This is a genomic window from Arthrobacter sp. EPSL27 (assembly GCF_001512305.1).
Classification (GTDB): domain Bacteria; phylum Actinomycetota; class Actinomycetes; order Actinomycetales; family Micrococcaceae; genus Arthrobacter.
This window is the reverse complement of record NZ_LNUT01000004.1, coordinates 1,105,392-1,336,077: the sequence shown is the minus strand read 5'-3', so window position 1 is coordinate 1,336,077 and position 230,686 is coordinate 1,105,392. Positions and strand designations below refer to the sequence as shown.

Here is a 230,686-nt window from a genome sequence, read left to right as displayed (position 1 = left end):
CTACGTCATGGTCGCCGACATTTTCCCCACCGGCTGGCATGCCACGGAAATGGCCGGCGTCTATCCGGGCGACTCCGTGGTCGTCTACGGTGCAGGGCCGGTCGGGCTGATGGCAGCCTACTCGGCCATCATCAAAGGCGCCGGCAAAGTCATGGTCGTGGACCGCCACAGCGACCGCTTGAAGCTGGCTGAACAGATCGGCGCCATCGCCGTTAACGATTCGGAAGTGGATCCTGTCGAATTCGTCAAGGACCAGACCATGGGGTTCGGGGCGGACCGGGGCTGTGAATGCGTCGGCTACCAGGCGCACGACCCGGCCGGAAATGAACATCCCAACATGACCCTGAACCGGCTCGTGGACTCCGTCCGGTTCGTCGGCGGCATCGGCGTCGTCGGTGTGTTCCTGCCCCAGGACCCGGGGGCGCCCGACAAGCTCGCCCAGCAGGGGCAAGTGGCCTTCGATTACGGAAACTACTGGTTCAAAGGACAAACTATGGGCTCGGGCCAGTGCCCGGTCAAGAAATACAACAGGGCCCTGCGCGACCTCATTGCCGGCGGAAAGGCCAGCCCCTCCTTCATCGTCAGCCACGAGCTGCCGCTGGATCAGGCTGCCGAGGGCTACAAGAACTTCGACAACCGTGAAGACGGCTGGACCAAAGTCGTTCTCCATCCGGCCGGAGCCTGAGAGAGCCGGGAGAGGTCGAATGTCATTGTCGAAACGGGCTATTCACAGGAGGTGGTACTGATGCGTGCAATGGTTTACCGCGGGCCGTACAAAGTTCGGGTCGAAGAAAAAGATATTCCGAAGATCGAGCACCCGAACGACGCGATTGTGCGGGTCAGCAAGGGCGCGATCTGCGGGTCCGACCTGCACCTTTATCACGGCATGATGCCAGACACACGGGTTGGGATGACGTTCGGGCACGAGTTCGTGGGCACGGTGCATGAGGTGGGCTCCTCCGTGCGTAACGTGGCAGTCGGGGACCGGGTCATGGTGCCGTTCAACATCTACTGCGGCTCCTGCTACTTCTGCTCCCGCGGCCTCTACTCCAACTGCCACAACGTAAACCCCAATGCGACGGCGGTGGGCGGCATCTACGGCTACTCCCACACCTGCGGAGGGTACGACGGCGGCCAGGCAGAATTCGTGCGGGTCCCCTTCGCGGACGTGGGACCTTCGAAAATTCCGGACTGGATGGACGAAGAGGACGCGGTTTTGCTCACCGATGCCTGTCCTACAGGCTACTTCGGGGCCCAGCTGGGCGACATTGAGGCAGGTGACACCGTGGTGGTGTTCGGCGCAGGGCCCGTGGGCCTCTTCGCCGCCAAGTCCTCTTGGCTCATGGGTGCCGGCCGGGTGATCGTGATCGACCACCTGGAGTACCGGCTCGAGAAAGCCCGCACTTTCGCGCACGCCGAGACGTACAACTTCGCCGAGTACGACGACATTGTTGTGCATCTGAAAAAGGAGACCGACTACCTGGGCGCCGACGTCGTCATCGACGCCGTCGGAGCAGAAGCCGACGGCAACTTCCTCCAGCATGTGACTTCTTCGAAGTTCAAGCTGCAGGGCGGCTCGCCCATAGCGCTCAACTGGGCGATCGACTCGGTCCGCAAAGGCGGCACGGTATCCGTCGTGGGGGCGTACGGGCCCATCTTCAGCGCCGTGAAGTTCGGCGACGCTATGAACAAAGGCCTCACGCTGCGGATGAACCAATGTCCGGTCAAACGGCAGTGGCCCCGCCTGTTCGAGCACATCCAAAACGGCTACCTGAAACCCAGCGACCTCGTCACCCACCGCATTCCGCTGGAACACATCGCCGAGGGCTACCACATGTTCTCCGCCAAGCTCGACAACATCATCAAACCGCTCGTCGTCGCCGGACAGTCCTGAAGGGAAAGAGCACCATGACTGAGACAGCCACGCCTTATATCTCCGACAAACGCACACCGAAAAAGTCCGCGGAAGACCTGCGGGCACAGATCCCGGGATGGGGTGCCGATCTCGACCCGGCCGACCGGCCCTCCTACCCCCGGGAGCAGCCCGGGATCGAAACCGGAGCGCACTGGGACTTTCCCGAACGCCAACCTGAGAAATGGCCCCGGGAAAGGTCCGTAGAACATGCCTTACTGCCCCCGGTTTTCGGGACCTCCACCCCTCCTGCCGGGGCCTCCGGCGCCATTCGGAGACACGCCTACAAATACAGTGAAGGCCGGGCGGCGCACTGGCTGCTGCTCGTCGCAGCCGACCGGGTGGACGCTTGGGAACACCACCTGAAATCCTTCGCCGCACTCCGTCCCGATAACCCCATCACTGAAACCGGAGTGGCCGCCGAGTTCCGGCGGGGCGGCCTCAGCTCCAGAATTGGGCAAAAACGCGCGGACACGGACCACCAATGGATCGACCCGATCATCGTCGGCGCCCCCTGGGTGCTGGGAGCCGCAGGGCTCGCTGCAGCCCTCAAAGCCCTCGGAAAGCACCGCACTACCTGACGACGACTGCTTCGCCGCGGTTGCGGAGGGCCACGGGTAACAGCTCCCCCGCGCGTCCCGACTCCTGCCCGCAGTGACCTGCATTCAGTGGGCGCCGCGGGCAGGAGTCCATGTGCCGGGCACTGCCATCCAAAGCCGCCCGCGTAAAGGCGGCCGGTCCCCGACGACTCAGTACATATATGTATCCGGGACACTTCGCCAGCGGCGCCATCACTACGAACGTCACGCTCGGACGCACCCGATGGCACCTGACGTCAGCGCATAAGCTGCTCTGAACCAAACAGCGGACCATTTGACTGTGACAGGTTTGGATGGCCCCGGTAGGACGGTTATTTCTGGCCCCACCTCGTGACTCGCCGGGCAGGACGATTATATCTGGCCCCGCCTTCAACGTTGGATTCATCAGTGGATGGATGCGCCGCAATCCCGTTCGAAGAGAAACCGACAGAAAGCGAGGGTCGACGACATGACTTCCGACGAACAAATCCCACGGCTGGCTACCGGAGCCGAGATCCGGGCGATGTTCGAACGCTCCCGGGACTACTCCGTTTGGATTGAGCCAAAATGGGACCGAGGTTCCGCGGGTGTGCGCAAGAACAGCACACTTGAGCTCTGCTATTCGAACCGCTTTGCCGGACTCCGCCGAACGTCCGGTACACAAGCGTGGCTAGTAGCCTTGTCCCAGCCAACAAAGAGGCCCCGCAGGGGCCCATAAGAGAACAGTTTGTGCACACTCAGAGGTCCAAAAGCCCCTGACAGGGAAAACACTGTGCCCGAGGTGGGACTCGAACCCACACACCTTTCGATACCGCATTTTGAGTGCGGCGCGTCTGCCAATTCCGCCACTCGGGCGCGGAGTACACCGGTGTCATAATCGGCCTGCCACAGTGCTGTGAGCAACGCGATCGCTTCCAGTGCGCGAAATTACTCTACATGCAGATAGGCTGAATCCCAGAATCGCGCCAGTGACGCCGCATCGAACCAAACCGGTCCAGTACACCAGCGGCAACAATCTAAGATGGTCTAGTTCCCGCCGTACCTTTCCAAGGAGTTCCCGTGTCAGAACAGACGGAGTCAAACCCCACCACCACGCCGGCGCGCCGCGTGGTGGTTGCCGAGGACGAGACCCTCATCCGGCTCGACATCATCGAGATCCTGCGGGGCGAAGGCTACGACGTCGTCGGCGAAGCGGACAACGGCGAAAAGGCCGTGCAGCTCGCCGAAGAACTGAAGCCTGACCTGGTTCTCATGGACGTCAAAATGCCCGTGATGGACGGCATCTCCGCTGCCGAAAAGATCGTCAAGGCCCGGATCGCCCCCGTGGTCCTGCTGACCGCCTTCAGCCAGAAGGAACTGGTGGAACGGGCCCGCGACGCCGGCGCCATGGCCTACGTGGTGAAGCCCTTCACCCCGGCGGACCTCATCCCGGCCCTGGAAATCGCCCTCTCCCGCCACGAGGAAATCAAGGCGCTCGAGAGCGAAGTCACCGACCTGCAGGAACAGTTCGCCACCCGCAAGCTCGTGGAGCGCGCCAAGAGCCTCCTGACTACCAAGATGGGCCTGACGGAGCCGGAGGCGTTCCGCTGGATCCAGAAGACCTCGATGGACCGCCGCCTCAGCATGCGCGAGGTTGCCGAGACCATCATCAACCAGGTCAACTAGGACATAGCTACCAAAGGGTCCGGAAGGCCGCAGCCGCGGCCTCCCGGACCCTTTCGTTTTAACTGCTAGAGGGCGAGTTAACTGCTAGAGGGCGAGGCTCCCGCCCAGCTGCACCGCGGCCACCAAGGCCAGCACCCCGCCGGCGACGGTGACCGCGGCCAGAATCGCCGGCAACGCTCCCCCGCTCAACGCCACCCGCTCGCTCTCCGAGGCGGTCAGGATCGTGTGGATGCGGCGGTACCGCCGGCGCGTCAGGCCGAGCGCCACCATGGCCACGCCGGCGCCAAGGGCCGTCGGAATGAACGCCCACAAACCCAGGATTTCGGGCAGGATGCGGAGCGCCATCAGGGACCCGACGGCGACCGCCAGCGCAGTCCTGCGCCACGCCAGCGCTGTGCGCTCCACCCACAGGCCGGCGTCGAAAGGCCGGTCGCTCCGGCCGGCCGCCACCTCAGTACCGCCGGCCATCAGGCGAGGACGACGCCGAGGAAGACCAGGATCCCCGCGACGGACACCGCGGCCCCGATCGGCAGCGTCAGCCGCGCGGGCGGCAGCGGCGTGTCGTGGCGCAGCGCCCGTTCGGTCTTCACCCAGCCGAACCAGGCCTGCAGCGGCGCGGCAATGCCGGCCACGATGAGGACCATGGACGCCGCAAGGCGGAACCCTCCGTGCAGGTTCAGCCCCAGCGCCTCCAAGGCGATTCCGCCGGCAATCAGTGCCAGCGATGTCCGGATCCAGGCCAGGAACGTGCGTTCATTCGCGAGGCTGAACCGGGCGTCCGGATCGGTCCCCTGCGAATAGAGAGCGGCGGGGAATCGTTTCGAGGTCTCTGTCATGGCTCTTTCTGGTTGCCGTGCTGGAACGATACGTGAGGGACAAGACGCTGGCGGCGGCCCTGGGTGTCAGGGCCGCCGCCTGCGGTGTGGCCGGGTTGTTGCCAGGTGGTGGGGGTTAGCGGGCGGAGATGGTGGCCGGTGCCTGGTGGTGTGCGGTCCAGGCGGCGTAGCTGCCGTCGAGTTCGACGACGTCGTACCCGGCGCGGCGCAGCGCGCTGGCCGCCACGGAGTTCCGCACCCCGGACTGGCAGTAGGACACGATGGTCCCCTCGGCGGGGAGTTCGTCCAGGTGCCACATCACGCGGCCGCCGCTGAGCTGGTACGAGCCGGGGATGTGCCCGGCCTTGTGCTCGGTCTTGTTCCGCACGTCCAGGACCATCGCGGCGTCGAAGCCCTCAAGCTCCTCGGGCTGGATCAGTTTCGGGACACTGACCGGGAGGCCCTCGATCCCGGTGACGTAGCCGGCGACCTTGTCGATCCCGACCCGGACCAGGTGGTCCCACATCTCCTGCGCGGTGTCCTGGTCCGGGGCCAGCAGCACCAGCGGGTTCGGATCGGTTTCGGGGTTCACCACCCACGCGCCGAAGCTCGCCACGGATTTGCCGGCCGGAACGTTCAGGGACCCGGTCACGGTGCCCTGGTGGACCAGGTCGTTGGAGCGGGTGTCGATGAACGTGACCGTGTCCGCGGCCAGGTCCCGCGCGACCGCCTCGAGGTCCAGTTCCTGCAGCGGTGCGCGGTCCCCCATGACGGCCGGGCCTTCCCGGTTTTCCCGCTTCATCCGGCCGAAGTAGGCGTGCGCGTCGGGCTGGCCGTCGAGGAGCTCATCGATGAAACCCTGCTCGTCATTCGCCGCCAGGTACGGGCCCCACCAGGCGTAGAGCCGCTCGTAGCCGACCGTGGAGGACGGAATCGCGCCCAGGGCCTTGCCGCAGGCGCTGCCGGCGCCGTGGGCCGGGTGGACCTGGACATAGTCCGGCAGGGTCAGGAACTTATCCCGCAGGCTCGCGAACAGCTGCTTCGCTCCCACGAAGCGGGTATCGACCCCGCCGGCGGCCTCGTCCAGCAGGTCCGGGCGGCCCAGATCCCCGGAGAACACAAAGTCCCCCGAGAGCAGGTACCCGGCCTGATCACTGAACGCCCCGTCCGTCACCAGAAACGCCAGGTGTTCCGGGGTGTGCCCCGGGGTGTGGAGGGCCTTGATGGTGATGTTGCCCAGGGCGATCGTGTCACCGTCGAACAACCGCTCCCCCTCGAACCCGTACTGCCAGTCCGGCCCGCCCTCACCCGAGACGTAGATCTTCGCACCGGTCGCGGCGGCCAGCTCCCGGGTCCCGGAAAGGTAATCGGCGTGGATGTGCGTCTCGGTGACCGCCACAATCTTCATGCCGTTCTTCGCCGCCAGCTCCTGGTACACCGCGATATCGCGGCGGCCGTCCACCACCACCGCTTCGCCTTTAGCCTGGCAGCCGATGAGGTAGCTGGCCTGGGCAAGATCCTCATCGTAAATACGTTCCAGCAGCATGTGCTCTCCTTCGAAAAACAGCGGGGAATCCCCGGTTGACTACTAACAAGAATAATACCCCCAGGGGTATACCGCAAACCCATGTCAGGTACCCCCATGGGTATGCCTGTCCGGAGGCACGAAAAAGGGAGGGCCCCCGCTTCCGTGCGCTGCACGGGGCGGGGCCCCTCCCTGTTGTCCGGGCCCGGGGGCTTAGACCTTGGAGTTCTTCTTCTTCTTTTCCGGCCACGGGCCGAGCTTGTCCTTGGCTACCTCGGCTTCGCCGAGGCCGGCGTCTGCCAGGTCACCGACGCGGTGGACCTTGAGCATGTTCGTCGAACCCGCCTTTCCGGGAGGCGACCCGGCGGCGATGACCACCATGTCGCCGTCCTCGACGACGTCCATGTTCAGCAGGCTGCGGTCCACCTGGGCAGTCATCTCGTCGGTGTGGCCCACCATCGGGACCAGAACCGGCTGGATGCCCCAGGTGAGCGCCAGCTGGTTCCAGACATGCTCCACCGGGGTGAACGCGAACACCGGACGGATCGGGCGCAGCCGCGACAGGCGCCGGGCGGAATCGCCGGACTGCGTGAACGCACAGATGTACTTGGCATCCAGCTGGTCGGCGATTTCGACGGCGGCACGGGTGATGGCACCGCCGCGGGTCTTGGGCTTGGTGCCCAGCGGGGGAACGCGTTCCAGGCCGTGGACCTCGGTGGACTCGATGATCCGGGCCATGGTCTTCACGGTTTCAATCGGGAACTTGCCCACGCTGGTCTCGCCGGACAGCATGACTGCGTCCGCGCCGTCGAGCACGGCGTTGGCGCAGTCGGAGGCCTCGGCGCGGGTGGGGCGCGGGTTGTCGATCATGGATTCCAGCACCTGGGTGGCCACGATGACGGGCTTGGCCCAGCGGCGGGCCAGTTCGACGGCGCGCTTCTGCACGATCGGCACTTCCTCCAAGGGAAGTTCCACGCCGAGGTCGCCACGGGCCACCATGATGGCGTCGAAGGCGTCGATGATCTCCGGGAGCTGGTCCACGGCCTGCGGCTTCTCGATCTTGGCGATCACCGGCACGCGGCGGCCTTCTTCGTCCATGATCTCGTGGACGCGGGTGATGTCCGAGGCGTCCCGGACGAAGGAGAGGGCCACCATGTCCACACCGCGGCGCATGGCCCAGCGGAGGTCGTCCTCATCCTTTTCGCTCAGCGCCGGCACGTTGACGGCGACGCCGGGCAGGTTAATGCCCTTGTTGTTCGAGACGTAACCGCCGACGATCACCTGGGCAACCACCTTGACGTCGTCGACGTCGATGGCGCGCAGCGCCACCTTGCCGTCGTCGATGAGCAGCGCGTCGCCCGGGTTGACGTCCTCAGTGAGGCTCTTGAGCGTGGTGGAGCAGATGTCCTTGGTGCCCGGAACATCCTCCGTGGTGATGGTGAACGTGTCGCCGACGGCCAGCAGGTGCGGCCCGTCCACGAAACGGCCGAGGCGGATCTTGGGGCCCTGGAGGTCGGCCATGATGGCGACGGCCTTGCCGAGCTGACCCGCCGCCTTGCGGACGTTTTCGTACGTGTTGTCGTGCACGGAGTAGTCGCCGTGGCTCATGTTCATGCGGGCCACATCTACGCCGGCGTCGATCACTGCGAGCGTGTTGTCAAAGCTCGCAATCGCCGGTCCGAATGTGGCCACTATTTTCGCGCGTCTCATATACCTACCCTAGTAGTCGATTGCATGGATGAAGTTCTTGGCGGAATGTAACTGCCGCCGCGGGCCAGCCGCCGGCCGGCACCGCCTAGAGGACGGCCATGGCCCGGTCGGTCGGTGCCACGGGGGCCGGAAGGATGGTGCTGCCCATCAGGAACTTGTCCACGGCGGCGGCGCAGGCGCGCCCTTCCGCAATGGCCCAGACGATCAGTGACTGGCCGCGGCCGGCGTCCCCGGCCACGAAGATGCCTTCGGTGTTGGTCATGTAGTAACCGTCGCGGGCCACGTTGCCGCGGCCGTCGAATTCGGCGTTGACCTGCTCGGTGATGCCTGCCGGTTCGGGGCCGGTGAAGCCCAGGGACAGGAAGACCAGGTCGGCCGGGATGATCCGTTCGGTGCCGGCCTTGGGCAGGCGCTTCCCGTCGACGAATTCAGTCTCGGCCACCTTCACGCCGGTGAGCTTGCCGTTCTCGCCGACGAACTCCACGGTGGAGGCGAGGTAGGTGCGTTCGCCGCCTTCCTCGTGGGCGCTGGCCACCTCGAACAGGGTGGGGAACGTCGGCCACGGCTGGTGGCTGGCGCGCTCCGCCGGGGGCTGCTTGCCGATGGCCAGGGTGGTGACCGAGGCGGCCTGGTGCCGGTGCGCGGTGCCGAGACAGTCCGCGCCGGTGTCGCCGCCGCCGAGGATCACCACGTGCTTGCCGGCGGCGTTGATCTGGTTCTCCACCGTCTCCCCCGCTACTACTCGGTTGGCCGGGACGAGGTAGTCCATGGCGAAATGCACGCCTTCGAGCTCGCGGCCCGGGATGGGCAGGTCGCGCGGGACGGTGGCGCCAGTGGCCACCACCACGGCGTCGTACCGGCGGCGGAGCTGCTCCCAGGTCACGTCCGTGCCCACAGCGACGCCGGTCCGGAAGCGGGTGCCTTCGGCCTTCATCTGCTCCAGGCGGCGGTCCACGTGCTCCTTCTCCATCTTGAAGTCGGGGATGCCGTAGCGCAGGAGGCCGCCGATCTTGTCGTCGCGTTCGTAGACGGCGACGGTGTGGCCCACGCGGGTCAGCTGCTGGGCGACGGCCAGCCCGGCCGGGCCGGATCCGACGACGGCCACGGTCTTGCCGGTGAGGCGCGCCGGCGGCAGCGGGTTGACCCAGCCGTTCTCGAACGCCTGGTCCACGATCGAGACCTCGACCTGCTTGATGGTCACGGCGGGCTGGTTGATGCCCAGCACGCAGGATGCCTCACACGGGGCCGGGCAGAGCCGGCCGGTGAACTCGGGGAAGTTGTTGGTGGCGTGCAGCCGCTCCATCGCTTCCTCGCCCTTGTCCCGCCAGACCAGGTCGTTCCACTCCGGGATGAGGTTGCCCAGCGGGCAGCCCTGGTGGCAGAACGGCACGCCGCAGTCCATGCAGCGGCCGGCCTGGGCCTTCAGGACACCCTTTTCCTGCGCCTCGTAGACTTCCTTCCAGTCCATGATGCGGACCGGGACGGGGCGGCGGGGCTGGGTTTCGCGCTGACGTACTTTCAGAAATCCGCGTGGATCAGCCACCGGTCACCTCCAGGATTCGAGACCAAACTTCTTCGCCGTCGGGGTCCAGGCCCTCTTCGATGGCGTCAAGACGGGTTTGCAGGACGGCCGCGTAGTCGCGCGGCAGCACCTTGGTGATGCGGGCTGCGGTGTCATCGAAGTTCTCCAGCAGCCGGGCCGCGAGCAGCGACTCGGTCTCCTCGGAGTGCTTCACCAGCAGTCCATGGACAATCTCGCGGTCCTCGGCGTCGAGTTCGCGCAGCTGCAGCTCCCCGGCTTCGAGGGCCTGCTTGTTGACGCGCTCCGTCTGCAGGTCCAGCACGTAGGCCGTGCCGCCGGACATGCCGGCGCCGAAGTTGCGGCCTGTGCGCCCGATGATGAGCGTCTGACCGCCGGTCATGTATTCGCAGCCGTGGTCGCCGATACCCTCGACGACCGCGGTGGCCCCGGAGTTGCGGACCAGGAAGCGTTCGCCGACCTGGCCGCGCAGGAACATCTCGCCGCTCGTGGCGCCGTAGCCGATCACGTTTCCGGCGATCACGTTGCGTTCCGCCGGGAACACGTTGGTGCGGTCCGGGCGGACGATGATGCGGCCGCCGGAGAGGCCCTTGCCGACGTAGTCGTTCGAGTCACCGAACATCCGCAGCGTGATGCCCGCCGGAAGGAAGGCCCCCAGCGACTGCCCGGCGGTGCCGGTCAGCGAGATGTCGATGGTGTCGGGCGCCAGCACGTCCGTGCCGAAGGTCTTGGTGACCTTGTGGCCGAGCATGGTGCCGACGGAACGGTCGGTGTTGATGACGTCGACGGCGATCTTGACCGGGCTGCGGTCGCTCAGGGCTTCCGCGGCCATGGTGATCAGGCGCTGGTCGAAGTGCTTGTCCAGCTCGTGGTTCTGTCCGGTGAGGTTGCGCAGCGGCGCGTCGTCGTCGAACTCGAGGCCGTGCAGGATCGGGTCCAGGTCCAGCCCTTCGGCCTTCCAGTGGTTGATCGCCTCGCGGGTGTCGAGCATTTCGGCGTGGCCGATCGCTTCCTCGATGCTCCGGAAGCCCAGTTCGGCCAGGATCTCGCGGACTTCCTCGGCAAGGAACTCGAAGAAGTTGACCACGAATTCCGGCTTGCCGTTGAAGCGGGAGCGCAGCTCGGGGTTCTGCGTCGCAACGCCCACCGGGCAGGTGTCCAGGTGGCAGACGCGCATCATGATGCAGCCGGAGACCACCAGCGGGGCGGTGGCGAAACCGAACTCCTCGCCACCCAACAGCGCGGCGATCACCACGTCGCGGCCGGTCTTGAGCTGGCCGTCCACCTGCACCACCACACGGTCGCGCAGGCCGTTGAGCATGAGGGTCTGCTGCGTCTCGGCGAGACCCAGCTCCCACGGCACACCGGCATGCTTGAGCGAGTTCAGCGGCGAGGCGCCGGTGCCGCCGTCGTGCCCGGACACCAGGACGACGTCGGCCTTGGCCTTCGTGACACCGGCCGCCACCGTGCCGATCCCCACCTCGGAGACGAGCTTGACGTGCACCCGGGCCGAGGGGTTGGCGCGCTTGGCGTCATAGATCAGCTGCGCGAGGTCCTCGATCGAGTAGATGTCGTGGTGCGGGGGCGGGGAAATGAGCCCGACGCCGGGCGTCGAGTGCCGCGTGCGGGCCACCCAGGGGTAGACCTTCTGCGCCATCAACTGGCCGCCCTCGCCGGGCTTGGCGCCCTGGGCCATCTTGATCTGGATGTCGTCGGCGTTGGTCAGGTAGAGGCTGGTGACGCCGAAACGGCCGGACGCGATCTGTTTGACCGCGGAACGGCGCTCGGGATCGAGCAGCCGGTCCACATCCTCGCCGCCTTCGCCCGTGTTGGACTTGCCGCCCAGCCGGTTCATGGCGATCGCGAGGGTCTCGTGCGCCTCCTGCGAGATGGAGCCGTAGCTCATGGCGCCCGTGGAGAACCGCTTGACGATGCTGGAGACGGGCTCCACTTCATCGAGCGGCACCGCGGGGCGCAGCCCGGCCTTGAACTTCAGGAGCCCGCGCAGGGTCATGAGGTTCTGGGACTGGTCGTCCACGCCGCGGGTGTAGGACTTGAAGATGTCGTAGCGGCGCTCACGGGTGGAGTGCTGCAGCCGGAAGACGGTCTCCGGGTTGAACAGGTGCGGCTCGCCGTCGCGGCGCCACTGGTACTCGCCGCCGCCCAGCAGGGGCTGGTGCGGTACTTCGATGCCGTTCTCGGGGTACGCCATCCGGTGCCGTGCCGCGACCTCGGCCGCGATGACGTCCAGGCCGACGCCGCCGAGCTGGGAGTGGGTGCCGGAGAAGTACTCGTCCACGAGGTCCTGGCCGAGGCCCAGGGCCTCGAAGGTCTGCGCTCCCGTGTAGGAGGCAACGGTGGAGATGCCCATCTTGGACATGATCTTCAGGACGCCCTTGCCGAGGCCCTTGATCAGGTTGTAGACGCCGTCCTGCGGGGTGACCCCCACAACGTCGCCGCTGGAGATGAGCTGCTCCACGGACTCCATGGCCAGGTACGGGTTCACGGCGGAGGCGCCGTAGCCGATCAGCACGGCCACGTGGTGCGTCTCGCGGACGTCGCCTGCTTCCACCACGAGGGCGGTCTTGGTGCGGTTAGCGCTGCGCAGCAGGTGGTGGTGCACGGCGCTGACCAGCAGCAGCGACGGGATCGGCGCCCACTGGGCGTTGGAGTCGCGGTCGGAGAGCACCACGTACTGCACGCCGCGGTTGATGGCGCCGGAGACCTGCTCGCAGATTTCGGTCAGCCGGGCGCGGAGCGCGTTTTCGCCGCCCTCCGGCCGGTACAGGCCGCGGACCTTCATGGCGACCTTGTCGCCGTCGGCGTTCTCGATGTTCGCGATCTTGGCGAGCTGGTCGTTGTTGATCACGGGGAACGGCAGGGAGACCTGCGGCTGGCGGACCTGCTTGGTGTCCAGAAGGTTGCCGTTGGGGCCGATTGCGCAGGTCAGCGACGTGACCAGTTCCTCGCGGATGGCGTCCAGCGGCGGGTTGGTGACCTGCGCGAAGGACTGCACGAAGTAGTCGAAGAGCAGCCGGGGGCGCTTGGAGAGCACGGCCACCGGGGTGTCCGAGCCCATCGCGCCGAGGGGTTCTGCGCCGGTGCGGGCCATGGGGCCGAGCAGGATCTTCAATTCCTCGGTGGTGTAGCCGAAGGTGCGCTGGCGGATGTTGACCGAGGCCGCCGTGTGCACCACGTGTTCGCGCTCGGGCAGGTTCTTCAGGTCGATCAGGTTTTCCTTGACCCAGTCGGCCCACGGGTTGGCCGCCGCCACTTCGGCCTTGACCTCGGCGTCGTCGATGACGCGGCCGGCCTCGGTGTCCACCAGGAACATCTTGCCGGGCGAGACGCGGCCCTTCTTGACCACCTTGGAGGGTTCGACGTCGATCACGCCCACCTCGGAGGCGAAGACGACGAGGCCGTCCTCGGTGATCCAGTAGCGGCCGGGGCGCAGGCCGTTGCGGTCCAGGGTGGCGCCCACCAGGCTGCCGTCGGTGAAGGACACGGCGGCGGGGCCGTCCCACGGCTCCATCAGCAGCGAGTGGTACTCGTAGAACGCGCGGCGGGCCGGATCCATGGTGGCGTGGTTTTCCCAGGCCTCGGGGATCATCATCATGATCGAGTGCGTGATGGGCCGGCCGGAGAGCCAGAGCAGTTCCGCCACTTCGTCGAAGGACGCCGAGTCGGAGGCACCGGGGGTGCAGATCGGGTACAGCTCCTCCGGGGAGTCCCCCAGCAACGGGTTGGCCAGCTGCGACTGCCGGGCCCGCATCCAGTTGCGGTTGCCCTTCACGGTGTTGATTTCACCGTTGTGGGCGATGGTCCGGAACGGCTGGGCCAGCGGCCAGGACGGGAAGGTGTTGGTGGAGAAGCGCGAGTGCACGATCGCAAGCTTCGTCTTGAAGCGCTTGTCCGAGAGGTCCGGGTAGAACGGCTCAAGCTGCGCCGTGGTCAGCATGCCCTTGTAGACGATGGTCCGGGAGGACAGCGACGGGAAGTACACGCCGAACTTGTTCTGCGCGCGCTTCCGGATGCGCCAGGCGCGGGAGTCCAGCTCGTTGCGCTCCAGCACTTCCCCGGTGCTGGAGGCAAAGAACGGCTGGGAGAAATACGGCATGCAGGCCCGGGCCATGGCGCCGACGAGGTCGGCCACCACCGGCACCTCGCGCCAGCCGAGGACGGTGAGGCCCTCATCGGCGGCGAGTCCCTCGATGCCGGCTTTTGCCGCATCGGATTCGCGCTGCTCGGACGGGAGGAAGGCCGTGCCCACCACGAACTGGCCGGGCGCGGGAAGTTCGAAGTCGGTGACGGCACGGAAGAACTCGTCCGGGATCTGCATGAGCAGCCCGGCACCGTCGCCGGTGCCTTCATCGGCACCCACGGCGCCGCGGTGCTCGAGGTTGCGCAGTGCGGTCAGCGCCGCGTCCACGATGTCGTAGCCCGGTTCGCCCCGCAGTGTGGCGATGATGGCGAGGCCGCAGGCGTCCTTCTCCTGCTCCGGGTTGTAGAGCCCGGCCGCGTCGGGGAGTGCGGCGAAACGCTTGAAAGGCGAGATGGCGGCCTGTTCCGGCTCGGACCAACTGGGGCTGTGCAGGGTTTGGGTCATGGGAGACGTCCTTCCTCCTGATCGTGCGTATGGGAGGGACAACATTGGCCCGCATCGGTGCGCCGGTGTGACGGGCACAACAAAGTGTTTTTCTTACTCGAATTGTAGGTCAGCGCCGCGTCCTGCACTAACAGTTACGCGGCCGCCAGCCTGGGCTTGCATGAACAGCAACTGTCTGCTGTTTACTGCTTTCCCTGCTGCCACGACGCTGTGGAAACGGGCTCTGCGAGGGGTGACTCCGCGGCCCGGTGTGCCGGGGCTGAGGCTATTTGGTGCCCTCAGCGTCCGGCGCGGTTCCGGTGGCCTGCTGGCCGGATGCTCCGGCCGCGGGTGCTCCAGCGGCGGGGGTGGTGCCGCCGGTGGTTTCCTTTGGCGCTTCTGCTGGGGCGGAAGCGCGGCCGGGACCGCTTTGGTTATCAGGGAGATTACCACGCGATTCACTATCTGAGACACCGGAATCCACATGGCGGACATCGCCGTTCTGGGCCGCTCCGGCGCCTGCGGCAACCGGAACCGGCTCCGGTTCAGCGGCGGCCGGTTCGCGGCCGGGCAGGTAGACCGTGTCCGGTTCGTCGCGCTTGCGGAGGCCCAGGATGATGAAGGCGGCCAGCGCGCCCAGCAGGACGAAGATGCTGGTCCAGACGTTCAGCCTGGTGGTGATGCCGAAGAGGCTGATCTGCTCGGCGTCGTCGATCCGCATCGCTTCGATCCAGACCCGGCCCAGCGTGTAGTACACCGCGTAGAGGCAGAACAGGCGGCCGCGGCGGAAGTTGAACTTGCGGTCCAGCAGCAGCAGGATGCCGACGCCGGCGAGGTTCCAGAGGGATTCGTAGAGGAACGTCGGGTGGAACAGTGTGTCCGCGGCAGTGCCGACCGGGAAGTTGGGATTGTCGGCGTCGATCTGCAGGCCCCAGGGAAGCGTGGTGGGGCCGCCGAAGAGCTCCTGGTTGAAGTAGTTGCCCCAGCGGCCGATGGCCTGTGCCAGCAGCAGGCCGGGGGCTGCGGCGTCGAGGAAGGCGCTGAGCTTGACGCCGGCCTTGCGGCATCCGATCCACGCGCCGACGGCGCCGAGCAGCACCGCTCCCCAGATGCCCAGCCCGCCGCGCTGGAGCTGTGGGATCAGGGACAGGTCGCCCGTGCCATCAAAGCCGGGGCCGAAGTAGGCATCCGGCGAGGACACCACGTGGTAGAGCCGGCCACCGATGATGCCAAACGGGATCGCCCAGATGGCAATGTCCCAGACGCTGCCCTCCGGGGCGCCGCGCTTGGCCCAGCGCACGGACGTCAGCCAGAGGCCGGCGATGATGCCGAGCAGGATGCACAAGGCGTAGGCGTGGATGCGCAGTGACCCCCACGGGAGCGGGATGTCGAAGCCGGACCAGTCCGGGCTCGGAATGCTGGCGGGGATCATCGCCGCCGCGTGGAGGACTGACTGCATCTGGTTCAAGCTTCTTCCCTGGTGAGGCCGGTGCTGAGGTCTTTGGTCAGGGACGCCACGGCATCCACGCCGCCGTCGCCGATGGCCGCGACCAGCGCGGTGCCGACGATCACGCCGTCGGCGTAGGCGGCGATTTCCCGGACCTGGGCCGCGTTGGACACACCCAGCCCCACGCAGACGCGGTCGGCGCCGGCGGCGTGGGCCGCGGCCACCACATCCTTGGCCGCGGAGCTGACCGACGTGCGGGCGCCGGTGACGCCCATGATCGAGACGGCGTAGACGAAGCCGCGGCTTGCCTCGACCGTGCGCTTCATGCGTTCCGGTGAGGACGACGGCGCCACCAGGAACACCCGGTCCAGGCCGTACTTGTCGGAGGCTGCCATCCATTCGGAGGCTTCGTCGGGGATCAGGTCGGGGGTGATCAGGCCTGCTCCCCCGGCGGCGGCCAGCTCGCGGGAGAACTCGTCCACGCCCATCCGGACTACCGGGTTCCAGTAGGTCATGACCAGCACGGCGGCGTCGGTTTTGCTCGTGATGCCGCGGACGACGTCGAACACCTGGCGGACGTGGAAACCCTTGGCGAGGGCCTCGGTGGTGGCGGCCTGGATAACCTGGCCGTCCATGACCGGGTCGGAGTACGGGATGCCGATCTCGATCAGGTCGGCGCCGTTCTCCGCGAGGGCGATGCCGGCGGCGATGGTGTCCTCGACGCTGGGGTAACCGGCGGGCAGGTAGCCGATCAGGGCCGCGCGGCCCTGGGCCCGGGCGCGGTCAATGGCCGCGGCCGATTTGCTGGTGGCGGCCGGGCTGCCTCCGGCGTTCATGTCAACGTCGTTCACAGCTGCTCGCCTTCTTTCGCGATTTCGTGCTCGGGGGAATCCTTGTCCAGCAGGTCGAACCATTCCGCGGCGGTGGCCACGTCCTTGTCGCCGCGGCCGGAGAGATTCACGATCACGATCTTGTCGGCCGCGGCTCCTCCGGCGCTTTCGGTTTCAGCGGCGAGCCGCTGGCCCACCTTGATGGCGCCGGCCAGGGCGTGCGCGGACTCGATGGCGGGAATGATGCCCTCGGTCCGGCACAGCAGGCGGAAGGCGTCCATGGCCTCGCTGTCGGTGATGGGCTCGTAGCTGACCCGGCCGATGTCGGCGAGGTAGGAGTGCTCCGGGCCGACGCCCGGGTAGTCCAGGCCTGCCGAGATGGAGTGCGACTCGACGGTCTGGCCGTCGTCGTCCTGCATGAGGTAGGAGCGTGCGCCGTGCAGCACGCCGGGCTTACCGAGGGTGATGGTGGCGGCGTGGCGGCCGGTGTCGACGCCGTCGCCGCCGGCCTCGAAGCCGTAGATCCGGACCGAGGGATCGTCCAGGAAGCCGTGGAAGATGCCTATCGCGTTGGAGCCGCCGCCGATGCAGGCGCAGACGGCGTCGGGCAGGCGTCCGGTCTGGTCCAGGATCTGGGACCGGGCCTCGTCACCGATGACCTCGTGGAAGTAGCGGACCATGGCGGGGAACGGGTGCGCCCCGGCGGCGGTGCCCAGCAGGTAGTGGGTGTTGCCCACGTTGGCGACCCAGTCACGGAGGGCCTCGTTGATGGCGTCCTTGAGGGTCTGCGAGCCGTTGGTGACGGGGATGACCGTGGCCCCGAGGAGCTCCATGCGGGCAACGTTCAGGGCCTGCCGGCGGCAGTCCTCGGCGCCCATGTAAACCACGCACTCGAGACCGAGCAGTGCGGCGGCGGTGGCGCTGGCAACACCGTGCTGGCCGGCGCCCGTCTCGGCGATCACACGGGTCTTGCCCATGCGCTTGGCCAGGAGTGCCTGGCCCAGCACGTTGTTGATCTTGTGCGAACCGGTGTGGTTGAGGTCCTCCCGCTTGAGGAAGATCCGCACCCCGCCGGCGTGCTCGGCGAAGCGCTTGGCCTCGGTCAGCAGCGAGGGACGGCCGGAGTAGTTCTTGTTCAGCTCCGCGATCTGCGCGGTGAAGTCAGGATCAGCCTTGGCCTTCTCGAAGGTGTCTTCAAGTTCGTCCAGGGCTGCGATGAGGGACTCGGGCATCCATCGGCCGCCGTAGGAGCCGAAGTACGGCCCGGGGGCGTGCCGCAGGGATTCGCCGCCTTTCAGGAAGGCGTCCACGCCGCTTTCTTCTGAGCCGGTTGCTGGCGCATCGACCATGAGTCTCACATCCATTTCCACTGCTAACTAGATCTTGGGTGCCGCGCGGCTGCGCTGCCGGCGTCCGGCCAGGCGTCGCCTGGTCCGGAGCGCAGGTCAGGAACGGACGGCGATTTCTTGGGCTCCGGCGGCCATGAACTCCGCGATCCGCTCGCGCGGGGTCGCGTCGCTGACCAGCGCCTCGCCGACCAGGACCGCGTCGGCGCCGTTCGCCGCGTAGTGGCGGACGTCGTCGACGCCGCGCACTCCGGATTCGGCGATGACCAGCGCACCGGCGGGGATGGCTCCGGCGAGTTCGGCGAAGACCGAACGGTCGACGTCGAGCGTCTTGAGGTTGCGGACGTTGACCCCGATGATCCGCGCCTCGGCGGCAACGGCCCGTTCGATTTCCTCGGCGGTGTGCGTCTCGACCAGCACGTTCATGCCGAGTTCACGGCTGAGGGCGCTGTACTCGCGCAGCTGCGCGTCGGACAGGGAAGCCACGATCAGCAGGATCAGGTCGGCCCCGTGTGCCCGGGCCTCCCAGATCTGGTACTCGTCGATCATGAAGTCCTTGCGCAGCAGCGGGACGTCCACCGCGGCCCGGACGGCGTCGAAATCGGCGAGGGAGCCGTTAAAGCGGCGCTGCTCGGTCAGGACGCTGATCGCTGCCGCGCCGCCGTCGGCGTACTGGACGGCGAGCGAGGCGGGATCGGCGATGCTGGCCAGGTCACCCTTGGAGGGGCTCCGGCGCTTGATCTCCGCGATGACCTTCAGCTGCCCGCGGGCGTCAGAGGGGCCGCCCAAGGCGGTCCAGGCATCGCGCGCCGGCGGGGCAGCGGCCGCACGCTCCTTCAGTTCCGCGAGCGAAACGAGGCGCTGGCGAGCCTCCATATCCTCCCTGACACCGGCATTGATGTCATCGAGAACAGTCACGCTCAGTGGCCGGAGTTCTTCAGCTTGCTGCCGCCCACACCGTAGCCGGCCTTGCGCATAACGAACCCGATGACCAGGCCGAGCAGCATGACAGCGCCGCCGGCGATGAAGATCGGGGTGTTGGCGATGACGAACGCGATGGCCATGACGAGCGCACCGGCGAGCATCACGAAGACAGTGGTCCAGGCGGCGGGGCTGTTGCCGTGGCCGGTGGGCTCGCTGTGATCGATGTCGTCGTAGGAGTAGCCGGTTCCGGCAGCGGGCTTGGGGGCGGAAACAGGGGCGTTGCTCATTGATATCTCCTCAGGGTGAATACTGCTTACATTCTGCCATTTTTTGACTGCGTTGTTGGCCGTGTTGCTCGCCGGGCGGCGGGACGTGCCGCCCGCCGCGTAACGTGCCGCGCCCGCGGCATCGGCTCAGGTGGGATCGTCGCCGCGGGACAACCGGTCCCAGCTGTCGATCTCGTCGGCCGGCCCGGCCGGTGCCGCGGACCCGCCGGTTGCCGCGGTGTCGTATTTCGTGCGGGACTTCCAGTAACGGCCCGCGGGGATGATCAGCAGGGCGCCGAGCCCCAGGAGGCAGCCGGCGGCGACGGCGAGGGCCGGGAAGACGGTGACGTCCACCCGCACGTTGCTGCCGGTGATCCCGGTGGCGGCGGCAATCGAGCCCTGCGCGGCGGCCAGCGGATCCGCGATCACGACGGCGGCCGCGCCGACGATCCCGGCGGCGGCGAGCAGGATCAACGCGGTGATGACCCAGCGGGCCACCCGTCCGGCGATCGATGCGGCCAGCCCGCCGGCCAGGGCCACCAGGGCAAGTGCCGTCACGGTGGTGGCGGCCTTGCTGCCCTGGACCTGCAGGCCGTCCTGGCTGTTAACGGCCTGGCCGAGCTGCGCCGGCTCCAGGTGGACCACCAGCCAGGTCTGCGTGGTGGTGCCGAAGACGGCCAGCGCCAGGAGGGAAATGGCCAGCACCAGGGTGGATTTCCGTGCCCAGCGCGGAACCACCGGGCTGGTGCTTTTGACGGTGCTGCCGCTCACTGCTGGGTCCCGGCGTCGGAAATGGACTCGGCCGTGATGTTGCGCAGCGAGCGGGCCGTGTGGACGGCGCGCATGGGCGCGGCGGCCTTGTTCACGGTTTCCAGGGCCTCGGTGGCGTTCACCGAGTCGGCCACGATCCCGCCGCCGGCCTGCACGTAGGCGCGGCCTTCCCGCAGCAGGGCCGACCGGATGGCGATGGCCATGTCCATGTCGCCGGCGAAGTCGAGGTAGCCCACCACCCCGCCGTAGATGCCGCGGCGGTGCGGTTCCAGCTCGTCGAGCAGGCGCAGTGCGCGGGGCTTGGGGGCACCGGAGAGTGTTCCGGCCGGGAAGGTCGCCTTCAGCACGTCGTAGGCCTTGGCCGTGGGCGCCAGTTTGCCGACCACCGTGGAGACCAGGTGCATGATGTGGCTGAAGCGCTCGACTTCCATGAACTGGGTGACGTCCACGGAGCCGGCCACGCAGACCTTGGAGAGGTCGTTGCGGGAGAGGTCCACCAGCATGAGGTGCTCGGCGCGCTCCTTCTCGTCGGCGAGGAGCTCCTCGGCCAGGGCCTTGTCCGCTTCCACGGTCCTGCCGCGGGGCCGGGACCCTGCGATCGGGTGGGTGATCACTTCCTCCCCCGTGACCGTCACCAGCGCCTCCGGGGAGGACCCCACGATCGAGTACTGCCGCCCGGCGGCGTCCTCCAGGCTGAAGATGTACATGTAGGGGCTGGGGTTGGTGTTCCGCAGCACCCGGTAGACATCCAGCGGGTCCGCACCGCACTCCATCTCGAAGCGGCGGGAGATGACCACCTGGAAGACCTCGCCGTCGACGATTGCTTCCTTGCCGCGGTCCAGGGCGGCGAGGTATTCGTTCTCGTCCCAGCGTTCCTGCACGCTGGACGCGAAGTCGAGGGCCGCGGGGTCCAGCACGGAGACCGGCTGCTGGACGGGGGCGCTGACTTTGGCGAGAAGCGCCTTGACCCGGACGACGGCGTCGTGCCAGGCCTCGTCCACCCGCTCGGAGCTGTTGTCGAAGTTGATGGCGTTGGCAATCAGCAGGACGGTCCCGTCCATATTGTCGTGCACGGCCATGTCCGTGACGAGGTTGAGCGCCATTTCGGGCAGCTCCAGATCATCCTCTGGCGGGCTGGTCAGCTTCTCCCAGTGTCGGACGGTTTCCCAGCCAAGGAACCCCACCAGACCGGACGTGAACGGCGGCAGTCCCTCGAACCGGTCAGTGCGGAGGGCTTCGACGGTGTCGCGGATCGCGTCGACGGGGCTGCCGCCGAGCGGGACGCCCACCGGGGGTTCGCCGAGCCAGTGCGCCTGGCCGTCTTTGGTGGTGAGGGTGGCCCGGGAGCGGGCACCAATGAAGGAGTAGCGGGACCAGGAGCCGCCGACGGCCGCGGATTCCATCAGGAACGTGCCGGGCTGGCCCTGGGCAAGCTTCCGGTACAGCCCGATCGGCGTTTCGGCGTCAGCGAGCACCTTCAGCCGGACGGGGATGACACGGCTGTGGCCGGCGAGTTCACGGAACTCCTCCAGGCCAGGGCTGATGATTCCAAGGTCCTGCATGGCTGTGGTTTCCGCCTGTTCTTCAGTGGTTCCTGGTGGGGGTGTGCTGGGGCCGGGGCCGGGTCAGCCGGCGTTGCCGGTGACGACGTCGAGTCCGCGGCCGTCGAAGCAGGTCCGGGTGCCGGTGTGGCAGGCGGCACCGACCTGGTCCACGCGGACCAGGAGCGCATCGCCGTCGCAGTCCATGGCGAGGGACTTGACCCACTGCACGTGGCCGGAGGTGTCACCCTTGCGCCAGTATTCCTGGCGGGAGCGCGAGTAGAAGGTCACCCGTCCGGTGGTCATGGTGCGGTGCAGGGCTTCGTCGTCCATCCAGCCCAGCATGAGCACCTCGTTGGTGTCGTACTGCTGCACGATCGCCGCAACCAGGCCGGCGCTGTCACGCTTGAGGGCGGCGGCGAGGCCTTCGGGCAGCGGGCCGGACGGCGGGGCCGGGGTATCTGCACTGGTGCGACGGGGGGCGGGGGCGGGCTGCTCAGACATCCCCTCAAGTCTAGTGCCTCGCATCGGGGCGCCGCCCCGCTGGCCCGGCCCTGGCTTAACATCGGCGCAATCAGCCGGCGGAGCGGGGACGACGGCGGTTCAGGTGCACACGCTGCGCCGTCTCGTGCTAGTTTCACAAGTGATGCATTTCGTCGATCCGTCCCGAGAAGTTCTGGCCGAAACCTTACTGGCGGCCGGTCCTGACTCCCCCACGCTCTGCAAGGGCTGGCAGACCCGGGATCTTGCTGCCCACCTGTACCTCCGCGAGCGTAAAGCCGCTGTTGGCCTGGGGCTCCTGATCAAGCGACTTTCCAAGGCGTCGGACCAGGCCACGGCCGAACTGGCCGCCACGCTGAAAACGCCGGAGGACTACAACAAGCTGGTCTATTCCTTCCGGGCAGGCCCGTCCGCGTTCTCCCCCATGCGGATCAAGGCGCTGGACGAAAGCGCCAACCTGATCGAATATTTCGTCCACACCGAGGACGTCCGCAGGGCCGTGGACCGCTGGGCTCCCCGCGCCCTCGACGAGGAATACTCCGACGCCCTCTGGGACGAACTGGTCAAGCGCGCAGCCATCCTCTACCGCGGTGTGGACCTCGGGATTGTGCTGGTGCGCCCCTCCGGACCCCGGCACGTCGCCAAGCGCGCGCCCGTATCCGTAGCGATCGTCGGCGAGCCCGGCGAACTCCTGATGCACGCCCACGGCCGCACGCGCCACGCGCTGGTGACCTTCGAAGGCCAGCCGGACGCCGTCGCGCTCCTGCAGTCCGCCGAAGTCGGTCTCTAGTCCCCACCCGTTTCCTAAAGACAAAGCAACGCGGGGTCACTTCGCGTCCATAAACTCCCTCGGGACGGACGCGAAGTGACCCCGCGTTGCTTCAGATGCGGCTAGCGGACTTCGAAGCCTGCGTCGCGGATTGCGGTTTTGACTTGGGCGATCATGTCCAGCGGGCCGAAGTGGAAGACCGACGCCGCGAGCACCGCATCTGCGCCGGCCGCCACGGCAGGCGGGAAGTGCTCGGGCTTGCCGGCACCGCCGGACGCGATGAGCGGAACCTTGACGCCGGCCCGGGCGAGCCGGATCAGTTCCAGGTCGAAGCCGTCCTTGGTGCCGTCGGCGTCAATCGAGTTGAGCAGGATTTCGCCCACCCCGCGGTCGGCCGCTTCCTGCGCCCAGGCGATGGCGTCGATTCCGGTGCCCTGGCGGCCGCCGTGGGTGGTGACCTCGAAGCCGGAGGGGGTGGGCTGTGATCCCGGACGGGTCCGGCGCGCGTCGAGGGACAGCACCAGGACCTGGGAACCGAAGTGCCGGGTGATCTCGTCGATCACGTCGGGCCGGGCGACGGCGGCGGTGTTGATGGCCGCCTTGTCCGCGCCGCAGCGCAGCAGCCGGTCCACCTCGGAGACGCCGCGGACGCCGCCGCCTACCGTCAGCGGGATGAAGACTTCCTCGGCGGTGCGCCGGACGACGTCGAACGTGGTTTCCCGGTTGCCCGAGGAGGCCGTGACGTCGAGGAAGGTCAGCTCGTCGGCGCCGCCGTTGTCGTAGCGGTGCGCCAGTTCGACGGGGTCCCCGGCGTCGCGGAGCCCTTCGAAGTTGATGCCCTTGACCACGCGGCCGGCATCAACGTCCAGGCACGGGATAACGCGGACGGCTACAGCCATGAACTTCTCCTGGTATTCGCTTTGCGGAAGGTTGGTGCAGGCCGGCTCAGATGCGGCAGGCGTGGATGGTGCTGACCAGGATGGCGCGGGCGCCAAGGTCGTACAGCTCGTCCATGATCCGGTTGGTCTGCCGTTTCGGCACCATGGAGCGGACGGCAACCCAGTCCGAGTCGCGCAGCGGGGAGACCGTGGGCGATTCCAGGCCGGGGGTCAGGGCAGCGGCTTGCTCCACGAGCTCCTTGCGGATGTCGTAGTCCATCATGACGTACTGCCGCGCCACGAGGACGCCCTGCAGGCGGCGGATCAGGACCTCGGCGGCCGGGTTCTGCTCGCCCTTGCGGCCGATCAGGACAGCTTCGGAGTGCAGGATGGGCTGACCAAAGATTTCCATGCCGGCGGCCTTGAGCGTGTTGCCGGTCTCGACGACGTCGGCGATCGCGTCCGCGACGCCGAGGCGCACGGAGGATTCCACGGCGCCGTCGAGGCGGACCACCTTGGCGTTGATGCCGCGCTCGGCAAGGTAGCCGCGGAGCAGCCCGTCGTAGCTGGTGGCGAGGCGCTTGCCCTCGAGCTGTTCCACGGTGGCGAAGTCGCCCACGGGGCCGGCGAAGCGGAAGGTGGAGGCGGCGAAGCCCAGGGGCAGCAGCTCTTCGGCTTCCACCTCGGCGTCGAGGAGCAGGTCGCGGCCGGTGATGCCGACGTCGAGCGTGCCCTGGCCGACGTAGACGGCGATGTCGCGGGGGCGGAGGAAGAAGAATTCAATGTCGTTGTCCGGGTCCACCATGACCAGCTCGCGGGTATCGCGGCGCTGGCGGTAGCCGGCCTCGGCGAGCATGGCGGAGGCGGCTTCGGACAGGGATCCCTTGTTCGGGACGGCAACTCTCAGCATGGGAAGGTCTTTCTGGTCAGGAAGGGTTCGGTGCAGGCACAGCGGGCCACGCTTGTCACCGGAACCGCAGGGCAGGGCCTGGTTCCGGTGCGGGCGTGGCTAGAGATGCTTGTAGACGTCTTCCAGGCTGAGTCCTTTGGCGAGCATCAGAACCTGCAGGTGGTAGAGCAACTGGGAAATCTCCTCAGCGGCCGCTTCATCGGATTCGTACTCGGCAGCCATCCAGACTTCGGCTGCTTCCTCCACGACTTTCTTGCCGATGCCGTGGACTCCGGAATCCAGTTCGGCAATGGTGCGGGAGCCCTCCGGACGGACGGCTGCCTTCTCACTCAGTTCTGCGAACAGCGATTCGAAATTCTTCACACCCTCCAGCCTACTTGCTCGACGGCGGCGGGCGCCTGCCGGGGGCCCGCATGACGGCGAAGATGTGAGTGATGACACAGCGTGTTGGGACGGCCGGGCCCTCTGCGGGACCCGGCCGTGCCCTACGGCTCAGCTGTACTGCTTGAGGGTCACCGCGGTGGCGAGGGCGGCCGTGACGGCCTCGTGTCCCTTATCTTCCTTGGAACCCGGCAGCCCGGCCCGGTCGATGCCCTGCTGTTCCGTGTCGCACGTCAGCACGCCGAAGCCGACGGGGATGCCGGTGCGGACGGAGACCTCGGTGAGGCCCAGGGTGGCCGCCTCGCAGACGTATTCAAAGTGCGGGGTTCCGCCGCGGATCACGACGCCGAGCGCCACGACGGCGTCGAAGTGCGGCGCCAGCCGGGCCGCCGCGACGGGGAGTTCGAACGTGCCGGGGACGCGGAGCACGGTGGGGTCGCCGACGCCGGCATCCTTTGCCGCCCGCAGGGCACCGTCGAGGAGCCCGTCCATGATCTGGGTGTGCCAGCTGGCGGCCACGATGGCCAGTTTCAGCTGGGAGGTTTCCTCCGGATTGAAGGTGCTGAGGTCAATCTGGGGTGCGCCGTGGCCGCTCATGTGGGAATCCCTGTTCTGCACAGTGCTGTGCTGCTAAGTCGTGTGCTGCTAAGTCGTGTCGTGCTGATTCGTGCGGTGCTGATTGTTGACGGAACGCCGGGCGGCCCCGTCCGGGCCGGCCGCACGCTGTTCAGTCCTGTTCGTGTTCGAACCCGCGCGGACCGGCGGCCGGCGAAGCCGGTTCCATGTCCAGGACCAGCCGGTGGTCCATGCGGTCCTTCTTGGTCTGCAGGTAGCGGAGGTTCTGCTCGCGGGACGGCACCTCGGTGGGCACCATCTCCACGACCCGGACGCCGGCCTGGGCCAGCCGGTCCTGCTTGTCCGGGTTGTTGCTCAGCAGACGGATCTCGTGCAGGCCCATGTCCGCGAGGATCTGGGCCGCGGCCTTGTAGCAGCGCGCGTCGACGGGCAGGCCCAGCTGCTCGTTGGCCTCCACGGTGTCAAAGCCGGCCTCCTGCAGGGCGTAGGCCTTCATCTTGTTCGCCAGGCCGATACCCCGGCCCTCCTGGCCGCGCAGGTACAGCAGCGTGCCGCCGAACTCGTTGATCATCTCCAGGGCGTAAGCCAGCTGTTCGCCGCAGTCGCAGCGGTACGAGCCGAACACGTCACCGGTGAGGCACTCCGAATGCAGGCGGACCAGCGGCGCTGCCCCGTCCACCGGCGGCAGCGGGGAGCTGACGGCCAGGTGCTCGGCGCCGGTGGCCAGATCGGTCCAGGCCTGCGCCACGAAGTCGCCAAAGGCGGTGGGCAGCTGCACCACCGGTCCCGCGCTGACCGGGTGCGGCTGGCCGGCGGCCGGCAGGTGGTCCTGAGCTTCAGACGTCGTCATCGTTTCTCCTCCATCACGCGCTTCCTCACGCGGGGTCTGCTGCAAGGCCGGCGGACTCCCCTGTTTCCAGGTAATCCACCAGATCCGCAATCGAGATCAGCGGGCAGCCGTGCTCCAGGGCAAAGCCACGAAGCCCGTCCAGCCGCATCATCTCTCCGTTGTCGTACACCACTTCCGCAATCACACCCACGGGTTCGAGGCCGGCCAGCCGGCACAATTCCACAGCCGCCTCGGTGTGCCCGGGACGTTCCCGCACTCCCCCCTTAACGGCACGGAGCGGAAAAACATGCCCGGGGCGGGTCAGCGCCGCGGGTTCGCTGCCCGGATCGGCCAGGATCCGCGCGGTCAGGGCCCGGTCCGTGGCGGAAATTCCGGTGCTGACGCCGACGGCGGCGTCGCAGGAAACCGTGTAGGCGGTGCCCTTGGCGTCCTCATTGAGCTCGACCATCTGCGGCAGGGCAAGGGCGTCCGCGCGTCCGCCGTCGAGCGGCACGCAGATCACTCCGGAGCTGTACCGGATGGTCCAGCCCATGAGGGCCGGGGTGGCGTGCTGCGCGGCGAAGATGATGTCGCCTTCGTTTTCGCGGTCCTCGTTATCCACCACCAGGACGGGACGTCCGGCCGCCATGGCGCGGATGGCGTCCTCGATCCGGTCGAGTCCCTCCGGCGGGACCACGGGGGCAAGCTCCGCCGGCAGGGCGGCGTCGGCGGCTTCAGTGAGCAGGGGCTGCCGGGCAGGGATGTCCTTGACGTTGTTCACGGCGTTCCCCCGTCCACGCGTGCTGCTGCTTCCCCTGCTGCCGCGGAAAACGCGAGCAGGCGCTCAGTGTACTTCGCCAGGACGTCCACTTCGAGGTTCACGCGGCCGCCGATTGCCTTCGCGCCCAGGCCGGTCTCGGCCAGGGTCGTTGGGATCAGTCCCACTTCGAACCAGGGCGCCCGCTCGGAGGCGGCGCTCACGGCCGTCACGGTGAGGGAAACGCCGTCGACGGCGATGGAGCCCTTTTCCGCGATGTAGCGGGCCAGCCCGGCGGGGACGCTGAAGCGGAGCCGGTCCCAGTTGCCCAGCGGCTCGCGCTCGAGCAGCTCGCCGACGCCGTCGACGTGGCCCTGGACGACGTGGCCGTCGAGCCGGCCGCCGGCGGGAACGCAACGCTCGAGGTTGACGGGGTCCCCGGCGGCGAGTTCGCCGATGGTGCTGCGGGTCAGGGTCTCGCCCATGACGTCGACGCTGAAGTCCCGGCCGTCGATGTCCGTCGCGGTGAGGCAGACGCCGTTGACGGCGATGGAGCCGCCATGGGCCAGCCCGTCGGTGCTGCCTGGCGCGTGGAGCCGGACGGTGGCGCTGGTGTCGCCGTTGCGGTCAACGGACAACACCTTCCCCTGTTCGGCGATGATTCCGGTGAACATCAGTTGCCTCCTGCGGCGTTGTCCGCGCTGGGGCGGAGCGGGGGTGGAGCGGATGAAGTAGTGGTGGGTGACGTGGAGGGTTGCAGGTGCAGCCGCAGGTCGCGGCCCAGCACCTGGACCGCCCCGCCGGACGCGGCGTCCCACTCCCAGCGCTGCGCCTCGGCGAGGGTGGTGATGCCGAGGTCCTCCAGTGCCGGGGTTCCGGACCCGAGAAGGGTCGGGGCGAGGTAGACGATCAGTTCGTCCACCAGTCCTGCGGCGAGGAAGGCGCTGAGGATCCGCGAGCCGCCCTCGACCATAAGGTGCCGGACGCCGGCGGTGAACAGCTGGTCCAGCGCTTCCCGCGGGTCGCGGGTGGGCAGGTGGAGGACCTTGCCGTCGTCGCCGTTGATCGCGGCGCCCTCGGGAATCGGCCGGTAGCCCATCACCACGCGGAGCGGCTGCTTGCCGGCCGGTGCGCCGTCGGCGCCGCGGGCGGTGAGGCGCGGGTTGTCGACCAGCACCGTCTGGGTGCCGACGAGGATCGCGTCGATCCGTCCGCGCAGGGCGTGGTTGTCGGCGAGGGATTCCGGGCTGGAGATCCACTGGCTGGTGCCGTCGTCGGCGGCGATGCGGCTGTCGAGGGTCTGGGCGATGTGCAGGGTGACGAACGGGCGCCGGGCGGCAACGGCATCGAACCAGCGCCGGTTCATCTCCAGCGCGGCCTCGGCGCCGAGCCCGGAGCGGACGCGGACGCCCGCGGCGCGCAGGGTGGCGGCTCCGCCGGCGGCGGGATCGTGCGGATCGTCAATGGCGTAGACGACGTCGGTGATCCCGGCCTCGATGATGGCCTGGGCGCAGGGGCCCGTGCGTCCGCAGTGGTTGCAGGGCTCCAGTGTCACCACCATGGTGGTGCCACTGAGGTCGTGTCCGGCGGCCTGTGCCAGGGAGATCGCGTCGGCCTCGGCGTGGGCAGTGCCGGCCCCGCGGTGGTAGCCCGCCACCAGCTGGGTACCGTCAGCGGCGATGACGACGGCGCCGACCAGCGGGTTCGCGCCCCGCGGCCCCTGAAGAGCAACGGCAAGGGCTGCGTCCATGGCCGCGGCCTCGGCGGCGCTGAAGCCAGCCATCGCCAGGGCATCGCCGTCGGCAACGGTGCCGGCGGGAGCGTTGCCGTCGGCAACAGCGCCGTCGGGCATGCCTGGTGCAGGGTGTTTGAGGCTCATCAACCGGCCACCGGTCCTTCGAGGACGGGTGTGGTGAAGAGCCATCGCAGAGAGTGCATGTGGTGAGTCGTTCCTTCCCTCAAAGCCGCGATGGCTCCGGGGGTATACGACAGCGAACTCCCACGGCGCCAGAGGGCGCCGCAGTAACAGCTGTACGTGCTTCTCTCATCCAGACTTTAACTGTCGGTACCGGAGTTCCACCGGTTCAACCGTCCGCCGGCATCTTTCCCGAGGGAAGCGCCGGCTCGCGGGTCGCGGACTATAACCGCCGGTTCGGACTTACACCGACCCCGGAGCACGTATGTGTCTAGCTATTCTGGCACAACCCCCGGACTGCTTTGGCTATTCCCGGGGGCCGGATGTTACGGAACGCGTCATCTGGCGGGCTCCGCAACCGCCCCTAGCGCTGGCCGGCGGCGCGCAGCCGCTCGATGGCCTCGGCCGGATCGTCGGCGCCGTAGACGGCGGAACCGGCCACGAAGACGTTGGCGCCGGCGTCCGCGGCGCGCCAGATGGTGTCCGCGGTGATGCCGCCGTCCACCTGCAGCGCCACATCCAGGCCCGAGGCGTCAATCGCCGCGCGGGCCCGGCGGATCTTGGGCAGCGTGAGGTCAAGGAATTCCTGGCCGCCAAAGCCGGGCTCCACCGTCATGATCAGCAGCATGTCGATCTCGCCGAGCAGGTCCAGGAATGGCTCCACCCCGCTGCCCGGACGGAGGGCCAGGCCCGCCTTGGCGCCGCGGGACCGGAGCTCGCGGGCCAGCTTGATCGGCGCGATGGACGCTTCGGCGTGGAACGTCACGGAGGCCACGCCGGCGTCGGCGTAGGCCGGAGCCCAGCGGTCCGCGTGCTCAATCATGAGGTGGGCATCCAGGGGCACCGGGCTGATCTCCTGCAGCCGGGCCACCACGGGCAGCCCCAGCGAGAGGTTGGGCACGAAGTGGTTGTCCATCACATCCACATGGACAGCGTCGGCCGTGCTGATTTTCTGCAGTTCCGCTTCGAGGTTGGCGAAGTCGGCGGAGAGGATGCTCGGGTTGATATAGCACTTGGCCATGTGAAATTCCTTGTCGTTCTGCTGAAGGTGCGGTTGAAGGCGCAGGTCCAGTGCCCCAGTATTCCTTGTTGGTCAGGCCTTTTTGTGGATGAGCGCAAGGAACATGGCGTCCGTGCGGTGCACATGCGGCCAAAGCTGGGCGGTCAGCTCGTGTCCGGCGTCGAGGTGTCCGGTGAGGCTGACACTGTCCAGCGCAGCGCCGGCGTCGAGCAGTTCCAGATCGTCGCGTTTGCGCAGCACATCGCTGACGACGGCGGTTGTCTCCGCCGGGTGCGGCGAGCAGGTCACGTAGGCCACGACGCCGCCGGGCTTCACGGCGGCCAGCGCGGACTTAAGCAGTTCGCGCTGCAGCGGGCCGAGGTCCGTCAGGTCCTTCGGGGTACGGCGCCAGCGTGACTCCGGCCGGCGGCGCAGGGCTCCGAGGCCGGTGCACGGCGCGTCCACCAGCACCCGGTCGAAGCTCTCCGGCATCTCGGTTCCGACGCTGCGGCCGTCGCCGGTCCGCACGTGCCACACCTCGTGGGGCACCGCGGCCAGGGCCTGGCGGACCAGCTTGGCGCGGTGCGGAGCGGGTTCGTTCGCGAGCAGGGTGGCGCCCCGCTCCCGGGCCAGGGCGCCGAGCAGCGCTGCCTTGCCGCCGGGGCCGGCGCACATGTCCAGCCAGCGTTCAGCGGGTTGCCCGGCTGTAGGGGTCCCGTCTCCGGCGTCGCCGGTGGTGCGGCCGAGATCGACGGCGGCCATCGCGCGGGCGACGAGCTGGGAGCCGACGTCCTGGACGCGGGTGGTGCCCTCGCGGACGGAGGCGATCCGGCCGAGGTCTCCCCCGCTGGACAGGGCCGAGCCTTCAACGAGTTCACCGGGCGTGGCGCCGCCTTCGAGGACCTCGTCCAGGTTTCCCAGCCCGGGCAGGGCCACGAGGTTGACCACCGGAGCGGCGTTGTCCGCCTCGAGGAGGTCATCGATTTCGCTGACAGGCCGCCCGTGGGCCACCAGGGACTGCCGGAGCGCCCGGACAATCCATTCCGGGTGGGCGTAGCGGATGGCCGCTTTTTTGGTCTCGTCCGTCTCGTCGCTGAGCAGGAGCTCCAGCCATTCCTCGAGGGTGTGCGCGGACACCTTGCGCAGCACGGCGTTGATGAGGGCGGACGGTCCGGCACCAATGACGGCCCGGGCCAGGCCAACAGTCTGGTCCAGCGCTGCGTGGGCGGGCACCCGCATGGCCAGCAGCTGGTGGGCGCCGATCCTGAGGGCGTCCAGGACAGCCGGGTCCAGCTGGTCCAGCGGCCGGTCCACGCAACGGGCCAGGACGGCGTCGTACGTGCCCTGTCCGCGCAGTGCCCCGTAGCTCAGTTCCGTGGCGAAACCGGCATCGCGCTTGTCCAGGCCGTGGTGCCGGATCCGGGCGGGCAGCACCAGGTTGGCGTAGGCGTCCTCGGCGGCGACGGCGCGCAGCACCTCGAAGGCCACCAGGCGGGCGGGATCGGCCCGGCGGGTGCGCTGGGACGGTGCGTTGTCGGTGAAGCTGCGCTGCGGACCGCGGTTGCGTTCGCGGCCCTGCGCGTTCCGGCGGCTGCCGCCCTGGCCTCCCCCGGCCCGGCCCCGGCCGCCTTGGCCACTCTGGCCTTGGCCGCCTTGGCCGCCTGAACCGCGCCGCTGGTGGCCGCTGCCGCTCGTCCCGGACTCGCTCATTCGAATACCACGCTTTCCAGTGTTGCTTGTCCGCGCGCCCAATCAGCGGCGGCCATCATCTTCTTGCCCGACGGCTGGATCCGGGTCAGTTCCACCGGGTGCGACCCGGTTCCCACCAGCACGCTCTTGCCGTCGAGGACCAGCCGGCCCGGTTCCAGGGCCGGGCCTTCGGGCCGCAGGAGGATCGGTGCCAGCTTGACCCGCTGGCCGTCTAGGGTAGTCCAAGCGCCGGGTTCCGGCGTGACGCCGCGGGCGCGCCGCCCGATCGCCAAGGCCGGCTGGTTCCAGTCCAGCCTGCCGTCCTCGAGGGTGAGCTTGGGGGCCAGGCTGACGTCTCCCTGCTGCGGCACCGCGGCGGCTTTGCCGGCGTCGACGGCGGACAGCGTCTGGGTGAGCAGCACGGCGCCGCTGTGGGACAGGCGTTCGAGCAGCGCGCCCGCGGTGTCGTCGGGCCGGACGGCTTCAGTCAGGGTGCCGAAGACCGGGCCGGTGTCCAGCCCTTCCTCCAGCAGGAAGGTGACGGCGCCGGTGACGTCATCGCCGGCGATCAGCGACCGCTGCACGGGGGCGGCACCGCGCCAGGCCGGCAGCAGGGAGAAGTGCAGGTTGATCCAACCGTGCCGGGGAATCTCCAGGGCGGCCCGGGGAATGAGCCCGCCGTAGGCCACAATGGCGGCGACGTCCGGGGCGGCGGCTGCGATCCTCGCGGTGATGTCGGCGTCGACCTTGGCGGCGTGGATGATCTCGATGCCCAGTTCCGCGGCCCGGGCGGCAACCGGCGACGGCGTCAGCACGCGTTTGCGTCCCAGCGGCGCGTCCGGGCGCGTGAGGACGGCGACGACGTCGAACCCTGCGGCGACCAGTGCGTCCAGGGACGGCACCGCCACAGCGGGGGTGCCAGCGAAGAGGACCCTCACGGGGTGTTACCGAAGGAGCCGAAGCTTCCCGAACCGGCGGTGCCGGCGCCAAAGCTGGAGCCAACGGTCTTGGCGCGCTTCGCCGTCGTCTGTTCGGTGATGGAATCGTAGTTGGCGTTCCGGATGGCGCGGAGGGCGGCCTTGCGGTCGTCACCTTCCAGCCGGTCGGTGAAGAGGATCCCGTCAAGGTGGTCGGTTTCATGCTGGAAGACCCGGGCCAGCATCCCTTCGCCCTCAAGCGTGACGGGGTTGCCGTGCAGGTCCACGCCGGTGACGCGGGTGTGCCGGTGACGGCGGACCGGGAACCCGAGCCCGGGGATGGACAGGCAGCCTTCCACCACGTCCGGCTGGAAGTCGTCGCTGTTCTCCAGCACGGGGTTGATGATGTGGCCGTCGACGCCGTCGATGCGGTAGGTGAAGACGCGCTGGCTGATGCCCACCTGGGGTGCCGCCAGGCCTGCCCCGTCCACGTCCTCCATGGTTTCGGTCATGTCGGCAACAAGCTTCGCCAGCTCAGGCCCGAATTCCGTCACGGGATCGGCAACTGTGCGCAGCACAGGGTCCCCGATGATGCGGATATTCAAAATGGCCATGTGCAGTCTGTCCTAACGGTGGGCGGAGGGAACCTGTCCAGTTTAGTTGCAGTCCGGGGCCTGTCCCCACGGCGTTCGCGAAGCCGCCCCGGGACGGGGCTATTGGGCCCGTGGGCGGCGCTGGTTGTTGGCGTGCTGCATGCGCTTCGCCGGGGTGACACTGGGTCCATATTTCTGCCGGGGATGGTCAGGAGGCTACGGGAAATGGTCGGGGCTATTTTGTCGTAGCCCGTTGGTAATTTATGTCCATGAAAGCCGTCCGGGATTTCATCACCGTTGAGGGCCCAAGCCGGGGCAAGGTTCCGGCTGGGGACTCCGGTGCGGGCGGCGTGCCCTTTGGAGTCGCTGGGGTCGGAGCCCGGGGACGGTTCGCGGGGCCGCGAAGAATGTCAGTGGTCTCTGGTGGGATGGTTCCATGAAAGCCACCGAGGATTTCATCACCGTTGAGGACCCGGGCAGGGACATTGTTCCGGTCGGGGGCTCCGATGCGGACCGTGTTGCGGGATTCGACGGCGGGGACGCTCCGGGCGGTTCTGGTCGCCTTGATAGTGCCTTGGCGTTGCTGCGGGACTTGTCTTCAACGGCGGCCGGGGACTCCGCGTTGTGGGGGTTCCAGGAGGCGTCTGACATCGCCGGCCGGGTGGAGGAGGCATCTCGGCACATCGAGTACCTGCAGATCGCCGCGGCTGGTGCCGTGGACCGGACCAGGAAACAGGCCGCAGCCGCCGCAGCGAAGGCCAATACCTCGTGGACCACCGGCTGGCGCGACGACACCGGCACCGCGCCGATACCCGTCATGACGGATACTGCTTCCGGTACAGCGGCCGGCTGGCGCGACGATTCGAGCTACGGGACACCGGCGGCGGGCAAGGCCCGGGGTGCCGTGGAGGCGGGCGTGGCGGGTACCGCTGCCGCTACGACGACGGCTGTTGAGGCTGCTGCGGTGGTGGATGACGGGTACCGGAACACCACAGAGTTCTTGCGGGGCCGGTTGCGGATCAGCGCCGCGGAGGCCCGCCGCCGGCTGGCCCTGTCCGAGAGTCTGTTGCCGCGGCAGGGGTTCACGGGTGAGGCGTTGCCTGCGGTGCGCGGGGAACTCGGTGCCGCCGTCGCGTCCGGGGAAGTCGGCTCCCGATCCGCGACCATCATCACCCTGGCCCTGGACCGGGTCCGGCATACGTGCGCTCCGGAGGCCGCGGACCGGATGGAGCACGCCCTGACCCGTATCGCAGCCGAAAACGACCCGGACTTCCTGGCCCGGGTGGCCCGAAAATGGGTTGACGCACTCGATCAGGACGGGGCCGAACCGTCCGAGGAACTCCTCCGCCAACTCCAAGGCGCCTTCATCCGCAAACCCCGCCACGGCCTGCACCACCTGGAGATCTTCGCGACTCCCGAACAGTTCGAACACCTCGTCACCGTCATGAACACCGGCACCAACCCCCGCGCCACCGGCACGGGAGCCGATGCCGCGGACGAAAGCGCCGGTGACGGTGTCCCGCTCGACCTCCGCACCCGTCCGCAACGACTCCTCGACGGCCTCGTCGGCGGCTGCAAAGCCGCGCTGGCCTCCGGAGGGCTGCCCGCGACCGGAGGGCTCCGGCCCCAGGTCATGGTCACCATCGACTACCAGGACCTCCTGGTCCGCCTCGGTGACGCGGACCAGTCCGGTCATCCGGCCCCGGCGACCGGGACCCTGCTCTTCACCGGGCCCGTGACCGCCTCCACGGTCCGGAAAATCGCCTGCGACGCTGACATCATCCCGGTCCTTCTCGGCGGAACCGGCCGGATCCTCGACATCGGCCGCACCTCCCGGATCTTCCCGCCCCACATCCGCATGCCAGTCGACAACGACCCGCCACCACTCACACCACACCCCGGAGGCACACCATGAGCGGCCCCCGGAACCACAACCCAGGAGCCGCTCATCTCTGCCTATTGACAACCCGACCTACATATCAGCGGGCGAGCGGCGGCGGTGCCAGCGGGAGGAGCGCCGGTCCGGCGGCCGTGGTGTCGGCCGACATTTCCCAGACGCGCCGCAGGGCGCAGAACTTCCACCAGTGATGCTTCAGGACGTTCGGGTTGGCGCGCTGCGGGCGGACTTCTGTCTGGCCGATCGCAACCGCCAGCAGGATCGGGGAATCGCCGTGTTGCCAGGCTTCCCATTCCCCTGCAACCGGGTCCACCAGGCTCTCCTCGGCCTTCATGCCGGCCACGAGCTGCATGACCACTTTGTCATCCAGCGGTTTGACCGTGCCGTCGCGGCTGGTGCCCTTCGTCTTGTAGTCAATGAGGCACGTCCGGCCGTTGATCTTGGCCACCAAGTCGAGAGTCCCGGCGTAGCCGACAGTCTTGTTCCAGACCGTTATTTCCGGCGCGAGCGGCTCCACCTGGAAGAGTTCCCACCACTCGTCGAAGCGGGCGGCGAAGGCTTCCTCTCCGTTAGCGGCCAAGGCCTCGCGGGTTTCCTTCATCTGATGCGGCCGCCCCAAGGCCCGCAGGGCAACCTGCTCGCAGTAGTTGTGCACACGGTCCCCACGCTGTGCTGCCTCGTCGCGGTAGGACTCTGCCGCCTTGGCCGCGCGGCTCACTGCCTGGCGCACCTTGGCCGGACTGCCCAGAATCCCCGGCAAAGTGGGGTCCTGGGCGAGGCTGTTCGCACCCATGTATCCAAACCAGCCGTCCAGGCCGTGCGGCTGCTGGCCGATCACGGTGGTGATGGACGGCACGGAGAACTGCTCCGAGGTGGAGCGGGCGTACATCCGGCCGTAGTCCGTGGCGTGGGCAAGAAGTGGGGCGGTCATGGCAAAACTCTTTCACGGGGCACTGACAGTGAGGCAAGCAGCGTTCCTGCTGCACTAACAACAATGGTCCGCCCCGCTTGGAGAGCGGAACGGACCATTTCATTGGTGGGCGATACTGGGTTCGAACCAGTGACCTCTTCGGTGTGAACGAAGCGCGCTACCACTGCGCCAATCGCCCCAATGCCATTGAATGCTAGCCCACCCTGGCGGAATAAAGAAATCGGGGCGCCAGCGCCGCCTTGGACCTTTACCGGCGCACCCTCCGCACCTGTAACGGTGAGCGCCGAGCCAACACGATCCGGTCATCCGGAACCGGAGTAGTGGAACCACCAGGATCCCGGTCAGCCCGGCGAAACGCGCAGCTTGCACCGACACCCACCCCACATAGCAATGCGCCCAGGACGCTCCGCCGCCCCGAAAGCGCCAGCTAATTACAGGGCTGTAATTAGTCAAAACCCCTAGAACTCAAGGATGCAGCGGCCCCGGGGCCCGCCGCCGTCGTCCCGATTTGTAAGTTCCCTGAACCTCCTATAGAGTTCTTACTCGTTGGAACGCGAGGAAATGCCGATTGCGGCGCGGAATTGCTGACAATAATGCGGACGTAGCTCAGCTGGTAGAGCACCACCTTGCCAAGGTGGATGTCGCGAGTTCGAATCTCGTCGTCCGCTCGCAGGACACTGTCACGGTAAGGTTCTTCGGAATCCTATCTACACGGTGGGTTGGCCGAGAGGCGAGGCAGCGGCCTGCAAAGCCGTATACACGGGTTCGAATCCCGTACCCACCTCGGTGAAAACCCTGGTTTCCGGTTCCGACCGGTTGCAAGGGGCGATTGGCGCAGCGGTAGCGCGCTTCCCTGACACGGAAGAGGTCACTGGTTCGATCCCAGTATCGCCCACTAGAGCAAGGCAACTTGCTTGATGCAGTTCCACCGGCCCGGCCGGTATGGACTAAATGCGGACGTAGCTCAGCTGGTAGAGCACCACCTTGCCAAGGTGGATGTCGCGAGTTCGAATCTCGTCGTCCGCTCTCTTCATTACAACTCCACTCCGGATCCTTCCGGTTGCGGGCGATTGGCGCAGCGGTAGCGCGCTTCCCTGACACGGAAGAGGTCACTGGTTCGATCCCAGTATCGCCCACCAAGAGAGCAGCTCCCCCGGAGCTGCTTTTTTCGTATCCAGGGGGCATTGAATTACCTGACTGGCCACATCAATGGCAATCGCCCCGACCTGGGGACCTTATGCCCTGTTGCATCCGGCCGGTGCCTTTTACCCTCTGGGCGGACACCCTTGGCACCCCCGCAACCTCCCGCTAGGGTAGAAATCGCTAGGAGCGATCTGGCTCCGCGACCGAAGGGAGGTGCCCGTGGGTTTACTTGACGATCTAAAGGGCAAGGCTCAGCAAGTTATTGGTGGCAACGAACAAGCCATCAAGGACGGCATCGAAAAGGCGGGTGATTTCGTCGATTCCAAGACCGGCGGAAAGCACGCCGACAAGATCGATGCTGTGCAGCGCGGCGCTTCCGACTTCGTGGACAAGCAGAACAACCGGCCCACTTCGGACCCGGTTGTAGAGCAGCCTCCCGTCGCCGGTCAGCCGCCCGTTGCCGGGGAACCCCGCCAGCCAGGCCTCTGACCCAGATCTGTCAGCGAAGTGCCGGTCCCGCCGAGAGGCGGCGCCGGCACTTCCGGCGTTTAACGAACAAACGCGGGGTCACTTGCGGACCGTCCGGAACATCAGGACGGGCTGCAGGTGACCCCGCGTTGCTTTTAGAGCGGTGGGGTTAGAGGCCTAGGACGGTTCGTGGTTCTGGCCTTCGCGGGCCAGGGCGGTGAGCCTCGAAACGGCGCGGAAGTACTTCTTCATATATCCGCCGGTCATCATTTCCTCGGTAAACAGCTGGTCGAACGGCACCCCGCTGGCAAGGATCGGGACGTCCTTGTCGTAGAGCCGGTCCGCCAGCACCACGAACCGCAGAGCGACGGCCTGCTCGGAAATGGTGTGGACGTTCTTCCAGACCACTCCTTCAATTCCGTCAAGCAACTGGCGGTAGCGGCTGGGGTGGACGCCCGCCAGGTGGTCGATCAGCGTGCTGAACTCATCGCGCGCCACCGTCTTGCCATGGAACTCCGTCTGCATCCGGTGCGTCAGCTGCTCGTTGGGCAGCGGCTCCGGCGCGGCGGGCAGTCCACGGTGGCGGAAGTCCTCGCCGTCGATGCGGACGACGTCGAACTGGTCCGCCAGCACCTGGATTTCGCGGGCGAAGTCAACGGCGGCAAACCGGCCGTCGCCCAGGGAACCCGGCAACGTGTTGGACGTGGCCGCGAGCTTGACGCCGGCGTCGGCCAGTTCGCGCATCAGCCGGGACATGAGCACGGTGTCGCCCGGATCATCAAGCTCGAACTCGTCAATGCAGACCAGTTTGTAGTTGCTCAGGGCATCGACCGTTTTGCGGAAGGACAGTGCCCCCACCAGGTTGGTGTATTCCACGAAGGTGCCAAAGGCCTTGGGGCCGGGAGCTGCGTGCCAGAGTGAGGCGAGCAGGTGGGTCTTGCCGACACCGAACCCGCCGTCGAGGTAGATCCCCGCCCGGGATTCGTCCTTCTTGCCGAAGAGACGCTTGAAGAGGCCGTCGCCGTCGCGCGCTCCCACGTTGGCGGCGAAACCCTCCAGCGCCTTGACGGCGGCAGCCTGGCTGGGCTGGGAAGGATCCGGCCGGTAGCTGGAAAACGACACCTCACCGAAGCGCGGCGAGGGATAAAAACCGTTGAGGAGTTCATCCACTGAAACTGCCGGGGTGCGGGCGGCGAGCTGTTCGATCTGTACCAAGGTGGTCCGTTCTGCTGGTCTCTTGTCCCCAGAAAGAATACCGGCAATGCGCGCACTGCCCGTGTGGCGGCGTGGAACGGGACGGCGCCACGTGACGAAGGCCATATTTCCGAGTGTGAATGCAGTGGAGCAATACCGGCATGGCGTGGCTAGTGTTGGAGGAAGCCCGGCGCCGCGTTCGATTCCTTTTTGATGGCCCGGCCTCCTGACCGTTTCAGTGAAAGGCCACTCCAATGCCCTATCCCGTTGAGCAGAACGAGAAGTTCGCCGCCTACGCCCACCCCGAACGGCTGGTCTCCACCGAGTGGCTGGCCGCCGCGATCGAGTCCGGGGCGCTGCAGGACGGCAAGCTCGTGGTGGTGGAGTCGGACGAGGACGTGCTGCTGTACGAGACCGGCCACATTCCGGGCGCTGTGAAGATCGACTGGCACACGGACCTGAACGACGAGGTCACGCGCGACTACGTCGACGGCGCGGCGTTCGCCACGCTCGCCGCCGCCAAGGGCATCTCCCGGGACAGCACCGTGGTCATCTACGGCGACAAGTCCAACTGGTGGGCAGCCTACGCCCTCTGGGTGTTCACCCTGTTCGGCCACGAGGATGTCCGGCTGCTCGACGGCGGCCGGGACAAGTGGATCGCCGAAGGCCGCGCCCTGACGACCGACAAGCCCGCCATCACTCCCGGCGAGTACCCCGTCGTCGAGCGCAACGACGCCCCGATCCGCGCCTTCAAGGAAGACGTGCTGGCGCACTTCGGCAAGCCGCTCATCGACGTCCGCTCCACCGAGGAATACACCGGCCAGCGCACCCACATGCCCGCCTACCCCGAGGAAGGCGCCCTGCGCGGCGGCCACATCCCCACCGCCGCGTCCATCCCCTGGGCCCGCGCGGCAGCAGAGGACGGTACCTACCGGAGCCGCGCCGAGCTCGAGGCCCTGTACCTCGGCGAAGCCGGGCTCACGGAAGGCGACGACGTGGTGGCTTATTGCCGGATCGGCGAGCGGTCCAGCCACACGTGGTTCGCGCTGAAGTACCTGCTGGGCTTCGACTCGGTCCGAAATTACGACGGCTCCTGGACCGAGTGGGGCAACGCGGTCCGCGTCCCCATCGCCAAGGGCACCGAGCGCGGCACGGCGCCTGCCCACCGGTAGGCCGGGCGTAAGCTGGAACCGATGAATACTTCTGCACTCCCCACTGCCCTGTCGCAAATTGTTGACGACTTCCAGGCCGTCACCGAACCCGAACGGCTCCAGCTGCTGCTCGAGTTCTCGCGCGAGCTCCCGGACCCGCCGGAGCGCCTGGCGGACCACCCCGAGCTGATGGAGCAGGTGGTGGAATGCCAGTCGCCGCTGTTCCTCACCATTGAGACGGAAAAGTCCGACGGCGGCCCAGCGGACAGCGTGCGGCTCTTCTTCAAGGCCCCGCCCGAGGCACCCACCACGCGCGGCTTCGCCGGGGTGCTGCACGAGGGTCTCGACGGGCTGAGCCCGGCCGAGATCCTTGCCGTCCCCGATGACATGCCGGAGCTGCTGGGCCTCACCCGGGCCATCACCCCGCTCCGGATGCGCGGGATGACGGCGATGCTGGGCCGGATCAAGCGCAAGGTCGCCGCCCTCCCACAGCAGTCCTGACCGGACCGCCCGCGCAGGCACCCTAACCAGCGGAGAAGCCCATGGCACGCAAGCAGGCATCACAGGGAACCCCGGCCACCGCCGCACTGGCGGCCGCCGGGGTTCCCTTCACTGTCCACCCCTACAGCCACGACCCGGCAGCCGCCAGCTACGGGCTGGAAGCGGCGGAGGTGCTGGGCATCGATCCGGCCCGGGTGTTCAAGACACTGATGGTCGACGTCGACGGCCGGCTCGCCGTCGGCGTCGTCCCGGTGAGCGGCAACCTGGACCTCAAGGCCATGGCGGCCGCACTCGGCGGGAAGAAGGCGGCCATGGCCGACCCGGCCGCGGCGGAACGGCGCACGGGCTACGTGCTGGGCGGCATCTCGCCGCTGGGCCAGCGGCAGCCCTCCCCCACCGTCCTCGACAACAGCGCCCTGGACCTGGACACCATCCTGGTCTCCGGCGGGCGGCGCGGCCTGGATATCGAACTCGACCCGACAGAACTCATCCGCCTCACCGGGGCCCGCACGGCACGGATCGGCACCGGCCGGGACTGAACGGGACTGAACGGGACTCCACGGGGCTACCTGGCGCATCGAGTGTGCAGCACGCGGCAATGTTCTTGAGAAACACTGCCGCGAAGTGTCAACTCGGCGGCGCCTGGGCCTCGGGATAGGGCTGCGCGTCCGGACTGGGCTCCGCCAGGGGATCGTGCTGGCCGGGGTTCGACCGGGGTGCGAGCTGCTGCCCCAGCCACGCCGTGACCAGCCGCTCCCAGCGCTCCGGATCCACGTTCCACTCCTTCGTGTGCCGGGCACGGTCAAAGGTCTCGAAGGTGACCATCTCCGGGTTCTTCTCGGCCAGGGCAGCAGACGGGCCGTAGGGCACGTATTCGTCGTCGACACTGTGGATGATCAGCGTGGGGGTCCGCAGTTCCACCGCACGGGACACCCAGTCCATCGCCTTGAGGTCCACCGGAGCCGCGAGGCCGGTCAGCCGGCGGCCCAGCTTGTGGCTCATCATCAGCTGCCCGTACCTGCCCACCGCCGACGGGATCCGGTTGAGCTCGGCGTGGTGGGCCAGCACATTCACCCAGTTGATGACCGGCGCGTCCAGCACCATGGCCCGGATCAGGGGGTGGTAGCGGGACAGGTCAGCGGTCTGGAGGCAGATCGCGCCGCCCATGGACCAGCCGAACAGCACCACCTCACGGGCCCCGTTCGCCAGCGCGAACGTGATGGCCGCCTCGACATCGCGCCACTCCGTGGAGCCCAGGCCGTAGCGCCCGTCCTGCGCGGAGGGCGCCAGCCCGTCGTTGCGGTACGTGATCAGCAGGCTGGACATGCCCAGTTCCCGGGCGGTCCGCACCGCCCGCAGGCACTCCTGCCGGCTCGCGCCGCGGCCGTGCACCATGATCGCCCAGACGCCGGACTCCTGCGGAGCCCGGACCAGCCATGCCGGCGCGGTCCCGCCGTCGACGTCTATGTCCACGTCCTCCGCGGGCAGGCCTATGCCGGCCGGGTCGGGGTACGCGGCGCCGCTCCAGTAACCCCGGCGGGCCGTGCTGAGGTCGCCGCTGTAGACGGCTTCGACTTCGCGCTGGACCGTCCGCTCTGCCGGTGAATAGGACACAATCCGGCCGATGCGGGCGTGGCCTCGGCCGCCGTCGAAGAACAGCCCGTAGACACCCTCCACGGTGGCGTCGGGCGTTGCCGCGAGGATCACCTGCAGACCGCCGTCGCGCCGGATCACCGCGAGCACTTCCTGGTCCTCCTCCCGGACGCGCGCGGGAGTGATCACGCGCCGGGCGAAATACAGGGCAAGGGCGGAGGAGCCTGCGGCGAGCACGCCGGCCGCCGCGCTGCCGCCGATCACGCCGGCCAGGGCCCACTTGGCGGAGCCCGGAACGGACACGTCAGGCGCGGGGCCCGCGACGGCGCGGGCGGCCTTGCGGCGGACAGCAGCAGTCCGCTGCGGGCCTGGCAAGAGGGGTGAGGATGAAGCCATGGCACCATTCTTACCGAACTGCCCGCCCAACACGGCATCCCGGCGCGGCGGGTGGCCACCGGTCCGGCGCGCCAGCAGGGCAGCCGGCCCTGCAGCGGCGCCGCGCAGCGGGCTGCGCCAATCCGTGCGGGCACCCCGGAGCGAGACTAGGCTGGGGTCATGAGTGAACCAATCGTCATTTTGACAGAAGAGCCCCTCGGCGCAGATGACCGTGTCAACATCGAAAGACTGCTGGCCGGAGGTGACGCCCCGCTGGTGGTCCTGGTTCCGGCCAGCACGGAGCGGCACCTGCTGGTGGATTTTTTGGAGAACCTGTCCCTGCTGGAAATCTCCAAGGCCTTCCGCGAACTGACATCCCATCCCGATCCCGCCGGGGAACGCGCTGAAGCGGCCGAGACCCTGGCAGCCTCCCTCGCGGCACTGGCCGGGCTCGGCAGCGGCGTGACCGGCGAAATCGTCGAGGGCGAGGCCGTCGACAGCATGGTCGCCAAAGTCCGGGAACTGGGCGCCGGGCAGGCCGTGGTGATCACCCGCCCGCACGCCGTCGCGGACACCTTCCACACCGACTGGGCCACCAAGGCCCAGGACAAGCTGGGCCTGCCGGTGCTGCATCTGTACGCCGGATCGGGATTTATCGGGGACTCCTGAGCGTTATTCAGGCTATGAGCATCTTTAGCAACAAGCCCAAGACCCCTTCCGTCGCCGTGCCCGGGGGCTCCACCGCCGGCGCGCCCGGACAGTCCGGGGCCGCGACCGGTGATCAGGCGTCCGGGGAGAAGACCTTGGAGAAGACCGACGCGCAGTGGCGCCAGGAGCTCTCGCCCGAGGAGTACCGGGTGCTGCGCCAGGCCGGGACCGAGCGGCCGTACACCGGAGAGTACTGGGACACCCACACCGCGGGCGTCTACCAGTGCCGGGCATGCGGCACCGAGCTGTTCACCAGCAAGGAGAAGTTCGATTCGCACTGCGGCTGGCCCTCCTTCTGGGCCCCGCTCGCCGAGGGCACGGTCCGGTACATCCACGACCGCACCCTCGGCATGGACCGCGTCGAGGTCCGCTGCGCCACCTGCGACTCCCACCTCGGCCACGTGTTCGAGGGGGAGGGCTACGGCACCCCCACCGACCAGCGCTACTGCATCAATTCGGTCTCCTTGAAGCTGGTCACGGACGACGGCGGCGCCGGACAGTAGTCCTCCCCGGCAGGAGTTTCCTGCAATGGCCCGCCAGCAACCAGGCAACTGGAGCTGGCGGGCCTTGCGCAGCACGTTAGCCACAGTCTTTCTTATGCTCGGGCATATTTTGCATTAGGGATCCTGACTCCTTGCTACGCTCGAAGAAGACGCTGAAGAGCGACGCTTCCAGCACATAGAAAGGCGCCTGCTGACGATGACCACCACCGCTATCACCACCACTGCCCCGATCTCCGCGAGCTCCCCGGAGTGGCTGCAGCTCAAGGCCGCCGCCGCGGCCCTGCAGCAGCTCCAGGTCAAGGACGGTTCCGTCCCGGAGGCGGCCGATCATGCTGCGGCCGCCGGTCATGTCCGCACTATCACGGCTGCCATCTCAGCCCTCGCTCCGGCGCTGCCGCACGACGCCGAGTACCTCTCCCTGCTCGTGGCGGACTTCGGTCGCTGGGCCGACGGCGGCTTCGGCGTGCCGGACTTCCTCGACTCCCTGCAGGCGTTCCAGCCGCAGCAGCACCGGGTCAATGGCCTGCAGCACCTCGTGGTCTTCCCGATGTACACCCAGAATGGCAGCAGCAACCGCCTGGTCGAGGCCGTGCTGATCGAGGTCATCTGGCCCGAGTTCATCGAGGGGCTGGAGTCGGGCGAATACTCCAACAGGCTCTTTGTGCCCATCCGCTTCCTGGACTTCACTCCGGGCTACGACACCAACTCCGCGGTGCTTTTCCCGGAGACCGTGGCCGTCCGCGAAACCCCCACCTTTACGTGGGGCGCCATCTTCGCCGACCGCGAGGCCGCCCGTTTCCGCCGCGTCCTGCGCGCCGCCGCGGACATCACGTCGCTGCAGCTCCCCGAGGACGCCGCTGCGCTCCTTGAGGACCAGGAACTGGCCGAGGAAACCTTCGTGATGTGGGACCTCATCCACGACCGCACCCACATGCGCGGGGACCTGCCCTTCGATCCCTTTATGATCAAGCAGCGCATGCCGTTCTTCCTGTACTCGCTGGAGGAACTCCGCTGCGACCTCACGGCATTCCGCGAATCCGTGAAGATCGAAAAGGACGAGGAAGCCGACCCGGAGGCCCGCCGGCACGCCAAGCTGGTGCAGTACGCCGTCATCTTCGACCGGATCTTCCGCTTCGCCATCACCGGCAGCCGCGTCCGCAATTACGACGGGCTTGGCGGCCAGCTGCTCTTCGCGTGGATGCACCAGCACCACGTCCTGCACTGGACTGACAGCAAGCTCAGCATCGACTGGGACGAGGTGGCCGACGTCGTGGTTGAACTCGGTGCCAGGATCGAGGAGCTGTACTGGCGTTCGATCGACCGCCCCAAGATGGCGCACTGGCTGGCCGCCTACGAGCTCATCTCCGGAACGGTCACGCCCAACCCGGCCTCCGTCTGGGCCAAGGGTCCGGACGCGCTGCCCCTGGCCGGCCCGCCGCGCGGCCTCACCGACCAGGTGCTCGACGACGAGTTCCCGCTGTCCATGTTCTACGAGGCACTTGAGAAGAAGATGCGTCCCGTCATTGAATCCACGGCCGGCATCACCGGCACAACGGACATGGGCGCTGGCAGCACGGCCATGAACGCCGGATGAGTACCGGACGTCCCCTGAACGTGCTGGTCACGGGCGGCAGCGGCCCTTCCGGGATCGCCGCCGCCCGCGCCCTGCGCCACGCCGGGCACACCGTCTTCACTGTCGGCTCGGACAAGGACCGGATCGAGGCCGCCGCTGCAGAAGCCGGCGACGGCGTCACGCCCCTGGTGTGCGACCTCGCCGACCTCGCCGAGGTGCGGGCGCTGCACAGCATTGTCCATGCCAGGCTGGACGGCACCGGCTCGGCCGTCGACGGCGTCATCCACCTGGTGGGCGGCTGGCGCGGCGCCAAGGGCATTCCGGACCAAAGCGACGAGGACTGGGAGTTCCTGGAACGCGGCGCCATCACCACGGTGCGGAACGTCACCCGGGTCTTCTACGCGGACCTGGCGGCCTCGGAGGCAGGGCGTTTCGCCATGGTTTCCTCCACCGCCGTGGACAAGCCGACGGCGGGCGGGGCCAGTTACGTCGCCGCCAAGGCCGCCGCCGAAGCCTGGACGCTGGCCGTCGCCGACGGCTTCCGCCGCGACCAGTCGGGGGCCGCAACGGGTACCGGGGCGGGAACCGCGGAGCAGCCAATGCGGCCCGAACAACACAGCCGTCCCGAACAACACAGCCGTTCCGAACAACACAGCGCCGCGGTGATCTTTGTGGTGAAGGCGCTGGTGGACCCGGCCATGCGGGCGAAGTCGCCGGAACGCAAATTCCCGGGCTTCACCGACGTGGAGGACCTGGCCGCTGCCGCCGTCGGGCTGTTCACTACCCCCGCAGCGGAACTGAACGGCCGGCGGATGCCGCTGGGCAGTTGACGTAGCCCAGGGCCCTCGGCCCTGACCCGAAGCGCCGGCCCCAAGCACTGGTCCCACGCACTGGCCCGGCCCCGCCCCCGATACCGGCACCGCACCACGCCGGGCTTAGCTGTGGGGCCGGGACCTCCTTAGACTGAAAGTGTGAGCAAATCCATGACAAGCACAGTTGAAACTGCCCCCGCCGGAACCACGGCGCGGCTCCATGACCCTTCCGTCCGCGGCTTCGCCTCGGACAACTACTCAGGCGTCCACCCGGAGGTGCTGGCAGCCCTGGCCGCGGCCAACGAGGGCCACCAGGTCTCCTACGGCGAGGACGACTACACCGCCCGGCTGCAGCAGCTGATGGAGGAGCACTTCGGCGAAGGCATCGAATGCTTCCCGGTCTTCAACGGCACCGGCGCCAACGTGCTCTCGCTGCAGTCCCTGCTGCCCCGCTGGGGCGCCGTGGTGTGCGCCTCCACCGCGCACATCAACATGGACGAGAACGGCGCCCCGGAGCGGATCGGCGGCATCAAGCTGCTCCAGGTCCCCACGGAGGACGGCAAGCTCACCCCCGAGCTGATCGACAGGGAGGCCTGGGGCTGGGGAGATGAGCACCGCGCCCAGCCGCTGGCCGTCTCCATCACCCAGACCACCGAACTGGGCACCTGCTACACACCCGAGGAAGTCCGGGCCATCGCGGAGCATGTCCATGCCAAGGGCATGAAGCTGCACATGGACGGCGCCCGGCTGGCCAACGCCGCCGCGCATCTGAACGTGCCGCTGCGGGCCTTCACCCGCGACGCCGGTGTGGACATCCTGTCCTTCGGCGGCACCAAGAACGGCCTGCTCTTCGGCGAGGTCGTCATCGCCCTGAACCCCTCCGCGGCCCAGGGGCTGGTGTACCTGCGCAAGATGAACATGCAGCTGGCCTCCAAGATGCGGTTCATGTCCGCCCAGTTCATCGCCCTCTTGGAAGGCGACCTGTGGCTGCGTTCGGCAGCGCATGCCAACGCCATGGCGTCCCGCCTGCGCGCCGGCGTCGAATCCATCCCCGGGATCGAACTGAGCCAGAAGACCGAGTCCAACGGCGTGTTCGCCATCCTTCCGGCCGGGGTGGCCGACCGGCTGCGGCAGTCCTTCCGCTTCTACGACTGGAACGAGGCGGCCCGCGAGGTCCGCTGGATGTGCTCCTTCGACACCACCGAGGATGATGTTGATTCCTTCATCGCGGCCATCAAGCGCGAGCTCGCGGCCGGCTGATCCGTCGACGGCGTCCCCGGCCCGGCGGCGAGCCTGCCGGTCCGGGGGCTGCCCCGTGCATAATCTTCCATTGTGAACGCACTCGATCAGGTTCCGGCAGATTTCCTTTTTGCCTTGGGGACCCTGCGGCAGGCACGGACCCGCAGTGAGCTGCGCCTCGAGGAGATTCCGGCTCCGGCACGGCTGGCACCGTTCGCCGTCGCCCTCGGGGCCGAGGTTGTGGCCCCCGGCGAGCCGGCTTCCGGCGCCGTCCACGGCCCCGCCGCCGCAGCCCTGGCCCGCGCGTCCGGCGGCGACGACGTCGAACTGGCCACCGGCCGCTTCATCCTGCTGCATGATCCGGACGGCTCGGCCGTCTGGGAGGGCGAGTTCCGGATTGTCACCTACATCCGCGCGCAGCTGGAACCGGAAATGGGCAACGACCAGATGCTCGGCTCAGTGGCGTGGACCTGGCTGGTGGAGGCCCTGCAGGACCATGCCGCCCCCTACCGTTCGGCCGGCGGCACGGCCACCCGGGTCCTGTCCGAAAGCTTCGGGACCCTCTCCGACCGGCCCGACTCCATCGACATTGAGCTCCGGGCGTCCTGGACTCCGGCCACCCCGGACATCACCTCGCACCTTGAAGCCTGGTCGGACATGGTGTGCACCTTCGCCGGCCTTCCGCCGCTGCCCGACGGCGTCACTCCCCTGCCGCGCTGGCGCCGCGGGAAGGCCTGAGCCGGGCCCGGTGTGCGGAACCTCCCGGGCCCGTTTTGGCCATTGCGCGGCCCGGAACACCGTGTTGTCGCTAAACTGAAGTCATCATGAGCCCTCATATTCCGGAAATCGCCACCGCGGGCGCGGCCGCCACCACAGTGCCAACCACGCCGGAGGCCGCTGACACCACCGCCCACATCGCAGTGGACGGGTTCGACAGCCTGGTCCCTGAGGTGATCGACCTCGACGCCCCGCGCGACGGTGTGCCGCTCGTCATTGAAACCCAGTCCGGCCTGGAACGCTGCGCCGCGGCCCTCGCCGCGGGGCACGGACCCGCCGGCGTCGACGCCGAGCGCGCCTCCGGCTTCCGGTACGGCCAGCGGGCGTTCCTGGTCCAGATCCGCCGTGAAGGATCCGGCACCTGGCTGATCGACCCCGAGCCCTTCGGCAACCTGGCCATCATCAACGACGCCCTGCGCGGGGTGGAATGGATCCTGCACGCAGCCAGCCAGGACCTGCCGTGCCTGTCCGAACTCGGCATGTGGCCGGACAAACTCTTCGACACCGAACTGGCGGCCCGGCTTGCCGGCCTTCCGCGGGTGGGCCTCGCCGCCGTCATCGAACAGCTCCTAGGCTTCGGCCTCGCCAAGGAACATTCCGCGGCGGACTGGTCCACCCGGCCCCTGCCGGAGCCCTGGCTGCGGTACGCCGCGCTCGACGTCGAGGTCCTCACCGAGCTGCGTGAGGAGCTCATTGAACTCCTCGTTGCCGACGGCAAGCTGGACTTCGCGGAGCAGGAGTTCGCTGCCCTCCTCGAGGCCGGGCAGGCGCCGCCGCGCGTCGACCCGTGGCGCAAGACCTCGGGTCTGCACCAGATCCGCGACCGGCGCCAGCTGGCTGCGGTCCGCGAGCTGTGGCTGGAGCGGGACTCGCTGGCGCAGAAGCGCGACGTCGCGCCCGGCCGGCTGATCCCTGATTCCGCTCTGGTGGCCGCCGCCAAGGCCATGCCCACCACCGTGCCGCAGCTGCTGGGCACCAAGGGTTTCCACGGCCGCGCCGCCCAGCGCGAGGCGCCCCGCTGGCTGCGGTGCATCAGCACCGCCCGTGCCCTTGAGGACCTCCCGCCCCTCCACCTGCCCACCAACGCTCCCCCGCCGCCGCGCGTCTGGGCGGACCGGGACCCGGAGGCCGCAGGCCGGCTGGCCACCGCGCGGCCGCTTCTGCAGGCCAAAGCGGAGGAACTCAACATGCCGGTCGAGAACCTGCTGACACCCGACTACCTCCGCCGCGTCGCCTGGCGGCCGCCGGCCGAGATCAGCGAGGAGGGTATTGCGGAGGAACTGGCCAATTTGGGTGCCCGCCAGTGGCAGATAGAGCTCGCCGCTCCCCTGATCGCCGAGGCCTTCCGGAACCCCCAGCCGCTGCCTGCCAAGGAAACGAAGGCGGCGCCCGCCGCGCCTGCCGGCCCGGCGGGCGATACGTCGCACTAGCGGCCCGGCAGGGCTTTTCCCCGGCGCCCGTTTCCTTCCGCGACGCGGCCGCGCTGTTCTTCTGATCACTCCTTGCCAGCTATGTTACCGGCGAGTAACATGTTGTCTGATGTCGCCCGGATCCGTGCTGCCCGGCGCTCTTGCGCCCGGACAGCACGGCCCCGGCACCCATGTCTCGATGAGGAGTACGACGTGAGCCAGCAGCCGAGTAGCGGAAATCCCAGTGGCGGGACCACCAGCCGCACCGAATCCCGCAGCGCGGGTCCCCGCACCGCAAGTCCCCGCGCCGTGCGCGAGGTCGTCTTCGTAGACGGCGTCCGCACGCCGTTCGGCCGCGCCGGCGAGAAGGGCATTTACGCGGGAACGCGCGCCGACGACCTCGTGGTCAAGTGCATCCGCGAACTGATGCGCCGCAACCCGTCGCTGCCCGCCGAAAGGATCGACGAGGTGGCCATCGCTGCCACCACCCAGAGCGGGGACCAGGGCCTCACCATCGGCCGTACCGCCGCCCTGCTGGCCGGGCTGCCGCGGACCGTTCCCGGCTTCGCGATCGACCGGATGTGCGCCGGCGCCATGACCGCCGTGACCACGACGGCGAGCGGCATCGGCTTCGGCGCCTACGACGTCGTTATCGCCGGCGGCGTGGAGCACATGGGCAACCACCCCATGGGAGCCGGCGCGGACCCGAACCCGCGTTTTATGTCCGAACGGATCGTTGACCCGGCCGCCCTCAACATGGGCAACACCGCCGAGAACCTGCACGACCGCTTCCCGGCCATCACCAAGGACCGCACGGACGCCTACGCCGTGGCCTCGCAGGACAAGCTGGCAGCCGCCTACGCCAAGGACCAGATCCAGCCGGACCTGGTGCCTGTCGCCACCATGAAACCGGGCCAGGGCTGGACGGTGAACACGGTGGACGAGCCGCCGCGCCCGGGTACCTCGGTCGAGGACCTCGCCGGTCTCAAGACCCCCTTCCGGGCCCACGGACGGGTCACGGCCGGCAACGCCGCCGGCCTCAACGACGGCGCCACCGCGGCGCTGCTGGCCTCCGCCGACGCCGCCGAGGAACTCGGCCTGCCGGTCAAGATGCGCCTGGTCAGCTACGCGTTCGCCGGCGTCGAGCCCGAGGTCATGGGCATCGGCCCGGTCCCGGCCACCGAAAAGGCCCTCGCAAACGCAGGGCTCGGCATCGACGACATCGGCCTCTTCGAGATCAACGAGGCCTTCGCCGTGCAGGTCCTCAGCTTCCTGGACCACTTCGGCATCGCCGACGACGACCCCCGGGTGAACCGCTACGGCGGGGCGATCGCCGTCGGACACCCGCTCGCGTCCTCCGGCGTGCGCCTGATGAACCAGCTGGCCCGCCAGTTCGAGGAGGACCCCAGTGTCCGCTACGGCATGACCACCATGTGCATCGGCCTGGGCATGGGCGCCACCGTCATCTGGGAAAACCCGCACCACGCCGACTACACCACCACCACCGAGACTGGAGCCGCAGCATGAGCGCCGCCGATTTCCACAAACTTGCCGAACTGTTTCCGACTGAAACGGTGACCCACTCGTACGTCCAGGACATCCAGCTGCCCGCCGTCAACGGCACCAGTCCGGGCACGTTCGCCCTGGTCACGCTGGACAACGGCCTGGACCACTCCAAACCGACCACACTGGGCCCCAACACCCTGATCGAGCTCGGCACGGTGCTCGAGGGCCTGCGGGACCGCGCGGCGCGCGGCGAGATCGTTGGCGTCGGCGTCACCGGCAAGCCGTACTTCCTGGTGGCCGGCGCGGACCTGTCCACGGTGAAGTCGGTCAGCGGCCGCGAACAGGGCCTCTGGATGGCCCAGCTCGGCCACGACGTGTACTCCACCCTGGCAAACCTGGGTGTGCCCAGCTTCGCGTTCATCAACGGCCTGGCCCTGGGCGGCGGCCTCGAGATCGCCCTGCAGTCCACGTACCGCACCGTCTCCACCGGCGCCGGGGCACTTGCCCTGCCGGAGGCCTTCATCGGGCTGGTCCCGGGCTGGGGCGGCGTCTACATCCTGCCGCGGCTGATCGGGCCCGAGAACGCCGTCAAGGTGATGATCGAGAACCCGCTGAGCAACAACCGCACCCTGACCGGCCCGCAGGCCTACGAACTCGGCGTCGCCGACGCCATGTTCGAGCCGGCCGACTTCGTGGAGCAGTCCGTCGCGTGGGCGTCCCGGGTGATCGCGGGCGCGGTCACCCCGGAGCGCGCCAACGCGGTCGACGCCGCCGCTGCGGACGTCGCCGAACGCTGGGCCGGAGCCGTCGCTGCGGGCCGTGCCTTCGTCGAGGCCAAGACCTCCAACGCCTCCCCCGCCCCGGCCAAGGTGCTGGACGTGATGGAGGCCAACCGGACCATGACGCAGGCCCAGTCCGCGGAGCTGGAATGCGAGACCCTCGCGGACCTTATGCAGACCGACGAATTCCGGTCCACCGTCTACGCCTTCCTGGACCTCGTCCAGCGCCGGTCCAAGCGCCCGGCCGGCGCCCCGGACCGCAAGCTCGCCCGGCCCGTGACCAAGATCGGCGTCGTGGGCGCCGGCCTGATGGCCAGTCAGCTGGCCCTCCTCTTCGCCCGCCAGCTCAAGGTCCCCGTGGTGATGACCGACATCGACGAGGCGCGCGTGGACAAGGGCGTGGGCTACGTGCACGCCGAGGTGGACAAGCTGCTGGCGAAGAAGCGGATCAGCGCCGACGCCGCCAACCGGACCAAGGCCCTGGTCAGCGGCTCGGTCTCCAAGGAAGCCTTCGCGGACGCCGACTTCGTGATCGAGGCCGTCTTTGAGGAGCTCAACGTCAAGAAGCAGGTGTTCAAGGAGGTCGAGGCGATCGTTTCGCCCGAGTGCATCCTCGCCACCAACACGTCCTCGCTGTCCGTGACTGCCATGGCCGCGGACCTGCAGAATCCCGAGCGGCTGGTGGGCTTCCACTTCTTCAACCCGGTGGCCGTGATGCCGCTGCTCGAAATCGTCCGGGCACCCAAGACAGACGACTCGGTGCTGGCCACCGCGTTCGAGCTCGCCAAGGGCCTCAAGAAGTCCGCCGTGCTGGTCAAGGACGCCCCCGCGTTTGTGGTGAACCGGCTCCTGCTGCGTCTTATGGGCGAAGTGACGGCGGCGTTCGATGAGGGCACCCCTGCGGAGGTGGCAGACAACGCGCTGCGTCCGATGGGCCTGCCGATGACGCCGTTCACGCTGGGCGCCATGGTGGGGCTGCCGGTGGCCCAGCACGTCCAGGAATCCCTGCACGCCGCCTTCGGCGACCGCTTCCCGGTATCTGCGAACCTGCAGGCCCTGATCGACAACGGCGTCAAGTCCATCTGGGATCCGGCGTCGGTCAAGGCCGGCCGCCCGGAGATCCCGGCCGAGACGCTGGCGCTGATGTCCTTCGGCAGCACGCCCTCCACCGGCGGGGAGGTGCTGCGCCGCACGCAGGACGCCCTGGCCGAAGAGATCGGCCTGATGCTCGAGGAGGGCGTCGTGGCCGGGCCGGAGGACATCGACCTGTGCATGATCCTCGGCGCGGGCTGGCCGATGTTCCTCGGCGGCATTACCCCCTACCTTGACCGGGTGGGGGCCTCCGAACGGGTCAACGGCAAGAAGTTTCTGGCCCCCGGGGTGGCGTCCGAACCTGCCGCCTGAGCGGGGCAATCAGTGCCCCCGCCCGCACTCCTGGCGAGTGCGGGCGGGGGCACTGCCGTGTCATGTTCCTCCGGTGCCGGCCGGCAGAACGTCGGCGCTCTGACGGAAATATCTGCGTGATGAGGGAAGCCAGACGAGCCCCGCAGCGGCCAGGCCACCGAGGACGGGCAGCCCCTGGGAAAAAATCGTCAGCAGGATCGCCGCCCCCGGCCCGCCCGCGGCCCAGGGGCTCCCCGCCGGTACGGCCGACACTTGGGTGACCGTCGCCAGCACTACAAGGACCAGCCCAGCGACGGGGACAACGGTGACAACAGGGCGGACGTACCGCCGTCCGCGCCGGACCCCCCGGGCGCAGGCGAGGTTCACCACAGCAACCACGGCAAGGGTCAGAAACAGTAGCAGCGCCGGAGTCGTATTGGCAGCCGAGCCGATACTCTCTCTCCAGGAGCAGGCCAAACGCTGCCTCCAGAGCGGCGACAATCCCGGAGACAACCAGGATCCAGGCCGCTGCCGTCACGGCGGAAGGCACGCGGCCGGATCCGGGCCCGGATCCGCCATCTTCCAGCCTGGCCGCACCACCGCGCGAGATGTACGCGTTCGCCGGCGGCAGCCACATCAGCACCGTGGCGGCGGCCGCGAGCAGAACGGCCGCCCCGGCGGGAGAGAGCAGCGCGTCCCGCCACGGCACCCCCACCGAGGGCATCCCGCCGTCGGACGCCGTGCCGCCCAGGTAAGAGGGGGTCGAAAACAGGGCCGGCAGGATCACCACATACGCCGACAGGAAGAGGCGTGCCAGCCTTCGGCCGCGCCCCAGGAGGCCGGCGAAGACGATGCAGCCCACGAACACAGCACCGCTGGCCAGGTAGAGCGCCAGCGTGGCGAGATACGTCTCCGGCCCCAGCATGCCGCCCATGACCATGACCAGCAGCAGCCGCACCAGCGACCAGAGGGTTCCGAGTACCCCGAGAACAAGCCAGATCGCAGACGAAATGAACAGGACAGCCGGACTGGTGGCGTTCGTGGCAGTGCCTGTTGGTGAGTCCATGCCTCGATGCTTGGGTACGCGGCGCGGACCGGGTAGGGCCGCAAGCCCCCTGCCAGCCGGACTCCGCCGCAAGCGTCCCGCGGCCCGCGCCCTAGCCGGGTGCGGGCGGCAGCGCTGCCTGGCCGGGTCCTGCCGGCGCCGCCGGAACGGCCTCGCCGCCCGTGCGGAAGTGCGGTCCTGACGCGGGGAGCCAGACGAGGACGGCGGCCACCAGGCCGGCGATGAGCGGAAGGCCCTGCGTCAGAACCGCGAGAAGAACGGCCGCACCCAGCCCGCCCGGGGCCGGCGGGTTGCCGGGGTCCAGTGACAAAGTGCCGGCCACCGCGGCCAGCCCGATGAGGCCGAGGCCGGCCGGAGGGATGATCGTCACCAGGGGGCGGACAAACGGCTTTCCCCGCCGGACTTCCCGGGCGCAGGCGATGTCGGCAACCGCCACCGCCGCGAGAGTAAGCCACAGCACCAGCGCCGGAATACCGTTCACGGACGGATCCCAAAATCCGGCAAGGAGCGCCAGCCCCAGCGCGGCCTGAAGGGCGGCGACGATGCCGGCCACCAGCAGGATCCAAGCCGCTGCCGCCACGGGTTGTGGCATGCCGCCTGGCCTGGAGGCAGCCGGTGTTTCGGCCAGGCTTACCGCCCGCAGGGCAAAGAATCTGTTGGACGGCGGCAGCCACATCAGTACCGTTGCGGCCACGGCGGCAAGACCTGCCCCGCCCACAGGCGACAGCAGGACCTGCTGCCAGGGAACCTCGCCCACGGACGGCCGGCCGCGGACGAACAGGAGCGCCGGAAGAATCACCGCCAGTGCCGTCAGGACGATGCGTGCCCACCGCGCCCCGCGCCGCAGGAGCGCGGCCAGGACAAGACCCGTGACGAAAACGGCTCCGCTGGCCAGGTAAAGCGCCAGCGCCGGGAGGTACGTCGCCGGGGCGACCATTCCGCCGAAGGCCAGCACCATCAGCAGACCCATCAGCGTCCACACTGTTCCGATTCCCCCGAGAAGCAGCCAGATGCCGGCTGCAATCTTCAGGACGGCCGGCATGGCGGCCGGTCCGGTGGCTTCTGCTGGGGCGTTCATGGCCCCATGCTGGGCCCCGGGGATGCGGGCCGGTAGGGCCGCAAGCCCCCTCCCGGCGGGAATCAGGGCTCCCGCAGCGCCCCGCCCTCAAGCACCAGGACGCGGTGTGCCGTGGAGCTGGCGAAGAGGGGGTCGTGGGTGACCAGTATCACGGCGGCGCCCCGCGCAACCTCGGCGTCGATGGCCCGGCGCAGGACCGCCAGGCCGTGCCGGTCCAGCCCCACCGTGGGCTCGTCGAGGGCGAGGACGGCCGGGCGGCGGGCCAGGGCAGTGGCGAGGGCCAGCAGCCGCTGTTTCGACGCCGGCAGCTCCGCCGGGTGCGTGCCCGCTTCCCCGGACAGCCCGACGGCGTCCAGGGCGGCGTCCGCGGCGGCGCCGGCTTCCCTGCCCCGCAGCCTGCGCAGGCCGAAGCCCACCTCCCGCAGCACCGTCCGCTCGAAAAGCTGGTCCCGGGGGTGCTGGAAGAGCAGCCCCACCGCAGCGGCCACCCGGCCCGTGGGAAGGCTGGCAATGCTCCGCCCCTGGACACGGACCTCGCCGGCCAGCGGCTGCAGCAGCCCGTTGAGGTGGCGCAGCAGCGTGGACTTGCCGGCCCCGTTGGGACCGGTGATCGCCACGACTTCCCCCGGCCGCACCCGCAGGTGCAGATCCCGCAGCAGCGGCCGCTCCCCCGCGGCGCCGCCCGCCCCGGGATAGCAGAAGCCCAGACCGTCCAGCTCCAGCACCGGCGCAGCACCTGCGGGCAGGCCTGCCCGGACGGCCGGCGCGGTGTGGGTGACCGCGTGGAGCACGACTCCGCTCCGGGCGAGCTCCGGTGACCGGAGCAGCTCCCGGGGCCGGCCGCCGGCGGCAGCGGTGCCGCCGTCGAGGACCAGCCAGCGCGCTGCGGAGCGGGCCAGCCCGTCGGCTGACTGGCTGAGCACCACGACGGCGGTCCCCGCTTTGGTGAGCCGGGCGATGAGGTCCCGGACCACGATCACTCCGGCGGCGTCGAGGGAGGCCAGCGGTTCGTCCAGCACCAGCACCTGCGGTTCAGTGATCACTGCGCAAGCTATGGCGAGGCGCCGCAGTTCCCCGCCGGACAGGGTGGCGGGGTCGCGGTCCAGGAAAGCCGCCAGCCCGGTCAGGTCCGCGATGCGCCCGACCTCCCGGAGCATGTCAGGCCGCGGCGTGCCGCGGTTTTCGAGGCCGAAGGCAAGTTCCTCGGCGACGGTGGAGCGCACCGTGCTGAGCATGGCGGCCGCATCCTGCGGCACGTAACCCACCCGGTCCGACCAGCCGGCGGGATTGATCCGGGGATCATCCCCGCCGCCGCGGAACTCCAGCCGCTCGCCGGCCAGCTCAAGCCACCCGGCCAGCGTTCCGGAGTGTCCGGGCCGATGCCAGCCGGCCAGCAGCTTGCCGAGGGTGGTCTTGCCGCTGCCGGACCCGCCCAGGACGGCGGTCAGTGTGCCGGCACGGACGCCGAACTCCACGTTCCGCAGCGCGGGGGCCGCATCGCCATGGAAGCTGAAGCTGTTGATGCGGGCAGCCAGCATGTCGTGGGTCCCGACGGCGGCGGCCGGGCCTGCGCCTGTCACAGCAGCCCCGCGGCCGGCCACGAGGCTCCAAGCCGGAGGGCCACGGCCGCGGCGGCGAGCACCAGCAGCACGGCCCGGAGCCGGCGCTGCGCGGGCGGATCCGGCACCTCGCGGTAGCTGGTGCGGGGGCCCGGGCGGCCAAAGCCGCGGGCTTCCAGGGCCTGGGCCCGGTGCCCGGACTCTTCGAGGAGGCCAAGGACCAGCGGCACCATCTGCACCCGCACCGCGGCCAGCCGGGCCAGCGCGCCGCCGCCAAGCACCAGCCCGCGGGATTCCTGGGCCGTGCGGATGGCGCCGAGCCTGCCGGCCACGGCCGGCAGCAGCGTCAGCGCGGACGCGAGGACGAAACTGAACTGCGGCGGCAGCCCGCGGACGTTAAGCGCGGCGACGAGGTCCGGGGCGCTGACGGTAAAGGAGAAGAGGAGCAGCACCAGCACGCAGGCGCCCGTGCGCGTGCCCGCTTCCAGGGCGAAAGCCAGCCCCTCCGCCGTCACCCGCGCCGGGCCCCAGGCCGCCAGCACGGTGCGGCCCTCCGGGAAGAAGAGGCCATGCAGCATCAGCAGCGACAACCCCAGCGGCAGCAGGACCGCTGCGGCCGCGGTGAGGACGCGGCGGCCGGCGCCGGCCCGCACGGCCAGCACCGCGGCCGCGGCGGAGACCGCCACAGACAGCGGCCAGCTGCCCGCCGCCGTCGTGACTGCCGCGGTGCAGCAGGCAGCGGTCAGCGACGTCAGCGGATGAAGGGGTGCGGGCATGCGGCCAGGCTTCCGGGGCGGCGTACGGATCAGGTGTCCGGATCAGGCGTCCGGCGTGACTGCCGGGGTCTTGCCCGCCAGCACCCGGAAGCGCCGGACGAACGCGAACTGGAAGGTGGTGCGGCGCGGCAGGGCGTAGACCAGAAGGGCGGCGATGGCGAAGACGATGGCCTTGTCCATGGGGTCCGAGATCAGTGCCTGCTTGGTGATGGCAGCGAGGAGGGTGTCGCCCATGGCGCGGAAGGCGCTGACCACCGCGCCGGTGCCGAGGCCCGCGGTGCCGCCGAAGACGAACGCCGCGATCGGGGCGGACACGACGCCGGCAAGGATGCCGGTGACGAAGCCGGCCACGGGCGCGAGGTAGAACCGGCGGAACAGGCCGGACCGGGCGGCAAGGCCGGCGAGGAAGCCGATCAGCGCGGCCCCGGCAGCGAAGGGCAGCACGGTTGGGTTGAAGAAGGACCAGACGATGGTGCTGAGCGCGCCCGTGGCGGCACCCGCGGCGGGCCCGGCAAGGACCGCGATCAGGACGGTGCCGATGGCGTCGAGATAGAACGGCAGCCCGGTGGTGCCCATGAGCTGGCCCAGGACCACGTTCAGGACCAGGGCCACCGGCATCAGGACCAGCGTGGACGTGGGGAGGACCGGAAGCGCCGCGGCCACCAGCAGGATGGCGCCGAGCAGGAACCCGCCGAGGGCCACAAGCGCGGCCGCGCTGGCCGGGCCGTTGGCGATGTCCGCGGGCTGGGTAAGGACCAGGAAGAGGTAGGTGGCCGCGATCGCTGCGGCACCGGCGAGTTCCAGCAGGCGGCGGTTGCGCTGTGCTGTAGTTGTGCCGGCGGGCCTGCCGGCGGCGGAGCCGTCGCCCGGGCCGGTGGCAGGGAGGGTCAGGGGCTGCTGTGACATGGGGATGGTCCTTTGGTGGGGGCTGCAACATCCGCCTATGTCACCTCGGCGCAGCTACCATCCTAACCAGTGGCGGGCGTTCCGGCGGACATGCGCTCCCGGGCCAGTGCCCCCACCGAGGAAATCAGCTCTTCGAAACACTGCTCCGGGTCGTTGGAGGCGACGATCCGGGCGTTGGGCGGCAGTCCCCAGAGGCCGCGGAAGTCCGCCACCGTGGTGCCGATCAGCAGCGGCGACCCGGTTTCGACGTCGACCGTGGCGGGGCGGGCCGTGAAAGGGGTGCGTCCGACGGCGGCGCAGGCCGCGAAGGCGTCGTGCATGTGGGCGACGTAGCCCTGGTCGTAGAGCCGGTGGAATTCCATGTAGAACCTGATGGCATCCGACAGGCAGGCCACGAGCGGGCTGGCGGAGGTGCTGCGGAGGCCCTCGGCCTGCTCCGGCAGGACCAGTTCGGGACCTGCCCCTGCGGCGTCGCCGAGGCGCCGGAGGTGCTCGGGCAGCATCTCGATCCGCTCCGTCGTCTCCAGGGCGCATACCAGCGGCAGTTTGTCCTCCGGCAGGCCCCGGTACGCGGCGAAGACCTCTTTGGCCGCGTGCGGGTCCACCGAGACGTTCCATTCCGCGGTGGGCGTGGTGTTGCCCTGGTAGTAGAAGCTCCCGCCCATGATCACCAGGCCCTTCAGCAGCCGCGGCAGTTCCGGTTCGCGGCGAAGGGCGAGGGCAAAGTTGGTCAGCGGCCCGGTGATCAGCCCGGTGATCTCCCCCGGGTGCGCCCGGACTTCCTCCACCCAGACGTCGACGGCGTGGCGCGGCGAGATCCGCTGCGCCGGCGGCGGCAGTTCGGCGTAGCCGATCCCCTGCGGCCCGTGTGTCTCTTCGGTGGTGACCAGCGGGATTTCCAGCGGCACCTCGGCGCCGACGGCGACCTCGACGCCGGACCGGCCGCACAGCTCCAGCAGCGCCAGGTTGTTGAGCGCCACCTGGCGGGCGCCGACGTTCCCGGCGGTGCAGGTGATGGCCTGCAGGTGGACCTCGGGCCGGGACAGCAGGTAGACAAGGGCCAGGGCGTCGTCGATCCCGGTGTCGACGTCCATCAGGATCCGGTATCCGGCAGCCGGGGCGCCGGGTGTCGCCGCGCTCAGAACAGTGCGACCTTCGGCGTGCGCGGGAAGAGGTCGTCCAGCTCGGCACGTTCCGCTGCGGTGGGGATCCAGGCGACGGCCGCGGCGTTCTGGCGGACCTGTTCGGGCCGGGTGGCGCCGGCGATGACGCTGCTGACGGAGGGCTGGGCCGCGAGCCAGGAGAACGCCACCTGGATCTCGTTGAGGCCGCGGTCGGCGGCGAAGGCGCTGAACGCGCCCAGCTGGTCCCAGTCGGCGTCGTGGACCAGGTTGGTGCGGGTGTGGCTGAGGCGCGACCCCGCGGGCGCGGTGTCCTTGGCGTACTTGCCGGTGAGCAAGCCGTTGGCCAGCGGGAAGTATGGCAGGACGCCCAGGCCGTAGGCTTCGGCGGCCGGCGTGACCTCCTGTTCGGCCCGGCGGTCCAGCAGGTTGTAGTGGTTCTGGCTGGAGATGAAGCGGGCTCCCCCGCGGGCACGGGCCACGAACTCGGCCTCGGCGATCTGCCAGCCGGCGCGGTTGGAGTGGCCGATGTAGCGGACCTTGCCGCTGGTGACCAGCTCGTCGAGGGCGTCGAGGGTCTCGTCGATCGGGGTGAGCGGGTCCGGGGTGTGGAACTGGTAGAGGTCGATCCAGTCCGTTCCGAGCCTGCGCAGCGAGGCCTCGGCGGCTTTGACGATGTACCGGCGGGAGCCGCGGGCGCCGAAGTCGTTGCCGTTGGCCCCGCGCATGTCCATCCCGAACTTGGTGCCGATCACGGCGTCGTCGCGGCGGCCCTGGAGGGCTTTGCCCAGCATGGTCTCGCTGAGGCCCGGCTCTTTGCCGTAGGTGTCCGCGACGTCGAAGAAGGTGATGCCGGAGTCCAGGGCGGCATGGACGACGGCGTCGGTCCCCTCCTGCGACTCGGTGGCCGTATTGGACCGGCCAAGGTTGTTGCAGCCCAGCCCTACGACGGAGACGGTCAGTCCGGAATTTCCTACGCGTCGGTATTCAGTCATGGGGTTCAGCCTATAACGCCCCGCCGCCGCGTCCCGCCGCAGGCCGCGGCCGCAGGCAACGCCCGCAGGCCTGCCCTCGCGGGTCAGCCCGCGGGCAGTTCCAGGCCGCGTTCGTCCAGGGCATCCTCAAGCTGGGCCAGGGTCCGCGGGCAGATCCCGTGCATCCCGGCAAGCCGGCGCCGGCCCAGCTGCACGAGATGCTCGAGGGTTTCCACCCCCGCGTGGGCGAGGGACCTGCGCGCCGGGGCGGCCAGGCCGGCCGGGAGCGGGGTGCTGCCTGGTTGAGGGGATTTGCGCGTCATGGCGTTGCCTTCCAGTCGGTTGCCCCCAAACTGTTGTGAGCCGTGCCCGGCTCCTTGCAGGTGTTGCCTAAAGCGTGAAGCTGTTGGCCTGCTTCGGCGAGTGCTTGAGCTTGAAGGTGTCCTCGCCGAAGGCCGCGGCCCCGATGCTCAGCTTGGTGAAGTCCAGGTCCTCGCCGCGGATGCAGACCTTGACGGCGTTCACCGTTTTGTTCACGTCCGGGGTGAGGATGAAGATGTTGAGCTTGGCGTCGGAGAATTCGGAGCGGTCCACGATGCCGAGGCCGCGCCACGCCAGGTGGCTGATCAGGGCGTCCTTGGCTTTTTCCTCGAGGTACCGGTCACGGCTGGTCCCGTCCTTGGTTTTGAGGGCGTACTGGGCCACTACCCAGAACTGCTCCTCGTCCGGGATTTCGGCGTACCCGTCCTCGGCGCACTGCCCGGCGAAGGCGTCCATGAGCCGCTCCGCGGCGTCGGCGTCGACGGCGTCGGTCTCCTCCGTGGTGCTCTGGTGCCCCACGACGCCGTGGTTCATGACGAATTCGTTGAACTCCTCGTCAATCCAGGCTTCCCTGAACCGCAGGGTGCCGTCGTCGTCCCGTTTGTAGACCCGGATAATTCCGCTCATGCCCGTCCTCTCGTGAACCATTCGCGGTCTGCGCCGTCGAACGGTGGCTGTTGTGCCTTGACGGCCTGGTAAAGATGATCCGACGCAGCGGTGATCCGGTACACCACCTCTGCGGGGTAGTCCATCTCGATCCGGTGCTCGGCAAACTCGTCCTCATCGTCGACGTAGACGCCGCGGTCCTCGGTGCGGATGACGTCCAGGTCCATGTCGATCAGGTGGAACTCGGTGACGCCGGGCCGGATGGTGGTCCAGGCGTGGTCCGTCGCCAGGTCCACGTAGACCTGCACACCGGCGGGGTGGGCGTCGTCGTAGAAGGTGGCCACGTACTCGCCCGTGCGCGGGACCAGCAGCACGGCGTCGGATTCGGCGTAGAACGCCGCGCCCGGGCGGGAGCAGAACTCGTTGGTGCCCTGGAAGATCCACCAGCCGTGGGCGTCCTCGCCGAGATACGTTCCGGGCACCACCCAGTGGGCCTTGCCGTTCCATTTCCGGTTCCGGGCGACCACCAGGTCGCCCGGGGTCAGGCCGTCGGGGGTCCTCACAGAATCGGCAGGCTGCCGGTGCTGGGATGCTCCTGGCCCGGGAGGGGCCGGGCGAAGGGCACCTTGGTCCCCAGGACCTGGGCCACGACGTCGTGCGTGATCTGCTGCGCGGTCAGGCCCACCCGCTCCAGCACCTGGTTGCGGGAGCCGTGGACCAGGAACTCCACGGGCAGGCCCACCTCGTTGAGGGCGGTGTCCACCCCGGCGGCGCGCATCTCCTGCCGGATCCGGGACCCGACGCCGCCGGCGCGGACGCCGTCCTCGATGCAGATGACGAGGCGGTGGTGCGAGGCAAGGGCGACGACGGACTGCGGCACCGGGAGGACCCAGCGCGGGTCCACCACCGTGGAGCTGATGCCTTGGGCGCCGAGGCGGTTCGAGACGTCAAGGGCGAGTTCGGACATCGCCCCGACGCTGACGATCAGCACGTCGTTGTCGCTGGAGCCGGCCGGGCGGCGGGCCAGCACGTCCACTCCGTCGCTGAGCCGCTCGAGGGCCTCCACTTCGGCCCCCACGGTGCCTTTGGAGTAACGGATCACGCTGGGGGCGTCCTCGATGGCGACGGCTTCGCGGAGTTCCTCGCGCAGCCGGGTGGCGTCGCGCGGCGCGGCCAGGTGCAGGCCGGGCACGATCTGCACCATGGCCATGTCCCACATGCCGTGGTGGCTGGCGCCGTCGGGCCCGGTGACACCGGCACGGTCCAGGACGATGGTGACGCCCGCCTTGTGCAGGGCGACGTCCATCAGCAGCTGGTCGAAGGCGCGGTTCAGGAAGGTCGCGTAGACCGCGACGACGGGGTGCAGCCCGCCGAAGGCCATGCCGGCGGCGGAGGTGAGGGCGTGCTGTTCGGCGATGCCGACGTCGAACACCCGCTCCGGGTGCCGGGCGGCGAACTTGTGCAGCCCCACGGGGATCAGCATGGCGCCGGTAATGCCGACAATGTCCTTGCGCTCGTCCGCGATGTCGGCGATCTCGTCGGCGAACACCGACGTCCAGGACTTGGCGCCGCCGGCCTCGGTGGGTTCACCGGTCTCCGGGTCGATGATCCCGACGGCGTGGAACTGGTCCGCTTCATGGGCGCGGGCCGGCGCGTAGCCGTGGCCCTTCTCGGTCATGGCATGCACAATCACGGGACCGGCGTAGTTCTTGGCCGTAGACAGGGCGTGCTCCATGGCCTGGAGGTCGTGGCCGTCCACCGGGCCGATGTATTTCATGCCGAGGTCCTCGAACATGCCTTGCGGGGCCCACCAGTCCTTCACGCCCTTCTTCATGGCGTGCAGGCTGCGGTACGTGAACTGGCCGGCGGGGCCGCCGTTCTGCAGTTTCCGCCGCCACCAGTCCAGGGTGCCCTCGTAGCCGGGCGCGGCGCGGAAGGAATCGATCGTGGGGCGCAGCGAGGCGAGGTAGTCGGCGAACCCGCCCACGGTGGGGGCGTAGGAGCGGCCGTTGTCGTTGACGACGATCACCACGCGGCGCTTCTTGTCCGCGGCAATGTTGTTGATGGCCTCCCAGGCCATGCCGCCGGTGAGGGCGCCGTCGCCCACGACGGCGATGACGTACCGGTCACCGTCGCCGGTCAGCTGCCGGGCACGGGAGATCCCGTCCGCCCAGGACAGCGAGGAGGAGGCGTGCGAGCTCTCCACGATGTCATGCTCGGATTCGGCGCGGTCCGGGTAGCCGGACAGGCCGCCCTGCTGGCGCAGGGTGCTGAAGTCCTGGCGCCCGGTGAGGAGCTTGTGGACATACGACTGGTGGCCGGTGTCGAAGACGATGCTGTCGCGGGGGGAATCGAAGATCCGGTGCACCGCGATGGTGAGCTCGACGACGCCGAGGTTCGGGCCCAGGTGCCCGCCCGTCTGGGACACGTTGCCGATCAGGAATTCCCTGACCTCGGCTGCCAGCTGATCCAGCTGCGCCTCGGACAACTTGCTCAGGTCCTGCGGATTCCGGATGGTCTCCAAGATTCCCAACGGCCCCTCCTTCGGGTGGTAGACATGCCTTTTAACTCTAACGCCTCCGGAGTCGCCCTGCTGCCGGGGCGCGGGCGGACTGCGCAGGGCACGGGAAAGCCCCGGACGGTCTGGGACCGGCCGGGGCTTTCGCGTTGTACTGCTTTGTACTGCGCTAGCTCGCGGAGATCTGGCGCAGCACGTACTGCAGGATGCCGCCGTTGCGGTAGTAGTCCGCCTCGCCCGGGGTGTCGATGCGCAGGACCGCGTCGAAGGACGTGACCTTGCCGTCTTCGGCGGTGGCGGTGACCTTGAGCGTCTTCGGCGTGGTGCCTTCGTTCAGGGCGGTGACGCCCTCAACCGCGAAGGTCTCCGTGCCGGTCAGCCCGAGGCTGGCCGCGTTCTGGCCGGCCGGGTACTGCAGGGGCAGGACGCCCATGCCGATCAGGTTGGAGCGGTGGATGCGCTCGTAGCTCTCGGCCACGACTGCTTTGACGCCCAGGAGCGCGGTGCCCTTGGCAGCCCAGTCACGGGACGAGCCGGAGCCGTACTCCTTGCCGGCCAGGACCACCAGCGGGGTGCCGGCTGCCTGGTAGTTCTGCGCGGCGTCGTAGACGTAGGCCTGCGGGCCGTCAGTCTGGGTGAAGTCGCGGGTAAAGCCGCCCTCCACGCCGTCCAGGAGCTGGTTCTTGATGCGGATGTTCGCGAACGTGCCGCGGATCATGACCTCGTGGTTGCCACGGCGTGAGCCGTAGGAGTTGAAGTCCTTGCGCTCCACACCGTTGGCCAGCAGGTACTGCCCGGCCGGGGTGTCCGACTTGAAGGAGCCGGCGGGCGAGATGTGGTCCGTGGTGACGGAATCGCCGAGCTTCAGCAGCACGCGTGCGCCGGTGATGTCCTTGACGGGTTCCGGCTGCGCCTTCATGCCCTCGAAGTACGGGGGCTTCCGGACGTACGTGGACTTCTCGTCCCAGGCGAACGTGTCGCCGGCGGGGGTGTCGAGTGCCTTCCAGCGCTCGTCACCGTCGAAGACGCCGTCGTAGCCGCGGGCGAACATTTCCTTGTCGATCGACGAATCGATGACCTGCTGGACCTCGGCCGGGTTCGGCCAGATGTCCTTCAGGAAGATGTCGTTGCCGGCTTCATCCTGGCCCAGGGCGTCGGTGTCAAAGTCGAAGTCCATGGTTCCGGCCAGGGCGTAAGCGATGACCAGCGGCGGGGAGGCCAGGTAGTTCATCTTCACGTCCGGGTTGATCCGGCCTTCGAAGTTGCGGTTGCCGGACAGCACGGCGGTGACGGAAAGGTCGTTGGCCTGGATGGCCTCGGAGATTTCAGGGTCGAGAGGGCCGGAGTTACCGATGCAGGTGGCGCAGCCGTAGCCCACGATGTAGAAGCCCAGCTTCTCCAGGTACGGGGTCAGGCCCGACTTGTTGTAGTAGTCGGTGACTACCTTGGAACCGGGAGCCACGGAGGTCTTGACCCACGGCTTCGAGGTCAGGCCCTTGTCGACGGCGTTGCGGGCCAGCAGTGCGGCTGCCAGCATCACGGACGGGTTGGACGTGTTGGTGCAGGACGTGATCGAGGCGATCGACACTGCGCCGTGGTCCAGTTCGAACTGGCGGCCGTCCGCGGTGGTGACGCTCACCGTGTTGGACGGGCGGCCGTTCGACGCCGGGCCGTGCGCGTGCGGGGCCTGGTCCGTGAGGTGGCTTGCCGAGCCTGTGAAGGACGGGGCGTCCGAGGCCGGGAAGCTCTCATCGATGGCCTCGTCGACGCTGCCGTCCACCAGGTCTTCCTTCACGTAGTTGCGCAGGTCCTCGCGGAACTGGGCCTTCGATTCGGAGAGGATGATGCGGTCCTGCGGGCGCTTCGGGCCGGAGATCGACGGAACAACCGTGGACAGGTCCAGCTCGAGGTACTCGGAGAACTTGATCTCCCGGGACGGGTCGTGCCAGAGGCCCTGTTCCTTCGCGTAGGACTCCACGAGGGCAACGTTCTCTTCGGACCGGCCGGTGAGACGCAGGTATTCGAGGGTGACGTCGTCGATCGGGAACATCGCGGCGGTGGAGCCGAACTCCGGGCTCATGTTGCCGATGGTGGCGCGGTTGGCCAGCGGCACAGCCGCAACACCCTCGCCGTAGAACTCGACGAACTTGCCGACCACACCGTGCTGGCGCAGCTGCTCGGTGATGGTGAGCACCACGTCGGTGGCGGTGGCACCGGCCGGGATGGAGCCGGTGAGCTTGAAGCCCACGACGCGCGGAATGAGCATCGAGACGGGCTGGCCCAGCATGGCCGCCTCGGCTTCGATGCCGCCGACGCCCCAGCCCAGCACGCCCAGGCCGTTGACCATGGTGGTGTGCGAGTCAGTGCCGACGCAGGTGTCCGGGTAGGCGCGGAGCGCACCGTCCACCTCGCGGGTCATCACAGTGCGTGCCAGGTACTCGATGTTGACCTGGTGCACGATGCCGGTGCCCGGCGGGACAACCTTGAAGTCGTCAAACGCCGTCTGGCCCCACCGCAGGAACTGGTACCGCTCGCCGTTGCGCTGGTATTCGATCTCCATGTTGCGCTCCAGTGCGCCGGAGTTGCCGAAGGCGTCGATCTGCACCGAGTGGTCGATCACCATCTCGGCAGGTGCCAGGGGGTTGACCCGCTTGGGGTCACCGCCGAGCTCCTTGACTGCTTCACGCATGGTGGCGAGGTCCACAACGCAGGGCACGCCAGTGAAGTCCTGCATGATCACGCGCGCCGGCGTGAACTGGATTTCAGTGTCGGGCTCGGCGCTGGGGTCCCAGCCGGCCAGTGCTCGGACGTGATCGGCCGTGATGTTGGCGCCGTCCTCGGTCCTCAACAGGTTTTCAAGCAATACCTTGAGGCTGAACGGAAGGTTTTCTGCACCTTCAACGGAGTTCAACCGGAAAATTTCGTATTCGGTACCGGCTACATTAAGTTTGCCTTTTGAACCGAAGCTGTCCACAATGCTCATCGCAGGACTCCTCTCGCAACAGTTTCATCTTTGTCGCGCCGCAGACCCCTTGCTAGTTAGGTCATCCTAACTAGTGCCTCGCCTTGTTCGCACAAGGATCAGTACAGGGTGCAGGAGGTCAGCCGTGATTACGGAGCGCGACGTCGGACTACTCCGCCCATCCTAGTGGCCTCAGGCCCGGGGAGTCAGCAGCGCCACAGTCTCCATGTGGTGGGTGTGCGGATACAGGTCAAAGGCGCGCAGTCCCTTCAGCTCCCAGCCGGCCTGCTGGAAGTAGCCCAGATCCCGGGCGAAGGACGCCGGATCGCAGGACACATAGGCGACGGCGCGGGGGCCAGCCCCGGCCAGCTGGTTCACCACGGCTTTGCCTGCTCCGGCGCGGGGCGGGTCCAGCAGGATGGCGTCGAACGTGCGCGCTTTGTCCCGCAGCACCCGTTCCACCCGGCCCTGGACGATCTCCACCTGGGGCGCGTCATGGAGGTTCTTGCGGGCGTCCCTGCTGGTGCCGGGCGATCCTTCCACGGACAGCACGGACCCGGTGGCGCCCACAGCGGCGGCCAGCGGTGCCGTGAACAGCCCCGCCCCGGCGTAGAGGTCCGCCACCACGGAGCCGGCCTCGAGGAATCCGCCGTCGTGCAGGAATCCCGTGACGGCCCCCACCAGGGTGTCCGGCGCGTCCCGGTGGATCTGCCAGAACCCGTCGCCGGTGACACGGTAGTCGTGGCCGGCGGCGGTCTCCTGCACGTACGTGCGGCCCCGCAGGCGCAGGACCTCGCCCTTGACGGGGTCGACGCTGGCCACGGAGACGTCGTCGGGCAGCTGCGCGAGCACCGCGCTGAGGCGCTTCGCCCGGGTTCCCTCGGCGGGGTACAGCAGCACCAGCGGGCGGGAGCCGTTCGCCGGGGCGGCCACCTCCACCCGCTCGATGCCCTGCAGGTCGATGTCCCAAAGCCGGAGGGCGTTGATCGCGTCCGCGGCCAGCGGCATCTCCCGGACCGGCAGGACCGTGTCGGAACGGTGCGCGTGCATTCCCAGCTTCCCGGCCGGGGTCACCGCGAACCCGGCGCGGGTCCGCCAGGCGAGGCCGGCCGCAGCGGCGCCGGACTCCCCCACGGCTTCCACCGTTACCCCATCCCCTGCGTGGGCGACGTCGACGCCGGCCAGGCGGGGCAGCTGTTCGGCGAGCACCTCGGCTTTGAGGGTCCGCTGCCGCGCCAGGGAGATGTGGCCGAATTCGGCGCCGCCCACCGGCGGGTGGCGGTGCGACCAGGAGCGCGCGGAATCGGCCAGGTCCCAGAAGTGCGCCACCCGGTCCGGGGATGCCTCCAGGACCTCCACGACGTCGCCGCGCCAGAACTTGGCGTCCGGGCCGGATTCCGTGAGCCGGACCCGGACCTTTTCGCCGGGGATCCCGTGGCGGACGAACACAACACGGCCCTCGTGCCGGGCCACGCAGTGCCCGCCGTGGGCGACGGGTCCGACGTCGACGGTCAGTTCGGCGGGGGCTTGCGTCTGGGTGTCGGAGCTCATTGGATGTCCTGCAGTCTCTTGGCTTCTTCGGATGATTTCAGCTGCCACGGCACACTGGCCACCATCACGCCGGGCTCGAAGTGCAGCCGGGTCTTGATGCGCAGCGCGGTCTGGTTGTGCACCAGCTGCTCCCACCACTTGCCCACGACGTATTCGGGGATGTAGACCACAATCAGGTCGCGGGGCGAATCGCGCCGCATGTTCTTGATGTACTCCATGATGGGCGTCACCGTTTCGCGGAACGGGCTGGCCAGCACGGTCAACGGTACCGGTATTTCCAGCTTCTCCCAGTCCGCGACCGTCTGTTCGGTCTCCTCGGGGCTGATGTCCACGGTGACGGCGTCCAGCCGGGAGGGCCGCGAGGCGCGGGCGTACGCCAGGGCCCGCAGGACCGGCTTGCGGACATGTGAGACGAGCAGCACAGCGTGCACGCGGGTGGGCAGGGCCCGCGGGGAGGCATCCTCATCCACGGCCAGTTCCTTGGCCACGTTGTCGTAGTGCGCCCGGATGCTCCACATGATGAGGAACAGCACGAACATGGCCAGCAGCGCGATCCACGCGCCCTGTTCGAACTTGGTGATCAGCACAATCAGCAGCACCAGGGCCGTCATGCCGAAGCCCACCATGTTGATGGTGCGGGACTTGAGCATCCGCAGCTTCACGGCCGGGTCCTTGGCGAGCTTGAGCTCCCGCCCCCAGTGCCGCACCATGCCGAGCTGGCTCATGGTGAAGGAGATGAAGACGCCCACGATGTAGAGCTGGATGAGCTTGGTCACGTCCGCGTCGAACGAGATGATCAGCACCAGCGCGCCCGCGGCCAGCGCCAGCACACCGTTGCTGAACGCCAGCCGGTCCCCGCGGGTGCGCAGCTGGCGGGGCAGGTAGCCGTCCTGGGCCAGGATGGAGCCCAGCACGGGGAAGCCGTTGAACGCGGTGTTGGAGGCGAACACCAGGATCACGCCGGTGGCCGCCACCACGATGTAGAACGGAATGGAGCCGAGGCCGAAAATGGTCTGCGCGATCTGGCTGATGGCCGGGTTCTGGATGTAGCCCTCGGGCAGCGGCTGGCCGTCCAGCAGGAACTCCGTCGCCGGGTCCAGGACGATGTGCACCTTGGTGGCGTTGGCCAGGTAGATGATGCCGGCCAGCATGGAGGACGCGATCACGCCGAGCAGCAGCAGGGTGGTGGCCGCGTTCTTGCTCTTGGGCTTCTTGAAGTTGGGCACGCCGTTGCTGATGGCTTCGACGCCGGTCAGTGCCGCGGCGCCCGAGGAGAAGGCCCGCAGCAGCAGGAACGCGCCGGCGAGGCCCACCAGGCCTTCGTCGAAGCCGGGCGCCGGAACGATCGTGAAGGCTGCCGACGGCGCCTCGCCCAGCTGGCCGGTGGCGGCCTGGAAGAGGCCGACGGCGGTCATGCCCAGGATGGAGGCCATAAAGATATAGGTCGGCAGGGCGAACACCGTGCCGGCTTCCTTGATCCCGCGCAGGTTGACGAGGGCCAGGACCACAACGCCGATCGTGGCGATGACGGCCTGCTGGCCGTGCAGCGACGGCACGGCCGTGGTCAGGTAGGTCGCGGCGGAGGACATCGACACCGCGACGGTCAGCACGTAGTCGACCAGCAGCGCGGAGGCGACGGTGAGACCGGCGTGCTTGCCCAAGTTCTCGTTGGCGATCTCGTAGTCGCCGCCGCCGGAGGGGTAGGCATGGACGTTCTGGCGGTAGGACGCGACGACGGTGAGCAGCACCACCATGACCGCCAGGCCCACCCAGGGCGAGAACGCCACGGCACTGACGCCGGCCAGGGCCAGCGTCAGCAGGATTTCATCCGGTGCGTAGGCCACGGAGGACAACGCGTCGGATGCGAAGACAGGCAGGGCGATCCGCTTGGGAAGCAGGGTGTGAGCCAGGCTGTCGTTCCGGAACGGCCTGCCTACCAGCACCCGCTTCACGGCATTGAAAATTGTCGGCACCACACAAAGCTAGTCCGATTCGGACGCGATGTCATGACGGCGGCGGTGCCCGCCAGCGCGCCTGTCCCTGCCACGCCTGTCCCTGCCGCCGGCGGGCGGGGCTGCGGTGGCCGGTAGAGTTTTACCCAGCAGCAGTTCGGGAACAACAGGAGGAACGGTTGGCGCACTTCGTGATTATGGGTTGCGGCCGGGTGGGGGCGACCCTGGCGCACACCCTCGAGGACGCGGGCCACTCCGTGGCCATCATCGACCAGGACGACCGTGCGTTCCGGCGGCTCCGGGCAGGCTTTACCGGACGCAAGGTCACCGGCGTCGGCTTTGACCGGGAAACCCTGAAGCAGGCCGGCGTCGCGGAGGCCTACGCCTTCGCCGCGGTTTCCAGCGGCGACAACTCCAACATCCTCGCCACCCGCGTGGCCCGCGAAACCTTCCATGTCCCGCACGTCGTCGCCCGGATCTACGACCCGGGCCGCGCGGAAATCTACCAGCGCCTGGGCATCCCCACGGTGGCCGCCGTGCGCTGGAGCGCGGACCAGGTACTCCGCCGGATCCTCCCCGAGCAGCACCTCGCCGGGGACTTCCGGGACCCGTCCGGCCGGCTGGTCCTCGCCGAAGTGGACCTGAATCCCGAGTGGATCGGCCACCCGGTCACCTCCATCGAGAAGGCCGCCGGAATCCGGGTGGCCTACCTGACCCGGTTCGGCGAGGGCATGCTGCCCGTGGCCGGCACCCTGTACCAGGACGGCGACACCGTCCACGCCATGCTGGGTGTGGACCGCAGCACCGAAGTCGCGCACATTCTTGCCAAGTCCCCCGCCAAGGAGTCCTAAGTGAAAGTCGTTATTGTCGGGGCGGGGAGCGTCGGTTCCTCCATCGCGCGCGAGCTGCTGGCCCACAAGCACGAAATCCTGCTGATCGACCTCAAGCCCGAGGTGATAGGCCGCAGCGGCCTGCGCGGCGCCCACTGGCTGGTCGGGGACGCCTGCGAACTCAGCACCCTGAAGGACGCGAAACTGGAGGACGCCGACGTCGTGGTCTCCGCGACGGGCGATGACAAGGTGAACCTGGTGGTCTCGCTGCTCGCGAAGACCGAATTCGGCGTCGGCCGGACGGTGGGCCGGGTCAACAACCCCAAGAACGACTGGATGTTCGACGACTCCTGGGGGGTCGACGTCGCCGTCAACACGCCGCAGCTGATGACCGCGCTGGTCGAGGAGGCGGTGGAGATCGGCGACCTGGTCCGCCTGCTGACGCTGCAGACCGGGGTGTCCTCCCTGGTTGAGTTCACGGTCCCCCACGATTCGCACGTGATCGGCCTGACCGTGGGCGGCATCGAGTGGCCGGAGGATTCCACCCTGGTGGCGATCCTCCGCGACCAGGCGCCCATCACCCCGAGCCGCGATGACGTGCTGGACGGCGGGGACGAACTGTTCTTCGTGACCACCATCGCGGCCGAGGACCAGCTGCGGGCCCTGCTCTCGCCCGAGTCCTCCGCCGACGCTGAGGACGCTGAAGAGGGGGTGCATGCCGCTGCTGACCGGCAGGGCTCGGACGGCCCGGCGCCGGAGGACGACGGCTTCGACGGCTGAGCCCGCCGGCATTCTGGTGGCCGGCAGTCAGATGCCCGGCAGTCAGGTGGCGGGCGTCAGCTGGCTGGGGGTCAGCTCTCGGCGGGAGCCGGGCGGGTCAGCAGCCAGGCGATCCAGATGCCCAGGATGTACAGCGGCGCCCCCATCAGGAGACGCGTCGTGGCGAGGGCCGCGAAGCCGTCCTCGCCCATGAAGTACAGCGGCACCTGGACCAGCAGCCGCAGTGCCAGGACGCCGATGATCACCCACGTGCCGATCTGGTACGCCTTGACCCTGGCGGGGTCTTTCCGCCAGTCCAGGCCCTCGTTGCGGATGAAGCCGAAGATCAGGCCGGCGAACGGCCAGCGCACGGCAATGGAAATGCCCATCGCCACGATGTACGCGAAGTTGGTGAAGAAGCCGGGGACGTAGAAGTCCTCGGCCTTGCCCGTGGTGTTGGCCAGCCATGCGGAAACGCCGACGCCGACGATTCCGGCCAGTGCCTGCGTCAGCGGCTTGCGCTGGACCAGCCGGACCACCGTGAAGGCAGCGGCGATGGACAGTGCGAACACCAGCGCCAGGGTCAGCTCCCGGGTAATGGTGAACGCGACCAGGAAAACCAGGCCGGGGAGGATGCTCTCCGCGATACCCTGGACCCCGCCGGCGCTTTTGAGCACGTCGATGTTGCCGTTGTGGGACCGGTGCAACCCGGCCTTGGCCGCGTAGCCTTCGGCGAGCTGCGCAACTGTGGGCTGGGCGTCCGCCGGCTGCGCGGTGTCCGGCCGCGGATCCGACAACCGGGGATTTTGGGGTTCCGTCGGCTCGGGCTTTGCCGGCTCGGGGTGCTGGGGCGCGGTCATTGCTCCTCCTGGCGGGAGAGAATCTCATAGCGGGGGTTGAACATGGTGGGCAGTCCGTCGCGGACGGTGACCATGCCCTGCAGGCGCAGTTCGGTGCCGGCCTCGATGCCGGGGATGCGGCGGCGGCCCAGCCACACCACACGGAGCCGGCCCTTGGCCCCGGCGGGCCGCTGGCGCCGGCCGTTGCCGGCCGGGCGGGCTGCGGCGGCCTGGACTGCGGTGGCCTGGACTGCGGTGGGCTGGGCTGCGGCCCGGCGGGCCTTGGCCGGCGGTGCGTTGTGGTCGATGACCACGGCGGTGAACGCGGCCACCTGGTTCGACGGCGCGTAGGTCACGGACTCGATGAACCCGTGGCACAGCACGCGGCCGCGGTCCGGCAGCTCCCCCACGGAGACGGAGGAGGCCGGGTCCTTGCGGGGGGCATCAACCAATCTGGGTAGTCTCCGGTCCACGTTCCGGCCGGCTGAGGTCAGGGGCCGACTGCGGTGCGGGCACGGCGTTCTCCTTCGGCAGGCGCAGCTGCAGCAGGTCGCGCGGCGGCATGGGGTTCTCGCCGCGGACCACCACGATCTGCCGGAACAGACCTTCCAGCCCGGCAGCCGCCTCACGGTCGACGGCGGCCTCGCCGCCGAACACGCCGCGGAGGAACCAGCGCGGACCGTCGACGCCGATGAAGCGGGCCACGCGGTAACCGTGGCTTCCGTCTGAGCCGCTGGCCGGGAGCTTGGCGAGCAGCTCGGTGCCGAACCCGCCCTGGATCTCCTCGACCTGGCCGCCCTGGCTGCCCACCGACTGGCCGATCTGCTCGCGGATTTCGTCCCAGAGGCCCTCGGAGCGGGGGGCCGCGAAAGCCTGGAGCTGGAGGCTGGAGCCGTTCAGGTCCATGGTGACCGCCACGACGCGCTGCGTGGCCTCCTCGACCTCGAGGCGGAGCTGCAGGCCTTCCGAGGGGGCAATCAGCAGTGCGCCGAGGTCCACGTAGCCGTCCTGGTCCTCGATTTCCGAGACGTCGAAGGGACCGGTGGCGGCACGGCCGGTGGCAGCGCCGGATGCTGCAGCGCCGTCGCCCGCAACATCAGCAGCAGCCTCCCGGGTTTCCCCGGGATCCGTCGGCTGCTCCTGCTTTGCTTTCCTGCCACGCCCAAAAACCATGGGGTCGTCTCCTTAGTCGTGTTCTCGTGCCGGCCGCCTGCGCGTGGCCGGCAGCCGCCCGGTGCGCTCACGTGCACCGGCAGGCGGCCGGTTCGGCCGCGGACGGGTCCTGCTTCAAAATTCACTGCGTACATGTCTCGGCGTACACGCCTCGACGTACATTTCCCTGCGTACATACTGCAGGGGGTCGGCGCCGGCGCTTAGACCGGCGCGCCGAAGCCGCCGGTGGAGCCGAAGCCTCCGCCGCCGCGCACCGAGCCGCTGAGTTCCTGCACCGGCACGAACCGGGCGTATTCGACGCGTTGAATAACCATTTGTGCAATTCTATCGCCGCGCTTGAGGTCGATCGCGTGCCGGCTGTCGGTATTGAGCAGCGTCACCGCAATCTCGCCGCGGTAGCCGGCGTCGACCGTTCCGGGGGCGTTCACCACGGTGAGGCCGTGCTTGGTGGCGAGTCCGGAGCGCGGGTGGATCAGGGCCACAAAACCGTCCGGAAGGGCGATGGAGACGCCGGTGGGGACCAGTCGGCGCTCCCCCGGTTCCAGCCGGACGTCCTCGCGGGCGCGCAGGTCAGCCCCGGCGTCGCCCGGGTGGGCATACGACGGCGGTTCCAGGCCGTCGTCGAGCATCTTCAGCTGGACCGTCAGGGTAGGCGTTCCGCACTCCGCCGTTTGCTGCGTCTCCTGCTCTGTATCGAGCTCTGCCTCCGGCTGTGCACTCTGCTCTGTCTCCGGCTGTGCTTCTGCTGCTGCCACAGTTGTCGTTTCTTCAGTCACAGTCCCTCACTCTAACGGCAGCGGCGAACTTCGGCCTAGCTGCGACCGGGGGCCACGCGGCCGCGGCGGCCGCTGTCCGCCAAGGTGAAATAGCCCGGAAAAGATGGAAAGCTGGGCACATGCCCGAATCCAGCGCAGCCGTTCCTGCCCCCAACAGCACCCCTGACGACGCCGTCGTCTACACCGAAAAACTGTGGCCCAACTTCTGGATCTGGCTGGTGGCGGCAGGACTGTCGGGCGCCGGGATCTTCGTGTTCGCACCGATCAGCCTGGCTACCGGCCTGATCGCGGCCGTGGTGCTGTTCGCCATCCTCGCCGTGTTGCTGGTCCTCTCGACCCCCACCATCACCGTCACGGGCTCCACCCTGCGCGTCGGCCGGGCCACCATCGAACGCCGGTTCCTCGGCGCCGCGGCCGCGTTCGACGGTGCGGAGGCGACCGCAGAACGCGGCACCCGCCTCAACGGCCTTGCCTTCCTGTGCATCCGCGGCTGGATCAGCCCGGTGGTCCGCATCGAAATCACGGACCCCTCGGACCGCACCCCCTACTGGCTCACGTCCACCCGCCACCCGGACAAGTTGCTCGCCGCGCTCAGGTCCTAGCCTCCGCATCGGTTCCAGCCCTCACAGGGGTCAGCCCTCGCAGTCCCTAACCTTCGCAGTCCCTGCAGAACTTGAGGCCGTCCTTCTCGCGGGCCACCTGCGAACGGTGTCGGACCAGGAAACACGAAGCACACGTGAATTCGTCAGCCTGGGCCGGCAGCACCCGGACCAGCAGCTCCTCGCCGGACAGGTCCGCGCCTGGGAGCTCGTAGCTTTCCGCAAGTTCCGATTCGTCCTCGTCGACCACCGCGGACGGCTTTTCCGTCCGCCGGGCCTTCAACGCCTCAAGGGAGTCCTCACTGAGGTCTTCCTCGGTCTTGCGCGGCGCATCGTAGTCTGTCGCCATGGTCGGTTGCTCACACTCCGCAGTTGTTCGGTGGGATCGCCGCCTCCGGCAGTCCTGCCGGGCTGTGGCCCTGGGCTTCCGGGGCGGCTCTTCCGATGTCAACGCCGGCCACGCGGTTTTTGTGCCCGATGTCGGGTCATTTTTGCTTAAGCCCCCGGTGAAAACCAGAGTCCACCGGTCCGGGCCCCAGAGAGGGCACCCCGGCGGCCGGAAACCGGCGTCAATTCGCGGAAAATCACGGCGCGCCCGGCGTCCTCTCGGGAATTGCCGCGCATCGGTGGCAGAGTTTCGATTGTTAGTAATGCCAGGGTGGAGGATTGTATGCAGGATCTACGGCTTGTAGGCGTCCACGACGACGGGGAGCATCTCCTGTTGAGTGGCACCGGCGGCGCGATGTTCCAGTTGCCAATCGACGAAGCGCTGCGGGTTGCCGCCAGCAGGACGGCGTCCAAAACGGCAGCCGCCTCCGTCGCGGCCGCTGCCCCGATTGCCATGTCCCCGCGGGACATCCAGGCCCGCATCCGCGCAGGCTCGACGGCGGCAGAAGTGGCCGAGCTCTCCGGAATTCCGCTCGCGAAGGTGCAGCGCTACGAGGGCCCGGTGCTCGCCGAGCGCGAGTACGTCGCCCAGCAGGCCCGCAAGGTGGAGGTCGCCGCGCCCGCCCCCGGGCATGACGTCTACCGCTCCGTCTTCGGCGACCAGCCGGCCTCCCTCGGCGAGATGGTGGCCCACCGTCTAAGCGCGCACGGCATCGAATCATCCACTGTGGAGTGGGATTCCTGGCGTCGCCCTGACGGGAGCTGGACCGTGGTGGCCCGCTTTGAGGCCAAGGCAGGAGGCCCTGCAGGCATCGGCGAGGAACCTCCCGCCATGTGGACGTTCAGCCCGTCCCGGAAATCGCTGCAGAACGCGAACCGCTGGGCACAGCAGCTCAGTGAGCTGGAACCCCTTGACGGCCCCGTCCCCGCCCGACGGCTTACCGCGGTCACGGACCGGCCCTTCGACTTTGAAACGGATGCCGAGGCCGCCGCGCGCACGGCGACCTCCCAGCTCCAGGTGGTCCAGCAACTGCACGGGCAGCACGACCAGGAATCCGACGGCCTGCTGGACATGCTCCGGTCCCGCCGCGGGCAGCGCCTGGGCGTGGACGAGGATGCAGACGACGCCCTCGCCAAGCTGCTGACCAACGGTGTCCCCGCAGCCCACCCCAGGCCCTCGGAGGTGCCGGCGGAAGCGCCCGCCCGCGGCGGAGAATCCAGCAGCGAAGAGCCCGGCAGTGAGCGGTCAGACGGCGACGAACGTGCCGCCGACGAAACAGCCGGCGGGTCCGGCGCCGACGCGCCCGGTCACAACGGGTCCGCAGACACGGATCCCCGTCCCGGCGCCAACCCTTGGGAACGCCGCCGCGACGGCCGGCCGTCCATCATGTCCCGGCTTACCCTGGCCCCCCGCCAGGACGAGGATCCGGACGACGCCCTGAAGCTGCATGACGGTGTCAGCACGGACACCCGGGAAATCACCATCGCGGCGTCGCAGCTGCGGCCCGTCGGCCAGCAGGGACCCACCTCCAGTCCGGGCCTGGACGAGCTCCTGGGCGGCGGGACCACCCGCCGGCAGCAGCGGGAATCCGGCGCAGCAACCGCCAGAAACCACGGCGACGACGGCGATGCCAGGGACAGTCAAGACCCGCTGCAGCCGGAACGGCAGCCGGCGAAGCCCAAGCGCTCCAGCATTCCCAGCTGGGATGAGATCGTCTTTGGAGCCCGCGGCGACTAATCGCTAGCCAGAGTCCCAGGCCAGCCAAAGTTCCGGACCAGCCCGAGTTTCAGGTTCCGGAAGGCAGGAATCCTGGGCTGCCGGGGGCCGCGGTACGCGGTCAGGCCCGCGGGGCCCTCGCGCCGTCGGCTTGGAAACACAACAGCGGGACTTCGCGTTCTGCTTTGGTGAGTGAGCCGTGCTGGCCCACCACTTCCATGGCCGTGGGCCGGATGCGCCGGATGTCGTAGAACGCCAGCTGCTCCCGGGCCGCGATCATCACGTCGCCGATCCGCGCGGCGACCTCTGGCCGCACGTCGCCGAAAAGGCCCACTGCGGCGGCTTCCTCCCGGGTGAAGGCCCAGATCCGGTCGGCGAAGCGCGCCCGCCAGGCATCAAGCAGCCGTTCGCGGCCGGCGTCGCCCTCCCCCTCCTCGAGGTAGAGGTGGACCATGCGCGGTTCGCCTGCCGTGTGGCGCACGCCGGCGATCAGGTCCGGGTCCGCCGAGTAGTCGATCCGCTGGGATTCCGGCACATCCAGCATGCCGTGGTCCGCGGTGAGAAGGATGGTGGTGCCTGCCGGGAGCGTGGCGCTGAGCCGTTTGACGGTGGCGTCGAGTTCCTCCAGCTGGTGCTCCCACTGCGGCGACTGGCAGCCGTAGCGGTGCCCGGCCTTGTCCAGTTCGTTGACGTAGAAGTACATCAGCGACTTGCCGGACCCGGCCATGGCCTCGGCCGCGGCGGCAGTCCTGGCGTGCGAGGTGGTCGCGGTGACATAGCGGCCGCCCCGGAGGGCAGCCCGGGTCATGGCGGAGTCGCTGAACTGCGGGAGGCTGACGGTGGTCACCTCCACGTGCTCCGCCGCCCGCTCAAAGACGGTGGGGAACGGCTGCCACTGCTGCGGGTCGACGCCGGCATCCCAGCCGCCCAGCATGTTGACCACGCGGTCCTGGTCCGGGTCCAGCACGTCGTAGCCCACCATGCCGTGCTGCCCGGCAGCGAGGCCGGTGCCGAAGCTGGCCAGCGACGCCGCCGTGGTGGACGGAAACGCCGAGTCCAGGGTCACCGGCACCTGGCCCTGGCCTGCCTGCATCACGGCGCGAAGGAACGGCGTGTGCGCGGATTTCTGCTTCAGCAGGTTGCGGCCCAGCCCGTCCGCGAGGACGACGCAGACGCGCTTGGCCGCGGGCAGGTGAAGGCTGTTGTCGAACCCGGGCACGCCGAGGCTCGCCGCGGCGCTGGTGAGCACCTCGGCAACGGAGCGGTGGCCGAAGGCGGGGGCCGGCGGCATGCTGCGGGCAGCCGCGCCGGCCGGAGCCTGCAGGAGGGCCGGAGAGGAGGAGACGGGTTCAGGCACGCGGTCCGGGGCCATCTCAGCGCTGGTGGCCGCGGCTGGCGCGGTTTCCGAAGACGCCCATCCGCGGGCGGGGCGGGAGCCCCGGGCCGGTGTGCTGCACCGGTGCGGTGGATCCGGTGTTCACGGCACGCAGCGCGCGGGCAAAGAGCTTGGCGTCCTGGACGGCCTGCAGGCCGTCCGCCTCGGCGCTGATCCGGAGCACGATGTCCTCCTGGGCGATGGTCCCGCTGTAGCCGTGGTCGGCCTCGCACTGCGGGTCGCCGCAGCTGGCCGGCCCCATGTCGAGGCGCTGGCCGCCGGACCAGGCAATGGACAGGGTCAGTTCGCGGACTGGGTCCGACGGTTTGTAGTCCTGGGGCTGGGCGTACACGTAGCTGAGCACCACGGAGCCGATCTGCGTAACGGGCACGGACTCGGTGGAGACCTGGGCGACGGTCTGCTCCCCCGCCTCGTCGAGCTGCTGGTCGTCGACGTGGGTGATGACCAGCATGTCCTCGGTCAGAACCAGCACGGTGATGTGGCGGCGGACCTCGGCGCGGTCGAAGTGCGTCTCAAGGTGCACCAGGTGGGCCACGCAGTCACGCCCGTCCAGGGCGTCCGCAACGACGTCGGCGACCAGGCGCGGGTAGAACCCGGCCTGCTGGAGCGCCCCTTCCAGGCTTTGGCCCTGCGCACTGTGGTCATGCAGGCCGTGGTGGTGCGCGCCCGGGCGTCCGGAAACGGTCGCCTGGGGCCTGGGTGTCGGAGACTGAAAGCTCATGGTCTCCATTTTCACAGATCGGCTGGGGACATGCTAACCATTCCCCGTCCCGCGACCGCCGGCGGCGGGCACTGCTGGTTTGCGGCGCCCGCGCCGCTCAGCTTCCGCCCCGCGCGGGTGTCAGCTGCGCATGGCGCGGCGGGCGCTGTCGGTGCGCTGGGCGGCGTTGGCGATCCGGACGTCGGCGGAGAGGATGGATGCGCCGTCCGGGCCGGCGAGCACGGGGTTGAAATCGACCAGGACGATTTCCGGGTGGTTGTCCTTGAGCCGGGTCAGCCGGGCGGCGAGGTCCTCCAGCGCCGCGGCATCCACGGGCGGCAGGCCCTGGTAGCCGAACAGCTTGCGCGAGGCCCGGGGCGCCCGGATGAAGTCGCGCACATCGGTGCCGGACAGCGGCGGCACCCGGTGGGCCCAGTCGTCCAGCAGGTTGACCGCGTCACCGGCCAGGCCAAAGGAGATGACCGGGCCCAGCAGCGGGTCCTCGATGGCGCGGAAGGTGCAGGCCTGCCCCACAGGCGCCATGGTCTGCACCTCCAGGGAGGGCGAGCCGTAGCGCTGCAGCGACTTGCGCATTTCCAGCACGTTCCGCCGCAGCGAGTCGGCGTCCTGGATGTCCAGGCGCACCCCGCCGAGGTCCAGGCGGTGCCGCAGCGCCGGGTCGGTGGTTTTCAGTGCCACTGGCCAGCCGAGCCGGTCGGCCGCGGCGACGGCCTCTTCGGCCGTCTCGAAGCCGACGGAGGGGACCACCCTGATGCCGTAGCGGGCCAGGAGCGTCGCAGCCGTGTCCGGGGCCAGGCGGACCAGCTGCTCGCCGCCGACGCCGGACAGCAGGTGCTCCAGCTCGTCGCGGGTTCCGTCCGGATCGCAGCCCTCGGGTTCGACGAACAGGCCCTGGTCCCGGTCCAGCCACTGCGCGTAGCGGACCACGGCACCCAGGGCAGACACGGCCGCGCCGGGGTTGGAGTAGCAGGGGACGGTGGGAGCCCCGGTGTCGGGGCCCACCATTCCTTCCACGTAGATGGACGGGTCCAGGATTCCGCTGAAGGCTGCCACCACGGGTTTGCCGGCCGCCACCGAACATTCAGCCAGCACACCGGCGATCTTCTCCACGGTGAGCCCGTGCGCGGGCAGCAGCGCAACCACCACGGCATGGACGGAGTCGGCGGTGAGGACTTCCTGCAGGCTGTGCCGCAGCGCGGGCAGCGCCACGGACATCCCGGCGTCGAGGTCGACGTCGGCGACGATTCGCTCCACGCCGAGCCCCTGCACCGCCGCGCTGTCGGCGACCACTTTGCCAAGCGCCCGGGAGTTGCTGAACACGGCGACCCCCGGCCCCTTCGGCAGGGGCTGGCTGGAGACGATCTGGGCGACGTCCATGAGCTGTTCGATCGTCTCCACCCGGATGATGCCGGCCTGGCGCATCATGGCGTCGAGCGCCTCCGGCGGCGCCTGGGTGGTCTGGACGGCGTGGCCGGGGGGCAGGCCCAGGGCGTCGGATTTGGCCACGATCACCGGCTTGGTCCGGGCCAGGCGCCGGGCGAGGCGGGAAAACTTGCGGGGGTTGCCGATCGACTCCAGGTAAAGCCCGACGGCGGTCGTGTCGGCGTCGTCCTCCCAGAACTGCATCAAGTCGTTGCCGGAGACGTCGGCGCGGTTGCCGGCCGAGAGGAAGGTGGAGATTCCGACGCGGCGCCGGCTGGAGGCCGCGTAGAGGGAGACGCCGATCGCCGCCGACTGGCTGAACAGGCCGAGGCCGCCGCGGCGGCCGAGCGAGGGCGCCATGGAGGCGTTGAGGGACACGGCCGGGTTGGTGTTCATGATGCCCAGCGACGCCGGGCCGATCACCCGCATGCCGTTGGCGCGGGCCTGCCGCACAAGTTCACGCTGCCGCGCGAGGCCGCGTTCGCCGTCGTCCGCGTAGCCTGCCGTGGCCACCACGATCCCCTTGACCCCGGCGGCACCGCATTCCTCCACGACCTTGGGGACCTCGGCGTAGGGGACGGCGATGATGGCGAGGTTGACGGGGCCCGGCACCTCGGAGAGCCGCGCGAAGGACAGCATGCCGGCGAGCTCGAACGCCTCCGGGTTGATTGCGTAGACCGGGCCGGTGAAGCCGCCCTCGATGATGTGCTCCAGGAGCTGGTAGCCCACGGTCCCCCATTTGCGGCTGGCGCCGATCACGGCCACGGAGGACGGTGCCAGCAGCTCCTGGATGCTGCGGGCCTCCGCGCGGTGTTCCCGGGACTCCATCACGGCGCGGGATTTGTCCGTGGGGTCGATGTTGAACTCGAGGCTGACCACCCCGTCGTCGAAGTGGCGTTTGACGTCGTACCCGGCGTCGGAGAACACCATGAGCATCTTGCGGTTCTCCGGGAGCACCTCGGCACTGAACTTGCGGATCCCGTTTTCCCGGGCGGCGGCGGCCAGGTGTTCGAGGAGGATGGACCCGATGCCGCGGCCCTGGTGCGCGTCGGCGATGTTGAACGCCACCTCGGCTTCTTCCGGGTCGTCGAGCCGGTCGTAGCGGCCGATGCCGATGATGTCGCCGCCGATGGTGATGACCAGCGCCACCCGGTCCTTGTAGTCCACCTCGGTGAACCGTTTGAGTTCCTTGGCGGAGAGCTTTGATTTGAAGGCGAAGAAGCGCATGTAGATGGACTTCTGCGACTGGCCTCCGTGGAAGGCCTGCACCGCGTCCGCGTCGGACGGGTGGATCGGGCGCAGATGCGCCGTCCCGCCGTCGCGCAGGACAACATCGGCTTCCCAATATTCCGGATATACACCGTCCGCGGGCTGATCCACCATAGGCTTAGCCTAGTCATAAACGTGCCCAGCACACGTTCAGCACCCCGCAGAAGGACCCACCAGCCCCATGGCACGCCGCCAAAACCCGTCCCCGGCAGGGGAAGCCAGCCCCGATTTTGTCGAAAACATCGTCGACATCGATGTCACCTCGGAGATGGAAGGATCGTTCCTCGAGTACGCCTATTCGGTGATTTACTCCCGGGCGCTTCCGGACGCCCGCGACGGGCTGAAACCGGTGCAGCGGCGCATCCTCTACATGATGAGCGAGATGGGCCTGCGCCCGGACCGCGGGCACGTCAAGAGCGCCCGCGTGGTGGGCGAGGTCATGGGCAAACTGCACCCGCACGGTGACACAGCGATCTACGACGCGATGGTGCGCATGGCGCAGGACTTCTCGCTGCGGCTGCCGCTGATCGACGGGCACGGCAACTTCGGCTCGCTCGACGACGGCCCCGCGGCCCCGCGGTACACCGAGGCGCGCCTCGCGGCCGCGGCGCTGACGCTGACGGACCACCTCGACGAGGACGTGGTCGACTTCGTCCCCAACTACGACAACCAGCTCACCCAGCCGGACGTGCTGCCGGCCGCGTTCCCGAACCTGCTGGTCAACGGCGCCACCGGCATCGCCGTCGGCATGGCCACGAACATGGCCCCGCACAACCTGGTGGAGGTGATCTCCGCCGCGCGGCACCTGATCGAGCACCCGGATGCCACGCTCGAGGACATCATGAAGTTCGTCCCCGGCCCGGACCTCCCCACGGGCGGGCGGATCGTGGGACTGGACGGGATCCGCGACGCGTACGCCACCGGCCGAGGCTCGTTCAAAACGCGCGCCAAGGTGGAAGTGGAGCAGCTCTCGGCGCGGCGCACCGGCCTGGTGGTCACGGAACTGCCGTACATGGTGGGCCCGGAGAAGGTGATCGAGAAGATCAAGGACGCCGTCAACGGCAAGAAGCTCACCGGCATCAGCGACATCGTGGACCTTACGGACCGCAAGCACGGCCTGCGCCTGGTGATCGAGCTGAAGAACGGCTTCAACCCCAACGCCGTGCTCCAGCAGCTGTACCGCTACTCGCCGATGGAGGACTCCTTCGGCATCAACAACGTCACCCTCGTGGACGGCCAGCCGCAGACCCTCGGGCTGCTGCAGCTGCTCTCGGTCTACGTGGAGCACCGGATCGACGTCGTCCGCCGCCGCACCGTTTTCCGCCTCGGCAAGAAGAAGGACCGCCTGCACCTGGTGGAGGGCCTCCTGGTGGCGATCGTGGACATCGACGAGGTCATCCAGATCATCCGCTCCTCGGACGAGGCGGCCGCGGCCCGGACCCGGCTGATGTCCATCTACGACCTCTCCGAGATCCAGGCCAACTACATCCTGGAGCTCCGGCTCCGGCAGCTGACCAAGTACTCCCGGATCGAACTGGAGAAGGAACAGGACGAGCTGCGCCGGGAAATCGCTGAACTCGAGGCCATCCTCGGCTCCAGCGAACGGCTCCGCGCCCTGGTCTCGGCCGAACTGGGCGAGATTGCCGAGAAGTACGGCACCCCGCGCCGCACCGTGCTGCTCGAGTCCGAGGCGGTCTCCCCCACCGTGGCCGCTGCTCTGAGCGCCGCGCCGGGAGCCAAGGGCAAAGCCGCCCCGCTGGCGCTCGAGATCGCTGACGACCCCTGCTGGGCGATCCTGACCGCGTCCGGCCAGATCGCGCGCACCGCCAACCAGGACAGCCTCGCCGAGTCCGGCCCCCGGACCAGGCACGACGTCTTCACCTCCGTGGTCAAGACATCGGCGCGCGGCGAGATCGCCGCCGTCACCTCACAGGGCCGCATGCTGCGGCTCCAGGTGATGGACATGCCCGTGCTGCCGCCGACGTCGGGCACGCCCAACCTGGCGGGCGGGGTGCCGGCCAAGGACTTCATCACGCTGCTCAAGGGCGAGTCGCTGGTGGCGTTCGCGCCGCTGGATGAGGTGCTGGCCATCGGCACGGCCCAGGGCGTGGTCAAGCGGGTCCAGCCCGACTATCCCCTGAACCGCGAGGACTGGGACGTCATTGCGCTCAAGGACAAGGACACTGTGGTGGGCGTTGCCCCCGCGGGGTCTGACGACGTCGACCTCATCTTCGTGACGCGGCAGTCGCAGCTGCTGCGCTTCCCCGCCTCGGCCGTCCGTCCGCAGGGCCGGACCGCAGGCGGCATGGCCGGCATCAAGCTGGCCGCCGGGGATCGCGTGATGTTCTTCGGCGCCGCCAGCCCGGCCGACCCCGACGCCGTGGTGGTAACCATCGCCGGCACCGAGGGTGCGCTGCCCGGCACCGCACCGGGCGCCGCCAAGGTCACGGCCCTCGCCGAATACCCGGTCAAGGGCCGTGCCACCGCGGGAGTCCGGGCACACCGGTTCCTCAAGGGCGAGGACACCCTGCTGCTGGCTTGGGCGGGCCACGGACCCGCGAAGGCGTCCTCCCTGGCCGGCGTGGCCCGTTCCCTGCCCGGGGAACACGGCCGGCGCGACGGCTCAGGCATCCCGCTCTCCCAGGCCATCGACGCGATCGGCCCAAGCATGGCCTGGCCGACGGCACCCGCGACCGAAGCCTAGGTCTCAGCCCAGGATTGGGCGCGGGGGCTTCGGCGCCGTCGCGACGCAGATCTAGGCCCGGTAGCGGCGTCGGTCCGCCGGGGCTCGAAGATTTAAACGTTGATGCTGGTGTGCCACCGGCGGCAGGAGTGGCGCCCGACAGCGACTCTTGTCCGCGCCACAACTCACCCATTCACCACAAATGGCCGCTATCACTCATCCATTCACCACAAGTGGCCGCTATAAGCACTCCCATAGCGGCCATTCGTGGCAATTGGCCGGGGCTGGTGTAGATCTGGTCCGGGCAGCGGCGTCGGTCCGCAGGGGCCTGAGATTTCGACGTTGACGCTGAGGTGCCACCGGCGGCCGGAATGGCGTCCGACGGCGGCCCTTGTCCCCGCACCACGACTCACCCATTCACCACAAATGGCCGCTACCACTCATCCATTCACCACGAATGGCCGCTGAAAGCACTCCCATAGCGGCCATTCGTGGCGAATGGCCGGGGCGGGGGCTCGAGGGTCTGCCCTGGGACCCCGCACACCGCGCGGAAATATCGAGCCAACCAGCGTGTCGGGGCGTCGCGCCGAGTCTGGGCTTCTCCGGCTGGTTACCGCTTAGACTTCTGGCATGCCTATCACCCCGGATACGAAGGACTGGACCTGGGTCCTGCAGCAGCCCTGCCAGGAGTGCGGTTTCGACGTCCGGGGCTGCACCCCGGCCACCGTGCCCGGGAAGCTGGCCAGCATGCTGCCGCGCTGGCGGGCGGCACTGCGCCGGCCGGACGCAGCCGAACGCCCCGACGAGAACACCTGGTCGGTGGTCGAATACGCCTGCCACGTCCGCGATGTCTTCACCCTGTTCGACCACCGGCTCACCCTGATGCTGACCGAGGACGACGCCCGCTTCGAGGACTGGGACCAGGACCTCTCGGCCGTCGAACTGGACTACGCCAACGCCGACCCGTCCCGGGTGGGCACGGAACTGACCACCGAGGGCGAGCAGATCGCCGCATCGTTCGGGCGCATCCCGGAGGACCAGTGGGGCCGCAAGGGCACCCGCAGCAACGGGTCGGAGTTCACGGTGCTGACGTTCGCGCGGTATTTCCTGCACGACGTCGTCCACCACCTCCACGACGTGGATGGCTAGCGCGTGGATGGATAGCGTGTGGACGGATATCGCGTGGATGGATAGCGCGTCGACTGCCAGCCCGCGGACCGCTGACTACAGCTCCTTGTCCCACGCCATGCTGCTGTTGACGGCGACGTAGCCCATCTTGCGGTAGAGGGCCAGCGCACCCGTGGGGTTCTCCGAGTCGACGTCGAGCGAGGCTTTGTCCATGCCGGCGGCGGCGAAGCGGCGCATCGCATCGGCCAGCAGTGCCTGCGCCACGCCGCGGCCGCGGAACTCACGGCGCACGCCGAGCAGGTCCGTGTAGCCCTCCTTGTAGCCCCGCGACGCGGCGGTGACCTCGTCGTAGCTCGCCAGCTGGTACCCGGCAACGCGTCCGGTGGCCTGTTCGACGGCGACCGCGCTCAGGTCCGGGCGGGCCAGCGGATCGTTCACCACAAAGCCCCAGCCTTCCTCGTCCCGGGGTTCGCTCCCCCAGTGGTCCTGGAAGGCCTCGTTGTGCGCCAGCCGCACGGGTTCGTGCAGCTCCGGCCCGAAGCCCACGATTTCCAGCCCGTCTGCCAGCACCGGCTCGGGAAAACCGTCCTTGAGCGGCCGGTGCATCTCGTTGTAGTAGCGGACAATCCGGTAGCCGGCGTCCCGGAACAGGGCGGCCTGGTGGGTGTGCTGCTCCTCCATGTGGAGCCGCAGCCTGGCCGGCACCGAGGCCCCGTCCCCGGCAAAGCGCTGCCGGGTCCTCACCTCCATCCAGCCCAGCAGCCCGGTGCCGACGCCGGTGCCCTGCCACTGAGGGTCCACGCAGCCGTACCCGATGGCCTTGTCGCCGTCGGGGTTCTTCGTGATCCGGCCGTAGGCCCGGGCCACGCCGTCCGCGTCGAACCCGAGGATGGTGTTGGCGGCGGCGGGGTTCTTTTTGGACTCAAGGATCTGTTCAAGGTCGCCCCGGCGTTCAAACCAGACGGGCTGTTCGACGGCGGCGGTCCGGGCGATGAGCCCGGCCCAGGCGTCCAGGTCCCCGGTGTCCACGGCCCGCCACGCTAAGCGGGGGTCCAGGCTGGCCAGCGGATCTGCGTCGGCGTGTCCGTTCATGGCAACAGGCTAACGTCCGGCTTACCCCCGCGCCAGCAACGCCGCGGGCTCCGCCGGGCGTGCCACGGCCGCGGCCCGGTCAAGGTCCAGGCGGGCATCCTCCGGGGAAATGTCGTCCGGGTTGTGCGTCACAATGACCACGGTGCGGTCCCGCAGGCCGTGCCGGAGCTCGGCGATCAGCGCCCGGCCGGACTCCGCGTCCAGATGGGCCGTGGGTTCGTCCAGCAGGATCACGTCCGCCCCGGTCAGGAGGGTGCGGGCGACGGCGAGGCGCTGGCGTTCGCCGCCGCTGAGGAACGCCCCGCCGGGTCCGATCCGTGTGTCGAGGCCGTGCTCCAGCCGCCCGATCAGCGGTTCCAGCCCCACCGCAGCCAGGGCTTTCCGGAGCAGCGGGTCCGTGTCTGCCCCGCGGCTGCTGTCCGGAAGGCCCAGCAGCAGGTTGCCGCGGATGGTCGAATCGAAGAGGTGTGCCTCCTGCGGGCACCAGGCGGCACGTCCGGTGAGGAGGATCTGGCCGCGTGCTGCCGGGAGGAAACCCAGGATGACGGCAAGCAGCGTCGACTTGCCGGACCCGGACGCCCCGGTGACGGCGAGCCAGCGCCCGGGCGCCGCGGCGGCGGACAGCCCCGTGAAGACCGCGCGGCCGCCGGGCCACGCAGCTGCCAGGTCCCGGAGTTCGAGCCCGGGCGCACCGCCGGGCCGGCCCGGCACCGGGACGAGGCCGCCGACGACGTCTTCACCGGTACCGGCACTGGTGTCGGCAATGCTGCCTTTACCAGCACTTGTACCAGTGCCGTCCAGGACGCCGGCTTCGCCGATGCGCTGCAGCACCGACCGCAGGGCCGGGTACTGGCGGACCGCCGTCGTGATGGCGGCGTAGGGTTCCACGAGTGCCAGCTGCAGCAGCACCACCACCGCGACCGTCGCGGGTTCCACCGCTCCGCTGAGGGCCAGCGGGGCGGCGAGCACGGCGCTGGCCAGGGCGGCGGTACCGCAGGCGAGGACGGTCAGCCCCTGGCCGAGCCCTTCGGCCCAGGCCGAGCGCTGGGAGGCCGCGGTCGCGGAACGGTCGGCACCGGTGATGGCGGCCAGCACCGGGCCGGAGACGCTGTTGGCGTGAAGCTCGGCGCGGGCATCGAGGGCGGCCGCAACCTGGCGGAGGACGCCGGACCGCAGCCGTTGTTCGGTGCGGGCGGACATCCGGTCCGCTGCCAGGGCCAGGGCCGGGGCGCCCGCGAGGCTCACCAGTGCGGCCGCAATGACGGCGGGAAGCGCGGCCGGCAGCAGCAGGGCAATGGTGGTGACGGCGGCGGCTCCAACGGCCACGGCGGTGACCGGCGGCAGGACCACGCGGGGCAGCAGCTCCCGGACCGTGTCGACGTCGTCCACCACCGTGCCCAGGACGTTGCCGCCCTGCAGCAGCCGGCGCAGCGAGAGGGCGCGTCGGCTCAGCGATTCCCAGAGCCTGCCGCGGAGCCGGGTCAGGGCGGAAAAGACGGCGTCGTGCAGCAGGAGCCGTTCGAGGTAGCGCAGGGCCGCCCGGCCGATCCCGAAAAAGCGCACGCCGACGATCGCGGTGAGCAGGTACAGAATGGGCGGCTGCTCGCTGGCGCGGATGATCAGCCATCCGGAAAGCCCGGCCAGGGCGACGGCGAACAGTGCAGACAACGTGCCGACGGCGCCGGCGGCGGCGAATTTCCCGCCGACCGGTGCGAGCAGCCGGCGGAGCCGGGCTGCGGTGGACGCGCCCCGGGAGTGGCCCTCGGCGTGGGGCGCGCCGGGGTCCCCGCTGCCTGCGGTTTCAGCGGGGTCCGCGGTGCCTGCGGGTTCCGCGGCGACGGGTTCCGGCCCTGAGGGGGCCGCGGCGAGGTCGGCCGTCCGGGGCTCCGGGACTTCTGTCTGGACAGCCGCCAGGGCGGTAGTGGCGGCGGTGCCGGCTGTGGCGGCGGCTGCGATGGAGGGAGCAGGCGTACCCGGTGCCGGGGTGCCCGGTGCCACGGCGACGAGCTGGTCGGCGAGTTCCCGGGTCTGCCGGTCGTGGGCCACCAGCAGGACGGTGACCTTTCCGCGCAGCCCGGTGATGGCGTAGCTGACGGCGGTGGCGGATTCTCGGTCCAGGTGGGCGGTGGGTTCGTCGAGGAGCAGCACCGTGGCTCCCGCTTCGATGCGTGCCAGGCCGCGGGCCAGCGCCACGCGGCGCAACTCCCCCGGGCTCAGTTCGGCGGGATGTTTGGCAGCGAGGTGCTCCGCGGCGCAGGCGGCCAGGCAGCGCCGGGCGGTCCCTTCGGCTGCGGCATTGGCGGCGGCAGGTTCGGCGGCGGCACCGTCCGCGTCCGCGCCAACGTCCCGGGCCGCTCCCGGCGCGGACCCGAGGTAGAGCCGGACTTCCTCCAGCACGGTGGGTGCGACCATCACGGGGTGCTGCGGCACCCAGGCGAGGTCCGCCGTCGTAAATCCTTCCAGCCGTCCGCTGACGGCGGTCTGCCGGCCCGCGGCGCCGCCGCTGCCGATGGTCCCGGCCAGGACGCCCAGCACGGTGCTCTTGCCGGCGCCGCTGGGCCCGTCGAGCGCGGTGATGCGGCCCGGTGCCGCGGTGAAGCTCAGCGGCCCGACGGCGGCACCGGACCGGCCGCCGTAGCGGACGGTCAGTCCCGCCACGGCCACGGCGGGCGGGCCGGCGGGTACTGCGTCCGGCGCACCAGCAGCAGCGGCGGGGTGCAGCGGCACAGACTCGGGTGCGTCGAGGACGGCGTTGGTTTCGGCGAGCGCGGCACGGCCTTCGTCGCTGGCATGGTGGGCGGTGCCGAGCTCACGGAGCGGCAGGTAGCAGTCGGGGGCGAGGATCAGTGCCAGCAGCCCGGCTTCGAGGGCCATGTCCCCGTGGACCAGCCGGACGCCGATGAAGACCGCCACGACGGCCACGGAAATCGTTGCGATGAGTTCCAGGGCCAGGGCGGAGAGGAAGGCTGTCCGCAGGGTTCCCATGGTCCGGTGCCGGTATTCCTCGGAGAGATCCTCGAGGGCCTTGCGCTGGGCGGCGGCGCGGCCCAGACCCACCAGGACCGGCAGTCCCTTGGCGAGTTCCAGCATGTGGCCGGAGAGCCGGGACAGGGCGGACTGCGCCTCCCGGACGCGGTCTTCGGTGTAGCGGCCGATCAGGACCATAAAGAGCGGCACCAGCGGGACGGTCAGCACGATCACGGCGGCGCTGATCCAGTCGGCGTAGAGGATGCGGGCGCCCAGGAGCAGCGGGATAACGGCGCAGTTCACCAGGGCAGGCAGGAACTGGGTGTAGTAGTTGTCCAGGGCGTCCAGCCCCCGGGTCGCGAGGATGGCCAGGCCGCCGTCGGCGGGGCCCGCGGACCGGGCGCCGTTACGCAGAGCGCGCTCAAGGAGGCGCGAGCGGAGCTCCTCCTTCACCCCCAGCGCCGCCCGGCGCGATGCCACGGCCTGCGCCCAGACGGTGAGCGAACGCAGCACCACTCCCGCAGCCCCCCAGTACAGCTGCCCGGCCCAGCCGGGGTCCCCGGCCATGAGCCCCGCGAGCATGGACGCGACGGCCTGTGCCATGAGCACCAGGGACAGTGCCTTCAGGGCCGCGAGCAGGCCCAGGAGGTAAAGGGCGGCGCGGTTCGCGGGGCCGTCGGGGAACTGCGGTCTCATCTGGGCTAGTCCTTGGGTGCCAGGGCTTTGGCGGCGATAGCGGGGAGGAAGCTGTGGGCCTCGGGGATATGGTCACCGCTCACGCGTCGCCGGAAGACCCAGTAGGTCCATGCCTGGTAGGCGAGGACCAGCGGAAGCCCGATGCAGGCAACCACCGTCATGAGGCCCAGGGTGTAGTCCGAGGACGAGGCGTTGGAAACCGTCAGGTTGAACTCGGGGTTCAGGGTGGACGGCAGCACCACGGGGAAGGCTGCGCCGAAGATCGAGGCGCTGCCGAGCAGCAGGAACGTCCCCAGGGACAGGAAGGCGCGGCCCTCGGCTCCCGTGCGGGCGAAGTTCCAGGCCAGGACGGCGGCCACCACAGCGGCGGCGACCGCCGCCACGGTCCACGCCTCCCCGCTGAGCAGCTGCAGGCTGACGGCCCAGCCGGCGATCGGCAGCAGGAGCACGGGCAGGAGCCGGACGAACCACTTGCGGGCCCGGTGCCGGACGTCCCCGTCGGTCTTCAGGGCCAGGAAGGCGAGGCCGTGCAGCAGCGAGAAACCGACGACGGCGAGGCCTCCCAGCACGGCGTAGGCGCTGAACCAGGCGAAGGGGCCGCCCTCGCGGTCGCCGTTGGCGTTCAGCGGAAGTCCGGTGGTGGTCAGCCCCAGCGCGGCACCCACGCCGAAGGCCGCCAGGAGCGAGCCGAGCGAGATGGCCCAGTCCCAGCGGGCACGCCACCGCGGGTTGTCCACCTTGCCGCGGTACTCAAAGGCCACGGCGCGGAAGATGAGGGCGACGAGGACCAGCAGCAGCGGCAGGTAGAGGGCCGAGAACAGGGAGGCGTACCAGAGGGGGAAGGCCGCGAAGGTGGCGCCGCCCGCGGTCAGCAGCCAGACCTCGTTGCCGTCCCAGACCGGGCCGATGGTGTTGAGCAGCACGCGGCGTTCGGTGTTGTTCCGGGCGAAGCCCTTCATCAGCATGCCGACGCCGAGGTCGAAGCCTTCGAGAAAGAGATAGCCCGTCCACAGCACCGCGATGGCGATGAACCAGATGGTGGGAAGCAGTTCCATGCTGAGTATCCTCTGCGTTTTCTTGTGGGAGCGGCGGCTTAGTAGGCGAAGGCGAGGACGTCGTCGCCGGGCTTGCCGGGACCGCCGCCCTTGGGGGTGGCATCCTCGTTCTCGTCGGCCGGGGCGTGCGCGAGTTCGGGCATGGCGGCCGCCACCCCGCCGCGGATGTACTTGACCAGCAGCTTGACCTCGACCACCAGCAACACCGCGTAGACAACCGTGAGCACCACCAGGGACGTCAGGAGCTCGCCGGCCGAGACACCGGGTGAGACGGCGGCGGCGGTGAACATAAACACCTGGTCGATGCCGCTGGGGTCCGGGTTGGGGGCGACGACGAACGGCTGCCGGCCCATCTCGGTGAAGATCCAGCCGGCCGCGTTGGCCCCGAACGGGGCCAGGATGCCGAACACGGCAAGGCGCATGAGGCCGCGCGACGCGGGGACGGTTCCGTTGCGCGTCAGCCACAGGGCCGCGAGGGCCGCCACGGCCGCGAGACCGCCGAAGCCGATCATCATCCGGAAGCCCCAGTAGGTGACCTCCATGACGGGGACGTACTGGATTTCCTGCCCGGCCCGCTCCCCGTAGATGGGGTTGTCCGGCAGGTGCGTGCCGTAGTCGGCCTTGTACTGGTCAATGAGGCTGTTGACGCCCTTGACCTCGGTGGTGAAATCCCCCTTGGCGAGGAAGGACAGGATGCCGGGGACCTCGATCACGGCCACGATGTCGTCGCAGTTCTTCGAGCCGAGGTTGCCGATGCTCAGGATGGAGAAGCCGGTGCCGTCGTGGCAGGCCGCTTCGGCCGCCGCCATCTTCATGGGCTGCTGCTCGAACATGAGTTTGCCCTGCAGGTCACCGGTGATGGCGGTCCCGGCGAAGGAGATCATGGCGACGACGGCTCCGATCCGCAGGGAGCGGATCCAGACGGCGTGGTCGGTGCGGTCCCGGCCGGGGATGGCGGACTCCCCGGGGACGACCTTGCCATCGGCACCGAGCGTGTCGATCCCGTCGTGGCGGCGGCGCCACAGGTGGTACCAGGCGATGCCGAGCAGGAATGCGCCGGCGACGGCGAGGGCGCCGAAGATGGTGTGCGGTACGGCCACCAGGGCGGTGTTGTTGGTGAAGACCGCCCAGGCGTCCGTCATCACAGGCCGGCCGTCGATCATTTCGACGCCGACCGGGTGCTGCATCCAGCTGTTGGCGACGATGATGAAGTAGGCGGAGAAGACCGAGCCGATCACGGCGATCCAGAGGCAGGCGAGGTGGATGGCGGGCTTGAGCTGCTTCCAGCCGAAGATCCACAGGCCCAGGAAGGTGGACTCCACGAAGAACGCCAGCAGCGCCTCCATGGCCAGCGGAGCCCCGAAGACGTCACCGACAAACCGGCTGTATTCGCTCCAGGCCATGCCGAACTGGAACTCCTGCACAATGCCCGTGGCGACGCCCATGATGAAGTTGATCAGGAAGAGCTTGCCCCAGAACTTGGTCATCCGGAGGTATTCCGGCCTGCCGGTGCGGTGCCACATGGTCTGGATCACGGCGACCACCAGGCCCAGGCCGATGGTGAGCGGCACCATCATGAAGTGGTAGACGGTGGTGATTCCGAATTGCCAGCGTGCGATTTCCAAGGCGTCCAAGGCAGTCCCTACTTTGCTCGGCAAACAATTTCTACGCCACGTAGAAACATTCTTCTACAGAGTGTAGAACACTTTGATGGTCCCCTGCACTTCAGGGTCGCACGCGCCACAGCCGCCCGCAATGGACTGTCCGACACGCCGGAGCCGGACTGTTCTACCTCATGTAGAAACTATGCGCAAAACACGGTAAATTTAAAGCTGAAGTATTTAACGACCGCCCGGCAGAGTCGATACGCCGGGCGGCCCTCACGAAGGACGTACGGAATGGCGAGTCTCGGCGAACTGGAACGGGCAGTGATGGACCTGCTCTGGGCAGGCCATGAGGCTGCAACAGCGAACACCCTGCGGGACCTGCTCGCGCAGAACACGCGTGCGGAAAACGGCGCCGCAGGGCACGAGGGCAAGGACCTGGCCGTCACGACGGTGCTGACCGTGCTCTCGCGCCTGGAGCGCAAGGGCCTCGTGGAGCGGGAACGCGGCACGCGCCCGCACCGCTACCAGGCGGTCTCCAGCCGCGAGGACCACACGGCCGAACTGATGCACGAGGTCCTGGGGTCCGCGCCGGACCGCGAGGCCGTGCTGGCCCGCTTCATTGGATCCGTCACCGACACCGAGGCAGAAACGCTGCGCAAGCTGCTGGGGCTCAACTAGCGCCCTATGTTCTGGACCTCATGGTTTCTGGCGGTCCTGGCGATAGCACTGGCCTGGCCGGTGCCTATCCTCCTTTCCCGCGCCCAGTGGCCCGCGCGGTCGCCGTTTACGGCCATGCTCCTGTGGCAGACGATCGCCCTGGCCGGCGGCTTGTCCATGATCGGCGCCATGCTGGTCTACGGCCTGGAGCCCGTGGGCGACAACCTGCTGGCCGGCCTGCGCTCCCTGGCCGGCATGGTGTTCAACAACGCCCCCACCACGGCGCTGGGCTTCTGGCACATCTTTGCGCTCTCGGCCGCGGCGCTGCTGACGGCCCACCTTGTGTTCACCCTGCTGCTGACCTACTACAAGATCCAGCGCCAGCGGCGGCGGCACCGCGAACTGCTGGCCCTGCTGGCCTCCCCGTCCGCGGACGGTCCGCAGACCATGGTGATCAACGTCGATTCCCCCGTCGCATATTGCCTGCCGGGCGGCGCCCGCTCGGTCACTGTCCTCTCCGACGGGCTGATGGCCGCACTGGAACCGGACGAACTGCGGGCCGTGCTGAACCATGAAAACGCCCACCTGGACCAGCGCCACCACCTGCTGCTCTGGGCCTTCGCGGCCTGGCGGCAGGCGCTTCCGTGGCTTCCCACCACGCGGCTGTCGCAGGAGGCCGTGAGCTCGCTGATCGAGATGCTGGCCGACGACGTCGCGCTGAAGACCGGGAGCCGGGCCGCCCTCATCAAGGCGATCGCGATCGTGGCCAGCGGCTCCCCCGGTGCGTCCGGCGCGCGCATGGCGTTCGGCGAACCGGAACTGTCCGACGTCGAATCCGGCCAGCCGGGTGCCACCGGCGGCGCCGGGTCGGCCCGGACGACGGCGTCCCGCGTCAGCCGCCTGCTCTCCCCGCAGCCTCCCCTGCCGGAGGCCGCGCGCGCCGCGGTGCTGGCGGCCTGCGTCCTCCTGCTGGCGGTTCCCACGGCCCTGCTGATCGTTCCCGGCCTGCTGGGCTGATCTCCGGGCTGGTCTCCGGCGGGAGCGGTGACCCGGGCCGCCGCCCGGAAAACTTCCCGGACCGGCAGCCTGGGTGAAACCTCCGCACAGAGGCCGGGCCGCCCTGCCCGGAGGCAGAGCGGCCCGGCACCTGTGGCAGCGTGCGCCCTGAAACTACTTGAGCAGCTTGTTGGCCTTGTACTCGAGGTCCACGTTGCCGGTCCCGTTGCCCTTGGCCGTGCCGTTGACCGCCGAGGTGGTCATGGCGAAGGTCAGGGTGGAGTGGGCGATCGCGTCGGCCATCTCCTCCAGCACCGCGGTGTTGACGTTATCGATATCGTCGCAGGCGGCGTGGTAGCACGGGTCCAGGGGTTCGCCCGCTGTGCCGCCGAAGACCGCCGCCTCCTCTGCGGTCTTCAGGTCTTCAGCGCCGGTGAACAATCCGCCGGCCGGAATGCCGTTGCTGATGAAGCCGAAGTAGTCGGACCGTCCGTCGAACGCCGTCGGGGCGACGGGCAGACCCTGCGACGCGAAGTAGTCCAGGAAGACCTTCTCCACCAGCGCGGAGCCGTTGGGTCCCTTCTCACCGAACGCGGAGCCGTCGCCGTCGTAGACGTAGCGGACGAAGTTGGGCGACCCCACCATGTCGAAGTTGAGGTTGACCGCGTGGTCCTTGAGCTGGCGGGCCGACAGCTGGGAGACGTAGTATTCGGACCCGATCAGCCCGTCCTCCTCCCCTCCCCAGAAGGCGAACCTGACCCGGTTGGTCGGCTGGATGCCCAGCTCGGCCATCTGGAGTGCCGTCTCGAGGATGGCTGCTGAACCGGAGCCGTTGTCGTTGATGCCGGGGCCTTCGGCCACGGAGTCCAGGTGTGCGCCCACCACCACGGTCCGGTCCGCACGTCCCGTGGTGTCGGCGAGGAGGTTGTAGGAGTCGATCCGGCTCACCCCGGCGTCGACGGCCAGGTGCATGACGACGCTGCTGAGCCCGGCGAGCTGGGCTCCGGTATCGTAGCTGGTGCTGACCACCGGGATGGCGGCCTGCGGCAGGTCCAGGGTGCCGCCGAACAGGCCCAGGCGGTCATCCCCCGGGACCACGTTGCCCTGGTTGAAGATGATCACCCCTGAGGCTCCGGCCGCCGCGGCGTTGTCCGCCTTGATCCGGAAGGTGCAGGTGCCGCGCTGGATGAGCGCGATGTGTCCCGCGGTGAAACCGGCGAAGTCTGCCGCTTCGCAGCCGCTGGTGGATGCGCGGTCGCCGGCCAGGTTGAGGTCGACGGCGGTCAGAGGTGCGGTGACGTCCCCGGAACCCGAGTACGTCATGTCCAGGAAGCCGGTGCCGTAGGCGTAGGTTTCCGGAGACGGTGACACGCGCTCCAAGGACGCCGACCTGAAGTCGTAGCGGTCGTAGCTGAACGGCTGGCGCTCTGTTGTGTAGCCGGCGCTTGTTAGCAGGCCATCGATGTAGTCGAGCGAGGCCGCGTAGCCGGGGCTGTCCGCCGCACGGTTGCCGCCGTTGGCTTCTGCGATGGCCTGGAGGGCTTCGAGGTGGGTCGTGATGTTGCCGGCGGACACTGCGGTGCGAAGGGCCGCGGAGCCGGTTCCGGTTGCTGCAACGGCCGGCGGTGCAAAGCTGACCGCCAGGCCGATCGTCGCGGCGACGGCCGCGCGCTGGATATTCCGAGTTTGCCTCATAGGGGTCTCCTGATTTTCTGCGGAATCCGGCCCCGGGCGTCATTGCCCGAGGCCGTGAGACGACACTATCGGAAGGAGGTATCCCCGGTGAGAGGGTATTTGGGCACTGGCGCGGGCCGGCGCCGGCTTGGATTATCCGGGCCGCCGGGCCGGGTCCCGGCCGGCGTCAGGCGTCGATGCGGTCCCGGTCCAGGCTGGCGGCCCCGGCGATGATGAAGTCCTTCCGGGGCGCGACGTCGGAGCCCATCAGGAGGTCGAAGGTCTCCTCGGCCTGTTTCGCGTTCTCGATGCCCACCTTGCGCAGGGTGCGGTGCCGCGGGTCCATGGTGGTTTCCGCCAACTGCTCCGCATCCATCTCACCCAGGCCCTTGTAGCGCTGGATCGGCTCCTTGTAGCGCTTGCCCTCCTTGGCCAGCCGGGCCAGCAGGACGTGCAGTTCCGCCTCCGAGTAGGTGTAGATCATCTCGTTGGCTTTCTGCCCGGCGTTGATGACCTCCACCCGGTGCAGCGGCGGGACGGCGGCGAAGACGCGGCCCTCCTCGATCATCGGGCGCATGTAGCGGAAGAACAGCGTGAGCAGGAGCGTCCGGATGTGGGCGCCGTCGACGTCGGCGTCGGTCATCAGGATGACTTTCCCGTACCGGGCCGCGCCGATGTCGAAGCTCCGGCCGGAGCCCGCGCCCACCACCTGGATGAGGGCCGCGCACTCGGCGTTGGAGAGCATGTCGCCCACGGAGGCCTTCTGGACGTTCAGGATCTTGCCGCGGATGGGCAGCAGCGCCTGGAAGTCGGAGGAACGGGCCAGCTTGGCGGTGCCGAGCGCGGAGTCACCTTCGACGATGAACAGTTCGGAGCGCACGACGTCGTCCGTGCGGCAGTCGGCGAGCTTGGTGGGCATGGAGGAGGTCTCCAGGGCGTTTTTGCGGCGCTGGGTCTCCTTGTGGACGCGTGCGGAGATGCGGGACTTCATCTCGCTGACGACCTTTTCCAGCAGCAGCGCCGACTGGGCCTTGTCGTTGCGGTTGGACGAGGTGAGCTTCGCGGTGATCTCCTGCTCCACCACCTTGGCCACAATGGCCCGCACGGCGGAAGTGCCCAGGATCTCCTTGGTCTGGCCCTCGAACTGCGGTTCCGCGAGCCGGACGGTCAGGACGGCCGTGAGCCCGGCGAAGATGTCGTCTTTTTCGATCTTGTCGTTGCCGGCTTTGAGCTTGCGGGCGTTGGTTTCGACCGCTTTGCGGAAGGTCTTCAGGAGCGCCTGCTCGAATCCTGACTGGTGCGTGCCGCCCTTGGGGGTGGAGATGATGTTGACGAACGACCGGACGGTGCTGTCGTAGCCGATGCCCCAGCGGAGCGCGACGTCCACCTCGCAGTCACGCTCGACTTCGGTGAGGTGGCTGTGGCCCTTGTCGTCGAGGACCGGCACGGTTTCCTTGAACTTGCCGGCGCCGTGCAGCCGCCAGACGTCGGTGACGGCCGGGTCGGCGGCGAGGAATTCGACAAACTCGGAGATGCCGCCGTCGTGGTGGAACACTTCCTCGTGCGGTCCGGACTCGCCCGGGGTGCCGGCGAGCCGGCGCTCGTCGCGGACGGTGATCTTGAGGCCGGGGACCAGGAAGGAGGTCTGCCGGGCGCGGGCTGCGAGCTCGTCGTACGAGAACTTCGCATCGGGGGTGAATATCTGCCGGTCCGCCCAGTAGCGGATCCGGGTGCCCGTGACACCGCGCTTGGCCTTGCCCACCACGTCCAGGACGGAGCCGTCAACGAAGGGCGAGAAGGCCGACGCCGGGTCCGGCCGGGAGCCGGCGTCCTTGAAGCGGCCGGGCTCGCCCCGCCGGAAGCTCATCCCGTAGGTCTTGCCGCCGCGGTCGACCTCGACGTCGAGGCGGGCCGACAGGGCGTTGACGACGGAGGCGCCGACGCCGTGCAGGCCGCCCGAGGCGGTGTAGGAGCCGCCGCCGAACTTGCCGCCGGCGTGGAGTTTGGTGAAAACGACTTCGACGCCGCTCAGCCCGGTCTTCGGTTCGATGTCTACCGGGACGCCGCGGCCGTCGTCGTGGATCTCCACGGAGTTGTCCGCGTGCAGGATGACCTTGATGTCGTGGCCGAAGCCGGCCAGGGCCTCATCGACGGAGTTGTCGATGATTTCCCAGAGGCAATGCATCAGGCCGCGGGAGTCCGTGGAACCGATGTACATGCCCGGGCGCTTGCGGACGGCTTCGAGGCCCTCCAGCACGGAGAGATGCCGGGCGGTGTAATCAGAACTTGGTGCCACGGGGCGGAAACTCCTTCAGGAACGGGACCGTCCTTGCGGGACGGGGAAAGCTTTTTGGCGCTCTTCCTAGGGTAGTCGGAGTGCCGGGCTGCGGCGCGCCGCCACTCCCCCGTGGGCCTGCGCGCCCGGCCCCGTTACCGAGACGTGATACGCGCACAGCGAAAGTGGGCCATCCCGGCCATGGTTTCGCTGCGAATGCTGGTTATATAGGTATACCGATCTACCAAGGAGGCCGAACATGACAACAGCAGTTGCGGACCGCACACTCACCACCGTCGACCGGTGCGATCGTTGCGGAGCACAGGCGTATGTCCGGGTTGTTCTCGGCGCCTCCGGGGGTGAGCTTCTTTTCTGCGGCCACCATGCCCGTGCCGTAGAACCGACGCTCCGGCCGCTGAGCTCCGACTGGCATGACGAGACCGCTCGTCTGCACGAGAAGCCGCCGGTTCCGGTCGACTAGACCACACAAGAACGGGCCCCCTCCGGTTTCGGAGGGGGCCCGTTCTGCGTTAAGGGTGTTTTCCAGGGACCAGTGTCTGCGCCAAACACCGCGGGGCCACTCCCGGCCGGTCCTGGCGGACGGCCGGGAATGACCCCGTACGGTGATGGTGCTGTGGTGCTGCCTAGTCCAGGTAGTCCCGGAGGACCTGTGACCGCGACGGGTGCCGCAGCTTGGACATGGTCTTGGATTCGATCTGGCGGATGCGCTCACGCGTGACGCCGTAGACCTTGCCGATTTCGTCTAAAGTCTTCGGCTGTCCGTCGGTCAGGCCGAAGCGCATGGCAACCACGCCGGCTTCGCGCTCCGAGAGCGTGTCCAGGACCGAGTGGAGCTGTTCCTGCAGCAGGGTGAAGCTCACGGCGTCGGCCGGGACCACGGCTTCGGAGTCCTCGATGAGGTCACCGAACTCGGAATCGCCGTCCTCGCCGAGCGGGGTGTGCAGCGAGATCGGCTCGCGGCCGTACTTCTGGACCTCGACGACCTTTTCGGGCGTCATGTCCAGTTCGAGGGCCAGCTCTTCCGGGGTGGGTTCGCGGCCGAGGTCCTGCAGCATCTGGCGCTGGACGCGGGCCAGCTTGTTGATGACTTCCACCATGTGCACCGGGATGCGGATGGTGCGGGCCTGGTCGGCCATGGCGCGGGTGATGGCCTGGCGGATCCACCACGTGGCGTAGGTGGAGAACTTGAAGCCCTTCGTGTAGTCGAACTTCTCGACCGCACGGATCAGGCCCAGGTTGCCTTCCTGGATCAGGTCCAGGAAGAGCATGCCGCGGCCGGTGTAGCGCTTGGCCAGCGAGACGACGAGGCGAAGGTTGGCCTCGAGCAGGTGGTTCTTGGCGCGCTTGCCGTCGTGGATGACAAATTCGAGTTCGCGCTTGAGCTTCGGATCCATCGACCCGTCGTCAGCGGCGATCTTTTCCTCGGCAAAGAGGCCGGCCTCGATACGCAGGGCGAGATCGACTTCCTGCTCGGCGTTCAGCAGGGCGACCTTGCCGATCTGCTTCAGGTAGTCCTTGACGGGGTCGGCGGTGGCGCCGGCGGACATGACCTGCTGGACGGGCGCGTCGTCATCGTCGGCGTCGGAGTAGACGAAACCGGAGCCCGTGGCGGCGGCTGCGGCCTTGCCGGGCACCTCTTCGCCGTCGTCGCCGATCTCTACGGCCTCCACGATGGCGTCGTCGAGGTCAACCTCGACGTCGTCGTCGACTTCGTCGTCACCGGTCGCGGCTTTGCCGGCGGCTTCGGCCGCGGCCTTGGCACCGGGCTTGGGGCCGCGCTTCTTGGGTTCGGGCTTGGCGACTGCCGATGCGGTGCCGTCACCTTCGGCCAGAGCAGCGTCTTTGACAGCCTTGTTGGCAGCACGCGTCGCAGCGCGCTTGGCGCTGGTCGCTGCCTTCTTTTCCTCGGGCGACAATACGGCCTGGGCGGCGGGTTCCTTCTTCGCGGAAGACGGGGTCACAGAAAACCTTTCTAGCGGCGGTCTGTGGAATCACCATACGGGCAACACCACTATGACCCTGTCAAGTCCGTGTTTTCCATCAGGTGCAATCACGACCAGCAGAGCCACTAAGTAGAACTCCTGGGGCGACCGTAATGTTCCCTGTTTCCAGGGCAGACTACAAGCACTTAATACACGGACCCAACCGGGTCTCGGCAACCATTGTCTCACGATTTTTCGAATCGACACCCTTGGCCGGACCGGCGGACCCTATATCCCGGCGCCTGCCGGGGTCAGGCCACGTCCGGCTCAAACCTCTGCCATGCCGTCTCCTTCCGCGCCGCCCAGCCGCACAGCGTCCCCCGGCCAGCCAGTTCGTCCAACAGCTCAGCCAGGCGGTAGCCGGGATGTTCCTCGTCCGCGCGGCTGAACAGAGCATGGGCAAAGGACCCCTTCCCCCGGCACCACTCAATCCAGCCCCGCCCGGTAAGGGCGGCGGCACCGGCCTCGCCGCCAGCGACACCGATCTGCTCAAGAATCCGTTCCAGGCTGGCCATCCTCCCCCAGTCCGGCACGGGCGGCGCCAGCCCCAGCAGAACCTCCCCGTAGCCCGCCACGGTGTGTGCCGCTCTCCGGGGGCGCACCTGCGGGGGCGGAAAGCCGTCCAGTGGCGGCAAGGGCGTAGGCGGGAACGCGCCTGGGACGGGCCCGGGCAGGGCGACGCTCCGGCCGCTGCCTGCCGCGCCCTCCGGCACTCCGGCATCAAAGACGCCAAACTCCGCCGCTCCGCGCTCCGCCGCCTCCGGACCGGCCGCCGTCATCACCAGCACGGCGTCCCGCCACGGCAGGACGCACAGGGAGGCCCTCAAGTACGCTGCCAGCGCCGCCGGCAAGGTGGGCAGCGGCGCCGCGACGTCCAGCACCCGCGACCAGACCTCCAGCACCTGGCGGAACTGCGCGGCATCCCGGGAGTGCAGGGCGAACTGCTGCTCCCAGTCCCGCTGCGCCTCCAGCACAGCAGGATCCGCGGGCTCCGGCCGGGACAGCTCCAAGGCGCCGGGGGCGGCACCAACTGCGCTGCCGCGGAACACCATCTCGGCATTGAGCCGGCTGTTCCGGATCTCGTCCACGGGCCGGCCCGGCGGCGCACAGCAGGACGGGTCGGTGCAATAGGCGTTCCGCCAGTGGTCCGAGCCGACCAGCCAGGCGTCCCGGACCGGCATGCCGGCGTGGTCCAGTGCCCGTTCGAGCTCGGCCAGGTGCCGCGCCCACGGCGCGTTGTCCGTACCGGCCTCCGTGAAGAAGGCCAGCAGTGAGCCGTCCGCCTCGTGGTCGGCCGCCAGATAGGACGCCACGGACCGGGCAAAGGCCGCCGGACCGGCGGGACCGGACCTCGTGGCGGCGGCGGGGTCGGGAAGATCCACCCGCAGGGTGGCTCCCAGCCGTGTGCCCTGCATGGTCATGGCCACCAGGCTGCCGGCCGGCCAATAGCCAAGGGAGTGCGGAATGAACCCGAGGATGTCCTCCGGGCCAGTGATTTTCAGGTGATCGGAAGCTGTCATGAACCCAGCTTCGCCGGACCGGCGTCCGGGCGTCAGTGCCCGTCCGGTCTATGTGGATAACCGATGGCACATCGCCCCCGGTTCCCGCGCGGCGGCATCGGCGCGGCCAACCACGCCCGGGTTCCCGCGTGGCGGGCGCCGGCAGGGTTAGGAGGAGCGGCGGCGTTCCGCGCTGAGCCGGCGCTGCGCGGCGAGTGCGGCCAGCAGCGGAGGCACCACAACACCCTGGGCCGCCATCTGCCGGCGCACCTTACGCCGGATAAACAGGATCGCCGCGGCCCCTCCGGCGAGCAGCAGGAACTGCACACTCAGGGCGATCCGGAACGGATCCAGCCCGTACAGCTCCCCCTGGGAGAATCCCGTGGCGTACAGGACGTCGAGGACCAGCCCGATCAGGTAGATGGCGATCAGGGCCGCGATAAAGCCGCCGACGTTCACAATCCCGGTGGCGGTGCCGATGCGGTGCGCCGGGTTGAAGGTGCGGGCAAAGTCGAAGCCGATCATGGAGCCGGGCCCGCCGACGGCAAGCACCACCACCAGCGCAGCCAGCAGCCACAGCGGTGACCGCCCCGGGATCAGCAGCACGGCCGCCCAGGCCGCTCCGGTGGCCGCGGAGATCAGCAGCACCATGGTGGACCGCCGCAGCGGGTGGCGCGACACGAAGCTGCCCATCAACGGGCCGGCCGCGATGGCCGATGCCACGTACAGGGTCATCAGGCCGGACACGGCCGGGGCGTCTAGGCCTTGCGCGGAAATCAGGAACGGGTAGCCCCACGTCATGGCAAACACGGTGCCGCTGAACTGGACGGTGAAGTGGCTCCACAGGCCCAGCCGGGTTCCGGGCTGCCGCCAGGCGTGGGACAACGAGATCCCGGTGGCGCGGAGGCCGCTGGAGGGTTCCGGCGCGGGGTGCCCGGGCGGCAGGTCCTGGAGCAGCACCACCACCAGCACCACGGCCAGGGCTGACATGGCCGCAAGTGTCAGGAAGGCGGGGGTCCAGCCGGCGAGGTGCAGGATCGCGGCGAAAGGCACCACGCTGAAGAGCTGGCCCAGCTGGCCGGACATCCCGGTGAGCTGGGTGAGCAGCGGGACGCGGGCGGGCGCGAACCAGAGGGGGATCAGCCGGATCACGGAGATGAAGGTCATCGCGTCGCCCGCGCCCACCAGCACCCTGCCCAGCACGCCGCCGGGAATGTTCTCGGCGAAGGCCAGCTGCAGCTGGCCCAGCCCCATCAGGAGGGCGCCGCCGGCGATCATGGCCCGGGAGCCGAAACGGTCCACCAGGACGCCCACCGGAATCTGCAGCGCGGCGTATACGAGGAGCTGCAGCACGGTGAAGAAGGAAATTTCGGCGGCGCTGGCATGGAAGCGTTCCGTCGCTTCCAGCCCCACCACGCCGAACGACGTGCGCTGGCTGACGGCCACGAGGTACGCGAACACCCCGATGATCCAGATCAGCCAGGCGCGGGGTGAAGTCACTCCCCTATTATGCCCAGCCGATGGAAAAATAGTATTTATTCCCCGGGTTCTTTACGGGCGAGGTAGGCCTCCACGGCCGCGCCGAGGTCATCGGCATTGGGCAGCTGGTCGTTCTCGTCCGCGAGCAGGGAGCGTCGCACGGTTCCCTCGGCGTACTCGTCGTAGCGCGTCTCGAGCCGGGCGACCACCTGCTGCACGTCCTCGGAGGCTGCAACCTGTTCGGAGATCTGGCGTCCGACCTCCCGGCCGGCTTCCCGGAGCCGGTCCGTGGGCAGCATCAGGGAGGTGGCCGCCCCGAGGTACTCCAGCCCGGCGACGGCGGCCGTCGGGTACTCGGCTTCGGCAAGGTAGTGCGGCACATGCATGACGTAGCCGGCCACGTTGCGGCCTGCGTCCGCCAGCCGCAGTTCGAGGACGTGGCCGACGGCGGCGGGCACCTCGACGGTGGGCTTCCAGACGGAGATGCCCTCGATGAGGTCCGGGCGGTTGCCGTGCACGGTCACGCCGACGGGACGGGTATGGGGCACGGGCATCGGGATGGCGTGGATCCACGCCACGAGGTTCACGTCCAGGTCCTCGACGATCCCGACGACGGCGCGCGCGAACCGCTCCCACTGCAGGTCGGGTTCGAACCCGGCCAGGAGCAGGAACGGGTTGCCCAGCCCGTCCAGCAGCCGGTAGAGGGCAAGGCGCGGTGCCTGGTAGTCCTGCAGGTGGTCCTCGACAAAACTGATCTGCGGGCGCCGGGACCGGTAGTCCACGAGCTGGTCCGCGTCGAATTCGGCCACCGTGACCGCGTCCGTGGCCTCCAGCAGTTCATTGGTGATCTGCCGGACGACGTGCCCTGCATCGGCGAACCCGGTGAAGCCCATGACGAGGTTCAGCCCGCGCAGTTCCGGGTCGTGGAACAGCGCGTCATTCCGCACGTAGAGCGATGTGGGGTCCAGCAAAGAGCCGGAAATCCGTTCAATCACGGCATGTTCCTTTCCTCGGAGTCGGTGGGGCGCCCGGCCGGGCCCTGCGGGGCGGCGGCGCTGCTACCGGGTACAACACGCCGGGGGCGGGGCGCATTCCTCAACACCGGTGTGCTCCAGCTCTCATTCAATTGAACACCCGCGCCGGGGAGAGACTACGATCGGAGCTGGCCTTATGACGGCTTTGCAGACACCGCGTCCATCGCAGAACCAGAACGTCTCAAACCGGCAGCGGCCCAGGTTCCAGGGCAGGGCGCCGAACATGCAGTCCCTGCCGAAAAAACTCAGAGAATTGAGGACTGTCCTCGTGGTCAAGAATACCGAAGTGAAACTCAGTGCAATCGCCGGGGACCTCAAGAAGTCCCCCAGCGGCGCCCTCGTCATCGGCGTGGCGCAGGGCACGGACGGTCCGGTCCTGCTCGCCAACCCCCTGACGGCCAAAGCCGCCGAGGCGCTGGCGGAATCACTGGTTCTTCTTGGCATCACGGGAGCAGCCGACCAGGCCCACCGCCTCCCGGGCCTGCCCGAGGCCGGTGCCGAGGTCCTGGTGCTCGCCGGCGTCGGCAAGGTCTCCGCCTCGCAGCCGCTCACCGAGGAGGCGCTCCGCCGCGCCGCCGGTTCGGCCGTCCGCCAGCTGGCGGGCGTCACCACGGTGAGCCTGGCCCTCCCGACGTCGACGCTCGGCGAGGTCGCCGCCGTCGCCGAGGGCGCAGCCATGGGCGCGTACTCCTACACCGAGCACCGCTCCACCAAAGAAGGCCTGAAGGACCCGGTCAAGAACGTTGTGATCGTTACCGACCTCGCTGCCGACAAGGGCCTCAAGCCGGTGCTGGAACGCGCCGCGCTCATCGGCAAGGCCGTCAACGCCACCCGCACGCTGGTCAACCAGCCGCCGAGCCACCTCTACCCGGAATCCTTCGCGGAAGCGGCCAAGGAACTGTCCAAGGGCCTGCCCGTCAAGGTGACGGTGTGGGACGAGAAGCGCCTGGAAAAGGAAGGCTTCGGGGGCATCCTCGGCGTCGGCAAGGGCTCCACCCGCCAGCCGCGCCTGGTCAAGGTGGAGTACTCCCCCGCCAAGGCCGCCGCCAAGGTCGCGCTTGTGGGCAAGGGAATCACCTTTGACACCGGCGGCATCTCCATCAAGCCTGCCCTTGGCATGGGCGACATGAAGTCCGATATGGCGGGCGCCGCCGTCGTCCTTAACACGGTCCTGGCCATCGCCGGCCTGGGCCTGCCCGTCAAGACGACCGCCTGGCTGTGCATTGCCGAGAACATGCCCTCCGGCGCCGCGCAGCGCCCGGCAGACGTGCTGACCATCTTCGGCGGCAAGACCGTGGAGGTGCTCAACACCGACGCCGAGGGCCGCCTGGTCATGGCGGACGGCATTGTCGCCGCCGGCCAGGAGTTCCCGGACACCATCATCGACGTCGCCACCCTCACCGGTGCGCAGCTGATCGCCCTGGGCGACCGCACCGCCGGCGTTATGGGTTCCGATTCCGTCACCGGTCCGCTCAAGGCGGCCGCCGACCGCGCCGGAGAGCTTGTCTGGCCGATGCCGCTGCCGGAGGAGCTGCGCCCCAGCCTCGATTCCCAGGTCGCGGACATCGCCAACATCGGTGAACGCCACGGCGGCATGATGACGGCGGCCGTGTTCCTGCGCGAATTCGTCGGCAAGGGCAAGGACGGCGAGCAGATCCCCTGGGCCCACATCGACATTGCCGGACCGTCGTTCAACAACGGCAGCCCCTACGGCTACAACCACAAGCAGGGCACCGGCTGCACCGTGCGCACGCTGGTGGCCTATGTCGAGGACATTGCGGCCAAATCCGCCTAGGATCCGGCGTCCGGCCGCCACGCGGCTTTGCGGAGCGGGATGACCCCGGCCGCAAAGCCGCGTGAGACTGGACACAAGCGCTCCACAAACGCCACGGCAAGGTGGAGCATGTATTAGTGGTTCGCTAAGGTGAACTCCGGTAGTCACAAATGAAAGGGAACTCCCCCGCTGGCATAATCACGGCAGGGAAGTTCCAAGACCAGATGATGCGTACTCTCGTGTCATCGTTCACGCGAGGGAGCGTTTTAGTGGCCGATCAGGCAACTGCGCAAGAATTCGACATCCTGGTACTCGGCGGCGGAAGCGGCGGCTACGCCACTGCCCTGCGTGCCGTCCAGCTCGGCCTCACGGTCGGCCTCATCGAAAAGGGCAAGCTCGGCGGCACCTGCCTGCACAACGGCTGTATCCCCACCAAGGCCCTCCTGCACTCCGCGGAACTGGCCGACCACGCCCGTGACTCGTCAAAGTACGGCGTCAACGTGACTCTCGACAGCATCGACATCACCGCTGTCAACGCCTACAAAGACGGCATCATCGCCGGCAAGTTCAAGGGCCTCCAGGGCCTCATCAAGGGCAAAAAGGGCATCACCGTCATCGAAGGTGAAGGCAAGCTCCAGGGCACCGACACCGTCGTCGTGAACGGCACCGCGTACAAGGGCAAGAACATCGTCCTCGCGACCGGCTCCTACTCCCGCACCCTTCCGGGCCTGGAAATTGGCGGCAAGGTCATCACCTCCGACGAAGCCCTCACCATGGACTTCATCCCCAAGAGCGCCATCATCCTCGGCGGCGGCGTGATCGGCGTCGAGTTCGCCTCCGTCTGGAAGTCCTTCGGCGTGGACGTCACCGTCATCGAGGGCCTGCCGTCGCTGGTCCCGAACGAGGACGCGACGATCGTCAAGGCCTTTGAGCGTGCCTTCAAGAAGCGCGGCATCAAGTTCTCCACCGGCACCTTCTTCCAGGGCGTCGAGCAGAACGCCGACGGCGTCAAGGTCACCCTCGTGGACGGCAAGACCTTCGAAGCGGACCTCATGCTCGTTGCTGTCGGCCGCGGCCCCGTCACGGCCAACCTCGGCTACGAGGAAGCCGGCCTCACGATCGACCGCGGGTTCGTCATCACCAACGAGCGCCTGCACACCGGCGTCGGCAACGTATACGCCGTGGGCGACATTGTCCCCGGCGTCCAGCTCGCCCACCGCGGCTACCAGCAGGGCATCTTCGTCGCCGAGGAAATCGCCGGCCTGAAGCCGGTGGTGGTCGAGGACGTCAACATCCCCAAGGTCACCTACGCGGAACCGGAAATCGCGACCGTTGGCTACACCGAGAAGGCCGCCAAGGCCAAGTTCGGTGACGACCAGGTGGAGACCCAGGAATACAACCTCGCCGGCAACGGCAAGAGCTCCATCCTGGGCACCTCCGGCCTCGTGAAGCTGGTCCGCCAGAAGGACGGCCCCGTCGTCGGCGTCCACATGATCGGCTCCCGCATGGGCGAGCAGATCGGTGAGGCCCAGCTGATCGTGAACTGGGAAGCCTACCCGGAGGACGTGGCGCAGCTGGTCCACGCGCACCCGACCCAGAACGAGTCCCTGGGCGAGGCGCACCTGGCACTGGCCGGCAAGCCGCTCCACGGCTAGCAGTCCCCGCCCGCACCACAGCAAGACCACCGCGCTTAGTGCACCCGGCCCGAAATGCCGGGTGCACTAAGCTCGACCAAGGCAGCAATCATCCGCACTAAAGATCAATAAGGAGAACGGGGACGACATGTCTGAATCCGTTAACTTGCCCGCCCTCGGTGAGAGTGTCACCGAAGGAACCGTCACCCGCTGGCTCAAGCAGGTAGGTGACCGGGTAGAAGTGGACGAGCCGCTGCTCGAGGTTTCCACCGACAAAGTAGACACCGAGATCCCCTCTCCGATCGCCGGCGTGATCGAGGAAATCCTCGTTGCCGAAGACGAGACCGCTGAGGTTGGAGCACCGCTGGTCCGCATCGGCGACGGCTCCGGTTCCGGCGCAGCCGAGACCTCCGCGCCGGCCGCGGAGGCACCCGCCGCTGAAGAAGCACCCGCTGCGGAGTCCCCGTCCGGCGCCGAAGCACCGGCCCCCGAGGAAGAAGCGCCTGCCGCCGAAGCCCCCGCAGCCGAGGCAGCCGCAGCCGCCCCCGCCGGCGAAGGACACGAAGTCACGCTACCCGCCCTGGGCGAGAGCGTCACCGAAGGCACCGTCACCCGCTGGCTGAAGAGCATCGGCGACACCGTTGAGGTCGACGAACCGCTGCTCGAGGTCTCCACCGACAAGGTCGACACCGAGATCCCGTCCCCCGTGGCCGGCACCCTGCAGGAAATCCGCGTTGGCGAAGACGAGACCGCCGAGGTGGGCTCCGTCCTGGCCGTTATCGGTTCCGGTGCCGCCGCTCCTGCCGCTGCCCCCGCCCCGGAAGCTCCCAAGCAGGAAGCTCCCAAGGAAGAGGCTCCCAAGCAGGAAGCTCCCAAGCAGGAAGCCCCGAAGCAGGAAGCCCCGAAGGAAGAGGCTCCCAAGCAGGAGGCTCCCAAGGAAGCCGCAGCGCCGGCGAAGGAAGAAGCTCCCGCAGCCTCCGCTGCGTCCTCTGAGTCAGGCTACGTCACGCCGCTGGTCCGCAAGCTGGCTAACCAGCAGGGCGTTGACATCGCATCCCTGACCGGAACCGGCGTCGGCGGCCGCATCCGCAAGCAGGACGTGCTGGCAGCAGCAGAGGCCAAGGCAGCCCCGGCTCCCGAGGCAGCCGCACCGGCAGCATCCGCTGCCTCCGCCGCACGCCCCGCCGCTGACCAGTCCTCGCTGCGCGGCACCGTGCAGAAGGCTCCGCGGATCCGCCAGGTCATCGCCCGCCGCATGCGCGAATCCCTGGACATCTCCACGCAGCTGACCCAGGTGCACGAAGTGGACATGACCAAGGTCGCCAAGCTGCGCGCCCGGGCCAAGAACTCCTTCCAGGCCCAGAACGGCTCCAAGCTGACGTTCCTGCCCTTCATCGCCAAGGCCGTGGCCGAGGCCCTCAAGCAGCACCCGAAGGTCAACGCCTCGTACGACGAGGACAAGCAGGAAATCACCTACCACAACGCCGAGCACCTGGCGATTGCGGTGGACACGGACAAGGGCCTGCTGGTTCCGGTCATCGCCGACGCCGGCAACCTGAACCTGGCCGGCCTGGCCGGGAAGATCGCCGACGTTGCCGGCCGCACCCGCGACGGCAAGATCGGCCCGGACGAGCTTTCCGGCGGAACCTTCAGCATCACCAACATCGGTTCCGTGGGCGCCCTCTTCGACACCCCGATCATCAACCAGCCGCAGGTCGCCATCCTGGGTACCGGCGCGATCGTCAAGCGGGCCGTGGTGGTTGCCGATGAGAACGGCGATGACTCGCTGGCCATCCGCTCCATGATGTACCTCTCCCTGACGTACGACCACCGCCTGGTGGACGGCGCCGACGCAGGACGCTTCCTGCAGACGCTGAAGGCACGCCTTGAGGAAGGCGCCTTCGAAGCCGACCTGGGGCTCTAGCCGCCAGGGTTCACGGACCAAGGGCGACGGCGGTGCGGACGCCGGTGGGACACCACCGGCACCCGCGCCGCCGTCGTCCTTTTGGTGTGCGTGGGTGCCCGGCCGCCCAGCCGGACGGCCGGGCGGGTCCTACTACGGCGCGTAGAAACTTCTGGCTAGACTGATGCCATGAATATCGTCTATAACGTCATGGTCTTCCTGCACATCGTCGGCGCCGCCATGATCGTGGGCATCTGGATCGGCCAGATGAAGAAGCCCACCGTCCACCCCCGCCAGTTCGACGGCGCCATGCTGCAGCTCCTCACCGGCATCGCCATGATGGGACTCATTCCTGCCCTGGACATGGACGCCAACTACGCCAAGCTCGGGCTCAAGCTCGCCATCGCCCTGGCCGTCGGCGTCCTGGCCTTCATCGGCCGCCGCAAGTATAAGAAGGGCGAGGACGTCGGCAAGGGCCTCGCGCACGCCGTCGGCGGGCTGGCCCTGCTGAACGTGGCCATCGCTACCCTCTGGCAGTAGCACCCGGGACTGTTCCCCGGACCGACACGCGGCGGCGCACCCCACACGGGGTGCGCCGCCGCCGTCGTTCCGGCACTATGCCGGCAGCGTCCGGGACTGTGCGCGGGTCACAATCCACTGACAGCGGAACCTCCGTGCGCCGGCGGCGTGGAGTCCCTAGGATGGGACACGGCATCCGGCGCAGGCGCCGGATCACGCACCATGGCATTGACGACGACGAGGAGTGGACATGGCAGCTACACGCACCGCACACACTGTATGGAATGGCGACCTGATGACGGGTGCCGGCAACACGACCCTGGACAGCTCCGGGCTGGGTAACTTTGATGTCACCTGGAAGGCGCGCACCGAGGCCTCGGAGGGCAAGACCAGCCCCGAGGAGCTCATCGCCGCCGCACACTCGGCCTGCTTCTCCATGGCGTTCAGCCACGCCCTCGCAGGCGCGGGCCACGCGCCCGAGGAAGTCAACACCAAGGCCGATGTCACCTTCGTGCCCGGCACCGGCATCACGGACAGCCACCTGACGGTCAGCGCCCGGATCCCGGGGATCACGGAAGAGGAATTCCAGCGGATCGCCGAGGAAGCCAAGGTGGGCTGCCCCGTCTCCGGCGCCCTCACCGGCCTCAAGATCACCCTGGACGCCACCCTGGTCTCCTAGGACCGGCCGCTGCCGGACACGGACAGCCAACGGCGAAGGCCCCCGCACCCTCCAGAGGGTGCGGGGGCCTTCGCCGTTGGCGACTCCGCCGGCTGCTAGCTGCCCTGGCGGCGGGCCGGCAGCGGAGCGGGCCGGACCAGGCGGTAGCCCTCGCGCAGCGGCGGCCGGTCGGTGGGCAGCTCCTGGATCATTTCCTTGAGTGCGCCGATGCCGTATTCCAGCTGCGGGTCAGTGCCGGCTGCGTAGGCGTGCGGCGGGAAGGTGACTTCGATGTCCGGAGCGACGCCGAAGTTCTCCACGCCCCAGCCCACGCCGCCGGAGAACCATGTGGCGTAGCGCGGCTGGGTGACACCGGTGCCGTCGGCCAGGGCGAAGCGGTTGTCGATGCCCACCACACCGCCCCAGGTCCGTGTGCCGATCACCGGCCCGATCCCCCGCAGCTTGGAGACCTGGGTGATGATGTCGCCGTCGGACCCGGCGAATTCGTCGGTCAGGATGATGACGGGACCGCGCGGTGCGTGGTGCGGGTACGTCCGCGGCCGCTCCCCGCGCGGCATGCTCCAGCCTGTGACCTTGCGGCCGATGAGCTCAGCGACGAGCTGGGACGTGTGCCCGCCCCGGTTGCGGCGGACGTCGACGATCAGCCCGTCGAGCGCCGTTTCGGTGTCCAGGTCGCGGTGCAGCTGCGCCCACCCGTTGGCCATCATGTCCGGGATGTGCAGGTAGCCGAAGGTCCCCTGCGAGGCCTGCCGGACCGTCCGGCGGTTGGCGGCCACCCATTCCTGGTAGCGCAGCCGCTCCTCGTCCCGGACGGGCACGACGGCGACGCGGCGCTGCCGTCCGGCCTGCTCGCCGTGACCGGCGCCGTTGCGGAGGGTCAACTCCACGGCACGGCCGGCGGCACCCACCAGCTGCATGGCCGGGGTACGCGTTTCGGTGAGCTCGACGCCGTCGATCGCCAGCAGCACGTCTCCGGGCTTGGCGTCCGCCCCGGGACGGGTCAGCGGGGAGGTGGCCAGCGGGTCCGAGGACTCCCCCGCAAGGATCCGGGTGATTTCCCAGCCCTCGCCGGTGAAGGCGAGGTCTGCGCCGAGGCGGCCCTGGCCGTTGCTGCCGTTTTCGGTGACGGCGGCGGGCCGGACGTAGGCGTGCGAGGTGCCGAGTTCGCCGTGGAGCTCCCACAGCAGGTCCACGAGGTCATCGTGTGAGCCCAGGCGCTCGACGATCGGACGGTAGCGGGCGTGCACCGAGTCCCAGTCCTGCCCGGCCATGTCTTCGGTCCAGAAGAAGTCCCGCTGGAGCCGCCAGGCCTCATCGAACGCCTGGCCCCAGACGCTGAGCGGATCGAGCTGCGTGCGGATGCGGGTGAGGTCCACCTTCACCAGCTGGCCGGACTCCTCGTCGGCCTTGGCGCCGGCGGGCGCGACGCGGACCTGCTTGTCGTGCACGGCCACCACCTTCGCGCCGTCGCCGGAGAGCCGGTAGCTGTCCAGGGCGTCCATGATGGTGGTGGTTTTGCGCCGGGTGACGTCGAAGCGGACCAGGCAGGGGGCCGCGTTCTTGTCCTCGAGGCTGGCCCGGCCCTCACCGGTGACGCCGGAGAGTTCGCTGTCGAGCCAGAGCAAGGCCCCCTCGGTGGCGGTGAGGGCGGAGTAGTTGCCCTGCGGCACGGGAACGCTGATGACGCGGTGCGCCAGGCCCTCGGCGTCCACCCGGACGGCCGGAACTGAGTCCGCGGCGTCAGTGGCGTCCTTGGTGCCATCTGCGGCGGCAGCGGCCTCCGCCTCAGCCGTCAGGCCGACGGTGGGGCCGAACGGGGAGGGGGTGTCGGCGGCAAGGGCCACCAGGTACGGCTTGATCGGGCTGGGGAAGGACAGGTCGAAGGAATGACCGTCGTACACAGGGTCGAAGCTGCGGTTGGAGAGGAAGGCCAGGTACTTGCCGTCCGGCGTGAACGACGGCGACTCGTCGCGGAAGCGACCATCGGTGACCTCGATGATGGCCCGCTGACCGTCCGGCGTGCCGGCGCCCTCCGCCTTGGTCAGGCGCAGCCGGCTGCGGGAGCCGAACGACGTGACCGGTTCCGACCAGCCCAGCCACGCCGAGTCCGGGGACCAGGCGAAGCTTTCGATGCTGCCCTCGCCGATGCTGCTGACGAGGCTCAGTGCGCCCGTGCGGGTGTCGGCGAGGTAGATGTCGCCGAACGCGGTGCCGACGGCGAGCCAGTTGCCGTCCGGGCTGGCCTCGATGGCGCTGGTCCGGGTGGCCTTGGGGAAATCGATCCGGGTGGACCCCTGGGATGCGGCCCGGCCGGTGCCGGCGGCAGCGGCGTCGGCGGCCAGGGATTCGGCAGTGACGGCGGTGCCGGCCGTGTCGCCTGCGGCAGCGGCGTCGGAGTGGTGGGCGGGTGCGCCGGTGGCAGGAACCGGGACAGCGGCCACGGCGTCAGGCCGGGTGAGCGCGGCGGCCGAAACCGGGCTGGGCAGGGGCGTGCCGGCGTCGCTGTCCTGCGGCTTCGCGGCCTGCTGCGCCGGAGCGGACGGCTGGGCGGTGGGCTGGTGGACGGCGCTCCGGCCGGCGTCTGAGGAGCCTGCTGTTCCGGAAGCCGGCTCGCCGGCGATGTCCTTCAAGTACAGGGCCTCGACGCCCCCGTGGTCGGCGACGTAGGCGATTTTGCCCTCGCCGAAGGGCCGGGGCAGGCGGGCACGGACGCCCGGGGTGGCTTCCAGGACACGGGACGGGCCGTCCTTGTGCCGGAGCCAGTGGAGCGTGCCGTGGGCTTCCACGGCGCTGGAGCCGCCCGTGCGGTCCGGGACTACGTCGCCGAGGTGGCGGGAGGGCTTCAACGGAGCGCTGCGGCGGGCCTGGGAGGCCGAGCCCAACCGGATGTCGAGTTTGACGGCGTCCGCGCCGAGGTCCGGCAGGAGCCACAGTTCGCCTGCGGATTCGAAGACCACCCGGCGGCCGTCGGTGGCGGCGTGCCGGACGTAGAAGTCCTCGTGGTCCGTGTGGCGCCGCAGGTCGGAGCCGTTGGGCAGCACGGAGTAGAGGTTGCCGTAGCCCTCGTGGTCGGACAGGAAGGCGATCCGGCCGTCGACCCACATGGGGTCGGTCAGGTTGCCGTCCAGCCCGGCAGCGAGGCGCTCGAATTCGCCGTTGCCGTCGGCGTCGATCCAGAGCTTGCCGGCGGCGCCGCCACGGTAGCGCTTCCACCAGGCGGGTTCACGGGAGAGCACGCTGGCCAGGACCACGGGGCGTTCGTCGCCCACCACCGGCCCGAAGGCGACAGATTCCACGGGGCCCAGCGGCAGTTCCGTGGCCCAGCCGCCCGCGACCGGCAGGCTGTAGGCGTGGGTGTGCCGGCTGTCTGCCTGGCGGAAGGCGCTGGTGACCAGGATGGCGCCGTCGGGCGTGAAGCCTTTCACCTTGGTGGAGGCATGGCCGAAGTAGCTCAGCTGACGGTAGCCGCCGCCGTCGACGTCCGCCACGACCACTTCCGGGGACGTTCCCTGGACCACGGTCCACACCAACTGCTTGCCGTCCGGCGTAAAGCGGGGGTTGCGGGCGGGCAGCTGCAACGAGGAAACGCGCCAGGCGCGGCCCCCGTCCAGGGGCGCGATCCACACGTCGTCCTCGGCCACAAAGGTGACCAGATCGCCGTGCAGATGCGGGAAACGGAAGTAGCTCGAAGAGGTCATCGTACGATCATAGTCAAGGCGCGCCGTCCCGCCCGGGAGGTGCCGCGGCCGTGCCGGGCGTGGTGAGATGGATCATGAGAATCATTGTTGCCGGAGCCTCGGGGCTACTCGGAACCGCCATTTCCAGCTCCCTGCGCAGCGCCGGGCACGACGTCGGCACGCTGGTCAGGAGATCGCCCGCCACGGCGTCCGAGTTCAGGTGGGACCCTGCCGCGGGCCGCATCGATGAGTCAGCGCTGCGGGGCGCGGACGCCGTCGTCAACCTCTCCGGCGCCGGCATCGGCGACCGGCCCTGGACGCGGGCGCGGATCACGGAGCTGCGCACCTCCCGGCTGGACACGACCCGGACCCTGACGGCCGCCATGGGCCGGCAGGACACACCGCCGGCGGTCTTCCTGAGCCAGTCCGCATCCGGGTATTACGGCAACGCCGGCCCTGCGGTACTCCGCGAGAATGCCCCCGCGGGCAGCGGTGTGCTGGCCCGCATCTGCATTGACTGGGAGGCGGCGGCCCACGAGGCTCCGGCCGGCGTCCGGGTGGTCACTCCCCGCACCGGCGTCGTGTTGAGCCGTTCGGGCGGAGCCCTGGGCAGGCTGCTGCCGCTGCTGAAGCTGGGCATCGGCGGACCCCTCGGCAACGGGCGGCAGTACTGGCCCTGGATCACGCTTCCCGACGTGGCCGGCGCCTTTACGTTCCTGCTCGACAGCAACCTGTCCGGGCCGGTCAACCTGTGCGCCCCCGAGACCGCGGATGTGAACTCGCTGATTGCGCACCTCGCCGCGGCCCTCCACCGGCCGGCGGTACTCCGCGTCCCCGCCCCGGTGCTCCGGCTGGCGATGGGTCAGCTGGCCGATGAGCTGCTGCTGGCCAGCCAGCGGATGGAGCCGGCCGTGCTGGAGGGCGCCGGCTTCCAGTGGCAGCACCCGTCCCTGGCCCAGGCTGCCGCCTGGGTGGCGGACCGCGGCCTGCAGTCCTGAGACCCGCCTCCTGAGGCCCGGCGCTCAACCGGCGCCGGCACCTCCCGCCGGGCGCAGCCGCCCGGCGGCGGCGCGTGACCTCTACCCGGCGCCGGCCGGGAGGATGTCCCGGATCCGCCAGCGGCCCTCGACCGGCGCCAGCACCATCCGCAGCTGCTGTTCCGGCGCTGCGGCTGCTTCGGCCAGCACTGCCCCGCGGGGATCGGTCTCCCGGTAGGCGGTGGTGCCGGCGGTGACCGCCACCACGGCCAGCGGGCCGCCGCCGTCGTCCGCCCGTTCCGCCCGCGCGACGTGGATGGAGAATCCGGTGAGCACCCTCCTAGATTCCGCCAGCCCGGCGGCGATCTGCCGGTCCGCCACCGCGGCGGACGACGCCGGCACGTTCACCTGGTCCAGCAGCCCGAAGTCGCCGGTGCTCAAGGCCAGGGAACGGAGCCCGGCCAGTCCACGGACCGCTTCCGCGGGGTCCGGGGAGGCCAGCTGCTCCTCCAGCGCGGGCGGAACCACAGCCCCGCCAGCGGGTCCCACAGCGGGCTCGTCCTTGTCCTGGCCTTCGTCTTTGTCAACGCCGGGACCAGCGGGCTGGCCACCCTCCTCCTCGACAGCCTGGCCACCGCCCGGCGCTGGTTCCGCAGCAGTGCCCTGTTCCGGACCTGAGTCCTGGACCACTGCTTCCTCGACCGAGGCGGCGTCCTCCGTGGCAAACCTGGGAAAGGCCGGCGGCAGCGGGGCGCCCGCAAATCCCCAGGCGCCGGCCAGGAGACTCAGCAGGACCAGGCCCGCGGCTGCGGCGCGGACGCCCCGCCGCGCGGCGGGTTGCCGGCGCGCTGCAGGCAGCACCACGGCAGCCCGCCGAACGGCAGTCTGCGGGCCCGTGCCGGGCAGCATCGGGGCACCGCTGCGGGCATCCGGTTCCGGGCCGGCGGCGGAGGGACCTGCGGCACTCCGGCGGCCCGGGGGCTGTCCACCGTCAGGGCCCGGCCCTGTGGCTCCCCGCTCGCCCGCATGGCGTCCAGGGGTGCCACGCCCAGCGGCGCTACGGGCAGCGGCGCCACTCCCGCTGGTGCCCAGGACGGCGGCGTTCCGCCCGGCGTTGCCCAGGACGACGGCGTTCCGGCCGGCGGGGCCAAGGACGTGTGCGCTGAGACCAGCGGGGCCAGGCGCGGGGCCGTCTCCGCGCTTCAGAGGCGGGCGGCCGCGCGGGATCCCGCGCAACCTGCGGAGGGCGCGCGGCAGGGACCGGAGCTTTTCGGCCCGCCGCTCCCTTGCCGTGGCGGGCAGGGAGCGGCGCGTCAGCAGCTGCGGGATGACCGACGGGTGGACCGACACCGAGAGATCCACGGGCGCGGCCACGGCACTGCGGTGCACCGCGTCAGCGAACTCCGCAGCGGTGGGCCGGAGCCGACGGTCCTCGGAGAGTCCTGATTCCAGCGCCGCGGCCAGCGCCGCCGGAACGCCCGGCACCAGCAGCGGCAGCGGCGGCCGCTCCCTGGCCGGCTCCGGGACGCGGCCGGCGAGGCAGTACCATCCCAGCGCCGCGAGGGAATACACGTCACGCTCCGGCTGCAGTCCTGCCCGGACCGCGTCCACGGGCGCCGGGTCGCGGAAGCCGTCCGTCCCCGTCCCGGCCGCTGCCGGAGCATCACCCACCATGCGGGCCACGCCCAGATCTGCCAGGAGCGGTTTGCCGGAGGCGGTGAACAGCACGTTGCCGGGCGACACGTCGCCGTGGGTGAAGCCGTTACTGTGCAGGTAGGCGAGGGCCTGGGCCACCGGCGTCAGGACGGTCACGGTCTCCCCCGCCCCCAGCTTCCCCCGGCCTGCCACCAGCTGGCCCAGCGAGCCGCCCGCTGCGTAGTCCATGATGAGCCCGACCGTCCGGTCAAGGCCCCCGGTGCCGCCGCCGTCGTCCGCACCGCCCGTGTCCCCCTCGACGCCGCCGCCAATGCCGCCGGACCAGGTGCCCGGACGTCGCCGCAGGCGCACCACCGAGTGGGCACGCACCAGATGCTCGTGGTCCAGGACGGACAGGATCCTGACCTCGCGCCGGACCGCTTCCTCCGCGTCGGCCCCGGCGGCTCCGTCGCCGCCGGTGAAGCACTTGAGGGCGTACTCATTGCCGCTCGAATGCTCGGACACCAGCCACACGCTGGCGCTGCCGCCGCGACCCAGGCAACGGACGACGTCGAACCCGGTCACCTCGGGCGCCGCGCCCGGACTTCCCGCGTAATCTTCCATAGCCAAGGAATAGCGGATCCGTGGGAATCCCGCAGAAGTTATCCACAGGCTACTGAGAGCTTCACCACAGAATCAGCCACGGCGACAGGCGAGGTCTAAGCTGGATGCCATGACTCTTGAGTTCTCCCAGCTGGGTCTCGCCCCGGAATTCGTCGACTACACCCGCGGTTGGGACATCCAGCGCGAACTCCACGCCGCCGTCGTCGCCGGTACGTCCCCCAGCACGGTCCTGCTGCTGGAACACGCCGCGGTGTACACGGCAGGCAAGCGGACCGAAGACCACGAACGCCCCTTCGACGGCACCCCCGTAGTCCCCGTGGACCGCGGCGGCAAGCTCACCTGGCACGGCCCCGGGCAACTGGTGGGCTACCCCATCATCAAGCTCAAGAACCCGGCCGGCATCCGCGACTACGTGGAGCGGCTCGAAGCGGTGATCATTGCTGTCCTGTCGGATTACGGCATCGAGGCCGTCCGGATCAAGGGCCGCGCCGGTGTCTGGATCGACCAGGACGAGGAGGGACCTGCACGCAAGATCGCGGCGATCGGAATCCGCGTCCATGAAGGCGTCACGATGCACGGCTTTGCGATCAACTGCAACAACGACCTGGCGCCGTACGGCCAGATCATCGCCTGCGGCATCACCGACGCCGGAGTCACCACCATCTCCCACGAGACCGGCCGGGACGTCGCCCCCGCTGACCTCGTTTCGCGGATCATCGAAGAACTGCGCAACAATGAAGAAGCGCTAGTTGCAACCCATGAAGGAGCTCTACTGTGACCCTGGCACCAGAAGGCCGGAAAATGCTGCGTATCGAGCAGCGCAATGCGGCCACCCCGGTGGAACGCAAGCCGGAATGGATCAAGGCCAAGGTCCAGATGGGTCCCGAGTTCGTGCAGCTCAAGAACCTCGTCAAAAAAGAAGGCCTCCACACCGTGTGTGAAGAGGCCGGCTGCCCGAACATCTTCGAATGCTGGGAAGACAAGGAAGCCACCTTCCTGATCGGCGGCTCCGAATGCACCCGCCGCTGCGACTTCTGCCAGATCGACACCGGCAAGCCCTCCCCCGTGGATGTCTTCGAACCCACGAAGGTGGCCCGCTCGGTCCAGTCCATGCAACTGCGCTACGCCACCGTCACCGGTGTGGCCCGCGATGACCTCGCCGACGAAGGCGTCTGGCTCTACGCCGAAACCGTCCGCAAGATCCACGAACTCAACCCGGGCACCGGCGTCGAGCTCCTGATCCCCGATTTCTCCGGCAAGCCCGAGCACATCGAGGCGATCTGCGACTCCAAGCCCGAGGTCTTCGCCCACAACGTCGAGACCGTCCCGCGGATCTTCAAGCGCATCCGCCCGGCCTTCCGCTACGAACGCTCCCTCGATGTCATCACCCAGGGCCGCAACCTCGGCATGGTCACCAAATCCAACCTCATCCTGGGCATGGGCGAGACCCGCGAGGAAATCTCCGAAGCCCTCCGCGACCTGCACGAAGCCGGCTGCGACCTGATCACCATCACCCAGTACCTCCGCCCCTCCGAACGGCACCTGCCCGTGGACCGCTGGGTCAAACCCCAGGAATTCGTGGACCTGCAGCAGGAAGCCGACGAGATCGGGTTCCTCGGCGTCATGTCCGGGCCCCTGGTCCGCTCCTCCTACCGCGCCGGCCGCCTCTGGGCCACCGCCATGCGCAAAAAAGGCTGGGAAATCCCCGCCGAGCTCGCCCACATCGAATCCTCCGGCAGCACCCGCCAGGAAGCCAGCTCGCTGCTCGCAGCGCATTCCTGAACCGGACGCAACAACCGCAGCGAGGGGCCGGCACCGGATTTATCCGGCGTCCGGCCCTTTCCTGTCCATCACGTAGAATTAAGGCACTATGGCGACTTCCCCTGACTCCAGCAACTCCACTCCGGCTTCCGACGCTCCCAAGCGCGGCCTCTTTTCCCGTAAGCCCAAGGTGGCCAAGGTCAAGAAGCCGAGCCGCCTGAAGCAGATCCGCGAGGTCTTCCAGATGACCCGCGAGCACGACCCGATGGTGCCGTGGCTGATGCTGCTGGCGTTCCTCGGCGTCATCGCAGTCAGCTTCCTCATCGGATTCCTGCTGGATAACTGGATCACCGGCCTTATCATCGGCATCCCGCTGGGCCTCCTGGCGGCAACGCTGATCCTGTCCCGCCGGGCCGAGCGGGCCGCCTTCGCCCGGATCGAGAACCAGCCCGGCGCCTCCGGTGCTGCACTGGGCACGCTCAAGCGCGGCTGGATCGTCGAAGAGCAGCCGGTCGCCGTGAACCCGCGCACCCAGGACGCCGTCTTCCGCGCCATCGGCCGTCCCGGCGTCGTCCTCGTCAGCGAGGGCCCCAGCACCCGCGTCAAGCCGCTGATCGACGCCGAACGCAAGCGGCTGGCACGCATCCTGCCGAACGTCACCATCCACATCATTGAGACCGGCCGCGGTGAGGGCCAGGTCCCCATCAGCCAGGTCTCCAAGAAGATGACGAAGATGAAGAACGAGCTCACCAAGCTCGAGGTCAGCACGGTCTCCAAGCGCATCTCGTCGCTCGGAAGCCGCCTGCCCATCCCCAAGGGCATCGATCCCTACAAGGCCCGCCCGGACCGCAAGGCAGCCCGCGGCCGCTAGGCAGCACCTTTAGATGACCAGGACGCCCCGGTAACCGCCTTTCAGGGCTGGCCGCCGGGGCGTTTCCTTTGCCCACGAACTTCCTTTACGTCCCTACGTCCATTACGTCCCTGAGTCCCGCCGGGACAGAACCGGAGGCCACCTGTGAAACTGCCATCGACCCCTGCCATGATCCGCATCTTCCGGATCCTTGCCGTCGCCGAAGCCTTCAGCTGGGCCGCCTTGCTGGTGGGCATGTTCCTCAAGTGGGTCACCAAGACCACGGAGCTCGGCGTGGAGATCGCGGGCCCCATCCACGGGGCGTTCTTCATCGGCTACGGCATCGCGGCCCTCAGCCTGTGGGGCATGCAGCGCTGGCCGTTCCGGGTGGCGCTGTTCGCCGGGCTGTCCGCGGTCTTCCCGTTCGCCACCGTCTGGTTCGAGCGCTGGGCGGACCGCCGCGGCTACCTGACACCGAAGACCAGCCAGGACACGTCCACCCCGGCCCAGGAAACGGCCGGCGTCTAGTCACACGTGGGCCGGCACGCGCCGGCCACACGTCGTCGAATTACCGCAAATGGCCGCTATACCGTGTGGGTTAGCGGCCATTCGTGGCAAATGGGTGAGGGCCCCAGCTATTCGGGCGGGGTTAGCGGCCATTCGTGGCAAATGGACGGGGCTCCGGCGCCCCGCAGCGACCCAGATGCCGCCGACTCACCACAAATGGCCGCTATCCGGGGTGGTCTAGCGGCCATTCGTGGCAAACGGGTGAGGCTCCGGCGCTGCTACATCCGGACCAGGACGGTGTTCACGGCCTTGTCGTGCAGTCCGCGGTGGTCCGGGTCGAAGATGACGGCGGGGATCACGAGGCACAGCAGCAGGCTGCGGACCAGGGCCGGCACCGGGCCTGCAGGGCCGCCGCCCAGGCGGATGACGTGGATCCCCATGATGCGGTGGCCGATGCTGTAGCCCAGCGTGCCCACCAGCAGCGCCTGCTCCACGGCGAAGACAGCCAGGGTGGCCCAGGGGTTGCCGGCGAAGGCGTAGTTGCTGATCAGCAGCGCGATGCCCCAGTCAATGCAGATGGCCACGATGCGCCGTCCGGCCCGGGCAATCGAGCCCGGACCGGACTCGGGCAGGCCCAGGCGTTCCCCCGGGTACTTCGAGATGCCGGATGTGTCCGGCCCGCTGAGCCATGAGCCTATGTCTTTACGATCAACCACCTATCAAGACTATCGGGAATCCCGGCCTTCCAGCGCTGACCAGAGTGTGGACATCCGGAGGCCACACTCTGGTCACGGATAGGCCACGTTGTGGACAACGACTACCGTTTACATGTCAGGGCATTCTGTAACCTGCCGGAAACAAAGCGGACACCATGGGGAAATCCCGTGTCCTTAGAGTGGTAACAGTTGCTGGCGGCATAGGAGCGGGGCAGACCTTTGTGTTTTCCCCGCTGTCGGACTGCGCTGGACCACACGGCCTGACGGCCAGATCTTTCACATGCATAAGGAGCATAGATGTTCAAGACTGCGGACGAAGTCCTCAAGTTCATCAAAGACGAAGACGTTAAGTTCGTCGATATTCGCTTCACCGATCTTCCCGGCGTTCAGCAGCACTTCAACGTGCCCGCCAAGAGCGTTGACGCGGACTTCTTCGTCCATGGCCAGCTCTTCGACGGTTCGTCGATCCGCGGCTTCCAGGGCATCGCCGAGTCGGACATGCAGCTCATCCCGGACGTCACCACCGCGTTCCTCGACACGTTCCGCATGGAGAAGACCCTTGCGTTGAACTTCTCGATCGTGAACCCCCGCACGGGCGATCCGTACCACCGCGACCCCCGTGGCGTGGCCGAGAAGGCTGAAGCCTACCTCGCCTCCACCGGCATCGCCGACACCGCGTTCTTCGCCCCCGAGGCCGAGTTCTTCGTGTTCGACAACGTCCAGTACCAGTCCTCCCCGCAGGGCAGCTTCTACAAGATCGACTCCGAGGAAGCACACTGGAACACCGGCCGTGAGGAAGAGGGCGGAAACCTCGGCTACAAGACCCCCGTCAAGGGCGGTTACTTCCCGGTCTCCCCCACCGACAAGCAGGCCGACCTGCGCGACGCCATGTGCATCGCCCTGGACGAGGCCGGCCTTGAGGTCGAGCGCAGCCACCACGAAGTCGGTTCCGCCGGCCAGGCTGAGATCAACTACAAGTTCACCACCCTGACCCACGCCGCTGATGACCTGCAGAAGTTCAAGTACGTCATCAAGAACACCGCGGACGCCTGGGGCAAGTCGGTCACCTTCATGCCGAAGCCGGTCTTCGGTGACAACGGCTCGGGCATGCACTGCCACCAGTCGCTGTGGAACGGCGGCGAGCCGCTGTTCTACGACGAGAAGGGCTACGCCGGCCTGTCCGACACCGCCCGCTGGTACATCGGCGGCCTCCTGAAGCACGCCTCGGCAGTGCTGGCCTTCACCAACCCGACGGTGAACTCCTACCGCCGCCTGGTGAAGGGCTTCGAAGCCCCGGTCAACATGGTCTACTCGCAGGGCAACCGCTCCGCCGGTATCCGCATCCCGATCACGGGCTCCAACCCGAAGGCCAAGCGCATCGAGTTCCGCGCTCCGGACCCCTCGTCCAACCCGTACCTGGCGTTCGCTGCCCAGCTGATGGCCGGCATTGACGGCATCCGCAACCGCATTGAACCCCCGGCTCCGATCGACAAGGACCTCTACGAGCTCCCCGCCGAGGAAGCCAAGGACATCCCCAAGGCTCCGGGCACGCTCGAAGAGGCACTGGATGCCCTGGCTGAGGACAACGAGTTCCTGCAGGCCGGCGGCGTCTTCACCCAGGACCTGATCGACACCTGGATCGAGTACAAGTACGAGAACGAGATCCGTCCGCTCTCGCTGCGCCCGAACCCGTACGAGTTCGAGCTGTACTACGGCGTCTAGTCACCACCGGCCTTCCCCGACTGAATGCCCGACGGCGGCCCCCACCCTTTGCGGTGGGGGCCGCCGTCGTTAACGGGAGCGAATTCTCTTGTAGCATGTGTCCTGAGTCCCTTCCGGTCACGGCAAGGGCATTCTTTTGGGGGAAAAATTGAAGAGATCTCTGACGCGCGCGGCTTCAGCCGTCGGTGCCGCCATCATTCTGTCCACCGTCGGCCCCGTCGGTCCCGCCCAGGCTACCGAAGCGTGCTGGGACACCAGTGTTGGGACGACCTGCCGCGACTACGGCGAAAGCGCCGCAGGCCGCGCCACGGTCCGGGCAGCGGAACATCCGACCTTCGCGGGCATCCTCAAAATCGGGCAGATACTCACGTCCACTCCCGGCGTGTGGCTGGGCGCCGGAGGCTTCGGAACCGACGCGCTGAAATACCAGTGGCTGCGCGACGGTGTCATCATCCCCGGAGCCGTCGGGGAAACCTACGAGATCACGGAGTCCGACGACGGCCGCTCCCTGGCGCTGCGCGTGACCGCCTCCGACGAGGGGGTGAAGGACGGTGTGGAGACCACCCTGCCGTCCCCTAGGGTCAGCGGGACCAACACGACCGTGTACACCGCCCGGCCCGGCATCACCGGCGACACTCCGGCCGTGTGGGGCTGGACGAGGGTCGGGGCCACGCTGGAGGTTAGTAATCTGGGGACCTGGTCGCCCAACTGGATGACGGTGAGGCTGCAGTGGCAGGCTGACGGTGTGGACATCGCGGGAGCCACCAGCAACTCATACACGATCAGGGCCGCGGACCTGGGCAAGACCGTCACCCTCAAGGTGACCGGCACCTCGATGGGTGTGCCCAGCGTATCCATGTCGAACACAGCCACCCCCGTCACCCCCGGCTTCATCCATCCCCCCTCAGAAATGTGGCTGTCCGGCGGGGACAGGGTCGGCAACACTCTCAGCGTGGAACCCCTCCAGTGGTGGTCCGCCGGCGGCGAACTCATAACCTTTCTTTACCAGTGGGAGCGGGACGGCCAGGCGATCGCCGGGGCCACCGCAAGCACCTATACCATCGTGGCCGCCGACAGCGGGCACTGGATCCGGGCCGGTGTCACCGCCACGGCGCCGGGCTACGCACCGAACACCCAGACGTCGCTGTACACCGACGTCCTCGATGCCGATGGAGGCCGTGGCGAGGTGGACCCCAGCGGCCAGCCTGCCCCTGCACCGGTCCCGGAACCGGCGCCGGTTCCGGAACCGGACCACAACCCGGCACCCGCCGAAGAGGAATCCCCTGCCTCCACGGCAGGGGCACCCGCTCCGCAGGCCCCCGCTCATCAGTCAACAGCTGTTCAGCCGCTGGCCCGGACTCTCCCCGCGCGGAAGTTCCTGGCGCCGCCGGCCGGCAGCAGCGAAGGCCAGCGCCAGGCCGTAGCGCCGGTGCAGGCTGCCGCCGTCGGGACCGCCGCCCTTGCCGAAACAGCTGCCGCCCCGACGGAACCGGCCGCTGCGGACCCGGTGCCCGCCGCCACGGCAAGCCCCTCACCCTCGCCATCGGGTTCGTCCGGACCGGCCGCCACGGCCACGCAGGCGGACGCCACCGGCACCTTCAATCCGGTGCCGGCCTTCTTCACGATCGCCGGTGGCCTGATCGCCGCCGGCCTGCTTTGGGTCATCAGGCCGCTGCGTGCCTCGGCGCTCAGACTTGTGGGCCGGAAAGTCCCCTAGGACCCGGCCGTCCGTTCAGAACGGCCGGTACATGGTGCGCTGCGGGCCGGCGTCGCCGCCGAGGTACCGGCCGCGGTCCTCGAACCCGGCCTTCCGGTACGCTGCCTGCCCGGCGGGGTTCTGCTCGTTGACCGAAAGCACGACGCCGGTCTGGCCGCCGCCGAGGGCTGCCGTCAGCTTCTCCGCGGCGCGCACGGCGGCGTCCGCGGCCAGGGCGCCCAGGCCTTTGCCCTGGTGCCGGCGGTCGATCAGGAAACCGCGCAGCAGCCAGACCGAGCCGTCGTCCGGCCAGCCGGCCAGCGTCGCGGCCCCTTCCTGCAGCGTCAGTACGCCCACTGCGGCTCCGTCGGCGTCAATGGCGTAGGGGTGCCGGGATTCTTCCTCCAGCCCGATCAGCGCCATCCGCAGCGGCTCGCCGACGAACCTGCGCTGGTCCTCGGTGACTTCGAGCCCGGCGATCTCCCCCAGCTTGATGGCGCGGGCGTCGGGGTCGAGGTTGTTCAGCGGCAGCAGCCACACGTGTTCAGCCATATACGAAGCCTACCGACGACGGCGGGTGCCCGTCCGGGCGCTCCCGTAGGCTCAGAGCGCGGCGTCCTTCGGGGGTCCCGCAGGGTCCATCCAGAACACTTCCCAGAGGTGTCCGTCCGGGTCCTGGAAGCTGTGGGTGTACATAAAGCCGTAGTCCTGGGCTTCCTCGGACGGCGCCCCGCCGGACGTGAGCGCCTTCCGGACCAGTTCATCGACTTCTTCCCGGCTGTCCAGGGAAACGGACATGATGACCTCGGCGGCGCCCCTCGCGTCCGCGACGGATTTCGACGTGAAGGTCTTGAAGTACCCCTCGACCAGCAGCATCACGAACGCGCTGTCATTGACGATCATGCAGGTGGCGTTCTCGTCGGTGAAGTCGGGATTGAAGGAGAACCCCAGGGCGGTGAAGAATTCCACCGTCTTGTCGAGGTCTTTGACGGGCAGGTTCACAAACAGTTGTCTGGCCATGCGGCCAAACCTAGCACCGCACTTACTGGCCGTAAAAGACCCGTTCGAACACGCCCCGGGCCCGCCGGCTCAGCCGCAGGTAGTCCTCCTCGAGCTCTGCGGCATTGCCCTGCCCGTAGCCGCACCAGCGGGCCACCGCCTCCAGGTCGCGGCGGGAGGACGGCAGGAGGTCGGAGGCCCGGCCGGTCCAGATCACGTTGGCGGAGCGGATCCGGCTCGCCAGGCGCCAGGCCCGGAGCAGGATCTCCACATCGGCTTCTTCCAGCAGTTCCAGTCCGGCAGCGGCTTCCAGCGCCTCCACCGTGGAGGTGGTCCGGAGTTCCGGATGCCGGCCGGCGTGCCGCAGCTGCAGCAGCTGGGCCAGCCACTCGACGTCGCTTAGTCCCCCGCGGCCCAGCTTGAGGTGGCGGGCAGGATCCGCTCCGCGCGGCAGGCGCTCCGACTCCACCCGCGCCTTGACCCGGCGGACCTCCCGCACGTCCTGCTCGGACAGGGCCTCGGGGTAGCGGATGGGCTCGATCAGGGCCACGAAGTCGGCGGCCAGCCCGTCGTCGCCCGCCATGGGCCGGGCCCGCAGCAGCGCCTGCGCCTCCCACACGAGCGACCAGCGCCGGTAGTACTCGGCGTAGGATTCCAGCGACCGCACCATCGGTCCGCTCTTGCCTTCGGGCCGCAGGTCGGCGTCGACCATCAGGACGCGTTCGGCGAGGATGGCGGGCTTCAGCGGCTGGGTCAGCAGGGTGGAGAGCCGGCCCACGATCTGCAGCGCCTGCTGCTGGGCCTCGTCCTCGGGCACGCCCGGAAGCCCGCGGTGCACGTACATCACGTCGGCGTCCGAGCCGTAACCGATCTCCCGGCCGCCCTGCCGGCCCATCGCGACCACCAGCACGTGCGTCTTGAGCGGCTCCTCGGCCGTGACAACGTTTTCGGCCACGCGCAGGGCGCCCAGCACCGCGGCGCGGTCCGTGTCGGCCAGCGCCGCGCCCACCTGGTCCTGGTCCAGGAGCCCCGCGCTGTCCGCGATGGCGATGCGCAGGATCTCGCGGCGCCGGATCAGCCGGATCAGCCGCATGGCACTCTCCGGGTCCGCGTGGCGGGACATTTTGGAGACAATCTCGAGCCACTGCGCCTCGAACGTCAGGGGCACCAGGTCCTTGTCCGAGCCAAGCCAGGCCACGGATTCGGGCGACACCTCCAGCAGGTCGGCGATCAGCCGGGAGTTGGACAGCACGTGGCACAGCCGCTCGGCCGCCGCCGTCGAGTCCCGGAGCAGGCCGAGGTACCAGTGGGTGGTGCCGAGCGCCTCGCTGACCCGGCGGAAGGCCAGCAGGCCGGCGTCGGGGTCCACGCCCTCGGCGAGCCAGCCGAGGAGGACCGGGAGGAGCTGGCGCTGTAGCGCGGCGCGCCGGCTGACCCCGGCGGTCAGCGCCTCGATGTGCCGCATCGCGCCGCTCGGATCGAGGTAGCCCAGCGCGGCGAGGCGCCCCTGGGCTGCTTCCGGGCTGAGGCGCGCCTCCTCGCTGCTGAGCGCCGCGGCGGTGTTCAGCAGCGGGCGGTAGAAGATGCGTTCGTGAAGTTCGCGGACGGAGCGTTTGGTCTTGCGCCAGGCCTCCACCAGGGCGTCGGGCTTTGGCCGTTCGCTGGAAAAGGGCCCCAGCACGGCCTTGGCGAGGGACCGCAGCGACTCCTCCCGGACGGGCATCAGGTGCGTGCGGCGCAGCTGGAAGAGCTGGATCCGGTGTTCGAGGAGCCGGAGGTAGCGGTAGTCCCGGTCAAACTCGGCGGCGTCGGAGCGTCCGATGTAGCCGCCGGCGGACAGCGCGGCGATCGCGGAGGTGGTGTCGCGGCAGCGCAGGGTTTCGTCGGACTTCCCGTGCACCAGCTGCAGCAGCTGGACGGTGAATTCGACGTCACGCAGTCCGCCGCGGCCCAGCTTGATCTGCCGCTGCTCCTCGTCGGCGGGGATGTGCTCGGTGACGCGGCGGCGCATGGAGCGGACGGACTCCACAAAGCCCTCCCGGCCCGCGGATGACCAGATCAGCGGCGCGACGGCGGCCTCGTACCGGGCGCCGAGCTCGGCGTCCCCGGCGATGGTGCGGGCTTTGAGGAGGGCCTGGAACTCCCAGCTCTCGGCCCAGCGGGCGTAGTAGCTCTCGTGCGAGGCCAGCGTCCTCACCAGCGGCCCCGACTTGCCCTCCGGTCGGAGGTTGGCGTCCACCTCCCAGAGCCCGGGTTCGCGGCCCACGGACATGATCGCCCGGGAAATGCCCGAGGCGAGGGCCGTGCCGATCGTGTTGGCGCGCGGGTCGTCGAGGTCGCCGGACTCGATCACGTAGATGACGTCGACGTCGGAGATGTAGTTCAGTTCGCGGGCACCGCACTTGCCCATGCCGATCACGGCCAGCCCGACGGCGGCCACCTCGGCGGCGCTGAACTGCTCGGCAGCTTCGGCGCGGGAGACGGCCAGGGCCGCCTCGATCGCGGCACCGGCGAGGTCCGCGAGTTCGGCGCCGGCGGCGGGCATAAAGTCCAGCGGGTCGGCGGCGCAGAGGTCCTTGACGGCGAGGTCCACCAGCCCGCGCCGGTACTCCGTGCGCAGGGCCGCGTAGCCGTCCGGGCCGGTCAGGGCGGCCACCGGCCGGGCGGCTTTAGGGTCCGCCTGCACTGACTGGAGCAACCGGGCCCGCAGCGCGGCGGCGTCCGCGGCGCGCGGTTCCGGGCTGGCAGTCACCTCGAAGGCGTCCAGGTGCTCGGGGTGGCGGATCAGGAACTCCCCGAGTGCCTCCGAGGCCCCGAGCACGCGGTACAGCGGTTCGCTGCGCTCAGGGGCGGCGGCCGCGAGCGTCCGCAGGTCCGGGTGCTTCTCGATCAGCCGGACCAGGGACTGCAGCGCCGTGTCCGGGTTCGCGGCCAGCTGCAGCCCCGTGAAGAGGACGTCCTGGTCCAGGCCTTCCAGTTCGGGGGCCGCGAGGAACCGCTCGCCTTTCTCGAGGTCGCTGAAGCCGGCGGCTATGAGGCGGCGTGCCAGGCTCATGCGGGACGCCTAGAGGATGCCGAGGTTGCGCTGCAGCTCGTAGGGCGTGACCTGCAGGCGGTAGTCCTGCCACTCGGCCCGCTTGTTGCGCAGGAAGTGCTCGAAGACCTGCTCGCCGAGGATCTGCGGCATCAGCTCGGAGTCCTCCATGGTGCGGATGGCGTCGTGCAGGCTGGCCGGGAGCGGGTCGTGGCCCATGGCGCGGCGCTCGGCCGAGCTCAGCGACCAGATGTCGTCCTCGGCGGCGGCGGGCAGCTGGTAGCCCTCCTCAATGCCCTTGAGCCCGGCACCCAGGAGCACGGCGTACGCCAGGTACGGGTTGGCGGCCGAGTCGATGCCGCGGTATTCGATCCGTGCGGACTGCCCCTTGCCCGGCTTGTACAGCGGGACGCGGACCAGCGCGGAGCGGTTGTTGTGGCCCCAGCTGAGGTAGCTGGGCGCTTCGCCGCCGCCCCAGAGCCGCTTGTAGGAGTTCACGAACTGGTTGGTGACTGCGGTGAATTCCGGGGCGTGCTTCAGGATGCCGGCAATGAACTGCCGGGCGGTTTCGGAGAGCTGGAACTCGGCACCGGCCTCGTAGAAGGCGTTGGTGTCGCCCTCGAAGAGGGAGAAGTGTGTGTGCATCCCGGAGCCCGGGTGGGCCGTGAACGGCTTCGGCATGAACGTCGCGTAGGTGCCCTGCTGGAGGGCGACCTCCTTGATCACGGTGCGGAACGTCATGATGTTGTCCGCGGTCTGCAGCGCGTCCGCGTAGCGGAGGTCGATCTCGTTCTGGCCGGGGCCCGCCTCGTGGTGGCTGAACTCGACGGAGATGCCCACCGATTCGAGCATGGTCACGGCGGTGCGGCGGAAGTCCTGGGCGACGCCGCCGGGCACGTGGTCGAAGTAGCCGCCTTCGTCCACGGGCACCGGGGAACCGTCGGGGCCGGGGTGCTGGGACTTCAGCAGGTAGAACTCGATCTCGGGGTGGGTGTAGCAGGTGAAACCCATGTCCGCGGCCTTGGCGAGGTTCCGCTTGAGCACGTTGCGGGGGTCCGCGGCGGAGGGTTCGCCGTCGGGCGTCAGGACGTCGCAGAACATCCGGGACGTTGCTTCCGTCTCGCCGCGCCACGGCAGGATCTGGAAGGTGGCCGGGTCGGGCTGGGCCAGCATGTCGGATTCGAAGACACGGGCGAGGCCTTCAATCGAGGAGCCGTCGAACCCGAGGCCCTCCTCGAACGCTCCTTCGACCTCGGCCGGGGCAAGCGCCACGGACTTCAGCGACCCCACGACGTCGGTGAACCACAGCCGCACAAACCGCACGTCGCGCTCTTCGATTGTCCGCAGGACAAACTCTTGCTGGCGGTCCATACTGGCCTCTTTCCGGTTCTTTCGTCCGTGCCCCGGGGCCGCACCGACTCCCGTCAGGCATGATCCCGCAGCTGCTCAGGGTTCACTTTACTAATCATTGCGGGCGATTGCTGGAGGGGCCGACTCACGTAACACAGCGTTAACATAAAGTCCCCCGCCCCGCCGCCCGGGAGCGGCAGCTGCGGACCTGCCGCGACGTCCGCCGCGGACGGCACCCGCGCCGGGGTGTGACGTGATTCACCGGCCCGCCGGCTGGGGCCCGGTAGCTAGTACGCGCGGTGTCGCACTACGCTCGTGCCATGGCCATGAGCAAAAGCCCCGATTCCAGCACGCCCGCAGACGAAGTGCCGGCCCCCTACGGCACCGGCCCCGCCGCGGCCGTTCCCCAGCAGCCGGGCGCCCCGGCCGCGGGCCCCGAGGCGCGGAAGCCGGTGGCAAAGATCCGCACCCACCACCTGCGCCAGGCCAAGCTCAACGGCGAGCGCTTCGCCATGCTGACCGCCTATGACCAGTACACGGCGGAGATCTTCGACCAGGCCGGCATCGAGGTGCTCCTCGTGGGCGACTCGGCCTCGAACAACGTGTTCGGCAACGAAACCAGCCTGCCCGTCACCGTGGACGAGCTGCTCCCCCTGTGCCGCGCCGTCACCCGCTCGGCCAAACGCGCCCTGGTGGTGGCGGACCTGCCCTTCGGCAGCTACGAGGTCTCCGCGCAGCAGGCCGTGGCCACCGGGGTGCGCTTCCTCAAGGAAGGGCTCGCCCATGCGGTCAAGATCGAGGGCGGCAAGTTCTACGCCGACACCGTCCGGGCCATGGTCCAGGCCGGGATTCCCGTCATGGCGCACATCGGCTTCACCCCGCAGAGCGAGCATGCCCTCGGCGGCTACCGCGTCCAGGGACGGGGCGACGACGCCCGGCGGCTGATCGAGGACGCCGTGGCCCTGGCTGATGCGGGTGCGTTCTGTGTGCTGATGGAAATGGTTCCGGCGGACACCGCGGCGGCCGTGGACGCCGCCGTCGACGTCCCCACGGTCGGCATCGGCGCCGGCAACGCCACCACCGGCCAGGTGCTGGTGTGGCAGGACATGGCGGGCCTGCGCGGCGGCAGGATGGCAAAGTTCGTCCGGCAGTACGCGGACCTGCGCTCCTCCCTGAGCGATGCCGCGAAGGCCTACGGCGACGACGTGCGGTCCGGCCAGTTTCCCGGCCCCGAACACTCCTTCTAGGGTCGCAGCGGCCCGGTGAGGCCCCGCAACCCCGGCGAGTCATCCTTGACGAAGGATGTGCCACCCCTCCAGCCCGGGCAGGCTGACCACTAGAGACCCGCACCAGGGGCTCGGCAAATGCTCCGCCGTTCCGGACGGTTCCGCGCCTGAGGCGACGGTCCGGCCGACGGCGGGCACTAGTGGAGGAGTAGCGATGGACTCACTAACGACTGACTTCTGGGATATCCTCCTGTGGAGTTTTTGGTTCTTCATCTGGATCTCCGCGCTGATGATCTGGTTCCGCTGCCTGTTTGACCTGTTCGGCGACCCGGAGCTCAGCGGCTGGGGCAAGGCCGGCTGGGCGATCCTGCTGATCTTCCTCCCCTGGCTCGGCGCACTGATCTACCTTATCGCCCGGGGCCGCAGCATGGCCCGCCGGCAGATGGCCGCCGTGGCCGAGCAGCAGGCCGCCCAGCAGGAATACATCCAGCAGGTCGCCGGCAAAGGCACGTCCCCCGCATCCCAGATCGCCGATGCCAAGGCCCTGCTTGATTCCGGCGCCATCAACCAGGCCGAATTCGACTCGCTCAAGGCGAAGGCCATGGCCTGACCCGGTCCCTGCCGGGCCACCCGCCGTAGACCGTTCATGAGATTCACCTGGCTGGGCCATTCGTCCGTGGTCCTGGACCTGGACGGGGTCCGGGTCCTCACCGACCCTCTGCTGCGTCCCCATGCAGGGCTGCTGCGGCGCCTTGCACCCCGGCCGGACCCGGCCTCATGGAGCCGTCCCGACGTCGTGCTCCTCTCCCACCTGCACCACGACCACGCCGAGCTCCGCTCCCTCCGCATGCTGGAGGGGGCGGCCCTCATGAGCGCGCCGGAGAATGTCGCCTGGCTGCGCCGCCGCAGGCTGGCGGACACGGTTCCCCTGGATGACGGCTGGGCGGCGGCAGGCGCCGGGGTGGAGGTCCGCCAGGTGCCGGCCGAGCACCACCACCGGCCCATGCCCCACCGCCCCAACGCCGCCCACGGCCACCTGGTCCGGGGGCCCTCCGGCACCGTGTGGTTCGCCGGCGACACGGGACTGTTTCCGGGGATGGCCGCGATGCCCGCCCTGGCCGGGGGCCCCATCGACGTCGCGGTGGTTCCTGTGTGGGGGTGGGGGCCCAGGCTCTCCGCGGGACACCTGAACCCCGAGACCGCAGCCCGGGCCGTGGCACTGAGCGGCGCACGGTTCGCCATCCCGGTGCACTGGGGAACACTGCATCCGCCGCTGGTGACCCGCTTCGCCCGGAGCTGGCTGGAGTTGCCCGGGGAGCGGTTCGCCAGGGCGGTGGCGGACCAGGCTCCCGGCTGCACGGCCGTCATCCTCGCCCCCGGCGAAGCGTGGGCGGCACCCGCGGGCAGCGGGCCCTGAACCGGCTGGACCTTCCCGCAGGGTTTCCGGGAGCAGCCTAGGACGGGACGTCCCGCAGGGCGGCCCGCTGGCCGGACGCCTCAAGCATCTTGACGAGGACGCGGTGGAGCTGGTCGGCGCCTTCGATCCGTTCGGGCAGGTCCGCCATGAGGTCAGCGGGGCCCAGCAGGACGGCGCGGTCCTGCCATCCGCCGAGGCCGCCGTGGGACCCCACCAGGCCCTCGAACGCCGCAACATCGCCGGTCACGGGGTCGAAGGTGCTGTTGACGTACAGGTCGGGCGCTTCGGGCAGCAGCAGCGCGCGCCCGAGCACCCGGGCCGCGTGCGGGCCGTAGGCGGCCAGCGGGTCCTCGCCCTCCACCGCACCGCCGGCAATATCGGAACGGCCGCGGGGACCGATTGCCCAGGCGCGGCCGCCGTCGTCGATGCCGGCAACGAACCCGATGCCGGGGTGGGCGGCCAGGCCGGGAACCAGGGCCGGCCACTCGCGGGCCAGGGCGTCCAGCGTCCAGCGCCGCTCCCCCCGGATGTACACCAGGCCCAGGTTGCCCGAGCCGAGCACGACGACGGGCTCCTCGGCAGTGTCCCCGGGCACCGGCGTCCGCTGGGCGCGGGCCAGCCCCTGGTTGGCCCGGACGGCCAGTTTGCCCGTCACCCCGCCGGAGGCAAGGTCACCGGCCAGGGAATCCGCGCGCCCCAGCCCTTCGACGGAGGCGTCCAGGTTCTGCACGTGCTCATCCATCAGGCCGGAACAGAGGTCCCCGAGGGTGACCCCGTACCGGTCGGCAAACGGGGTGCCCTGGGACTGGCCATGGTCCGAGAGCACCACCAGCCGGTAGCGGCGCGGAGCGGACGCTGCCAGCTGGGCCAGGGCGCCCAGGGCGCGGTCCAGGCCGTCCAGGGAAGCGAGGGCCTCGGGCCGGAACATGCCGGCATGGTGGGCGATCTCGTCATAGTCGACGTAGTCCACATAGATGCTTTTCGTGCCGCGGCGCAGCTCCTCCGCCACCAGGGCCGTGTTCAGGTCGCGCAGGAGGCTGTTGGTCACGGCCCGCAGCAGGGCGAACGTCCAGTCCCGGTGCACCCGCGGGTCGAGGTCGCGCCGGACCTGGCGCCGGGCCTGCCACCGCTCCTTGAGGATCTCCCCGACCGTCCGGGTAAAGCTGCGCATAAACCCCGAAGGCGAGTTGAAGAACCAGGCGAATGCCCGGCGGGTCTGGGTGGAGCCGCGGCTCACTTCAGCCCGGCTCATGGTCAGGAGGGAACGGGCCGCGTCCCCGGTGAACAGGTTGGAAATGGACACCCCGTCGTCGCAGAGCAGGCCCCGGCCGGTGCTGTGCCGGTCCTCGATCACGCGGGCGTCCGCGGGACGGTTGGCCACCAGGACCCGGTTGAGTTCGCGGTCGTACCACCGGAACGCCGGGATGCCGTCCACTGTGCCGTGCAGGATTCCCAGCTGGCTGGCCGGCGTGGTGCACGGCAGCTGCGGTGTCCATTCGCGCAGCCGGTAGTCCCCCGACGCCAGCCAGTGCCGGAGATGGGGCACGGCCCCGGACTGGACGGCCCACTGCAGCACCGGGAACGGGAGGCCGTCGAGCTGCACGAACAGGACGCCGTCGACCTCCGGGTCGGCGACTGTGGCCTTCCGGCGTGCCCTCCCGGCCAGCGAGGTGATGAGGCCGTCGTCGGTGCCCGCCGTAAAAGCCCACGAAATGACGGTGCCCACGCCGGCGCTGACCCAGGTGGCGGCCAGGGCGGTCCACCCCGTCGACTCGATGCCGGGCACCAGGCGGATCGCTGCATACATGATCACGGCCTGCCCGAGGAGGGCGGTGAGAAGCACCGCCACCCAGCCCACCCTGGCCGAGACCTCCACCAGGGCCGGGCGCAGGGCCAGGCCTACGATGCCGGCCGCTGCTGCCACCGCGGCATAGGACCACCAGCTCGCCGCCGAGAATCCCGGCAGCAGCGCACCCGTAATGATGAGGGCAACGGTCGAGCCGGCCCAGGCAGCGCCGAGCCGGGCCAGGTCGGTGATTCGGACGCCGCGGGTGCGGGGAACGCTCGTCGGCATTTTCCCAGTATGTCCGGCTGCGGCAGCCGGTCACTCATCCTCGCAGGGTGAGAATAACCAGGGCGGGAGGTCAGCCCCGGGCAGGCTCCACCCGGCGGGTGCTAGTCGTCCTCGTCGCCCTTCTCCCAGGACTCGTTGCGGGCCTTGACCTTCTCAAGGGCGTGCTCGGCTTCTTCCCGCGTCTTATAGGGCCCGATCAGCTGGCTCCAGTCGGACATCGCGTCCTCTTCCACCTCGTGGGTGTTGACGTTGTACCAGTACTCCGGCATCGATGCTCCTCCGCTGATGTTTTTGGCGTTTGTTTAATTGCCTTCGGCATCGCCTTATATGATCAATCTATGCCTTCCATCGCCTCGACTGCACCCATCGGCACCCTTGTCCCGGGAACAGTCAGTCCGCAGCTTTCCGTTCCGGCGTCCATCCCGCGCCCCGAATACGTGGGCAAACCCGGACCGGCCAAGTTCACCGGCTCGGAGGTCAAGACGGCGGAAACCATCGAACGGATCCGCATCGCCTCGAAGATCGCCGCGCAGGCCATCGTCGAGGTCGGCAAGCACATCCAGCCCGGGGTCACCACGGACCAGCTGGACCGGGTGGGCCATGAGTTCCTGCTGGACCACAACGCGTACCCCTCCACCCTGGGCTACCGCGGCTTCCCCAAGTCGCTGTGTTCGTCCTTGAACGAGGTCATCTGCCACGGCATCCCGGACAGCACCGTGGTCCAGGACGGCGACATCCTCAACATCGACATCACAGCGTTTATCGGCGGCGTGCACGGCGACACGAACTACACCTTCCTCGTCGGCGACGTTGACGAGGAGTCCCGGCTGCTGGTCGAGCGCACGCAGGAGTCCCTGAACCGTGCCATCCGCGCGGTTGCCCCCGGCCGCGAGATCAACGTGATCGGCCGCACCATCGAGTCCTACGCCAAGCGCTTCGGCTACGGGGTGGTCCGCGACTTCACCGGCCACGGCGTGGGCGAGGCGTTCCATACCGGCCTGATCATCCCGCACTATGACGCGGCACCCGCCTACAACACGGTGATGGAGGCCGGGATGGTCTTCACGATCGAGCCCATGCTGACGCTCGGCACCGTGGACTGGGACATGTGGTCCGACGACTGGACAGTGGTCACCCGTGACCGCAAACGCACCGCGCAGTTCGAGCACACCCTGCTGGTTACCGAGTCCGGCGCCGAAGTCCTCACCCTCCCCTGATTCCCGCTTTACCCGAAGATCCCAGGTCTTCACCCGCCGGCCCTGGGCCGCACCCTGCCAGCCCCGCCCCCTGCCACGAACGGAACCACATTGGCCAAGAAGGACGAGAAGTTGAAGAAGAACGCCCCGCTGATCGGCATTGACATCGGCGGCACCGGGATCAAGGGCGGGATCGTCGACCTGAAAAAGGGCAAGCTGATCGGTGACCGGCTGCGCATTCCCACCCCGCAGCCCTCCACGCCCGAATCCGTGGCCGAGGTTGTGGCGCAGGTGGTTGCCGAACTGGACCGCCGCCCGGATGCACCCGCCCCTGACTCGCCCGTGGGCGTCACCTTCCCCGGCATCATCCAGCACGGCGTGGTCCACTCCGCCGCCAACGTCGACAAGTCCTGGCTGGAAATGGACATCGACGCCCTCCTGACCGCGCGGCTGGGCCGTCCGGTGGAGGTCATCAACGACGCCGACGCCGCCGGCCTCGCCGAAGCCCGCTACGGCGCCGGCGAATTCGTCAAGGGCACCGTCCTGGTCATCACGCTGGGCACCGGCATCGGTTCCGCCTTCATCTTCGACGGCAAGCTCGTTCCCAACGCCGAGCTGGGGCACCTGGAAATCGACGGGTTCGACGCCGAAACCAAGGCCTCGGCCGTGGCCCGCGAACGGGACGGCCTCAGCTGGGAGGAATACAGCGTCCTGCTCCAGCGGTACTTCTCCCACGTCGAGTTCCTCTTCTCCCCCGAGCTGTTCATCGTCGGCGGCGGCATTTCCAAGCGCGCGGACGAGTACCTGCCGCGCCTGCAGCTGCGCACGCCGATCGTCCCGGCGGAACTGAAGAACGACGCCGGCATCGTCGGCGCCGCGCTTGAGATCGCGCTGAAGCACAAACTGGCGAAGTAACCCATGGCTGCAGCGGCGCCCGGGGTGGTCATCGTCACGGGCGCAAGCCGCGGCATCGGCGCAGCCGTCGCGCTGCGGGCCGCCCGCGCCGGGTACGCCGTGGTGGTGAACTATGCCTCAGACGCCTCCGGCGCTGCCGCCACGGTGGAGCAGATCACCGCCGGCGGCGGCACCGCGGCGGCCGTGCAGGCGGACGTCAGCGACCCGGCCGCCGTCGGACGATTGTTCGATGCTGCGGCCGCGCTGGGAACGCTCACCGCCGTCGTGAACAACGCCGGCATTACCGGCGATCTGATCGGTCCCCTGGCGGAGGTCCCGCCCGCAACCGTCCGGCGCGTCCTGGACGTCAACGTCGCCGGCCTCGCCTACGTCTGCCAGGAGGCCGTCCGGCGGCTCAGCACCGGCCACGGCGGGGGTGGCGGCTCCATCATCAACATCTCCTCGACCGCCACCAAGGCCGGCTCGCCGGGCACCTGGGTGCACTATGCGGCGTCCAAGGGTGCCGTGGATGTGCTGACTGTGGGGCTTGCGGCCGAGGTCGCGGCGCAGGGCATCCGGGTGAACGGTGTGGCGCCCGGGAGCACCAAAACGGGACTGCACGCGGCCGCCGGCATGCCGGACCGGGTGGAGCGGCTGAGCCCCACCATTCCGATGGGCCGCGCCGCCGAACCGGACGAGGTGGCCGCCGCGGTGCTCTGGCTGCTCTCCGACGAGGCGGGATACATTACGGGGGCGGTGCTGCCCGTCTCGGGCGGCCGCTGACCTGGGCCGCCGGCTGTGGGCCACTGGTGGTGCCGGTGGTGGCTTCGGCTTCCCCTCCGCTGCCACCACCGGAGTCTGTAGGCCCGGGGGCTAGAGCGGGCTCTTCTGCTGGCTGGTGCCCTCGCGTCCCTTGGTCTCGGCCTCATGGCGGAGCAGGGAAATCGCGGATTCAAAGTCTTCAAGCGACTCGAAGGCCTGGTAGACGCTCGCGAAGCGCAGATACGCCACCTCGTCCAGCTTCTGCAGCGGGTTAAGGATGGCCAGGCCCACCTCGTGGGCATCGATTTCCGCGGCTCCCGCGGCCCGGATGGCCTCCTCGACTTCCTGCGCCAGCAGGGCAAGGTCGTCCTCGGTGACGGGGCGGCCCTGGCAGGCCTTGCGGACGCCGTTGATGACCTTGCTGCGGCTGAAGGGCTCGCCCACGCCGGACCGCTTGATCACGGTGAGGCTGGTGGTCTCGACGGTGGTGAAACGGCGGCCGCACTCGGGGCACTGCCGGCGGCGCCGGATGGCCGAGCCGTCGTCGGCAATCCTGCTGTCGACGACGCGGGAGTCAGGGTTGCGGCAAAACGGGCAATACATGTCGTTTTCCTTCCCTGTCCCAAATATTCGGCATCACGGCTCCGCCCTCAGTTTACGACTAGATGTAGCCGAATAACAAGCCTGTAATTACTACATGTTGTGGTCTGCGGCCCCGGAGAAGCGGGCGGTGACGGCCTCGCCGTGGGCCGGCAGGTCCTCTGCCCCGGACAGGCTGACGATGTGTCCGCTGACCTCCTCCAGGGCGGCCCGGGTGTAGTTGACCACCTGGATGGCGCGAAGGAACGTGGTGACGTTCAGCCCGGAGGAAAACGCCGCCGTGCCGCTGGTCGGGAGCACGTGGTTGGAGCCGGCGCAGTAGTCGCCCAGGCTGACCGGGCTGTAGTCCCCGACGAAGATCGCACCCGCGCTGCGGATCCTGCCCGCCACCGCGGCGGCGCCCGCCGTCATTATTTCCAGGTGCTCCGCGGCGTAGGCGTTGCAGGCCGCGATGCCCTGCTCCAGGTCATCCACCATGACGGCGCCCGACTGCGGTCCGGACAGCGCTTCGCGGACCCGTCCGCCGTGCTTTGTCGCGGCCGCCTGCCGGTCCAGTTCCGTCCGGACGGCGGCGGCGAGGTCCTCGGAGTCCGTGATCAGCACGGACGCTGCCTTGGGGTCGTGCTCGGCCTGGCTAATCAGGTCGGCGGCGACCAGGTGCGGCTGCGCGGTGGCGTCGGCCAGGATGGCAATTTCGGTGGTGCCCGCCTCGGAGTCGATCCCGACGACGCCCTTGACCAGGCGTTTGGCCGTCGCGACAAAGACGTTCCCCGGGCCGGTGACGACGTCCACCGGGTCCAGCCCGGCGTGGTCCCAGGCTGCCGGGATGCCGTAGGCAAAGGCAGCGATGGCCTGCGCGCCGCCGATCGCGTACACCTCGTCGATCCCCAGCAGGCACGCTGCGGCCAGGATGGTGGGGTGCGGCATCCCGCCGAAGTCCTTCTGCGGCGGCGAGGCAAGCGCAATCGACTCCACGCCGGCGGCGAGGGCAGGGACCACGTTCATGATCACCGAGGACGGGTAGACGGCCAGGCCGCCGGGAACGTAGAGGCCCACGCGCGCCACAGGCACCCAGTTCTGGCTGACCACGGCACCGTCACCAAGTTCGACGTCGGTGTCGGCCGGGCGCTGCGCGTCGGCGAAGCGCCGGGCGCGCCGGATGGACTCCTCGAGTGCCGCCCGCACGGCGGGGTCGAGGCCTGCCAGGGCCGCCGTCAGGGCTTCCGCGGGAACCCTCGGGTGCACCTGCTCCACGCCATCAAAGGTCCGGGCCAGTTCGCTGAGCGCCTCGAAGCCGCGGGCGCGGACCGCCCCGATGATGTCCAGGACTTTCTGCTCGGCGTCAGCCATGGTGCCGGGCTGCGCCCGGGGCACGGCGGCACGGAGTTCTGCGAGGGACAGGCTCCGGCCGCGCAGGTCGACGGTGCGGAAGTGCACGCCGGCGGGAGCCGGGGACGCGGTGGCGGCGGATGCGGTGCTGTCAGCTGTTGGGGTCACCCGTCCATTTTACGTGCCGCCCGCGGGTGCCCCGCGCGTGTTACTCCGCAGGCCGCTCCGCGGCCCGTTCTTCTGCCTGTACTTAATCGGCCTGTATTTGTTCGGCCTGTATTTAATCGGCCTGTATTTATTCGGCCTCCGGCCGGGGTGTTGCGAACACCGTGTTCAGGAAGATCGCCAGCGCGGTGGAAGCCGGCCAGATCGCGAGGACGGCCAGGGACCTGAGTGAGAAGGCGATGCTGGCACTGGCCGAGGTGTCCTCGGGTGTGCCCCAGACCAGGCCGCAGAGCACGCCGGTCCCCCAGGCGGCAAGGGTACCCAGCACCCCGGCGCCGACGGCGAGGAGCACGTCCCGCCCGGAGGGTTCGGAATGCTTGTTGCCGGAGGCGACTGCCCCGGAAATGCAGCCGGCGAGCAGGAACAGGGCGGCGAGCACAAGGTCCCGCGGCAGCCACCCTTCCGTGTTGCCGCCGCTGCGCAGGTCCGGATTCCCTGAGAGCAGGTTCAGGCCCGACGGCGCCAGGATCCACCACAGCAGCCCCACCACAATGCCGGAGGCGGCAATGACGGCCGCCTTCCGCCATGACACTGCAGGCGTCGCCGGCAGGCCGGTGGCCCCGTCCAGCCCGGCTTCGCGGTGGCCGTAGTGGCCGGGATGCAGGACCCCGTTCTGCCACTGGGGCCGGGAGCCGTCCTGCGGGGTGTCGTGCCGGAACTGGCCGTGTACTGCTGGCTGTGTCATGACACAAACCTTAACAACCTTTGTGCCTGCCTGGGACACGACGTCGGGCATGCCGCCGGGCGCCGGCAGGAGTCGGCGCGAAGGACGGCCCGCATAGCCGTCCGCATGACGGTGTGCGGCACGTGGATTCGGCCGGCCGCCGCAGGCGGAATACGCTGGCAGGATAAAAGCAACACACACCGGCAGCAGGGAGTTGGATCGCAGTGGCCACAGAGGACCAAGCCTTCGAAGGGACCTTCCGGGAGATGTTCCGCCGGCACGCGGCCGGAGTGGCGATCATCACCGCCAACTACAACGGTGTCCCTTACGGTTTCACCGCAACATCCGTGGCCTCGCTGTCAGCGAAGCCGCCGCGGTTCACCTTCAACATGGCCCGCACTTCCAGCTCCTGGCCGGCCGTGGCCAACACCACGTACATCGGCGTGCACATGCTGGGGCTGGAGAACCAGGCACTGGCCGACCGCTTCGCGCGGACCCGCGACCGGTTCGAGGGCGACCACTGGGCCCTGGGGTCCCACGACGTGCCGATCCTCAAAGACGTGGCCGGCTGGCTGATCGGCAAGGTCCAGATGCGGCTCTCGTTCGAGAACAACGCCGTCGTGGTGGTGGAGGTCGTGGAAGGCGAGGTGGGCCCCGACGGCGCTCCCCTGCTCTACCACGCCGGCTCCTACGGCCAGCCCGCACCCCTCGACTACGAGATCTGAGCCGCTCCCCCTCGCGGGGTCAGTTGTCCAGGCAGGTGGGGCCGAGGAGGACCTTCAGGTCACCGAACAGCGATGGGCTGGGGTTGACCCGCAGATGCACGGGCAGTCCCATGACCTCCACCCGGGAGTCGCCCTGCAGGTGCAGGCGCACCTCGGACTTGCCGCGGTGGGTCCGGAGCACGTCGCCGAGTTCGGTCACCACGGCCTCGGTGGCCTTGTGCGTGGCCATGGTGATCACCAGCGGGCCGCTCAGGCCCTCGCTGAGGTCCGGAACGGACAGTTCCATGCAGTTCAGGGCCACGGCGCCGTCGTCGCGGCGCTGCAGCCGGCCCTTGACCACAACGATCAGGTCCTCCGCGAGCACGGAGGCGATGGGGCCGTAGACCTGCCCGAAGAACATGACCTCGACTGATCCGCCCAGGTCTTCGATTTCCGCGCGGGCGTAGGCGTTGCCGCTGGCTTTGGCGATCCGGCGGCTGAGCGAGGTGATCATGCCGGCGATGGTGACAATGGCGCCGTCGTGCGGGCCGTCCTCGGCGATCAGGGACGTGATGGACTGGTCGGCGTGCTGGCTCAGCAGCCCCTCGAGGCCCTGGAGGGGGTGGTCCGAGACGTAGAGCCCCAGCATGTCCCGTTCGAAGGAGAGCTTGTCCTTCTTCTCCCATTCGGGAAGGTCCGGGATTTCGATGCTCAGCGACGCCTGGGATTCCTCCTCGTCGAACCCGGCGAAGAGATCGAACTGGCCGATCGCCTCGTTGCGCTTGAGGGTGATGACGGAGTCGATCGCTTCTTCGTGGATCATGGCGAGGGCGCGCCGGTGGTGGTTCAGCGAGTCGAAGGCGCCGGCCTTGATGAGGGACTCGATGGTGCGCTTGTTGCAGACGACGGCCGGGACCTTCATCAGGTAGTCCTTGAAGGACGTGTACGCGCCTTCCTTCTCGCGTGCGGCCACCATGGCTTCGACGGCGTTCACGCCGACGTTGCGGATGGCACCCATGCCGAAGCGGATGTCATTGCCCACCGGGGTGAAGTTCAGCGCGGACTCGTTGACGTCCGGCGGCAGCACCGTGATGCCCATGCGGCGGCATTCGTTGAGGTAGATCGCCGACTTGTCCTTGTCGTCGCCGACGCTGGTGAGCAGGGCCGCCATGTACTCCGGGGCGTAGTGGGCCTTGAGGTAGGCGGTCCAGTACGAGATCACGCCGTAGGCGGCCGAGTGCGCCTTGTTGAAGGCGTAGTCGGAGAACGGCAGCAGGATGTCCCAGAGGGTCTTGACCGCCTCAATGGAGTAGCCGTTGTCCTGCATGCCCTGGGAGAAGCCGGCGAACTGCTTGTCCAGCTCGGATTTCTTCTTCTTGCCCATGGCACGGCGCAGGATGTCGGCCTGGCCCAAGGTGTAGCCGGCGAGCTTCTGCGCCACCGCCATAACCTGCTCCTGGTACACGATCAGGCCGTAGGTGCCGCCGAGGATCTCGGCCAGCGGTTCCTCGAGTTCCGGGTGGATCGGGATGACTTCCTGGATGCCGTTCTTGCGCAGCGCGTAGTCGGTGTGGGCGTTGGCGCCCATCGGGCCGGGCCGGTACAGGGCCAGGACGGCGGAGATGTCCTCGAAGTTGTCAGGCTTCATGAGCTTCAGGAGCGACCGCATGGGCCCGCCGTCGAGCTGGAACACACCAAGGGTGTCGCCGCGGGCCAGCAGCTCGTACGAGGCGGCGTCGTCGAGGGCCAGGGACTCCAGGTCCAGGTCCACGCCGCGGTTCATCTTAATGTTCTCCAGGGCGTCGGAGATGATGGTCAGGTTCCGCAGGCCCAGGAAGTCCATCTTGATCAGGCCGAGGCCCTCGGACGTCGGGTAGTCGAACTGCGTGATGACCTGGCCGTCCTGGAAGCGGCGCATGATCGGGATGACGTCGATGATGGGGTCCGAGGACATGATGACGCCGGCCGCGTGGACACCCCACTGGCGCTTCAGGCCCTCAATGCCGAGGGCTGTTTCAAAGACCTTCGCGGCTTCCGGGTCGGTGGCGATCAGCTGCCGGAAGTCGGCGGCCTCGCTGTAGCGCTTGGAGTCCTTGTTCTGGATGTCCGCCAGCGGGATGTCCTTGGCCATCACGGCCGGCGGCAGGGCCTTGGTGAGCTGTTCGCCCATGCTGAACGGATAGCCCAGCACGCGGGAGGAGTCTTTCAGCGCCTGCTTGGTCTTGATGGTGCCGTAGGTGACGATCATGGCCACGCGTTCGTCGCCGTACTTGCGCGTGACGTAGTCGATTACCTCGGACCGGCGCCGGTCATCGAAGTCGACGTCGAAGTCGGGCATGGACACACGGTCCGGGTTGAGGAAGCGCTCGAAGATCAGGCCGTGGTGCAGCGGGTCGAGGTCGGTGATGCGCATGGCGTACGCCACCATGGAGCCGGCGCCCGAGCCTCGTCCGGGACCCACCCGGATGCCGTTGTTCTTGGCCCAGTTGATGAAGTCGGCCACCACCAGGAAGTAGCCCGGGAACCCCATGGAGTTGATGACGCCGAGTTCGTAGTCGGCCTGGGTGCGCACCTTGTCCGGGATGCCCTGGGGATAGCGGTAGCGGAGGCCCTTGTCGACTTCCTTGACCAGCCAGGACGTCTCGTCCTCCCCCTCCGGGCAGGGGAACCGGGGCATGTAGTTGGCGCCGGTGTTGAAGGAGACTTCGCAGCGTTCGGCGATCAGGAGCGTGTTGTCGCAGGCGTCGGGGTGGTCGCGGAAGAGCTCGCGCATCTCCTGCGGGGACTTCAGGTAGTAGCCGCTGCCGGAGAAGGCGAAGCGGGAGCCGCCGTTGTCATAGGTCGGCTCCAGCAGCGTGGAGCCGGACTGGATGGCCAGCAGGGCCTCGTGGGCCTTGGCGTCGTGCTCGTGGGTGTAGTGGAGGTCGTTGGTGGCCACCAGGGGCAGGTTCAGTTCCTTGGCCAGGCGCAGCAGGTCGCCGGTGACGCGCCGCTCAATGTCCAGGCCGTGGTCCATGAGTTCGCAGAAGTAGTTTTCGGCGCCGAAGATGTCCCGGAACTCGGCGGCCGCCTCCAGGGCCTCCCGGTACTGCCCCAGCCGCAGCCTGGTCTGGACTTCGCCGGACGGGCAGCCGGTGGTGGCGATGAGCCCCTCCGAGTAGGTGTTGAGCAGTTCCCGGTCTAGCCGGGGCCATTTGCCGAAGACCGAGTCCAGCGACGCGATCGAGGAGGCCCGGAACAGGTTCCGCATGCCCACGTTGTTGTAGCTCAGCAGCGTCATATGGGTGTACGAGCCGCCGCCGGAGATGTCGTCCTTGCGCTGGCTCTCCTCGCCCCAGCGGACGCGGGTCTTGTCCCCGCGGGCCGTGCCGGGGGTGACATAGGCCTCGACGCCGATGATGGGCTTGATCCCCTTGTCGGTGGCCCGCTTCCAGAAGTCGAAGGCCCCGAAGAGGTACCCGTGGTCCGTGGTGGCCAGGGCCGGCATGCCCAGGCGCTCCGTTTCGTCGAACAGCTCCCCCAGCCGGGCGGCGCCGTCCAACATGGAGTACTCGGTGTGGTTGTGGAGATGCACGAACGATGCGTTGCTGGAAGTCACCGAACCATTCTAGTGCCGCGCACCGACAGATCAGGCCTGCCCGGACTCCAGCACGTCGAGCGCGTAGCGGAGGTCCTGCGGGTACTCGCTGGTGACGGTGACCGGCTCCCCGGTCCGGGGGTGTGCGAAGGACAGCTTCCGGGCGTGCAGCCACTGGCGGGTGAGCCCCAGCGTGGCGGCAAGCCGGGGGTCGGCGCCGTAGGTCAGGTCGCCGGCGCACGGGTGCCGCAGCGCCGAGAAGTGGACCCGGATCTGGTGCGTGCGGCCGGTCTCAAGGTGGACCTCCACCAGCGAGGCCTTCCCGAACGCCTCAAGAACCTCGTAGTGCGTGATGGAGTCCCGGCCGTCCTCAATCACCGCGAACCGCCAGTCGTGGCCCGGGTGGCGGCCGATCGGCGCGTCGATGGTGCCCGCCAGCGGGTCCGGCAGGCCCTGGACCACCGCGTGGTAGACCTTGTCCACGGTGCGCTCCTTGAAGGCGCGCTTGAGGGCCGTGTAGGCCTCCTCCGTCTTGGCCACCACCATGACCCCGGAGGTGCCGACGTCGAGCCGGTGGACGATGCCCGCGCGCTCGGGCGAGCCGGAGGTGGAGATCCGGTAGCCGAGGCCGGCGAGGCCGCCCACGACCGTGGGGCCCACCCAGCCGGGCGAGGGATGCGCGGCCACACCGACGGGCTTGTCGATGACAACGAAGTCGTCATCGTCCAGCAGGATATTCAGGCCTTCCACTACTTCCTCCACAACTTCCAGGGGGTCCCGGCGGACCGGGACAACGACGTCGAGCACGGCGCCGGGGACAAGCTTGAGCGACTTCCCCACGGCTTTGCCGTTGCTGCTGACGTTGCCTTCGGCGATCAGCGTGGCGGCCTGGGAACGGGAAACGCCCATGAGCTTGGCCAGCCCCGCGTCCACCCGGGTGCCCGCGAGTTCCTCCGGCACCACAAAACTGTCCGGCGTGCCGCCAGTCGTGCTGTCCAGCGTGCTGTCCTCAGGAGTCATGCTTCACCGGCTCCTTCGTCAGGTGCGAGCCGTCCAGGGCAATGCCGCGCAGCGTCAGCAGGCAGATGATCACGACGGAGGACACGACGGCCGAGTCCGCAATGTTGAAGATGGCGAAGTTGGGCAGCTGGATGAAGTCCACCACGTGTCCCATGGCGAAGGACGGTTCGCGGAAGAGCCGGTCGGTGAGGTTGCCCAGCGCACCGCCGAGCAGCAGCCCCAGCGCCAGAGCCCACCAGACCGAGCCGAGCTTGCGCAGCTGCAGCAGGATCGCGATCGAGACGGCGGCCATGATGATGGTGAACACCCAGGTGACGTTCTCGCCAATGGAGAAGGCGGCGCCGGAGTTGCGGATGTAATACCAGTGCAGCAGCGGGGGCAGCACGGGGATCCGCTCCCCTTCGGTCATGGTGGCGGTCACCCACAGCTTGGTGAGCTGGTCGAAGGTGTAGGCGAACACGGCCAGGCCGAAGAACAAGGAGAGCAGCAGGGACCGCTTCGGCCGGGGCGTCAGGGGGGCCGACTCGGCGGACCCGGCGGGCCGGGCGGCGTCGGGTGAGGGTGCGTCAGTCATAAGGCTTTCGTTCACGGGCCAGTGCGGGCACTGGGGGCTGGATGCTTGGGCGCGGCCGCCGGCGGAACCTGCGGTTAATGCCGAAAGCCGGCGGCCGAGGAATCCTCAGCCACCGGCTTTCAGAATACTTGCTTTGGGGCTTAGCTGTTCGCTTCGACCTCAGGGGCTGCCACGGAGCCACGGGCGTCCAGGTCACGCAGCTGGCCTTCGATGTAGGCCTTCAGGCGTGAGCGGTAGTCGCGTTCGAAGCCGCGGAGCTGCTCCACCTTGCGTTCCAGGACGGAGCGCTGCTGCTCGAGGGCGCCGAGGATCTTGCGGGACTTCTCCTGCGCATCGTTGACGAGGCTGCTGGCTTCGATCTGCGCTTCGGCGATGATCTTGTCGCGCTGCTGCTCGCCGTCGGCGACGTGCTTGTCGTGCATCTGCTGCGCCATGGCGAGCAGGCCTGCAGCCGACTCGGCGGAGGGGGTCGCGGCGGCGCGTGCCGGGGCGGCTGCTGCCAGCTCGGCTTCCTTCTTCTTCGCAGCCTCGGCGGCCTTGGCTTCCTCAGCGGCCTTCGCCTCGGCTTCGGCCTTGGCGCGGTCTTCCTTCTCGGCCTTGACGGGTGCCGGAACCTTTTCCACGACCGGGGCCGCGGCGGCGGAGCTGGCAGGCGTGCCGGCGCCGGATTCGGCGAGCTTCTTGCGCAGCTCGTCGTTCTCCTGGTTCAGGCGTCGAAGTTCGACGACGATCTCGTCCAGGAAGTCATCAACTTCGTCCTGGTCGTAGCCTTCGCGGAACTTGGTCGGCTGAAAGCGCTTGTTGACAACGTCTTCTGGCGTCAAAGCCATCTGGTCACCTCGTTGGTCTAGTTAGTCAGTAGGCCTTCCGGCCGTCAAAACTACGGTACCTAAATATGGTCTGGTTCCTCTAATTCAACACCGCAGTGTCAAACCGGAGTTTCTATCTGTGCGGCGGCGGACACTGTCCGCTGCCTGGTTACGCCGTGATCGGCTGGGAGAGCACCATGAACTTGGCGACTGACATGGCGATCGTTACTGCCACAAACAGCAGCAGGAAGCCGAGGTCCAGGGAGATGCCCCCCAGCCGCAGCGGCGGAATGAGCCGCCGCAGCAGGTTGATGGGCTTGTCTGTGACCGAATACACGGTGTGGGCGGTGACCAGCGCCACGCCGCGCGGCCGCCAGCTCCGTGCGAACATCTGCACCCAGTCAAAGACCAGGCGGATGATGAGGGCAACCAGGAACAGCAGCAGGGCGATATAGACGAGTCCGAAAACAATTCCCATGAGTTAACTCATATCTCCATGTTCATTCCGGATACCGCAGTGTCCTCTTGATGGTTACGCCTCTATTTCAACACGGATAATTCAGCAGTGATGCCAGGCAGGGTGTCCCTGCCTGGCATCCCGGAAAAAATCCCGGCCTAGCTCTGGTTGAAGAAGCTTGCCGTTGTCTCGCTGGCTTTCTTGTCATCGCCAATGACTTCGACGTACGACGGCGAGAGCAGGAAGACCTTGTTCGTCACGCGTTCGATGCTCCCGCGCAGTCCGAAGACCAGCCCGGCGGAGAAGTCGACCAGCCGCTTGGCGTCCGCCTCGCCCATGTCGGTGACGTTCATGATGACGGGGATGCCGTCACGGAAGCTCTCGCCGATGAGCTTGGCATCGTTGTAGGACCGCGGGTGGATCGTGGTGATCTGGCGGAGTCCGGTCTGCTCGTCGCGGCTCGAGGCCGCTCGCTTGATGGGTGTCACAGGTGCGCGGTATTCCTCTTCAGCGGCGGAGGGCTCTTCCTTGGGGGCCTCGCGGACAGGCGCCGGTGCACGGCGCTCCTCGCGGTCATGCTCCATGGAATCGTCCTCGTCCTTGTGCGATGTTTGGTGCTCGGACTCATAGTGTTCGTCGCCGTCGGCGAGCCCAAGATAGATCATTGTCTTGCGCAGAGCGCCGGCCATGGTCGACTCCTAATCGTGTCCGTGGGCGGGCCGATCAATGCCTTCACAGCCTTGGAATCCCCGCCATTACCTTCCAATACGTTGAACCTACCCCAACGCCGGACGCGGACCGAGAATATCGGAACCAACGCGAAGGTGTGTCGCCCCGAACCGGATGGCCTGTTCCAGGTCCTGGCTCATGCCCGCGGAAATGCCCGTGGCGCCGGGATGGTCGGCGGTCAGCCGGGCCGACAGGCCGGCGAGTTTCTCGAAGGCGGGGCCGGGATCCGCGCCCAGGGGTGCCACAGCCATCAGCCCGGCGAGGCGCAGCCCCGCGGAGCCGGCCACCAGGTCGGCCAGTCCGGGGACCGCTTCCGGGGCGGCGCCGCCCCGGAGCCCGGCGGCGTCGTCGTCAGCGTCGTTGAGGTTTACCTGGATGAAGCAGTCCAGCGGCGCGCGTCCGGTGCGCTCCTGCTCGGCGGCCATGGCCTTCTCCAGCGCGGCGGCCAGCTGCGGGCGGTCCACGGAATGCACGGCGTGGGCATACTTCACCACGGATTTGGCCTTGTTGCTCTGGAGCTGGCCGATGAAGTGCCAGCGGAGATCGAGCCCCGGCAGTGCGGCGGCCTTGGCCGCGGCTTCCTGGTCCCGGTTCTCCCCCACATCGGTGACGCCGAGCGCGGCGAGCCGCCGGACGTCCTCGGCGGGGTGGAACTTGGTGACGACAATCAGCCGGGGCGGGCGCTCCTGCCGGCCCGCGGCACCGGCGGCACGGTCAATGCGCGCCCGGACGGCGGCAAGGGCTTCCCGGAGCTGGTCCAGCCGGGGGTCCGGCTGCGCGACGGCGGTCTGGTCTTCAGGCACGGGATGCTCCGTCCGGCTGTCCGGCGGGGGCTGGTTCAGCCGCTGTCCACACCAGTCCGGCGAAACGCCCGGTGCCCGGGTCCCGTCGGTACGAGAACAGCCGGGGGTCCTCCATCGTGCAGCCGCCGGTGTATTCGATCCGCACCCCGGCGTCTTGCAGCTGGCTGCGGACGGCTGCGGGCAGGTCCAGCCCGGGGGTGCCGCGGGAGGTGGTGCACCAGGCAGCGGGCACGCGGGCGGCCACGTCGTCGCGCATGGCGGCGGGGACTTCATAGCATTGTCCGCAAACCGACGGGCCGATCCAGGCACTGAGGCCGGTGGCGCCCAGGCCGCGCATCCGTGCCACGGCCGCCGGAACCACGCCGCTGGCGACGCCGGGGCGTCCGGCGTGGGCGACCGCCAGGACAGGGTTTTCCTCCCCGGCCCGTTCCCCGACCAGCACCACGGGAACACAGTCGGCCACCATAACGGCGAGGGGTTCGCCCAGGGAGACCATGGCGTCGGCGGTGGGAGCATCCGTACGGCCCACGCCAGCACCGGCGGCACCGATGCCCGCCACCTCGTTGCCGTGGACCTGGTTCATGTACTGGAAGGGCCTGCTGCCGAGTCCCAGCTCCGCTTCAATGCCCGCCCGCCGGTGCCGGACCGCCACCGGATCGTCGCCGACATGGAGCGCCAGGTTTCCGGCTGTGGCGTCGGTGAAAGCCACCCAGACGCCGGGCCGGACTTCCGCCCGCCACGAGAACACTTAATAACCCCACATCGTTGCCGGACTTGTTTGCAGAACTTAGATCCTACGAGAAAGCACCATGGCACTGCCATCCGGCAGTGCCATGGTGCTTTTCGCGGGCCTACTTGAGGAAGTCGGGGACGTCCAGGTCGTCGGAGTGGCGGCCGGACAGGTCCGGCTCCACAACCGAGGGCAGGTCGACGTCGAATCCGGAGTCAGCCGGGACGGCCGACGGGCGCTGCTGGCCCCATCCGCCATAGCCGGAGGCGCCGACCGTCGCGTGCAGGGGCTGGACCTGTGCCGAGGACGGCGCCTGGGCCGGGGCGGGGGCCGCCGCCGGCGCTGCGGGGCGCTGCGGCGCCGTCTGCGGCAGGGACTGGTCCATGGACGGGGACGTGGCCTTGACGTCGTCGAACCCGGCAGCGATCACGGTGACGCGGGCCTCGTCGCCGAGAGCGTCGTCGATGACCGCACCGAAGATGATGTTGGCCTCGGGGTGCGCGACTTCCTGGACGAGGCGGGCCGCCTCGTTGATTTCGAAGAGGCCGAGGTCCGAGCCGCCCTGGATGGACAGCAGGACGCCGTGGGCGCCGTCAATCGAGGCTTCCAGCAGCGGGGAGGCGATGGCCAGCTCCGCAGCCTTGACGGCGCGGTCCTCGCCGCGGGCGGAGCCGATGCCCATCAGGGCCGACCCTGCGCCCTGCATGACGGACTTGACGTCGGCAAAGTCGAGGTTGATCAGGCCCGGGGTGGTGATCAGGTCGGTGATGCCCTGGACGCCGGACAGCAGCACCTGGTCGGCGGAGCGGAACGCGTCCAGAACGGAGACGTTGCGGTCGCTGATGGACAGGAGCCTGTCGTTCGGGATGACGATCAGCGTGTCGACTTCATCGCGCAGGGCGTCGATGCCGGCCTCGGCGGAGCCTGCGCGGCGGCGGCCCTCGAAGGTGAACGGGCGGGTGACGACACCGATGGTCAGTGCGCCGAGGGAGCGGGCGATGCGCGCGACGACGGGGGCGCCGCCGGTGCCCGTGCCGCCGCCTTCGCCGGCGGTGACGAAGACCATGTCGGCGCCGCGGATGACCTCTTCGATTTCATCAGCGTGGTCCTCGGCGGCCTGACGGCCCACCTCGGGATTCGCACCGGCTCCCAGGCCGCGGGTCAGCTCGCGCCCGACGTCGAGCTTGACGTCGGCATCGCTCATCAGCAGCGCCTGCGCGTCGGTGTTGATGGCGATGAATTCAACGCCGCGCAGTCCCACCTCAATCATGCGGTTGACTGCGTTCACGCCACCGCCGCCGATGCCGACGACCTTGATGACGGCCAAGTAATTCTGCGGAGCTGCCACGTTACGTGTCCCTTGTTCGTGTACTAATGCGAAAACTGATGGAGTCGGACTTGAAGCTTTGAACCTTAACCTTCGACTTGAGGGTTATAGTTATGTCAAGTAACTCATGCTGTGACGCTATTTCCTTGTGTGATGACATTCAATAACCGAGTGCGCGTGTCGCGGTAATACCGCGAAAATAGCCGATGTTGCACACGCGGCGGCTAGCGGGTGACGGGGTGCCGCGGGACACTCACGTCGTAGATCCGGACCGGGTTCTTCGGGTCCGCCGGAGCTTTTAGCAGCGCCTCGAGGACCTTGGCCTTGAGCTCCTTCTCCCCCGCGTTGCCCCAGACGATCGTCTGGCCGTCGACGAGCTTGAGCTCGACGGCATCCACCGATTTCGCCGAGGCGTTGGAGAGCCGGGCGAGCACGTCGGCCGGCAGCGCCCCGAGCACGCCGGTGATGGCATGGAACAGGTCCTTGGGCAGGGTGCCGCCGCCGCCGTCGATGACCGGCAGCTGGGTCGAGTCCGGGTCGGCGTTGTCGCTGAGCTTGACGCCCTCGACGTCCACCAGCTGGTGCGCCTCCCCCTGTTTGACCAGGGCCACCGGCACGCGCTCGGTGACCTTGACCGCGAGGGTCGACGGCGGCCGGGCCTGCACGGTGACGTCCTTGACCTGGACCAGGGGCTGCAGGAGGGCTGCCACGTCGCCGTCGCCGATCTGCGGCAGGGGTTTGCCCTGCAGCGGCGCCAGGGCCTGCTGGACCTGGTCCTGGGTCAGGAGTTTTGTCCCCTCCACGGTGACGGTCTGCACCGCGAGGACCGGCGAGTAGACGGCTGCGGCGATGAGCGCGGCGACCACCGCCACCAGGGCGCCGACCGTGCCCTGAAGGATGCGCTTGCGGCGCTTGGCCTTCGGTTCGGGGAAGGACAGCACATTGTCCCGGGCACCGGCGGCAGGGCCGCCCGGAGGGCCCTGGGCGCCGCCGTCCTTGGACGCCGTGATGACGTCGGACGGCGGCTGGTTCCCGGACAGCTGCTTCCCGGGAGCCGGGTTTGCCGTCAGCTGGTTTCCCGGCGGGGGCAACGGGCGGCGCGCACCGGCCGTGTAGCTGGGGCGGCGGGTGCTAGGCACCGTCGGGTCCTTCATTCAGTGCTGCACCGTTCAATGAGGCACCGTTCAATGAGGCACCGTTCAGTGATGCCCCGTACGGTGATGAATCGTTCAGTGCGGCGACGATCAGGGGCCCGTAGGCGGTCACGTCGCCGGCGCCCACCGTGAGCACAATGTCCCCCGGCGCGGCGGCGGACACGATGGACTGCACGGCGTCCGCTCCGGCCGCGACCAGGCGGCCGCCGGCGCCCAGGTGCGCGGCGATCAGCCCGCTGGTGACTCCGGGGATGGGGTCCTCGCGGGCAGGGTAGATGTCCAGCACCAGGGCCGTGTCGGCCGTGTTGAGTGCCGCGGCGAACTCCTCGGCGAACTCGCGGGTCCGGGAGAACAGGTGCGGCTGGAAGAGCACGTGCAGTTGGTGTCCGCCGGCCACGGTCCGTGCCGCGGAGAGGGCGGCCCGCACTTCCGTGGGGTGGTGGGCATAGTCGTCGTAGACGCGGACGCCGCGGCCCTCGCCTTTGAATTCGAAGCGCCGGGATGCCCCGGTGAAATTGGCCAGGGCGCCGGCGGCCAGGGCCGGCTCGACCCCCAGCTCCAGGGCGACGGCGAACGCTGCGGCCGCGTTGAGGGCGTTGTGCCGGCCGGGGACGTGCAGGTCGAGGGGGAAGCGGCCTGCGGGGGTGGAGATCGAGACGTCGCCCGGGCCGCCGTCGTGCAGCACGAAGTCGGCGTCCGCGCCGGTGCCGTAGAGCACAACACGGGTGGTGCCCCGTTCGCGCGTCCGCAGTGCCAGCGCCTTGGCCCCGGGATCGTCCGCGCAGGCCACCAGCACACCGTCGGCCGGGAGCAGCGCCGTAAACCGGTCGAAGGACGCGTACACGGCCTCCGCGGTGCCGTAGAAGTCGAGGTGGTCCGGTTCAACGTTGGTCACCACGGCGATCTTCGGCCGGTAGTTCAGGAAGGAGCCGTCGGACTCGTCGGCTTCCGCGACGAAGACCGGCGAGGAGCCGCTGGCGGCGTTGACGCCCAGGGCCGGGACATTGGCGCCGATGGCGAACGAGGGGTCCATGCCGGCGCCCTGCAGGAGGACGGCGATCATGGATGTGGTGGTGGACTTGCCGTGCGTGCCGGCCACCGTCACCGCGGTGTCCTCGGCCATCACGGCGGCGAGGGCCTCGGACCGGTGGAGGACCGGGAGCCCGGCAGCCCGTGCCGCGGCCAGTTCGGGGTTGTCGGGGCGGATGGCGGAGCCCGCCACCACGGTCTGCGCGTCGCCGAGGTGCACCGCGTCGTAGCCGACGCAGATCCGCGCCCCGGCCGAGGCCAGGTCTGCCATGACCGGGAGGTCCTTGGCGTCGGAGCCGCTGACCGGCAGGCCGCGGGCCACCATGATCCGGGCCACGGCGGACATGCCGACGCCGCCGATGCCGATGAAATGCACCCGGCCCAGGGCTTCTGCGGCCGGTCCTGCGGCGGGAGTGTGCTGTTCTTCTGTCCGGGTCATTGCTCTACCGCTTCCTGCCGTGCTTGTCGGGTGTTCCGGCCGGTGCGGGCCGTGCCCCGTCGGAGGCCGCGGCCCCCAGGACAAGATCGGCCATCCGCCGGTCGGCGTCGCGGATGCCGAGGTGTTCGGCCGCGTCCGCCATGCGGGCGAGCCGGCCTGGGTCCTGCAGCAGGGGGATGATGTTCGCCCGGACCCAGTCCGGGGAGAACAGGCGGTCCTCCACGAGCAGGGCTGCACCGGCGTCGACGAGTCCGGCGGCGTTGAGCGCCTGTTCGCCGTTGCCGATCGGGAGCGGGACGAAGACCGCGGGGAGGCCGACGGCGGCCACCTCGCAGACGGTCGCGGCGCCGGAACGGGCCAGCAGCAGGTCGGCGGCGGCGTACACGGTTTCCATGCCGTCGACGTATTCGCGCTGCTGGTAGCCGGGGGCGGTGAGCGGTTTGCCGTCGGCGTCGTGCACGGCTTTGCCGCGTCCGGTGATGTGCAGCGTCTGGATGCCGGCCTCCGCCAGGAGGCCCACCGACGCGGCGATGGTGCGGTTGATGCTCTGGGCGCCGGAGGATCCGCCGGTCACAATCAGGGCCGGGCGGTCCGGATCCAGTCCGAGGGCTTCACGGGCGGCGGACCGCGCGGCGGCCCGGTCCAGGCCCGAGATCTCCTTGCGCATCGGCATGCCGACGTGGCGGGAGCCGCCCAGCCGGGTTGCCGCGAAGGCCACGGCCACCCGTCCGCCGAGGAGTGCCCCCACCCGGTTCGCCAGCCCCGGGCGGGTGTTCGCCTCGTGGATGACAATCGGGATCCTGCGGCACCGGGCGGCGAGGTACATCGGTGTGCACACGTAACCGCCGACGCCGACCAGGACGTCGGCGTGGGCGTCGTCAAGGATCACTCCTGCCTGCTTCACCGCGCCGGCCAGCCGTCCGGGCAGCCGGAGCAGGTCCATGGATGGGCGCCGCGGGAAAGGAACCCGGCTGATGGTGGCAAGGTCGACCCCGGCAGCCGGGACCAGCCGCGCCTCCATGCCTGCCGGGGTGCCCACGGCCAGCAGGCGCACTCCGGGGCGGGCCTCCCGGAGGGCGTTGGCGATGGCCAGGAGGGGGCTGATGTGCCCGGCTGTTCCGCCGCCGGCAAGGACGACAGACAAGGACGACTCGGTGTTCATGGGGGCTATCTGCGCTTTCGTGCGGGATTGCTGGGGGCGGGTGTTCTGGTTCCGGGCTTGCGGGGTGCCGGTGTTCCGGAGGCCGGTGTTTTGGGGGCTGGCTCGCCGGTTCCTGCTTTACCGGCTGGCGGCCTGGTGGTCTTGCTGCCGGCTGTCGTGCCGGCGCTCCCTGCCGCGGCGCGGGCCCGGTTCCGCTTCCGCAGGGATGCCGCCAGCCCGGCCGGGCCGAACCTGAACAGCCGCTTCGGCTGGAGGCCGGGCGCCATCTGGGCCCGCGCCAGGGACAGGACCACACCGATCGCGCACAGGGACATCAGCAGGGCGGAGCCGCCGTAGGAAATGAACGGCAGCGGGATGCCCACCACGGGTGCCAGGCCGGTGACCACTGCCATGTTGACGGTGGCCTGGCCCAGCAGCCACACCATGATGGTGCCGGCCAGGACGCGGTGGAACATGTCCTTCTGGGCCACCACCACGCGGTAGATGGCGGTGCCCAGGATGGCGAAGAGCACCAGCACCACGAACGTGCCGACGAGCCCGAGCTCCTCGCCGATGATGGCGAAGATGAAGTCGTTGTGGGCTTCCGGGATCCAGCTGTATTTCTGCCGGCTCTGGCCCAGCCCCACGCCGAACCATCCGCCCGAGGCCAGGCCGTACAGGCCGTTGGTGGACTGGTAGTTGACGTCGGAGCCGTCGGCACAGGTCTGGCCGGTCCAGGACAGGATGCGGCAGACGCGGTTGGGGCTGGTGATGGCCAGGACGGCCGTGCCCGCCGCGAGGACGATGCCGGCGATCCCGAACAGGTACAGCCGCACGCCGGCGAAGAACAGGGCGGCCGCCGTGATCATCATGACGATCATGGCGGTGCCGAGGTCGTTGCCCATCAGGATGAGCCCGATCACGCCGGCGGCGCCCGGGAGCACCACGGGAACCAGGGCGTGCCAGGTGTTGGACAGCAGCCTGGCCTTCCGGTCAAGGACTGTGGCCATCCACAGGGCAAGGGCGAGCTTCGCCGCCTCGGACGGCTGGAACGTGAAGGGCCCGACGTCGATCCAGTTCTGGTTTCCGAGGGCGCTGCGGCCGACCAGCAGCACCAGCACCAGCAGGACGAACGCGGCAAGGATCGCCACCCACGCGCCGCGCTTGAGCCACACCACGTTGACCCGGGAGAGCAGGAACATGCCGAAGACGCCGATCCCGGCGAACATCCCCTGTTTCAGGGCGGCCGAGTAGGGCGATTCCCCGGCGGCGATGGCCTCGACGCTGGACGCGGAGAGCACCATCATGATGCCGATCGCCGTCAGGGCAAGGGTGGAGCCCAGGATGAGGTAGTAGGTGGAGCCGTTGCGGGACTTGCCCGTCCCCTCGAGGGCGGACCAGAAGCCCTGGTACCAGCCCCGGACCTTCCGGCCGGCGGCCTGCGGGCCCCGCGCTGCCGGGGGTGCCGGTTTCGCGGGAGGCGTTGCGCCTGAACGCGTCGACGACCCCGGCGCGGCGCGCGTGCCCGCGGCGGTACGTGTGGGCGTGCTGACCATCGTTACTCCTTGCTGGTCGAAGCCTGCCCTTCCACGAGCTCGCGGACCGCTTCGATGAAGGCGTCGCCACGGTGAGCGTAGGAAGAGAACTGGTCCATGGATGCAGCCGCCGGGGCCAGGAGCACAGTGTCCCCGGACGCGGCGAGCTGCGCCGCCGCAGCAACGGCCTGGGCCATCACAGTCTCACCGAAAATCGGCGAGGGTCCTGCGCCGGCGTCGGCCGTCCCGGCAGTCTGTACCCCTCCAGTTTCGCCTTTCCCCTCCCCGATCACGGGGACATCGGGCGCGTGTCGCTGCAGCGCGGCCCGCAGGTCCCCGGAGTCCGTGCCGATCAGCACCACGGCCTTGAGCCGCTTCGCGTGGTCCTGGACCAGCGCGTCGTAGTTCACGCCCTTGGACAGCCCGCCGGCGATCCACACGACGTTCTCGAAGGCGGAGAGGGACGCTGCGGCCGCATGCGGGTTGGTGGCTTTGGAGTCGTTGACCCAGAGGATGTCGTTGTGCCTGGCGACCAGCTGGATGCGGTGGTCCCCCGGCAGGTAGTTCAGGAGGCCTTTGCGGACGTCGGCGGGCTCGACGCCGTAGGCCCGGACCAGGGCTGCCGCGGCCAGGGCGTTGGCCACCATGTGGCGCGGAGCCACCGGGCCGAGGTCCGAAATGGACGCCAGTTCGGCGGCGCTGTCCTTGCGCTCGGCGATGAAGGCGCGGTCCACCAGGAGGCCCTCCACAACCCCGAGCATGCTGACGGCGGGCGTGACCGTGGTGAAGGCCACCGCGCGGCAGCCTTCGACGACGTCGGCTTCCTCGACCATGCGTTCGGTTTCGATCTGCTCTGCGTTGTAGATGCAGGCCTTCTGGGTGCGTTCGTAGACCTTGGCCTTGTCCGCGAGGTACGACGCGTAGGAGCCGTGCCAGTCGACATGATCCTCGGCGACGTTGAGGCAGACGCTTGCCACCGGGGAGACGGAGTCGCTCCAGTGCAGCTGGAAGCTGGAGAGCTCGACGGCGAAGACGTCGTAGTCCACCGGGTCCCGCAGGGCGTCCAGGATCGGGGTGCCGACGTTGCCGACTGCGATGGCTTTGAGCCCCGCCGCCTGCAGCATCGATTCGGTCAGCCCTACAGTCGTGGTTTTTCCGTTGGTCCCGGTGATGGTGAGCCAGTCGGCGGTCTTGCGGCCCGCCCGCTGCCGGACCCGCCAGGCCAGTTCCACATCGCCCCAGATGGGGATGTGGGCGCGGGCCGCGGCGGCCAGCAGGGACTGGTCCGGACGCCAGCCCGGGGACGTGACGATCAGGTCAGGCTTGCCGCCGTCGACCTTGGGAACGGTTTCCACGGCGTCCTCGCCCAGCAGCACGTCGGCGGCGCCGACGATCCGCAGGGTGTCGGCCTGGGCCTGCGCCCTGGAACCCGTGGCGGCGTCCACGACGACCACCCGGGCGCCGAGTTCGATCAGGGTGTCCGCGGCGGCGAAGCCGGAGACCCCGATGCCGGTGACCACCACGCGGAGCCCGGCCCAGTCTGAGTCCCAGGTGGTCAGGTCGCGGAGCCGGGGTGAGGTGGTGAGGGGTGCGGGAATCGGACCAGTCACAGCAGTACCACCCATTCGGCGTAGAAGATGCCCAGTCCGGCGGCGACGAACAGGCCGCAGAGGATCCAGAAGCGGACCACCACCGTGACCTCGGCCCAGCCCTTGAGCTCAAAGTGGTGCTGGAGCGGGGCCATCTTGAAGAAGCGCTTGCCCTTGGTGAGCTTGAAGTAGCCGACCTGGATGATCACCGAGAGGGTGATCAGGACGAAGAGGCCGCCGATGAAGGCCAGCAGCAGCTCGGTCCGGGACAGGATCGCGAAGCCGGCGACGGCGCCGCCGATGGCGAGGGATCCGGTGTCGCCCATGAAGATCTTGGCCGGGGACGTGTTCCACCACAGGAAGCCCACCAGCGCCGCGCTGAGGATGGCGGCGAGCAGGGCCAGGTCCAGCGGGTCACGGACGGTGTAGCAGCCGGCGCCGGCCTGCCGCGGCGAACCGCAGGACTGGTTGGACTGCCAGATGCCCATCAGCGTGTAGGCGCCGAAGACCATGATCGAGGCGCCCGCGGCGAGGCCGTCGAGGCCGTCCGTGAGGTTCACGCCGTTGGTGGCGGCGGTGATGATCAGGTTCGACCACAGCACAAAGAGGATGGCGCCCAGCAGGGTGCCGGCGAAGGCCAGGTTCAGCCACGGGATGTCGCGGACCAGGGAAATCTGGTAGGAGGCGGGCGTCACCTGGTTCTCGTCCGGGAACTGCAGGGCAAGGACCGCGAAGATGATGCCCACCGCGGCCTGCAGGATCAGCTTGGCCTTGGCGTTCAGGCCGAGGCTGCGCTGCCGGGAGATCTTGATGAAGTCATCCAGGAAGCCGACAAGGCCCATGCCGACCATCAGGAACAGCAGCAGCAGGGCCGAGGCGGACGGGCCCGGCGAGGACGGATTGATCATCCACATGACCAGGTGCGTGATGCCGTAGCTCGCGAGCACTGCCAGGACGACGACGGTGCCACCCATGGTGGGGGTGCCGCGCTTGGTGTGGTGCGTGGTGGGTCCGTCGTCCCGGATGAACTGGCCGTAGCCCTTCCGGACCAGGAAACGGATGAAGAGCGGGGTGCCCAGGAAGGCGAACAGCAGGGCAAGGCCCGCGCCCATCAGCAGTGCAATCACAGCAGCGCACTCCCTTCAGAGGCGGTCCGGCCGGGGGCCTGTGGGGGTAATGCTATCCGATCGCCCAGATGGCGCAGGCCGATGCCGTTGGAGGACTTGAAAAGCACCAGGTCCCCGGGCTCCAGCTCTGCCTGCAGCAGGTCATAGGCTTCCTCGACGGTCTCGGCGAAAACGCATTCGTTGCCCCAGGACCCCTCGTTGACGGCGGAGACGTAGAGCGAACGCGCCTCCCTGCCCACAACGACCAGCCGGGAGATGTTGAGCCGGACCACCTGGGTGCCGACCGCCATGTGTTCGCGGATGGAGTCCTCGCCCAGTTCGAGCATGGCGCCCAGCACGGCCCAGGTCCGGCGGCCCCTGCCGAGGTCGGCGAGGGTGCGCAGCGCGGCGCGCATGGACTCCGGGTTGGCGTTGTACGCGTCGTTGATGATGGTGACGCCGTCGGCCCGCTCGGTGCGTTCCATCCGCCAGCGGCTGGCCGCCGCCTGGGTGCTGAGGGACCCGGCGATGCGGTCCGCCGGGACGCCGGCGGCATGGGCCGCACCCGCCGCTGCCAGCAGGTTGGTGACGTGGTGGGCGCCGATCAGCTTGGCTGAGACGTGGTGCCCGGCGGGGTCGCCGGGCAGGAAAAGGTCGAATTCGGGGTTCCCGCCGGGGGTCAGCCCGACGTTTTCAGCGCGGACCAGCTGTGCTGTTCCGTCCTGTGCTGTCCCGTCCACCGCGGCCCGGGCCGTGCAGCCGAGTACGGTGGCGCGGGTGCGCCCGGCCATGGTGGCGACCCGGGCGTCGTCGAGGTTGAGGACGGCGGTGCCGGTGGCCGGGAGCGCCTCGACGAGTTCGCCCTTGGCCAGGGCGATGTTCTCGACGCCGCCGAATTCGCCGGCGTGCGCCGTGCCGACGCACAGGACTACGCCAATGTCCGGCCGGACCATGTCCGCGAGGTAGCTGATGTGTCCCACGCCCGTGGCGCCCATCTCGATGACGAGGTAGCGGGTGTCGGTGCCGGCCTTGAAGACGGTCAGCGGCACGCCGACCTCGCCGTTGTAGGACCCCTGCGGCGAGACCGTCGGGCCCTCCGCCGCGAGGATCCCGGCCAGCAGGTCCTTGGTGGTGGTCTTGCCGGCGGACCCGGTGATGCCGATCACCGTCAACGGCTGGCCGGCGGCGTCGCGGGCCGCGCGGATGCGCCGGACCGTTTCGGCGGCGAGGGCGCCCATCGCCAGGACGGAGTCCTGGACGACGACGGCGGGGTAGTTGCGCCCCGCGGCGTCGGCGACGTCGTGTTCGACAAGTGCCAGCACGGCTCCGCGGTCGAACGCTGCGGCGACGAAGTCGTGGCCGTCGGCCGTCTCCCCCGGCTTGGCGACGTAGAGGGATCCCGGGGTCGCTTCCCGGGAGTCGGTCACCACGGAACCGGGGATGATGCCCGGTTCGGCGGCCAGCCGGCCGTTGGTTATATCGGCGATTTCCGCCGCGGTAAATGCAATCATGTCGGTTTAGGACTCTATCCGCTGGTCTTCGAGAACGGTGAATCCCCGAGCTGTCAAGGCAGAGCGGAGCTCCACCCTGTCGTCGAGGGCGAGGTTGACGCCCTTGACCTCTTGCCATACTTCGTGCCCCCGGCCCGCGACCAGGATGGTGTCTGCCGGGCCGGCGAGTTCCACGGCCTTCCGGATGGCCGCGTCGCGCGGGAACACCTCGAGGATGGTGCAGGCCAGGTGCTCACGCTCCCGGGCTTCAACCGCGCCGGCCATGACGTCCGCGCGGATGGCCGCGGCGTCCTCGTCGTGCGGGTCGTCGTCGCTGACGATGACGGTGTCCGCGAGGCGGGCGGCGATAGCGCCCATCGCGGGCCGCTTGAGCTGGTCCCGCTGCCCGGTGGCGCCAAAGACAATGATCACCCGGGACCCGGCCTCCGGCGACCGGACCGCTTCGAGGGCCCGTGCCAATGCGTCCGGGTTGTGGGCGAAGTCCACCACGGCGGCCGGGGCGGTGGCCACGAGCTGCATGCGGCCCGGGACGGCGACCGTGAACGGGTCCCGCGCGTCGAGGGCCGCCTGGACGGCGGCCGGATCGTGGCCGGCCGCGAGGACCATAACGGTGGCCAGCGCCGCGTTGGCCACGTTGAAGCTTCCGGGCAGCCCGGTGTGGGCGCGGAGTTCGGTGCCGTCGCGGTGGCGGAGGGTGAAGTCCGTGCCGAGCCCGCGTGCGGCCGTGCCGGTGACGGTCCAGTCGGCCGCTGCAGCCGCCCCGTCCGTCCCGCCGGTGCTGTGGGTGGCCAGCGTCGTGACCGGGATGCCGGCGGTGCCGGCGAGCCTGACGCCCCAGTCGTCGTCGACCGTCACAACGGCCCGGCGGGCCCGTCCGGGGGTAAAGAGCTGCGCCTTGGTCTGGAAGTACTCGTCCATGCTGCCGTGCAGGTCCAGGTGGTCTTGTGTCAGGTTGGTGAAGCCGGCGACGTCGAACTCGACCCCGTCCACCCGGTGGAACGAGATGGCGTGCGAGGAGACCTCCATGGACGCCGCGTCGAGGCCGCGTTCACGCATCAGGGCCAGCAGGGCGTGGACGTCCGTCGACTCCGGCGTGGTGAGCAGGCTCGGGATCGGCGCACCGCCGGCCAGGATCTCGATGGTGCCGATCAGGCCCGTCGTCTGCCCCAGGGCCTGCAGCAGGGAGTTGATGAAGTAGGTGGTGGTGGTCTTGCCGTTGGTTCCGGTCACGCCGTACAGGGCGGGCGCCGGTGCGTCCTGGGGCCGGCTCCGGTAGATCAGCGCGGACAGCCCGCCCACCAGGGCCCGGGGTTCCTCGGCCACCAGGACCGGCACCGCGATGTCATGGGAGAACGCCAGCAGGCGTGCCCCGGCCTCGTCGGTCAGCACAGCGGCCGCGCCGGCCTCCACAGCCTGCGGGACAAAGTCCGCGCCATGGCGGGTCGCGCCGGGCAGGGCGACGTACAGGTCCCCGGCCTCAACGGTGCGGGAGTTGAGGGAGATGCCGGTGACGCTCACGGAACCGGAGGCCCCGGGCACCACGACGCCGATCGACTCGCCGATGGTTGGAAGCGGCACGGCCTCGACAGCAGCAGGCCGGAAGCCCGGGGTGGACCCGGTCCCGGACGGCGCGGCTGGACCGCCGGGGGCATTCTGATCTGACACGTGGATCTCCGTTGGTGGTGCTGGTGGATCTGGCGCCGCGCGCGGAGGATTGCTCCGGCCGGCAGGCTCAGCTTCCGGGTACAGGTTTCGTGGTGGACGGGCTGGTACTGGGTGGTGCTGGTTCTGGCGCTGGTGCTACTTGGCGTACTGCGGCAGCCGGACGGGCTCACCGGTGGACGGCGGAACGTTGTACGTCCGCAGCGCCTGGCTCATCACCGACCGGAAAACCGGCCCGTTCGAGATGCCATAGATATCGCCTTTAGGCCGTTGCAGGACCACTTCAACAATAAACCGCGGATCGTCCATCGGCGCCATCCCCACCATGGAGGCGGTGAAGCCGCAGAACCCGGCAGTGCCGTCGTCGCAGGGCGACTGTGACGTGCCGGTCTTCGCCCCCACCCGGTAGCCGTCGAGTCCGGCTTCCTTGATCTGGCCTTCGGTGACGGCGCTCTCCAGGATGTCCCGGACCTGGCGGGCGGTTTCCGGGGAAACGATCTCGCGGGGCTCCTTCGCCGGGACCTTCTCCTCCGTGCCGTCCGGGTTGAGGTAGCTGTCGATCAGCCGGGGCTGGAGCATCACGCCGTTGTTGCCGATGCTTTGGAAGGCCCGGACGGTCTGGAGGGTGGACTGCGAGACGCCCTGGCCGAACAGCACGGTGTACTCCTGCCGGCCGTCCCATTGCTCATAGGGGGTGAGAATGCCCTTGGCCTGGGCCGGGAGGCCGACGTCGGGCGCCTCTCCGATGCCGAACTTCCGCAGCCAGTTGTAGCGCTGCTCCTTGGTGAGCCGCTGGCCGGCCATCACGGTGCCGGTGTTCATCGACCAGCCGAGGATGCCGGCCAGGGTGCGGTCCTCCGTCCCGTGCGCGAAGGCGTCGTTGAACGTCTGCCCGTCCACCGTGTAGGAGGACGGGATGGTGAACTTCTCCAGCGGGTGCGACTTGCCTTCCTCGATCAGGGCCGCCGCCGTGATCATCTTCTCCACGGAGCCGGGCTCGTAGGCTGCGGTCACGGCGCGCACGCCGCGGTCCTTCGCATCGGACTTGCCGGGATCGTTGGGGTCCGGAGAGTTGGTGTCCGCCATGGCGACGATGTCGCCGGTCTTGATGTCCTGGACGATCACCACGCCCCACTCGGCGCTGAGTTTGTCCCGCTGGCTCTGGATGGCCTGCTGGGCGAAGTACTGGAGATCGGAGTTCAGGGTGAGCTTGATGTCCTTGCCGTTGACAGCCGGGGTCAGCTGGTCCACTCCGACCGGGATGCGGAGGCCGTCAGCCCCGATTTCAAACAGCCGCTTGCCCGGGGTCCCTTTGAGGATCTCGTCCTGGGTCTGCTCCAGCCCGGCCTGGCCGGTGGTGCCGTCGACCAGGAACCCGACGATCCCGCCGGCCACCGAGCCGTTGGGGTACACCCGCTTGCTGGTGCCCACCGTGACGATCCCCGGAATCTGCAGTTTGGAGATGCGGTCCTCGACGTCGGGCTTCAGGTCCTTCGCCACGATGTAGTACGGCTTGTCCCCGGTGAGGGCCTTCTTGACCGCGGCCGTATCCATGCCAAGCAGCGGGGCGAGTTCGGAGATGCCCTGGTCCCGGGTGACCTTGACCAGTTCCTCCGTGCTCTCATCGAAACGGCGGAACGTGTCGGTCTTGGTGTTGACCCGCTGGTCGACCACCACGTTGTAGCGGATGACGCTGCTGGCCAGCACCGCGCCGTTGGCGTCGAGGATGCTGCCGCGTTCCGCCGGCAGTTCAATCGGGGTGAGCCTGTTCTGCAGGGCGGCCTCGGCCATCCCGCCGACGTCGAGGCCCTGGACCAGGAACAGCTTCCCGCCGACGACGAGCAGCAGCGTCAGCATGAGTCCAAGGCCGAGGCGCAGACGCCGGGTCGCGTTCGGCTCTTTCGCCTTGCGTGCCTTGCCGGTGTTCTGCGCCACGATGTTTCCTTGCTGCTTGCCTGGCTGGTGGTCCGTCCTTGCTTACTGTCCCGGGACTTTTTGCGCGGGGGCCGGGACGGAGCCGCCGTGGAGTTCGACGGCGGGTGCCGCGGGCGCGGCCGGGGCGGGCTCGGCCTCCGCCGGTGCTGCGGCGGCGGGTTCAGCGGCGGCAGCAGCTGCCGGTGCTGCGGCTGCGTCGGGGTTGGCCGGCTTGCGGTTGGCGAGCGGCTCGTTGACCGTGGCCGGCGGAACGACGGTGAGCTGCCCGGCAACAGCCGGGGCGGCGATGATGGCGCCCGGGGCGTCACCCTTGACCGCCGGCTTGGCCTTGCCGGTCACGGTGAGGGTGGACAGGTCGATCTGGCCCTTGGTGGTGGACGTGACCATTCCAAGCTCCGTGGCTTTCGCCGCCAGGTTCTGCGGGGCGTCGAAGTTCTGCACCTGCTGGGTGAGGTCCTGGTTCTGCTTCGTCAGGGTGGACTGCTCGGCCCGCAGCTGCACCAGCTGGTACTGCGCGGTGGAGACCGAGATGTTCAGGACCAGCACCGCCATGAGTGCGACGGCGAGCATGCCGAAGCACAGCACAACGAACGGGGCGCGCCGCTTCCGCGGGGCTGACTGGACCAGCGAGAGCGGAGTCCGCGCTTTCCGGGAGGGACCCGTGCCGGGGGCGACCCCGGGCAGGGCATGGGCGGTCGCCCCGGTGGCAATGGGGAAACTGCTGACAGCAGCGGTGCTCATGCGGCCCTCCTGGCTTTGATGCGTTCCACTGCGCGGAGCCTGGCGGAAGCTGCGCGTGGGTTCTCGGCGATTTCGGCGGCGGTGGGCACTTCCGTGCCCTTCGTCAGGGTTTTCAGTTCGGCCTTGTGCTCCTCGAGCTCCACCGGGAAGCCCAGAGGGGCGGAGGACTTGGACCCGGCCTGGAAGAAGCCCTTTACGATCTTGTCTTCAAGTGAGTGGTAGGACATCACCACCACGCGCCCGCCGACGGCGATGGCGTTGATGGCGGCGGGGATGGCGCGTTCCAGGACGTCGAGTTCCTCGTTGACCTCGATCCGGAGGGCCTGGAACGTCCGCTTGGCGGGATGCCCGCCGGACTTCGCGGCGCCGGCGGGAACCACACTGCGGATTTGTTCCACCAGTTCCCCGGTTGTGGTGAACGGCTTCTCGGCGCGGGCGGCGACGATCCGGTTGGCGATGCGCCCGGCGAACTTTTCCTCGCCCCACTTCCGGATGATCCGGACCAGGTCCTCTTCGCTGTAGGTGTTGACGACGTCGGCGGCTGTCTGGCCGCGGCTCGTGTCCATGCGCATGTCCAGCGGCGCGTCGAAGGAGTACGCGAAGCCGCGTTCCCGTTCATCCAGCTGCAACGAGGAGACGCCGAGATCCATCAGGACCCCGTGGACCTCAGCGAAGCCGAGGTCTTCCAGGACCTCGGGAATCTCGTCGTAGACGGCGTGCACCAGGTCGGTCCGCGCTTCGAACGGCTTGAGCCGCTCCCCCGCAAGGGCAAGGGCTTCCTCGTCGCGGTCAATGCCGATCAGGTGGAGGTCCGGGAAGCGCTGCAGCATTGCCTCGGAGTGGCCGCCCATGCCCAGGGTGGCGTCGATGACGACGGGGGTCTCGCCGCGGCTGCGGGCCGCTTCGAATCCGGGGGCCAACAAATTGATGCACCGGTCCCTGAGGACCGGTACATGCCGTTCGGACGTGGGCTTTGCCTGGTCAGGGTCAGTCATGCCTGCGTCCTCTCGTTGTCCGGCTGGGTCCTGGAGTGCCGTTGCCGGCGGGGATGCCCGCTTCTTGATCCAGATCCCCATCCGCGCCTATCCGTCGCCGGCCTGGCTCCGGGGAAGTGAGCCAGGACAACAACCGGATGGGCGGCTGGAGATCTCGGTCAAGAATCGTGCGGTGCTGCGTGGTGCGGACGGGGCTTCAGAGAATCCCCGGTATGGCGTCGTCGGTCTCCGAGAAGGCCGTCTCCTTTTCGGCGAGGTATTCATTCCAGGCCTGGGCGTCCCAGATCTCCGCGCGGGTTCCTGCACCGATGACGGCGAGTTCCCGGCCGAGCCCTGCGTACTCCCGGAGCGCCGGCGGAATCGTCACGCGCCCCTGCTTGTCAGGTACCTCGTCGGAGGCTCCAGAGAGGAAGACGCGGATGTAGTCACGAGCCTGTTTGTTGGAGATGGGAGCCTCCCGCATTTGCTCGTGAACACGGCCGAATTCCGCCTCACTGAAGACGTAGATGCAGCGTTCCTGGCCCCTTGTGAGAACCAGTCCGCCAGCAAGCTCCTCGCGGAACTTGGCGGGAAGGATGATTCGACCTTTTTCGTCCAGACGCGGCGAATGTGTGCCGAGAAACACGGCCCACCGCCCGTCTGTTCGTAGGAAGCCCAACGTCCCCTGTGCTGCCACTACCCTCTTACGTCCTCCACATTACTCCACATCCCTCCACAGTCAACGACACGCCGAGCGTTTCCGCGTCTATTTGTGCCACTTCGAACCGCGCGGATCCTTGGCGTGGCTGGGAAACGGGCGCGGTGGTGCGAAGTGGAGGGTGCGGGGAGGACCCGGCGCGGCGCCGGGGGCAGATTGGCCGGTATTCGGCGGCGGATTGGCCGGCACCGGTCTCAGATCGGCCGCTTAACGGCAAAAGACCCGCCGGAGCGGGTCTTTTGTGCCACCTGGTGCGTCCCGGTGGTGGGGAATGGAGGATCGCGGATCAACTAACGCGGGTCAACCAACGCCGGTGTACGAACTCGGATGAACGAACGGGGCTGACAGAACAGGGCTGGCCAAACGGGGAACGGGCGTCCCCCGCCCCATGTCAGGGTTCGCCGCGGTGCCGTTCGTCCCAGCGTTCTTCCAGATTGCTCATGAACGAGCTCCTGGGTTTGCCCGGCTTCCTCGAGGAGCCTGCGCTTTTGGCTTTCCCGGCGGCGGAGCCCCTCATGGTGGCGTAATAGACACCCGCCCCCATCACGACGAAGCCCAGCACCCCGACAAAGATGTTCTGGATCGTCACGCCCAAAAGCAGGAGGACGATGCCGGCGAGGGTGGTCAGGACGCCGATCACCAAATGCCGGGTTGACCATGAGCGTCCCGCGTCCGAACCCATCGAGCTGGCGAACTTGGGATCGTCCTCATGCAGCTGCTTCTCAAGTTGCTCCAGCAACTTCTGTTCGTGCTCCGAGAGCGGCATCACGACCTCCTTAAGTCGGCCAACGTCCAGACTGACGCGGCCAGTGTCCCTAAACCCACAACGTGTGGGATTCCCGCGTGGTTCCCGTTCGCCGCCATTGGTCGAAGCGGGTTTTCCACGGCCCCTTTCGGGGTGATCAGCTGGTCCTGCATGAGTCCGAACGCTCGATCCGGTCGTTCCAAACTTACGTATAAATAAGGATAGTTTGTTGCGCCCTGTTCTGAAAGATGCCTAACGTCCCCTTGACTCCGCCCGCGCGGCGGCGTGCGGGCCGGAGTCAGCCCGCCGTGTTTCCAGGGTCCAGAAGCCGGGCAGGCAGCACTGATTTAGTGCCGAATTTCCGGGTCACCTGGTCGAGTGCCTGCTCGGCGGCGCGCCAGTTGTCGTCGCGGCGGTCCAGGCTCAGCTGGAGGGGCGCCTGGGCCGCCTCCTCGAGCTGCTCGGCCCGGATGCCGACGAGCCGGACCGTCATGGGCCGGCTGCCCAATGACTCCAGCAGCTGGACGGCGACCGCGTAGAGCAACTGGGCGCTGTCGATCGGGGTGCTGACCGTGCGGCTGCGGGTGACGGTGGAGAAGTCTGCGTAGCGGAGCTTGAGGGCGACCGTGCGGGCGTGCATCCCGGCGCTCCGGAGCCGCGACGCCGTCCGGTGCGAGAGCCGCAGCAGTTCCCGGTGCAGCAATGCCTCGTCCGCCGTGTCCACGGCGAAAGTCTCCTCCGCGCCGATGCTCTTTTCGAGCCGGACGGGCGTCACCGGGCGCGGATCAATCCCCCACGACAGGCGGTAGACGTGCTCTCCGGACGCACCGAGGACCTTCCGGAGGGACGGCAGCGGGGACGCCGCAACGTCCGCGACGGTGCGGATGCCCATCCGGGCCAGGACCTCCACTGTTTTGGCGCCGACGCCCCACAGGGCACTGACCGGAAGGCTGTGCAGGTACGGGACCGTCTCCTCCGGGCTGATGAGCAGCAGCCCGTTCGGTTTGCAACGGGTGGAGGCGATCTTCGCCACGAACTTGCTGGCGGCGATGCCCACGGACGCCGTGATGCCCAGTTCGCTGCGGACCTGGGTGCGGATGAGTTCGCCGATGACCCGGGGAGGCCCCAGCCGGCGGATCGCTCCCCCGACGTCGAGGAAGGCCTCATCCACACTGAGGGGCTCCACGAGATCGGTGGTGGCGCCGAAGATCTCCATGATCTGCCCGGACACCTCGTAGTACAGCTTGTGCCGGGGCTCAATGACCACTGCCGAGGGGCACATCCGCATGGCCACTGCCATGGGCATGGCGGACCGGACGCCAAAGCGGCGGGCCTCGTAGGAGGCGGACAACACCACGGAGCGGTCGGCCGGGTAGCCCACAATGACGGGCTTTCCCACGAGTTCGGGGCGGCTGCGCAGTTCGACGGAGACAAAGAAGGCATCCATGTCGACGTGCAAGATGCTGCTCCGCCGAAGGTCGCTCACCTGCGCTTCGCTGAGCCGCTCCGCTGCGCTCCGGGGAGCGTGCTCCCGCTGCTGTTTATCCTGGTCCGGCCCCACGACTTCAATCCTATGCCCCGGGACTGACTAAACTGGAGGCTGCATCCGGCGTCAACACCAGGAGGAATGTCCCTGTGAAGGTATTTGGACAGCACAAACGTGCTGCGGCAGCGGTTATGGCGGCGGGCACGCTGTTTGCCTTGGCCGCGTGCACACCCGGCACGCCCGGGGCCACTGCCTCGGCCTCCTCGACGGCTGCCGTTCCTTCCCCGGCGCAGCCCTCCACGACAGCACCGGCCAGCCCCTCCGCCGAACCCGGCACGTCGGCCACCGTCGGTGCGATGGTCCCCGGATTCCCGGAGGCGCTCCTGCCGGTCATGCCCGGGGCGAAAGTGGTCTCCAGCAGCTTCGACAAGACCACGGCGCCCGCCACCGTGGCGCTGGTGGGCAGCATCTCCGCTCCGTCCGCCGACGTGCTGGCCTTCTACACCAAGGAACTTGAGGCGCAGGGCTTCAAGGCCGTTCCCGGCGAGACAGTGGGCACCGTGCCCTCGAAGGATTTCCTCCGCGGCGACAGTGAAACGGTCAACATCTCGGTGTTGGAGACCGCGGGTGTATCCACGTTCACCATCGGCGCGAATGTCGCCCCCGAGTCCGTCAAGTGACCCTCGCGGAGCAGCTGCGCCTTGAGCAGGCGGCCTTCGTTGCCGACGTCGCCGGCAAGCTCACCGACTTCCTGACCACCCGCCAGGCGGTGATGTCCTCGATCTCCCCGGATATCGATCCGCTGATGGGGTCCATCTCCAACCTGGTCACCGGCGGAAAGCGCCTGCGGGCGCTGATGTGCTACTGGGGCTGGAGGGGCGCCGGCGGTGAAGCCGGAGCCAGCGAGGTGGTGACAGCAGGTTCGGCCCTGGAGCTCTTCCAGGCCGCCGCCCTGATCCACGACGACATCATTGACCGCTCCGACACGCGCCGGGGCGGCCCCAGTGTGCACCGGCGCTTCAGTGAACTGCACGAAACGCAGGGGTGGGCCCTCGACAGTGAACGGTTCGGCCACGCCGCGGCCATCCTGACCGGCGACCTGTGCCTGTCGTTCAGCGAGGAGTCCTTCACCGAGATCGGGGCCAGTGCCGCGTCGGGGAGCCGGGCACGGCTGATCTTCAACCTCATGCGGGCCGAGGTCATGGCAGGCCAGTACCTGGACATCCTGGAGGAAGTTGCCGGCCCCCGGCGCGACCGGGCGGGAGCCGTCAGCCGGGCCCAGTCCATCATCCGGTTCAAGTCCGCCAAGTACTCCACGGAACACCCGCTGGCGCTGGGCGGCGCCCTGGCCGGCGCCCACGACGAGCTGCTGCGGGGCTATTCGGCCTTTGCACTCCCCCTCGGCGAGGCCTTCCAGCTCCGCGACGATGTACTGGGCGTCTTCGGCGATCCGGTGACCACGGGCAAGCCGGCCGGGGATGATCTCCGCGAAGGCAAGCGCACGGTCCTGATCGCCTTTGCCCTTGACCTGGCCAGCCCGGCCGAGTCGGCCTTCATCGACGCGAAACTGGGCAGCCCCGAGCTGGATGACGCCGATGTGGACGAAATCCGGCGCATCATCATGGATTGCGGGGCCTTGCAGGCCACCGAAGCCCTGATCGAGGAGTTCGGGCGGGCAGCCTATGCGGCCCTGGACCTCCTGCCGCTGGATGAACTGCCCAAGACGGCGCTCCGGAAGCTGGCCGAGGCGACGGTCAGCCGCGCGGCCTAACCTGCCGCCAGCGAAAACACAGCAGCGAAAACACAGCAGGCCCTGTACCTCATAAACGAGGGACAGGGCCTGCTGTGCGTTTATAACGGGCGGCGGGAACTCCGCGGCGCCTACCAGGCCAGGGACTGGGCGCGACGGCGGATTTCCGTTTTCCGGCCTTCCCGCAGGGCATCAATGGGCCGGCCGCGGAGGGATTCATCCGCGGTAAACAGCCAGGTAATCAGTTCTTCGTCGGAATAGCCGGCGTCGGCGAGGACCACAACTGTGCCCTTCAGGCTTTCAACGGCATGGCCGTCCTGAATGAATTCCGCAGGAACGCAGCGGATACGGCGTTCACCCACCCGCAAGGCAGCCAACGCGCGTTCGTCAAGGAGCGCGTGGACCTTGGTAATCGGAACGTCCAGGAGTTGTGCGACATCGGGAAGGGGCAGCCATTCGCCCACCAGGCTTTCTACATTGCTCACGGATCAAGATTGCCATGCCGGCGGGCTTTGCGCCTAGTTTGACGGCACCCCTCCGGCAGGACTCGTCCCCCGCCTCCCCGGGACTGCGGGTCGAAATCCCTGCCGGCACTCTGTATTGCTTCCGGAACATTGTTCCCGGAACGCTGGCCTGCCCGGCACATCACAAACTTCTTGTGCTGGCAGGCAATTCGTGAGAGATTCTCATAGATCACATTTGTAACAGTGATAACTTTAATCACACTGTTCACAGTAGTAACAGCAACAACTTGAGTAACAGCATGACCCCAGGCCAGCCCCGCAGCGTCCGCCGCTGAGAAGAGGATCTTCCCCATGACGACGTTCCGTTCGCCGAAGCCCAACCCCAGGCCCAGCCTGCCGATGCTTGCGGCCACGACGGCAGCCCTCCCCGCCGTCGTGCTTTCCTCCCTGGCGATCGCGGAGCCGGCCTCGGCCGAAGCGCCCCGCGCCCTGCCCGCCACGCTGGCCGCCGCCATGCAGGCCCAGGCCCAGGCTGCCACGGGGCTGGCCCCGGCGCTCATCCCCTCCGGCTCTGTCCCGGCAACGGTTCCTTCTGCGTTCCGCCCCGCACAGGTCGCCGCTCCGGCGGAATACACGATTGCCCGCGGCGACACCATCAGCGCCATTGCCGGCCGGTTCGGACTGGACACGCGCCAGGTCCTCGCCCTGAACGGACTGCAGGCGAACACCATCATCTACCCCGGCCAGAAGATCAGGCTCGGCGGAGAAGCACCCTCGCCCGCTCCGGCAGCCCCGGAAGCACCCGCTGCTGCTGCCGCCGGCGCGGTGTACACCGTAAAATCCGGTGACACCCTCGGCGCGATTGCCGACCGCCACGGCGTCAAGCTCTCCGAGGTCTTCAGCTGGAACGGGCTCTCCATGAGCTCCATCATCTACCCCGGCCAGCAGATCAAGATCGGCGGCGGCACCCCCGCCCCGGCACCGTCCGCACCGGCGGCTCCGGCTCCAGCTCCGGCAGCACCCACCGCTTCTGCCCCGGCGGGTTCCTACACCATCAAGTCCGGCGACACGCTCTCCGGCATTGCCGCCAGGAACGGCGTCAAGCTCGCCGACGTCCTCTCGGCCAACGGCCTGACCATGAGCAGCATCATCTACCCCGGCCAGAAGCTCGCCCTGGCCGGAGGATCCGTGGCACCGGCTTCCACCCCGCCGGCTGCTCCCGTGACGCCGCTGGTCCCCAACAGCTTCCTCGGCTTCACCTACCCGGACGCCGTGGTCAGTTCCGCCAACCAGAACAAGGCCCTGCTGAACGCCGCACCGGTGCCCAGCCGCGAGGAAATGAAGTCGATCGTGGCGGACACCGCCCGCCGCATGGGCGTTGATCCCTCGCTGGCCATGGCTTTCGCCTTCCAGGAGTCCAGCTTCAACCACCGCTCGGTCTCCCCCGCGAACGCGATCGGCACCATGCAGGTCATCCCGTCCTCGGGCGAGTGGGCCTCGGACCTGGTGGGCCGCCGGCTGAACCTCCTGGACCCCTATGACAACGCCACGGCCGGCGTCGCCATCATCCGCCAGCTGATCCGCACCAGCCCGGACCTCGACACCGCGATCGCCGGCTACTACCAGGGCCAGTACTCGGTCAGCAAGTACGGCATGTACGACGACACCAAGGCCTACGTCGCGTCCATCAAGGCGCACCAGAAGAACTTCGGCTAACAGCCAGGCCGCGGCGGCCCCGTCCGCCCTGCCCACGCCCCGGCGGATAACAATACGGGTCCGGATCACACGCTGGTTCGGACCCGTTTCCGTGCAGCGATTAGGATCGTATAGTGCAGGAATACTCGTCGGACCCCCTCGTCGGCACCCTGGTGGATGGCCGGTACCTCATCCAGTCCAGGCTCGCCAGCGGCGGGATGTCCACTGTCTATGTCGCCACCGACCGCCGGCTCGAGCGCGATGTGGCCCTCAAAGTGCTCCACCCCCACATGGCCGGCGACCCCCAGTTCCTCGACCGGCTGGGCCGCGAGGCGAAGGCCGCCGCCCGCCTGTCGCACCCGCACGTCGTCGGCGTCCTGGACCAGGGCGAGGACGACCGGGTGGCGTACCTGGTGATGGAATACATCAAGGGCCACACCCTGCGCGACGTCCTCAAAGACAAGGGCGCACTGCCGCCGCGGCTGGCGCTGGCGCTGATCGACCCGGTGGTCGAAGGGCTGGGAGCCGCCCACGACGCCGGCCTCATCCACCGGGACATCAAGCCGGAGAACGTCCTGATTGCCGACGACGGCCGGATCAAGCTCGGTGACTTCGGGCTGGCCCGGGCCATTTCCACGTCCACCAGCACCGGCGCCCTGATCGGCACCGTCGCGTACCTCTCCCCCGAACTCGTGCTGGGCAAGCAGGCCGACGCCCGCAGCGACATCTATTCGGTGGGAATCATGCTGTACGAGATGATCACCGGCCGGCAGCCGTTCGACGGCGAGGTCCCGATCCAGGTGGCCTACCAGCACGTCAACTCGGCTGTCGGCGCCCCCTCGGAACTGGTCCCCGGACTGGCCGGGGAGATCGACGAGCTGGTGCAGTGGTGCACCGCCAACGACCCGGACAAGCGCCTCGTCGACGGGAACGCCCTGCTCTCCGAGCTCCGGCACATCCGGCGCAACCTCAGCGACGACGAACTGGATCTGCAGCCCCCGGCGGCCCGTCCGGTACTCCCCCCGCCTCCCGCGCCCGCCCCGCCGGCCCGGCGCCCCGGCGGCACCCCCGAATCCCGTCCCGAGGCCGGCGCCACCGAGGTGATCGGCGGACGGCAGCAGGCGACGGAATTCATCGCCCGCGGCAGCAACCCCACCACCGTCATGTCCGCGGCCCCGCGGCATCCGGGCTACGGTCCGCTGTCCGCTCCGGAGGAGGCACCCTACCCGGCCCGCTACGACGACGCTGAGGAACCCGCCGCTCCGGCCAGCAAGAGGGCGCAGCGCAAGTACGACCGGGACGAGGAAAAAGCCCGGCAGCGTGCCGCGGCCACGCCCGTCCGGAGCCTGCGCGAGGGCAACCCGCGGCGCCGCGGACTGCTCTGGATCCTGGTGCTGGTGATCGCCGCGCTGCTGGCCGGCGGCGCCGGCTGGTTCTTCGGCATGGGGCCGGGCTCCCCGGGCACCATTCCCGAGCTGGCGAACAAGACCGTAGCCGAGGCCCAGCAGCTGCTCCGCGCGGCGGGGTTCCAGTCCACCACCAAGGACGTCTTCGACGACGACGTTGCCGCCGGGCTGGTGGTGGCCTCGGAGCCTGCCGCCGGCGAGGTGATCCGGAAATTCCAGCCCGTGTCCCTCGCCGTCTCCAAGGGCCCCGAGCTGTTCCCGCTGCCCGAGCTCACCGGGAAGTCGCTGGACGAGGCCAAAAACTCGCTCAACGGCGCCGGGATGGCGCTGGGGAACATCGCCGAGACCTACGACGAGACCGCGCCGGCCGGCACGGTGCTGGCCCAGGCGCCCCGCAGCGGCAACCCGGTGCGGCACGGCACCCCCGTGGACCTCACCGTGTCCAAGGGTCCGCAGCCGATTCCGGTGCCGGACGTGCGCGGCCAGGAGCAGGGGGCAGCGGTCAAAGCCATCGAAGCTGCCGGGCTCAAGGCCGTGATCTCGCCGGAAACCGTCTTTGACCGCAAAGTGGCCAAGGGCGGCGTGGTGGCGCAGGATCCGGCCTCCGGGAACCTGACCCGGGGCGGGGCGGTGACGCTGACCATCTCCAAGGGGCCCAGGCTGGTTGACGTGCCGAGCTTTGTCGGAAAGCAGGTGGACGAGGCCCGCAAGGCACTGGAGGACCTCGGTTTTGAGGTCCAGGTCGAGGAGATCCTGGGCGGGTTCTTCGGCACGGTCCGGTACCAGGACCCGGTGAACAAGCAGGTCCCGGAGGGCTCCGTCATCACCCTGACGGTGGTCTGACCAGGTCCACCCGGACCAGGATGGACCTGAGCGGACAGACCGCACCGTACCGGCTGCACCCCTTAAACACGCTCCGCCCGGCTGGAACCAGCCGGGCGGAGCGTGTTTGGGTTTGGACCTGTCCTTAGCGCTTGGCCAGGGCGCCGGCCACCAGGAACGCCATCTCCAGGGACTGCATGTGGTTCAGGCGCGGGTCGCAGACCGATTCGTAGCGGTCCAGGAATGCTTCCTGGTCCACGGGGTCCGCGCCGCCAAGGCACTCGGCGACGTCGTCGCCGGTCATCTCGACGTGCAGGCCGCCGGGAACCGTCCCCAGCGTGTGGTGGACCTCGAAGAACCCGCGCACCTCGTCGATGACGTCGTCGAAGTTCCTGGTCTTGTACCCGTTGGGTGAGGTGACCGTGTTGCCGTGCATGGGGTCGGTCACCCAGAGCACCTGGGCGCCGGAGGCGGTGACGCGCTCCACGATCGGGGGCAGCTTCTCGCGGATGTTGCCGGCGCCCATCCGGGAGATGAACGTCAGGCGTCCCGGTTCGCGGTCCGGGTCCAGCTTGTCGATCAGGCGCAGCGCGTCGTCGCCGCTGGTGCCCGGCCCCAGCTTCACGCCGATGGGGTTGCGCACCCGGGAGAGGAAGTCGACGTGCGCGTGGTCCAGTTCGCGCGTGCGCTCACCGATCCAGAGGAAGTGCGCGGAGGTGTCGTAGGGGAACCCGGTGCGGGAGTCGATGCGGGTCAGCGCGCGTTCGTAGTCCAGCAGCAGCGCCTCGTGGCTCGCGTAGAACTCCACCCGCTTGAGCGCCTCGAAGTCAGCACCGCAGGAGGCCATGAACTTGATGGCGCGGTCGATGTCGCGGGCCAGGGATTCGTAGCGCGCGTGGGCCGGGTTTTCGGTGAAGCCCTTGTTCCACTGGTGCACCAGCCGCAGGTCGGCGAAACCGCCCTGCGTGAACGCGCGGATCAGGTTCAGGGTGGAGGCGGAGGTGTGGTAGGCCTTGAGCATCCGGCTGGCATCGTGGGCGCGGGACTCCGGCGTGAAGTCGTAGCCGTTGACGATGTCACCCCGGTAGGCCGGCAGCGTGACGTCTTCGCGGGTCTCAAAGTTGGAGGAACGCGGCTTGGCGAACTGCCCGGCCATGCGTCCCATCTTGATGACCGGCATGGCGGCACCGTAGGTGAGCACCACGGCCATCTGCAGGATGGTCCGGACGCGGGCGCTGATCTTGTCCGCCGTGGCGGCTTCGAAGGTTTCCGCGCAGTCCCCGCCCTGGAGCAGGAAGGCCTTCCCCTGCGCGGCGGCGGCAAGCCGTTCGCGCAGGATGTCCACCTCGCCGGCAAACACCAGCGGCGGGAGGACGGAGAGTTCCTTGACGGACGCCTCGAAGACGGCCTTGTCGGACCAGTCCGGCTGCTGGGAGGCGGGCAGCTCCCGCCAGTGATCCAGTCCCGGATAGTTCGCCGCACCGCTCTGGGCGGTGCTGGTCAGCGCGGAACCCGCAAAGGGCGAGCCGCTCAGGGAACTGTTCAGGGGGAAGGCCGAAGGCGCAGATAGCTCAGTCACCCTCTAAGGATAGTTGCCCCGGCGTCGAACGTCGGCCCCCGGCCGTCATTGACCGGACCGGGACCGTCACACGCCCGGCCTAGGCACTGTTTGGTGCCGCGCCGCCATTCGCCGCGCCGCCGTCCGGCGCGCCGGAGCCTGCCGCTCCGTCGCCGGGAACCTCGGTGGCTTTCCCGGCGAGGCGGAGCTTGACGACGGCGGCGTACTCGTCGACGTATTCCTGGCCGGAGAGCCGCATCAGTTCGTACATGATCTCGTCCGTCACGGAGCGCTGGATGAGGCGGTCATCCTCCATGCCGTAGTACCGGCTGAAGTCGAGCGGCTCGCCGAAGATCATTCCGATCCGGCGGATGTTGGGCATCCGCTTGCCGATCGGCTGGACCTTGTCGGTGCCGATCATGGCCACGGGGATCACGGGCACGCGGGCCTGCAGCGCCAGCCGAGCCACCCCGACCTTGCCCCGGTACAGGCGCGAATCCGGGCTGCGGGTGCCCTCCGGGTAAATGCCCAGGAGGGAACCGTTTTTAAGGACGTCCATGCCGGCGTTGAGCGAGAGGGCGGACGCCGCCCCGCCGGAGCGGTCCATCGGCAGCTGGTTGGTGAGCCGGAAGAACGTTGCGGTCAGCCGGCCCTTGATGCCCGTGCCGGTGAAGTACTCCGACTTGGCGAGGAACACCACGGGGCGGGGCACCATCAGCGGCATAAAGATGGAATCGGAGAACGAGAGGTGGTTGGAGGCCAGGATGGCGGCGCCCTCGGCGGGGACGTTGTCCAGTCCCTTGACCCAGGGCCTGAAAAGCGTCTTCAGCACCGGTCCGAGAACGAACGTCTTCATGAACCAATAAAACACGTGGTGAACCTCTCCCGAAGGCGTCTGGCCTGCCCTGCAGGGGACCCGGCCAGGACTTCAAATGACACCCTACTCTAGTGAGTTTTGTCCGGAACAGTGACACGATGGGCTCATGACCGCAAGCACTCCCCTGGCGCCCGCAGCGTTCAGTTATCCCGGCCACGGCGGGAATGCGGGCATCGGCGTGGCCATCTGCCACGGCTTCACCGGCAGCCCCCACAGCGTGCTTCCGTGGGCCGAACACCTGGCCAGGCAGGGCTTCGCCGTATCCGTCCCGCTGCTTCCCGGGCACGGCACGGACTGGCGCGACCTGGCCCGGCACGGCTGGCGCGACTGGTACACGGCCTTCGAGGACGCCTATCTGGACCTCGCCGCGGGAACCCGGAGCTGCTTCGTGGCGGGGCTCTCCATGGGCGGGGCCATCGCGCTGCGCGCCGCGGCCCGCCACCCGGTGGCCGGCGTGGCCGTCGTGAACCCGGGGCTGAGCTTCTACGACCGCCGGGTGCGCTACGTCGGCCTGCTGAAACACGTGCGGCGCACCACGGTTCCGGTCGAGGAACCAAACCCGGCGCCCGTGACCACCAACGACGGCGACTACTCGCTCACGCCGCTGGAGGCCGTCCACCAGCTGAGCCGCCTCTTCAGGGCGGCGCGGCGCGGGCTGCCCGATGTCACGGCCCCCGCGCTGGTCTTCAAGTCCGCGTCCGACGTCGTGGTTCCGCCCACCTCCCTGGAACTGTTGCGGCAGCGGCTGGGGTCGCGGGAACTGGAAGTGGTGGGGCTGCCGGACAGCGGCCATGTGGCCACGCTCGACGTCGACGCTCCCCTGATCTTCGACCGCTCTGCCCGGTTCTTCCTCAGCCACGCAGCAGCACCAGCCCCAGCCCAGCCCGCCACCCGAGACCCGGAGGCCCCATGACCGCTTTGCCGGACCACAGCCCGTTCAGCAGCCCGTTCACCGGGACCGGCCCCCGGACCGGCGTCGTGGTGTCGCACGGCTTCACGGGCAGCCCGCACGGCGTCCGGGACTGGGCCCGCTCCCTGGCGGACGCCGGCTTCGCCGTGCGCATGCCGCTGCTGCCCGGGCACGGCACCAGCTGGCAGGAACTGGCCCGCACGCACTGGCAGGACTGGGCCGCTGCCATCGACGCCGCCTACGTGGAGCTCGCCGGCGAATGCGATCACGTCGCCGTGGCCGGGCTGTCCATGGGCGGGGCGCTGGCGCTGCGGGTTGCGGCCACCCGCCCGGTGGCCGGGGCCGTGCTGGTCAATCCCGGCCTCGTTATCGACGATCCCCGGGCACCGCTGGCCGGGATCCTTCGGTTCGTGCTCAAGAGCACCCCCGCGATCGCCAACGACATCCTTAAGGAGGGGATCGACGAGGGCGCCTACCCGCGGACGCCGGTCGCCGCGGCGTACGAGCTGAACAAGCTGTTCAAGGACACGCGCCGGCTGCTCCCCCGGATCTCGGCCCCGGTGCGGGTCTACCGTTCGACGGTGGACCATGTGGTCTCCGAGACCAGCATGGAGGCCCTGCGGCGCGGGCTGGCCCGCGCCCCGCTGGAGGTGATCCGGCTGGAAAACAGCTACCACGTGGCTACGATGGACAACGATGCGCCGGAAATCTTCCGCGGCTCGGCCGACTTCATCCGGTCGCTGGTTGCGGGAGGAGATCCGGGTGCCGCCCACGCTAGCCAGAAGGACACGGCAGATGACTAGACCGGACCCCGCTTCGCCTGATCCCGATTCCCCTGACCCCGATTCCCCGGATCCGCGCGCCAACCAGGACGACGCGGTCTGGCTGGACCTGGTGGCGCGGCTGGAGGGCAAGGTCCCGGACACCGGCTCCGGAACTCCGGCAGTCCGCGACGGCGGGAGCGGACCGGGGCTGCCTGCCGCAGCCGGCCCCGATGCCAAGGCTCCCGCGGCGCCCCGGCCGTTCAGCGACTTCGACCCGCTGGGCCTGTCCGGCGGGGCACCGGTGGAGCTGTCCGCAAAGGAGCGGCAGGCCCAGGCTTTGGCCGGCGGGGGCGCCGGCGCGGGAGCCCCGGACGGAGCAGCCGGCGGGGATGACCGCCCGGGGGTTTCCGGGCCCCGGGACTCCGAGGCAGGGGACGACGATGATCTGCATCTCCCGGGCGACTTTGTGCCCGAGGAGCCGCCCAGCCTCGCCGGAGCCGACCCGATGACGGTGCTGGCCTGGCTGGGGGCCGTGGGCGGTCCCGTGGCCCTGCTCATGTCCGCCATGTTCTGGCGTTCCGCCCCGCTGATGGCCATTCTCGGCATGGTGGCCGCCTTCGCGGCGTCCGTGGTTTTCCTCATCATGAAGCTGCCGGGCGAGAAGGACGAATACGACGACGGGGCACGCCTCTAGCGCCTCCCGCCCAGGCGGTGCTGGCCCGGTAGCCGGCCCGGCAGCCGGCCAGCCGGCTGCTAGCTGTGCATGCGGCTTGTGACCCGGGACAGGTCCGCGGCACCAATGAGGCCGGCATTCGGTCCCAGCGCCGCCAGCTCGATCTCCGCAGCCGGCCGGAAGCCGCGGCCGGTGAGGTTCCGGGCGAACGCCTTCCGCGCCGGGCCGACCAGGAGTTCGCCGGCATCACAGAGCCCTCCGCCGATGACGAACTTGCCCGGATCCAGCGCCGCGGCAAGGTTGGCGAGGCCCAGCCCCAGCCATTCCCCGACGTCCTCGAGCAGCTCCCGCGAAGTGGGGTCGCCGGCCTTGGCCAGCTCGGTGACCACCACGCCCGTGATGCGGTCGACGTCGCCGTCCACCGCCTTGAGCAGTTCCTGGGCCACGGGGGAATTGGCGGCGGCGAGTTCCCGGGCTTCGCGTCCCAGCGCGTTGCCGGAGGCGTACTGCTCCCAGCAGCCCCGGTTGCCGCACTCGCACCGGTGGCCGCCCGGCATGATGATCTGGTGGCCAAACTCTCCCGCCACGCCAAAGCGTCCGCGCTCCAGCCGCCCGTCCATCACCATGGCACCGCCGATGCCGGTGCCGAGGGTGATGCAGACCAGGCGGTTCTGGCCCTGCCCGGCGCCGAAGCGCCATTCCGCCCAGGCGGCGGCGTCGGCGTCGTTGGTCAGCAGCACCGGGCGGCGGAGCAGGCGCTGCAGGTTGTCCCGGAGGGGTTCGTTGCGCCAGGCCAGGTGGGGGCTGAACAGCACCGTGCCGCCGTCGAGGTCCATCCAGCCTGCCGCGCCGATGCCCACGGACCAGATCCGGTGGCCTGCGCCGAGTTCCTCGACCAGTTCGACGATCACACGCTCCACGGCGCGGGGGTCGTTGCCGGGGGTGGAACGCCGGGCCTGGGCCAGGATCCGGCCCTCCGCGTCCACCACGCCGGCCGCCACTTTGGTGCCGCCGATGTCGACGCCGATGGCGAGGCCCTTCCGGCCCAGCCGCAGGTGCTCGCGGAACCCCTGCCCGGACGGTGCGCCGGCCGCTCCCGCGGCCCCTCCGCCAAGTGCCCGGCGCCGCCAGGCGGCCCTCCTGCGGTACGGGCCGGGCTGCTGGCCGGGCATAGGTGTGTGCATGGTTCCCCATCTTATTCTCCGGAGCGCTCCGGCTCGGCCGCGGGGCTGCCAAAATGGTAAGTTACTCGCCAGTACGTGTTGTAGAACACACATGCCTTGGGCCACATACTAGTGTTAGTCGTACCCCTCGCGGGTCTATGGATATCAAAGGAGCTACCGTGCGAGAAATCAGTGTCCCGCCCCTGGTCACCGTCCCCCCGGAAACGAATGTGACGGACCTGGTCCTTCGCCAGGCCGCCAAGGGATCGAACCCGGCCCTGTTCTCCCGCCTGGACGACGCCGGCCAGTGGCAGGACATCAGCGCCACCGAGTTCCTGGCCGATGTCTCCCTGCTGGCCAAAGGCCTGATGGCCAGCGGCGTCGGAGCCGGCGACCGGGTGGGCATCATGTCCCGCACCCGGTACGAGTGGGCACTGATCGACTTTGCCATCTGGTTCGCCGGCGCCGTCTCCGTGCCGATCTACGAGACCTCCTCCCCCTCCCAGGTCGCCTGGAACCTCGGTGACTCCGGCGCTGTCGCCGCGTTCGGCGAGTCCGCCCACCACGAGAACATCATCCGGCAGGCCGCCACCTCCGAGGGCCTCACCGACCTGGCCCACGTCTGGCAGCTCGAAGGAGCCGGCCTCGACGAGGTCCGTGCCGCCGGCGCGTCCGTCAGCGACGAGGACCTTGAGGCGCGGCGCAGCCAGGCCTCCCTGACGGACCTTGCCACCATCATCTACACCTCGGGCACCACCGGCCGGCCGAAGGGCTGCGAGCTGACCCACGGCAACTTCGTCGAACTCTCCGAAAACGCCCTGGCAACGTCGCTGAACAAAATCGTCCACGAGCACGCCCGCACCATCATGTTCCTGCCGCTGGCCCACGTGTTCGCACGCTTCATTTCGGTGCTGGCCGTCGCCGCCGGTGTCACCGTGGCGCACACGCCCGACATCAAGAACCTCCTGCCGGACCTGCAGAGCTACAAGCCGACATTCATCCTTGCGGTGCCGCGGGTCTTCGAGAAGGTCTACAACTCGGCGCTGACCAAGGCCGAGGACGGCGGCAAGGGCGCCATCTTCCACCGCGCCGCGGACACGGCGATCGAGTTCTCCCGGGCCCGCCAGGCCGGGAAGGTGGGCCTGGGCCTCAAACTCAAGCACACCGTCTTCGACAAGCTCGTCTACAGCAAGCTCCGCGCCGCCATGGGCGGCGAGGTGGCCCACGCGGTGTCCGGCGGAGGCCCGCTGGGCGAACGGCTGGGGCACTTCTTCCAGGGCATCGGCATGCAGATCCTCGAGGGCTACGGCCTGACGGAGACCACGGCCCCCGTCACCGTAAACACGCCCGACCTGATCAAAATCGGCACGGTCGGCGCCCCGATCCCCGGCAACGCCGTGAAGATCGCCGACGACGGCGAGATCCTCGCCAAGGGCGTGTGCGTCATGCGCGGCTACTACAAGCGCGAGGACCTCTCCGCCGAGTCCTTCGAGGACGGCTGGCTCCGCACGGGCGACATCGGCCAGCTCGATGAGCAGGGCTTCCTGACCATCACGGGCCGCAAGAAAGAAATCATTGTCACGGCCGGTGGCAAGAACGTGGTCCCGGCCCTCCTGGAGGACCAGATCCGCGCCGACGCGCTGGTCTCCCAGGTGCTGGTGGTGGGCGACAACCGCCCCTTCATCGGCGCGCTGGTCACCCTCGACGAGGAGGCCCTGCCCGGCTGGCTGCACCGCCACGGGCTGCGCGCCTCCACCACCCTCGCCGAAGCCACCGAGCACCCGGTGGTCAAAGCCGCCGTGCAGGAGCTCATCAACGGCGCCAACCAGTCCGTGTCCCAGGCCGAGGCGATCAAGTCCTTCCGGATCGTCGCTGCCGACTTCACGGAGGCCTCCGGGCACCTGACGCCCTCGATGAAGGTCAAGCGGGCCCAGGTGATGAAGGACTTCGAGAACGTCATCGAGGAAATGTACGGCACGCCGCGCCCCACCCAGGTCTAGCGGCCAGCCACGCACAAAGGGACCCTCCGCCGTGGCGGAGGGTCCCTTTTGCTTGCCTGCCGGCGGGCGGTTACTCGACGACGAGGAGCAGGTCCCCGCCCTGGACCTGTTCGATCGCGCCGACGGCGAGCCGCGAAACGGTGCCGGCCACCGGCGTCGTGATGGACGCTTCCATCTTCATGGCCTCGATGGTGGCGACCGTGTCGCCGGCCTTGACCGTTTCCCCGGCCTTAACGGTCAGGGTGACGGCGCCGGCGAAGGGTGCGGCCACCTGGCCCGGCTGGGAGGTGTCGGCGCGTTCGGCGGCCTTGACGTTGCTGACGACCGAACGGTCGCGCACCACCACCGGCCGGGACTGGCCGTTGAGGGTGCACATCACGGTGCGCATGCCCTTCTCGTCCGGCTCGGACACGGCCTCGAGCGAGGCGATCAGGCGGACGCCCTTTTCCAGCTCGATCTCGTGCTCGGCACCGCGCTGCAGCCCGAAGAGGTAGTCGCGGGTGTCCAGGACCGAGAGGTTGCCGTAGGTCTCCACGCTCTTCTGGTAGTCCTTGGTGGGACCGGCGAAGAGCAGCCGGTTGAGGGTCTGCTGCACGGTCCTGGAATCGGACTTCAGTGCCGCGCTGTCCTCGGCGCTCAGCTCGACATCGCGGACCTTGGTCTTGCGGCCCTGCAGCGCCTTGGTGCGGAACGGCTCCGGCCAGCCGCCGGGAGGATCACCGAGTTCGCCGGAGAGGAAGCCGATGACCGAGTCCGGGATGTCGTACTTCTGCGGGTTTTCGTTGAAGTCCGCGGGATCGGCGTTGAGGCCCACCAGGTGCAGCGCCAGGTCGCCCACCACCTTGGAGGACGGGGTGACTTTCACCAGCCGGCCCAGGATGCGGTCCGCGGCGGTGTACATGTCCTCGATGGCTTCGAACCGCTCCCCCAGGCCCAGGGCCATGGCCTGCTGGCGCAGGTTGGAGAGCTGGCCGCCGGGGATCTCGTGCCGGTAGACCCGTCCGGTGGGGCCCGGCAGGCCGGATTCGAACGGTGCATAGACCCGGCGCACGGCTTCCCAGTAGGGTTCCAGCGCGCAGACATTGGCCAGGCTCAGCCCGGTGTCCCGGGGCGTGTGGGCCAGGGCCGCGACCAGGGCCGACGCCGAGACCTGGCTGGTGGTGCCGGCCAGGGAGGCGGAGGCCACATCCACGGCGTCCACGCCGGCGTCGACGGCGGCCAGCAGGGTGGCGAGCTGCCCGCCGGCGGTGTCGTGCGTGTGCAGGTGCACCGGGAGATCAAAGCGTTCGCGCAGTGCCGTCACCAGGCGGGCGGCAGCGGCGGGGCGCAGCAGCCCGGCCATGTCCTTGATCGCCAGGATGTGGGCGCCGGCGTCGACAATTTTCTGCGCCAGCTCGAGGTAGTAGTCGAGGGTGTAGAGCGTTTCTTCCGGATCCAGCATGTCGGCGGTGTAGCAGAGGGCCACCTCGGCCACGGCCGTTCCGGTCTCGCGGACGGCGCGGATGGCCGGGGCCATCTGGTTGACGTCATTGAGCGCGTCGAAGATGCGGAAGATGTCGATGCCGGTCTTGGCGGCCTCGTTGACGAACGCGACCGTGACCTCCTCCGGGTACGGGGTGTAGCCCACCGTGTTGCGGCCGCGGAGCAGCATCTGCAGGCACACGTTCGGCAGCGCCTTGCGCAGTGCCGCGAGCCGGTCCCAGGGGTCCTCGCCGAGGAAGCGCAGGGCGACGTCGTAGGTGGCCCCGCCCCAGGCCTCGACCGAGAGCAGTTCGGGCAGCAGCTTGGACACGGCGGGGGCGGCCGCGACCAGGTCCCGGGTGCGGACGCGGGTGGCCAGCAGCGACTGGTGGGCGTCGCGGAAGGTGGTGTCGGTGACGGCGACGGCGTTCTGCTCGCGCAGGGCCTTCGCGAAGCCCTCCGGGCCGAGCTCCTGCAGCTGCTGGCGTGAGCCGGGCCGGGCCTCGGCGTTCGGCAGGGCGGGAAGCTTGCCGGCGGGGTCAGTGTGCACAGTCAGCTCCCCGTTGGGCTTGTTGACGGTGACGTCGGCCAGCCAGGTCAGCAGCTTGGTGCCGCGGTCCGCGGAGACGCGGGCCTTGAGCAGCTCCGGCCGCTCGTCGATGAAGGACGTCGCGACGTTGCCGGCGATGAAGTCCGGATCGTCCAGGACGGCCTGGAGGAAGGAGATGTTGGTGGAGACGCCGCGGATGCGGAACTCGGCGAGGGCACGGCGCGCCCGGGCGACGGCGGTGGGGTAGTCGCGTCCGCGGCAGGTGAGCTTGACCAGCATCGAGTCGAAGTGCGGGCTGATCTCGGCGCCGGAGTACACGGTGCCGCCGTCGAGCCGGACGCCGGCGCCGCCGGCGGAACGGTAGCCGGTGATCTTTCCGACGTCGGGCCGGAAGCCGTTGGCGGGGTCTTCGGTGGTGATGCGGGACTGCAGGGCGGCGCCGCGCAGCCGGACGGTGTCCTGGGACAGCCCGAGGTCCGCCAGGGTCTCCCCGGCGGCGATCCGCAGCTGGGCCTGGACCAGGTCGACGTCGGTGACCTCTTCGGTGACGGTGTGCTCCACCTGGATGCGCGGGTTCATCTCGATGAAGACGTGCTGGCCGGCCCGCTCCCCCACGGTGTCGACCAGGAACTCCACGGTGCCCGCGTTGACGTAGTTCAGCGCCTTGGCGAACTTCACGGCGTCACGGTACAGGGCCTGCCGGATGCCCTCGTCCAGGTTCGGGGCCGGAGCGATCTCAATGACCTTCTGGTGGCGGCGCTGGATGGAGCAGTCGCGTTCGAAGAGGTGCATCACGTTGCCCTCCGCGTCGGCCAGGATCTGGACCTCGATGTGGCGGGGGCGCAGGACCGCCTGCTCCAGGAACATGGTGGGGTCGCCGAAGGCGGCGTCGGCCTCGCGCATGGCAGCCTGCAGCGCCTCCGGGAGGGCTTCGCGCGTGTCGACGCGGCGCATGCCGCGCCCGCCGCCGCCGGCGACGGCCTTGGCGAAGACGGGGAAACCGATCTCGTCGGCGGCCGCGATGAGTTCGTCGACGTCCTTCGAGGGGCGGCTGGACTTCAGCACCGGCACACCGGCCTTGCGGGCCGCTTCCAGCGCCGCGACCTTGTTGCCCGCGAGTTCGAGGACCTCCGCGGGCGGGCCCACAAAGGTGATGCCGGCCGCGGCGGCGGAGCGGGCCAGCCGGGGGTTCTCGGACAGGAAACCGTACCCGGGGTAAATGGCGTCGGCGCCAGCTTCCTTGGCCACCCGGACCACTTCGTCCACGTCGAGGTAGGCCCGGACAGGGTGGCCCTCCTCGCCGATCAGATAGGCCTCGTCGGCCTTCTGGCGGTGGATGGAATTGCGGTCCTCATGCGGGAAGACCGCCACGGTCTTGGCGCCGAGTTCGTAGCCCGCACGGAAGGCACGGATCGCGATTTCGCCGCGGTTGGCCACCAGAATTTTCGAAAACATACTTCTCCTGCATCATCGCGGGTGTATCGGTAATTGGTGACAGTGTCCAAGACCATCACGGGCAAACACAAACTATTGTGGCGACCGTCACAGCGACGTGCGTCACGTACGCCGGATCAGGCAACTGCAACCGGCAGGGCCGGGCGCGGCCTTGGGGAAAGCTTATCCATGTTCTGCCGCCCCGGCACCCGATGAGGCAGGTTTCGGCAGGGCGGCAACATATGATGAACAGGTGGGTGGCGCACGTACGCCCCGGCTCCGGAGAACGCAGGAGCCGGCAGGACCCCGTTCCGGCAACCGGCGTTAGGTATTGGTTTTTCAAGTGCAAGTAGTCAGCATCAGCAGCCTCAAGGGCGGCGTCGGCAAGACATCGGTGACCACCGGATTGGCATCCGCGGCGTTGGCCGCCGGCGTCCCCACCCTCGTCGTCGATCTTGATCCGCACGCGGATGCGAGCACGGCCCTTGGAGTCCGGCCCGGCGACCAGCAGGACATCGGCCGGATGCTCAAGTCTCCCCGACGGGCCCGGCTGGCCGAGAACGTGGTCCCCAGCGGCTGGGTGGAACGCGCGGGCAACGCCGGCGCCGCGAAGCCCGTGCTGGATGTGGCCGTCGGCTCGGCCTACACCGGCATCTATGACCGCCCGGACCTGGGCCGCCGCGACCTGCGCCGCCTCTCTGCAGTGCTTGCCGGCGCGCAGGGTTATGAGCTGGTCCTCGTCGACTGCCCGCCGTCCCTGAACGGGCTCACCAGGATGGCCTGGTCCGCCAGCGACAAGGTCGCCCTCGTCGCCGAACCCGGCCTGTTCTCCGTCGCGGGCACGGAGCGCACCATGCGTGCCATCCAGCTGTTCCGGCAGGAGTTCGCCCCGAAGCTGTCCCCGGCCGGCATCGTCGCCAACCGGGTGCGCACGGGGTCCGCGGAGCACACCTTCCGCCTGGCCGAGATGGAGGCCATGTTCGGCGGCCTGCTCCTGTCCCCGCACATCCCCGAGCAGGCCAACTGGCAGCAGATCCAGGGTGCCGCGCACTCCATCCACCACTGGCCCGGGGAATCGGCCAAGAACGCCGCTGCCCTGTTCGACACCCTGCTCGAAAACCTGATGCACCCGCAGGGCCTGGCCGCCGCCGGGAGCGTCCGCGACCGCAGCCAGCGCTGACGCGCCGGCTCTTCAGCCGCCCGGCCGGTTAATTCCGGCAACAGCAACGCGGGGTCACTTTGCGCCCATCCCAAAGGGATTATTGGGAGGAAAGTGACCCCGCGTTGTGGAGTGGGATAGACCTAGCCGGTTTTGCGGGCAGCCCGCCGCTTGCTCAGTTCGTCGTCGGGAAAGGACTGGTCGCTCGCGTGTTCGCTGGGCAGCGCCGCGAGGCTGCCTTCCACTTCGCGCCAGACCCGGCCGACGGCGATGCCGAATACACCCTGCCCGCCCTGGACAAGGTCGATGACTTCGTCCGCGGACGTGCATTCGTACACGCTGGCGCCGTCGCTCATCAGGGTGATTTGGGCGAGATCCTCGACGCCGCGCTCCCGGAGGTGCTCGACGGCGGTGCGGATCTGCTGCAGCGAGACACCGGTATCAAGGAGGCGCTTGACCACCTTGAGGACCAGGATGTCACGGAAGCCGTAGAGGCGCTGGGAACCTGAACCGGCGGCTCCGCGGACGGCGGGTTCCACCAGGCCGGTGCGGGCCCAGTAGTCCAGCTGGCGGTAGGTGATTCCGGCCGCTTTGCACGCGGTGGGGCCGCGGTAGCCCGCGTCCTCGTCCAGGACAGGGAGATCCTCGGTGAACAGCAGTCCTTGGGCACCGCTGGCGGGCACGGCAACGCCGGCCGTCGTGGTGTGCTTCAGCTCTCCCGCTTCGCCTTTCGGACTCACGTGGATCCTCCTTGTCTGGGCTCCCTGTGGAGATTGCAGCAGTGACCGGTCATCCTTGGCCGTGCAGTCCACGGGCGGATAACATCATCCGTGTCATTCTGCCGGGGCTGCACCTTCCAGTGTGACCTGAGCGGTGCGTTGCGTGCAATGGGAACTTCTACTCCTGACGTTAGGCCTGCCGGGGCCTCAGGTCAAAGACGTTAGGGGTATTGCCGGGGCGTGTCGAAACTTTCATCCTCGGCTTTAACGTTGGCGGAACGTCAGCCGGCAAAATCCTCCGGCTCGACGTCGTCGAGGAACTCGCGGAACCGGCGCATTTCCCCTTCTTCGTCGACGGCGGGGCCCGGGTGGGTGTCTTCGCCCTCGTCGTGTTCGGTAATGCGGACTCCGGCCTCGTCCATAACGGCGTCGGCGCACCAGATCCTGCATTTGGCGCGGAGGGCCAGGGCCAACGCATCGGAGGCACGGGAACTCACGGTGGTCCCGTTGTCGAACTGCAACTGGCCGTAGAAGATGTTGTCCTCGACGGCCACGATGTTGACGCTGACAATGGTGTGCCCCAGGGCTTCGACGACGTCCACCAGCAGGTCGTGAGTCATGGGCCGCGGAGGGACCACCCCCTGCTGGGCCAGGGCGATGGCGCTGGCTTCCGGGGTCCCGATCCAGATCGGCACGTGCCGTTCCCCGTGGATCTCCTTAAGCAGCACAAGCGGCTGGTTGGAGGGAAGCTCGATCCGCACGCCTACAATCTCCACCTCAATCATCAGATGTCCATCCTCGAGATGCGGTCCTGCACCAGGGCCCGGTGCAGCGTCAGGCACAGCTCGCTGATCTCCCGGGCGGCCTCGGCGGCGCGGGCGTGGGAGGCTGCGTCCTTCCGGGAGGTCAGGGTGGCCACCGCGCGTTCCACCAGGCCGAACTCGCGGTCCGCGGCTGCCTGGAACGGGCGCAGGTGCCGCGGCTCCAGCCCGTGGCTCTCCAGCTGGACGCAGGCGCGTGCCACCTGGAGCGCGTTCTCGTCGAACTTGCCGTTGACGTGGCCGATCAGCCCGAAGCTGAGGAGCGATTCCACCAGCGGCACGCTGGCGCCGGACTCGGCCCGGAGCTGTTCCTCGCTGAGCCGGCGGACCCGGCTCTGCAGCTCGGACGCAAGTTCCTCGGAGACGATGCGCGGCGAGACGGTGACGCCCGGGGGCAGGGTGTCCGGGCGTTCCCCGCGGTCGATCGCGTCGAGGTAGTCCTTGATGACCTTCAGCGGCAGGTACTGGTCCCGCTGCAGGGACAGCACAAAGCGCAGCCGCTCGACGTCGCTCTCGGCATACTGCCGGTAGCCGGCGGGCGTCCGCTGGGGGTTGATGAGTCCCTTTTCCTCAAGGAACCGGATTTTCGACGCGGTCATGCTCGGGAAGTCGTCGCTCAGTTGAGCCAGGACTTCCCCGATGTTCAGAACCTGGGGTCCGCGCCGTTCCGCTTGTGCCATGGCCACAGGCAGCTACCCCGGAATCAGACGCTGCCTGCTGCGCGGGCAGGGCTCAGGTAGAAGGTGAGGCGAAACTTCCCGATCTGCACTTCGTTGCCGGACTTCAGCTCCACGCTGTCGACACGGTCGTGGTTCACGTAGGTGCCGTTCAGGCTGCCCGTGTCCACAACCTCGAAGCTCCGCGCTGTACGGCGGAACTCGACGTGGCGGCGCGAGACCGTGACGTCGTCAAGGAAGATGTCGGCGTCCGGGTGACGGCCCGCCGTCGTGATGTCCGAGTCCAGCAGGAAGCGGGCGCCGGTGTTGGGCCCGCTGTGCGCGACCAGCAGCGCCGAGCCATACGGCAGGGCCTCCACCGCGGACCGCTCTTCAGCCGAGAGCTTTGGGGTGATGGTCGGCTCATCGCGGACCGGGGTGAGGTTGATCGACGTGGTCTCCGAAGCCTTCACTCCACCCGTGCCAAAACCGTCACCGGTGTTGTTGCGTTCGCGCCCAAACATTGATTCCTCCATTCGATGCAGGTGTCCCCCCTGCAAACAACGCTGCCGTCCGGAAAAGCCTGGCAATTCCGGCATTCAGCCAACGGGTGGGGCGTGGTCCCGGCTGGTCACCCATCCCATGTCCCAGCGCCCCAATCCGAAAAGGCTTTGCTTTAGCCTACCTGCTGTTCGTACTCCGATGCACTGAGGAGCGACTCGATCGCGTCGGCCTCCGCCAGCTTGATTTCCATCAGCCATCCCTCACCGTAGGGATCCGAATTGATCAGGGCGGAATCGGTGTCCAGGGCCTCGTTCCGCGACACCACTTCACCGGACACCGGGGCGTAAATGTCGCTGACGCTCTTGGTGGATTCCACCTCCCCGATGACGTCGTTCGCCTTGACGGTGGTCCCGGCCTCCGGCATCTGGGCATACACGACGTCCCCAAGGGCGTCCTGGGCAAAATCGGTGATGCCCACGCGCACGACACCGTCGGCGTTCGGGGCGGAAACCCACTCGTGTTCTGCGGTGTAGGACAGCTCTTCGGGAATGATGCTCATGACGGGCCTTTCCTCGGGTCAATCGCCAAATGTTTTCGGCGGCCGGTGAACGGGCCGCCGGTGAAAGTATAGGCATAACCCGAGGTGCCCGGGGAGGACTCTGGCATGATGAAGCGATGATGGAAAACGCCGGAAAAGCCTAGGCCATGCCCGAACTTCCGGAAGTGGCTGCCCTCGCGGACTTTCTGGACCGGCACCTGCAGGGCGCCGTCGTCACGAAGGTCCAGATCGCCTCTTTCGCGGTGCTGAAAACCGCCGACCCGCCCTATACGGCACTGGAGGGCCAGACGGTAAACGGCGTGCGCCGGTTCGGAAAATTCATCAGCCTGGAGGCCGGCGGGCTGTCCTTTGTCTTCCACCTGGCGCGGGCGGGCTGGGTCCGCTTCTCGGAAAACCCGTCGGAGGGCCCATTGAAACCCGGCAAGGGCTACCTGGCAGCGCGGCTGTCCTTTTCCAGCAGCTCCGGGCCGCTGGCCCTCGACCTCACCGAGGCCGGCACAAAAAAGAGCCTGGCGGTCTACGTGGTCCGGGATCCCTCCGATGTTCCCGGCATTGCCGCCCTCGGCCCCGATCCGTTCAGCCCCGGCTTCGACGCCGACGCACTGGCCGGCATCCTTGCCGCCAGCCAGCACCAGATCAAGGGCGTCCTGCGGAGCCAGAGCGTGATGGCCGGCATCGGGAACGCCTACAGCGACGAGATCCTGCATGCGGCCCGGCTCTCGCCGTTCGCCCTCGCCGCCTCCCTGGACCCGGCCGCGGTCCGGCGGCTCTATGACGCCATCCACAGCGTCCTCGGGACAGCCCTGGACGAAGCCCGCGGCAAGGCTCCCCATGAACTCAAGGACGCCAAGCGCAGCCACATGAAGGTCCATGGCCGGGCCGGCGAGGCCTGCCCGGTGTGCGGCGACACGGTGCGTGAGGTGTCCTTCGCGGACACGGCCCTGCAGTACTGCCCGGGCTGCCAGACCCAGGGCAAGATCCTGGCGGACCGGCGGACGTCGCGTTTCCTGAAGTAGGCATGGCCGGGTACGGGCGGCCCGTACCGGTGTAACCCATAAGAAAGCAGAAAACCCCGCCATTCCCTGATCGGGAATGACGGGGTACTTTCTGTTGGTCGGGCTGACAGGATTTGAACCTGCGACCCCTTGACCCCCAGTCAAGTGCGCTACCAAGCTGCGCTACAGCCCGCTGGTTCCGCCGTTCTCCGCTTGCGATTCGCTCCCTGGATTATCCAAAGGATTTCATCGAAGCAGTCCGGCCGAACCACCTCCAAAAGCTTACACGACTCCGGAGGGTGCCCGTGACATTTTCCGCCTGTCACGGAAAGGTGTGTCGCAATTAACGCTTCTTGCCACGCTTTTCCCGCACCCGCATGTTGACCTCGATCGGCGTGCCCTCGAAACCGAAGGTCTCGCGGAGGCGGCGGGTGATGAAGCGGCGGTAGCCCGGGTCCAGGAATCCGGTGGTGAAGAGCACGAACTTCGGCGGACGGCTGGAGGCCTGGGTGCCGAACAGGATGCGGGGCTGCTTGCCGCCGCGGACCGGGTGCGGGTGCGCCGCCACGAGCTCTCCCAGGAAGGCGTTGAGCCGGCCGGTGGGGATGCGCTTGTCCCAGCTTTCCAGCGCGGTGTCCAGGGCCGGGACCAGCCGGTCCTTGTGCCAGCCGGTCTTGGCCGAGATGTTGACGCGCGGCGCCCAGGCGACGTGGGCCAGGTCCTGCTCGATTTCGCGCTCCAGGTAGGTGCGGCGTTCGTCGTCGAGCAGGTCCCACTTGTTGAACGCGAGGACCAGGGCGCGGCCGGATTCGATGGCCAGCTGCAGGATGCGGACGTCCTGTTCGCTGAGCACCTCGTCCACGGCGAGGAGCACCACGGCCACCTCGGCCTTCTCCAGGGCGCTTTGCGTCCGGAGGGAGGCGTAGAAGTCGGCACCCTGGGCCATGTGCTGGCGGCGGCGGATGCCGGCGGTGTCGACGAAACGCCACGTGCGGCCGCCGAGTTCGATGAACTCATCCACCGGGTCGCGGGTGGTGCCGGCGGTGTTGTCGACCACAACGCGCTCGGATCCGGCCAGCTTGTTCAGCAGGGAGGACTTGCCGACGTTCGGGCGGCCGATCAGGGCGATGCGCCGCGGGCCGCCGGAACGTTCCAGGCCTTCGATCGTGGAGTACTCGGGCAGCGTGTCCATCACGTGGTCCAGGAGGTCGGCGACGCCCCGGCCGTGCAGTGCGGACACCGGGTACGGCTCGCCGAAGCCGAGGCCCCAGAGCGTGGCCGAGTCGGCTTCCTGCACAAAGTCGTCCACCTTGTTGGCGACCATGATGACCGGCTTCTTGGAGCGGCGGAGCATTTTGACCACAGCTTCGTCCGTGGCGGTGGCGCCGACGGCGGAGTCCACAACGAACAGCACGGCGTCGGCGAGCTCCACAGCCATCTCGGCCTGTTCTGCGACGCGGGCGTGGATGCCGCGGGCATCGTGCTCCCAGCCGCCGGTGTCCACCACCGTGAAGTTGCGGCCGTTCCAGGTGGCCGAGTACATCACACGGTCGCGCGTGACGCCGGGGGTGTCCTCCACCACGGCTTCGCGGCGGCCGAGGATCCGGTTCACCAGGGTCGACTTGCCCACGTTGGGACGGCCGATGATGGCCAGGACAGGATCCAGCTTGACGGGGCCGTCGAAGTCCTCGTCGTTGTACTCGCCGCTGAGGAGGGCGGCGTCGTCTTCATCGAGTTCGTAGTCGTCCAGGCCTGCCCGGAGGGAGGCCGCGCGGAGCTCTGCTTCCTCATCGTCCAGGGCGGCAAGGTGCTCAGCCACCTGGTCCGTGCCGGTGGGCGTGTATTCGTCTTCGCCGGCGCCGAACTGGCCGGAGGTTTGAGTCGTATCGCTCATTGCACATTCCTTAGGGGGTGATCTGCCGGCGTCCCGGCTACTGCTTCATGACGTTCTTGCGGGGAATCCGCGTCGGGCAGGGGCTGCCCGGTTCTTTGGATTGAGTCCTGGACGTGGCGGGCCAGCGCGGCGCGGATCTCGGTGCCGGCCCTGTCCATTGAAACACGCCCGGTCTCTCCGGGCCTGCGGCTGACATTGAGGGCTCCGCCGAAGCTGACGTGCAGCCGCCGGCGCAGCCGGGGCACGGCGTCGCGGTGTTCGGAGCCGGTCCGGGTGCCGAGGATGGCGACAGGCACCACTGTCGCACCGGAGTTCAGCGCGAGCCAGGCCACGCCCTTGTTGATGGCGGCCGCCTCTCCGTTTCCCCGCGTGCCCTCGGGCAGGATGCCCACGCACCGGCCGGCGTCGAGGACGCCCTTGGCCGCGAGGAGGGCGCCCCGGTCGCCGGTGCGGTCCACCGCCAGCTGGCCGGAGGCCTGGAGGACTTTGCCGAGGAAGCCGGAGAACATCTCCTTCTTCACCAGGATGTGCATGGCCCGCGGGGACGCGCCGAACATCACCGGCCCGTCCAGGAAGCTGATGTGGTTTCCGGCGAAGATCACCGGGCCGGTGGCGGGGACGTTGGACCGTCCCGTGACCGAGGTCCGGTAGAGGACGTGGTCCAGGGTCCATCCCACGGGCCGGCTCCAGAGCGTGGTCCACCGGGCCGGCACCCGGACGTCGGACTGGGCCCGGGCGGCCTGCTGCTGCCTGGGATCAGTCACGGCTGAAGTCCTGGTGGTTGACCACCCGGTCCACGATGCTCAGTGCCGCGTCGACGGTCTCGGCGAAGTCGAGGTCCGAAGAGTCCAGCGTCACTACCCCGTCCGCGGCGCGGGTGAAGTTCACGACGGTGGAGTCCTTCGCGTCGCGCTGCGTGACCTGGGCGGCGAGCTGCTCAGCGCTCTGGCTGCCGCCGAGCTGGATGCCGCGGCGGCGGAGCCGGGCCTCTTCGCTGGCGGTCAGCAGCATCCGGACTTCGGCGTGGGGCGCGACGACGGTGGTGATGTCCCGGCCTTCCACCACCATGCGGCGGTGGTGCTGTTCGATCAGTGCGCGCTGCCGGCGGATCAGTTCGGTGCGGGCGCCGAGGGTGGTGGCGACCGCGCTGACGGCGGCTGAGATCGAGGGCTCGCGGATCGCGAGGGTGACGTCGGTGCCGCCGACGCGCACATATTCCTCCAGCGGGCTGGTGCTGATGTCCAGCTGGAGGTTCTCGGCTGCGGCCTCGACGGCGGCGGCGTCGGCCAGGTCGGTGCCGCTGTCCAGACAGAACCAGGTCAGGGCACGGTACATGGCGCCGGTGTCGAGGTAGGCCAGCCTGAGCCGGCGTGCCACCTCTTTGCTGACGCTGGACTTGCCCGAACCGGACGGCCCGTCGATTGCCACGACAAGGCTTTTTCCGGGACGGAGGATGTCCACGGTTTCAAGAAGTTCCTGGGTCATTACTGGAGTACCCGCCATCCACGGTCATTGAGGGCTTCGATTAGCATTTCGTGTTTGTTGGGCAGCACGGAGATTTCCACCATGCCCACGTTCTGTCCGGAGGAGTGGTCCAGCCGGAGGTCTTCGAGGTTGACGCCGATTTCGCCGATCTCGGTCAGGAGCCGGGCGATCTGGCCGGGGGTGTCATCCACCAGGACCGTCAGCCAGGAGTAAGCCTGCGGGGGCCCGCCGTGCTTGCCCGGGATGCGGGACTGCCCGGCGTTGCCCTCGCTGATGAGCTGGGCGAGGTCAAGCCGCGCGCCGGGCGCAGCCGGATCCTCCAATGTGTCGATGAGCCGGTTGAGGTCCTCGCGGACCCCGTGCAGGATCTCCACCACCTTGCCGGCGTTGGCGCCGAGGATCTGCACCCACAGGGTCGGGTCGCTCGCCGCGATCCGGGTGACATCCCGCAGGCCGTTGCCGGCCAGGGACAAAGCGTGCAGGGGCGTGCCCTGCAGCCGGCTGGCCACGAGGGAGGACACCACCTGGGGAAGGTGCGAGACGAGCGCGACCGCCTCGTCGTGTTCCTCGGCTCCAAATTCGGAGACGACGGCGCCCAGGTCCCCGGCGAGTGAGCGTGCGGCCTGCAGGGCATGCGGGCCGGTCTCCTCCGAGGGGCAGATCACCCACGGCATGGAGGTGAAGAGCTCGCCGCGTGCAGCGACGGGCCCCGACTTTTCGCGGCCCGCCATCGGGTGGGTCCCCACGTAGCGGACCAGGTCGGCGCGCCGCGCGCGGAGGTCGGCCTGGATGCCGGCCTTGACGCTGGCGATGTCGACGACGGTGGCCTCCGGGTAGTCGGCCAGGGCCTTCGCCACCACATCCGCGGTGACGTCCGGCGGCGCGGCGACCACCACGAGTTCGGGCTGCTCGCCGTCAAGGCGCGCCAAGGGCAGGCCGGCGCCGATGTCGACGGCGACGGCCTGGTTGGTGGGCGACGGGTCGGACAGGAAGACTGCCACCCCGCGGCCCCGCAGTCCCAGCCCGATGCTGGTGCCCAGGAGGCCGGTCCCCAGGACCACCACCGGGCCGTTGAGGTGGCCGCGGCCGTGGGTGCGAAAGGCGGACATGCCTACAGCCCTACGGATGCCAGCAGGTGGCCGACTTCCTGCTTGCCGAGGTTGCGGATGCTGCCCTGGCGCTGGTCGCCCAGGCCGATGGGGCCGACCTTCACGCGGACCAGGCGCAGCACGGGGAATCCGACCGCGTCGAACAGGCGGCGGACAATCCGGTTCTTGCCCGAGTGCAGCACGACCTCGATCAGCACGTGGCCCGGGGTGGAGTCCACGAGCCGGAAGGAGTCCACCGACGCGATGCCGTCTTCGAGTTCGACGCCGGCCTTCAGTTCCGCGCCGATGCCCTGCGGGAACGGCCCGCGGACCTGCACCAGGTAGGTCTTGGGGACCTCGTAGGACGGGTGCGTCAGGCGGTTGGCGAGTTCGCCGTCGTTCGTCAGCAGCAGCAGCCCTTCGGTGGCGACGTCGAGGCGTCCGACGTGGAACAGGCGTTCGCCGTGGTTGTTGCGCACGAAGTCGCTGATGCACGGGCGGCCGTCCGGGTCCTCCATGGTGGAGACAACGCCCTTGGGCTTGTTGAACACCATGTAGACCATGTTCTCGTCGAGCTGGATGCGGAGCCCGTCGACGTGGATCACGGCGGTCTTGGGGTCGACGCGGACGCCGAGTTCGGTGACCACCTGGCCGTCAACCTCAACCCGGCCCTCTGCGATCATTTCCTCGCACACACGCCGTGAGGCGACGCCGGCCGAGGCCATGACCTTCTGCAGGCGGATGCCGTCCTGGTCGTGCAGGTCGGACTGGGGCACCTCGGCGCGGGGACCGCGCTTGCGGGCAGGCTTGCGCACGGGCCCGAGGTTCTGGCCGAAGCGTTCGCTGCCGAACACGCGGGAACCGGCGGCCTTGGCCGCTCCGGTGCCGACTCGGGGCTTGGGCTTGAGTGCTCCCGGCGTGCCGGGGGTCTTGCCGGCGCCGGGCTTGCGGGCGGCGGCTTTGCGGGCTGCTTCCTTGCCGGAGGGAGCCTTGGACTTCCAGTCCCCGGCGCCGGGCTTCTTTCCAGCCGATGCCGCGGACGACTCGGGGCCCTGGAGGTCCGGGTCGATGAAGGCTTCTTCGCGCGGCTTGGGGCGCTTGAACGGGCGGTCTCCGCCCGCGTAGCCTGCTCCCCCGCTGCGGCTGCCCTTGCCCTGGGCTCCGCGCGGCGCGCCGCCCTGTGCAGGGCGTCCTGCCCTGTTGTTTCCGGCATTGTTTTGTCCGGCACTGTTGCGTCCCGAACCGTTACGTGGTGAACCCTGGCGTCCCGCCTGTGTCATGACCCGTCCTTCGTTTGGTGGCCGGCGGCAGCTGTCTCCCGACAGCACCCGCCGGCCGGGGCGAAACGTTTCCGCCCCGGTGGATACTTGTGCGCAGGCTGTTGCGCCTGCATCTGTCCTGCCTACATTCGTCCTGCGTCGTAAAACTCTTCGATGCCTTCCAGCCCCGGCAGATGGGGGGAAAGTTGCGGCAGTTCCGCCACCGAGCCGATTCCCATCCGTTCGAGGAAATACGACGTCGTGCGGTACAGGATGGCCCCGGATTCGGGATCGGTTCCCGAGTCCTCGATCAGCCCCCGCTGCGTCAGCGTCCGCACGACAGAGTCAACATTGACTCCTCGAATTGCAGACACCCGCGCCCTGGAAACGGGCTGGCGGTAAGCGATTACGGCGAGCGTTTCGAGCGCCGCCTGCGTCAGCCTGGCTGTCTGTCCCTCAAGCACGAAGCCGGCGACAATGTCGGCGAACTCCGCGCGCGAATAGATCCGCCAGCCTCCGGCGATATTCCGCAATTCAAAGCCCCGGGGGGTGGCCGTCACGCCTTGGGAACTGGCGCTGTCCACATCCGGGGCCTTTCCAGTATAGCCGTTATACTCCTGCTGCAGGTCCGCGAGCAGCCCCTCGACGACGTCGACGGTCAGGTTGAGCCCGGCGGCGAGCTCGGCCGCAGTGGCCGGCTGGTCGATCACCATCAGCACCGCTTCCAGGGCGGCGCGGGCTCCGCCGGGGAGGCTCCCGACGTCGGCGGGCTCCCCCTGGCCGGCGGCCTGTCCGGGTCCGGTCTGGTTCACGGCTGCTCCTCGTACTCTTCGCTCAGGTGGTCACTGCTCCAGCCCTCGGCGCCGGCGGTCCAGCGGACCGTCAGATCCCCCAGCGGAAGCAACTGTTCGAAGGCTACCGCCTTGTCCCGGAACAGCTCCAGCAGCGCCAGGAAGCGGGCGACGACGACGAGGGTGGATTCGGCGTCGGCAGTCAGCGCCCGGAAGGTGAGCGGCGTGCCGGCCCGCAGCCGCCCGCCCAAAATTTCGGCTTGTTCCTTGACGCTGACGGGGGTGCCGTGAAGGTGGGCCAGGCCAACCTCGGTGGGCGCAGCCTCCTTGGGCTTCAGCGCGGACTCTGCCAGGCGTGCGAACTGCTCCGGCGTGTGCCGCCAGAGGAGCTCCGGCAGGAGCGCCGCGAAGTGGCCTTCCAGCGCGACCTGCCGCGGATACCGGCCGGCCTCGAGGTCCAGGGTGTCGCCCATCATGCCGGCCACCTGCTTGAAGGCCTTGTACTGCAGGAGCCGGGCGAAGAGCAGGTCGCGGGCTTCCAGCAGCGCGATGTCCTCCTCGTCCTCGACCGCGCCGGCGGGCAGGAGCCGGGCCGCCTTGAGGTCCAGGAGGGTGGCGGCGATGACCAGGAACTCGCTGGCCTCATCCAGCGCCCACTCCTCGCCCAGCTGCTGCAGGCCCTTGATGTACTTGATGAACTCATCGGTGACCGTGGACAGCGCCACCTCCGTGATGTCCAGCTGGTGCTTGGAGATCAGGCCCAGCAGCAGGTCGAACGGGCCGGTGAAGTTGGCGAGCCGGACCTCGAAGCCCGGTTTCTTCCCGGACGGCGCGAGCTCCGGAGCGGGCAGAGCAGTGCCCTGAGCGGCTGTCCCTTGAATTCCTGTGCCGTGAATAGCTGTGTCTTGGATGGCTGTGCCTTGGATCGCTGACCCGGGCAGGGCCCCGGCTAGGGCGCGCCGCCGCGCGAAATGAGCTCTTTGGCCAGGTTGCGGTAGGCGTCGGCGCCGACGTGGTTGCCGGCGTAGCTGGTGATGGGCTCGGCGGCGACCGTGGCATCGGCGAACTTGATGGACCGCTTGATGACCGTCTCGAAGACTTTGTCCCCGAAGGCTTCCACCAGGCGGGAGATCACCTCGCGGCTGTGCAGGGTGCGGGCGTCGTACATGGTGGCCAGGACACCGTCCACCTGCAGCCGCGGGTTCAGCCGGTCCTGGACCTTGTCGATGGTCTCCACCAGCAGCGCCACGGCACGCAGGGCGAAGAACTCGCAGATGAGCGGGATGATGACGCCGTGGGCGGCAGTCAGCGCGTTGACCGTGAGCAGGCCGAGGGAGGGCTGGCAGTCGATCAGGACGACGTCGTAGTCGTCCTCGACCTTCTTAAGCGCCCGGTCCAGTACCTGTTCGCGGGCCACCTCGTTCACCAACTGGACTTCCGCGGCGGAGAGGTCGATGTTGGCCGGCAGCAGGTCCACGTTTTCGACGCCGGTCTTGTGGATGGCGTCGCGGATGTTGACCTTGCGGTCCATCAGGACGTTGTAGACCGTGAGGTCCAGCTCGTGGGGATTGATGCCGAGGCCCGCGGAGAGGGCGCCCTGCGGATCGAAGTCGACCAGCAGCACGCGGCGGCCGTATTCGGCCAGCGCGGCGGCCAGGTTGATGGTGGAAGTGGTTTTACCCACTCCGCCCTTCTGGTTAACCATGGCGATGACCCGGGCGGGGCCGTGGGAGGACAGCGGCGCGGGCTCCGGAAAGTCGCGTTGAGGGCGCCCGGTGGGGCCCATAACGGCGTCTTCCAGATCGAGTTCGGTGCCTTCCAGAGTTGCTGAACCCTGTTCGCTGCTCACGTATCTATCCACACTTTCGATGACGGTGATGGTGGTGGCTATTGGTCTTGCCTTGACTGGTCTTGCCCTGACTGGTCTTGCCTGACGATGGTGCCCATATGCTGCCGCCGCTGGGCTCCCAGCCGGTTCTGTTCCTCCCAAGGTTACAGGGAACAGTGCGGAACTCTGCGGACATGTCCACCGGCCGCCCCGGGCGAGCCTCAACCTTCTGGTAGAACCCGAAGGTTGACCCTCCTGCACCAAAAACCGCCCGGATGCGAGGCTGCATCCGGGCGGTTCCAGGGGGTTGCGCGGCGGCGGGCTGCGGCGGGGGAACTGCTCCCCCCGCCGCAGCCCCGCTGCGGGTCAGGCGTTGGCGAGCACCGGGCGTGCGGGCTCCGGGGTGGCGTCTGCGGCGGAGTCGTCCGCGGCGTGGCCGGCGATCATGGTCTGCTCGTCGAACGGCTCGTTGCCGGCGAGAACCCGCTCCACCCGTCCGCCGTCGATCTCCTTGACCCAGGTGCCGATCAGGACCGTGGCAACGGCGTTGCCGGTGAAGTTGGTCAGTGCGCGGGCCTCGGACATAAAGCGGTCGATGCCGACGATCATGCCGACGCCGCCCAGCAGCTCCGGCTTGTGGGCCTGGAGTCCGGCAGCGAGGGTGGCCAGGCCGGCGCCGGTGACACCGGCAGCGCCCTTGGAGGCGATGATCATGAAGATCAGCAGGGAGACCTGGGCGCCGAGGTCCAGCGGGGTGCCCATGGCGTTGGCGACGAACAGCGAGGCCATGGTCAGGTAGATGGCGGTGCCGTCGAGGTTGAAGGAGTAGCCGGTGGGGACGGTGACGCCGACTACCGGCTTGGACACACCCAGGTGTTCCATCTTCGCGATGAGGCGCGGCAGGGCGGCCTCGGAGGAGGAGGTGGAGAAGATCAGCAGGTATTCGCGGCCGAGGTACTTCATGAGCCGGAAGATGTTGACGCCGGCGACGACCTTGAGCAGGCCGCCGAGGATCACGGCGATGAACAGGGCGCAGGTGATGTAGAAGGCGCCCATCAGGGTCGCCATGCTGACGATGGCCTGGAAGCCGGTGGCACCGACGACGGCGGCAATCGCGCCGAAGGCGCCTACCGGGGCGAGCCACATGATCATCACGAGGATGCGGAACACGAGGGCCTGGCCATGGCCGACGGCCTTGAGGATCGGGGCGCCCTGTGCACCCATCTGCTGGAGGGCGAAACCGACCAGCAACGCGGCGAGAAGGGTCGGCAGGACCGGGATGTCGCCCGGGATGATACCCAGCAGGAAGTCGACCGTGCTGTCGGTGGCAGCCTTCTTGTTCGGGTCATAGGGCGCGAGCTTGAGGCCCTCGCCCGGGTGGATCAGGTTGCCCACCACGAGGCCGATGGCCAGCGCGAAGGTGGACATCACCATGAAGTAGCCCAGCGCCAGGCCGCCCACCTTGCCCACGGTGGCCGCCTTGGCGATGGAGCCGATGCCCAGGACGATGGTGCAGAAGATGACCGGGGCGATCATCATCTTGATGAGCTTGATGAACCCGTCGCCGAGGGGCTTCATGGACTTGCCGACCTCGGGGAACATCAGGCCCACCAGGGCGCCGAGGATCACGGCGGCGATGACCGCAATGTAAAGATAGTGGGACTTGTCGATGCGCTTGCGCTTCTTGACCGGCGCCGCGGCGGGTGCCGCCGACTCTCCTCGTTGAGAGGCCATGGTGTTCTCCTTGGATAGGCTGGGACGTCGGTGCGGCACGAGCTGTGGGCCCATCGCGTCCGTTCTGCGTGTTCCACCATCATTGGCGATGGAGTGACGCGCATCACCGTTGCGTTCATATTGGTCATGGGAGGTGCTGATGACCCACCGCTGGAGCATCGCCCGCAGGCTGTTCGTGGCCCACCTGCTGTTCATGCTGGCCCTGACCGCCATCGTGGGCACGGCGACGTTTGTCGACGCGCGGGACCAGGCGTACAACGAGGCGGGACGCCGGATGGCCGCCGTCGCGACCACCGTGGCGGACAACCCGCTGGTACTGGATGCGGCGGCCGCCGCGGACCCCACGTCCCTGCTCCAGCCCTACGCGCTGCGGGTGATGGCCGACGCGGACGCGGACTTCATCACCATCATGGCGCCGGACCGCACCCGCTGGACGCACCCCCGGGACGAGGAGCTGGGCAAGCCGTATATCGGTTCCATCGAGGCCGCCCTGGACGGCGAGGTCTTCACCGAGATCACCGCCGGCACGCTGGGCCCGTCCGTGCGCACCATTGCCCCGGTCAAGGACGCGGACGGCAAGGTAAAGGCGCTGGTCGCGGCCGGCGTGACGGTCCGCACCGTGGACATCGCCGTCTCCGGCCGGCTGCCGGCCCTGGCCGCCATCGGGCTGGCCCTCCTGGCCGGCGGGTCCGCCGCGTCCTGGCTGCTGGGACGGTACCTCAAGCAGGTCACCCGCGGCTGGGGGCCGGAGCAGCTTGCCCAGCTCTTCGCCTACTACGAATCCGTCCTCCATTCGGTCCGGGAAGGCGTCATCCTCATCGACCCCAAGGGCAAGGTGGTGATGTACAACGACCAGGCCGCCGACCTCCTGGGGCTCGCACCCCGGACGCCCGACGGCGGGAGCGCCCCTGGCGCAGGGTCGGCATCGGACGGCGGCCGGCAGGACGCGCCGTCGCTCGCGGACCTCCCCCTGGCCCCCAGCCTCCGGGAGCTCTTCGAATCGGGCCGCACCGCGCTGGACGAAATCCACCTGACAGGTTCGCGGATCCTGGTGGTGAACCAGGGACCCGCCGTCGGCCCCGGTTCCGCCACCTCCCGGGCCCGGACCGCCGTCTACGGGACCGTGGCCACGATCCGCGACCGGACCGAGATCGAGTCGCTCGGCAGCGAGCTGGAGACCATGCGCACGCTCTCCGACGCCCTGCGGGCCCAGACCCACGAGCACGCCAACCGGCTGCACACCATCGTCTCCCTCATGGAGCTGGGGCGCGGCGCCGAGGCGCTGGACTTCGCCACGCAGGACCTGGAACTCAGCCAGCGGCTCACCGATGACGTGGTGAGCTCCATCGATGAGCCCGTGCTCGGGGCCCTCATCATGGGCAAGGCCGCCGAGGCGCATGAACGGGGGGTCGAACTGACCCTCAACACCACCGGGCACGGGCCCACCGCTGCGGCCGGGCTGGCCGTGCAGGACCTCGTGGCCGTGCTCGGCAACCTGCTGGACAACGCCATCGACGCCGCGGCGGAGGCGCCGGCCCCGAAACTGGTGGAACTCACGGTGGAAGCGACCGCCGAGGCGCTGGTGATCACCGTGGAGGACAGCGGTCCCGGGATCAATCCCGAAGCGGTGGAGGCCATCTTCCGGCACGGCTTCAGCACCAAGACCCCGGGGCCCTTCGGCCGGGGCTTGGGCCTGGCGCTGGTCCGCCAGGCGGTGCAGCGGCTCGGCGGTACGATGACAATCGAGAGCCCGGCCGGTGCGCTGTTCCGCGTCACCCTGCCCACCTCACCGGCCGCACCGGCGCCGGCCGCGCCCGCGGCTGCCGCGTCCGCGGCAGCACCGGCGCCATCACCCGCGCCATCACCCGCGTCATCACCGACCAGCGAGGGACAGCAATGAGCGAGATCCGTGTACTCGTCGTCGAGGACGAGCCGATTGCCGCGGCGGCCCACGCCGCCTACATCGGCCGGCTGGAGGGATTCACCTTGGCCGGATCCGCCCCGGACGGGCAGTCCGCGCTGCGCCTCATGACCGAGTTCGCAGCCGGCGGCACCCCGGTGGACCTGGTGCTGCTGGACATGAACCTCCCGGACCTGCACGGGCTGGATATCGCCCGCCGTATGCGCGCCGCGGGCCTGTTCACGGACATCATTGCCATCACCGCCGTCAGGGAACTGAACATCGTCCGCAGCGCGGTGGCCACCGGCGTGGTCCAGTACCTGATCAAGCCCTTCACCTTTGCCACGTTCGCGGACAAGCTCACCAGCTACCGGCAGTTCCGCGAGCAGCTGGCCTCCCCCGCCGCCGGGCACGCCGGCCCGGGTGCGTCCCAGAGCGATGTGGACCAGGCCTTCGCCAGCCTGCGCGCCCCCTCCGAGCTGCCGCTGCCCAAGGGCCTGGCAGCATCCACCCTGGTCTCGGTGCAGGAGTTCATCAAGCAGCAGGCCGGCGCCGTGTCCGCCAGTGAGGTGATGGACGCCCTGGGCATGTCCCGCGTGACCGCCCGGCGCTACCTGGAATACCTCGCCGACGCCGGCACGGTCTCCCGGACGGCCCGGTACGGCACGCCGGGCCGGCCGGAGAACGAGTACCGCTGGACCCGCCAGCCGTCCTAAGCGCTCCGCTCCCCCGCCGAGTTGGCATTTCGCGGCAGTGTTTCCCGGAAACACTGCCGCGAAATGCCCACTCGATGCTGGGGCCGGGGCGGCTTACCCGCCGGGGCGCAGGGTGCCGATGAGCTGGTCGATCACGCCGGCGTCCTCGATGGTCGAGGGCACCACGTAGTCGCCTCCGTCGGCGATCTGGCGCATGGTCTTGCGCAGGATCTTCCCGGAGCGGGTCTTGGGCAGGGCCTCCACCACGGTGACGTGCTTGAAGTCGGCCACCGCCCCGATGTCGCGCCGGACGAGGGCGATGAGGTCCTTGACCAGGATCTCCTCGGGCACGTCCACCCCGGATTTGAGAACCACATAGCCGCTGGGCCGCTGGCCCTTCAGCGGGTCCGCGAGGCCGATGACCGCGCATTCCGCCACGGCCGGGTGCTGGCCGATGACCTGCTCCATGGCGCCGGTGGACAGGCGGTGGCCGGCGACGTTGATGATGTCGTCGGTGCGGCCCATCACGAACAGGTAGCCGTCCTCGTCCCGGTACCCGGAGTCGCCGGTGGCGTAGAAGCCGTCGAAGGCCTGCAGGTAGGAGGAGATGTAGCGCTCGTCGTTGCCCCAGAGCGTGGTCAGCGTGCCGGGCGGCAGCGGGAGGGCCAGGACGATGTTGCCCTCGGTCCCCGCCTCGACCGCCATGCCCGCCCCGTCGACGATCTCCAGCTTGAAGCCGGGCATCGGCACGCTCGGCGAGCCGGCCTTGATCGGCAGTCCGTCCAGCCCGCGGGGGTTGGCGCAGATGGCCCAGCCGGTTTCCGTCTGCCACCAGTGGTCCACCACGGGGACGCCCAGGACCCGGGAGGCCCAGTGGAAGGTGTCCGTGTCCAGCCGCTCGCCCGCGGCAAACAGGGTGCGCAGGCTGGAGATGTCGTACTTCTCCAGCAGCGCCGCCTCCGGGTCCGCCTTCCGGATGGCCCGCAGGGCAGTGGGTGCGGTGAACAGCACGTTCACCTTGTGGTCCTCGATCACGCGCCAGAAAGCGCCGGCGTCGGGTGTTCCCACGGGCTTGCCCTCGTAGAGGACGGTGGTGGCCCCGGCGAGCAGCGGCCCGTAGACGATGTAGGAGTGGCCCACCACCCAGCCGACGTCGGAGGCGGTCCACATCACGTCCCCGGGGCCGACGTCGTAGATGTTCTCCAGCGTCCAGCTCAACGCCACGGCATGGCCGCCGTTGTCCCGCACCACGCCCTTGGGCGCGCCGGTGGTTCCCGACGTGTAGAGGATGTAGAGCGGATCCGTGGCCTTGACGTCCACCGGTGCGGCCGGCGCGGCGGCGGCCATCTCGGTGTCCCAGTCCAGCCAGCCGGCGTAGTCCGCGGGCGAGGAGGCGAAGCCGTCCCGTGCTTTGACCAGCACGGGGGTGTCCGGCGCGCCGGCCAGGCCGAGCGCCTCCTCGACGGCGGGGAGGTACTCGATCCGGCGTGAGGGTTCGATGCCGCCGGAGGCCGTGACGACGGCGGAGGGGGCGGCGTCGCGGATGCGGGCGGCCAGTTCCTTGGGCGCGAACCCGCCGAAGACCACCGAGTGCACCGCCCCGAGCCGGGCCGTGGCCAGCATGGCGATGGCTGCTTCCGGGATCATGGGCATGTAGATCACCACGCGGTCGCCCTTGCCCACCCCCTGGCTGCGCAGGACCCCGGCGAAGCGGGCCACCAGCTCCGTCAGTTCGGCGTAGCTGTAGCGCCGTTGCGTGCCGAGCATCGCGGAGTCGTAGACCAGGGCATCCTGGTCACCGCGGCCCGCTGCCACGTGGCGGTCCAGCGCGTTGTAGGAGGTGTTGAGGATCCCGTCCGGGAACCAGCCGTAGAGTGGCGCCCTGCCGGCATCAAGGGCGCGCTGCGGAGGTGTGGTCCAGGAGATCTTCGCTGCGGCGTCGAGCCAGAATTCCTCCGGCTTGTCCAGGCTGCGTGCGTAACTGTCCCGGTAGTTGTTGGTGCCCATGAATCCGTCCCGTCCACGACGTTGTGATGGAGCCCATGGTAGTCCGGGCCGGCCACGGCGCACAAGGGGGTTTGTATACACGAAAGCAGGGTTTGCCCTCTCCTGGGAACAAATGCTGGGCAAATGAAGCATGCTTGTATACACTGGAGACCGTCAGTCAACGAAGGAGTCGGGATGCGCGCAAGCGACAAGGCCTATGCGGCCCTGCGCGAGGACATCATTGAGTGGCGCCTCCTGCCCGGAACGGTCCTCGCCGAAGTGGAGCAGTCCGAGCGGCTGGGCATCTCCCGCACCCCGCTGCGGGAGGCCCTCAGCCGGCTGACCGCGGAAGGCCTGACGACGACGGCGGGCGGCCGCGGCGTCGTCGTCACCGGCATTTCGCTGGAGGACATCGACGAACTCTTCGAACTGCGCGAAACCCTCGAGGGCAAGGCCGCGGCCCTGGCCGCCGAGCGCGGCGACGCCGCGACCTTCGAACGGCTCCGCGACGAACTCCGCCAGGCCCCGGCGCTGATCAGCGGCGAGGACCCTGCCCGGCACGCCTATTACGGGCTGGTGGGCCGGCTGGACGCGGCCATCGACGCCGCCATCCACAACTCCTACCTTGCCCAGGCGATGCGCAGCCTGCGCGTCCACCTGGTCCGGGTCCGCCGGCTGGCGGCCGACGACGCCGAGCGGCTCACCGCCGCCGCCGCGGAGCACGCGGCCATCGCCGAGGCGATCGCCGCCGGGAACCCCCGGCTGGCCGAGGCCGCCACCACGCTTCACCTGCACCGCAGCCTTACCCACGTCAAAGCCACCCACGTACCTCACTAACTAAGGAGCATCATGGTCAAGGAACACCACGTCCGCGTCTACAAGAGCGAAGAGAACCTGCCCCGCGAGGACCAGCTCGCCTACAAGATCGCGACCGTCGCCGCGGATCCCGTTGCCGTCACCGACGAGGTCACGGACATGGTGATCAACCGCGTCATCGACAACGCCTCGGTGGCCATCGCATCGCTGAACCGCGCCCCGATCGTCGCGGCCCGCGCCCAGGCGCTGACCCACGGCCCCACCACCGGCGGCAAGGGCTCGAAGGTCTTCGGAATCGAAGAGCGTGTGGCCCCGGAGTGGGCGGCGTGGGCCAACGGCGTCGCCGTCCGCGAGCTGGACTACCACGACACCTTCCTCGCCGCGGATTACTCCCACCCGGGCGACAACATCCCGCCGATCCTCGCCGTCGCCCAGCACGTGGGCTCCAGCGGGGCGGACCTGATCCGCGGCATCGCCACCGGCTACGAAATCCAGGTCAACCTGGTCAAGGCCATTTGCCTGCACAAGCACAAGATCGACCACGTGGCCCACCTCGGCCCCTCCGCCGCCGCCGGCATCGGCACCCTGCTGGGCCTCGACGTCGAGACGATCTTCCAGTCGGTCGGCCAGGCGCTGCACACCACCACTGCCACCCGGCAGTCCCGCAAGGGCGAGATCTCCACCTGGAAGGCGCACGCCCCCGCGTTCGCCGGCAAGATGGCCGTGGAGTCCGCGGACCGTGCCATGCGCGGCCAGACCTCTCCCGTGCCGATCTACGAGGGCGAGGACGGCGTCATCGCCTGGATGCTGGACGGCCCGGACGCATCCTACATGGTGCCGCTGCCGACGCCCGGCGAGGCCAAGCGCGCCATCATGGACACCTACACCAAGGAGCACTCGGCCGAGTACCAGGCGCAGGCCTGGATCGACCTGGCGCGCAAGCTCCACGGCGAGCACCCGGAGGTCACTGACCCGGCCAACGTGGAGTCCGTGCTGATCAAGACCAGCCACCACACCCACTACGTGATCGGCTCCGGCGCGAACGATCCGCAGAAGTACAGCCCCACGGCCAGCCGCGAGACCCTGGACCACTCCATCCCGTACATCTTCACGGTGGCGCTGCAGGACGGCGCCTGGCACCACGTGGATTCCTACGCCCCGGAGCGCGCCGCGCGCCCGGACACGGTGGAGCTGTGGCACAAGGTCACCACGGTGGAGGACGCGGAATGGACCCGCCGCTACCACTCCCTCGATATCGCCGAGAAGGCGTTTGGCGGCTCTGTCGTCATCACGCTCAAGGACGGCACCGTCATCACCGATGAGATCGCCGTCGCGGACGCGCACCCGCTGGGCGCCCGGCCGTTCGCCCGGGAACAGTACGTGAACAAATTCCGCACGCTGGCCGCCGGGCTGGTCGCCGAGGAAGAAATCGAACGCTTCCTGGCCGCCGCAGCGCGCCTGCCCGAGCTCGCCGCCGGCGAGCTGGACCAGCTCAACATCAAGGCCGCCGACGGCGTGATCAACCTCGACGCCGCACCGAAGGGGCTCTTCTAAATGCTGTACTCAAAGGTCACGCCGGAGCAGAAGCGGATCCGGTTCCGCGAGCTCCTGGCCTCCGGCACCATCCAACAGTTCCCGGGCGCGTTCAACCCGCTCTCGGCCCGCCTGATCGAGGAGAAGGGCTTCGCCGGGGTGTACATTTCCGGGGCGGTCCTGGCCAACGACCTGGGCCTGCCGGACATCGGGCTGACCACGCTCACCGAGGTGGCCACCCGCGCCGGGCAGATCGCCCGGATGACCGACCTGCCCTCGATTGTCGACGCCGATACCGGCTTCGGCGAACCGATGAACGTGGCCCGCTCGGTCCAGGAGCTCGAGAACGCGGGCCTCGCCGGCCTGCACATCGAGGATCAGTTCAACCCGAAGCGCTGCGGCCACCTCGACGGCAAGAACGTGGTGGACCTGGACACGGCCACCAAGCGCATCCGGGCCGCGGCAGATGCCCGGCGCGACCCGAACTTCCTGATCATGGCGCGCACCGACATCCGGGCCACTGAGGGACTGAAGGCCGCGCAGGACCGGGCGCAGGCCCTGGTGGAGGCCGGCGCGGACGCCATCTTCCCGGAAGCCATGAAGGACCTCAGCGAGTTCCAGGCCATCCGGGACGCCGTCGACGTGCCGATCCTGGCCAACATGACCGAGTTCGGCCAGAGCGCGCTGTTCACGGTCGAGGAGCTGGCCGGCGTCGGGGTCAACATGATCATCTACCCGGTGACCCTGCTCCGTAGTGCCATGGGTGCTGCGGAGCGTACGCTGGAATCGATTAAGGCTGACGGCACCCAGGAAGCCCAGGTCGGGAACATGCTGACCCGGGCGCGTTTGTATGACCTGGTGGACTACGAGGCCTACAACCGCTTCGACACCGGGGTTTTCAATTTCCAGATCCCGGGACTGTAGACCCCGCATCGGGATTCCGGCTCCGGCCGGTCCAACACAGGCGACAGGAACAAAGGAGTTTCAGCATGGCTGAACAAGAGATCAAAAAGGGCCTCGCCGGCGTCGTGGTGGATTACACCGCGGTCTCGAAGGTGAACCCGGATACCAATTCGCTGCTGTACCGGGGATACCCCGTGCAGGAACTGGCTGCCAACTGCAGCTTCGAGGAAGTCGCCTACCTGCTGTGGAACGGCGAGCTGCCCACCCCGGAGCAGCTGGCGGAGTTTACGGCGCGGGAACGCGCGGGGCGGGCGCTCGACCCCGTCGTGAAGCAGGTGGTGGATGCGCTTCCCACCACCTCGCACCCGATGGACGTCTGCCGCACGGCGGCGTCCGTGATGGGCGCGCGGCATCCGCTCGCGGAGGACTCCTCGCGGGAGGCCAACATGGCCAAGGCTGTGGACCTCTTCGCGGCGATGCCCGCCGTCGTGGCCTACGACCAGCGGCGCCGGCACGGCCAGGACGTGGTGGAGCCCCGCGACGACCTGGGCTACTCCGCCAACTTCCTCTGGATGGCCTTCGGCGAGGAGCCCGTCCAGGAAGTCGTTGAAGCCTTCAACGTCTCGATGATCCTGTACGCCGAGCACTCCTTCAACGCCTCCACGTTCACGGCCCGCGTGATCACCTCGACGCTCTCGGACCTGCATTCGGCCGTGACCGGGGCCATCGGGGCGCTCAAGGGACCGCTGCACGGCGGCGCGAACGAGGCTGTGATGCACACCTTCGACGAGATCGGCATCCGGCCGGAGGAGTCACTGGAGGAGGCCCACACCCGGGCAAAGGCGTGGATGGAGGATGCCCTGGCCCAGAAGAAGAAGGTCATGGGCTTCGGCCACCGCGTCTACAAGCACGGCGACTCCCGGGTGCCCACCATGAAGGCCGCCCTGGACAAGATGATCGCGCACTACGGCCGGCCGGAGCTGCTGGGCCTCTACAACGGCCTGGAGACGGCGATGGATGAGGCGAAGGCCATCAAGCCGAACCTCGACTACCCGGCCGGACCCACGTACCACCTCATGGGCTTCGACACCCCGACGTTCACGCCCCTGTTCGTCGCCAGCCGCATCACCGGCTGGACTGCGCACATCATGGAGCAGCTGGATTCGAACTCCCTGATCCGCCCCCTGAGCGAGTACAACGGCGTCGAGGAACGGCACCTGCCGTAGCCACGGTTCCTGCAGCATTAACGACAGCGGGCCGGCCACCTTCACAAGGTGGCCGGCCCGCTGTGCTGTTCCTGCCGGCTGGTGCCTAGCCTTTGACCTTCAGCGACATCACAATCCGCTTGAGCGTGGCGAACTCTGCCGACTGCATATAGCGGCGCGCCTCATCCATGGACTGGAACTTCAGGTCGGTCTCGGCGCCGGTGTTGTAGTTCTGCGCGAAGAAGTATTCGCCCGAGGCGAGGCCGCTCACCACGTTCTGCGGATCGCACGTGGTGCCGTCGGTTCCCCAGCTTTCGTCCGCTATGCCGAGGTTCCCGAGAAACGGAACCGCCGGCTGGCCAATCTGGCTGACATCCCAGACCCGGAAGATGAACTGGGGCGGGATGGCCCGCTCCCCCTGCCGGTTCGAGGGGAAGTCCATGGCCGCGCTGTCCAGGACCGTGTAAGGGGTACAGGGCGAAATCAGGTTCGGACGGTTGCGCGTCTGGTTGAAGCCCAGGGTCAGCAGCACGCGGCCTGACTGATCGAAGACATCCGTATAGCGGCCGTTTTCGCGGCTCGAGACGTTCCAGTTGCCCGGGTAGTCAAAACTTGCCAGCCCGTTGGCGGTGGCGTGGTTCTTCCAGACCGGCGCCTTCTTGATGGACCGCAATTCGAGCGAAATCAGCATCCGCTTGGTGTCCTGGTATTCCTGCGAGGACATATAGGCTTTCGCCTCCTCGACCGACGCGAATTTCAGCTGCGGTTCCCGGCCGTCCGCGGCCAGCACGCTGCCTGTGCCGAAGGTGATGGCGGGGACGCCGTCCGGAGTCCGGATCCAGGACGGCAGCAGCCCTGCCCTTCCCGAGGCCGGCAGGCCGCTCGAGTCGATGGTCAGGGCGCCTTGGACCGCCGCGGCACCGAGGACACGGAACTTGAACTGCGTAGGCCCGGTGGGGGCGCCGGCAGACTGCGGAATGTCCAGGGTCACGGCGTCGAGCGTCTGGTACGGCACTGCCGGCACGGCAGGGCCGGACGCGTCCGGGGCGGCCTGCAGCCGGGCCATAACCTTTCCTGCAGCGTTGGTGACGGTGATGTTGCTTAGCCAGACGTCCGTGCCCTGAGCGCCCGAAGGGGCTTCGGTGACTGTCCAGTCGGCCGGGTGCTCAAAAGTGGCCTGCCCGCTGGAATCCTTGAACGCGGTCCAGACGGCCGGGGCAGCCGGCGGAGCGGTGGTGGCGCTGGGGGTGGCGGTCGGCGTGGGTGTGGGCGCACTGGTGCTCGTGCTCGGGGCCTGCGTGACTGCCACACTGCTGGCCGGTTCCGGCGCGGGGGCGGGCGAGCCGAGGTTGGTGGCAATCAGGACACCTGCCGCCACGGCTGCCACAGCAACCGTCATGCCGCCGGCCAGCCGGGCACGCCGCCGCCGGCGGACTTCGTCGAGGGACGCGATGCCGGCCAGGCCGTCGTCGCTGAAGGCTTCCGGCTCGGCAAACATCCGTTGCAGCGCCGCCTCGCCATCCGGCACGGGCCCGGCATCATGGGTCAACGGATCGGTATCCGCGACGAGTTTCTTAATCCGGTCCATGTCATGCCTCCAAAGTCTGGTTGAGCGGGGTGGCGAAGGCAGGCATCTGCTTCCGGAGAGCAGCGCGTGCCCTGTGCAGCCTGACCTTGGCCGCGGAATCACTGCACTGAAGGACGGCGGCGATTTCCGCCGTGCCCAGTTCGTCCCAGTAGGCCAATTGGAGGATTTCCCGGTCCTTGTCGCGCAACTGGGCCATGGCATCGTGGACGGCGATGTTTTCGGAGCCGCCCCCATTGCTGAGGAATGCCGTGGCCCGGAGCTTGTCCTGCAAGGCCTGCTGACGGTCACGGCTCCGGTAGGCGTTGCCCACGAGGTTCCGTGCCACCGTCAGCAGCCAGCCCGGGTCGGTCCGGGGATTGTCGTCCCACTTCTGCCAAACCACCCGGAAAACATCGGCCGCGAGTTCCTCCGCCATCTCGGCAGACTCCACGCGGCGCCGGATGAAGCGGTAGACCCGCGGATAACAATCTTTGTGAATGGCGACAAACGCCAGTTCGCGCTCCGAAAGCACGATCCCCCCTGAAAAGTAGCTTCCTGCAGTGCAGGCTATATGTTGAATTTCCGGCTCAGCCGCTGCGGTTACATCCGCGGCGGAAGTTTTTCTACGGAGGCCACGGTTTCGTTGTCCTCGTTCAGGACAACGACGATGTTGTGCACCTCGCCGGCCAGCGCGGGCGGCAGCCAATGCTCGGCGTCCTGCCACATGAGCTGCAGCGGAAGCGCCTCGACATCGAACCATTCCGGGATGATCTCCGGGCTCTCGGCCGGTTCACCTTCCCAGCGCCGGGTGGTGAAGAGCCGGCAGGACATGTTCCATTCCATCCGCGAGGGAAAGATGAATTCGACGACGCCGGCGTGGGCCAGGTCCTCTTCCCGGACCACCACTCCGGCTTCTTCCCAGACTTCCCGGACCACTGCCTCGGCGTCGGTCTCCCCCGCCTCCACGTGGCCTCCGATGCCCACGATCTTGCCCGTCCCGAACCCCGTCCGCTTGAGACCCAGGAGCACCTCGGTGCCGCTTGCCGCGTCGCGGAGCAGGAAGCAAAGGGTAACAGGCGTGGACATCATGTGCTCCACCTTATAGCTGGCACAGGATGCCGAAGCTATCCGGCGGCGGGGCCCTCGCGGAGCCGGATGCTGTTGATGCCGCTGACTTAGCTCAAGGCCGCTCAGCCGGAGTACATGTGCGCCAGCGCCTCCCTGGCGGGGTACTTCAACGTCGAAGGACGTACCGCATCCCCTGGCAGCTCCGCAGTGGCGGCGGACCACAGGACGCCCCAGAAAGTATCCTCGCCGAGTGCAATACGCGCGGGAGGACGGATAAACCAGTCGTAGCCCCGCGGCCGGGGAGGCAGTTCGGCGTCCGCTAGATAGGCGTCGATGTCGTCCTCGATCGATGCCAGGTCGGCTTCGGTCAGCGTGAAGACCTCCGTCCGTTCGATGCCGTCCGGCCATCTGTGGACGACATTGCCCTGACGCGCACGGCCCGCGACCGGGACCCTGACGAAGTTGCCGGCCCCCGCAGCCCAGACCGTTAAGGCACCCCAGCCGTTTTCTGTGGCCAGGATCCAGCCGGCTGGAGCCTCGGCAAGCTCCGGGCACGCCCACGCGTCTTCGTTCATTTCAGTCCTCATCTATTACACAGGCAGTTCAGGAAGCCGGACTCAAACTGCGGCGGCGGGGTGCTGATCTGCGATGAATTGGTACCAGTCGGGAAACGGGTCCGGAGGAAGCTCCATGTCGGGATCCCAGCCTGGATCGACAGGCCGTTCCGGATCAAGCACATCGCCAGGTTCGTACCCAGGGAACTCGGACGCGGCCAAGTACCAGTCCGTCAAGGGATCCTCCGGCAGTTCGACCTCAGTGCCCCGCCCGGGATCCAGGCGCCAGCTTTGGTCCAGGGGTGCGCCGGGGTCCGGGCACCAGCCCTGGTCTGAAGGTTCATCGGCGTCCGGGCACCAGCCTTGGCCCAAAGGCACGTCGGGGTCCCATTCGGGGTCGGCGGGCCAGCCTTCATCCACGGGCGCGCCGGGGTCCGGGGTACTGCCGGGGAGCGGGATGTTGTCGGGCCAGGTTGGTGGTTCCCAGTCCTGGAGTTCGCTGGGGTAGGTCCGCCCGGTGGGTGAGGTCCAGCCCGGCGGGCTGGTCTTCGTGGCCCCGACGGGTCGCCAGGCGGTGGTGTGTTTGAGGCGGTGGTGTTTCCGGCACGGCTGGCCAAGGTTGCTGATCCCGGTGGTCCCGCCGTCGGCCCAGGCCAACAGGTGGTCCGCTTCGTTGTCGAGTGAATGGTTGTTGCAGCTGGGGAAGGAGCATTTGGCGTCCCGCAGCCGCAGCCACTGCCGCAGGGCCTTGGAGACCCGGTAGCTGGTCCGGCCGATCTCCAGCGGCGCCCCGTCCCGCGGATCAACCAGGACCCGGTGAAACGAATCCGCGCCGCCGGCCACCAGGCGCCGGGCCATGGACGGCGGGATCGGCCCGTACCCGTCCAGCATCGCCGGTTCCTCCGTCACACCAAGCAGCGACATCACCGGGACAGTGACCAGCACCTGCGCCCGCGGCACCGGCACACCCCCACCCACAACATCCCCGCCCGCAAGGGCGTCATCGACAACGTCACCTGCGGCAGCGTTGCCCGTGCCGCCGGCGTTGGTGCCGGTGTCGCCGGTGAGGAGGAGGGTGGCCGCGACGTCGGCGCGGAGCTGGGCCAGGGTCCGGGGCTCGTCGGGGCGTTGCAGTGCCCGGGCGTCCGCGGTGGTCCGGGCCCAGAGTGCAGACGCGGTATCGGCCGGAAGGTACGTGTTGAACCAGGCCATCCCGTCCCGGTCCGGAACGAACTCGACCCGCCGATCCGCCGCGCACCGGGCGTGGCGGGTTTCGATGCTGACCGGGTGGTGGCGTTCCCGCCACGTACGGGCCTTGGCGCGGAACCGGCCCGGGACAAGTTCCCCGGCCGGGCACCCCCGGGCCGGGTCGGATGCGGCCGGGTCCAGGAAATGAGCTTCCAGCGCGGCCGCCCCGGCCGCATCCAGATTCGCCGTCTCGTCCACCATTATCCGGGCGTGCTGCCACGAGAGGGTCCCGGCCTGCAAGGCGTTCAGGGTCAGCGGCAGCCTTTCCGTCAGCGCCATGCTGTCGGAAATCAGCGCTCCGGCGGTGCGTTCGGAAACGGTCATGGCACCTGCGACCTCCGCGACCTCCGCCATCTCCTGCGCGCTGCTGGGCAGTTCCGGCGCCGCCAACGCCTTGGTCACGTCCAAATATTCCGCGGTGATCCGGGCCCGCAACGCCGCGCTCCGCGCATCCAGCCGCGCCAGCTCCGCGAAACCGTCCAGACACGCATCCGCCCGCTCCCGCAACGGATCAGCGCCCACCGGCACACCGCCCTCCGGCTGCGGATGGGCGCCTGACAGCGGGTCGGGTCCGCCGTCGGGCAAGCCAGAAGGCAGCGCGCCAGTCAACGCGACCAGCGCAGCAGCGGACTCGGCGACGGCTCCCGCCGCCTCCCGGGTTTCCGTACTCAAAGCCGCGCTGCTTTCCATACCCCAACAATAAATCGAGGCTCAGACAATTTAGCGAACGTGGCCGCGTTATCGGAACCGGCCGCGGTGCAGGATGTGCGCTTACCCCAGAGCCCTCGGGTGGGCCGCGGCGTAGATTTCCCGCAGGGTGTCCGCGGTGACCAGGGTGTAGACCTGCGTGGTGGTGACGGAAGCGTGGCCCAGCAGTTCCTGCACCACCCGGACGTCGGCCCCGCCTTCCAGCAGGTGCGTGGCGAAGGAGTGGCGCAGGGTGTGCGGCGAGACATCCTTGGTGATGTTGGCTTTCTCGGCGGCCGTCTTGAGGATGGTCCAAGCGCTCTGCCTGCTGATCCGTCCGCCTCGGGCGTTCAGGAACAGCGCAGGCGTCCCCTTGCCCTTGGCGGCCAGCAGCGGTCGGCCGCGGACAAGGTAGGCGTCCAGGGCGCGGGCGCCGAACGAACCGAGCGGGACCAGGCGTTCCTTGGACCCCTTGCCGAAAAGCCGGACGATCGCCGGCCCGGGCTCCCCCTGGTCGGGCGTGTGCAGGGAGATGTCGTCGACGTCGAGGCCCACGGCCTCGCTGATGCGGGCGCCCGTGGAGTAAAGGAACTCCAGCAGGGCCCGGTCCCGCAGCCCCGTCGCCGTGTCCGTTCCGGCCGCTTCCAGGATCCGGGTGACCTCATCGACACTGATGGCTTTGGGCAGGCGTTTGCCCGGCATGGGCGGGTGGACGTCGCTGGCCGGATCGGTGGGAGTGACGCCTTCGAGGGCCCAGAACTTATGCAGTCCGCGCACGGCCACGACTGTCCGGGCGGCCGAGCGGATGCCCAACGCCGATCCGCCGTCGGACCCGTCCGAAAGCGCCTGGACGAACCCGGTGACGTCGTGCCGAGTGATGTCCTCGGGCCGACGGCGTCCTGCCCCGTCCAGGTGCCGCGCGTAGCGGGCCAGGTCCCGCCGGTACGCGGAGAGGGTGTTGGCCGCCAGCCCCCGTTCCACCCCCATGTGCTGCAGGTAGTCCGTGATGGCCCGGTCAATCGCCGTCAGCGGGCGCACCGGCGGCTGCGCGCCGGTGGCGGCCTGCGCAGGCGGCCCGGCAACAGGCCTCTCAGCAACAGGCGCCTCGGCAGCCAGCGCCTCGGCAGCCAGCGGCCCGGCAACCTGCGGCTCGGCCGTCAGCGGTTCCGCCATCAGCGCTGGCTGGGGTGCGCGGGCCACGGCGCGCCGCCCGGGCGGAGGCCCTCGAAGTTGTTGTCACGGGCCGCGGCGGCGGCCAGAACCCCGACGACGGCGGACGGGTTGTGCAGGCGGCCCTCCAGCACGGCCGCCACGGCATCCTCGAGCGGAATCCAGTGCAGCTCGATTTCGGCTTCCTCGTCGGTGCGGACGTGGAGCTCGTGCCCTGGCACGTCGCTCAGGTCCCGGGCCAGATAGATACGGATGGCCTCGCTGGAGGAACCGGGCGAGTTGAAGAAGTCGGCCAGCACGTTCCACGTTCCGGCGATCAGGTCTGCTTCCTCAGCCAGCTCGCGTGCTGCTCCGGCCACGAAATCCTCGCCCGCCACATCGAGCAGACCGGCCGGGATCTCCCACAGGTCCATTCCGACGGGGTGCCGGTACTGCTTGATCAGCAGCACCTCGCCGCGGTCGTTCATCGGCAGGACGGCAACGGCACCGGGATGGTCGATGTAATCGCGGACCAGCGCATCGCCGTCGTCGCTTAGCTGGAAACTGTCGCTGACAACATCCCAGATCCGGCCTTCGTAAACCGTCCGGGACGACAAAAGACGGCGCGGGCTCGGTTCGTCCGAAACCTGCCGTGCAGCATTGGGGGTCTCAGGGGTACCGGGCATCGCGCCGTCCTTTGATTCAGTTGGGGTTACTTCGAGGCTGCCGGGGAAGCCTTGGCTGCGGCGGACTTGGCCTCAGCAGCCAACTGGCCGGCGCCGTGCTGGTGCTCCAGGGCGGCCTTCACCAGACCCGAGAACAGCGCGTGCGGCCGGGTGGGGCGTGAGCTGAGCTCCGGGTGCGCCTGCGTGGCAACGTAGTACGGGTGGACTTCGCGGGGAAGCTCCACGTACTCCACGAGCTTGCCGTCAGGCGACGTTCCGGAGAACACCAGCCCCTTGGCGGCAATCTGGTCGCGGTACTTGTTGTTGACCTCGTAGCGGTGGCGGTGCCGTTCGCTGACCGTGGTGGTGCCGTAGGTCTCTGCGACCACGGAACCCGCGTCGAGCTTGGCCTCGTACAGGCCCAGGCGCATGGTGCCGCCCAGGTCGCCCTTGCCGTCCACGAAGTCCAGCTGCTCTTCCATGGTGGCGATCACGGGGTACTTGGAGTCCGGCTCGAACTCGGACGAGGAGGCACCCTCAAGGCCCACCACGTTCCGGGCGTACTCGATCACCATGCACTGCAGGCCCAGGCACAGGCCGAGGACGGGAAGCTTGCTTTCGCGGGCATACTTCAGTGCGCCCAGCTTGCCTTCGAGGCCGCGGATGCCGAAGCCGCCCGGCACGCAGATCGCGTCAGCGCCCTCCAGGGACTTGGACGCACCCTCGGGGGTGGCGCACTCGTCCGAGGGGACCCAACGGATCTTGACCTTGGTGTCGTTGGCGAAACCGCCGGCGCGCAGCGCCTCGGTCACGGAGAGGTAGGCGTCCGGCAGGTCGATGTACTTGCCGACCAGGGCGATCTCGACCTCGTGCTTGGGGTTGTGGACCGCGTCAAGGAGCTTGTCCCAGCTGGTCCAGTCGACGTCCTTGAAGGGGAGGTCGAGGGCGCGCACGATGTACGAATCCAGGCCCTGGGTGTGCAGGGTCTTGGGGATGTCGTAGATGCTCGGCGCGTCCGGGCAGCCGATGACGGCGTCGATGTCGACGTCGCACATCCGGCCGATCTTGTCGCGCATGGCCTGCGGGACGTCACGGTCGGAACGGATCACAATCGCCTCGGGCTGGATACCGATGGAGCGCAGGGCGGCAACGGAGTGCTGCGTCGGCTTGGTCTTCAGTTCCTGCGAGGGGCCGATGTACGGCACGAGGGAGACGTGCAGGAAGAACACGTTGTTCCGGCCGATGTCCTGGCGGACCTGGCGGGCGGACTCAAGGAACGGCTGGGATTCGATGTCGCCCACGGTGCCGCCGATTTCGGTGATGATCACGTCGGGGGCGTGCTTGCCCTCGGCGGGAAGCCGCATGCGGCGCTTGATCTCATCGGTGATGTGCGGGATGACCTGGACGGTGTCGCCGAGGTATTCGCCGCGGCGCTCCTTGGCGATCACGGTGGAGTACACCTGGCCGGTGGTCACGTTGGCCGAGCCCTCGAGGTTCTCATCGAGGAAACGCTCGTAGTGTCCGATGTCGAGGTCCGTTTCGGCGCCGTCGTCAGTGACGAAGACTTCGCCGTGCTGGAAGGGGTTCATCGTGCCCGGATCCACGTTCAGATAGGGATCGAGCTTTTGCATAGTTACAGACAAACCGCGTGCCCGCAGGAGGTGACCGAGGCTCGAAGCCGTCAGTCCCTTACCGAGCGAGGACGCCACACCACCGGTGACGAAGATGTGTTTGGTCGTCTTGGACGAGTCCGGGAACCGGGAATTTACACGGGAATTTGATCGCTGCACCACGGGGTTCGAGCCTATCATCAATTCGTCCTTCAAGGGGTCTGTTCGCGGCAAGCGGCTGTGATTGTCATCCCAGCTGTGGCCCGCCGCACGGATCGCGCCTGCGGCAGTCAGGCCTGCTGCGGCAGGAGCCTGGCGTCGTCGAGCAGTTCCTGGGCATGGGCCTGGGCGGACTCGGAGTCCTCCTGGCCGGCGAGCATGCGGGCCAGCTCCCGCACCCGCTCCCCGGCGTCGAGGAGCTGGACGTCGCTGGAGGTGAAGCCGCTGGCCGTGCCTCCGTCGGCGCCGCGCACGGACGTTTTGGTGACCCGGATGTGCTGGTCGGCGAAGGCCGCCACCTGCGGCAGGTGGGTCACCACAAGGACCTGGACGTGCCGGGCCAGCATCGCCAGCCGGCGGCCAATCTCGACGGCGGCACGGCCGCCCACGCCGGCGTCCACCTCGTCGAAGACGAACGTGGGGACGGGATCGACGGCGGCCAGCACCACTTCGATGGCGAGCATCACGCGGGACAGCTCACCCCCGGAGGCGCCCTTGCCCAGCGGCCGGGCCGGGGCGCCGGAGTGCGGCTGGAGCAGGAAGGCAATCTCGTCCGCGCCGAACGGGCCCAGCGGGCCGTCGGTTTCGACGTTGATGACCAGGGTGGCGTCCGCCATCGCCAGGGCCTTGAGCTCGGCGCTGACGCGGGCGGAGAGGTCCTTGGCCGCCTTCTTCCGGAGCTTGCCGAGGGCGGTGGCCTGTTTGCGCAGCTCCGCCTCGCTGCGGACCACCTCGGCGTCCAGCGCCTCGATCCGGGTGGAGTCGTCCTGCAGCTCCAGGAAACGGGCCCGGGCCTGCTCCGCCCAGCCCAGGACCTCGTCGATGCTCGGCGCGTACTTGCGCACCAGTTTCGCGAGGGCCGCGCGGCGCTCCTCGATCTCGGCGAGCCGTTCCGGGCCCTCGGTGTCGAGGGAGGCCTGGTAGCTGGCCAGTTCGGTGGCGATGTCGTTGAGCAGGAATCCCACCTCGGCCAGGCGGGCGGCCGCCGATCCCAGCTCCTCGTCGTGTTCAGCGACGTGCTCCAGGGTGCGTTTGGCGGTGTCCACCAGGGCCGTGGCGTCGTTGCCCTCGCCGAAGTCCTCGGCGATGAGCGCCTGGTGGGCCGTGGTGGCCGCGATCCGGAGTTCCTCGACATTGGCGAGTTTGACGGCTTCGGCCTTGAGGGATTCGTCTTCCCCGGGCTGCGGGTCGATCGCGTCGATTTCGGCCAGCGCGGCTTCCAGGGATTCGGCCTCGCGGAGGCGTTCCCGCGCGGCGCTGCGGAGCTCGTCCAGCTCGGCCTGGCTGGACTTCCATCGGGCATGGAGCTCCTGGTAGCCGGCAAGCGCTGCAGCGAAGCCCTCCCCCGCGAACTTGTCCAGGGCGGCGCGCTGCGCCACCGGGCTCTTCAGCCGGATCTGCTCGGACTGGCCGTGAACCACCACCAGCGTCCCGCCGATTTCCGCCAGCACGCCCACGGGGGCGGAGCGCCCGCCGAGGTAGGCACGGCTGCGCCCGTCCGCGCTGACGCTGCGGGCGAGCAGCAGCTCAGCGCCGCCGTCGAACTCCTCGACCTCCGCGCCCGCTTCAGCGGCGCGCTCCAGGGCCGGGTGCCCGGCGTCGAGCCTGACGGTCGCCTCAGCCGAGGCGCTTTTCGCGCCGCTGCGGACAGCACCGGCGTCGGACCGTGCGCCGAGCAGCAGCCCGACGGCGGTCACCACCATGGTCTTGCCGGCGCCTGTTTCACCGGTCACAACGCTCAGGCCGGGGCCGAGGGGCAGCGTGGCGTCGGTGATGACGCCCAGGTCGCGGATTCTCAGTTCTTCAAGCATGGGTCACTTCGCAGTCGATGGATCGGGTGTGTCGTCCGGCCCTGCGGAAAGCGGGCCGGCCTGCGGCGGAGTTGGGAGCGGGGGCATCGGCCGGGGTGTGCGGATCACCGGCAGCGGGCCCGTATGGATGGTGGCGGCCTCCGCCATGGGTCCGCGCCAGCCCTGGATCGGGAGCTCGAACTTTCGGACAAGGCGGCCGGAGAAGGGCGTCTGGTGTGTCCGGGCGAGCCGCACGGGCGTGGCGGAGCGGGTCACTTCCACCCGGGCGCCGGGCGGCAGGTCAACCGAGCGCCGGCCGTCGCACCAGAGGACGCCCTGGGCGTTGGTCCGGCTCAGGATTTCGACGGCGAGCCGGGAACGCGGCGAGACCACCAGCGGCTTGGCGAAGAGCGCGTGGGCGCTGATGGGCACGATCAGCAGCGCCTCGACCTCGGGCCACACCACCGGGCCGCCGGCGGAGAAGGCGTACGCGGTGGAGCCGGTGGGGGTGGCCAGGACCACGCCGTCGCAGCCGAAGGAGGTGAGGGGCCGTTCGTCGACTTCGGTGACCACCTCCAGCATCCGTTCCCGGTTGCCCTTTTCGATCGCGGCCTCGTTGAGGGCCCACGTGTGCCAGATTTTCTGTCCGCGGACCCAGACCTGGACGTCGATGGTCATCCGCTCTTCCACGGTGTATTCGCGGCTGGCGATCCACTCGACGGTCTGGGCGAGGTCCGCCCGCTCGCTCTCGGCTAGGAAGCCGACGTGGCCGAGGTTGACGCCGAGCAGCGGCACGTCGACCTCGCGCACCAGCTCGGCCGCGCGGAGGATGGTCCCGTCGCCGCCCAGCACCATAACGAGTTCGACGTCGGGCAGCATCACATGGTCGTGGAGGATCTCGACGGGCTGGTCGAGGCGTCCGAAGAACCGGACCATGTCGCCGAGCTCGGTCTTGAGCATCACCGGGACGATGCCGGAATCGTGGAGCCGTGCGCACGCTTCCCAGGCAGCTTTGAGGGACTCCTCACGGCCTGTGTGGGCAAGGATGAGGACGCGCCTGCTCATCGGGTTCCGCCTTCTAGTGCTTCTCGTGGTGGGGCCAGATCGTTCCGAGTAACGCAGCAACGGCCGCGTCCCGCTCTTCGATCTTAGGCAGGTCTGTGCCAATACCGCGCTTTATCCACAGGAAGTACTCGACGTTTCCGTCCTGGCCGGGCAGCGGGCTGGACGCCAGGCCCTGCAATTCCAGTCCGGCGTCCATGGCCGCCGCCGCGACTTTGCCGACGGCGAGCCGGCGTTCCCGCTCCGAGGTGACGACGCCGGTGCGGCCCAGCCGGTCCTTGCCGATCTCGAACTGCGGTTTCACCATCAGCACCAGGTCCCCGCCCGGATCGGTGCACGCCGCGAGCGGTGCCACCACCAGGGTCAGGGAGATGAAGGACAGGTCAGCCACCGTCAGGGCCGCCGGTCCGCCGATCTGGTCCGGAGTCATGTAGCGGACGTTGAGGCCCTCGTGGACGGTCACCCGGGGGTCGTTCCGGATGGCCGGGACCAGCTGGTCATGGCCGACGTCGACGGCCACCACGTGGTCCGCGCCGCGGCGCAGCAGCACGTCGGTGAATCCGCCCGTGGAGGCTCCGGCGTCCAGGCACCGCTTGCCCGCGACGGCGACGGCGGGGAAGGCGTCCAGCGCGCCGGCCAGTTTGTGTCCGGCCCGGCTGACGTAGTTGTCCTCGCCGGAAGCGGCCACGTCGAGGCTCGTGTCGTCCCCGACCTGGAGGGAGGCCTTGGCCAGCACGTTCCCGCCGGAGCTGACTTTCCCCTCGGCAATCAGGCGCGCGGCATGGGTTCGGGACCTCGCCAGCCCGCGGCTGACAAGGGCCTGGTCAAGCCTGCTCATTGGGCTCCCCCGGTGGCGCGATGGTGACGGACTCGTTCAGGGCTGCCAGCAGGTCGTCGTGGAGCCCCGCATAAACCTCCCCGTGGCGGGCTACCGGAAGCTCCGGCAGTTCCCCGAGGCGGTCCAGCAGCGCGTCGACGGCGGAGTCCCGGGTGCCGTTGCTTTCGGCGGTTCCGGCGGGAGCCTCGGGCCAGTTGGCGGGGGCTGCTCCCCCGGCGGAATCCGTCCCGGGAGTGTGGTGGGGCTCGGTCATGGTCCCCAGTCTAGTGATCCAGCCATTCAAGGACCGGCGCCAGGGCGGTGGCGGTCTCGGGGTTGGCCGTCCACCAGGCCGCGCACGCGGCCCGCCACGCGTCAAGGTCGGCGGGATCGCCGCTGACCCGGACCGTCTGCCCGTGCACGGCGGCGGAGGCGGCGCCGCAGCGGTACTGCCCGGCGTCGGACTCCACGGCCGGGTAAGGGCGGTACAGGTCCGTGAGGTCGTTGATGATATAGCCCGGCCGTTCCAGCGTGCGGGCGGCGAGGATGGACTCCCGGGTGTCGACGCCGGTCAGTACGGCGACTGTGGCGAAGCCGGCGTTGTTGCCGCCGAGGATGTCGGTGTCCAGGCGGTCGCCGACCACCAGCGGCCGGTCTGCGGCCAGCCGCTTCGCGGCGGCATGGAACAACGGCGCCTCCGGTTTCCCGGCGACACGGGGCCGCCGCCCGGTGGCGGCTGCCACGGCAGCCACGAGGGTTCCGTTTCCCGGCGCGATGCCCCGGGCCTGCGGAATGGACATGTCCGTGTTGGTGGCCACCCACAGTGCCCCGCCGGCAACGACGTATGCCGCTTCCGCCAGGTCCTTCCACCCGAGGTCCGGATGGAACCCCTGCACGACGGCGACGGGCTGCTCGGATTCGCTGCGGACCGGCACCAGCCCGGCCAGTTCGATCTCCAGGGCCAGGGAGTCCCCGCCCGTGATCAGGACGCGGGACCCCGCCGGCAGCAGCGACGCCAGAAGTTCGCCCGCCGCCTGCGAGGAGCTGACCACCTGCTGGTCCTCTGCCGGGGCGCCGAGGTCGCGCAGGTGCTGCGCAACCTCGGCGGGTGTCCGGGAGGCGTTGTTTGTGACGTAGCCCAGGCCGACGCCGATCCCGGCGAGGCGGCGCAGGGATTCCACAGCGCCCGGGATGGCGTGGGCGCCTGCGTACACCACCCCGTCCAGGTCGGCGAGGAGGGCGTCAAAGGTCGAGATCAGGTCGGGTGCAGCCACGTCCGGTCAGCCCTCGGAGCGTTCCTGGTTGCGGAAATCGTCGTCCTGGAAGCCGGAGTCGTGGGAGTCCTCGTGACCGGTGTCGCCGGAATCGTCGCCGCCCAGTACCTCGGAGCGGTCCAGGGCGTCCTTTTCGACGGAGTCCTCATCGGACTCGGCGTCGTCGGACTCCCAGAAGTCGGACTCGACGTCGTCGGTTCCGTCATCCAGAGTGCTGACCGTGCTCACCTGAGTGTCCTGCGTTTCCGGCAGCCCGGCAACAGCCTCGGCGCTGGCGCTGGCGGGCGCCTGCTCCGCTGCCGCGGCGGACCGCTGCGCGGCCTGCTCGGCCAGGACCCGGCGCTGCTCCTCGGCTTCGCGGGCTTCCTCTTCCTCGTCCCAGCCGAGGTCGATGATGTCGGGATCCTCCTGGACGTTGAGGCCGAGGGCATTCTCGGCGACGACGGCCTGGCGCTGCCACTTCTCAGCTTCGGCTGTGCGGCCTACCGCGGCGAGGGCCTCGGCGTAGGCGCGGAAGAGCCGCGGGCTGTAGGAGAACGCGCGGTTGATGTCCAGTTGCGGGATTTCCAGTTCGGAAACGGCCGCGTCCAGCTGGCCCAGGTCCGTGCGGGCGCCGGCGGCCACGATGGCCAGTTCCGCCTTGCCGGGGGCGTCAAGGTCCTTGGCTTCCTCGGAGCGTGCCATTTCCAGGGCGCGGTCCGGACGGCCGAGTCCGCGTTCGCAGTCGGCCATAACGGGCAGGTGCATGTTGGAGCCGCTGATCCGACGGTAGGTGCGGAACTCGCGGAGGGCTTCGCCGTAGTGGCCGGCGGCGTAGGCGGTGAGGCCCACGGCTTCGCGGACGGCGGCAAGCCGGCCGCCGCGGCGGCTGGCTGCGAGGGCGTGCTGGAAGGCCAGCTCCGGTTCGTCGTCGATCAGGCGTCCGGCCATCACCAGGTGGCGGGCCACCCACTCGGCGCTGTTGTCCTCGAGCGTCTTGATCTGGTGCTGAGTGGCGCGGTCCAGTTCCTTGCCCGTGACGTCGTCGTCGATCTGCGGCGAACGCTCACGGTCCGGACGGTTGGCGCTGCGGAGGTCCCGGGCATTGGGTACGCGGACCGGGCGGTCCTCTGCCCGGTCGCGGCCGAACTGGCGGGGGCCGGAGTCGCCACGGTCAAAGCTGCGGGCCGGACGGTCGTCGCGGTTGCCGAACGGCTTGCGGTTGTCGCCGCCGCTGTACGGCTTACGGTCACGGTCGCCGCCACCGTAGGGCTTGCGGTCGCTGGTGCCGCCGGCACCGAAGCTGCGACGCTCCCCGCCACCTTCACGCGGACCGCGGTCACCATAAGGCTTCCGATCACGATCGCCGCCACCGCTGTAAGGCTTGCGGTCACTGGTACCGCCGGCACCAAAGCTGCGACGTTCCCCGCCACCTTCACGCGGACCACGGTCACCATAAGGCTTGCGGTCACGATCGCCGCCACCGCCGTACGGCTTACGGTCACTGGTGCCGCCGGCACCAAAGCTGCGGCGCTCCCCGCCACCCTCACGCGGACCACGGTCACCATAAGGCTTGCGGTCACGATCGCCGCCACCGCCGTACGGCTTACGGTCACTGGTACCGCCGGCACCAAAGCTGCGGCGCTCCCCGCCACCCTCACGCGGACCACGGTCACCATAAGGCTTCCGATCACGGTCGCCGCCACCGCTGTAGGGCTTGCGGTCACCTTCACGTGCAGGACGGTCGCCGTAGGGCTTCCGGTCGGCGCCGCGGTCATCGCGGGCGCGGTAGCCGCGGGGGTCGCCGCCGGAGTTGTTGGTGCCGCGGAAACCGCCGCCGCCGGATGTGCGGCCGCCGCCAAAGTTGCCGCGATCGTTGCCGCCGCGGTGTCCGTCGTTGTGCTCAGCCATGCTGGATTCCTCCTGTTGCGAGCCCCCGACTGGCACGCTGGCAGCCGTACTACTCCTAGTTGCTTCTTGCCTGACGAGCGCCAACCCGTGGTGAACGGGAAGCCTCGAGGCCAGCCTCTATTGTAGTCGAGTCCGGCGGCCTAGATTTTGGCTGACTCCGCCAGCTTCTTCATGACCGCCTGCCCTTCGGCGGGCTCCCAGGTGGGCGTGTCCTTGGGCTGGGAGACCAGGAATTTCCAGACCTGCGTGCCCTTGGCAACGGCCAGGACGTGTTCGGTGGATTCGCTGAGGCGGTTGGTGGCGTAGCGCGCTTCACCCCAGAGGCCGGTCACTTCTGTGGGCGACATCATGGCCTCCCACGGGTCGGCACCCGCCCGGCTGGCTTCGTCCGGATACGTCACGACTTCCAGGATGACGGCGTGGGTTGTGGCCCCGGATGCATCGAGCGGGTAGATGCAGTTTTCATTCCGGACGCCTTCCGGGCTCACGGTCCCCGCCACCTCACCGGACTGGACGTCCTTCGCGGCGTCGCCGAGGGCTTCCCGGACCTGGTCGGCTCCCAGCAGGGAGCACGCCCCCACATCGGTAGTGGGAAGGAGCGACGATCCGTCCCGCGCGGTGGCCGGCCCGGTGCTGGTGGGGCTTGCCGCCGTCGTAGGTGCAGACGTCGCCGTGGACCCGGCGTCGGGGGCCGGCGAGGATCCGCTGCACCCGGACAGCCCCAGGACGATGGCCAGCCCGAGGCCGCCCAGCGCCGCTTTGTCTTTAGCTGAAAACATCATCGCCAACTCCCATGATGATCCGGTCTCCCGGTACGGCCCCCTGCTGGAACCTCACAACATCTGCCTCCGAAAGGGAGATGCAGCCCCAGGTGGGGACGCGGTTTGCGTGCAGGAAGATCGCGAAGCCGGCGTTCATCTGGATGGCGGAGTCCGGAGGACGGTTGTAGTTGATGACGACCCCTTGACGGTAATCGTGCGAGGGACGTGTGGCGTAGTACCACATGTTCTCGTCCGGGAAGATGTCGGCGCTGGATTCGAAGTACTTGTTGTAGTTCGAGTTCAGCCTGCCGCCCCAGCGGGAGTAGGCGTTCAGCTGGCGGTAGGACAGCGAGGTGCCGGGGTTGCCGAGACCGAATGCTTCAGTGACCGTGAAGGAGCCGGTGGGCGAAAACTTGTTGATGGTGGGTCCGGAGGCGACGCCGGGACGGGCGAAGCCGCTTTCGCCGGCGTAGCCGGGTACTGTCCACTCGACCTGGTAGGCGCCGTTGACCCGGACACAGGTGGTGAACGTAACAGGCGTGGCGGGGTAGCTTTCGGCAATGGCGAACGAGACGCGGGCCGAGCCCCCACCGGTGTAGCGGACAGCGTTCCGGTTCAGCGACTCGCAGTACCCCGCGGACCTGAGGTGGTATTTGACGCCCAGTCCGGCTGTCCAGGTGAACTTGCCGTACTGGAATTCCTGGGAGCACACCGTGGAGCCGGAGCAGGACTCGGCTGCCACCGGATATCCCAGCGAGCCCGATTCCCAGGACCTGCCGCCGTAGCTGGCGAGGATGGCTCCCCACATGGGCTGGGCGCCGCCGAAGGGTGACCAGTAGAAGACGCCGCCCTCGAAGCGCTGGACACAACCGTCGTTGCGGAGACCGCAGGTCTCGCCGCTGATGGGGTAACCCATCCGGCCGGACTCCCAGTTCATGGTGGCCCAACGGGCGGCAATGGCCGCCCAGGTTGCGTGTGCGCCGGTCCCGTTGGACCAGTGCACGGCCCCTCCTTCGAAGCGCTGGACACAGCCGCCGTTTCGCAGGCCGCAGATCTCATCGCTGACGGGATACCCGAGCCGTCCCGCCTCCCAGTTCAGGGCGGCCCAACGGGCAGCGATCGCTGCCCAGGTGGCGAAGGCTCCGGTCGTCTTGGACCAGTGCACGGCACCGCCCTCAAACCGCTGGACACAGCCACCGTTCTTGAGCGTGCATACCTGTTCGCTGACGGGATAGCCGAGGCGGCCGGATTCCCAGTTCAGCGTTGCCCATTTGGCGGCGATGTCCGCCTGCGTGGCGTGGGCACCTGTCGCCTCGGACCAGTGGATGGCCCCCTTTTCGAAGCGCTGGACGCAGCCGCTGTTCCGCAGTTCGCAGTAAACCGTTGATGCCACCGGCCCCAGTGAACCGCTGGCGCCGCCCAAAGACGTCCAGTGCGCCTGGATCGCTGCTTCGCCGGCTCCGACGGCAGCCGCGCCAGACGGCGGTTCCGCGGCGGCTGACTTGGTGTCCGATTCGGGCGACGGCGAGGGTGTTGGCGTTGCCGTGGGGGCGGTGCTTTTCACGGTGCCCGGCGCGGCCGTCGTCGGCACGGAGGGTGCCGTTGGTGCAGGAGGCGCAACCGGGGTCGAGGTTGTGGGCGCTGTGGTGGGCGCGATGGAACTTTTCGGGTCTGCTGCCGGCGACGTCTGGACGCTTGCGGCGACGGATGGCGTGGTGGTGGGCAACTCATCGGCGTAGGCAGGCACAATGGACGTCGCCGTCGCCGCCGCCAGGATTGCCACCACGGCAACCATTTTTGGAATCTTCACTAGTCAACTCCCCCAATATCGAATAGTGGAAGCTTCCGTTCCACCCTGGTCCGCAGACGGCGGACCACACCAAATCCTAACCGGGGCATATAGCGCCGGGGCAAGGGCGCACCGGAATGGACTTTAGATGCTTAAATGCGGGAGGACCCCCGAACGGTGTTCGGGGGTCCTCGACCTAATGATGTTCCGGCGGTGACCTACTCTCCCACACCCTCCCGGGTGCAGTACCATCGGCGCTGTGGGTCTTAGCTTCCGGGTTCGGAATGGGACCGGGCGTTTCCCCC

The 230,686-nt window shown here is 68.8% G+C and carries 193 protein-coding genes, 8 tRNA genes, 1 rRNA gene, 1 pseudogene and 1 riboswitch (1 of these 204 running past the window's edge); of the genes and pseudogenes, 68 read left to right on the top strand and 135 right to left on the bottom strand.

Translation table 11 applies throughout. From position 1 onward, the window contains the following. The 3 genes in view from AR539_RS10630 to AR539_RS10620 are tightly spaced (at most 60 nt apart) and all read left to right on the top strand, a layout consistent with a single transcriptional unit that may run on beyond the window. On the top strand, positions 1–685 hold the 3' portion of the coding sequence (locus AR539_RS10630; RefSeq protein ID WP_066435920.1) for a glutathione-independent formaldehyde dehydrogenase. Its footprint begins 464 nt before the window's first position; only the last 685 of its 1,149 coding nucleotides appear in the window; its start codon lies off the left edge, out of view; its stop codon occupies positions 683–685. A gap of 60 nt (positions 686–745) precedes the next feature. Then, a complete protein-coding gene (locus AR539_RS10625; RefSeq protein ID WP_066435918.1) occupies positions 746–1,894 on the top strand; it encodes a zinc-dependent alcohol dehydrogenase in 1,149 nt (382 codons plus the stop codon). A gap of 14 nt (positions 1,895–1,908) precedes the next feature. Next, positions 1,909–2,493 (top strand): hypothetical protein, encoded by a 585-nt coding sequence (locus AR539_RS10620; protein ID WP_066435916.1) that lies wholly within the window; start codon positions 1,909–1,911, stop codon positions 2,491–2,493. A 770-nt stretch (positions 2,494–3,263) separates the two neighbouring features. Here AR539_RS10620 and AR539_RS10615 read toward each other — a convergent pair. Continuing rightward, positions 3,264–3,345: transfer RNA gene (locus AR539_RS10615), tRNA-Leu, on the bottom strand. A gap of 204 nt (positions 3,346–3,549) precedes the next feature. Between AR539_RS10615 and AR539_RS10610 the strand changes: the two genes are divergently transcribed. Next, entirely contained in the window at positions 3,550–4,155 is a 606-nt protein-coding gene (locus tag AR539_RS10610; protein WP_056431565.1) for an ANTAR domain-containing response regulator, read from the top strand. Positions 4,156–4,239: 84 nt separating this feature from the next. Here the strand turns inward: AR539_RS10610 and AR539_RS10605 are convergent, their stop codons facing one another. From AR539_RS10605 to hisI, 14 genes are all read right to left on the bottom strand, one after another. Next, entirely contained in the window at positions 4,240–4,623 is a 384-nt protein-coding gene (locus AR539_RS10605; protein ID WP_066435913.1) for a DUF202 domain-containing protein, read from the bottom strand. Next, a complete protein-coding gene (locus AR539_RS10600) occupies positions 4,623–4,991 on the bottom strand; it encodes a YidH family protein (RefSeq protein ID WP_066435910.1) in 369 nt (122 codons plus the stop codon). Before AR539_RS10600 ends, AR539_RS10605 begins: the two co-directional genes overlap by 1 nt. A 115-nt stretch (positions 4,992–5,106) precedes the next feature. After that, positions 5,107–6,516: an MBL fold metallo-hydrolase gene (locus tag AR539_RS10595; RefSeq protein WP_066435908.1), complete on the bottom strand. Its 1,410-nt coding sequence runs from the start codon at positions 6,514–6,516 to the stop codon at positions 5,107–5,109. Positions 6,517–6,708: 192 nt separating this feature from the next. Then, positions 6,709–8,205 (bottom strand): pyruvate kinase, encoded by a 1,497-nt coding sequence (pyk, locus tag AR539_RS10590; RefSeq protein WP_066435905.1) that lies wholly within the window; start codon positions 8,203–8,205, stop codon positions 6,709–6,711. Between the two features lie 85 nt (positions 8,206–8,290). Next, positions 8,291–9,748: a glutamate synthase subunit beta gene (locus AR539_RS10585; protein ID WP_066435903.1), complete on the bottom strand. Its 1,458-nt coding sequence runs from the start codon at positions 9,746–9,748 to the stop codon at positions 8,291–8,293. After that, positions 9,741–14,351, bottom strand: a complete 4,611-nt coding sequence (gene gltB, locus AR539_RS10580; protein WP_066435901.1) for a glutamate synthase large subunit — start codon at positions 14,349–14,351, stop codon at positions 9,741–9,743. The genes AR539_RS10585 and gltB overlap by 8 nt, the downstream gene beginning before the upstream one ends. Before the next feature lie 265 nt (positions 14,352–14,616). Beyond that, complete coding sequence (gene lgt, locus AR539_RS10575) at positions 14,617–15,789, bottom strand: prolipoprotein diacylglyceryl transferase (protein WP_066435898.1); 1,173 nt, start codon at positions 15,787–15,789, stop codon at positions 14,617–14,619. A gap of 5 nt (positions 15,790–15,794) precedes the next feature. After that, entirely contained in the window at positions 15,795–16,613 is an 819-nt protein-coding gene (gene trpA / locus AR539_RS10570; protein WP_066436494.1) for a tryptophan synthase subunit alpha, read from the bottom strand. A gap of 11 nt (positions 16,614–16,624) precedes the next feature. Beyond that, positions 16,625–17,956 carry a tryptophan synthase subunit beta gene (gene trpB, locus AR539_RS10565; RefSeq protein WP_066435896.1) on the bottom strand — a complete coding sequence of 444 codons (1,332 nt, stop codon included), beginning with the start codon at positions 17,954–17,956 and terminating at the stop codon, positions 16,625–16,627. A gap of 96 nt (positions 17,957–18,052) precedes the next feature. Continuing rightward, positions 18,053–18,871: an indole-3-glycerol phosphate synthase TrpC gene (gene trpC, locus AR539_RS10560; protein WP_082699295.1), complete on the bottom strand. Its 819-nt coding sequence runs from the start codon at positions 18,869–18,871 to the stop codon at positions 18,053–18,055. A 2-nt stretch (positions 18,872–18,873) separates the two neighbouring features. Beyond that, on the bottom strand, positions 18,874–19,164 hold the full coding sequence (locus tag AR539_RS10555; RefSeq protein WP_066435894.1) for an HGxxPAAW family protein: 291 nt from the start codon (positions 19,162–19,164) through the stop codon (positions 18,874–18,876). A 126-nt stretch (positions 19,165–19,290) separates the two neighbouring features. Further along, on the bottom strand, positions 19,291–19,914 hold the full coding sequence (locus AR539_RS10550; RefSeq protein WP_066435892.1) for a Trp biosynthesis-associated membrane protein: 624 nt from the start codon (positions 19,912–19,914) through the stop codon (positions 19,291–19,293). After that, positions 19,911–21,476: an anthranilate synthase component I gene (locus tag AR539_RS10545; protein WP_066435889.1), complete on the bottom strand. Its 1,566-nt coding sequence runs from the start codon at positions 21,474–21,476 to the stop codon at positions 19,911–19,913. Before AR539_RS10545 ends, AR539_RS10550 begins: the two co-directional genes overlap by 4 nt. A 63-nt stretch (positions 21,477–21,539) precedes the next feature. Then, positions 21,540–21,959 carry a phosphoribosyl-AMP cyclohydrolase gene (gene hisI / locus AR539_RS10540; RefSeq protein ID WP_066435885.1) on the bottom strand — a complete coding sequence of 140 codons (420 nt, stop codon included), beginning with the start codon at positions 21,957–21,959 and terminating at the stop codon, positions 21,540–21,542. Positions 21,960–22,101: 142 nt separating this feature from the next. Between hisI and AR539_RS10535 the strand changes: the two genes are divergently transcribed. Beyond that, positions 22,102–22,746, top strand: a complete 645-nt coding sequence (locus AR539_RS10535) for a TIGR03085 family metal-binding protein (RefSeq protein WP_066436482.1) — start codon at positions 22,102–22,104, stop codon at positions 22,744–22,746. 101 nt (positions 22,747–22,847) lie between these two features. Here the strand turns inward: AR539_RS10535 and hisF are convergent, their stop codons facing one another. The 12 genes from hisF to def form a co-directional block, all read right to left on the bottom strand. Beyond that, positions 22,848–23,624: an imidazole glycerol phosphate synthase subunit HisF gene (gene hisF, locus AR539_RS10530; RefSeq protein WP_066435882.1), complete on the bottom strand. Its 777-nt coding sequence runs from the start codon at positions 23,622–23,624 to the stop codon at positions 22,848–22,850. Between the two features lie 46 nt (positions 23,625–23,670). Further along, positions 23,671–24,513 carry an ATP phosphoribosyltransferase gene (hisG, locus tag AR539_RS10525; protein ID WP_066435880.1) on the bottom strand — a complete coding sequence of 281 codons (843 nt, stop codon included), beginning with the start codon at positions 24,511–24,513 and terminating at the stop codon, positions 23,671–23,673. Between the two features lie 99 nt (positions 24,514–24,612). Then, positions 24,613–24,876: a phosphoribosyl-ATP diphosphatase gene (locus AR539_RS10520; RefSeq protein WP_066435878.1), complete on the bottom strand. Its 264-nt coding sequence runs from the start codon at positions 24,874–24,876 to the stop codon at positions 24,613–24,615. Positions 24,877–25,005: 129 nt separating this feature from the next. Continuing rightward, positions 25,006–25,491, bottom strand: a complete 486-nt coding sequence (ribH, locus tag AR539_RS10515) for a 6,7-dimethyl-8-ribityllumazine synthase (protein WP_066435876.1) — start codon at positions 25,489–25,491, stop codon at positions 25,006–25,008. A gap of 130 nt (positions 25,492–25,621) precedes the next feature. After that, positions 25,622–26,320 carry a GTP cyclohydrolase II gene (gene ribA / locus AR539_RS10510; protein WP_066435874.1) on the bottom strand — a complete coding sequence of 233 codons (699 nt, stop codon included), beginning with the start codon at positions 26,318–26,320 and terminating at the stop codon, positions 25,622–25,624. Between the two features lie 25 nt (positions 26,321–26,345). Then, complete coding sequence (ribB, locus tag AR539_RS10505) at positions 26,346–26,948, bottom strand: 3,4-dihydroxy-2-butanone-4-phosphate synthase (protein WP_231728585.1); 603 nt, start codon at positions 26,946–26,948, stop codon at positions 26,346–26,348. Positions 26,949–27,076: 128 nt separating this feature from the next. Then, positions 27,077–27,730 (bottom strand): riboflavin synthase, encoded by a 654-nt coding sequence (locus AR539_RS10500; RefSeq protein ID WP_066435872.1) that lies wholly within the window; start codon positions 27,728–27,730, stop codon positions 27,077–27,079. After that, entirely contained in the window at positions 27,730–28,839 is a 1,110-nt protein-coding gene (gene ribD / locus AR539_RS10495; RefSeq protein ID WP_066436481.1) for a bifunctional diaminohydroxyphosphoribosylaminopyrimidine deaminase/5-amino-6-(5-phosphoribosylamino)uracil reductase RibD, read from the bottom strand. The genes AR539_RS10500 and ribD overlap by 1 nt, the downstream gene beginning before the upstream one ends. 248 nt (positions 28,840–29,087) lie before the next feature. Continuing rightward, positions 29,088–29,238, bottom strand: a riboswitch (FMN riboswitch). 97 nt (positions 29,239–29,335) lie between these two features. Continuing rightward, positions 29,336–29,992 carry a ribulose-phosphate 3-epimerase gene (gene rpe / locus AR539_RS10490; RefSeq protein WP_066435867.1) on the bottom strand — a complete coding sequence of 219 codons (657 nt, stop codon included), beginning with the start codon at positions 29,990–29,992 and terminating at the stop codon, positions 29,336–29,338. A gap of 72 nt (positions 29,993–30,064) precedes the next feature. Further along, positions 30,065–31,681, bottom strand: coding sequence for an RsmB/NOP family class I SAM-dependent RNA methyltransferase (locus AR539_RS10485; protein WP_066435865.1), 1,617 nt, complete (start codon positions 31,679–31,681; stop codon positions 30,065–30,067). Further along, complete coding sequence (gene fmt / locus AR539_RS10480) at positions 31,678–32,598, bottom strand: methionyl-tRNA formyltransferase (RefSeq protein WP_066435862.1); 921 nt, start codon at positions 32,596–32,598, stop codon at positions 31,678–31,680. The genes AR539_RS10485 and fmt overlap by 4 nt, the downstream gene beginning before the upstream one ends. After that, positions 32,595–33,191: a peptide deformylase gene (gene def, locus AR539_RS10475; protein WP_066435859.1), complete on the bottom strand. Its 597-nt coding sequence runs from the start codon at positions 33,189–33,191 to the stop codon at positions 32,595–32,597. The genes fmt and def overlap by 4 nt, the downstream gene beginning before the upstream one ends. A 415-nt stretch (positions 33,192–33,606) precedes the next feature. Here def and AR539_RS10470 point away from each other — a divergent pair, with 415 nt between their 5' ends. Continuing rightward, entirely contained in the window at positions 33,607–35,085 is a 1,479-nt protein-coding gene (locus tag AR539_RS10470; RefSeq protein WP_066435856.1) for a DUF222 domain-containing protein, read from the top strand. Between the two features lie 64 nt (positions 35,086–35,149). Here the strand turns inward: AR539_RS10470 and AR539_RS10465 are convergent, their stop codons facing one another. Next, the gene (locus tag AR539_RS10465; protein ID WP_066435854.1) at positions 35,150–35,998 is read right to left on the bottom strand and encodes a cytochrome; all 849 of its coding nucleotides are present in this window, start codon (positions 35,996–35,998) and stop codon (positions 35,150–35,152) included. Between the two features lie 103 nt (positions 35,999–36,101). Continuing rightward, positions 36,102–36,176, bottom strand: a tRNA-Val gene (locus tag AR539_RS10460). 417 nt (positions 36,177–36,593) lie between these two features. On the opposite strand from AR539_RS10460, the gene AR539_RS10455 reads away from it, so the two are divergent. The 6 genes from AR539_RS10455 (at position 36,594) to AR539_RS10430 (ending at position 37,630) form a co-directional block, all read left to right on the top strand. Next, positions 36,594–36,666, top strand: a tRNA-Gly gene (locus AR539_RS10455). A gap of 45 nt (positions 36,667–36,711) precedes the next feature. After that, a tRNA-Cys gene (locus tag AR539_RS10450) sits at positions 36,712–36,782 on the top strand. Between the two features lie 39 nt (positions 36,783–36,821). Beyond that, a tRNA-Val gene (locus AR539_RS10445) sits at positions 36,822–36,893 on the top strand. Between the two features lie 58 nt (positions 36,894–36,951). Then, a tRNA-Gly gene (locus AR539_RS10440) sits at positions 36,952–37,024 on the top strand. Between the two features lie 38 nt (positions 37,025–37,062). Further along, positions 37,063–37,137 (top strand) — tRNA-Val (locus tag AR539_RS10435). 223 nt (positions 37,138–37,360) lie between these two features. Next, positions 37,361–37,630: an antitoxin gene (locus AR539_RS10430; RefSeq protein WP_066435850.1), complete on the top strand. Its 270-nt coding sequence runs from the start codon at positions 37,361–37,363 to the stop codon at positions 37,628–37,630. A gap of 156 nt (positions 37,631–37,786) precedes the next feature. Here the strand turns inward: AR539_RS10430 and zapE are convergent, their stop codons facing one another. Continuing rightward, complete coding sequence (zapE, locus tag AR539_RS10425; protein WP_066435847.1) at positions 37,787–38,824, bottom strand: cell division protein ZapE; 1,038 nt, start codon at positions 38,822–38,824, stop codon at positions 37,787–37,789. A 233-nt stretch (positions 38,825–39,057) separates the two neighbouring features. Here zapE and AR539_RS10420 point away from each other — a divergent pair, with 233 nt between their 5' ends. The 3 genes from AR539_RS10420 to ybaK are packed head-to-tail and all read left to right on the top strand — an operon-like array spanning position 39,058 to position 40,994. Next, on the top strand, positions 39,058–39,975 hold the full coding sequence (locus AR539_RS10420; RefSeq protein ID WP_066435845.1) for a sulfurtransferase: 918 nt from the start codon (positions 39,058–39,060) through the stop codon (positions 39,973–39,975). A gap of 21 nt (positions 39,976–39,996) precedes the next feature. Continuing rightward, complete coding sequence (locus AR539_RS10415; protein WP_066435841.1) at positions 39,997–40,455, top strand: SufE family protein; 459 nt, start codon at positions 39,997–39,999, stop codon at positions 40,453–40,455. A 41-nt stretch (positions 40,456–40,496) separates the two neighbouring features. Continuing rightward, the gene (gene ybaK, locus AR539_RS10410) at positions 40,497–40,994 is read left to right on the top strand and encodes a Cys-tRNA(Pro) deacylase (RefSeq protein WP_066435839.1); all 498 of its coding nucleotides are present in this window, start codon (positions 40,497–40,499) and stop codon (positions 40,992–40,994) included. Positions 40,995–41,082: 88 nt separating this feature from the next. Here the strand turns inward: ybaK and AR539_RS10405 are convergent, their stop codons facing one another. Beyond that, a complete protein-coding gene (locus AR539_RS10405; RefSeq protein ID WP_082699294.1) occupies positions 41,083–42,444 on the bottom strand; it encodes an alpha/beta hydrolase family protein in 1,362 nt (453 codons plus the stop codon). A 159-nt stretch (positions 42,445–42,603) separates the two neighbouring features. Between AR539_RS10405 and AR539_RS10400 the strand changes: the two genes are divergently transcribed. From AR539_RS10400 to AR539_RS10360, 9 genes are all read left to right on the top strand, one after another. Beyond that, positions 42,604–43,092 (top strand): hypothetical protein, encoded by a 489-nt coding sequence (locus AR539_RS10400; protein ID WP_066435836.1) that lies wholly within the window; start codon positions 42,604–42,606, stop codon positions 43,090–43,092. 14 nt (positions 43,093–43,106) lie between these two features. Beyond that, positions 43,107–43,634 (top strand): peptide-methionine (R)-S-oxide reductase MsrB, encoded by a 528-nt coding sequence (gene msrB / locus AR539_RS10395; RefSeq protein WP_231728563.1) that lies wholly within the window; start codon positions 43,107–43,109, stop codon positions 43,632–43,634. Positions 43,635–43,830: 196 nt separating this feature from the next. Beyond that, positions 43,831–45,228, top strand: a complete 1,398-nt coding sequence (locus AR539_RS10390) for a DUF6421 family protein (RefSeq protein WP_066435833.1) — start codon at positions 43,831–43,833, stop codon at positions 45,226–45,228. Then, positions 45,225–46,037 carry an SDR family oxidoreductase gene (locus AR539_RS10385; RefSeq protein ID WP_066435832.1) on the top strand — a complete coding sequence of 271 codons (813 nt, stop codon included), beginning with the start codon at positions 45,225–45,227 and terminating at the stop codon, positions 46,035–46,037. Before AR539_RS10390 ends, AR539_RS10385 begins: the two co-directional genes overlap by 4 nt. A gap of 153 nt (positions 46,038–46,190) precedes the next feature. Next, entirely contained in the window at positions 46,191–47,279 is a 1,089-nt protein-coding gene (locus AR539_RS10380; RefSeq protein WP_066436471.1) for a threonine aldolase family protein, read from the top strand. 69 nt (positions 47,280–47,348) lie between these two features. Further along, positions 47,349–47,996: a DUF3000 domain-containing protein gene (locus tag AR539_RS10375; protein ID WP_066435829.1), complete on the top strand. Its 648-nt coding sequence runs from the start codon at positions 47,349–47,351 to the stop codon at positions 47,994–47,996. A gap of 86 nt (positions 47,997–48,082) precedes the next feature. After that, complete coding sequence (locus AR539_RS10370; protein WP_066435827.1) at positions 48,083–49,465, top strand: HRDC domain-containing protein; 1,383 nt, start codon at positions 48,083–48,085, stop codon at positions 49,463–49,465. 288 nt (positions 49,466–49,753) lie between these two features. After that, positions 49,754–50,971 carry a thiolase family protein gene (locus AR539_RS10365; protein ID WP_066436468.1) on the top strand — a complete coding sequence of 406 codons (1,218 nt, stop codon included), beginning with the start codon at positions 49,754–49,756 and terminating at the stop codon, positions 50,969–50,971. Continuing rightward, positions 50,968–53,133, top strand: a complete 2,166-nt coding sequence (locus tag AR539_RS10360) for a 3-hydroxyacyl-CoA dehydrogenase NAD-binding domain-containing protein (RefSeq protein WP_066435824.1) — start codon at positions 50,968–50,970, stop codon at positions 53,131–53,133. Before AR539_RS10365 ends, AR539_RS10360 begins: the two co-directional genes overlap by 4 nt. Positions 53,134–54,269: 1,136 nt before the next feature. On the opposite strand, the gene AR539_RS10350 is transcribed toward AR539_RS10360, so the two are convergent. The 13 genes from AR539_RS10350 to AR539_RS10290 all read right to left on the bottom strand — a co-directional run bounded on the left by AR539_RS10350 (position 54,270) and on the right by AR539_RS10290 (position 70,523). Next, entirely contained in the window at positions 54,270–55,256 is a 987-nt protein-coding gene (locus AR539_RS10350; protein ID WP_157360968.1) for a hypothetical protein, read from the bottom strand. Positions 55,257–55,318: 62 nt separating this feature from the next. Beyond that, the gene (locus AR539_RS10345; RefSeq protein ID WP_066436465.1) at positions 55,319–56,794 is read right to left on the bottom strand and encodes an ABC transporter ATP-binding protein; all 1,476 of its coding nucleotides are present in this window, start codon (positions 56,792–56,794) and stop codon (positions 55,319–55,321) included. A gap of 38 nt (positions 56,795–56,832) precedes the next feature. Beyond that, on the bottom strand, positions 56,833–57,591 hold the full coding sequence (locus AR539_RS10340; protein WP_066435817.1) for an energy-coupling factor transporter transmembrane component T: 759 nt from the start codon (positions 57,589–57,591) through the stop codon (positions 56,833–56,835). A gap of 42 nt (positions 57,592–57,633) precedes the next feature. After that, positions 57,634–58,497, bottom strand: coding sequence for a glycosyl transferase family 9 (locus AR539_RS10335; RefSeq protein ID WP_082699293.1), 864 nt, complete (start codon positions 58,495–58,497; stop codon positions 57,634–57,636). 62 nt (positions 58,498–58,559) lie between these two features. Continuing rightward, complete coding sequence (locus AR539_RS10330) at positions 58,560–59,591, bottom strand: nucleoside hydrolase (protein WP_066435815.1); 1,032 nt, start codon at positions 59,589–59,591, stop codon at positions 58,560–58,562. Positions 59,592–59,635: 44 nt separating this feature from the next. After that, positions 59,636–60,613: an aldo/keto reductase gene (locus AR539_RS10325; RefSeq protein WP_066435813.1), complete on the bottom strand. Its 978-nt coding sequence runs from the start codon at positions 60,611–60,613 to the stop codon at positions 59,636–59,638. 83 nt (positions 60,614–60,696) lie between these two features. Further along, positions 60,697–60,915: a hypothetical protein gene (locus tag AR539_RS10320; RefSeq protein WP_066435810.1), complete on the bottom strand. Its 219-nt coding sequence runs from the start codon at positions 60,913–60,915 to the stop codon at positions 60,697–60,699. A gap of 67 nt (positions 60,916–60,982) precedes the next feature. Further along, positions 60,983–61,540: a hypothetical protein gene (locus AR539_RS10315; protein ID WP_066435806.1), complete on the bottom strand. Its 558-nt coding sequence runs from the start codon at positions 61,538–61,540 to the stop codon at positions 60,983–60,985. Beyond that, a complete protein-coding gene (locus tag AR539_RS10310) occupies positions 61,537–62,082 on the bottom strand; it encodes a DUF402 domain-containing protein (RefSeq protein ID WP_066435804.1) in 546 nt (181 codons plus the stop codon). Before AR539_RS10310 ends, AR539_RS10315 begins: the two co-directional genes overlap by 4 nt. Further along, positions 62,079–64,052 carry a 1-deoxy-D-xylulose-5-phosphate synthase gene (gene dxs, locus AR539_RS10305; RefSeq protein WP_066435802.1) on the bottom strand — a complete coding sequence of 658 codons (1,974 nt, stop codon included), beginning with the start codon at positions 64,050–64,052 and terminating at the stop codon, positions 62,079–62,081. Before dxs ends, AR539_RS10310 begins: the two co-directional genes overlap by 4 nt. Positions 64,053–64,206: 154 nt before the next feature. Further along, positions 64,207–67,020: an aconitate hydratase gene (locus AR539_RS10300; RefSeq protein ID WP_066435800.1), complete on the bottom strand. Its 2,814-nt coding sequence runs from the start codon at positions 67,018–67,020 to the stop codon at positions 64,207–64,209. A gap of 171 nt (positions 67,021–67,191) precedes the next feature. Continuing rightward, positions 67,192–68,550 (bottom strand): class I SAM-dependent RNA methyltransferase, encoded by a 1,359-nt coding sequence (locus tag AR539_RS10295; RefSeq protein ID WP_066435797.1) that lies wholly within the window; start codon positions 68,548–68,550, stop codon positions 67,192–67,194. Further along, positions 68,547–70,523: an APC family permease gene (locus tag AR539_RS10290; protein WP_197410592.1), complete on the bottom strand. Its 1,977-nt coding sequence runs from the start codon at positions 70,521–70,523 to the stop codon at positions 68,547–68,549. Before AR539_RS10290 ends, AR539_RS10295 begins: the two co-directional genes overlap by 4 nt. 158 nt (positions 70,524–70,681) lie before the next feature. Here AR539_RS10290 and AR539_RS10285 point away from each other — a divergent pair, with 158 nt between their 5' ends. Together AR539_RS10285 and AR539_RS10280 are read left to right on the top strand one after the other, a co-directional pair. Continuing rightward, positions 70,682–71,353 carry a potassium channel family protein gene (locus tag AR539_RS10285; RefSeq protein ID WP_066435791.1) on the top strand — a complete coding sequence of 224 codons (672 nt, stop codon included), beginning with the start codon at positions 70,682–70,684 and terminating at the stop codon, positions 71,351–71,353. Then, a complete protein-coding gene (locus AR539_RS10280) occupies positions 71,354–72,112 on the top strand; it encodes a potassium channel family protein (RefSeq protein ID WP_066435788.1) in 759 nt (252 codons plus the stop codon). A gap of 71 nt (positions 72,113–72,183) precedes the next feature. On the opposite strand, the gene AR539_RS10275 is transcribed toward AR539_RS10280, so the two are convergent. From AR539_RS10275 to dut, 4 genes are all read right to left on the bottom strand, one after another. Then, entirely contained in the window at positions 72,184–72,951 is a 768-nt protein-coding gene (locus AR539_RS10275; protein ID WP_066435785.1) for a DUF3159 domain-containing protein, read from the bottom strand. Next, the gene (locus AR539_RS10270; RefSeq protein ID WP_066435782.1) at positions 72,948–73,382 is read right to left on the bottom strand and encodes an OB-fold nucleic acid binding domain-containing protein; all 435 of its coding nucleotides are present in this window, start codon (positions 73,380–73,382) and stop codon (positions 72,948–72,950) included. The genes AR539_RS10275 and AR539_RS10270 overlap by 4 nt, the downstream gene beginning before the upstream one ends. Then, complete coding sequence (locus AR539_RS10265; RefSeq protein ID WP_066435779.1) at positions 73,375–74,103, bottom strand: DUF3710 domain-containing protein; 729 nt, start codon at positions 74,101–74,103, stop codon at positions 73,375–73,377. Before AR539_RS10265 ends, AR539_RS10270 begins: the two co-directional genes overlap by 8 nt. A 200-nt stretch (positions 74,104–74,303) precedes the next feature. After that, positions 74,304–74,879: a dUTP diphosphatase gene (dut, locus tag AR539_RS10260; protein ID WP_231728562.1), complete on the bottom strand. Its 576-nt coding sequence runs from the start codon at positions 74,877–74,879 to the stop codon at positions 74,304–74,306. 119 nt (positions 74,880–74,998) lie between these two features. Here dut and AR539_RS10255 point away from each other — a divergent pair, with 119 nt between their 5' ends. Further along, complete coding sequence (locus AR539_RS10255; RefSeq protein WP_066435776.1) at positions 74,999–75,481, top strand: DUF3093 domain-containing protein; 483 nt, start codon at positions 74,999–75,001, stop codon at positions 75,479–75,481. A gap of 46 nt (positions 75,482–75,527) precedes the next feature. Here AR539_RS10255 and AR539_RS10250 read toward each other — a convergent pair whose 3' ends face one another. Further along, the gene (locus AR539_RS10250; RefSeq protein WP_066435774.1) at positions 75,528–75,827 is read right to left on the bottom strand and encodes a DUF4193 domain-containing protein; all 300 of its coding nucleotides are present in this window, start codon (positions 75,825–75,827) and stop codon (positions 75,528–75,530) included. A 321-nt stretch (positions 75,828–76,148) separates the two neighbouring features. Here AR539_RS10250 and sepH point away from each other — a divergent pair, with 321 nt between their 5' ends. Next, positions 76,149–77,603 (top strand): septation protein SepH, encoded by a 1,455-nt coding sequence (sepH, locus tag AR539_RS10245; RefSeq protein ID WP_066435771.1) that lies wholly within the window; start codon positions 76,149–76,151, stop codon positions 77,601–77,603. A gap of 100 nt (positions 77,604–77,703) precedes the next feature. Here the strand turns inward: sepH and AR539_RS10240 are convergent, their stop codons facing one another. From AR539_RS10240 to AR539_RS10230, 3 genes are all read right to left on the bottom strand, one after another. Beyond that, on the bottom strand, positions 77,704–78,873 hold the full coding sequence (locus AR539_RS10240) for an alkaline phosphatase family protein (RefSeq protein WP_066436461.1): 1,170 nt from the start codon (positions 78,871–78,873) through the stop codon (positions 77,704–77,706). 82 nt (positions 78,874–78,955) lie between these two features. Next, positions 78,956–79,699 (bottom strand): DUF5998 family protein, encoded by a 744-nt coding sequence (locus tag AR539_RS10235; RefSeq protein ID WP_066435768.1) that lies wholly within the window; start codon positions 79,697–79,699, stop codon positions 78,956–78,958. A gap of 120 nt (positions 79,700–79,819) precedes the next feature. Further along, complete coding sequence (locus AR539_RS10230) at positions 79,820–82,504, bottom strand: bifunctional acetate--CoA ligase family protein/GNAT family N-acetyltransferase (RefSeq protein WP_066435765.1); 2,685 nt, start codon at positions 82,502–82,504, stop codon at positions 79,820–79,822. A gap of 67 nt (positions 82,505–82,571) precedes the next feature. On the opposite strand from AR539_RS10230, the gene AR539_RS10225 reads away from it, so the two are divergent. Both AR539_RS10225 and AR539_RS10220 read left to right on the top strand, forming a co-directional pair. Beyond that, complete coding sequence (locus tag AR539_RS10225) at positions 82,572–85,094, top strand: DNA gyrase/topoisomerase IV subunit A (RefSeq protein WP_066435762.1); 2,523 nt, start codon at positions 82,572–82,574, stop codon at positions 85,092–85,094. 609 nt (positions 85,095–85,703) lie between these two features. Beyond that, the gene (locus AR539_RS10220; RefSeq protein ID WP_066435760.1) at positions 85,704–86,222 is read left to right on the top strand and encodes a DinB family protein; all 519 of its coding nucleotides are present in this window, start codon (positions 85,704–85,706) and stop codon (positions 86,220–86,222) included. 75 nt (positions 86,223–86,297) lie between these two features. Here AR539_RS10220 and AR539_RS10215 read toward each other — a convergent pair whose 3' ends face one another. Genes AR539_RS10215 through AR539_RS10200 form a run of 4 tightly spaced genes read right to left on the bottom strand, consistent with a single transcriptional unit; the run spans position 86,298 to position 93,645 of the window. Then, a complete protein-coding gene (locus tag AR539_RS10215; RefSeq protein ID WP_066435757.1) occupies positions 86,298–87,293 on the bottom strand; it encodes a GNAT family N-acetyltransferase in 996 nt (331 codons plus the stop codon). Between the two features lie 21 nt (positions 87,294–87,314). Then, positions 87,315–90,956: a thiol reductant ABC exporter subunit CydD gene (gene cydD, locus AR539_RS10210; protein WP_066435752.1), complete on the bottom strand. Its 3,642-nt coding sequence runs from the start codon at positions 90,954–90,956 to the stop codon at positions 87,315–87,317. 5 nt (positions 90,957–90,961) lie between these two features. Continuing rightward, positions 90,962–92,011 (bottom strand): cytochrome d ubiquinol oxidase subunit II, encoded by a 1,050-nt coding sequence (cydB, locus tag AR539_RS10205; RefSeq protein ID WP_066435751.1) that lies wholly within the window; start codon positions 92,009–92,011, stop codon positions 90,962–90,964. A 38-nt stretch (positions 92,012–92,049) separates the two neighbouring features. Beyond that, positions 92,050–93,645, bottom strand: a complete 1,596-nt coding sequence (locus AR539_RS10200; RefSeq protein ID WP_066435749.1) for a cytochrome ubiquinol oxidase subunit I — start codon at positions 93,643–93,645, stop codon at positions 92,050–92,052. 264 nt (positions 93,646–93,909) lie between these two features. On the opposite strand from AR539_RS10200, the gene AR539_RS10195 reads away from it, so the two are divergent. Both AR539_RS10195 and AR539_RS10190 read left to right on the top strand, forming a co-directional pair. Then, positions 93,910–94,296, top strand: a complete 387-nt coding sequence (locus tag AR539_RS10195; protein WP_066435746.1) for a BlaI/MecI/CopY family transcriptional regulator — start codon at positions 93,910–93,912, stop codon at positions 94,294–94,296. Between the two features lie 6 nt (positions 94,297–94,302). Further along, positions 94,303–95,292 carry a M56 family metallopeptidase gene (locus tag AR539_RS10190; protein ID WP_066435740.1) on the top strand — a complete coding sequence of 330 codons (990 nt, stop codon included), beginning with the start codon at positions 94,303–94,305 and terminating at the stop codon, positions 95,290–95,292. A 153-nt stretch (positions 95,293–95,445) separates the two neighbouring features. Here AR539_RS10190 and AR539_RS10185 read toward each other — a convergent pair whose 3' ends face one another. After that, positions 95,446–96,966: a M20/M25/M40 family metallo-hydrolase gene (locus AR539_RS10185; RefSeq protein ID WP_066435737.1), complete on the bottom strand. Its 1,521-nt coding sequence runs from the start codon at positions 96,964–96,966 to the stop codon at positions 95,446–95,448. A 166-nt stretch (positions 96,967–97,132) separates the two neighbouring features. Then, complete coding sequence (locus AR539_RS10180; protein WP_066435734.1) at positions 97,133–99,241, bottom strand: DNA gyrase/topoisomerase IV subunit B; 2,109 nt, start codon at positions 99,239–99,241, stop codon at positions 97,133–97,135. 238 nt (positions 99,242–99,479) lie between these two features. Here AR539_RS10180 and AR539_RS19030 point away from each other — a divergent pair, with 238 nt between their 5' ends. Continuing rightward, positions 99,480–99,701 (top strand): DUF7455 domain-containing protein, encoded by a 222-nt coding sequence (locus AR539_RS19030; protein ID WP_082492737.1) that lies wholly within the window; start codon positions 99,480–99,482, stop codon positions 99,699–99,701. Positions 99,702–99,864: 163 nt separating this feature from the next. Here the strand turns inward: AR539_RS19030 and AR539_RS10175 are convergent, their stop codons facing one another. The 4 genes from AR539_RS10175 to AR539_RS10160 form a co-directional block, all read right to left on the bottom strand. Beyond that, positions 99,865–101,202, bottom strand: coding sequence for an RNA polymerase sigma factor (locus AR539_RS10175; protein WP_066435731.1), 1,338 nt, complete (start codon positions 101,200–101,202; stop codon positions 99,865–99,867). Between the two features lie 272 nt (positions 101,203–101,474). Continuing rightward, positions 101,475–102,743: a DUF4192 family protein gene (locus tag AR539_RS10170; protein ID WP_066435728.1), complete on the bottom strand. Its 1,269-nt coding sequence runs from the start codon at positions 102,741–102,743 to the stop codon at positions 101,475–101,477. Between the two features lie 147 nt (positions 102,744–102,890). After that, positions 102,891–104,222, bottom strand: a complete 1,332-nt coding sequence (locus AR539_RS10165) for an MFS transporter (protein ID WP_066435725.1) — start codon at positions 104,220–104,222, stop codon at positions 102,891–102,893. Positions 104,223–104,257: 35 nt separating this feature from the next. After that, positions 104,258–105,196, bottom strand: coding sequence for a proteasome assembly chaperone family protein (locus AR539_RS10160; RefSeq protein ID WP_066435721.1), 939 nt, complete (start codon positions 105,194–105,196; stop codon positions 104,258–104,260). 307 nt (positions 105,197–105,503) lie between these two features. Here AR539_RS10160 and AR539_RS10155 point away from each other — a divergent pair, with 307 nt between their 5' ends. The 5 genes from AR539_RS10155 (at position 105,504) to AR539_RS10135 (ending at position 111,744) form a co-directional block, all read left to right on the top strand. Then, entirely contained in the window at positions 105,504–107,030 is a 1,527-nt protein-coding gene (locus AR539_RS10155; protein WP_066435718.1) for a leucyl aminopeptidase, read from the top strand. A gap of 248 nt (positions 107,031–107,278) precedes the next feature. Beyond that, positions 107,279–108,664, top strand: a complete 1,386-nt coding sequence (gene lpdA, locus AR539_RS10150; protein WP_066435715.1) for a dihydrolipoyl dehydrogenase — start codon at positions 107,279–107,281, stop codon at positions 108,662–108,664. 127 nt (positions 108,665–108,791) lie between these two features. Further along, positions 108,792–110,567 (top strand): 2-oxoglutarate dehydrogenase, E2 component, dihydrolipoamide succinyltransferase, encoded by a 1,776-nt coding sequence (gene sucB / locus AR539_RS10145; protein WP_066435713.1) that lies wholly within the window; start codon positions 108,792–108,794, stop codon positions 110,565–110,567. Between the two features lie 168 nt (positions 110,568–110,735). Then, positions 110,736–111,086, top strand: coding sequence for a hypothetical protein (locus AR539_RS10140; protein ID WP_066435709.1), 351 nt, complete (start codon positions 110,736–110,738; stop codon positions 111,084–111,086). Between the two features lie 229 nt (positions 111,087–111,315). Beyond that, positions 111,316–111,744: an OsmC family protein gene (locus tag AR539_RS10135; protein WP_066435707.1), complete on the top strand. Its 429-nt coding sequence runs from the start codon at positions 111,316–111,318 to the stop codon at positions 111,742–111,744. Positions 111,745–111,839: 95 nt separating this feature from the next. Here the strand turns inward: AR539_RS10135 and AR539_RS10130 are convergent, their stop codons facing one another. Continuing rightward, positions 111,840–115,442, bottom strand: coding sequence for a S41 family peptidase (locus AR539_RS10130; protein WP_066435705.1), 3,603 nt, complete (start codon positions 115,440–115,442; stop codon positions 111,840–111,842). A gap of 74 nt (positions 115,443–115,516) precedes the next feature. On the opposite strand from AR539_RS10130, the gene AR539_RS10125 reads away from it, so the two are divergent. Continuing rightward, the gene (locus AR539_RS10125; RefSeq protein ID WP_066435702.1) at positions 115,517–116,419 is read left to right on the top strand and encodes a TIGR01777 family oxidoreductase; all 903 of its coding nucleotides are present in this window, start codon (positions 115,517–115,519) and stop codon (positions 116,417–116,419) included. A gap of 81 nt (positions 116,420–116,500) precedes the next feature. On the opposite strand, the gene AR539_RS19505 is transcribed toward AR539_RS10125, so the two are convergent. Next, a complete protein-coding gene (locus tag AR539_RS19505) occupies positions 116,501–118,657 on the bottom strand; it encodes a serine/threonine-protein kinase (protein WP_197410591.1) in 2,157 nt (718 codons plus the stop codon). A gap of 100 nt (positions 118,658–118,757) precedes the next feature. On the opposite strand from AR539_RS19505, the gene lipB reads away from it, so the two are divergent. From lipB to AR539_RS10100, 4 genes are all read left to right on the top strand, one after another. Continuing rightward, positions 118,758–119,435, top strand: a complete 678-nt coding sequence (gene lipB / locus AR539_RS10115; protein WP_269433696.1) for a lipoyl(octanoyl) transferase LipB — start codon at positions 118,758–118,760, stop codon at positions 119,433–119,435. Next, positions 119,432–120,439, top strand: a complete 1,008-nt coding sequence (lipA, locus tag AR539_RS10110) for a lipoyl synthase (RefSeq protein ID WP_066435695.1) — start codon at positions 119,432–119,434, stop codon at positions 120,437–120,439. The genes lipB and lipA overlap by 4 nt, the downstream gene beginning before the upstream one ends. Positions 120,440–120,527: 88 nt before the next feature. Next, on the top strand, positions 120,528–121,289 hold the full coding sequence (locus tag AR539_RS10105; protein ID WP_066435694.1) for a DUF4191 domain-containing protein: 762 nt from the start codon (positions 120,528–120,530) through the stop codon (positions 121,287–121,289). 144 nt (positions 121,290–121,433) lie between these two features. Beyond that, complete coding sequence (locus AR539_RS10100; protein WP_231728561.1) at positions 121,434–121,796, top strand: DUF3817 domain-containing protein; 363 nt, start codon at positions 121,434–121,436, stop codon at positions 121,794–121,796. 257 nt (positions 121,797–122,053) lie between these two features. Here AR539_RS10100 and AR539_RS10095 read toward each other — a convergent pair whose 3' ends face one another. Next, a complete protein-coding gene (locus tag AR539_RS10095; protein ID WP_066435688.1) occupies positions 122,054–122,491 on the bottom strand; it encodes an RDD family protein in 438 nt (145 codons plus the stop codon). A gap of 297 nt (positions 122,492–122,788) precedes the next feature. Between AR539_RS10095 and glnA (AR539_RS10090) the strand changes: the two genes are divergently transcribed. Next, on the top strand, positions 122,789–124,213 hold the full coding sequence (gene glnA, locus AR539_RS10090; RefSeq protein ID WP_066435685.1) for a type I glutamate--ammonia ligase: 1,425 nt from the start codon (positions 122,789–122,791) through the stop codon (positions 124,211–124,213). 148 nt (positions 124,214–124,361) lie between these two features. Further along, positions 124,362–125,930, top strand: coding sequence for a hypothetical protein (locus tag AR539_RS10085; RefSeq protein WP_066435683.1), 1,569 nt, complete (start codon positions 124,362–124,364; stop codon positions 125,928–125,930). 15 nt (positions 125,931–125,945) lie between these two features. On the opposite strand, the gene AR539_RS10080 is transcribed toward AR539_RS10085, so the two are convergent. Genes AR539_RS10080 through glnA (AR539_RS10065) form a run of 4 tightly spaced genes read right to left on the bottom strand, consistent with a single transcriptional unit; the run spans position 125,946 to position 131,313 of the window. Beyond that, positions 125,946–126,461 carry a GNAT family N-acetyltransferase gene (locus AR539_RS10080; protein ID WP_066435680.1) on the bottom strand — a complete coding sequence of 172 codons (516 nt, stop codon included), beginning with the start codon at positions 126,459–126,461 and terminating at the stop codon, positions 125,946–125,948. Between the two features lie 51 nt (positions 126,462–126,512). Next, entirely contained in the window at positions 126,513–126,929 is a 417-nt protein-coding gene (locus tag AR539_RS10075) for a VOC family protein (RefSeq protein WP_066435675.1), read from the bottom strand. A 22-nt stretch (positions 126,930–126,951) separates the two neighbouring features. After that, positions 126,952–129,963: a bifunctional [glutamine synthetase] adenylyltransferase/[glutamine synthetase]-adenylyl-L-tyrosine phosphorylase gene (locus AR539_RS10070; RefSeq protein WP_066435670.1), complete on the bottom strand. Its 3,012-nt coding sequence runs from the start codon at positions 129,961–129,963 to the stop codon at positions 126,952–126,954. Between the two features lie 9 nt (positions 129,964–129,972). Further along, positions 129,973–131,313 carry a type I glutamate--ammonia ligase gene (glnA, locus tag AR539_RS10065; protein WP_066435667.1) on the bottom strand — a complete coding sequence of 447 codons (1,341 nt, stop codon included), beginning with the start codon at positions 131,311–131,313 and terminating at the stop codon, positions 129,973–129,975. Positions 131,314–131,612: 299 nt separating this feature from the next. On the opposite strand from glnA (AR539_RS10065), the gene panB reads away from it, so the two are divergent. The 3 genes from panB to AR539_RS10050 all read left to right on the top strand — a co-directional run bounded on the left by panB (position 131,613) and on the right by AR539_RS10050 (position 133,935). Then, a complete protein-coding gene (gene panB, locus AR539_RS10060) occupies positions 131,613–132,539 on the top strand; it encodes a 3-methyl-2-oxobutanoate hydroxymethyltransferase (protein ID WP_066435665.1) in 927 nt (308 codons plus the stop codon). 193 nt (positions 132,540–132,732) lie between these two features. Next, positions 132,733–133,128, top strand: coding sequence for an SHOCT domain-containing protein (locus AR539_RS10055; protein WP_066435663.1), 396 nt, complete (start codon positions 132,733–132,735; stop codon positions 133,126–133,128). 36 nt (positions 133,129–133,164) lie between these two features. Further along, positions 133,165–133,935, top strand: coding sequence for an MBL fold metallo-hydrolase (locus AR539_RS10050; protein ID WP_066435654.1), 771 nt, complete (start codon positions 133,165–133,167; stop codon positions 133,933–133,935). 37 nt (positions 133,936–133,972) lie between these two features. Here AR539_RS10050 and AR539_RS10045 read toward each other — a convergent pair whose 3' ends face one another. Continuing rightward, on the bottom strand, positions 133,973–136,009 hold the full coding sequence (locus tag AR539_RS10045) for a phage holin family protein (protein WP_082699291.1): 2,037 nt from the start codon (positions 136,007–136,009) through the stop codon (positions 133,973–133,975). 101 nt (positions 136,010–136,110) lie between these two features. Continuing rightward, complete coding sequence (locus AR539_RS19345; RefSeq protein ID WP_128081649.1) at positions 136,111–136,278, bottom strand: SPOR domain-containing protein; 168 nt, start codon at positions 136,276–136,278, stop codon at positions 136,111–136,113. 69 nt (positions 136,279–136,347) lie between these two features. On the opposite strand from AR539_RS19345, the gene map reads away from it, so the two are divergent. The 3 genes from map (at position 136,348) to AR539_RS10030 (ending at position 138,882) form a co-directional block, all read left to right on the top strand. Next, positions 136,348–137,226, top strand: coding sequence for a type I methionyl aminopeptidase (gene map / locus AR539_RS10040; RefSeq protein WP_066435652.1), 879 nt, complete (start codon positions 136,348–136,350; stop codon positions 137,224–137,226). A gap of 90 nt (positions 137,227–137,316) precedes the next feature. Continuing rightward, a complete protein-coding gene (gene ppgK, locus AR539_RS10035) occupies positions 137,317–138,120 on the top strand; it encodes a polyphosphate--glucose phosphotransferase (RefSeq protein ID WP_066435650.1) in 804 nt (267 codons plus the stop codon). Positions 138,121–138,123: 3 nt separating this feature from the next. Next, positions 138,124–138,882, top strand: a complete 759-nt coding sequence (locus AR539_RS10030; RefSeq protein WP_066435647.1) for an SDR family oxidoreductase — start codon at positions 138,124–138,126, stop codon at positions 138,880–138,882. A 90-nt stretch (positions 138,883–138,972) separates the two neighbouring features. On the opposite strand, the gene nrdR is transcribed toward AR539_RS10030, so the two are convergent. The 3 genes from nrdR to AR539_RS10015 form a co-directional block, all read right to left on the bottom strand. Further along, positions 138,973–139,464 carry a transcriptional regulator NrdR gene (gene nrdR, locus AR539_RS10025; protein WP_066435645.1) on the bottom strand — a complete coding sequence of 164 codons (492 nt, stop codon included), beginning with the start codon at positions 139,462–139,464 and terminating at the stop codon, positions 138,973–138,975. 90 nt (positions 139,465–139,554) lie between these two features. Further along, positions 139,555–140,958, bottom strand: coding sequence for a histidinol dehydrogenase (gene hisD, locus AR539_RS10020; protein WP_066435642.1), 1,404 nt, complete (start codon positions 140,956–140,958; stop codon positions 139,555–139,557). 127 nt (positions 140,959–141,085) lie between these two features. Continuing rightward, positions 141,086–141,700 carry a hypothetical protein gene (locus tag AR539_RS10015; protein ID WP_197410590.1) on the bottom strand — a complete coding sequence of 205 codons (615 nt, stop codon included), beginning with the start codon at positions 141,698–141,700 and terminating at the stop codon, positions 141,086–141,088. A gap of 245 nt (positions 141,701–141,945) precedes the next feature. Here AR539_RS10015 and AR539_RS10010 point away from each other — a divergent pair, with 245 nt between their 5' ends. Further along, complete coding sequence (locus AR539_RS10010; protein WP_157361000.1) at positions 141,946–142,404, top strand: flavin reductase family protein; 459 nt, start codon at positions 141,946–141,948, stop codon at positions 142,402–142,404. 19 nt (positions 142,405–142,423) lie between these two features. Here AR539_RS10010 and dnaE read toward each other — a convergent pair whose 3' ends face one another. The 23 genes from dnaE to dinB form a co-directional block, all read right to left on the bottom strand. Then, positions 142,424–145,981, bottom strand: coding sequence for a DNA polymerase III subunit alpha (dnaE, locus tag AR539_RS10005; RefSeq protein WP_066435633.1), 3,558 nt, complete (start codon positions 145,979–145,981; stop codon positions 142,424–142,426). Between the two features lie 30 nt (positions 145,982–146,011). Further along, positions 146,012–146,980 carry an RluA family pseudouridine synthase gene (locus tag AR539_RS10000; protein ID WP_066435630.1) on the bottom strand — a complete coding sequence of 323 codons (969 nt, stop codon included), beginning with the start codon at positions 146,978–146,980 and terminating at the stop codon, positions 146,012–146,014. Next, the gene (gene lspA, locus AR539_RS09995) at positions 146,970–147,554 is read right to left on the bottom strand and encodes a signal peptidase II (RefSeq protein ID WP_066435628.1); all 585 of its coding nucleotides are present in this window, start codon (positions 147,552–147,554) and stop codon (positions 146,970–146,972) included. Before lspA ends, AR539_RS10000 begins: the two co-directional genes overlap by 11 nt. Before the next feature lie 140 nt (positions 147,555–147,694). Then, positions 147,695–148,384 (bottom strand): DivIVA domain-containing protein, encoded by a 690-nt coding sequence (locus tag AR539_RS09990; protein WP_066435626.1) that lies wholly within the window; start codon positions 148,382–148,384, stop codon positions 147,695–147,697. Positions 148,385–148,532: 148 nt separating this feature from the next. Then, positions 148,533–148,841 carry a YggT family protein gene (locus AR539_RS09985; protein ID WP_066435623.1) on the bottom strand — a complete coding sequence of 103 codons (309 nt, stop codon included), beginning with the start codon at positions 148,839–148,841 and terminating at the stop codon, positions 148,533–148,535. A 137-nt stretch (positions 148,842–148,978) separates the two neighbouring features. After that, on the bottom strand, positions 148,979–149,509 hold the full coding sequence (locus AR539_RS09980) for a cell division protein SepF (RefSeq protein ID WP_066435620.1): 531 nt from the start codon (positions 149,507–149,509) through the stop codon (positions 148,979–148,981). An 87-nt stretch (positions 149,510–149,596) separates the two neighbouring features. Continuing rightward, on the bottom strand, positions 149,597–150,352 hold the full coding sequence (locus AR539_RS09975; protein WP_066435617.1) for a YggS family pyridoxal phosphate-dependent enzyme: 756 nt from the start codon (positions 150,350–150,352) through the stop codon (positions 149,597–149,599). Next, positions 150,345–151,100 (bottom strand): polyphenol oxidase family protein, encoded by a 756-nt coding sequence (locus AR539_RS09970; protein ID WP_066435614.1) that lies wholly within the window; start codon positions 151,098–151,100, stop codon positions 150,345–150,347. The genes AR539_RS09975 and AR539_RS09970 overlap by 8 nt, the downstream gene beginning before the upstream one ends. 103 nt (positions 151,101–151,203) lie before the next feature. Next, a complete protein-coding gene (ftsZ, locus tag AR539_RS09965) occupies positions 151,204–152,430 on the bottom strand; it encodes a cell division protein FtsZ (RefSeq protein WP_066435606.1) in 1,227 nt (408 codons plus the stop codon). A gap of 203 nt (positions 152,431–152,633) precedes the next feature. Further along, positions 152,634–153,548 (bottom strand): cell division protein FtsQ/DivIB, encoded by a 915-nt coding sequence (locus tag AR539_RS09960; RefSeq protein WP_066436450.1) that lies wholly within the window; start codon positions 153,546–153,548, stop codon positions 152,634–152,636. Next, a complete protein-coding gene (murC, locus tag AR539_RS09955) occupies positions 153,541–155,031 on the bottom strand; it encodes a UDP-N-acetylmuramate--L-alanine ligase (RefSeq protein ID WP_082699289.1) in 1,491 nt (496 codons plus the stop codon). Before murC ends, AR539_RS09960 begins: the two co-directional genes overlap by 8 nt. 4 nt (positions 155,032–155,035) lie before the next feature. Next, positions 155,036–156,193 carry an undecaprenyldiphospho-muramoylpentapeptide beta-N-acetylglucosaminyltransferase gene (murG, locus tag AR539_RS09950; RefSeq protein WP_066435603.1) on the bottom strand — a complete coding sequence of 386 codons (1,158 nt, stop codon included), beginning with the start codon at positions 156,191–156,193 and terminating at the stop codon, positions 155,036–155,038. Between the two features lie 5 nt (positions 156,194–156,198). Beyond that, on the bottom strand, positions 156,199–157,728 hold the full coding sequence (gene ftsW, locus AR539_RS09945; protein WP_066435600.1) for a putative lipid II flippase FtsW: 1,530 nt from the start codon (positions 157,726–157,728) through the stop codon (positions 156,199–156,201). A 2-nt stretch (positions 157,729–157,730) separates the two neighbouring features. After that, the gene (gene murD / locus AR539_RS09940) at positions 157,731–159,332 is read right to left on the bottom strand and encodes a UDP-N-acetylmuramoyl-L-alanine--D-glutamate ligase (RefSeq protein WP_066435593.1); all 1,602 of its coding nucleotides are present in this window, start codon (positions 159,330–159,332) and stop codon (positions 157,731–157,733) included. Next, positions 159,314–160,423 carry a phospho-N-acetylmuramoyl-pentapeptide-transferase gene (gene mraY / locus AR539_RS09935; protein WP_066435588.1) on the bottom strand — a complete coding sequence of 370 codons (1,110 nt, stop codon included), beginning with the start codon at positions 160,421–160,423 and terminating at the stop codon, positions 159,314–159,316. The genes murD and mraY overlap by 19 nt, the downstream gene beginning before the upstream one ends. Next, entirely contained in the window at positions 160,420–161,913 is a 1,494-nt protein-coding gene (locus AR539_RS09930; protein WP_066435586.1) for a UDP-N-acetylmuramoyl-tripeptide--D-alanyl-D-alanine ligase, read from the bottom strand. Before AR539_RS09930 ends, mraY begins: the two co-directional genes overlap by 4 nt. A gap of 6 nt (positions 161,914–161,919) precedes the next feature. Further along, complete coding sequence (locus AR539_RS09925; RefSeq protein ID WP_066435578.1) at positions 161,920–163,578, bottom strand: UDP-N-acetylmuramoyl-L-alanyl-D-glutamate--2,6-diaminopimelate ligase; 1,659 nt, start codon at positions 163,576–163,578, stop codon at positions 161,920–161,922. A 135-nt stretch (positions 163,579–163,713) separates the two neighbouring features. Continuing rightward, complete coding sequence (locus AR539_RS09920) at positions 163,714–165,510, bottom strand: peptidoglycan D,D-transpeptidase FtsI family protein (protein WP_066435575.1); 1,797 nt, start codon at positions 165,508–165,510, stop codon at positions 163,714–163,716. Positions 165,511–165,552: 42 nt separating this feature from the next. After that, a complete protein-coding gene (locus AR539_RS09915) occupies positions 165,553–166,251 on the bottom strand; it encodes a hypothetical protein (protein WP_066435571.1) in 699 nt (232 codons plus the stop codon). Next, positions 166,248–167,246: a 16S rRNA (cytosine(1402)-N(4))-methyltransferase RsmH gene (gene rsmH / locus AR539_RS09910; RefSeq protein ID WP_066435569.1), complete on the bottom strand. Its 999-nt coding sequence runs from the start codon at positions 167,244–167,246 to the stop codon at positions 166,248–166,250. Before rsmH ends, AR539_RS09915 begins: the two co-directional genes overlap by 4 nt. 196 nt (positions 167,247–167,442) lie before the next feature. Then, positions 167,443–167,871, bottom strand: coding sequence for a division/cell wall cluster transcriptional repressor MraZ (gene mraZ, locus AR539_RS09905; RefSeq protein ID WP_056431195.1), 429 nt, complete (start codon positions 167,869–167,871; stop codon positions 167,443–167,445). A 463-nt stretch (positions 167,872–168,334) separates the two neighbouring features. Next, entirely contained in the window at positions 168,335–168,709 is a 375-nt protein-coding gene (locus AR539_RS09900; RefSeq protein WP_066435565.1) for a DUF3040 domain-containing protein, read from the bottom strand. A gap of 277 nt (positions 168,710–168,986) precedes the next feature. After that, positions 168,987–170,249, bottom strand: a complete 1,263-nt coding sequence (gene dinB, locus AR539_RS09895; protein ID WP_442854399.1) for a DNA polymerase IV — start codon at positions 170,247–170,249, stop codon at positions 168,987–168,989. Positions 170,250–170,323: 74 nt separating this feature from the next. On the opposite strand from dinB, the gene AR539_RS09890 reads away from it, so the two are divergent. After that, positions 170,324–170,854, top strand: a complete 531-nt coding sequence (locus AR539_RS09890) for a hypothetical protein (protein WP_066435562.1) — start codon at positions 170,324–170,326, stop codon at positions 170,852–170,854. Beyond that, a complete protein-coding gene (locus AR539_RS09885) occupies positions 170,851–171,945 on the top strand; it encodes a polyprenyl synthetase family protein (protein ID WP_066435559.1) in 1,095 nt (364 codons plus the stop codon). Before AR539_RS09890 ends, AR539_RS09885 begins: the two co-directional genes overlap by 4 nt. A 110-nt stretch (positions 171,946–172,055) precedes the next feature. Here the strand turns inward: AR539_RS09885 and AR539_RS09880 are convergent, their stop codons facing one another. After that, positions 172,056–172,409, bottom strand: a complete 354-nt coding sequence (locus tag AR539_RS09880) for an Rv2175c family DNA-binding protein (RefSeq protein ID WP_066435557.1) — start codon at positions 172,407–172,409, stop codon at positions 172,056–172,058. Positions 172,410–172,739: 330 nt separating this feature from the next. On the opposite strand from AR539_RS09880, the gene AR539_RS09875 reads away from it, so the two are divergent. Continuing rightward, the gene (locus AR539_RS09875) at positions 172,740–174,104 is read left to right on the top strand and encodes a lytic transglycosylase domain-containing protein (RefSeq protein WP_066435555.1); all 1,365 of its coding nucleotides are present in this window, start codon (positions 172,740–172,742) and stop codon (positions 174,102–174,104) included. 110 nt (positions 174,105–174,214) lie between these two features. Then, positions 174,215–176,332, top strand: a complete 2,118-nt coding sequence (locus tag AR539_RS09870; protein ID WP_066435553.1) for a Stk1 family PASTA domain-containing Ser/Thr kinase — start codon at positions 174,215–174,217, stop codon at positions 176,330–176,332. 124 nt (positions 176,333–176,456) lie between these two features. On the opposite strand, the gene AR539_RS09865 is transcribed toward AR539_RS09870, so the two are convergent. Both AR539_RS09865 and AR539_RS09860 read right to left on the bottom strand, forming a co-directional pair. Next, positions 176,457–177,890, bottom strand: coding sequence for a class II 3-deoxy-7-phosphoheptulonate synthase (locus AR539_RS09865; protein ID WP_442854398.1), 1,434 nt, complete (start codon positions 177,888–177,890; stop codon positions 176,457–176,459). A 79-nt stretch (positions 177,891–177,969) separates the two neighbouring features. Beyond that, positions 177,970–178,740 carry a lysophospholipid acyltransferase family protein gene (locus AR539_RS09860; protein WP_066435549.1) on the bottom strand — a complete coding sequence of 257 codons (771 nt, stop codon included), beginning with the start codon at positions 178,738–178,740 and terminating at the stop codon, positions 177,970–177,972. 112 nt (positions 178,741–178,852) lie between these two features. On the opposite strand from AR539_RS09860, the gene AR539_RS09855 reads away from it, so the two are divergent. Genes AR539_RS09855 through AR539_RS09845 form a run of 3 tightly spaced genes read left to right on the top strand, consistent with a single transcriptional unit; the run spans position 178,853 to position 181,114 of the window. After that, the gene (locus AR539_RS09855) at positions 178,853–179,659 is read left to right on the top strand and encodes an alpha/beta hydrolase (protein ID WP_066435546.1); all 807 of its coding nucleotides are present in this window, start codon (positions 178,853–178,855) and stop codon (positions 179,657–179,659) included. Continuing rightward, complete coding sequence (locus AR539_RS09850; protein WP_066435544.1) at positions 179,656–180,459, top strand: alpha/beta hydrolase; 804 nt, start codon at positions 179,656–179,658, stop codon at positions 180,457–180,459. Before AR539_RS09855 ends, AR539_RS09850 begins: the two co-directional genes overlap by 4 nt. Continuing rightward, positions 180,452–181,114: a hypothetical protein gene (locus AR539_RS09845; protein ID WP_066435542.1), complete on the top strand. Its 663-nt coding sequence runs from the start codon at positions 180,452–180,454 to the stop codon at positions 181,112–181,114. The genes AR539_RS09850 and AR539_RS09845 overlap by 8 nt, the downstream gene beginning before the upstream one ends. A gap of 59 nt (positions 181,115–181,173) precedes the next feature. On the opposite strand, the gene AR539_RS09840 is transcribed toward AR539_RS09845, so the two are convergent. Next, entirely contained in the window at positions 181,174–182,277 is a 1,104-nt protein-coding gene (locus tag AR539_RS09840) for an ROK family glucokinase (protein WP_066435539.1), read from the bottom strand. 158 nt (positions 182,278–182,435) lie between these two features. Here AR539_RS09840 and AR539_RS09835 point away from each other — a divergent pair, with 158 nt between their 5' ends. Continuing rightward, the gene (locus tag AR539_RS09835) at positions 182,436–184,256 is read left to right on the top strand and encodes an AMP-dependent synthetase/ligase (protein ID WP_066435537.1); all 1,821 of its coding nucleotides are present in this window, start codon (positions 182,436–182,438) and stop codon (positions 184,254–184,256) included. A 70-nt stretch (positions 184,257–184,326) separates the two neighbouring features. Here AR539_RS09835 and AR539_RS09830 read toward each other — a convergent pair whose 3' ends face one another. Continuing rightward, positions 184,327–187,722, bottom strand: a complete 3,396-nt coding sequence (locus AR539_RS09830; RefSeq protein ID WP_066435536.1) for a pyruvate carboxylase — start codon at positions 187,720–187,722, stop codon at positions 184,327–184,329. 322 nt (positions 187,723–188,044) lie between these two features. Between AR539_RS09830 and AR539_RS09825 the strand changes: the two genes are divergently transcribed. Next, entirely contained in the window at positions 188,045–188,881 is an 837-nt protein-coding gene (locus AR539_RS09825) for a ParA family protein (protein WP_066435534.1), read from the top strand. Between the two features lie 122 nt (positions 188,882–189,003). On the opposite strand, the gene AR539_RS09820 is transcribed toward AR539_RS09825, so the two are convergent. The 5 genes from AR539_RS09820 to gcvH all read right to left on the bottom strand — a co-directional run bounded on the left by AR539_RS09820 (position 189,004) and on the right by gcvH (position 192,119). Next, on the bottom strand, positions 189,004–189,600 hold the full coding sequence (locus AR539_RS09820; RefSeq protein WP_066435531.1) for a MerR family transcriptional regulator: 597 nt from the start codon (positions 189,598–189,600) through the stop codon (positions 189,004–189,006). A gap of 260 nt (positions 189,601–189,860) precedes the next feature. Beyond that, complete coding sequence (locus AR539_RS09815) at positions 189,861–190,364, bottom strand: bifunctional nuclease family protein (RefSeq protein ID WP_066435528.1); 504 nt, start codon at positions 190,362–190,364, stop codon at positions 189,861–189,863. Next, positions 190,364–191,080, bottom strand: coding sequence for a transcriptional regulator FtsR (gene ftsR / locus AR539_RS09810; RefSeq protein WP_066435527.1), 717 nt, complete (start codon positions 191,078–191,080; stop codon positions 190,364–190,366). The genes AR539_RS09815 and ftsR overlap by 1 nt, the downstream gene beginning before the upstream one ends. Positions 191,081–191,103: 23 nt before the next feature. After that, complete coding sequence (locus tag AR539_RS09805) at positions 191,104–191,580, bottom strand: FHA domain-containing protein (RefSeq protein ID WP_066435525.1); 477 nt, start codon at positions 191,578–191,580, stop codon at positions 191,104–191,106. A 152-nt stretch (positions 191,581–191,732) separates the two neighbouring features. Continuing rightward, positions 191,733–192,119 carry a glycine cleavage system protein GcvH gene (gcvH, locus tag AR539_RS09800; protein ID WP_066435522.1) on the bottom strand — a complete coding sequence of 129 codons (387 nt, stop codon included), beginning with the start codon at positions 192,117–192,119 and terminating at the stop codon, positions 191,733–191,735. 146 nt (positions 192,120–192,265) lie between these two features. On the opposite strand from gcvH, the gene AR539_RS09795 reads away from it, so the two are divergent. Then, on the top strand, positions 192,266–193,135 hold the full coding sequence (locus AR539_RS09795; RefSeq protein ID WP_066435519.1) for an Fpg/Nei family DNA glycosylase: 870 nt from the start codon (positions 192,266–192,268) through the stop codon (positions 193,133–193,135). Between the two features lie 95 nt (positions 193,136–193,230). Here the strand turns inward: AR539_RS09795 and AR539_RS09790 are convergent. The 10 genes from AR539_RS09790 to AR539_RS09745 all read right to left on the bottom strand — a co-directional run bounded on the left by AR539_RS09790 (position 193,231) and on the right by AR539_RS09745 (position 203,193). After that, positions 193,231–193,307, bottom strand: a tRNA-Pro gene (locus AR539_RS09790). A 150-nt stretch (positions 193,308–193,457) separates the two neighbouring features. Beyond that, positions 193,458–195,008: a ribosome biogenesis GTPase Der gene (gene der, locus AR539_RS09785; RefSeq protein WP_066435516.1), complete on the bottom strand. Its 1,551-nt coding sequence runs from the start codon at positions 195,006–195,008 to the stop codon at positions 193,458–193,460. Next, a complete protein-coding gene (locus AR539_RS09780) occupies positions 195,005–195,685 on the bottom strand; it encodes a lysophospholipid acyltransferase family protein (RefSeq protein ID WP_066436439.1) in 681 nt (226 codons plus the stop codon). The genes der and AR539_RS09780 overlap by 4 nt, the downstream gene beginning before the upstream one ends. Before the next feature lie 79 nt (positions 195,686–195,764). Beyond that, positions 195,765–196,493, bottom strand: coding sequence for a (d)CMP kinase (gene cmk / locus AR539_RS09775; RefSeq protein WP_066435513.1), 729 nt, complete (start codon positions 196,491–196,493; stop codon positions 195,765–195,767). Then, on the bottom strand, positions 196,493–197,602 hold the full coding sequence (locus AR539_RS09770; RefSeq protein ID WP_066435510.1) for a prephenate dehydrogenase: 1,110 nt from the start codon (positions 197,600–197,602) through the stop codon (positions 196,493–196,495). The genes cmk and AR539_RS09770 overlap by 1 nt, the downstream gene beginning before the upstream one ends. A gap of 2 nt (positions 197,603–197,604) precedes the next feature. Then, a complete protein-coding gene (locus AR539_RS09765) occupies positions 197,605–198,861 on the bottom strand; it encodes a pseudouridine synthase (RefSeq protein ID WP_066435507.1) in 1,257 nt (418 codons plus the stop codon). 122 nt (positions 198,862–198,983) lie between these two features. Beyond that, on the bottom strand, positions 198,984–199,553 hold the full coding sequence (scpB, locus tag AR539_RS09760) for an SMC-Scp complex subunit ScpB (RefSeq protein ID WP_231728581.1): 570 nt from the start codon (positions 199,551–199,553) through the stop codon (positions 198,984–198,986). 95 nt (positions 199,554–199,648) lie between these two features. Then, entirely contained in the window at positions 199,649–200,482 is an 834-nt protein-coding gene (locus tag AR539_RS09755; protein ID WP_066435503.1) for a segregation and condensation protein A, read from the bottom strand. A gap of 98 nt (positions 200,483–200,580) precedes the next feature. Continuing rightward, complete coding sequence (locus tag AR539_RS09750) at positions 200,581–201,480, bottom strand: ParA family protein (RefSeq protein ID WP_066435500.1); 900 nt, start codon at positions 201,478–201,480, stop codon at positions 200,581–200,583. 345 nt (positions 201,481–201,825) lie between these two features. Next, positions 201,826–203,193 carry a cation:dicarboxylate symporter family transporter gene (locus AR539_RS09745; RefSeq protein ID WP_066435494.1) on the bottom strand — a complete coding sequence of 456 codons (1,368 nt, stop codon included), beginning with the start codon at positions 203,191–203,193 and terminating at the stop codon, positions 201,826–201,828. Positions 203,194–203,332: 139 nt separating this feature from the next. Here AR539_RS09745 and AR539_RS09740 point away from each other — a divergent pair, with 139 nt between their 5' ends. Further along, a complete protein-coding gene (locus tag AR539_RS09740; RefSeq protein ID WP_082699287.1) occupies positions 203,333–205,093 on the top strand; it encodes a sensor histidine kinase in 1,761 nt (586 codons plus the stop codon). Continuing rightward, positions 205,090–205,809: a response regulator gene (locus AR539_RS09735; RefSeq protein WP_066435490.1), complete on the top strand. Its 720-nt coding sequence runs from the start codon at positions 205,090–205,092 to the stop codon at positions 205,807–205,809. The genes AR539_RS09740 and AR539_RS09735 overlap by 4 nt, the downstream gene beginning before the upstream one ends. A gap of 93 nt (positions 205,810–205,902) precedes the next feature. On the opposite strand, the gene AR539_RS09730 is transcribed toward AR539_RS09735, so the two are convergent. Further along, positions 205,903–207,795, bottom strand: a complete 1,893-nt coding sequence (locus tag AR539_RS09730) for an AMP-binding protein (RefSeq protein WP_066435487.1) — start codon at positions 207,793–207,795, stop codon at positions 205,903–205,905. Positions 207,796–207,969: 174 nt separating this feature from the next. On the opposite strand from AR539_RS09730, the pseudogene AR539_RS09725 reads away from it, so the two are divergent. The 4 genes and pseudogenes from AR539_RS09725 to AR539_RS09710 all read left to right on the top strand — a co-directional run. After that, positions 207,970–208,628: pseudogene (locus AR539_RS09725) on the top strand (GntR family transcriptional regulator); the annotation flags it as partial. Then, a complete protein-coding gene (locus AR539_RS09720) occupies positions 208,624–210,144 on the top strand; it encodes an MmgE/PrpD family protein (RefSeq protein ID WP_066435482.1) in 1,521 nt (506 codons plus the stop codon). The pseudogene AR539_RS09725 and the gene AR539_RS09720, both read left to right, overlap by 5 nt. Continuing rightward, a complete protein-coding gene (prpB, locus tag AR539_RS09715; protein ID WP_066435481.1) occupies positions 210,145–211,047 on the top strand; it encodes a methylisocitrate lyase in 903 nt (300 codons plus the stop codon). It begins immediately after the preceding gene. A gap of 65 nt (positions 211,048–211,112) precedes the next feature. Beyond that, positions 211,113–212,252 carry a bifunctional 2-methylcitrate synthase/citrate synthase gene (locus AR539_RS09710; protein ID WP_066435479.1) on the top strand — a complete coding sequence of 380 codons (1,140 nt, stop codon included), beginning with the start codon at positions 211,113–211,115 and terminating at the stop codon, positions 212,250–212,252. Between the two features lie 85 nt (positions 212,253–212,337). On the opposite strand, the gene AR539_RS09705 is transcribed toward AR539_RS09710, so the two are convergent. From AR539_RS09705 to rrf, 17 genes are all read right to left on the bottom strand, one after another. Then, a complete protein-coding gene (locus AR539_RS09705; RefSeq protein ID WP_066435477.1) occupies positions 212,338–213,819 on the bottom strand; it encodes a hypothetical protein in 1,482 nt (493 codons plus the stop codon). A gap of 1 nt (position 213,820) precedes the next feature. Then, complete coding sequence (locus AR539_RS09700; RefSeq protein WP_066435474.1) at positions 213,821–214,330, bottom strand: RNA polymerase sigma factor; 510 nt, start codon at positions 214,328–214,330, stop codon at positions 213,821–213,823. Positions 214,331–214,398: 68 nt separating this feature from the next. Beyond that, positions 214,399–214,887, bottom strand: a complete 489-nt coding sequence (locus AR539_RS09695; RefSeq protein ID WP_066435472.1) for an 8-oxo-dGTP diphosphatase — start codon at positions 214,885–214,887, stop codon at positions 214,399–214,401. 101 nt (positions 214,888–214,988) lie between these two features. Further along, positions 214,989–215,441: a DUF5956 family protein gene (locus tag AR539_RS09690; RefSeq protein ID WP_066435470.1), complete on the bottom strand. Its 453-nt coding sequence runs from the start codon at positions 215,439–215,441 to the stop codon at positions 214,989–214,991. Between the two features lie 42 nt (positions 215,442–215,483). Then, positions 215,484–217,358: an HNH endonuclease signature motif containing protein gene (locus AR539_RS09685; protein WP_082699286.1), complete on the bottom strand. Its 1,875-nt coding sequence runs from the start codon at positions 217,356–217,358 to the stop codon at positions 215,484–215,486. An 81-nt stretch (positions 217,359–217,439) separates the two neighbouring features. After that, entirely contained in the window at positions 217,440–218,528 is a 1,089-nt protein-coding gene (xerD, locus tag AR539_RS09680; RefSeq protein WP_231728560.1) for a site-specific tyrosine recombinase XerD, read from the bottom strand. Further along, positions 218,528–219,190 (bottom strand): NUDIX domain-containing protein, encoded by a 663-nt coding sequence (locus tag AR539_RS09675; RefSeq protein ID WP_066435467.1) that lies wholly within the window; start codon positions 219,188–219,190, stop codon positions 218,528–218,530. Before AR539_RS09675 ends, xerD begins: the two co-directional genes overlap by 1 nt. A gap of 26 nt (positions 219,191–219,216) precedes the next feature. Next, positions 219,217–220,980: a CTP synthase gene (locus AR539_RS09670; protein WP_066435464.1), complete on the bottom strand. Its 1,764-nt coding sequence runs from the start codon at positions 220,978–220,980 to the stop codon at positions 219,217–219,219. Between the two features lie 89 nt (positions 220,981–221,069). Continuing rightward, positions 221,070–222,809: a DNA repair protein RecN gene (gene recN / locus AR539_RS09665; RefSeq protein ID WP_066435451.1), complete on the bottom strand. Its 1,740-nt coding sequence runs from the start codon at positions 222,807–222,809 to the stop codon at positions 221,070–221,072. 3 nt (positions 222,810–222,812) lie between these two features. Continuing rightward, complete coding sequence (locus AR539_RS09660) at positions 222,813–223,853, bottom strand: NAD kinase (protein ID WP_066435449.1); 1,041 nt, start codon at positions 223,851–223,853, stop codon at positions 222,813–222,815. Positions 223,854–223,866: 13 nt separating this feature from the next. Further along, complete coding sequence (locus AR539_RS09655) at positions 223,867–224,688, bottom strand: TlyA family RNA methyltransferase (RefSeq protein WP_066435443.1); 822 nt, start codon at positions 224,686–224,688, stop codon at positions 223,867–223,869. After that, positions 224,675–224,941, bottom strand: coding sequence for a hypothetical protein (locus tag AR539_RS09650; RefSeq protein WP_066435438.1), 267 nt, complete (start codon positions 224,939–224,941; stop codon positions 224,675–224,677). Before AR539_RS09650 ends, AR539_RS09655 begins: the two co-directional genes overlap by 14 nt. A 10-nt stretch (positions 224,942–224,951) precedes the next feature. Then, complete coding sequence (locus AR539_RS09645) at positions 224,952–225,941, bottom strand: HAD-IIA family hydrolase (protein ID WP_066435436.1); 990 nt, start codon at positions 225,939–225,941, stop codon at positions 224,952–224,954. A 6-nt stretch (positions 225,942–225,947) separates the two neighbouring features. Continuing rightward, a complete protein-coding gene (locus AR539_RS09640; protein ID WP_066435430.1) occupies positions 225,948–227,831 on the bottom strand; it encodes a hypothetical protein in 1,884 nt (627 codons plus the stop codon). Positions 227,832–227,971: 140 nt separating this feature from the next. Beyond that, the gene (locus AR539_RS09635) at positions 227,972–228,613 is read right to left on the bottom strand and encodes a hypothetical protein (protein WP_157360967.1); all 642 of its coding nucleotides are present in this window, start codon (positions 228,611–228,613) and stop codon (positions 227,972–227,974) included. Beyond that, positions 228,597–230,402, bottom strand: coding sequence for a hypothetical protein (locus AR539_RS09630; RefSeq protein ID WP_157360966.1), 1,806 nt, complete (start codon positions 230,400–230,402; stop codon positions 228,597–228,599). The genes AR539_RS09635 and AR539_RS09630 overlap by 17 nt, the downstream gene beginning before the upstream one ends. 194 nt (positions 230,403–230,596) lie before the next feature. Then, positions 230,597–230,686: ribosomal RNA gene (gene rrf, locus AR539_RS19925) — 5S ribosomal RNA — on the bottom strand.

Bases quoted from the DNA above. Each gene is read 5' to 3' on its own strand.
- AR539_RS10625 (WP_066435918.1), top strand. From the start codon at position 746: ATGCGTGCAATGGTTTACCGCGGGCCGTACAAAGTTCGGGTCGAAGAA.
- AR539_RS10620 (WP_066435916.1), top strand. From the start codon at position 1,909: ATGACTGAGACAGCCACGCCTTATATCTCCGACAAACGCACACCGAAA.
- AR539_RS10605 (WP_066435913.1), bottom strand. From the start codon at position 4,623: ATGGCCGGCGGTACTGAGGTGGCGGCCGGCCGGAGCGACCGGCCTTTC.
- AR539_RS10600 (WP_066435910.1), bottom strand. From the start codon at position 4,991: ATGACAGAGACCTCGAAACGATTCCCCGCCGCTCTCTATTCGCAGGGG.
- AR539_RS10595 (WP_066435908.1), bottom strand. From the start codon at position 6,516: ATGCTGCTGGAACGTATTTACGATGAGGATCTTGCCCAGGCCAGCTAC.
- pyk (WP_066435905.1), bottom strand. From the start codon at position 8,205: ATGAGACGCGCGAAAATAGTGGCCACATTCGGACCGGCGATTGCGAGC.
- gltB (WP_066435901.1), bottom strand. From the start codon at position 14,351: ATGACCCAAACCCTGCACAGCCCCAGTTGGTCCGAGCCGGAACAGGCC.
- lgt (WP_066435898.1), bottom strand. From the start codon at position 15,789: ATGCAGTCAGTCCTCCACGCGGCGGCGATGATCCCCGCCAGCATTCCG.
- trpA (WP_066436494.1), bottom strand. From the start codon at position 16,613: ATGAACGCCGGAGGCAGCCCGGCCGCCACCAGCAAATCGGCCGCGGCC.
- trpB (WP_066435896.1), bottom strand. From the start codon at position 17,956: ATGGTCGATGCGCCAGCAACCGGCTCAGAAGAAAGCGGCGTGGACGCC.
- AR539_RS10555 (WP_066435894.1), bottom strand. From the start codon at position 19,164: ATGAGCAACGCCCCTGTTTCCGCCCCCAAGCCCGCTGCCGGAACCGGC.
- AR539_RS10545 (WP_066435889.1), bottom strand. From the start codon at position 21,476: ATGCAGGACCTTGGAATCATCAGCCCTGGCCTGGAGGAGTTCCGTGAA.
- hisI (WP_066435885.1), bottom strand. From the start codon at position 21,959: ATGTCTGAGCAGCCCGCCCCCGCCCCCCGTCGCACCAGTGCAGATACC.
- AR539_RS10535 (WP_066436482.1), top strand. From the start codon at position 22,102: ATGCATTTCGTCGATCCGTCCCGAGAAGTTCTGGCCGAAACCTTACTG.
- hisF (WP_066435882.1), bottom strand. From the start codon at position 23,624: ATGGCTGTAGCCGTCCGCGTTATCCCGTGCCTGGACGTTGATGCCGGC.
- hisG (WP_066435880.1), bottom strand. From the start codon at position 24,513: ATGCTGAGAGTTGCCGTCCCGAACAAGGGATCCCTGTCCGAAGCCGCC.
- ribH (WP_066435876.1), bottom strand. From the start codon at position 25,491: ATGAGCGGCCACGGCGCACCCCAGATTGACCTCAGCACCTTCAATCCG.
- ribA (WP_066435874.1), bottom strand. From the start codon at position 26,320: ATGACGACGTCTGAAGCTCAGGACCACCTGCCGGCCGCCGGCCAGCCG.
- ribB (WP_231728585.1), bottom strand. From the start codon at position 26,948: ATGGCGGCCGGACGTCCCGTCCTGGTGGTGGATAACGAGGACCGCGAA.
- AR539_RS10500 (WP_066435872.1), bottom strand. From the start codon at position 27,730: ATGTTCACCGGAATCATCGCCGAACAGGGGAAGGTGTTGTCCGTTGAC.
- ribD (WP_066436481.1), bottom strand. From the start codon at position 28,839: ATGGCTGGCTTCAGCGCCGCCGAGGCCGCGGCCATGGACGCAGCCCTT.
- rpe (WP_066435867.1), bottom strand. From the start codon at position 29,992: ATGGCCAAGTGCTATATCAACCCGAGCATCCTCTCCGCCGACTTCGCC.
- AR539_RS10485 (WP_066435865.1), bottom strand. From the start codon at position 31,681: ATGAGCGAGTCCGGGACGAGCGGCAGCGGCCACCAGCGGCGCGGTTCA.
- def (WP_066435859.1), bottom strand. From the start codon at position 33,191: ATGGCCATTTTGAATATCCGCATCATCGGGGACCCTGTGCTGCGCACA.
- AR539_RS10470 (WP_066435856.1), top strand. From the start codon at position 33,607: ATGAAAGCCACCGAGGATTTCATCACCGTTGAGGACCCGGGCAGGGAC.
- AR539_RS10465 (WP_066435854.1), bottom strand. From the start codon at position 35,998: ATGACCGCCCCACTTCTTGCCCACGCCACGGACTACGGCCGGATGTAC.
- AR539_RS10420 (WP_066435845.1), top strand. From the start codon at position 39,058: ATGCCCTATCCCGTTGAGCAGAACGAGAAGTTCGCCGCCTACGCCCAC.
- AR539_RS10415 (WP_066435841.1), top strand. From the start codon at position 39,997: ATGAATACTTCTGCACTCCCCACTGCCCTGTCGCAAATTGTTGACGAC.
- ybaK (WP_066435839.1), top strand. From the start codon at position 40,497: ATGGCACGCAAGCAGGCATCACAGGGAACCCCGGCCACCGCCGCACTG.
- AR539_RS10405 (WP_082699294.1), bottom strand. From the start codon at position 42,444: ATGGCTTCATCCTCACCCCTCTTGCCAGGCCCGCAGCGGACTGCTGCT.
- AR539_RS10400 (WP_066435836.1), top strand. From the start codon at position 42,604: ATGAGTGAACCAATCGTCATTTTGACAGAAGAGCCCCTCGGCGCAGAT.
- msrB (WP_231728563.1), top strand. From the start codon at position 43,107: ATGAGCATCTTTAGCAACAAGCCCAAGACCCCTTCCGTCGCCGTGCCC.
- AR539_RS10390 (WP_066435833.1), top strand. From the start codon at position 43,831: ATGACCACCACCGCTATCACCACCACTGCCCCGATCTCCGCGAGCTCC.
- AR539_RS10385 (WP_066435832.1), top strand. From the start codon at position 45,225: ATGAGTACCGGACGTCCCCTGAACGTGCTGGTCACGGGCGGCAGCGGC.
- AR539_RS10380 (WP_066436471.1), top strand. From the start codon at position 46,191: ATGACAAGCACAGTTGAAACTGCCCCCGCCGGAACCACGGCGCGGCTC.
- AR539_RS10370 (WP_066435827.1), top strand. From the start codon at position 48,083: ATGAGCCCTCATATTCCGGAAATCGCCACCGCGGGCGCGGCCGCCACC.
- AR539_RS10360 (WP_066435824.1), top strand. From the start codon at position 50,968: ATGAGCGCCGCCGATTTCCACAAACTTGCCGAACTGTTTCCGACTGAA.
- AR539_RS10350 (WP_157360968.1), bottom strand. From the start codon at position 55,256: ATGAACGCCCCAGCAGAAGCCACCGGACCGGCCGCCATGCCGGCCGTC.
- AR539_RS10345 (WP_066436465.1), bottom strand. From the start codon at position 56,794: ATGCTGGCTGCCCGCATCAACAGCTTCAGCTTCCATGGCGATGCGGCC.
- AR539_RS10340 (WP_066435817.1), bottom strand. From the start codon at position 57,591: ATGCCCGCACCCCTTCATCCGCTGACGTCGCTGACCGCTGCCTGCTGC.
- AR539_RS10335 (WP_082699293.1), bottom strand. From the start codon at position 58,497: ATGTCACAGCAGCCCCTGACCCTCCCTGCCACCGGCCCGGGCGACGGC.
- AR539_RS10330 (WP_066435815.1), bottom strand. From the start codon at position 59,591: ATGGACGTCGACACCGGGATCGACGACGCCCTGGCCCTTGTCTACCTG.
- AR539_RS10325 (WP_066435813.1), bottom strand. From the start codon at position 60,613: ATGACTGAATACCGACGCGTAGGAAATTCCGGACTGACCGTCTCCGTC.
- AR539_RS10320 (WP_066435810.1), bottom strand. From the start codon at position 60,915: ATGACGCGCAAATCCCCTCAACCAGGCAGCACCCCGCTCCCGGCCGGC.
- AR539_RS10315 (WP_066435806.1), bottom strand. From the start codon at position 61,540: ATGAGCGGAATTATCCGGGTCTACAAACGGGACGACGACGGCACCCTG.
- AR539_RS10300 (WP_066435800.1), bottom strand. From the start codon at position 67,020: ATGAGCATTGTGGACAGCTTCGGTTCAAAAGGCAAACTTAATGTAGCC.
- AR539_RS10295 (WP_066435797.1), bottom strand. From the start codon at position 68,550: ATGAGCTCCGACACCCAGACGCAAGCCCCCGCCGAACTGACCGTCGAC.
- AR539_RS10275 (WP_066435785.1), bottom strand. From the start codon at position 72,951: ATGACCGCGCCCCAGCACCCCGAGCCGGCAAAGCCCGAGCCGACGGAA.
- AR539_RS10265 (WP_066435779.1), bottom strand. From the start codon at position 74,103: ATGGTTTTTGGGCGTGGCAGGAAAGCAAAGCAGGAGCAGCCGACGGAT.
- AR539_RS10255 (WP_066435776.1), top strand. From the start codon at position 74,999: ATGCCCGAATCCAGCGCAGCCGTTCCTGCCCCCAACAGCACCCCTGAC.
- AR539_RS10250 (WP_066435774.1), bottom strand. From the start codon at position 75,827: ATGGCGACAGACTACGATGCGCCGCGCAAGACCGAGGAAGACCTCAGT.
- sepH (WP_066435771.1), top strand. From the start codon at position 76,149: ATGCAGGATCTACGGCTTGTAGGCGTCCACGACGACGGGGAGCATCTC.
- AR539_RS10240 (WP_066436461.1), bottom strand. From the start codon at position 78,873: ATGCCGCCGGCCCCCGCCTTCGGCCACCGCTCCGTTGCCGAGGTGCTC.
- AR539_RS10235 (WP_066435768.1), bottom strand. From the start codon at position 79,699: ATGAGCTTTCAGTCTCCGACACCCAGGCCCCAGGCGACCGTTTCCGGA.
- AR539_RS10230 (WP_066435765.1), bottom strand. From the start codon at position 82,504: ATGGTGGATCAGCCCGCGGACGGTGTATATCCGGAATATTGGGAAGCC.
- AR539_RS10225 (WP_066435762.1), top strand. From the start codon at position 82,572: ATGGCACGCCGCCAAAACCCGTCCCCGGCAGGGGAAGCCAGCCCCGAT.
- AR539_RS10220 (WP_066435760.1), top strand. From the start codon at position 85,704: ATGCCTATCACCCCGGATACGAAGGACTGGACCTGGGTCCTGCAGCAG.
- AR539_RS10215 (WP_066435757.1), bottom strand. From the start codon at position 87,293: ATGAACGGACACGCCGACGCAGATCCGCTGGCCAGCCTGGACCCCCGC.
- cydD (WP_066435752.1), bottom strand. From the start codon at position 90,956: ATGAGACCGCAGTTCCCCGACGGCCCCGCGAACCGCGCCGCCCTTTAC.
- cydB (WP_066435751.1), bottom strand. From the start codon at position 92,011: ATGGAACTGCTTCCCACCATCTGGTTCATCGCCATCGCGGTGCTGTGG.
- AR539_RS10195 (WP_066435746.1), top strand. From the start codon at position 93,910: ATGGCGAGTCTCGGCGAACTGGAACGGGCAGTGATGGACCTGCTCTGG.
- AR539_RS10190 (WP_066435740.1), top strand. From the start codon at position 94,303: ATGTTCTGGACCTCATGGTTTCTGGCGGTCCTGGCGATAGCACTGGCC.
- AR539_RS10185 (WP_066435737.1), bottom strand. From the start codon at position 96,966: ATGAGGCAAACTCGGAATATCCAGCGCGCGGCCGTCGCCGCGACGATC.
- AR539_RS19030 (WP_082492737.1), top strand. From the start codon at position 99,480: ATGACAACAGCAGTTGCGGACCGCACACTCACCACCGTCGACCGGTGC.
- AR539_RS10170 (WP_066435728.1), bottom strand. From the start codon at position 102,743: ATGACAGCTTCCGATCACCTGAAAATCACTGGCCCGGAGGACATCCTC.
- sucB (WP_066435713.1), top strand. From the start codon at position 108,792: ATGTCTGAATCCGTTAACTTGCCCGCCCTCGGTGAGAGTGTCACCGAA.
- AR539_RS10140 (WP_066435709.1), top strand. From the start codon at position 110,736: ATGAATATCGTCTATAACGTCATGGTCTTCCTGCACATCGTCGGCGCC.
- AR539_RS10135 (WP_066435707.1), top strand. From the start codon at position 111,316: ATGGCAGCTACACGCACCGCACACACTGTATGGAATGGCGACCTGATG.
- AR539_RS10130 (WP_066435705.1), bottom strand. From the start codon at position 115,442: ATGACCTCTTCGAGCTACTTCCGTTTCCCGCATCTGCACGGCGATCTG.
- AR539_RS10125 (WP_066435702.1), top strand. From the start codon at position 115,517: ATGAGAATCATTGTTGCCGGAGCCTCGGGGCTACTCGGAACCGCCATT.
- AR539_RS19505 (WP_197410591.1), bottom strand. From the start codon at position 118,657: ATGGAAGATTACGCGGGAAGTCCGGGCGCGGCGCCCGAGGTGACCGGG.
- AR539_RS10105 (WP_066435694.1), top strand. From the start codon at position 120,528: ATGGCGACTTCCCCTGACTCCAGCAACTCCACTCCGGCTTCCGACGCT.
- glnA (WP_066435685.1), top strand. From the start codon at position 122,789: ATGTTCAAGACTGCGGACGAAGTCCTCAAGTTCATCAAAGACGAAGAC.
- AR539_RS10080 (WP_066435680.1), bottom strand. From the start codon at position 126,461: ATGGCTGAACACGTGTGGCTGCTGCCGCTGAACAACCTCGACCCCGAC.
- AR539_RS10075 (WP_066435675.1), bottom strand. From the start codon at position 126,929: ATGGCCAGACAACTGTTTGTGAACCTGCCCGTCAAAGACCTCGACAAG.
- AR539_RS10070 (WP_066435670.1), bottom strand. From the start codon at position 129,963: ATGAGCCTGGCACGCCGCCTCATAGCCGCCGGCTTCAGCGACCTCGAG.
- glnA (WP_066435667.1), bottom strand. From the start codon at position 131,313: ATGGACCGCCAGCAAGAGTTTGTCCTGCGGACAATCGAAGAGCGCGAC.
- panB (WP_066435665.1), top strand. From the start codon at position 131,613: ATGGCCATGAGCAAAAGCCCCGATTCCAGCACGCCCGCAGACGAAGTG.
- AR539_RS10055 (WP_066435663.1), top strand. From the start codon at position 132,733: ATGGACTCACTAACGACTGACTTCTGGGATATCCTCCTGTGGAGTTTT.
- AR539_RS10050 (WP_066435654.1), top strand. From the start codon at position 133,165: ATGAGATTCACCTGGCTGGGCCATTCGTCCGTGGTCCTGGACCTGGAC.
- AR539_RS10045 (WP_082699291.1), bottom strand. From the start codon at position 136,009: ATGCCGACGAGCGTTCCCCGCACCCGCGGCGTCCGAATCACCGACCTG.
- AR539_RS19345 (WP_128081649.1), bottom strand. From the start codon at position 136,278: ATGCCGGAGTACTGGTACAACGTCAACACCCACGAGGTGGAAGAGGAC.
- map (WP_066435652.1), top strand. From the start codon at position 136,348: ATGCCTTCCATCGCCTCGACTGCACCCATCGGCACCCTTGTCCCGGGA.
- AR539_RS10030 (WP_066435647.1), top strand. From the start codon at position 138,124: ATGGCTGCAGCGGCGCCCGGGGTGGTCATCGTCACGGGCGCAAGCCGC.
- nrdR (WP_066435645.1), bottom strand. From the start codon at position 139,464: ATGTATTGCCCGTTTTGCCGCAACCCTGACTCCCGCGTCGTCGACAGC.
- AR539_RS10015 (WP_197410590.1), bottom strand. From the start codon at position 141,700: ATGACACAGCCAGCAGTACACGGCCAGTTCCGGCACGACACCCCGCAG.
- AR539_RS10010 (WP_157361000.1), top strand. From the start codon at position 141,946: ATGTTCCGCCGGCACGCGGCCGGAGTGGCGATCATCACCGCCAACTAC.
- AR539_RS10000 (WP_066435630.1), bottom strand. From the start codon at position 146,980: ATGACTCCTGAGGACAGCACGCTGGACAGCACGACTGGCGGCACGCCG.
- lspA (WP_066435628.1), bottom strand. From the start codon at position 147,554: ATGACTGACGCACCCTCACCCGACGCCGCCCGGCCCGCCGGGTCCGCC.
- AR539_RS09990 (WP_066435626.1), bottom strand. From the start codon at position 148,384: ATGGCTTTGACGCCAGAAGACGTTGTCAACAAGCGCTTTCAGCCGACC.
- AR539_RS09985 (WP_066435623.1), bottom strand. From the start codon at position 148,841: ATGGGAATTGTTTTCGGACTCGTCTATATCGCCCTGCTGCTGTTCCTG.
- AR539_RS09980 (WP_066435620.1), bottom strand. From the start codon at position 149,509: ATGGCCGGCGCTCTGCGCAAGACAATGATCTATCTTGGGCTCGCCGAC.
- murC (WP_082699289.1), bottom strand. From the start codon at position 155,031: ATGACCCGGACAGAAGAACAGCACACTCCCGCCGCAGGACCGGCCGCA.
- murG (WP_066435603.1), bottom strand. From the start codon at position 156,193: ATGAACACCGAGTCGTCCTTGTCTGTCGTCCTTGCCGGCGGCGGAACA.
- ftsW (WP_066435600.1), bottom strand. From the start codon at position 157,728: ATGGTCAGCACGCCCACACGTACCGCCGCGGGCACGCGCGCCGCGCCG.
- murD (WP_066435593.1), bottom strand. From the start codon at position 159,332: ATGGGTGGTACTGCTGTGACTGGTCCGATTCCCGCACCCCTCACCACC.
- AR539_RS09930 (WP_066435586.1), bottom strand. From the start codon at position 161,913: ATGATTGCATTTACCGCGGCGGAAATCGCCGATATAACCAACGGCCGG.
- AR539_RS09915 (WP_066435571.1), bottom strand. From the start codon at position 166,251: ATGAGCACCGCTGCTGTCAGCAGTTTCCCCATTGCCACCGGGGCGACC.
- rsmH (WP_066435569.1), bottom strand. From the start codon at position 167,246: ATGACTGACCCTGACCAGGCAAAGCCCACGTCCGAACGGCATGTACCG.
- AR539_RS09900 (WP_066435565.1), bottom strand. From the start codon at position 168,709: ATGCCGCTCTCGGAGCACGAACAGAAGTTGCTGGAGCAACTTGAGAAG.
- AR539_RS09875 (WP_066435555.1), top strand. From the start codon at position 172,740: ATGACGACGTTCCGTTCGCCGAAGCCCAACCCCAGGCCCAGCCTGCCG.
- AR539_RS09855 (WP_066435546.1), top strand. From the start codon at position 178,853: ATGACCGCAAGCACTCCCCTGGCGCCCGCAGCGTTCAGTTATCCCGGC.
- AR539_RS09850 (WP_066435544.1), top strand. From the start codon at position 179,656: ATGACCGCTTTGCCGGACCACAGCCCGTTCAGCAGCCCGTTCACCGGG.
- AR539_RS09845 (WP_066435542.1), top strand. From the start codon at position 180,452: ATGACTAGACCGGACCCCGCTTCGCCTGATCCCGATTCCCCTGACCCC.
- AR539_RS09840 (WP_066435539.1), bottom strand. From the start codon at position 182,277: ATGCACACACCTATGCCCGGCCAGCAGCCCGGCCCGTACCGCAGGAGG.
- AR539_RS09830 (WP_066435536.1), bottom strand. From the start codon at position 187,722: ATGTTTTCGAAAATTCTGGTGGCCAACCGCGGCGAAATCGCGATCCGT.
- AR539_RS09815 (WP_066435528.1), bottom strand. From the start codon at position 190,364: ATGATTGAGGTGGAGATTGTAGGCGTGCGGATCGAGCTTCCCTCCAAC.
- ftsR (WP_066435527.1), bottom strand. From the start codon at position 191,080: ATGGCACAAGCGGAACGGCGCGGACCCCAGGTTCTGAACATCGGGGAA.
- AR539_RS09805 (WP_066435525.1), bottom strand. From the start codon at position 191,580: ATGTTTGGGCGCGAACGCAACAACACCGGTGACGGTTTTGGCACGGGT.
- gcvH (WP_066435522.1), bottom strand. From the start codon at position 192,119: ATGAGCATCATTCCCGAAGAGCTGTCCTACACCGCAGAACACGAGTGG.
- AR539_RS09795 (WP_066435519.1), top strand. From the start codon at position 192,266: ATGCCCGAACTTCCGGAAGTGGCTGCCCTCGCGGACTTTCTGGACCGG.
- der (WP_066435516.1), bottom strand. From the start codon at position 195,008: ATGAGCGATACGACTCAAACCTCCGGCCAGTTCGGCGCCGGCGAAGAC.
- cmk (WP_066435513.1), bottom strand. From the start codon at position 196,493: ATGACCCAGGAACTTCTTGAAACCGTGGACATCCTCCGTCCCGGAAAA.
- AR539_RS09770 (WP_066435510.1), bottom strand. From the start codon at position 197,602: ATGTCCGCCTTTCGCACCCACGGCCGCGGCCACCTCAACGGCCCGGTG.
- AR539_RS09765 (WP_066435507.1), bottom strand. From the start codon at position 198,861: ATGACACAGGCGGGACGCCAGGGTTCACCACGTAACGGTTCGGGACGC.
- scpB (WP_231728581.1), bottom strand. From the start codon at position 199,553: ATGGTGATCGACCAGCCGGCCACTGCGGCCGAGCTCGCCGCCGGGCTC.
- AR539_RS09745 (WP_066435494.1), bottom strand. From the start codon at position 203,193: ATGGCCTCTCAACGAGGAGAGTCGGCGGCACCCGCCGCGGCGCCGGTC.
- AR539_RS09740 (WP_082699287.1), top strand. From the start codon at position 203,333: ATGACCCACCGCTGGAGCATCGCCCGCAGGCTGTTCGTGGCCCACCTG.
- AR539_RS09735 (WP_066435490.1), top strand. From the start codon at position 205,090: ATGAGCGAGATCCGTGTACTCGTCGTCGAGGACGAGCCGATTGCCGCG.
- AR539_RS09730 (WP_066435487.1), bottom strand. From the start codon at position 207,795: ATGGGCACCAACAACTACCGGGACAGTTACGCACGCAGCCTGGACAAG.
- AR539_RS09720 (WP_066435482.1), top strand. From the start codon at position 208,624: ATGGTCAAGGAACACCACGTCCGCGTCTACAAGAGCGAAGAGAACCTG.
- prpB (WP_066435481.1), top strand. From the start codon at position 210,145: ATGCTGTACTCAAAGGTCACGCCGGAGCAGAAGCGGATCCGGTTCCGC.
- AR539_RS09710 (WP_066435479.1), top strand. From the start codon at position 211,113: ATGGCTGAACAAGAGATCAAAAAGGGCCTCGCCGGCGTCGTGGTGGAT.
- AR539_RS09705 (WP_066435477.1), bottom strand. From the start codon at position 213,819: ATGGACCGGATTAAGAAACTCGTCGCGGATACCGATCCGTTGACCCAT.
- AR539_RS09695 (WP_066435472.1), bottom strand. From the start codon at position 214,887: ATGATGTCCACGCCTGTTACCCTTTGCTTCCTGCTCCGCGACGCGGCA.
- AR539_RS09690 (WP_066435470.1), bottom strand. From the start codon at position 215,441: ATGAACGAAGACGCGTGGGCGTGCCCGGAGCTTGCCGAGGCTCCAGCC.
- AR539_RS09685 (WP_082699286.1), bottom strand. From the start codon at position 217,358: ATGGAAAGCAGCGCGGCTTTGAGTACGGAAACCCGGGAGGCGGCGGGA.
- xerD (WP_231728560.1), bottom strand. From the start codon at position 218,528: ATGGCGGAACCGCTGACGGCCGAGCCGCAGGTTGCCGGGCCGCTGGCT.
- AR539_RS09675 (WP_066435467.1), bottom strand. From the start codon at position 219,190: ATGCCCGGTACCCCTGAGACCCCCAATGCTGCACGGCAGGTTTCGGAC.
- AR539_RS09670 (WP_066435464.1), bottom strand. From the start codon at position 220,980: ATGATAGGCTCGAACCCCGTGGTGCAGCGATCAAATTCCCGTGTAAAT.
- recN (WP_066435451.1), bottom strand. From the start codon at position 222,809: ATGCTTGAAGAACTGAGAATCCGCGACCTGGGCGTCATCACCGACGCC.
- AR539_RS09660 (WP_066435449.1), bottom strand. From the start codon at position 223,853: ATGAGCAGGCGCGTCCTCATCCTTGCCCACACAGGCCGTGAGGAGTCC.
- AR539_RS09655 (WP_066435443.1), bottom strand. From the start codon at position 224,688: ATGAGCAGGCTTGACCAGGCCCTTGTCAGCCGCGGGCTGGCGAGGTCC.
- AR539_RS09650 (WP_066435438.1), bottom strand. From the start codon at position 224,941: ATGACCGAGCCCCACCACACTCCCGGGACGGATTCCGCCGGGGGAGCA.
- AR539_RS09640 (WP_066435430.1), bottom strand. From the start codon at position 227,831: ATGGCTGAGCACAACGACGGACACCGCGGCGGCAACGATCGCGGCAAC.
- AR539_RS09635 (WP_157360967.1), bottom strand. From the start codon at position 228,613: ATGATGTTTTCAGCTAAAGACAAAGCGGCGCTGGGCGGCCTCGGGCTG.